The organism is Dyadobacter sp. 3J3, from assembly GCF_009801115.1.
In the GTDB taxonomy this organism is placed as follows: Bacteria; Bacteroidota; Bacteroidia; order Cytophagales; family Spirosomataceae; genus Dyadobacter.
The window spans coordinates 57,672-288,357 of the sequence record NZ_VTOL01000004.1 but is presented as its reverse complement, the minus strand read 5'-3'; the positions used below and the strand labels follow the sequence as shown (position 1 = coordinate 288,357).

206 protein-coding genes, 5 tRNA genes and 1 pseudogene (2 of these 212 only partly in view) are annotated in these 230,686 nt (G+C 39.7%); 92 read left to right on the top strand and 120 right to left on the bottom strand.

Features of this window, described 5'->3' with window-relative positions; translation table 11 throughout:
• Positions 1 to 7, bottom strand: partial view of a biopolymer transporter ExbD gene (locus FZF08_RS10815; RefSeq protein WP_159468655.1) — the 5' portion only. 608 nt of this gene lie to the left of the window's left edge; the window shows 7 of its 615 coding nt (coding positions 1-7); it begins with the start codon at positions 5 to 7; its stop codon lies beyond the left edge, outside the window.
• A gap of 64 nt (positions 8 to 71) precedes the next feature.
• On the bottom strand, positions 72 to 914 hold the full coding sequence (locus FZF08_RS10810; RefSeq protein ID WP_159468654.1) for a MotA/TolQ/ExbB proton channel family protein: 843 nt from the start codon (positions 912 to 914) through the stop codon (positions 72 to 74).
• A 611-nt stretch (positions 915 to 1,525) separates the two neighbouring features.
• On the opposite strand from FZF08_RS10810, the gene gatC reads away from it, so the two are divergent.
• Complete coding sequence (gene gatC / locus FZF08_RS10805; RefSeq protein ID WP_159468653.1) at positions 1,526 to 1,813, top strand: Asp-tRNA(Asn)/Glu-tRNA(Gln) amidotransferase subunit GatC; 288 nt, start codon at positions 1,526 to 1,528, stop codon at positions 1,811 to 1,813.
• Position 1,814: 1 nt separating this feature from the next.
• Here gatC and FZF08_RS10800 read toward each other — a convergent pair whose 3' ends face one another.
• From FZF08_RS10800 to ruvX, 3 genes are read right to left on the bottom strand one after another with little or no spacing between them, the layout of a single operon-like run.
• Positions 1,815 to 2,606 (bottom strand): amidohydrolase, encoded by a 792-nt coding sequence (locus FZF08_RS10800; protein ID WP_159468652.1) that lies wholly within the window; start codon positions 2,604 to 2,606, stop codon positions 1,815 to 1,817.
• A gap of 24 nt (positions 2,607 to 2,630) precedes the next feature.
• A complete protein-coding gene (gene def / locus FZF08_RS10795) occupies positions 2,631 to 3,221 on the bottom strand; it encodes a peptide deformylase (RefSeq protein WP_159468651.1) in 591 nt (196 codons plus the stop codon).
• A gap of 46 nt (positions 3,222 to 3,267) precedes the next feature.
• Positions 3,268 to 3,681, bottom strand: a complete 414-nt coding sequence (ruvX, locus tag FZF08_RS10790) for a Holliday junction resolvase RuvX (protein ID WP_159468650.1) — start codon at positions 3,679 to 3,681, stop codon at positions 3,268 to 3,270.
• 140 nt (positions 3,682 to 3,821) lie between these two features.
• Here ruvX and recJ point away from each other — a divergent pair, with 140 nt between their 5' ends.
• Together recJ and lptB are read left to right on the top strand one after the other, a co-directional pair.
• Positions 3,822 to 5,534: a single-stranded-DNA-specific exonuclease RecJ gene (gene recJ, locus FZF08_RS10785; protein WP_159468649.1), complete on the top strand. Its 1,713-nt coding sequence runs from the start codon at positions 3,822 to 3,824 to the stop codon at positions 5,532 to 5,534.
• A gap of 33 nt (positions 5,535 to 5,567) precedes the next feature.
• Positions 5,568 to 6,299 carry an LPS export ABC transporter ATP-binding protein gene (gene lptB, locus FZF08_RS10780; RefSeq protein WP_159468648.1) on the top strand — a complete coding sequence of 244 codons (732 nt, stop codon included), beginning with the start codon at positions 5,568 to 5,570 and terminating at the stop codon, positions 6,297 to 6,299.
• Positions 6,300 to 6,646: 347 nt separating this feature from the next.
• Here the strand turns inward: lptB and FZF08_RS10775 are convergent, their stop codons facing one another.
• Entirely contained in the window at positions 6,647 to 7,855 is a 1,209-nt protein-coding gene (locus FZF08_RS10775) for a GTP-binding protein (RefSeq protein ID WP_159468647.1), read from the bottom strand.
• Between the two features lie 91 nt (positions 7,856 to 7,946).
• Here FZF08_RS10775 and FZF08_RS10770 point away from each other — a divergent pair, with 91 nt between their 5' ends.
• Both FZF08_RS10770 and FZF08_RS10765 read left to right on the top strand, forming a co-directional pair.
• Positions 7,947 to 8,360 carry a hypothetical protein gene (locus FZF08_RS10770; RefSeq protein WP_159468646.1) on the top strand — a complete coding sequence of 138 codons (414 nt, stop codon included), beginning with the start codon at positions 7,947 to 7,949 and terminating at the stop codon, positions 8,358 to 8,360.
• Positions 8,357 to 8,797, top strand: coding sequence for a DUF3299 domain-containing protein (locus FZF08_RS10765; RefSeq protein WP_159468645.1), 441 nt, complete (start codon positions 8,357 to 8,359; stop codon positions 8,795 to 8,797). Before FZF08_RS10770 ends, FZF08_RS10765 begins: the two co-directional genes overlap by 4 nt.
• 61 nt (positions 8,798 to 8,858) lie before the next feature.
• Here FZF08_RS10765 and FZF08_RS10760 read toward each other — a convergent pair whose 3' ends face one another.
• Complete coding sequence (locus tag FZF08_RS10760) at positions 8,859 to 9,545, bottom strand: hypothetical protein (RefSeq protein ID WP_159468644.1); 687 nt, start codon at positions 9,543 to 9,545, stop codon at positions 8,859 to 8,861.
• 84 nt (positions 9,546 to 9,629) lie between these two features.
• A complete protein-coding gene (gene recO, locus FZF08_RS10755) occupies positions 9,630 to 10,325 on the bottom strand; it encodes a DNA repair protein RecO (RefSeq protein ID WP_159468643.1) in 696 nt (231 codons plus the stop codon).
• A gap of 405 nt (positions 10,326 to 10,730) precedes the next feature.
• Between recO and FZF08_RS10750 the strand changes: the two genes are divergently transcribed.
• Both FZF08_RS10750 and FZF08_RS10745 read left to right on the top strand, forming a co-directional pair.
• Positions 10,731 to 12,623 (top strand): amidophosphoribosyltransferase, encoded by a 1,893-nt coding sequence (locus FZF08_RS10750; RefSeq protein WP_159468642.1) that lies wholly within the window; start codon positions 10,731 to 10,733, stop codon positions 12,621 to 12,623.
• A gap of 152 nt (positions 12,624 to 12,775) precedes the next feature.
• Complete coding sequence (locus FZF08_RS10745) at positions 12,776 to 13,297, top strand: DUF6265 family protein (protein WP_159468641.1); 522 nt, start codon at positions 12,776 to 12,778, stop codon at positions 13,295 to 13,297.
• On the opposite strand, the gene FZF08_RS10740 is transcribed toward FZF08_RS10745, so the two are convergent.
• The 7 genes from FZF08_RS10740 to FZF08_RS10710 form a co-directional block, all read right to left on the bottom strand.
• Positions 13,294 to 13,740, bottom strand: coding sequence for a DMT family transporter (locus FZF08_RS10740; protein WP_159468640.1), 447 nt, complete (start codon positions 13,738 to 13,740; stop codon positions 13,294 to 13,296). The genes FZF08_RS10745 and FZF08_RS10740 overlap by 4 nt on opposite strands.
• Before the next feature lie 41 nt (positions 13,741 to 13,781).
• Positions 13,782 to 14,093: an NADH-quinone oxidoreductase subunit NuoK gene (gene nuoK / locus FZF08_RS10735; RefSeq protein WP_159468639.1), complete on the bottom strand. Its 312-nt coding sequence runs from the start codon at positions 14,091 to 14,093 to the stop codon at positions 13,782 to 13,784.
• Positions 14,086 to 14,610: an NADH-quinone oxidoreductase subunit J gene (locus FZF08_RS10730; protein ID WP_159468638.1), complete on the bottom strand. Its 525-nt coding sequence runs from the start codon at positions 14,608 to 14,610 to the stop codon at positions 14,086 to 14,088. Before FZF08_RS10730 ends, nuoK (FZF08_RS10735) begins: the two co-directional genes overlap by 8 nt.
• Positions 14,611 to 14,622: 12 nt before the next feature.
• Positions 14,623 to 16,116, bottom strand: a complete 1,494-nt coding sequence (locus FZF08_RS10725; protein ID WP_159468637.1) for a 4Fe-4S binding protein — start codon at positions 16,114 to 16,116, stop codon at positions 14,623 to 14,625.
• Positions 16,117 to 16,260: 144 nt separating this feature from the next.
• Entirely contained in the window at positions 16,261 to 16,881 is a 621-nt protein-coding gene (locus FZF08_RS10720; RefSeq protein WP_159468636.1) for a thioredoxin family protein, read from the bottom strand.
• A 261-nt stretch (positions 16,882 to 17,142) separates the two neighbouring features.
• Positions 17,143 to 18,369 carry a glycosyltransferase family 4 protein gene (locus FZF08_RS10715; RefSeq protein ID WP_159468635.1) on the bottom strand — a complete coding sequence of 409 codons (1,227 nt, stop codon included), beginning with the start codon at positions 18,367 to 18,369 and terminating at the stop codon, positions 17,143 to 17,145.
• Complete coding sequence (locus FZF08_RS10710) at positions 18,335 to 20,317, bottom strand: alginate lyase family protein (RefSeq protein WP_159468634.1); 1,983 nt, start codon at positions 20,315 to 20,317, stop codon at positions 18,335 to 18,337. The genes FZF08_RS10715 and FZF08_RS10710 overlap by 35 nt, the downstream gene beginning before the upstream one ends.
• Positions 20,318 to 20,528: 211 nt before the next feature.
• Here FZF08_RS10710 and FZF08_RS10705 point away from each other — a divergent pair, with 211 nt between their 5' ends.
• Positions 20,529 to 21,650: a metallophosphoesterase gene (locus FZF08_RS10705; protein WP_159468633.1), complete on the top strand. Its 1,122-nt coding sequence runs from the start codon at positions 20,529 to 20,531 to the stop codon at positions 21,648 to 21,650.
• 50 nt (positions 21,651 to 21,700) lie between these two features.
• Here the strand turns inward: FZF08_RS10705 and FZF08_RS10700 are convergent.
• The 4 genes from FZF08_RS10700 to ubiE all read right to left on the bottom strand — a co-directional run bounded on the left by FZF08_RS10700 (position 21,701) and on the right by ubiE (position 23,466).
• Positions 21,701 to 21,775, bottom strand: a tRNA-Val gene (locus tag FZF08_RS10700).
• An 80-nt stretch (positions 21,776 to 21,855) separates the two neighbouring features.
• Positions 21,856 to 21,930 (bottom strand) — tRNA-Val (locus tag FZF08_RS10695).
• Between the two features lie 121 nt (positions 21,931 to 22,051).
• Positions 22,052 to 22,795, bottom strand: a complete 744-nt coding sequence (locus tag FZF08_RS10690; RefSeq protein ID WP_159468632.1) for a porin family protein — start codon at positions 22,793 to 22,795, stop codon at positions 22,052 to 22,054.
• Positions 22,744 to 23,466, bottom strand: coding sequence for a bifunctional demethylmenaquinone methyltransferase/2-methoxy-6-polyprenyl-1,4-benzoquinol methylase UbiE (gene ubiE, locus FZF08_RS10685; RefSeq protein ID WP_159468631.1), 723 nt, complete (start codon positions 23,464 to 23,466; stop codon positions 22,744 to 22,746). Before ubiE ends, FZF08_RS10690 begins: the two co-directional genes overlap by 52 nt.
• Positions 23,467 to 23,660: 194 nt before the next feature.
• Between ubiE and FZF08_RS10680 the strand changes: the two genes are divergently transcribed.
• Both FZF08_RS10680 and FZF08_RS10675 read left to right on the top strand, forming a co-directional pair.
• Positions 23,661 to 24,440, top strand: a complete 780-nt coding sequence (locus FZF08_RS10680; RefSeq protein WP_159468630.1) for a hypothetical protein — start codon at positions 23,661 to 23,663, stop codon at positions 24,438 to 24,440.
• The gene (locus FZF08_RS10675) at positions 24,415 to 25,062 is read left to right on the top strand and encodes a hypothetical protein (RefSeq protein WP_229216488.1); all 648 of its coding nucleotides are present in this window, start codon (positions 24,415 to 24,417) and stop codon (positions 25,060 to 25,062) included. The genes FZF08_RS10680 and FZF08_RS10675 overlap by 26 nt, the downstream gene beginning before the upstream one ends.
• 23 nt (positions 25,063 to 25,085) lie before the next feature.
• On the opposite strand, the gene FZF08_RS10670 is transcribed toward FZF08_RS10675, so the two are convergent.
• From FZF08_RS10670 to FZF08_RS10665, 3 genes are all read right to left on the bottom strand, one after another.
• Complete coding sequence (locus FZF08_RS10670) at positions 25,086 to 25,457, bottom strand: type II toxin-antitoxin system VapC family toxin (protein ID WP_159468629.1); 372 nt, start codon at positions 25,455 to 25,457, stop codon at positions 25,086 to 25,088.
• Positions 25,444 to 25,611, bottom strand: a complete 168-nt coding sequence (locus FZF08_RS31555; protein WP_200837062.1) for a hypothetical protein — start codon at positions 25,609 to 25,611, stop codon at positions 25,444 to 25,446. The genes FZF08_RS10670 and FZF08_RS31555 overlap by 14 nt, the downstream gene beginning before the upstream one ends.
• Positions 25,612 to 25,898: 287 nt before the next feature.
• A tRNA-Phe gene (locus FZF08_RS10665) sits at positions 25,899 to 25,971 on the bottom strand.
• Between the two features lie 263 nt (positions 25,972 to 26,234).
• Here FZF08_RS10665 and FZF08_RS10660 point away from each other — a divergent pair.
• Together FZF08_RS10660 and FZF08_RS10655 are read left to right on the top strand one after the other, a co-directional pair.
• Positions 26,235 to 27,584, top strand: a complete 1,350-nt coding sequence (locus tag FZF08_RS10660) for a (Fe-S)-binding protein (protein ID WP_159468628.1) — start codon at positions 26,235 to 26,237, stop codon at positions 27,582 to 27,584.
• A 56-nt stretch (positions 27,585 to 27,640) separates the two neighbouring features.
• Positions 27,641 to 28,438: a (Fe-S)-binding protein gene (locus FZF08_RS10655; RefSeq protein WP_159468627.1), complete on the top strand. Its 798-nt coding sequence runs from the start codon at positions 27,641 to 27,643 to the stop codon at positions 28,436 to 28,438.
• 17 nt (positions 28,439 to 28,455) lie between these two features.
• Here FZF08_RS10655 and FZF08_RS10650 read toward each other — a convergent pair whose 3' ends face one another.
• The gene (locus FZF08_RS10650; RefSeq protein WP_159468626.1) at positions 28,456 to 31,368 is read right to left on the bottom strand and encodes a PVC-type heme-binding CxxCH protein; all 2,913 of its coding nucleotides are present in this window, start codon (positions 31,366 to 31,368) and stop codon (positions 28,456 to 28,458) included.
• Positions 31,369 to 31,401: 33 nt separating this feature from the next.
• Positions 31,402 to 32,196 carry a sugar phosphate isomerase/epimerase gene (locus FZF08_RS10645; RefSeq protein WP_229216487.1) on the bottom strand — a complete coding sequence of 265 codons (795 nt, stop codon included), beginning with the start codon at positions 32,194 to 32,196 and terminating at the stop codon, positions 31,402 to 31,404.
• A gap of 236 nt (positions 32,197 to 32,432) precedes the next feature.
• On the opposite strand from FZF08_RS10645, the gene FZF08_RS10640 reads away from it, so the two are divergent.
• Complete coding sequence (locus FZF08_RS10640) at positions 32,433 to 32,933, top strand: hypothetical protein (RefSeq protein ID WP_159468624.1); 501 nt, start codon at positions 32,433 to 32,435, stop codon at positions 32,931 to 32,933.
• A gap of 54 nt (positions 32,934 to 32,987) precedes the next feature.
• Positions 32,988 to 33,464: a gliding motility lipoprotein GldH gene (locus FZF08_RS10635; protein ID WP_159468623.1), complete on the top strand. Its 477-nt coding sequence runs from the start codon at positions 32,988 to 32,990 to the stop codon at positions 33,462 to 33,464.
• A gap of 42 nt (positions 33,465 to 33,506) precedes the next feature.
• On the opposite strand, the gene FZF08_RS10630 is transcribed toward FZF08_RS10635, so the two are convergent.
• Complete coding sequence (locus FZF08_RS10630; protein WP_159468622.1) at positions 33,507 to 34,727, bottom strand: AI-2E family transporter; 1,221 nt, start codon at positions 34,725 to 34,727, stop codon at positions 33,507 to 33,509.
• Here FZF08_RS10630 and FZF08_RS10625 point away from each other — a divergent pair.
• Positions 34,726 to 35,565 carry a hypothetical protein gene (locus tag FZF08_RS10625; protein WP_159468621.1) on the top strand — a complete coding sequence of 280 codons (840 nt, stop codon included), beginning with the start codon at positions 34,726 to 34,728 and terminating at the stop codon, positions 35,563 to 35,565. The two genes, FZF08_RS10630 and FZF08_RS10625, sit on opposite strands and share 2 nt — an antisense overlap.
• 89 nt (positions 35,566 to 35,654) lie before the next feature.
• The gene (locus FZF08_RS10620; RefSeq protein ID WP_159468620.1) at positions 35,655 to 36,365 is read left to right on the top strand and encodes a response regulator transcription factor; all 711 of its coding nucleotides are present in this window, start codon (positions 35,655 to 35,657) and stop codon (positions 36,363 to 36,365) included.
• On the opposite strand, the gene FZF08_RS10615 is transcribed toward FZF08_RS10620, so the two are convergent.
• Positions 36,366 to 38,870, bottom strand: coding sequence for an AsmA-like C-terminal region-containing protein (locus FZF08_RS10615; protein ID WP_159468619.1), 2,505 nt, complete (start codon positions 38,868 to 38,870; stop codon positions 36,366 to 36,368).
• A 273-nt stretch (positions 38,871 to 39,143) separates the two neighbouring features.
• Between FZF08_RS10615 and lysS the strand changes: the two genes are divergently transcribed.
• Complete coding sequence (gene lysS / locus FZF08_RS10610; RefSeq protein WP_159468618.1) at positions 39,144 to 40,874, top strand: lysine--tRNA ligase; 1,731 nt, start codon at positions 39,144 to 39,146, stop codon at positions 40,872 to 40,874.
• 76 nt (positions 40,875 to 40,950) lie between these two features.
• Here lysS and FZF08_RS10605 read toward each other — a convergent pair whose 3' ends face one another.
• Positions 40,951 to 41,145 (bottom strand): cold-shock protein, encoded by a 195-nt coding sequence (locus FZF08_RS10605; protein ID WP_149241463.1) that lies wholly within the window; start codon positions 41,143 to 41,145, stop codon positions 40,951 to 40,953.
• Positions 41,146 to 41,495: 350 nt separating this feature from the next.
• Between FZF08_RS10605 and FZF08_RS10600 the strand changes: the two genes are divergently transcribed.
• Positions 41,496 to 41,717, top strand: coding sequence for a PspC domain-containing protein (locus tag FZF08_RS10600; RefSeq protein WP_159468617.1), 222 nt, complete (start codon positions 41,496 to 41,498; stop codon positions 41,715 to 41,717).
• On the opposite strand, the gene FZF08_RS10595 is transcribed toward FZF08_RS10600, so the two are convergent.
• From FZF08_RS10595 to FZF08_RS10580, 4 genes are all read right to left on the bottom strand, one after another.
• Positions 41,698 to 42,729, bottom strand: a complete 1,032-nt coding sequence (locus FZF08_RS10595) for a glycosyltransferase family 2 protein (protein WP_159468616.1) — start codon at positions 42,727 to 42,729, stop codon at positions 41,698 to 41,700. The genes FZF08_RS10600 and FZF08_RS10595 overlap by 20 nt on opposite strands.
• A gap of 15 nt (positions 42,730 to 42,744) precedes the next feature.
• Positions 42,745 to 43,092, bottom strand: coding sequence for a YbaB/EbfC family nucleoid-associated protein (locus FZF08_RS10590; RefSeq protein ID WP_159468615.1), 348 nt, complete (start codon positions 43,090 to 43,092; stop codon positions 42,745 to 42,747).
• Positions 43,093 to 43,134: 42 nt separating this feature from the next.
• Entirely contained in the window at positions 43,135 to 45,066 is a 1,932-nt protein-coding gene (locus tag FZF08_RS10585) for a gliding motility-associated C-terminal domain-containing protein (protein WP_159468614.1), read from the bottom strand.
• A 135-nt stretch (positions 45,067 to 45,201) separates the two neighbouring features.
• Positions 45,202 to 47,139: a gliding motility-associated C-terminal domain-containing protein gene (locus tag FZF08_RS10580; RefSeq protein WP_159468613.1), complete on the bottom strand. Its 1,938-nt coding sequence runs from the start codon at positions 47,137 to 47,139 to the stop codon at positions 45,202 to 45,204.
• A gap of 184 nt (positions 47,140 to 47,323) precedes the next feature.
• On the opposite strand from FZF08_RS10580, the gene FZF08_RS10575 reads away from it, so the two are divergent.
• The 3 genes from FZF08_RS10575 (at position 47,324) to FZF08_RS10565 (ending at position 50,089) form a co-directional block, all read left to right on the top strand.
• Positions 47,324 to 48,571 (top strand): bifunctional 3,4-dihydroxy-2-butanone-4-phosphate synthase/GTP cyclohydrolase II, encoded by a 1,248-nt coding sequence (locus FZF08_RS10575; RefSeq protein WP_159468612.1) that lies wholly within the window; start codon positions 47,324 to 47,326, stop codon positions 48,569 to 48,571.
• Positions 48,568 to 48,996 (top strand): N-acetyltransferase, encoded by a 429-nt coding sequence (locus tag FZF08_RS10570; protein WP_159468611.1) that lies wholly within the window; start codon positions 48,568 to 48,570, stop codon positions 48,994 to 48,996. Before FZF08_RS10575 ends, FZF08_RS10570 begins: the two co-directional genes overlap by 4 nt.
• Positions 48,997 to 49,105: 109 nt before the next feature.
• Positions 49,106 to 50,089, top strand: a complete 984-nt coding sequence (locus FZF08_RS10565) for a bifunctional heptose 7-phosphate kinase/heptose 1-phosphate adenyltransferase (protein WP_159468610.1) — start codon at positions 49,106 to 49,108, stop codon at positions 50,087 to 50,089.
• 124 nt (positions 50,090 to 50,213) lie between these two features.
• Here FZF08_RS10565 and FZF08_RS10560 read toward each other — a convergent pair whose 3' ends face one another.
• Positions 50,214 to 51,203, bottom strand: a complete 990-nt coding sequence (locus FZF08_RS10560; protein ID WP_159468609.1) for a hypothetical protein — start codon at positions 51,201 to 51,203, stop codon at positions 50,214 to 50,216.
• Positions 51,204 to 51,463: 260 nt separating this feature from the next.
• Positions 51,464 to 53,029, bottom strand: a complete 1,566-nt coding sequence (locus FZF08_RS10555; RefSeq protein WP_159468608.1) for a hypothetical protein — start codon at positions 53,027 to 53,029, stop codon at positions 51,464 to 51,466.
• Between the two features lie 68 nt (positions 53,030 to 53,097).
• Here FZF08_RS10555 and FZF08_RS10550 point away from each other — a divergent pair, with 68 nt between their 5' ends.
• Positions 53,098 to 54,093: a polysaccharide deacetylase family protein gene (locus FZF08_RS10550; RefSeq protein ID WP_159468607.1), complete on the top strand. Its 996-nt coding sequence runs from the start codon at positions 53,098 to 53,100 to the stop codon at positions 54,091 to 54,093.
• An 89-nt stretch (positions 54,094 to 54,182) separates the two neighbouring features.
• Here the strand turns inward: FZF08_RS10550 and FZF08_RS10545 are convergent, their stop codons facing one another.
• Together FZF08_RS10545 and lpdA are read right to left on the bottom strand one after the other, a co-directional pair.
• Positions 54,183 to 55,775 carry a response regulator gene (locus FZF08_RS10545; RefSeq protein WP_159468606.1) on the bottom strand — a complete coding sequence of 531 codons (1,593 nt, stop codon included), beginning with the start codon at positions 55,773 to 55,775 and terminating at the stop codon, positions 54,183 to 54,185.
• A 410-nt stretch (positions 55,776 to 56,185) separates the two neighbouring features.
• Complete coding sequence (lpdA, locus tag FZF08_RS10540) at positions 56,186 to 57,583, bottom strand: dihydrolipoyl dehydrogenase (protein ID WP_159468605.1); 1,398 nt, start codon at positions 57,581 to 57,583, stop codon at positions 56,186 to 56,188.
• Positions 57,584 to 57,799: 216 nt separating this feature from the next.
• Between lpdA and prfB the strand changes: the two genes are divergently transcribed.
• From prfB to FZF08_RS10520, 4 genes are all read left to right on the top strand, one after another.
• Positions 57,800 to 58,874 (top strand): peptide chain release factor 2 gene (gene prfB, locus FZF08_RS10535; RefSeq protein ID WP_159468604.1). Its coding sequence is split into 2 segments (ribosomal slippage): positions 57,800 to 57,859 and positions 57,861 to 58,874, totalling 1,074 coding nucleotides; the frame shifts between segments, so codons are not numbered across the junction.
• A gap of 86 nt (positions 58,875 to 58,960) precedes the next feature.
• Entirely contained in the window at positions 58,961 to 59,152 is a 192-nt protein-coding gene (locus tag FZF08_RS10530; protein ID WP_159468603.1) for a hypothetical protein, read from the top strand.
• Entirely contained in the window at positions 59,145 to 59,408 is a 264-nt protein-coding gene (locus FZF08_RS10525; protein ID WP_159468602.1) for a type II toxin-antitoxin system RelE/ParE family toxin, read from the top strand. The genes FZF08_RS10530 and FZF08_RS10525 overlap by 8 nt, the downstream gene beginning before the upstream one ends.
• Positions 59,401 to 60,201 carry an alpha/beta fold hydrolase gene (locus FZF08_RS10520; RefSeq protein ID WP_159468601.1) on the top strand — a complete coding sequence of 267 codons (801 nt, stop codon included), beginning with the start codon at positions 59,401 to 59,403 and terminating at the stop codon, positions 60,199 to 60,201. Before FZF08_RS10525 ends, FZF08_RS10520 begins: the two co-directional genes overlap by 8 nt.
• Before the next feature lie 78 nt (positions 60,202 to 60,279).
• On the opposite strand, the gene FZF08_RS10515 is transcribed toward FZF08_RS10520, so the two are convergent.
• Entirely contained in the window at positions 60,280 to 60,633 is a 354-nt protein-coding gene (locus tag FZF08_RS10515; protein ID WP_159468600.1) for a hypothetical protein, read from the bottom strand.
• Positions 60,634 to 60,685: 52 nt separating this feature from the next.
• Positions 60,686 to 60,886, bottom strand: coding sequence for a hypothetical protein (locus FZF08_RS10510; protein ID WP_159468599.1), 201 nt, complete (start codon positions 60,884 to 60,886; stop codon positions 60,686 to 60,688).
• Positions 60,887 to 61,054: 168 nt separating this feature from the next.
• Between FZF08_RS10510 and FZF08_RS10505 the strand changes: the two genes are divergently transcribed.
• Both FZF08_RS10505 and FZF08_RS10500 read left to right on the top strand, forming a co-directional pair.
• Positions 61,055 to 62,368 carry an MFS transporter gene (locus tag FZF08_RS10505; protein ID WP_159468598.1) on the top strand — a complete coding sequence of 438 codons (1,314 nt, stop codon included), beginning with the start codon at positions 61,055 to 61,057 and terminating at the stop codon, positions 62,366 to 62,368.
• A 119-nt stretch (positions 62,369 to 62,487) separates the two neighbouring features.
• Positions 62,488 to 62,922 carry a DoxX family protein gene (locus FZF08_RS10500; RefSeq protein WP_159468597.1) on the top strand — a complete coding sequence of 145 codons (435 nt, stop codon included), beginning with the start codon at positions 62,488 to 62,490 and terminating at the stop codon, positions 62,920 to 62,922.
• Between the two features lie 124 nt (positions 62,923 to 63,046).
• On the opposite strand, the gene FZF08_RS10495 is transcribed toward FZF08_RS10500, so the two are convergent.
• From FZF08_RS10495 to FZF08_RS10455, 9 genes are all read right to left on the bottom strand, one after another.
• Positions 63,047 to 63,949 (bottom strand): AraC family transcriptional regulator, encoded by a 903-nt coding sequence (locus FZF08_RS10495; RefSeq protein WP_159468596.1) that lies wholly within the window; start codon positions 63,947 to 63,949, stop codon positions 63,047 to 63,049.
• Between the two features lie 192 nt (positions 63,950 to 64,141).
• Positions 64,142 to 65,830 carry a SusD/RagB family nutrient-binding outer membrane lipoprotein gene (locus FZF08_RS10490; protein ID WP_159468595.1) on the bottom strand — a complete coding sequence of 563 codons (1,689 nt, stop codon included), beginning with the start codon at positions 65,828 to 65,830 and terminating at the stop codon, positions 64,142 to 64,144.
• Between the two features lie 13 nt (positions 65,831 to 65,843).
• Positions 65,844 to 69,482, bottom strand: a complete 3,639-nt coding sequence (locus tag FZF08_RS10485; RefSeq protein WP_159468594.1) for a SusC/RagA family TonB-linked outer membrane protein — start codon at positions 69,480 to 69,482, stop codon at positions 65,844 to 65,846.
• 191 nt (positions 69,483 to 69,673) lie between these two features.
• Positions 69,674 to 70,762: a FecR family protein gene (locus FZF08_RS10480; RefSeq protein WP_159468593.1), complete on the bottom strand. Its 1,089-nt coding sequence runs from the start codon at positions 70,760 to 70,762 to the stop codon at positions 69,674 to 69,676.
• 139 nt (positions 70,763 to 70,901) lie between these two features.
• On the bottom strand, positions 70,902 to 71,492 hold the full coding sequence (locus FZF08_RS10475) for an RNA polymerase sigma factor (RefSeq protein ID WP_159468592.1): 591 nt from the start codon (positions 71,490 to 71,492) through the stop codon (positions 70,902 to 70,904).
• A gap of 132 nt (positions 71,493 to 71,624) precedes the next feature.
• Positions 71,625 to 72,164: an RNA polymerase sigma factor gene (locus FZF08_RS10470; RefSeq protein ID WP_159468591.1), complete on the bottom strand. Its 540-nt coding sequence runs from the start codon at positions 72,162 to 72,164 to the stop codon at positions 71,625 to 71,627.
• A 26-nt stretch (positions 72,165 to 72,190) separates the two neighbouring features.
• Positions 72,191 to 73,153, bottom strand: coding sequence for a dihydrodipicolinate synthase family protein (locus FZF08_RS10465; RefSeq protein WP_159468590.1), 963 nt, complete (start codon positions 73,151 to 73,153; stop codon positions 72,191 to 72,193).
• 102 nt (positions 73,154 to 73,255) lie between these two features.
• The gene (locus FZF08_RS10460) at positions 73,256 to 74,848 is read right to left on the bottom strand and encodes a sodium:solute symporter (protein ID WP_159468589.1); all 1,593 of its coding nucleotides are present in this window, start codon (positions 74,846 to 74,848) and stop codon (positions 73,256 to 73,258) included.
• Positions 74,849 to 74,981: 133 nt separating this feature from the next.
• The gene (locus tag FZF08_RS10455; RefSeq protein ID WP_159468588.1) at positions 74,982 to 75,659 is read right to left on the bottom strand and encodes a TVP38/TMEM64 family protein; all 678 of its coding nucleotides are present in this window, start codon (positions 75,657 to 75,659) and stop codon (positions 74,982 to 74,984) included.
• 110 nt (positions 75,660 to 75,769) lie between these two features.
• On the opposite strand from FZF08_RS10455, the gene FZF08_RS10450 reads away from it, so the two are divergent.
• On the top strand, positions 75,770 to 76,930 hold the full coding sequence (locus tag FZF08_RS10450; RefSeq protein ID WP_255463533.1) for a cystathionine gamma-synthase: 1,161 nt from the start codon (positions 75,770 to 75,772) through the stop codon (positions 76,928 to 76,930).
• Between the two features lie 83 nt (positions 76,931 to 77,013).
• Positions 77,014 to 77,382, top strand: coding sequence for a DUF3127 domain-containing protein (locus FZF08_RS10445; protein ID WP_159468586.1), 369 nt, complete (start codon positions 77,014 to 77,016; stop codon positions 77,380 to 77,382).
• Positions 77,383 to 77,521: 139 nt separating this feature from the next.
• Here FZF08_RS10445 and FZF08_RS10440 read toward each other — a convergent pair whose 3' ends face one another.
• Entirely contained in the window at positions 77,522 to 78,163 is a 642-nt protein-coding gene (locus FZF08_RS10440; RefSeq protein WP_159468585.1) for a helix-turn-helix domain-containing protein, read from the bottom strand.
• Positions 78,164 to 78,450: 287 nt separating this feature from the next.
• On the opposite strand from FZF08_RS10440, the gene FZF08_RS10435 reads away from it, so the two are divergent.
• Positions 78,451 to 79,953 carry a hypothetical protein gene (locus FZF08_RS10435; protein WP_159468584.1) on the top strand — a complete coding sequence of 501 codons (1,503 nt, stop codon included), beginning with the start codon at positions 78,451 to 78,453 and terminating at the stop codon, positions 79,951 to 79,953.
• 39 nt (positions 79,954 to 79,992) lie between these two features.
• Here FZF08_RS10435 and FZF08_RS10430 read toward each other — a convergent pair whose 3' ends face one another.
• Together FZF08_RS10430 and FZF08_RS10425 are read right to left on the bottom strand one after the other, a co-directional pair.
• A complete protein-coding gene (locus FZF08_RS10430) occupies positions 79,993 to 80,214 on the bottom strand; it encodes a DUF2795 domain-containing protein (RefSeq protein WP_013927448.1) in 222 nt (73 codons plus the stop codon).
• Between the two features lie 242 nt (positions 80,215 to 80,456).
• Entirely contained in the window at positions 80,457 to 80,912 is a 456-nt protein-coding gene (locus FZF08_RS10425; RefSeq protein ID WP_159468583.1) for a hypothetical protein, read from the bottom strand.
• A 129-nt stretch (positions 80,913 to 81,041) separates the two neighbouring features.
• On the opposite strand from FZF08_RS10425, the gene FZF08_RS10420 reads away from it, so the two are divergent.
• The 3 genes from FZF08_RS10420 (at position 81,042) to FZF08_RS10410 (ending at position 83,035) form a co-directional block, all read left to right on the top strand.
• Positions 81,042 to 81,776: a copper homeostasis protein CutC gene (locus tag FZF08_RS10420; RefSeq protein WP_159468582.1), complete on the top strand. Its 735-nt coding sequence runs from the start codon at positions 81,042 to 81,044 to the stop codon at positions 81,774 to 81,776.
• Between the two features lie 17 nt (positions 81,777 to 81,793).
• Entirely contained in the window at positions 81,794 to 82,336 is a 543-nt protein-coding gene (locus FZF08_RS10415) for a hypothetical protein (protein ID WP_159468581.1), read from the top strand.
• Positions 82,337 to 82,414: 78 nt separating this feature from the next.
• Positions 82,415 to 83,035 carry an OmpH family outer membrane protein gene (locus FZF08_RS10410; protein WP_159468580.1) on the top strand — a complete coding sequence of 207 codons (621 nt, stop codon included), beginning with the start codon at positions 82,415 to 82,417 and terminating at the stop codon, positions 83,033 to 83,035.
• A gap of 319 nt (positions 83,036 to 83,354) precedes the next feature.
• Here the strand turns inward: FZF08_RS10410 and FZF08_RS10405 are convergent, their stop codons facing one another.
• From FZF08_RS10405 to FZF08_RS10395, 3 genes are all read right to left on the bottom strand, one after another.
• Positions 83,355 to 84,107 (bottom strand): succinate dehydrogenase/fumarate reductase iron-sulfur subunit, encoded by a 753-nt coding sequence (locus FZF08_RS10405; RefSeq protein ID WP_200837066.1) that lies wholly within the window; start codon positions 84,105 to 84,107, stop codon positions 83,355 to 83,357.
• 115 nt (positions 84,108 to 84,222) lie between these two features.
• Positions 84,223 to 86,211: a fumarate reductase/succinate dehydrogenase flavoprotein subunit gene (locus FZF08_RS10400; protein WP_159468578.1), complete on the bottom strand. Its 1,989-nt coding sequence runs from the start codon at positions 86,209 to 86,211 to the stop codon at positions 84,223 to 84,225.
• A gap of 114 nt (positions 86,212 to 86,325) precedes the next feature.
• Positions 86,326 to 86,997, bottom strand: coding sequence for a succinate dehydrogenase cytochrome b subunit (locus FZF08_RS10395; protein WP_159468577.1), 672 nt, complete (start codon positions 86,995 to 86,997; stop codon positions 86,326 to 86,328).
• 336 nt (positions 86,998 to 87,333) lie between these two features.
• Here FZF08_RS10395 and FZF08_RS10390 point away from each other — a divergent pair, with 336 nt between their 5' ends.
• The 6 genes from FZF08_RS10390 to FZF08_RS10365 all read left to right on the top strand — a co-directional run bounded on the left by FZF08_RS10390 (position 87,334) and on the right by FZF08_RS10365 (position 97,231).
• Entirely contained in the window at positions 87,334 to 90,225 is a 2,892-nt protein-coding gene (locus tag FZF08_RS10390; RefSeq protein ID WP_159468576.1) for a gliding motility-associated C-terminal domain-containing protein, read from the top strand.
• Positions 90,226 to 90,633: 408 nt separating this feature from the next.
• Positions 90,634 to 93,531 (top strand): gliding motility-associated C-terminal domain-containing protein, encoded by a 2,898-nt coding sequence (locus tag FZF08_RS10385; RefSeq protein WP_229216486.1) that lies wholly within the window; start codon positions 90,634 to 90,636, stop codon positions 93,529 to 93,531.
• 126 nt (positions 93,532 to 93,657) lie between these two features.
• Positions 93,658 to 94,536: an ACP S-malonyltransferase gene (gene fabD, locus FZF08_RS10380; RefSeq protein ID WP_159468574.1), complete on the top strand. Its 879-nt coding sequence runs from the start codon at positions 93,658 to 93,660 to the stop codon at positions 94,534 to 94,536.
• 68 nt (positions 94,537 to 94,604) lie between these two features.
• Positions 94,605 to 94,675, top strand: a tRNA-Gln gene (locus FZF08_RS10375).
• A gap of 271 nt (positions 94,676 to 94,946) precedes the next feature.
• Positions 94,947 to 95,552, top strand: a complete 606-nt coding sequence (locus FZF08_RS10370) for a TetR/AcrR family transcriptional regulator (RefSeq protein ID WP_159468573.1) — start codon at positions 94,947 to 94,949, stop codon at positions 95,550 to 95,552.
• Between the two features lie 161 nt (positions 95,553 to 95,713).
• On the top strand, positions 95,714 to 97,231 hold the full coding sequence (locus FZF08_RS10365) for a lipopolysaccharide biosynthesis protein (RefSeq protein WP_159468572.1): 1,518 nt from the start codon (positions 95,714 to 95,716) through the stop codon (positions 97,229 to 97,231).
• Between the two features lie 3 nt (positions 97,232 to 97,234).
• On the opposite strand, the gene FZF08_RS10360 is transcribed toward FZF08_RS10365, so the two are convergent.
• On the bottom strand, positions 97,235 to 97,993 hold the full coding sequence (locus FZF08_RS10360; RefSeq protein ID WP_159468571.1) for an ABC transporter ATP-binding protein: 759 nt from the start codon (positions 97,991 to 97,993) through the stop codon (positions 97,235 to 97,237).
• 66 nt (positions 97,994 to 98,059) lie between these two features.
• Positions 98,060 to 98,788, bottom strand: a complete 729-nt coding sequence (locus FZF08_RS10355) for an ABC transporter permease (RefSeq protein ID WP_159468993.1) — start codon at positions 98,786 to 98,788, stop codon at positions 98,060 to 98,062.
• Between the two features lie 62 nt (positions 98,789 to 98,850).
• Between FZF08_RS10355 and FZF08_RS10350 the strand changes: the two genes are divergently transcribed.
• From FZF08_RS10350 to FZF08_RS10340, 3 genes are all read left to right on the top strand, one after another.
• Positions 98,851 to 99,561, top strand: coding sequence for an SDR family oxidoreductase (locus FZF08_RS10350; protein ID WP_159468570.1), 711 nt, complete (start codon positions 98,851 to 98,853; stop codon positions 99,559 to 99,561).
• A gap of 73 nt (positions 99,562 to 99,634) precedes the next feature.
• On the top strand, positions 99,635 to 100,543 hold the full coding sequence (locus tag FZF08_RS10345) for an ROK family protein (RefSeq protein ID WP_159468569.1): 909 nt from the start codon (positions 99,635 to 99,637) through the stop codon (positions 100,541 to 100,543).
• Between the two features lie 84 nt (positions 100,544 to 100,627).
• The gene (locus FZF08_RS10340; protein WP_159468568.1) at positions 100,628 to 102,622 is read left to right on the top strand and encodes a T9SS type A sorting domain-containing protein; all 1,995 of its coding nucleotides are present in this window, start codon (positions 100,628 to 100,630) and stop codon (positions 102,620 to 102,622) included.
• 19 nt (positions 102,623 to 102,641) lie between these two features.
• Here FZF08_RS10340 and murB read toward each other — a convergent pair whose 3' ends face one another.
• Entirely contained in the window at positions 102,642 to 103,652 is a 1,011-nt protein-coding gene (murB, locus tag FZF08_RS10335) for a UDP-N-acetylmuramate dehydrogenase (protein ID WP_159468567.1), read from the bottom strand.
• A 123-nt stretch (positions 103,653 to 103,775) separates the two neighbouring features.
• On the opposite strand from murB, the gene FZF08_RS10330 reads away from it, so the two are divergent.
• Both FZF08_RS10330 and gmd read left to right on the top strand, forming a co-directional pair.
• Positions 103,776 to 104,330, top strand: a complete 555-nt coding sequence (locus tag FZF08_RS10330; protein WP_159468566.1) for an SPOR domain-containing protein — start codon at positions 103,776 to 103,778, stop codon at positions 104,328 to 104,330.
• Positions 104,331 to 104,391: 61 nt separating this feature from the next.
• On the top strand, positions 104,392 to 105,504 hold the full coding sequence (gene gmd, locus FZF08_RS10325; protein ID WP_159468565.1) for a GDP-mannose 4,6-dehydratase: 1,113 nt from the start codon (positions 104,392 to 104,394) through the stop codon (positions 105,502 to 105,504).
• A 437-nt stretch (positions 105,505 to 105,941) separates the two neighbouring features.
• Here the strand turns inward: gmd and FZF08_RS10320 are convergent, their stop codons facing one another.
• From FZF08_RS10320 to FZF08_RS10310, 3 genes are all read right to left on the bottom strand, one after another.
• Positions 105,942 to 106,400, bottom strand: coding sequence for a thioredoxin fold domain-containing protein (locus tag FZF08_RS10320; protein WP_159468564.1), 459 nt, complete (start codon positions 106,398 to 106,400; stop codon positions 105,942 to 105,944).
• 231 nt (positions 106,401 to 106,631) lie between these two features.
• On the bottom strand, positions 106,632 to 108,602 hold the full coding sequence (locus tag FZF08_RS10315) for an SdrD B-like domain-containing protein (protein ID WP_159468563.1): 1,971 nt from the start codon (positions 108,600 to 108,602) through the stop codon (positions 106,632 to 106,634).
• A gap of 187 nt (positions 108,603 to 108,789) precedes the next feature.
• The gene (locus FZF08_RS10310; RefSeq protein ID WP_229216485.1) at positions 108,790 to 110,172 is read right to left on the bottom strand and encodes a proprotein convertase P-domain-containing protein; all 1,383 of its coding nucleotides are present in this window, start codon (positions 110,170 to 110,172) and stop codon (positions 108,790 to 108,792) included.
• 426 nt (positions 110,173 to 110,598) lie between these two features.
• Here FZF08_RS10310 and yihA point away from each other — a divergent pair, with 426 nt between their 5' ends.
• The 5 genes from yihA (at position 110,599) to FZF08_RS10285 (ending at position 114,858) form a co-directional block, all read left to right on the top strand.
• On the top strand, positions 110,599 to 111,213 hold the full coding sequence (gene yihA, locus FZF08_RS10305) for a ribosome biogenesis GTP-binding protein YihA/YsxC (RefSeq protein WP_159468562.1): 615 nt from the start codon (positions 110,599 to 110,601) through the stop codon (positions 111,211 to 111,213).
• Positions 111,214 to 111,399: 186 nt separating this feature from the next.
• Positions 111,400 to 111,894, top strand: coding sequence for a DUF5606 domain-containing protein (locus FZF08_RS10300; RefSeq protein ID WP_159468561.1), 495 nt, complete (start codon positions 111,400 to 111,402; stop codon positions 111,892 to 111,894).
• Positions 111,895 to 111,979: 85 nt separating this feature from the next.
• Positions 111,980 to 112,639: a deoxyribose-phosphate aldolase gene (gene deoC / locus FZF08_RS10295; protein WP_159468560.1), complete on the top strand. Its 660-nt coding sequence runs from the start codon at positions 111,980 to 111,982 to the stop codon at positions 112,637 to 112,639.
• Positions 112,636 to 113,766 (top strand): glycosyltransferase, encoded by a 1,131-nt coding sequence (locus tag FZF08_RS10290; RefSeq protein ID WP_159468559.1) that lies wholly within the window; start codon positions 112,636 to 112,638, stop codon positions 113,764 to 113,766. Before deoC ends, FZF08_RS10290 begins: the two co-directional genes overlap by 4 nt.
• 141 nt (positions 113,767 to 113,907) lie before the next feature.
• Positions 113,908 to 114,858 carry a 3-oxoacyl-ACP synthase III family protein gene (locus FZF08_RS10285; RefSeq protein WP_159468558.1) on the top strand — a complete coding sequence of 317 codons (951 nt, stop codon included), beginning with the start codon at positions 113,908 to 113,910 and terminating at the stop codon, positions 114,856 to 114,858.
• Positions 114,859 to 115,037: 179 nt separating this feature from the next.
• Here FZF08_RS10285 and FZF08_RS10280 read toward each other — a convergent pair whose 3' ends face one another.
• Positions 115,038 to 117,032 carry a M1 family metallopeptidase gene (locus FZF08_RS10280; RefSeq protein WP_159468557.1) on the bottom strand — a complete coding sequence of 665 codons (1,995 nt, stop codon included), beginning with the start codon at positions 117,030 to 117,032 and terminating at the stop codon, positions 115,038 to 115,040.
• A 134-nt stretch (positions 117,033 to 117,166) separates the two neighbouring features.
• On the opposite strand from FZF08_RS10280, the gene meaB reads away from it, so the two are divergent.
• On the top strand, positions 117,167 to 118,162 hold the full coding sequence (gene meaB / locus FZF08_RS10275) for a methylmalonyl Co-A mutase-associated GTPase MeaB (RefSeq protein WP_159468556.1): 996 nt from the start codon (positions 117,167 to 117,169) through the stop codon (positions 118,160 to 118,162).
• A gap of 145 nt (positions 118,163 to 118,307) precedes the next feature.
• The gene (locus tag FZF08_RS10270; protein WP_159468555.1) at positions 118,308 to 118,790 is read left to right on the top strand and encodes a DUF5004 domain-containing protein; all 483 of its coding nucleotides are present in this window, start codon (positions 118,308 to 118,310) and stop codon (positions 118,788 to 118,790) included.
• Positions 118,791 to 119,011: 221 nt separating this feature from the next.
• Here the strand turns inward: FZF08_RS10270 and FZF08_RS10265 are convergent, their stop codons facing one another.
• Positions 119,012 to 119,443, bottom strand: coding sequence for a DUF4440 domain-containing protein (locus FZF08_RS10265; RefSeq protein WP_159468554.1), 432 nt, complete (start codon positions 119,441 to 119,443; stop codon positions 119,012 to 119,014).
• Between the two features lie 242 nt (positions 119,444 to 119,685).
• Between FZF08_RS10265 and FZF08_RS10260 the strand changes: the two genes are divergently transcribed.
• Both FZF08_RS10260 and FZF08_RS10255 read left to right on the top strand, forming a co-directional pair.
• Positions 119,686 to 120,561, top strand: a complete 876-nt coding sequence (locus FZF08_RS10260; RefSeq protein ID WP_159468553.1) for a diacylglycerol kinase family protein — start codon at positions 119,686 to 119,688, stop codon at positions 120,559 to 120,561.
• A 32-nt stretch (positions 120,562 to 120,593) separates the two neighbouring features.
• On the top strand, positions 120,594 to 120,929 hold the full coding sequence (locus tag FZF08_RS10255; RefSeq protein ID WP_159468552.1) for a translation initiation factor: 336 nt from the start codon (positions 120,594 to 120,596) through the stop codon (positions 120,927 to 120,929).
• 178 nt (positions 120,930 to 121,107) lie between these two features.
• On the opposite strand, the gene FZF08_RS10250 is transcribed toward FZF08_RS10255, so the two are convergent.
• Positions 121,108 to 121,557, bottom strand: coding sequence for a hypothetical protein (locus FZF08_RS10250; protein ID WP_159468551.1), 450 nt, complete (start codon positions 121,555 to 121,557; stop codon positions 121,108 to 121,110).
• A 73-nt stretch (positions 121,558 to 121,630) separates the two neighbouring features.
• Complete coding sequence (locus tag FZF08_RS10245) at positions 121,631 to 122,872, bottom strand: ABC transporter permease (RefSeq protein WP_159468550.1); 1,242 nt, start codon at positions 122,870 to 122,872, stop codon at positions 121,631 to 121,633.
• A 230-nt stretch (positions 122,873 to 123,102) separates the two neighbouring features.
• On the opposite strand from FZF08_RS10245, the pseudogene ggt reads away from it, so the two are divergent.
• Positions 123,103 to 124,869 (top strand): annotated as a pseudogene (gene ggt / locus FZF08_RS10240) (gamma-glutamyltransferase).
• A gap of 12 nt (positions 124,870 to 124,881) precedes the next feature.
• On the opposite strand, the gene FZF08_RS10235 reads toward ggt, so the two are convergent.
• Positions 124,882 to 125,385, bottom strand: coding sequence for a cupin domain-containing protein (locus FZF08_RS10235; RefSeq protein WP_159468549.1), 504 nt, complete (start codon positions 125,383 to 125,385; stop codon positions 124,882 to 124,884).
• A gap of 15 nt (positions 125,386 to 125,400) precedes the next feature.
• Positions 125,401 to 126,183: a DeoR/GlpR family DNA-binding transcription regulator gene (locus tag FZF08_RS10230; protein ID WP_159468548.1), complete on the bottom strand. Its 783-nt coding sequence runs from the start codon at positions 126,181 to 126,183 to the stop codon at positions 125,401 to 125,403.
• 58 nt (positions 126,184 to 126,241) lie between these two features.
• On the opposite strand from FZF08_RS10230, the gene nudK reads away from it, so the two are divergent.
• The gene (nudK, locus tag FZF08_RS10225; protein WP_159468547.1) at positions 126,242 to 126,823 is read left to right on the top strand and encodes a GDP-mannose pyrophosphatase NudK; all 582 of its coding nucleotides are present in this window, start codon (positions 126,242 to 126,244) and stop codon (positions 126,821 to 126,823) included.
• A 41-nt stretch (positions 126,824 to 126,864) separates the two neighbouring features.
• Here the strand turns inward: nudK and FZF08_RS10220 are convergent, their stop codons facing one another.
• The 6 genes from FZF08_RS10220 to rpsU all read right to left on the bottom strand — a co-directional run bounded on the left by FZF08_RS10220 (position 126,865) and on the right by rpsU (position 132,728).
• Positions 126,865 to 127,200 (bottom strand): YtxH domain-containing protein, encoded by a 336-nt coding sequence (locus FZF08_RS10220; RefSeq protein WP_159468546.1) that lies wholly within the window; start codon positions 127,198 to 127,200, stop codon positions 126,865 to 126,867.
• Between the two features lie 78 nt (positions 127,201 to 127,278).
• Positions 127,279 to 128,007, bottom strand: a complete 729-nt coding sequence (locus tag FZF08_RS10215) for an SIMPL domain-containing protein (protein WP_159468545.1) — start codon at positions 128,005 to 128,007, stop codon at positions 127,279 to 127,281.
• A gap of 158 nt (positions 128,008 to 128,165) precedes the next feature.
• Entirely contained in the window at positions 128,166 to 128,600 is a 435-nt protein-coding gene (locus FZF08_RS10210) for a MarR family winged helix-turn-helix transcriptional regulator (RefSeq protein ID WP_159468544.1), read from the bottom strand.
• 293 nt (positions 128,601 to 128,893) lie between these two features.
• Positions 128,894 to 131,479 carry a phosphoenolpyruvate carboxylase gene (locus FZF08_RS10205; RefSeq protein ID WP_159468543.1) on the bottom strand — a complete coding sequence of 862 codons (2,586 nt, stop codon included), beginning with the start codon at positions 131,477 to 131,479 and terminating at the stop codon, positions 128,894 to 128,896.
• Positions 131,480 to 131,545: 66 nt separating this feature from the next.
• The gene (locus FZF08_RS10200; protein WP_159468542.1) at positions 131,546 to 132,418 is read right to left on the bottom strand and encodes a tyrosine-type recombinase/integrase; all 873 of its coding nucleotides are present in this window, start codon (positions 132,416 to 132,418) and stop codon (positions 131,546 to 131,548) included.
• 115 nt (positions 132,419 to 132,533) lie between these two features.
• A complete protein-coding gene (gene rpsU / locus FZF08_RS10195) occupies positions 132,534 to 132,728 on the bottom strand; it encodes a 30S ribosomal protein S21 (protein WP_090336895.1) in 195 nt (64 codons plus the stop codon).
• A gap of 157 nt (positions 132,729 to 132,885) precedes the next feature.
• On the opposite strand from rpsU, the gene FZF08_RS10190 reads away from it, so the two are divergent.
• The 3 genes from FZF08_RS10190 to FZF08_RS10180 all read left to right on the top strand — a co-directional run bounded on the left by FZF08_RS10190 (position 132,886) and on the right by FZF08_RS10180 (position 137,282).
• Positions 132,886 to 133,821, top strand: coding sequence for a phosphatase (locus tag FZF08_RS10190; RefSeq protein ID WP_159468541.1), 936 nt, complete (start codon positions 132,886 to 132,888; stop codon positions 133,819 to 133,821).
• Between the two features lie 138 nt (positions 133,822 to 133,959).
• Positions 133,960 to 136,530: a zinc-dependent metalloprotease gene (locus FZF08_RS10185; protein WP_159468540.1), complete on the top strand. Its 2,571-nt coding sequence runs from the start codon at positions 133,960 to 133,962 to the stop codon at positions 136,528 to 136,530.
• Positions 136,531 to 136,610: 80 nt separating this feature from the next.
• Positions 136,611 to 137,282: a peptidoglycan DD-metalloendopeptidase family protein gene (locus tag FZF08_RS10180; protein ID WP_159468539.1), complete on the top strand. Its 672-nt coding sequence runs from the start codon at positions 136,611 to 136,613 to the stop codon at positions 137,280 to 137,282.
• A 92-nt stretch (positions 137,283 to 137,374) separates the two neighbouring features.
• Here FZF08_RS10180 and FZF08_RS10175 read toward each other — a convergent pair whose 3' ends face one another.
• The 4 genes from FZF08_RS10175 to FZF08_RS10160 all read right to left on the bottom strand — a co-directional run bounded on the left by FZF08_RS10175 (position 137,375) and on the right by FZF08_RS10160 (position 141,924).
• The gene (locus FZF08_RS10175; protein ID WP_159468538.1) at positions 137,375 to 138,604 is read right to left on the bottom strand and encodes an MFS transporter; all 1,230 of its coding nucleotides are present in this window, start codon (positions 138,602 to 138,604) and stop codon (positions 137,375 to 137,377) included.
• A 25-nt stretch (positions 138,605 to 138,629) separates the two neighbouring features.
• Positions 138,630 to 139,301, bottom strand: a complete 672-nt coding sequence (locus tag FZF08_RS10170) for a FadR/GntR family transcriptional regulator (protein ID WP_159468537.1) — start codon at positions 139,299 to 139,301, stop codon at positions 138,630 to 138,632.
• 113 nt (positions 139,302 to 139,414) lie between these two features.
• Positions 139,415 to 140,167, bottom strand: coding sequence for an SDR family NAD(P)-dependent oxidoreductase (locus FZF08_RS10165; RefSeq protein WP_159468536.1), 753 nt, complete (start codon positions 140,165 to 140,167; stop codon positions 139,415 to 139,417).
• A 53-nt stretch (positions 140,168 to 140,220) separates the two neighbouring features.
• Positions 140,221 to 141,924, bottom strand: coding sequence for a S41 family peptidase (locus FZF08_RS10160; RefSeq protein ID WP_159468535.1), 1,704 nt, complete (start codon positions 141,922 to 141,924; stop codon positions 140,221 to 140,223).
• Between the two features lie 301 nt (positions 141,925 to 142,225).
• Between FZF08_RS10160 and FZF08_RS10155 the strand changes: the two genes are divergently transcribed.
• From FZF08_RS10155 to FZF08_RS10145, 3 genes are all read left to right on the top strand, one after another.
• Positions 142,226 to 142,819, top strand: coding sequence for a Crp/Fnr family transcriptional regulator (locus FZF08_RS10155; protein WP_159468534.1), 594 nt, complete (start codon positions 142,226 to 142,228; stop codon positions 142,817 to 142,819).
• A 174-nt stretch (positions 142,820 to 142,993) separates the two neighbouring features.
• Complete coding sequence (locus tag FZF08_RS10150; RefSeq protein ID WP_159468533.1) at positions 142,994 to 144,469, top strand: DUF6973 domain-containing protein; 1,476 nt, start codon at positions 142,994 to 142,996, stop codon at positions 144,467 to 144,469.
• Complete coding sequence (locus FZF08_RS10145; RefSeq protein WP_159468532.1) at positions 144,466 to 144,891, top strand: hypothetical protein; 426 nt, start codon at positions 144,466 to 144,468, stop codon at positions 144,889 to 144,891. Before FZF08_RS10150 ends, FZF08_RS10145 begins: the two co-directional genes overlap by 4 nt.
• A 56-nt stretch (positions 144,892 to 144,947) precedes the next feature.
• Here the strand turns inward: FZF08_RS10145 and FZF08_RS10140 are convergent, their stop codons facing one another.
• The gene (locus FZF08_RS10140; protein ID WP_159468531.1) at positions 144,948 to 146,897 is read right to left on the bottom strand and encodes an acetoacetate--CoA ligase; all 1,950 of its coding nucleotides are present in this window, start codon (positions 146,895 to 146,897) and stop codon (positions 144,948 to 144,950) included.
• Positions 146,898 to 147,171: 274 nt separating this feature from the next.
• Between FZF08_RS10140 and FZF08_RS10135 the strand changes: the two genes are divergently transcribed.
• The gene (locus FZF08_RS10135) at positions 147,172 to 149,073 is read left to right on the top strand and encodes a pseudouridine synthase (RefSeq protein WP_159468530.1); all 1,902 of its coding nucleotides are present in this window, start codon (positions 147,172 to 147,174) and stop codon (positions 149,071 to 149,073) included.
• 123 nt (positions 149,074 to 149,196) lie between these two features.
• Here FZF08_RS10135 and FZF08_RS10130 read toward each other — a convergent pair whose 3' ends face one another.
• The 10 genes from FZF08_RS10130 to FZF08_RS10085 form a co-directional block, all read right to left on the bottom strand.
• The gene (locus FZF08_RS10130; protein WP_159468989.1) at positions 149,197 to 150,735 is read right to left on the bottom strand and encodes a Do family serine endopeptidase; all 1,539 of its coding nucleotides are present in this window, start codon (positions 150,733 to 150,735) and stop codon (positions 149,197 to 149,199) included.
• Between the two features lie 204 nt (positions 150,736 to 150,939).
• Positions 150,940 to 151,371 (bottom strand): Hsp20/alpha crystallin family protein, encoded by a 432-nt coding sequence (locus FZF08_RS10125; RefSeq protein WP_159468529.1) that lies wholly within the window; start codon positions 151,369 to 151,371, stop codon positions 150,940 to 150,942.
• 469 nt (positions 151,372 to 151,840) lie between these two features.
• A complete protein-coding gene (locus tag FZF08_RS10120) occupies positions 151,841 to 152,164 on the bottom strand; it encodes a hypothetical protein (RefSeq protein ID WP_159468528.1) in 324 nt (107 codons plus the stop codon).
• Positions 152,161 to 152,463: a hypothetical protein gene (locus FZF08_RS10115; RefSeq protein ID WP_159468527.1), complete on the bottom strand. Its 303-nt coding sequence runs from the start codon at positions 152,461 to 152,463 to the stop codon at positions 152,161 to 152,163. The genes FZF08_RS10120 and FZF08_RS10115 overlap by 4 nt, the downstream gene beginning before the upstream one ends.
• The gene (locus tag FZF08_RS10110) at positions 152,441 to 152,611 is read right to left on the bottom strand and encodes a hypothetical protein (RefSeq protein ID WP_159468526.1); all 171 of its coding nucleotides are present in this window, start codon (positions 152,609 to 152,611) and stop codon (positions 152,441 to 152,443) included. The genes FZF08_RS10115 and FZF08_RS10110 overlap by 23 nt, the downstream gene beginning before the upstream one ends.
• Positions 152,608 to 152,760, bottom strand: a complete 153-nt coding sequence (locus tag FZF08_RS10105; RefSeq protein ID WP_159468525.1) for a hypothetical protein — start codon at positions 152,758 to 152,760, stop codon at positions 152,608 to 152,610. The genes FZF08_RS10110 and FZF08_RS10105 overlap by 4 nt, the downstream gene beginning before the upstream one ends.
• Positions 152,757 to 152,984 carry a hypothetical protein gene (locus FZF08_RS10100; protein WP_159468524.1) on the bottom strand — a complete coding sequence of 76 codons (228 nt, stop codon included), beginning with the start codon at positions 152,982 to 152,984 and terminating at the stop codon, positions 152,757 to 152,759. Before FZF08_RS10100 ends, FZF08_RS10105 begins: the two co-directional genes overlap by 4 nt.
• Before the next feature lie 21 nt (positions 152,985 to 153,005).
• A complete protein-coding gene (gene rnc / locus FZF08_RS10095; RefSeq protein WP_159468523.1) occupies positions 153,006 to 153,752 on the bottom strand; it encodes a ribonuclease III in 747 nt (248 codons plus the stop codon).
• A gap of 14 nt (positions 153,753 to 153,766) precedes the next feature.
• Positions 153,767 to 155,020, bottom strand: a complete 1,254-nt coding sequence (gene fabF / locus FZF08_RS10090; RefSeq protein WP_159468522.1) for a beta-ketoacyl-ACP synthase II — start codon at positions 155,018 to 155,020, stop codon at positions 153,767 to 153,769.
• Positions 155,021 to 155,064: 44 nt separating this feature from the next.
• Positions 155,065 to 155,301, bottom strand: a complete 237-nt coding sequence (locus tag FZF08_RS10085; RefSeq protein ID WP_015813362.1) for an acyl carrier protein — start codon at positions 155,299 to 155,301, stop codon at positions 155,065 to 155,067.
• 229 nt (positions 155,302 to 155,530) lie between these two features.
• Between FZF08_RS10085 and kdsA the strand changes: the two genes are divergently transcribed.
• The 4 genes from kdsA (at position 155,531) to FZF08_RS10065 (ending at position 158,212) form a co-directional block, all read left to right on the top strand.
• Positions 155,531 to 156,343: a 3-deoxy-8-phosphooctulonate synthase gene (kdsA, locus tag FZF08_RS10080; protein ID WP_159468521.1), complete on the top strand. Its 813-nt coding sequence runs from the start codon at positions 155,531 to 155,533 to the stop codon at positions 156,341 to 156,343.
• A gap of 65 nt (positions 156,344 to 156,408) precedes the next feature.
• A complete protein-coding gene (locus FZF08_RS10075) occupies positions 156,409 to 157,119 on the top strand; it encodes a phosphatase PAP2 family protein (protein ID WP_159468520.1) in 711 nt (236 codons plus the stop codon).
• An 89-nt stretch (positions 157,120 to 157,208) separates the two neighbouring features.
• On the top strand, positions 157,209 to 157,673 hold the full coding sequence (locus FZF08_RS10070; protein WP_159468519.1) for a GyrI-like domain-containing protein: 465 nt from the start codon (positions 157,209 to 157,211) through the stop codon (positions 157,671 to 157,673).
• Between the two features lie 5 nt (positions 157,674 to 157,678).
• Positions 157,679 to 158,212, top strand: a complete 534-nt coding sequence (locus FZF08_RS10065) for a DNA-3-methyladenine glycosylase I (protein ID WP_159468518.1) — start codon at positions 157,679 to 157,681, stop codon at positions 158,210 to 158,212.
• Here FZF08_RS10065 and recQ read toward each other — a convergent pair.
• The 4 genes from recQ to FZF08_RS10045 all read right to left on the bottom strand — a co-directional run bounded on the left by recQ (position 158,209) and on the right by FZF08_RS10045 (position 165,401).
• On the bottom strand, positions 158,209 to 160,362 hold the full coding sequence (gene recQ, locus FZF08_RS10060) for a DNA helicase RecQ (RefSeq protein ID WP_159468517.1): 2,154 nt from the start codon (positions 160,360 to 160,362) through the stop codon (positions 158,209 to 158,211). The two genes, FZF08_RS10065 and recQ, sit on opposite strands and share 4 nt — an antisense overlap.
• A gap of 115 nt (positions 160,363 to 160,477) precedes the next feature.
• A complete protein-coding gene (locus FZF08_RS10055; protein WP_159468516.1) occupies positions 160,478 to 162,583 on the bottom strand; it encodes a helix-hairpin-helix domain-containing protein in 2,106 nt (701 codons plus the stop codon).
• 51 nt (positions 162,584 to 162,634) lie between these two features.
• Positions 162,635 to 163,498, bottom strand: a complete 864-nt coding sequence (gene nadC / locus FZF08_RS10050) for a carboxylating nicotinate-nucleotide diphosphorylase (protein WP_159468515.1) — start codon at positions 163,496 to 163,498, stop codon at positions 162,635 to 162,637.
• A gap of 127 nt (positions 163,499 to 163,625) precedes the next feature.
• Positions 163,626 to 165,401, bottom strand: a complete 1,776-nt coding sequence (locus FZF08_RS10045; protein ID WP_159468514.1) for a hypothetical protein — start codon at positions 165,399 to 165,401, stop codon at positions 163,626 to 163,628.
• A gap of 124 nt (positions 165,402 to 165,525) precedes the next feature.
• Between FZF08_RS10045 and upp the strand changes: the two genes are divergently transcribed.
• A complete protein-coding gene (upp, locus tag FZF08_RS10040) occupies positions 165,526 to 166,167 on the top strand; it encodes a uracil phosphoribosyltransferase (RefSeq protein WP_159468513.1) in 642 nt (213 codons plus the stop codon).
• Between the two features lie 72 nt (positions 166,168 to 166,239).
• Here upp and FZF08_RS10035 read toward each other — a convergent pair whose 3' ends face one another.
• The gene (locus FZF08_RS10035; protein ID WP_159468512.1) at positions 166,240 to 169,266 is read right to left on the bottom strand and encodes a TonB-dependent receptor domain-containing protein; all 3,027 of its coding nucleotides are present in this window, start codon (positions 169,264 to 169,266) and stop codon (positions 166,240 to 166,242) included.
• A gap of 282 nt (positions 169,267 to 169,548) precedes the next feature.
• On the opposite strand from FZF08_RS10035, the gene FZF08_RS10030 reads away from it, so the two are divergent.
• Both FZF08_RS10030 and FZF08_RS10025 read left to right on the top strand, forming a co-directional pair.
• Positions 169,549 to 170,616 (top strand): mannose-1-phosphate guanylyltransferase, encoded by a 1,068-nt coding sequence (locus tag FZF08_RS10030; protein WP_159468511.1) that lies wholly within the window; start codon positions 169,549 to 169,551, stop codon positions 170,614 to 170,616.
• A gap of 170 nt (positions 170,617 to 170,786) precedes the next feature.
• Positions 170,787 to 173,210, top strand: a complete 2,424-nt coding sequence (locus tag FZF08_RS10025; protein WP_159468510.1) for a GH116 family glycosyl hydrolase — start codon at positions 170,787 to 170,789, stop codon at positions 173,208 to 173,210.
• 49 nt (positions 173,211 to 173,259) lie between these two features.
• Here FZF08_RS10025 and recF read toward each other — a convergent pair whose 3' ends face one another.
• The gene (recF, locus tag FZF08_RS10020) at positions 173,260 to 174,345 is read right to left on the bottom strand and encodes a DNA replication/repair protein RecF (RefSeq protein ID WP_159468509.1); all 1,086 of its coding nucleotides are present in this window, start codon (positions 174,343 to 174,345) and stop codon (positions 173,260 to 173,262) included.
• A 129-nt stretch (positions 174,346 to 174,474) separates the two neighbouring features.
• On the opposite strand from recF, the gene pdhA reads away from it, so the two are divergent.
• Positions 174,475 to 175,503, top strand: a complete 1,029-nt coding sequence (gene pdhA / locus FZF08_RS10015; protein ID WP_159468508.1) for a pyruvate dehydrogenase (acetyl-transferring) E1 component subunit alpha — start codon at positions 174,475 to 174,477, stop codon at positions 175,501 to 175,503.
• A gap of 139 nt (positions 175,504 to 175,642) precedes the next feature.
• Positions 175,643 to 176,506 (top strand): twin-arginine translocase subunit TatC, encoded by an 864-nt coding sequence (tatC, locus tag FZF08_RS10010; protein WP_159468507.1) that lies wholly within the window; start codon positions 175,643 to 175,645, stop codon positions 176,504 to 176,506.
• 33 nt (positions 176,507 to 176,539) lie between these two features.
• Here the strand turns inward: tatC and FZF08_RS10005 are convergent, their stop codons facing one another.
• From FZF08_RS10005 to FZF08_RS09985, 5 genes are all read right to left on the bottom strand, one after another.
• Positions 176,540 to 177,643, bottom strand: a complete 1,104-nt coding sequence (locus FZF08_RS10005) for a pyridoxal phosphate-dependent aminotransferase family protein (RefSeq protein WP_159468506.1) — start codon at positions 177,641 to 177,643, stop codon at positions 176,540 to 176,542.
• Entirely contained in the window at positions 177,640 to 178,650 is a 1,011-nt protein-coding gene (locus FZF08_RS10000) for a dipeptide epimerase (protein ID WP_159468505.1), read from the bottom strand. The genes FZF08_RS10005 and FZF08_RS10000 overlap by 4 nt, the downstream gene beginning before the upstream one ends.
• A 32-nt stretch (positions 178,651 to 178,682) precedes the next feature.
• Complete coding sequence (locus FZF08_RS09995) at positions 178,683 to 179,558, bottom strand: NAD kinase (RefSeq protein WP_159468504.1); 876 nt, start codon at positions 179,556 to 179,558, stop codon at positions 178,683 to 178,685.
• A gap of 79 nt (positions 179,559 to 179,637) precedes the next feature.
• A complete protein-coding gene (locus FZF08_RS09990) occupies positions 179,638 to 180,309 on the bottom strand; it encodes a CBS domain-containing protein (protein WP_159468503.1) in 672 nt (223 codons plus the stop codon).
• Between the two features lie 114 nt (positions 180,310 to 180,423).
• Entirely contained in the window at positions 180,424 to 181,197 is a 774-nt protein-coding gene (locus FZF08_RS09985; protein ID WP_159468502.1) for an alpha/beta fold hydrolase, read from the bottom strand.
• Positions 181,198 to 181,662: 465 nt separating this feature from the next.
• On the opposite strand from FZF08_RS09985, the gene FZF08_RS09980 reads away from it, so the two are divergent.
• Together FZF08_RS09980 and FZF08_RS09975 are read left to right on the top strand one after the other, a co-directional pair.
• Entirely contained in the window at positions 181,663 to 182,448 is a 786-nt protein-coding gene (locus FZF08_RS09980) for an SDR family oxidoreductase (protein ID WP_159468501.1), read from the top strand.
• Positions 182,449 to 182,478: 30 nt separating this feature from the next.
• Positions 182,479 to 183,381 (top strand): alpha/beta hydrolase, encoded by a 903-nt coding sequence (locus FZF08_RS09975; RefSeq protein WP_159468500.1) that lies wholly within the window; start codon positions 182,479 to 182,481, stop codon positions 183,379 to 183,381.
• Here FZF08_RS09975 and FZF08_RS09970 read toward each other — a convergent pair.
• From FZF08_RS09970 to FZF08_RS09935, 8 genes are all read right to left on the bottom strand, one after another.
• Complete coding sequence (locus FZF08_RS09970; protein ID WP_159468499.1) at positions 183,371 to 184,582, bottom strand: polysaccharide biosynthesis protein; 1,212 nt, start codon at positions 184,580 to 184,582, stop codon at positions 183,371 to 183,373. The genes FZF08_RS09975 and FZF08_RS09970 overlap by 11 nt on opposite strands.
• A 153-nt stretch (positions 184,583 to 184,735) precedes the next feature.
• Positions 184,736 to 186,133, bottom strand: coding sequence for an NADH-quinone oxidoreductase subunit N (locus tag FZF08_RS09965; protein ID WP_159468498.1), 1,398 nt, complete (start codon positions 186,131 to 186,133; stop codon positions 184,736 to 184,738).
• 92 nt (positions 186,134 to 186,225) lie between these two features.
• Positions 186,226 to 187,674 (bottom strand): NuoM family protein, encoded by a 1,449-nt coding sequence (locus tag FZF08_RS09960; RefSeq protein ID WP_159468497.1) that lies wholly within the window; start codon positions 187,672 to 187,674, stop codon positions 186,226 to 186,228.
• Between the two features lie 71 nt (positions 187,675 to 187,745).
• A complete protein-coding gene (nuoL, locus tag FZF08_RS09955; protein WP_159468496.1) occupies positions 187,746 to 189,662 on the bottom strand; it encodes an NADH-quinone oxidoreductase subunit L in 1,917 nt (638 codons plus the stop codon).
• Positions 189,663 to 189,693: 31 nt separating this feature from the next.
• A complete protein-coding gene (gene nuoK / locus FZF08_RS09950; protein WP_137338024.1) occupies positions 189,694 to 190,032 on the bottom strand; it encodes an NADH-quinone oxidoreductase subunit NuoK in 339 nt (112 codons plus the stop codon).
• A 148-nt stretch (positions 190,033 to 190,180) separates the two neighbouring features.
• Entirely contained in the window at positions 190,181 to 190,990 is an 810-nt protein-coding gene (locus FZF08_RS09945) for a 3'-5' exonuclease (protein ID WP_159468495.1), read from the bottom strand.
• Between the two features lie 117 nt (positions 190,991 to 191,107).
• The gene (gene glpK / locus FZF08_RS09940; RefSeq protein ID WP_159468494.1) at positions 191,108 to 192,607 is read right to left on the bottom strand and encodes a glycerol kinase GlpK; all 1,500 of its coding nucleotides are present in this window, start codon (positions 192,605 to 192,607) and stop codon (positions 191,108 to 191,110) included.
• 447 nt (positions 192,608 to 193,054) lie between these two features.
• On the bottom strand, positions 193,055 to 193,498 hold the full coding sequence (locus FZF08_RS09935; RefSeq protein ID WP_229216484.1) for a nuclear transport factor 2 family protein: 444 nt from the start codon (positions 193,496 to 193,498) through the stop codon (positions 193,055 to 193,057).
• Between the two features lie 123 nt (positions 193,499 to 193,621).
• Between FZF08_RS09935 and FZF08_RS09930 the strand changes: the two genes are divergently transcribed.
• Together FZF08_RS09930 and pbpC are read left to right on the top strand one after the other, a co-directional pair.
• The gene (locus FZF08_RS09930; RefSeq protein ID WP_159468492.1) at positions 193,622 to 193,981 is read left to right on the top strand and encodes a helix-turn-helix domain-containing protein; all 360 of its coding nucleotides are present in this window, start codon (positions 193,622 to 193,624) and stop codon (positions 193,979 to 193,981) included.
• 81 nt (positions 193,982 to 194,062) lie between these two features.
• On the top strand, positions 194,063 to 196,381 hold the full coding sequence (gene pbpC, locus FZF08_RS09925) for a penicillin-binding protein 1C (protein ID WP_159468491.1): 2,319 nt from the start codon (positions 194,063 to 194,065) through the stop codon (positions 196,379 to 196,381).
• A gap of 142 nt (positions 196,382 to 196,523) precedes the next feature.
• Here the strand turns inward: pbpC and cysS are convergent, their stop codons facing one another.
• Together cysS and FZF08_RS09915 are read right to left on the bottom strand one after the other, a co-directional pair.
• Positions 196,524 to 198,023, bottom strand: a complete 1,500-nt coding sequence (cysS, locus tag FZF08_RS09920; RefSeq protein WP_159468490.1) for a cysteine--tRNA ligase — start codon at positions 198,021 to 198,023, stop codon at positions 196,524 to 196,526.
• Between the two features lie 49 nt (positions 198,024 to 198,072).
• On the bottom strand, positions 198,073 to 198,501 hold the full coding sequence (locus tag FZF08_RS09915; protein ID WP_159468489.1) for a DUF5618 family protein: 429 nt from the start codon (positions 198,499 to 198,501) through the stop codon (positions 198,073 to 198,075).
• 185 nt (positions 198,502 to 198,686) lie between these two features.
• On the opposite strand from FZF08_RS09915, the gene FZF08_RS09910 reads away from it, so the two are divergent.
• The 3 genes from FZF08_RS09910 to FZF08_RS09900 all read left to right on the top strand — a co-directional run bounded on the left by FZF08_RS09910 (position 198,687) and on the right by FZF08_RS09900 (position 201,273).
• On the top strand, positions 198,687 to 199,604 hold the full coding sequence (locus FZF08_RS09910) for a PfkB family carbohydrate kinase (protein ID WP_159468488.1): 918 nt from the start codon (positions 198,687 to 198,689) through the stop codon (positions 199,602 to 199,604).
• A gap of 202 nt (positions 199,605 to 199,806) precedes the next feature.
• Complete coding sequence (locus tag FZF08_RS09905; RefSeq protein ID WP_159468487.1) at positions 199,807 to 200,616, top strand: glycerophosphodiester phosphodiesterase family protein; 810 nt, start codon at positions 199,807 to 199,809, stop codon at positions 200,614 to 200,616.
• Between the two features lie 270 nt (positions 200,617 to 200,886).
• The gene (locus tag FZF08_RS09900) at positions 200,887 to 201,273 is read left to right on the top strand and encodes a RidA family protein (protein ID WP_159468988.1); all 387 of its coding nucleotides are present in this window, start codon (positions 200,887 to 200,889) and stop codon (positions 201,271 to 201,273) included.
• 46 nt (positions 201,274 to 201,319) lie between these two features.
• On the opposite strand, the gene FZF08_RS09895 is transcribed toward FZF08_RS09900, so the two are convergent.
• The 5 genes from FZF08_RS09895 to FZF08_RS09875 form a co-directional block, all read right to left on the bottom strand.
• The gene (locus FZF08_RS09895; protein ID WP_229216483.1) at positions 201,320 to 205,066 is read right to left on the bottom strand and encodes a DEAD/DEAH box helicase; all 3,747 of its coding nucleotides are present in this window, start codon (positions 205,064 to 205,066) and stop codon (positions 201,320 to 201,322) included.
• 217 nt (positions 205,067 to 205,283) lie between these two features.
• On the bottom strand, positions 205,284 to 205,724 hold the full coding sequence (locus FZF08_RS09890; protein ID WP_159468485.1) for an NUDIX domain-containing protein: 441 nt from the start codon (positions 205,722 to 205,724) through the stop codon (positions 205,284 to 205,286).
• A 45-nt stretch (positions 205,725 to 205,769) separates the two neighbouring features.
• A complete protein-coding gene (gene lpcA / locus FZF08_RS09885; RefSeq protein ID WP_159468484.1) occupies positions 205,770 to 206,354 on the bottom strand; it encodes a D-sedoheptulose 7-phosphate isomerase in 585 nt (194 codons plus the stop codon).
• A gap of 93 nt (positions 206,355 to 206,447) precedes the next feature.
• Positions 206,448 to 207,104, bottom strand: coding sequence for a tRNA (5-methylaminomethyl-2-thiouridine)(34)-methyltransferase MnmD (gene mnmD / locus FZF08_RS09880; RefSeq protein WP_159468483.1), 657 nt, complete (start codon positions 207,102 to 207,104; stop codon positions 206,448 to 206,450).
• A 36-nt stretch (positions 207,105 to 207,140) separates the two neighbouring features.
• Complete coding sequence (locus FZF08_RS09875) at positions 207,141 to 208,412, bottom strand: aspartyl protease family protein (RefSeq protein ID WP_159468482.1); 1,272 nt, start codon at positions 208,410 to 208,412, stop codon at positions 207,141 to 207,143.
• A gap of 282 nt (positions 208,413 to 208,694) precedes the next feature.
• Between FZF08_RS09875 and tpiA the strand changes: the two genes are divergently transcribed.
• Positions 208,695 to 209,456, top strand: a complete 762-nt coding sequence (gene tpiA / locus FZF08_RS09870; RefSeq protein WP_159468481.1) for a triose-phosphate isomerase — start codon at positions 208,695 to 208,697, stop codon at positions 209,454 to 209,456.
• A gap of 64 nt (positions 209,457 to 209,520) precedes the next feature.
• Here the strand turns inward: tpiA and FZF08_RS09865 are convergent, their stop codons facing one another.
• The 3 genes from FZF08_RS09865 to FZF08_RS09855 form a co-directional block, all read right to left on the bottom strand.
• The gene (locus FZF08_RS09865) at positions 209,521 to 210,750 is read right to left on the bottom strand and encodes an OmpA family protein (protein ID WP_159468480.1); all 1,230 of its coding nucleotides are present in this window, start codon (positions 210,748 to 210,750) and stop codon (positions 209,521 to 209,523) included.
• 91 nt (positions 210,751 to 210,841) lie between these two features.
• Positions 210,842 to 211,597, bottom strand: a complete 756-nt coding sequence (locus tag FZF08_RS09860) for a DUF5672 family protein (RefSeq protein WP_229216482.1) — start codon at positions 211,595 to 211,597, stop codon at positions 210,842 to 210,844.
• A gap of 15 nt (positions 211,598 to 211,612) precedes the next feature.
• Positions 211,613 to 212,575, bottom strand: coding sequence for a glycosyltransferase family 2 protein (locus tag FZF08_RS09855; protein ID WP_229216481.1), 963 nt, complete (start codon positions 212,573 to 212,575; stop codon positions 211,613 to 211,615).
• Between the two features lie 290 nt (positions 212,576 to 212,865).
• Between FZF08_RS09855 and FZF08_RS09850 the strand changes: the two genes are divergently transcribed.
• The 8 genes from FZF08_RS09850 to FZF08_RS09815 all read left to right on the top strand — a co-directional run bounded on the left by FZF08_RS09850 (position 212,866) and on the right by FZF08_RS09815 (position 221,607).
• The gene (locus FZF08_RS09850; protein ID WP_159468477.1) at positions 212,866 to 213,414 is read left to right on the top strand and encodes a hypothetical protein; all 549 of its coding nucleotides are present in this window, start codon (positions 212,866 to 212,868) and stop codon (positions 213,412 to 213,414) included.
• A gap of 76 nt (positions 213,415 to 213,490) precedes the next feature.
• Entirely contained in the window at positions 213,491 to 214,285 is a 795-nt protein-coding gene (locus tag FZF08_RS09845) for an isochorismatase family protein (protein WP_159468476.1), read from the top strand.
• 9 nt (positions 214,286 to 214,294) lie between these two features.
• The gene (locus tag FZF08_RS09840) at positions 214,295 to 214,951 is read left to right on the top strand and encodes a phosphatase PAP2 family protein (RefSeq protein WP_159468475.1); all 657 of its coding nucleotides are present in this window, start codon (positions 214,295 to 214,297) and stop codon (positions 214,949 to 214,951) included.
• Positions 214,952 to 214,995: 44 nt separating this feature from the next.
• On the top strand, positions 214,996 to 216,549 hold the full coding sequence (locus tag FZF08_RS09835) for a glycosyltransferase family 39 protein (protein WP_159468474.1): 1,554 nt from the start codon (positions 214,996 to 214,998) through the stop codon (positions 216,547 to 216,549).
• A 238-nt stretch (positions 216,550 to 216,787) separates the two neighbouring features.
• Positions 216,788 to 219,640, top strand: coding sequence for an excinuclease ABC subunit UvrA (gene uvrA / locus FZF08_RS09830; RefSeq protein WP_159468473.1), 2,853 nt, complete (start codon positions 216,788 to 216,790; stop codon positions 219,638 to 219,640).
• A 104-nt stretch (positions 219,641 to 219,744) separates the two neighbouring features.
• On the top strand, positions 219,745 to 220,173 hold the full coding sequence (locus FZF08_RS09825; RefSeq protein ID WP_159468986.1) for an antitoxin Xre/MbcA/ParS toxin-binding domain-containing protein: 429 nt from the start codon (positions 219,745 to 219,747) through the stop codon (positions 220,171 to 220,173).
• A 2-nt stretch (positions 220,174 to 220,175) separates the two neighbouring features.
• Positions 220,176 to 220,643 carry an RES family NAD+ phosphorylase gene (locus FZF08_RS09820; RefSeq protein WP_229216480.1) on the top strand — a complete coding sequence of 156 codons (468 nt, stop codon included), beginning with the start codon at positions 220,176 to 220,178 and terminating at the stop codon, positions 220,641 to 220,643.
• Between the two features lie 127 nt (positions 220,644 to 220,770).
• A complete protein-coding gene (locus FZF08_RS09815; protein ID WP_159468472.1) occupies positions 220,771 to 221,607 on the top strand; it encodes a fumarylacetoacetate hydrolase family protein in 837 nt (278 codons plus the stop codon).
• An 81-nt stretch (positions 221,608 to 221,688) separates the two neighbouring features.
• Here the strand turns inward: FZF08_RS09815 and FZF08_RS09810 are convergent, their stop codons facing one another.
• The 4 genes from FZF08_RS09810 to FZF08_RS09795 all read right to left on the bottom strand — a co-directional run bounded on the left by FZF08_RS09810 (position 221,689) and on the right by FZF08_RS09795 (position 226,810).
• Positions 221,689 to 222,093, bottom strand: coding sequence for a hypothetical protein (locus FZF08_RS09810; protein ID WP_159468471.1), 405 nt, complete (start codon positions 222,091 to 222,093; stop codon positions 221,689 to 221,691).
• A gap of 353 nt (positions 222,094 to 222,446) precedes the next feature.
• Positions 222,447 to 223,757 (bottom strand): ribosome biogenesis GTPase Der, encoded by a 1,311-nt coding sequence (gene der / locus FZF08_RS09805; RefSeq protein WP_159468470.1) that lies wholly within the window; start codon positions 223,755 to 223,757, stop codon positions 222,447 to 222,449.
• A 114-nt stretch (positions 223,758 to 223,871) separates the two neighbouring features.
• Positions 223,872 to 224,795 carry a GTPase Era gene (gene era, locus FZF08_RS09800; protein ID WP_159468469.1) on the bottom strand — a complete coding sequence of 308 codons (924 nt, stop codon included), beginning with the start codon at positions 224,793 to 224,795 and terminating at the stop codon, positions 223,872 to 223,874.
• Between the two features lie 59 nt (positions 224,796 to 224,854).
• Complete coding sequence (locus FZF08_RS09795) at positions 224,855 to 226,810, bottom strand: LTA synthase family protein (protein WP_159468468.1); 1,956 nt, start codon at positions 226,808 to 226,810, stop codon at positions 224,855 to 224,857.
• Between the two features lie 113 nt (positions 226,811 to 226,923).
• Between FZF08_RS09795 and FZF08_RS09790 the strand changes: the two genes are divergently transcribed.
• A tRNA-Met gene (locus tag FZF08_RS09790) sits at positions 226,924 to 226,996 on the top strand.
• Positions 226,997 to 227,475: 479 nt separating this feature from the next.
• On the top strand, positions 227,476 to 227,631 hold the full coding sequence (locus tag FZF08_RS09785; protein WP_159468467.1) for a hypothetical protein: 156 nt from the start codon (positions 227,476 to 227,478) through the stop codon (positions 227,629 to 227,631).
• A gap of 171 nt (positions 227,632 to 227,802) precedes the next feature.
• Here FZF08_RS09785 and FZF08_RS09780 read toward each other — a convergent pair whose 3' ends face one another.
• Together FZF08_RS09780 and FZF08_RS09775 are read right to left on the bottom strand one after the other, a co-directional pair.
• Positions 227,803 to 228,555, bottom strand: coding sequence for an SDR family oxidoreductase (locus tag FZF08_RS09780; RefSeq protein ID WP_159468466.1), 753 nt, complete (start codon positions 228,553 to 228,555; stop codon positions 227,803 to 227,805).
• A 70-nt stretch (positions 228,556 to 228,625) separates the two neighbouring features.
• Positions 228,626 to 229,225: a Crp/Fnr family transcriptional regulator gene (locus FZF08_RS09775; protein WP_159468465.1), complete on the bottom strand. Its 600-nt coding sequence runs from the start codon at positions 229,223 to 229,225 to the stop codon at positions 228,626 to 228,628.
• Between the two features lie 125 nt (positions 229,226 to 229,350).
• Between FZF08_RS09775 and FZF08_RS09770 the strand changes: the two genes are divergently transcribed.
• Positions 229,351 to 229,932 carry a Crp/Fnr family transcriptional regulator gene (locus FZF08_RS09770; protein WP_159468464.1) on the top strand — a complete coding sequence of 194 codons (582 nt, stop codon included), beginning with the start codon at positions 229,351 to 229,353 and terminating at the stop codon, positions 229,930 to 229,932.
• A gap of 122 nt (positions 229,933 to 230,054) precedes the next feature.
• A protein-coding gene (locus tag FZF08_RS09765; RefSeq protein ID WP_159468463.1) for an alpha/beta hydrolase crosses the window boundary here: on the top strand, positions 230,055 to 230,686 show its 5' portion. The gene runs 229 nt beyond the window's last position; only the first 632 of its 861 coding nucleotides appear in the window; the start codon lies at positions 230,055 to 230,057; its stop codon lies off the right edge, out of view.

The following is a 230,686-nucleotide window of genomic DNA, read 5'->3' as shown; positions in this document are numbered from 1 at the left end:
TTGCCATAACTTTACAAATATATAAGTTTTTTTAATATTAACGATTATTATATATCAATAGTATATAATAATTAATAGTGAGCTGCAAAATTTTGCTGAATGCTCAAACCGATTTCGTCAATACTGTAAGTAAGGTCATCAACACGACTGTTCAAATAAGCATAAGAAACAGTTGCAATCGCAGAAGTACCGATACCAATCGCTGTGTTGATAAGGGCCTCAGAGATACCTGCCGCAAGAGCACTAGAATCAGAAGCACCACCAGATGCACCAAGAGCCGCGAACGCCTTGATCATACCAAGTACCGTTCCAAGAAGGGCGATAAGTGTAGAAGCACCAGCTAGAGTTGCAATGATTGTAAGGTTTTTCTGTAACATAGGAAGTTCAAGCGTAGTTGCTTCATCAACTTCTTTTTGCAAAGCTGCAAGTTTTTGTTCTTTGTCAAGTCCGTTATCAAGAGCAAGTTGCTTGTATTTAATAAGACCTGCTTTGATTACATTACCAACTGAACCTTTTTGTTTGTCACATTCTTTGATTGCTTCGTCAACTTGGTTTTTATCAAGAAGAGATTTCACTTTACGAACGAAAGAATCAATGCTTCCAGTACCGTTTGCTTTTCCAATTGTAATGATACGTTCAATTGTGAAAACAAGTACAATAAGAAAACAAGTCATTAACAAAGGTACGATAGGTCCACCTTCGTGAACAATACCGAAATAATCACCTGGTTTTGGCCCTTTTTCCAAATCTCCGTCGATAAAGTGATCAGGAGATCCTAAAACAAACATGTACACAACAAGGGCAATAACAAATAGTAGGGGGATTACCAATGCCGGATTCAAACCACCTGAGCCTTTTGGTGCTGCTGTTGCAGGCTTTGGTGCTGGTGCCGGAGTCGTTGCTTTCTTTTCCATCAGACTTACTTTTAAAGGTTAAATTGAGATTTTGGTTGTTAATTAAATAAAAGTTTTGGTTAAACCGTGTTTTTGTAAAATAAAATTTTGATTGCGGTGTTACGATTTTAAGTCCCTACAAAAGTATGAGTTTTCCTTTTAAAAAAAAGCAAGCTTTTGTCTGGTTTTTTTATTCTATATTTTTACCAAAGGTCATTCAATTGTATAATTTAAAGATTACAGTTTACAAAACTTTGCCGTTTTAATGCCTTTTTTTCATTGATTAAGAATGATATATAGGCAAATTTACAGCTTCCATAAAATTGCACTATACGCCTCAAATCCTAGTAACATCTTTTTTTAAATTGGCAAAAGCATTTTAAATTATTTTCTCATTTGGGTTCAAAAGCAAATATTATTCGTCTTCTACTTAGTTAATATTATAATATTTTTAAGAATCTGTTGTCCCGAAATTATCATTGACACAAAGTCGGATTATTTTTAAGTATAGGAATCTGTTTTCTTACCACCATTTTGCTTAAAAAAACGATCTTCCGTTTGAGTTCGCAAAAATGTGGTATTTTTGTGACCCAATTCGCCAGGAATTGCGAACATAACAAATTCTTAATACTATGAAAATTGATCACGAGTCTCTGAAAAAAATTGCCGGTCTTGCAAAACTTCATGTAAAACCAGAAGAAGAGGCCGCTCTACTTACCAGTATGGATAATGTTTTGACATGGATGGAACAACTAAACGAAATTGATACGGAAAATGTTGAGCCACTTACCCATATTATGGAAGAAGTCAACAACTGGCGTGAAGATAAAGGAAATAATAGCTTATCGAGACAAGACGCTCTGGCAAATGCACCGAGTAAAGATGACACCTATATAAAGGTACCCAAAGTGATCGAATAGGTTACCTTATATCGAATGGATCCGCGTCGAGATAGGCAGGAAATGAATCTTTATATTTTTGTAAGGCTGGCCTGGAAAGCTTGATAACCTTTTCAGACTCCTTATCCCCCATAGCAAAAAGCGGCTCACCCAGAAAATCCAGTGCTACGGAATCTCCCTGATAATCGATTGCATTCCCGTCCTGCCCTATTCTGTTTATTCCGACTACGTAGCTGAGATTTTCAATGGCTCGTGCTTGTAATAAGGTATTCCACGCATGTGCACGGCGCTTCGGCCAGCTAGCAATGTAGATAAGCAGATCGTAAGGATTTTGTGAGGAATTTCGGCTCCAGACCGGAAATCTTAAATCATAACATACTAACGGAAAGATATTCCACCCTTTCCATTCAACGATTAAACGTGCATTTCCAGGCGTGTAAGTATCATGCTCCTCCCCCATCCGGAAAAGATGGCGTTTGTCACTATGAACAAATGATCCGTCCGGGCGGACGCACATCAATCTGTTAAAAAAATCCCCTCCCTCTTTTACAGCAAAACTTCCAATGATTAGAGCATTGGTCTGAACCGAAATATGCTTCATCCATTTGGTAGTAGTCATATTCATATGCTCAGCTATTTTAGTGTTCATCGTAAAGCCTGAATTAAACATTTCAGGTAAAACGATAACATCAACAGGATGATCAATAGCAGCAATCTTTTCTTCGAGAGAAGAAAGATTTGCTGTTACATCTTCCCAATATATATCTGTTTGAATAAGACAAACGGTAAGTTCGTCAACCACAGGAAGGGCCATATCAAAAGCTTAGAAATGAAAAAATTATCTGCGGCCAGGAAAACGCATACGGTAATCGGCGTCCGTTTTTCCTTTGGAAATATCAGTCAATTTCTTTTTGATCAATTGTTTTTTCAATGTTGGAAGATAATCAACGAAAAGTTTTCCAAGCAAATGATCATATTCATGCTGGATAATTCTTGCCGCCATTCCCGTATATTCCTCGGTAAACTCGTTCCAATCCGTATCTCTGTAACGAATTACCAATCTTTCGGGTCTGTAAACATCACCGCGAATTCCAGGAATACTCAAACATCCTTCTTCAAATGCCCACTCTTCTCCATCTTCTTCCAGAATTTCGGGATTGATAAATGTTTTTTTGAAACCCACAAGGCTCAAATCAACTTCATCCTCGTCGTCGTCATCCTCATCCTTTTCACTAAATGGTGTTCCATCAGCAACAAAAACACGGATATTTAATCCCACCTGAGGCGCAGCCAAACCTACACCGTTAGCAGAATACATCGTTTCGAACATATCTGCCGAAAGCTTTTTAAGATCCATTTCATCTTTTTCAATAAAGCGGGTTAACTTTCTTAATATAGGGTCGCCGTAAGCTACAATTGGGTAAATCATCTGATTAAATATGAGATTTTTAAATAATTATTCTTTAATAAACTGACTATCTGCGACTTTCCATAAAGGATTGCAAAATAATGGTAGCGCTGATCTTATCAATATTCCCTTTTTCTCTTCTTTCACTTTTACTGGAACCGCCAGCAATCATAGATTGCAAGGCCATGGAGGACGTGAATCGCTCGTCATGCGTATGAACCGGAATATCAGGGAAATTTTTTTTCAACACTTTGATAAAACCATGCACCCTTGCAGCGTTTTCACTTTCTGTATTATCCAGTTTGCGAGGCATTCCGATAACAAATGCTTCGATAACTTCACTTTGAGCGTATTTTTTCAAAAAATCCAGTAAGTCATGTGTTCTTACCGTATCCAGCGCCGTTGCTATAATTTGCAAAGGATCTGTTACCGCAATTCCGGTACGTTTCGCACCATAATCAATAGACAAAAGACGAGGCATTTTTTAATCAATAAGTGAATAGTCAAACTTCGACTAAAATAATTTTGCAAAGATAAGACCTTTCACTTAGCTTTCCCTGATTCGGTACGTGATAATAGATTTTGATACATGCATCACAGAATCCCATTATCTTTGTAAATATGATTGACAAGCGTTGGATACAAATACCTGAATTACCCTCTGATCAACTTGAAGTTGCACGTGAACTGGCTGAGGCTTTAAAAGTGAACCCATTTTTGGCAACACTTTTGGTACAGCGCGGTGTTAAAGATTTTGAACAATCCCGCAATTTTTTCCGCCCTGATCTTACACATTTACATGATCCATACCTGATGCAGGATATGGATATCGCGGTTGAACGATTGTCCAAAGCGATTTCTAATGGAGAAAAAATCCTGGTTTACGGAGATTATGATGTAGACGGAACAACTTCTGTCACAATGTTTTACGGTTTTTTAAGAAAAATATACGACAATCTGGATTATTACATTCCGGACCGTTACAATGAAGGTTATGGCGTTTCCTGGCAAAGTATCGATTTCGCTCAGGAAAATGGTTTTAATTTAATTGTCACGCTGGATTGTGGTATCAAATCCGTTGATAAAGTTACCGAGGCTAATAAAAGAGGAATCGATTTTATTATCTGCGATCACCATCGTCCCGGCGATGAACTTCCTCCGGCTGTTGCCGTTTTGGATCCAAAAAGAGAAGACTGTCTATATCCTTATAAAGAACTGACCGGCTGTGGCGTCGGGTTTAAATTGTTACAGGCTTTTTGTATTCACCATGATATTCCGCAGGAATCTTTGTTTGAATATCTTGATTTACTGGTTGTTAGTATCGCTGCGGATATTGTACCAATTACCGGGGAAAACAGGATTTTGGCTTATTACGGACTTCAACGCCTGAATGCTTCACCGCGTGTAGGTATGAAAGCGCTGATTGATATTGCCGGAATAAAAGGTGTGCTGGATATTACCAATGTGGTATTCGGTTTGGGCCCAAGAATTAATGCGGCCGGGAGAATAAAACATGCGAAAGAGGCTGTTCGTCTTTTGCTTTGTGAAGAAGAACAGGAAGCAGTTGATTTCGCTTATGAGATCAATCAGCATAATAGCGACCGCCGGACTTTCGACAGTAGCATTACCGAGGAGGCTCTGGCAATGATTGAAAGTGATAACTGGTTTACCGAAGCAAGAAGCACGGTACTATATAAGGAAAGCTGGCACAAAGGTGTGATCGGAATTGTGGCGAGCCGGTGTATTGAAAAATACCATCGCCCCACTATTATTTTGACAGAATCACATGGAAAAGCCGCTGGCTCTGCCCGTTCGGTACCTGGTTTTGATGTTTATGAAGCGATTGAAGAATGTGCTGAGCTGTTAGAACAATTCGGTGGGCACACTTTTGCAGCAGGTTTGACGATGCCGATTGAAAACATCGAAGCTTTTCGTGCCAAATTTGATCAGATTGTAAGCAGCAGAATATTACCGGATCAATTAATTCCTATGATCAATATTGATCTGGAACTGGAATTAAGTGCTGTTACTGCCAAATTCTATAATATTCTAAGGCAGATGGGACCTTTTGGCCCGGGAAATATGACGCCGATTTTTGAAAGCAAAGAAGTTTCACTGGCAGGCCAGCCAACGATCATGAAAGAAAAGCATATTAAATTTGATGTCAAACAAAACGGCTCCCCGATTTTTACAGCCATTGGTTTCGGTATGTCGCAATTTTATCAGGATCTGATCAAAGGCAGAACTTTTTCTATTTGTTACAATCTGGAAGAAAATAACTTTCGGGACAAAAAAACGTTACAATTGTTTCTTAAGGATATTAAATTTAATTAGGCAGTTGCGTTTTTGAATTACTAAAATCGAACAATGATATTAAGAACCGAAAATCTGGTAAAAAAATACGGTGCCCGTCTTGTGAATAACAATGTGAGCTACCAGGTTGAACAGGGTGAGATTGTCGGGTTACTTGGACCGAATGGAGCAGGGAAAACGACTTCCTTTTATATGGCCGTTGGTCTGGTAAAACCAAACAGCGGTAAAGTTTTTCTTGATGATAAGGACATTACAGACCTTCCCATGTACAAACGTGCACGTCTTGGTCTTGGGTATTTGGCGCAAGAAGCATCCGTATTTCGTTCGTTAACGGTTGAAGAAAATATTCTTGCTGTTTTGGAAATGACAAATCTTTCCAAAAGCGACCAAAAAGCGAAAGTGGAAGAATTACTGGAAGAATTTCACTTGCAGCACGTACGCAAAAGTAAAGGAATGGTACTGTCGGGAGGAGAACGCCGCCGGACTGAAATTGCAAGGTCACTTGCCGTGGATCCTAAATTTATTCTATTGGATGAGCCCTTCGCCGGTGTAGATCCGATTGCGGTGGAAGATATTCAAAGCATAGTTGCCAAATTGAAAACCAAGAATATTGGTATTTTGATAACCGATCACAATGTGAATGAAACACTTTCAATCACCGACAGAGCTTATCTTTTATTTGAAGGAAAAATTCTGAAACAGGGAAGTGCAGAAGAACTTGCGGAAGATGAGCAGGTAAGAAGAGTTTATTTGGGACAAAATTTTGAATTAAAACGAAAAGTTTAATTTCCAAATGTCTCAAGCATAGAAAAGGGAACGCTCTGGGCACTCCCCCTCTTATAATTATTCACCATGAACTGTATTATTTTTTAGGACACTTTTTACAGTATTTCCCTTTCTTTTTATAGTTTTTGCAACAATCCTTAAAAACACATGAATCGTTTAGAATCAGCGATTTTGACCAGAAATTAACTGGCTCCACAAGTGTTGTTGGTTCATTCGAAATCAATGCGTTCATTTCATCTCCGTTATTGATGAAACAAATGTAGTATCTATTTAGAATCATTCAAAAGATTTTTTAAATTATTTTGAACAAATCTAAATAGATCACGCGAGGCATGGTGAATCAATAATTACAAAACAGGAAACGGATCACGAAATTTCTCCCCTTTTTCCATCTGAATAATTTCCTTATCGGTACACAAACAAAACTCCAATTCATTCAGAATAAGATCCTTTTCAAGATCCTGTCCGATGATAACCAACTCGTTCGAGCGGTCACCAAAACGCCCCCAACGTGATTCGATCGATTCACGATTGTCCATATAAGACTGATAACGAATTCTTTGACTAAGTGTCATACTCGCCCACCAGACACCGGCACCTTCTGCACGCAGCGATCCGCCCGCCTGGCTCCAGTTCAGTGCATCGTTTGGCCGGGAAGCAATCCAGAATAATCCTTTACTGCGAATAATCCCGGCAGGCCAGTTTTGAGAAAGATAATGCCAGAAACGTTCCGGATGAAAAGGCCGCTTGTCCCGAAAAACAAAAGAGTTTATTCCATATTCTTCCGTTTCCGGTATATGCGTTCCGTTTTCCAGTTTATTCAGCTCCTGAATCCAACCTGCTGATTGTGACGCTTCATCATAATTAAATAATCCGGTATTCAGGATTTCCTTTGCATCCACTTTTGAAAAGGAACTTTCAATCAGTCGCGCTGACGGATTTAATGCATTCAGAACTGCTTTCAATTCGGCCAGATGAGCGGACGAAACAAGATCAGATTTATTGAGAATGATCACATCCGCAAACTCAATTTGATCGGTCAAAAGATTTACAATCGTTCTGGTGTCGGATTGATCATCATTTAAATCCCTGCTGATGATCGTGTCCAGCGAGCCAAAATCTTTCGAAAAATTGAATGCATCTACAACAGTCACCATGCAATCAATTTCTGCCCATTTTGATAAGTCAATTCCGTTTTCATCATCTACAAAACTAAATGTCTGGGCGATCGGCACGGGTTCTGAAATCCCAGTACTTTCAATCAATAAGTAATCGAAACGGTTTTCTTTCGCCAGTTTTTCAACTTCAATCATCAAATCTTCCCGAAGCGTACAGCAAATACAGCCATTTGACATTTCGACCAGCCTTTCTTCCGTCCGGCTCAGTATGTTTTCATTTTTGACCAATTGTGCATCAATGTTTACTTCGCTCATATCATTGACAATTACAGCAACTTTTAATCCTTCCTTATTATGAAGGATATGATTGAGTAATGTAGTTTTCCCTGCACCCAGAAACCCACTCAGAACGGTGACCGGAAGTTTATTATTTTTCATATTTCGCCATTTTATATTTGCATCGTTGTTGCAAATATAAAAATAGAATATATATATTTGCAACAATGTTGCAAATAATAAAATCTCATCCATGCAAATCGGAAAAATCTTACTGGTTACACTTTTAATTTTTATCCTAAGCGCTTGTAAAAAGTCAAAAAATAAAAGCCCGGAGCTGATTCAAGCCAATGAAATGCATCTTGAATGCATGCGCATTCATGAAAATATCGAAACGGAATTGATAGAAAAGAAGCAAAATGCGATTAATAATAAGGACGTGTCCGCAATTACAAAACTTGATAGTTTGATTACTATTCTGGAATTATGGGAAGAGGGAATTATTGAAGTACCCGGTTTTGAACATGAACATCATCATGAAAAAGGCGAACATCATGAGCACAAAGCAGAAATTCAAATGACAGACGAATCCATGCTCGAATATCAAAAAAATTCAAAACAGGCGATTGAAGAATTACAGAAAGAAATTAATAATCAATTTAAATGAAGACAACAGCCATTCTGTTTATGCTGATTTCAGGACTCGCTTTATCTGAGCCGATGAATCCGCTGCCGGTAACCTGGAAGAATTTGTCTGATGTCCAGTTTACGAGAAAGTTGAATAAAGAAGTTAGTATGTATTTTTTGTATCCGTCTTTCGGACAAAGTGTAAAGGCATTGCAGGGGAAAGAAATTCAGATCAAAGGTTACATTATTCCAGTCGACGAAAACGAAAATATCTACGTTGTTTCGGCACAACCTATGGCCGCCTGCTTTTTTTGCGGCGGCGCCGGTCCGGAATCAATTATGGAATTGCAGTTTAAAAATAAAAGACAACGCTTTAAAACCGATGAGCAAAGAACGGTAAAAGGTACATTACAACTTAATCCGTCGGATATTGAACATCTAAATTATATCCTGAAAAATGTGGAGGTTGTAAATTAAAAAAAGGTCTTTCCAAATCATAAAGACTGGAAAGACCTTTTTTGTTATTTTGAAAACCTGATTACATTTTCTCCCAAATTTCATGAATGGGCTTTCCGGCAGTGTTTGTTCCTTTATAATCCCAAACGCCGTTGTCGAGTTTCGAATCAAAAACCTGAGTCGTTCCTACCCTGTTATTATCGCTTGATAAAAATTCAATGCGTTCAGTATATTTTCCATTTTTGAAAGTATAAGTTCCGCCTCCGGTTTTATAAAATGTTTTTTCAACCGTGTCAAAAACGATCCATTGATATCGCGTTCCTGATACTAATTTAACAGCTTTACGGGTTCCTGTTAACTGCGATTTCAAATCACCTTCCTTATCAGAAACTTTCCACGCTCCGGTAAAAGCTGAATTACCGCCGTCGTCTATTTTCATCCAAACCATCGCTTCATCATATTTCAAAGTCAGAATTCCATCTTTCATGGTAACCGTATAAACAATGGGAATACCCACTTTGGCGGTATCGGACGGGTTAAATTCCGGCGTGTAAGTCATCTGGTCGCCCTGAATTGTGAAAGGCCCGCCCTCTGTTCTTTCGTATGATTTATTTAACACACTATATGAAGCAATAATCATATAGTTATCTGTCACGATTAATGTTGAAGTACTACCCGTTGGCTCTTGCGATTTCCACGCACCTTTTGGCGTCTGTGCCAATGCTATCGTACCGCATAATAATAATGTAATAATAAGAAACTGTTTCATTCGATGTTTAGTTTACGTTTATCTTCAAAGAGTATCAAAAGTATGCCAATGTGGTTTCAATTCTCTGTTTTAAATCATGTCTGATTATTTTAAGACTTCCCTTAATACATCCAGAGAACGGATTTCACCAAGAGAATCCATATGAATTTTATAAAAGAAAATCAGTTTTTCCAGAATATCGACCCGCCTGGTACGGTCAAGAGAAACCGCTGTTCCATATGGATTCTGAAGTAGATATTCAGTGGCACTTAATTCTTTGGCATCTGCAATTTGCGGGAAATGATTTTGCTTTAATTCACTTTCAAGATCATCAATCGTTTCCACGCCGAATCCCAGATAAGAGGCATATTGCAGCAAAAACTGAATATGAAAATTTTCAAATCCATCTTCTGCTTCATCCAGATACAAAACTGAATCTTCAATAAATTGAAATAAAGGCTCATTGGGCTCCTCTTCCCTCAATGTTTTTCCCAAAATTTCAGTTACAAACAAAGCAAGGCTTGATTTGAAAACATCATAAGGCAGACTTTGAAATGGGGCATAACATTTTAATTCCGAAATACGGTGAATCGTTGCTTCTTTACTTTTATGATAAACAACCATATCCAATAAAGTAAGCGGCTGAAAAAGAGCGATCCTGTTATTCTTGGATTTACTGCTCCGAACACCATTTACGATGTAACTTTGAATACCAAATGCTTCCGTGTAAACCTTCGCAATAATGGAGGATTCCCGATAACGGATATAATTCAAGGCAATCCCTCTGGTTTTATATAACATGCTTAAGTTTTATGCTTTTCCATAACAAAAATCCGCGCTAAACCAGAATAAATCCTAGGTTTGGATGAATGTTATCTTAGTATTAAGAAATTAATTAAAAAAATTTAAAAACTTTTTCCCTGATGCAATTTCTTGTTTACACCTTTAATATAGGAATAAATGATGTTAAAATTTTCATATACACAGCTTATTGTAGCCATCTGTTGATTGTCGGGTACTTCTGCAGTTGTATTATCGTCTCAACAATAAAAAATCACTTCCATTAGAAGTTTTTTAAGAGAAAGGATTTGTACCTTTATTCCGGGTTTACGAACTAACGGCGATTTTCGTTCGTTAACAAATTATTAAAAAGGAATAACATTTGCAGCCAGCACATGTTCATATTTCTAACTCATTATTCTTCTCATGAGCGACGCCATAAAGCATGAGTGCGGAATAGCACTTATCCGTCTAAGAAAACCATTTCAATACTATATTGATAAGTACGACACGCCGCTATATGCCGTGCACAAGCTTTCAGTAATGATGGAAAAACAGGTTAACCGGGGACAAGATGGAGCCGGAGTTGCCAACATCAAAATCGATGTACCACCTGGAAAGCGCTATATCAGCCGTTACAGATCCGTAGAGCCTCAGCCACTTACCGATATTTTTTCGAAAATTCACAAGAAATTCCGGAAAGGACTGAAGAATAATAAGGAACGTATTACCGATGCCAAATGGTTACAGGAAAATCTGGCATTTACCGGAGAAGTTTGGTTGGGACATTTGCGTTATGGTACGCATGGTACCAATGAAGTAGAGAACTGTCATCCTATGTTACGTCAAAGTAACTGGAGAAGCCGGAATCTGGTTATGGCAGGAAATTTTAACATGACAAACGTTGATGAACTTTTTGGAAAACTGGTATCCTTAGGCCAGCATCCAAAAGAGAAAGTTGATACCGTCACGGTCATGGAAAAAATTGGACATTTTCTTGATGAAGAAAATCAGCGCGTCTTCGATCGGTTCAAAGGAATTTATGAAAATCCGACTTTATCGGATGTCATTGAAGAAAATATTGACTTACAAAGGCTTCTTTACAGGTCCTGCCGTGATTTTGATGGCGGATATGCCATGTGTGGCTTAACTGGTTACGGAGCTTCTTTTGTAATTCGTGATCCAGCCGGAATTCGTCCAGCTTTTTATTATGCTGATGATGAAGTGGTTGTAGTAGCTTCTGAAAAACAAGCGATTAAAGCTGCGTTTAATGTTGAATATTCTCAGATTCAGGAAATTACACCGGGTTCTGCGCTTATTATTGACAAAAACGGAGAATATAATGAATTCCCGATTTTGCCTCGTCTGGAAAAACGTTCATGCAGTTTCGAACGTATCTATTTTTCAAGAGGTACCGATCCGGATATTTATTACGAGCGCAAGCAGCTTGGTAAATTACTGATCCCACAAATACTGAAAGAGATCAATTACGATCTTGAAAATACGATATTCTCTTACATCCCCAATACTGCTGAAACCGCATTTTTGGGAATGATTGAAGGTTTGGAAGAATATCTGGCGAAGAAAAGGAAACAAGCCATTATGGATGGAATTCTTTTCGAAGCTGATCTGGAAAAAGTACTTTCATTCCGTCCGCGTATCGAAAAACTTGTAACGAAGGATGTAAAATCCAGAACTTTTATAACCGCAGATGCGCTTCGCGATGATATGGTTTCAAGTGTTTATGATACAACATTTGAAGTTGTTCGTAAAGGTGTTGATACCGTAGTCATTATTGACGATTCAATCGTTCGTGGTACTACGCTGGAAAAAAGCATTTTAACGATGCTTGACAGATTGCAGCCTAAGAAAATCGTTGTGGTTTCTTCTGCTCCGCAAATTCGTTTCCCTGACTGTTATGGTATTGATATGTCAAAAATGAAAGATTTTGTTGCTTTCAGAGCGGTGTTGAAGTTGCTTGAAGATCGTGACATGGATTATTTACGTGAAGATGTTTACACACAAGCTGTTGCATCGATCGCTACGAAAAATTCATTCCATACGAACTATGTAAAAGCACTTTATGAGCCTTTCACAGATGAAGAAATTTCAAACTCAGTTGCTGAAATTATTCGCCCAAAAGATCTGAATGCTGAACTTTCTGTGATTTTCCAAACGGTTGATAACCTTCACAAAGCTTGTCCTAACCATATTGGGGACTGGTATTTCACAGGAAATTATCCAACACCAGGGGGAAATAAAGTAGTAAACAAAGCATTTGCAAATTCGCACGAAGGCAAGCTGGAAAGAGCTTACTAATAGAAGAGTTTCTTATTATATTTTGATAACCGTCCGCAGTTTGGGCGGTTATTTTTTTGTTAAAAACGTTAATTCCGTCAGTACGTTGACGGAATTCAGTAATATTGAAAAATAACCTCTAATTTGGCATTTTAATAAAAACCTAAATCCATATGACTCATCTCAAAAAATTCAATTTTAGTAAAATTCTATCTTTTCTATTTGTTATCATGCTGACAGCTTTGTCGGCCAGCGCACAAGTAGCTACAACGACCGGAAGCCTGAAGGACATTAATTTTCTGGATGGCCGCTGGAAAGGCAATTACAATGGCGGAACGATTGAAGCATCCTGGACCGCACCGGAAGGTGATAATATCGTTGGATTTATCCGAATGGTGAAAGACGGGAAAGCTACACTTTATGAATTGTTCGCTTTTGAACAAACCGAGAAAGGGCCCGTGGCGCATGTTAAGCACTTCAAACCGGGTATGATTTCATTGGAAGAAAAAGAGATTTCTGATACCTATAACTTTATTGAAGCGCAGAAAAATCAGGCTCTTTTTGAAAAAGACGATATTACTGTTCGGATTATTTACGAAAGAAGAACGCAAAATCAATTGGTGATCAGAAGAGGAAAACTTGAAAATAATAAGTGGGAATTTATGGATCTGTTCGTTTTCAACCGAATTCCTTAATTTTTCAGGATCAGATACACGCCTGCGATTAATAACAATCCGCCGCAAATTCGAGCAAAACTGATTGGGTGTACAGCAAAACCTTGTAAGCCGTAGTGGTCGATGACCATTGCGGCTAACATTTGTCCGGCTATTACCAAACAGATTAAGTTGGCCGGACCGATATCTTTGACAATAAAAATAACTGTTACAACATAAAATGCGCCAAGAAATCCACCCGCAAATTTCCACAAACTAACTTCACGGAAAGTAGCTAAGGTTGGTATCGGGTTTTGATTAAAAAAGGGAAAGGCTACTAGTAAAACAAAAAGGCCAAAACTGAATGATGTAATTGCAGCCATTAAGGGATTTCCCAAAGCCACACGAAGTTGCGCATTCACGCCGGATTGTAACGTATTGGCCATTCCGATCATAAAGGCCAGCGCCAGAAAAAACCAATTCATAAATTTGGGAGGTGTAGATTTGGTTTCAAATTCCGTCTTTTTTATTTCTTCAATTCATTGATCTTATCGGGATCCACGGACCGATAATGGCCATAAACCCGAAGAATAATGGCTAATGCAACGGTAACTTCCGCTGCAGCAACAACAATCACAAAAAGAGCAAAAAGCTGTCCGCCAATCCTTTCCGGATCATGGCGACTGAAAGCGATCAGGTTAATGTTAACTGCGTTAAGCATCAATTCAATGCCTAATAATATACCGATTAAATGCTGTTTGGTAATGGCAATAGCCAGTCCAATACTGAACAAAGCAGCAGCTACAATAAGATAATGTTCTACCGGAATATTAATCATGAGCTGGATTTCTGTTTAGGGCAAGATAAGCAGCGCCAATCAATGCCACCAATAAAAGTATAGCAGCAATTTCGAAAGGTAAAAGATGGCTTGTCATCAATTCAACACCAATTGTTTTCAAAGTTGAACGGGAAATATTTGTTTCTCCTGTCATTTTGAAATTTGATGTAACAATAATGTAAGAAAGAAAACCAAACAAACCTGCACCTACGATAAATCCAGAAAATTGCCTGGTTATAGAAACTATCACGCGGTTGGGCGTCGAAGAAACTGCTGCTCTATCCGTTTGTTGGGTAAGCATAATACCAAAAATAAGCAGAACCAGAATTCCACCTACATATACCATGATTTGTGTTACGGCCAGAAAATCTGCACCTGCCAGTACGTACAATGCAGCAACTCCCAGGAATGTCAGAAACAAAGCAAAAGCTGCGTAAATAAGGTTTTTGGAAAACAATATAAAAAGCGCTGATACAATCGCTAATCCCGAGAAAGCATAAAAAGCAGCTATTTCCATGTATTCAATATATTATTCCTGATCAGGTGATTTTGGTTTTGGCTTCATCGTGGGCCGAAACGCTGGTTTTGGCTTCGGAGTTTCCTCTTTTGCTTCGATTATATCCTGATCTGATTTGTTTTCATTTGTTATTTCTGCCGTATTCTCAATCGTTGGCTCGGCTTTGGGCTTCATTGTAGGCCTAAAAACAGGTTTGGCTTTTATTTCCTCAATTTCAGACTTTTCAATCCTTACTTCCGGGATTTCAGAAACAGGCATTTTCGGTTTCATGGTTGGTCTGAAAGCTGGCTTCGGAGCAACAGATTCCACAGAAATTTCAGGAATTATTTCAGCAGAGGAAGGCGATTCAACCTTAGGTTTCATCGTTGGACGAAATGCCGGTTTGGCTTTTACTTCTTCATTTTCAGACTTTTCAACCACAGTTTCCGGAATTTCAGAAACCGGTGTTTTCGGTTTCATCGTCGGTCTGAAAGCTGGTTTGGGAGTAACAGATTCCGCAGGAATTTCAGGAGTTATTTCAGTAGCAGGAGGCGTATCAACCTTCGGTTTCATCGTTGGACGAAACGCGGGTTTGACTTTTACTTCCTCCGTTTTTATTTCTTCTGAACTAGAAACCGGAGATTCCGGAGCAGTATCCGCTTTCGGTTTCATAGATGGCCTAAAAGCTGGCTTCGCTTTTGGAGCCTCACCCGGTTGCATATTACTTTCTTTATTAATCTCCTCAGCCGCAACCTTAGGTTTCATAGAAGGTTTGAAAGGCAATTTAGCTACCGGTTTTTCAACAATTTCTTCCGGTGTTATATCACTTTCAGATTTAGCTTCGACCAGAGCAGGTTTTCTTGGTTGGAAAACAGGTTTTGGTCTTGGCGAATCACCTTCCGCAGATTCCTCTTTTGCAACAATTTCTTCCTGTTTTGGCTTGATCGTTGGCTTGAAAGCAGGACGAGCGACCGGGGTTTTGGCTGTAACCTCAGAAGGAGCAGCAGGTTTTTGAGCCGCTTTAAGTGCCTCTTTTTCTTTTTGGAACTGTTCCAGTAAATCTCGTTTTTCCTGAGCTTCATCAGCTGTCAGGTTTCCAAAATTATAAACCATGTCCCGGATATCAACCTCGCTATAATCGAAAGTTTTCGTCATGGTAAGACATTCCGTCGGACAAACGGTTGTACAAAGTCCGCAGTAGCAGCACTTTGCCATATCAATGTCAAACTTTGCGGCATAGAGACGGATTGGTGAACCGTCAGATGCACGGCCAACTTCTTCAATTGCTTTAATCGGCTCAATTTCAATACAATCAACCGGACAAACTTTTACACACTTATCACAGACAATACAGTCGTCCATTTCATTGTGAAGCCGATAACGGCCATTATCCGGAATAGGGATTGTTTCCTGAGGATACTGAATGGTAACCATACCATCCTGCAAATCATAGAAATTATTCGAACGGATATCATTATTACTCCGACGTCGTCTTGCCTGAAATAAGTGGCGCAACGTCAGTTTCATACCCGTTAAAGTGGTATTAATTCCCTCCGATATATTTTTGAAGTAAGTTGACAACGTTAGCAGATCTCAATTTTCAATTCATGATTACATCCGGAAAATCCGAAAATAAGCCTATTGCAAAGATAGAGTAATCTATTAAAAAACTTACTTTTCAATAGAAACACCTTCCAGTATTGCCAATAATTCTTTTTGCATAGACTGTGTTTTATCAGCCGCATACCATTTATGAATATCCTCAGCAAATTCTTTGTACGGCTTAACCGGGTTTTCTTTATATTCTTTCAACATCAGCTGAGCACCAGCCGGCCGTGGACCCCAATTGAAAATCTCATTGAATTCTCCATCAGCAGCAATCAATTTTGGAATGGAGCGTCCTCCATTGGTAAGATATTGGTCCATTAGATCCAAATTTTCATCTCTCAACAGCAGTTGCAAATCAATCAGCGGATTCAATTTCGCCATGGCGGCCAAAACCGGAATATTTTGTGCTGCATCTCCACACCATGCCTCTGTCAAAACATACCAGATTTGCGGAAATTCAATCTTACTCACAGCCATTTTCAAACTCTCACCTAAAACAACCGTTTTGTTTAACCGTTGCATTCGATGTAAATTCAATTTTGTATAATGATTTAAATCTTCTGATTGTTGCGGCCCTGTTGTTCTTTGTTCCATCACAACCATTTCCATTAAGAGCATATAATCGGAATAAGAATAAATTGTTCTTTCCATTCCACTTTGAAATAAATCAGCAAGATTTTTCATAAGAGTATCTTTGTACAAAGAAAAAACCCTAACGTGTGCATTTCAGTTCAGACAATTCGATTCAAATATTTACTATACTTTGTCTGCTAGGCAATAATCTTCATTGATTAAAGGGTATGTAAACAAAAAATGATTGGTAGCGCGATTTGAGGCTACTGGAATACTCCAGAACAGACATAAGTGGAGCAATGCTTTTAGATCCGGATCATGCGTTTGAGCAGAAAATTTCTATTTAAAAGGGCATCAGTTATGAATCTCTCCTCAGATACCCCGAATATAATTCAAATACACCGTTGCCAAAACTTCGCGGTCAAAATGATTTTTGACAAATGAATATCCATTTTCTCCTTGCCGTTTCGCATGATCAGGATTTTGCTGATAAAATCTGATTTTATCAGCAAAATCTTGCGGGTTTTCCGGTTCTACAAATAATCCGCCATTAGCTTCTTCAATTAATGTTTTCGAAATTCCATCAATAGCCATCAAAACCGGTTTTTTACAAGACAAATAATCAAAAGTTTTATTGGAATAAATTGTTTTAAAAATATCTGTTTTTTTCAAAACCGACATACCAACATCAGAAGCCAGGATGTATTGAAACACTTCGCTTTTCGATACCGAATCGATAAAACGGACATTGGAAAGTTGTTTTCGGTTAGCTTCTTTAATTAAATCCTGCTTCTCCGAGCCATTTCCAATAAGCAGAAAAACCACTTTTGTATCCCGTAATAATTCTGCCGTTTCCAAAACCTGACTCAGATGATTAGCAATCCCATGCGCTCCAACATAGGTTATAACAAACTGGTTTTCAAGGCTATGAATTTTACGGAAAGAATCGGAATCAAATGACGTAAGTAGTTTGTCAGAAAAAATAAAATCTGCCCCGTTTGGAATAGAAATAATTTTATGAGCTGCAACATACTTTTGATTGATCAATATTTCCCGAAATGCAGGTGTTAAAACACATATTAGTTTCGCTTTCTGATAAACCAGTTTTTCGAACCAGAAGGAAAAACGAATCAGATATTTGTTTTTCAAAACGCCGGTATCAATGGCGGATTCAGGCCATAAATCTCTGACTTCAAATACAAAAGGAATATTTTTCCACCAACTTAAAAAAATCGCTATCACACCAACAAATAAGGGCGGTGAAGTGACAATAATAATATCATATTTTTCTTTCGCCAGAAATATTCCACCCAAAATCCCGGAAACAACAAACGACAGAAAAGACCAAACGCGACTTATGAAACTTGTATCACCAGAACTTACATGACAGCGAATCACTTTGACCAAATCCCTGTTTGTGGAAGAATGAAAATATTTTCCGTCATACCGGGATTTTGTGTTTTCCATGTAATGCGTCATACCAGCCAGAACCGTTATTTCGTTTCCGGACTCCGTCCACATCCGGCTCATTTCATTCCATCTTGAACCGCCACCCTGGTCATCTTCAAGGAAAAACTGATGTATTAATAAAATGCGCATTGCTGATTTTATCTTTAATTTTTGAACGGATTACTGTCTTGATATATCGCTCTGCACTGCTAAAAACAATTCTTTGTGCCAATTTTTTTTCTCCATAAGTGCCAGAATACCATCCTTCGGTTTTGGATAATGAAATTTCTTTTTCATCTTGTTGAAAAGCGTTAATAGTAAACTTTTCAAAAAATGTCGGATGAGGGTGCCAGATTTGATGCATCAAAATTCCTTCCGGTGCATTCTCAATCCAGTCTTCAATTATCCAGTGAAAAGCTCCTTTTACTTTGGTCACTTTCCGCTTGTGAACGATAGTTCTTCCAAGTTTTTTAAATCCTTCAAACCAGCCTTCAAAAATTGTAGTATCCTTTGCTTCCCGCCAGTTGCCTTCGCTTTTTTTAATCCAGTCGTACCAAATAAACCGGTTCCCTTTTCGCATCTGATCATAATTTCCTATCATCACAGTATTATGTGAAGCGGTTCCTGAAAAGTAATTTGTCCATTTTGCATCCGTATTATATTGATAAGATCCGGCATCCCTCAAAATATTTTCGCCATCAACCCAGATATCAAGATGTAAATTATCCGACTGAAAAGGACGATTTTGGTAACTACCGCACCGAAGAAATGTAATTGTACTTCTGTCTTTTAAAACATAATAACCCCCATTTGGAAAAACGGAAATTTGAAAACTTTTAGCTGGAATATTTTTCTGATAAGTATCCGGATTTAAGCCAAGCCAAAAACTCTCCTCGCTCCACGGCCCATTTCCATAATCACATTTTTCTTGAAGAACTGTTGATAAAGCAAGTAACTGTGGTCGAAAATCCCGAAAATGACAATCCGTCAAAGGGAAAAACAAAGCGCCATCATTATTTCCATAATTAGGCAACCGGCCTGTTTTGGTATCCTGACAGGTTTGAAGAAATATTAAAGATTTTCTTGCCCGGTCATATATTACTTCATCCCAGGTTTCATTATTCAACTCCGAAAGCCGAATCGCCCAGGTTAATAATTGAACCACAACACGATGGTAATTCATGGAAAATTGAAGAAAAGCGCCATCCTCATAAATCTGATAAGCGATTTCCTCTTCAAACCAACTCTTCCCTTTTCGCTTCCATTCATTGCTTTCTTCAAAAAACGGATATAACAATCCAATTAAATACAAGCCCAAAGTTTCTGTCAGCGCATGATTATTTCGAACTACAATGCGTGAAAAATCAATATTTTCCGCTACATGAAGCATCTGCTGGTAAATACTATTTAGGATTTTTGCGAGAAGCTGATCATTCAGATTAGCAGAGTTCTTGTAATACTGCAATGCAAAAGTCCAGTTTAATACTCGTAGCGTTATTTCCTGACTGCACCGCCAGTTTGGGCCACAATTAACAGGATTACTATCAATCCAGCTTCCTATTTGTGAAAAAACGGTTTTAGATTGATCTCGTCCAAAATAATAATCGTAACGTATTAGATCATAGAGAAAAGTAAAACGTGATTTCTCCCAAACGTACTTAATATCACCGGCCTGCGCAGAAAAATCGGGAATTTTTGTCCAATGTTTTTTGATATCATACTTAAAACCATTTAAAGGATTAGTCAGCCAATCCTCAACGTCAAACCATTTTGATCCAAAATATAAAAACCGATTTTGCTGAATGGCTTCAACACGTTTTAAAAGCGCACGATAATCCGGAAATTTCTGCCCGAAATTCGACTCCGGAAATTGATCAGAAAAGAAAAAGTTTACAGGAATAGTCTTCCATTCTTCCAGTGCGATTATTTTCTTTTCCTTCAGATTAACAGGAAAAAGAAATTTTAATATACCTGTTCGCCGTCGAAATTCGTACCAGATACGGAAACCGAAATAACGCAAACCCATATTTTGAACCAGTTGCAAAATATCCCAAAATCCAAACAAACCCGATTTCAGGCTTTTGAAAAAATCTTTCATGATATGTGTGCATTGCTAATCCGGAATGAAGATGTATCTGATGAAAATTCAAAGTAACAAGCCATATGTAAGTTGTTTTAACAAATCATTTTCACTATATTAGAATAAAGCACTGGTAAAAAGTAACCCTAACGCAACCATTAAAGCCCTTCAATTTTAAATTTAACTGTACCTTAATAGCCAATTGTATTTTTGGTTTTAATTTGTGATCATGATTTCTAATACCTCTTCCAGGTATCTCACGCCGGTTTTAAAAAAAGATCAGCCTGACGATACTTATAAATTTCAGCCTTTACCCTCTCCTTCCGGCACGTATCCTTATCGGTTAGCATTACAGGAAATTATCCAGGACGTTACCACTGAAAAAACGATATTCCATATGTTAGGTGATACCGGAAGTATCGGCAGACCAGCATTTCAGCATTTGGTAGCCAGTGAAATGGCGCGGCAATATGACGTAAGTGAAGAAAATCGCCCGCAATTTTTATTTCATCTGGGTGATGTCGTTTACAGTTTTGGTGAAGCGAGCCGTTATTACACACAGTTTTTTGAACCTTACGATAAGTATCCCGGACCGATATTTGCCATAGCGGGAAATCACGATAGCGACGTAAATCCTAATGCGGCCACGCCTTATAAAAGTCTTGACGCTTTCAAAGCCGTATTTTGTGACTCTGAATCAAAAGAAATTAGTTTTGGAGGCGGAGTGGATCGAAAAAGTATGGTTCAGCCCAATATTTACTGGACGCTCAAAGCGCCGCTGGCGAATATTATTGGCTTACATAGTAATGTTCCGAAATTTGGAGTGATCACTCCTGAGCAACAAAAATGGTTTAAGGAAGAATTAATAGCTGCCGACAAAGAACGACCAAATAAAGCATTGATTTTATGTTTACATCACGCGCCATATTCAGCCGATATAAATCATGGTTCGAGTATTCCGATGATAACGCTTTTGGAAGAAATATTTGAAGAAACGGGTGTGAGGCCGGATATCGTTTTCAGCGGTCACGTACACAATTACCAAAGATTTACAAAGGAATATAAAGATGGTTTGAAAATCCCGTTCATAGTGGCAGGTGCCGGAGGTTATGACGAACTTCATCCCGTGGCGCTAAAAAGCGACACCCGTTTTACCAATGAGAGTGATTTATTTGAAGGACTCAATCTGGAAAATTATTGTGGAGACAAACATGGCTTTTTGAAAATCGCCATAGAAAAAACAAGCACCGGATTAATTTTGAAGGGAGAATATTACACCATTCCCCATGAAGAGAAAATGGATAATACTATGCAGGCTTCATTGGCCGATGAATTTGAACTTCATCTCTAATCCCTTAAAAAACAAAAAAGCAAATCATTTCTGATTTGCTTTTTTTACTGTGGGCCCTGCTGGATTCGAACCAGCGACCCCCTGCTTGTAAGGCAGGTGCTCTGAACCAACTGAGCTAAGAGCCCTCTCGGGAATTTAAAATAATGACCTTCTTTTCAACTTTTTGAGAAAAAGTAAAACGAGTTATTGCTAACTCGTTTTCTTGTGGGCCCTGCTGGATTCGAACCAGCGACCCCCTGCTTGTAAGGCAGGTGCTCTGAACCAACTGAGCTAAGAGCCCCTCTTGTCATCATTCGGGAGTGCAAATATGCAGGACTGATTTTCTTTATCCAAATTATCCACAGAAAAAATTTTAATTTTTTTAAATATTTTTTCCAACAAACTGATAATCAGAATTCTGTTTATTCAAAATTTAAATATAAAGTTACTGTATGGGTAGTAAGTTTTCCAATTCCCACAGCACTTGAATTTTTTGATGGATTCAATACATTCTTTAAACCCGTAGAAAATCTTAATTCAGGAGCGAATTTAAAGAACTCGAAAAACCGCTCATAACCTACACCATAATCGAGTGTAAAATCAGATGTTTGTGTATCAAGCCTGCCTCCGGCACTACCGGTTCCGGCAGTACTTTTCTTAACATTGGTTTCAAGACCAAGCGTAACACCGGCAATCATGTACATACGTGTATTGACCCGTCTTTTTGATTTATATTTTATGAGTAACGGAATTTCAAGCCAGGTGGACTCACGTTTATCAATTTTGTTCGAACTGTTGGGATAGCTATACTTAATCTGACGCTCGTAAAGAGAAACCGATGGCGTTGTCCGGATATCAAATCTTTCACTCAGATAAGCATTGAGAATAAAACCCATCCGAAAAGCCGTTTTCATTGGCGACTGGATCAAATAAGCTGAATCGCCGGGAACGAATGCATCGCTATGACGGATATTATAACTGGTAAACGGCATGGCGAACAATATCCCGTAATGGATCGGTTTGTCGTCATAATATTCCAAATGTCGGCGCACATAACCTTGTCCCTGTGACCTTACTTCCTGTGAAAAAACACACAGAATAGCGAAACTGATAATTATTTTTGTCCTGTATAGATGGAGCAAATCCCGAAGGTTAATGGTATGCATTTGGTATTTTTAAAACCTGCTTTTTTATAAATTTCAAGAAAAGCCTCCCCATCCGGAAATGCCTGAACGGATTCAGGAAGGTATGTGTAGGCTGCACTGTCCTTTGAGACGGTCTTACCTATCAATGGTAATATATATTTGAAATAAAAATTGTAAAACTGCTTAAATGGGAAAGAGCGTGGTTTTGAAAATTCAACAACAACACAAGTTCCACCCGGTTTCAGGACACGATTCATTTCTGTTAGTCCGGCCAACAGATTTTGATAATTACGTACTCCAAACGAAACGATAACAGCGTCAAAATAATTGTTCTCAAAAGTCAAACTTTCCGAGTCTCCACTTTGTAAAGTGATAATATTCTGCTTCCCCAGTTTGGCAATTTTCTCACGTCCAACGGCCAGCATGCCTTCGGAAATATCTACACCATAAATCTTTTCAGGATGAAGAGAAAGTGCTTCAATAGCAAAATCACCCGTACCTGTTGCGATATCCAGAATCACTTTTGGCTGTTCTTTTCTAAGCAATTTTATCGCACGTTTACGCCAGTAAATGTCCACACCTCCACTCAAAACATGGTTTAATAAATCATATTTTGGCGAAATATTATCAAACATTTCCGCTACCTGTTCACGCTTGCTGCCGTCCTTGTCTTTATAGGGTACTACACTCATTTTCGATTAGCATAAAATTAGAATTACAAAACTAACAGATATTTATTGGTTATCGTTTTGCTACCAATATGTAAAGTTTGCATAAAGCACTGATTTTAAACCTCGACACGATAATATAAATCACGATAGTTTTATATTTGTTTTAATACTACACACACTTTCCGGTTATGATTCGTAAATTTTTACAATTATTTATGTTTATTTCCATATACTTCCCGATAAAAGCTCAACATCGGAATAGTTGGAAAGAAGCGTATGAAAACTACAAGCGGGGTAATTCCAGGCAAAAAATAATTTCTCCCTATTCAATAACTGCCAGAGGTGGACTGACTCAATTCTATGGCGAACTGGGCCAGCAGGATATGCCCGGAATGTTTGGTATTGAATTGAACAGGACAATTAACAGGACACTTTCTGCAAGCCTGGAATATTCTATGGGCAAACTTGGCGGACAGGAAATTTCATTCTTCAATTCTTATTTCATCAATGAATATAACGCCATAGAATTACTGGCCAAGTGGAATCTGACAGAACAATTTGTTCGGGGTTATGATGGAGAATTTAATATAAACCTATACACCGGACTAGGATTAATGATGTTTAGCGCCAATGCTTTTGATATCAAAACCAATAATCTGTTACGATTTACGAACAGTAAGACAAGCGCCAGAAATCCACTCTTTTTACGTTGGGGAAAGCCGCATGGAAAGTGGGGCATCAAAAAAACGAATGAGCGAATTATTCCAATCGGCGCTTCGTTTGATTATAAGTTGTTTGAAAAACTGATTTTCGGTTTTGATTATCACTTTTATTTTGTGCGAAGTGACAAAGTGGATGCAACATCGGGTATGCGTTTAATAAATCCCGAAGAGGCAGATTCTTACAGCAAAACGCCGAATGATAAATTCAGCTTTCTCGCATTATCGGTCACATACAGGTTCAGCGGCAATGCAACAAAAAGAATACGGCGATAATATTTTATCTTTATACACTACTTTTCATCAGCTTAATTTTCATCCTTTGGCCACAATCGAATACAAATTATATCCGACATTACTAAATCTTTTTGATCGTTATCAAAAAGGTTATATCGAAAAAACCGACTTCCTAAACCGGATCAATCGTGTCCCTATCCCGCAGACAGAATCGCAGGCAAAAGGATCATCTTTTGAAGAAGCCGTGATTAAAGGGGTCAATGAGGATTCTTTTGACGCCGGGATACTTGACAAAGTCCGGGCATTATTACCTCGCCCCATGATGAAAACGCAGGTTTATTGTGAACATCAGCTAGGTAACGTTTTGCTTTATGGCTATGTTGATGTCATCGGGAAAACGCTGGCAGTTGATATCAAAACGACTAATAATTATCAGCCTGGAAAGTTTGAACATAGTCATCAAAATTTTTATTTACCCGCCTTACGCTCCAAAGGAATCAGGACTTTGCGTTATGTGATCACAGATTTCCAGGAAGTGTATCAGGAAAATTATGATCAGACGATTGACTTTTCTGTGCAGAAAATACAGATAAAATTATTTTGCGATTTTTTGGAAGAACATCGGGGGGAGGTAACAGATGGAAGGATTTTTGGGAGGTAAATAACGGAAACCTTCAAATTTAATCAAGGCTCGTAAAGCACAAATGTCAAATCTGAAACCTGCCCAAATTGTTTATCTGCTGAAAGAAGTGGGACACCGAGGAAAATAGCTGTGGCTGCTACGATCGCATCTGGTAATTTCAGAGCATAATTTCGGCGAATCTGTTTTGTAATTTCTTTTATGCCTTCGTTGATGTCAATGATTGCACAATCTTCATGAAATAATTCAATCTTCGCTTCTTCTAAAGTTGTGATATTCTTATATCCTAGTAATTCAAGTTCATTAATAAATGAAACATAAAAAACTTTACCTTGAAGATACTGTTCCAATATAACATCTCCATTTAACACATACAGAGCTATATTGGTATCTAATAACATATTAATCCCACTCATCTCTCATGGATTTTTGAATAGCCAGGGGATCTTCTTTTAGCTTTATTGTTCCCGCATATTTTTTCAAATCTGGCTTCTTTTGGTCGCTTTTAGCAGCTTTAATCTGCTCGTCAACTTTATCGAAGGATACTCCCTTTTTTAAGATAATTGTCATAGCTATACGGATTTCATATGAATTTACGAAAAAAGTTAGCCTCCCCAAAATTACATTTTATTCAAAATAAAAGGAATTATCATTTTTTTCCAAAAACACAATATCCTGCTAGAATTTCTAACAGGATATTGTGGTGATTAACAATACCAAGTTTAATAAGATCTCACTTAAAATATTAATTCAATGACCAGTTGTGTGTGTCCATTTTGGTCTTTTTGCGTTTATTTGTCGCAATTATTGACGCAATAAAGCAAAAAACCACTTCTATTGCTAGAAGTGGCGGTTTGTGGTGATGGACGGAATCGAACCGCCGACACAAGGATTTTCAGTCCTTTGCTCTACCGACTGAGCTACATCACCAGCTCAACTCGTTCCCTATGGGACTGCAAAGGTAGAATTACGATTTGTCTTTCCAAATTATTTAAGGAAAAAATTTACAAATATTTTTACTCAACAAGTCATTATCTGGTCTACTATCCTGATTTCCTAAGACTTATCCAGTTAAAAAAATTTTTTATTTTGAAAAAACTTGTAGCTAAATACATTTTTACCATATTTGTTTTTAGTATGCTTGCATACTAATTTATAGAAATACCGTTATTGATACCGCAAACCTAATTCCTATGGCCATAATCCAGCAAATCCTCTTTTTGGCAATTCTTGGAATTGTCGGCTGGCTGGTTTTTAAGAGAGCCAGTCTGATTAGAAATACAATATTGTTAGGCCGTGATGAAAATCGCACGGATCAGCCTGCCTTACGCTTTGCCACCATGCTCAGAATTGCATTTGGTCAAAAGAAAATGTTTGACCGGCCACTTATCGGCCTCATGCACTTCGTTGTTTATGCCGGATTTTTACTGATTAATATTGAAGTGCTTGAAATTGTTTTGGACGGAATACTAGGAAAGCACAGGCTTTTTGCTCCTTTCCTCGGTTCCTTCTATACTTTTCTAATTGGCTTTTTTGAATTTCTTGCGGTTGGTGTTTTAGTAACTTGCACCATATTCTTAATCCGCCGTACATTTTTAAAAGTTGAAAGATTTCAACCTTCCCGCCACAGAGAGATGAATGGCTGGCCGCAGCTTGATGGGAAAGTTATTTTGCTTTTTGAAATTGTTTTGATGATTGCTATCCTGACCATGAACGCCGCAGATACCGTTTTACAGGAAATGGGAAGTGGGCACTATATTCCTACGGGTGATTTTGCATTTAGCCATTTTCTCAAACCACTTTTCGCTAATTGGAACGAAACTTCTTTAATGATTTATGAGCGATTCGCCTGGTGGTTTCATATTCTGGGAATTTTCACTTTCGCAGTTTACGTCACTTATTCAAAACATTTACACATTGCGCTGGCGTTTCCCAATACCTATTTCTCCCGTTTAACGCCAAAAGGAGAAATGCACAACATGCCCGATATCACCAGGGAAGTAAAAATCATGTTGGGCCTGACGGATACAGATTCAAATACCAGTGCAGAAGAAAACGCCATTCCTGAGCGATTTGGGGCAAAAGATGTGCCGGATTTGAGCTGGAAAAACCTGATGGATGCCTATTCCTGTACAGAATGCGGTCGCTGTACAGAAGCCTGCCCTGCCAACATTACAGGGAAAAAGTTATCCCCGCGTAAAATCATGATGGATACGCGCGACAGGCTTGAAGATATTGGCCGGATTATGCACGTCAACGATGGAAAGTTTGTCGAAGACGGAAAAAGCCTGATGGGGGATTATATCAGCAATGAAGAGATTTTGGCTTGTACAACCTGTAACGCTTGTGTGCAGGAATGTCCGATTTTGATTAATCCGCTCGATATTATTCTTCAGCTACGTCGATATAAAATCATGGATGAAGCTCAGGCTCCTGCCGCGTGGAATGCGATGTTCCAAAACCTGGATACGAATCAAGCACCATGGAAATTCTCCCCAGGTGATCGTTTCAACTGGGCTGAGAAATTACGGAATGAGGTTTAGAATTATTCCTGACTTCATTTTACAAAATAAAACGGCCAATTATTTATTTGAAACCCATGAGTGAAATAACATATAAAGTACCAACCATGGCCGAAATGGCCGCTAATAATGAAATGCCGGAAGTGCTTTTCTGGGTTGGTTGCGCAGGTTCTTTTGACGATCGGTATAAAAAAGTGACGGTCGCTTTTGTAAAAATATTAAACAAAGCCGGTGTCAAATTCGCCGTTTTAGGGACAGAAGAAAGCTGTACCGGAGATCCTGCACGTCGCGCCGGGAATGAATTTACTTTCCAGATGCTGGCCATGTCCAATATTCAGGTGCTGAATATGTATGGCGTTAAGAAAATAGTAACAGCTTGTCCGCATTGTTTTAATACCCTTAAAAACGAATATCCGGAACTGGGTGGAAACTATGATGTAGTTCATCATTCAGAATATTTGCAGCAATTGATTAACGAAGGCCGTGTGAGAATTGAAGGCGGAGAAAGTTTTAAAGGCCGGAAAATCACATTCCATGACTCCTGCTATCTGGGCAGAGCAAATGGGATTTATGAAGCTCCACGCCACGTTCTGGAAGCTTTGGATGCTGATCTGGTTGAAATGAAACGCTGCAAAACCAAAGGACTTTGCTGCGGTGCCGGTGGCGGACAAATGTTTAAAGAACCGGAAGCAGGTAAAAAAGATATAAACATTGAACGTATCGAGGAAGCTATCGAAACGGGTGCTACTACTATTGCAGTTGCCTGCCCATTTTGCATGGTTATGATGACTGACGGGGTTAAAAACAAAGAAAAAGAAGATTCCGTCAAAGTTTTTGACCTTGCAGAATTGATCGCCCAGGCAGAAGGATTGTAAGCTTTATTTTATCAAGATTATTGTTTTTGAAAGCTCATTAAATAACCGGTAACATCTGCCAGCGCCTGTTCATCCAAACCTAAATTAACAGGTTCGGGCATTAATGAATTGGGCAGTTTTTCGCGTTTTTTGATATCCATCGGCTTAACTACATGTTTCGCTCCCGATACGTCTTTCAGTACCAAATTATTCCCATCGCTTAATAAAAACCCAAAGTAAGATTCTCCCTTTTTAGTGGTGACCACATAGGCTTCATAGCCAAAAACGATATTAGCCGAAGGGTTTATGATCGCATCCAGCAAGGATGTTTTATCAAATTTTTCATGAATCTTGGTAAGATCAGGACCTATTTCACCTCCATCTTCTCCATGATGATGACAAACTGCACAATTTGTAATAAATAATTTCTTGCCATTTTCAGGATTTGCAGACATGCGATTGATAAAATCAACCTTCATTACTTTTCCGTTTCTTGAAAAAAACTGACTGCCCACAGTCCGTACATTCTGGCTTGGATTTTTAAAAATCAACTCGCTGACCGATTTAGCAATTGTATCCGAAAGTTTCCCCTGAACTCTCATTTCAATCAGCATATCGCCGCCGGAAGGATCCTGCGCCATTTTTTTCGCCGACGCGATTCTGTTTGTAAGAGGTTGCTTATCATCTGAAAGGATTTTCTTTAACGCCAGCATTTTCTGGTTAACCGGCGCAACTGTATTTATCTCAAACACCTTCCAATCCAGCAAATCCGCCCAATCATTAGTTCGTCTAAAATTCAGCCACCACATTGCATTTGAAGAAACATCCTGAAGTTTGGATTTTGATAATTCCAACATTGCAAGGGCTGCTTTCTTATCACGAATAAAAGCAAGTGCCGTCACCGCTTTCTTGCGATCTGTTTCAGAAACACTAGCAGCTTCGGACCTTAGTTTTAAATCACCAACCGCTGCAACCGGATGCAAATGCCAGATAAGATTTGCCTCCGGCGTTTTCCAGGATTTGGAATCTCCGGGGTAAATTTCCTTGATCAAAGAATAAACCTCCATTTCTTTACGCTCAGAAGCCGTTCCAAGTGCACCGAGCAACCATGGATCTTTCCCGTCATATTGTTTCAAAAGCTGACGAATAATTCCTTTGAATTGTGAAAAAGGAATATCTCTCAAAGAAACAGCAACTTCCGCCTGAATTGCTGCGTCCGGATCTGCTGCTAATTGTTCCGCATATGGTAAAATAGTTAAATTTGTAGCTCTCAATGCACGATAAGCATTCAATCGCAGAGCCGGATCTTGATTTTTCAATAACTTTTCAACTTCCGCTTTTCCTTTTTCTCCCAACTGTGCCAATAACCAGATTGCCCTGGCCGCATGATATGGGTTTTCAGATTTTAAAAGTGATTTCACAGGTTCCACAGCGGAATCGCCTTTCTTTTTCAACAAATCAAAAGCAACCGCCCGAACGTTTACAGCTGGATTTTTTAATACTTCAATCAAACCTTCGGTCGTGGTAAAATCAAGTTTTGGAGCAGGAATTTTCTTATTTTTTGGTGTGATCCGAAAAATCCTGCCGTAACCCTTTTTATCTTTCATCGCATGACCACCCACAATCGGGTCGTACCAGTCCGCGATGTATAATGCACCATCCGTTCCCGCTACAATATCTGAGGGGCGAAACCATTTTCTGGTATCATTATCCGTTTCAAACCATTCATATTTCTCTGAGGCTTGTGAAAAAGAACTGATCAGATCTTTTCTTTTCAAATCAAATCCTGCGCCATTTTTTTCCGGTTTGTAGGCAAAAATGACATTTCTCCCTGCCTCGCAGCTTAGTAACATTCCCCTGTATTGAGGGCCTAAACCGTCCCCTTCATAAAACATAATTCCAGTTGGCGAACCCGCTCCCGTATTATCACCAGCCGGCATGACACCCGGATCTTCCTGACGCCAGTGCGCTGTAAAAATATCCTGACCGGGACGACGGTCCGCTTGCCAGAACCTTGTTCCGTCCGAAGAAAAATAACCTGCATTGCCATATTCCGGCAAGTAAGAAGTCCGGCAGGTAATCACCTGATCATCATTATCATTCTGCCAGCGGTTTCCATAGCTGTCCATGCAGACTTCATAACTATTGCGGAAATTATGACCGACTACTTTCAAACCTGTTCCGTCAGGATTAATTCGTAAAGCCAGCCCTCCTACCCAAATCCGCCCGTCGTCAGATTTCACATTTCCTTCATTTTTCAGGTTATAAGGCGTTCCTCCTGTATACAAACTTCCACTTCTCAGCATCCAGCCACTTTTATCTTTGACAATATGCGGACCGGCATTTCCGGTATTGAAATACCACAAACCATCCGGACCAACAACCAGGGAATGCAGGGAATGATCGTGATCAAAACCACCAAAACCAGTCAGGAAAACCTCCCGTCTGTCTGGTTTGTCATCACCGTTGTCATCTGTATAAATCAACAAATTCGGCGCACAGGAAACAATGACTTTGTTACCAACCACCGCAATTCCCAAAGGCGCAGTTAACAGGGAATCCTCGACAAAAACTTTTGAGTTATCCGCTTTTCCGTCGCCATCTGTGTCTTCCAGGATCATCACCCGGTCACCTTTTTGTTTGTGGGATAATCTTTCAGCAGGTTTTGTATTGAAATCGCGGTAATTAACTGCCTCTGTAATCCAGATTCTCCCCTTCGCATCCACATCCATATTTGTTGGATTATTGAACATAGGTGCTTCCGCCCAAAGCTTTGCTTCCAGATCATCCGGAGTGTAAAGTCTTGAAGTATCACCTGCCAAAGCCGGCGTTCCCGGATTATTTTCAGGTTTCATCAAAGTATAATCAATAGAATTTTTATCCGTTGAAAATAATAAAAACAGACTTAACAGAAGTCCCGAAAAGGTAAGAGAAATCAATGTTGGGCGCATATTCAGGCGGGAAAATTCTTTTGATTCTTTTTATCAATACGCAAATAACTTACTTAAGTACTCCTTGTTATGTTGATAACAGCCAACGATATCCACATCTTTCGGGCTCGCCCATTCCAGCTGCATCCAGCCTTCGTAACCAATATCCTTTACCGCTTTTGCAATTTCCGGCCAGTTCAGCGTTCCTTCGCCCAGTCTTTGCCCATTTTCTTTCATGTGGAGTTCACAAATCCGGTCTTTTCCAAGCAATTTTAGTTCGTTGAAAACATCATTTCCGGCATCTGTCGCATTTCGGAAATCGTAATAAACTTTCACGGATTTTGATCCAACCTGCTCCATGATATTGATATGTTCCTGAGCCGTTAAGTAGGATTCTATTCCAAGTGTAATTCCTGATTTCTCAGCATAAGGTGCTGCTTTTTTCAATTTTTCAATAACCGCTTTTTGTCCCGGAATATCATTTCTTAAATCACCCTCCGAAAAGAAGGCAAGTAATATTACTTTGGCACCCAACTCTTTTGCTGCATCAATACTTTTCAAAACCCAATCTTCTGTTCTTGGATCCGATTTATAAGGAACACGGTTTAATTCACCAATGGCGAGACTTGATATTTTTATTCCTGTATTTTTTGAAGCCTGCCGGATTATTTCCAGCGTTTTTGGATCAGATAAACCGGATGGTTCCTTACTTGTGTTGTAACTAACCTGCACACCTTGCAGGCCAATTTTTTTTGCGATATCAAAAGCATCAGGAGATAATGTTTGGCCCAGAGACCAGTCGCAGGCACCAAGCTGAAAAGCCGATTTTGTTGCCGGAAATGTTTTCATGCCCGCAACAGTTCCGAACAATAATGCAGATTTCTTAATCGCTTGCCGCCGGTTCATCTTATTTATTTGCTTTTCTAAAAAAAGAAAGAAACTTTGTATTATACTGTTGGAGAAATCTCGTTAACCTGATTTAGAATAGAAAATAACTGAATTCAGAATTGCGAACTTAGTTTTTCAAGGACTTGTTTTAATTGGTACGACATCAACAGATTACATAATTTACTAATCATATCACCATGTATATCCCTTTTAGTGAAATAGATTTATCAGCCCGCGTCTGGATTTATCAGGCGAACCGGAAATTTACAGACGAAGAAGTTGGCATTCTTACCGAGACTTTGAAAGCTGCTTTGGAAAACTGGGAAGCGCACGGACATCCGCTCACGGCGTCAGGGAAAATTTTTGAACATCGTTTTGTGGTGATTGCTGTTGATGAAACGAAAGAATTGCCAAGCGGCTGCTCTATTGACAAATCGGTTCACTGGCTACAGGAAATAGGAAGTCGTTTGAATATTGATTTCTTTGACCGCTCTCTGGCCTATCTGGACGATAACAATAATGTTGAAACGATTCCGGTTCCAAAAATAAAACTGGCAGTTACAGAGCAGATCATCACGCCTTATACCACTATTTTTGATAATCAGGTTACTACGAAGGCGCAATGGATGAAACGGTGGAAAATCCCAGCATCCAGTTCATGGCTTAGTCGTTATTTTTCCACGCAAACCGCTTCCTAGTTTTGAAAGGTTTACCCGGCGACTTAGCTTTGCACACTACTTACTGATACCTGCATGAAAACTTTTGGACTGGTTGCTACTCTTTGTTTTACGATTTTATTAACAAGCTGTGACAAAAATGTTGTTTACAAAGCATACGAGGACATTGACGACGGCCAGTGGTTTATCAAAAACACGCCTTCTTTCAAGGTTGAAATTAAAGATAGTATGCAACTTTATAATGTATTTTACCTGGTACGAAATACGTTGCAGTATCCTTACTATAATTTATACCTGACAAGAAAAATCACCGGACCCGACAACACCTTGATGTCAACAACATTACAAGAGGTTTTTATTTCCAATGAAATAACAGGAAAACCATTTGGGAAAGGTTTGGGTGATTTATTTGATCATAAAATTCCTTTTCTGACAAATTATAAATTCCCGCGTTCGGGTACTTATACCTTTACACTTTCTCAGTCGATGCGGCAAAATCCGTTGCCCTTCGTGATGGGAATAGGAATTAGTGTTGAAAAAGCTGAGAAGTAAAAGATTAGGATTCTCCGGTAAAGGGAATCCTAATCTTTTTTTTCAACTATTTAGATTTGGTTGATTGCCCGGTTCCCCTTCCACCTTTTTTCGGGGACGGTTCCTATAATTCCGGTAGCGTTTTTTCTTGATTTCTTTTTCTTCAACAATCTTTTGCAACTCTTCGGCCTTATCTTCTTCCACTTCGTGAACAGGCTCGCCTAATAAAAATCCGTAAGGTTCCAGACTTGGAATGGTATCCAGAATAACTTTCAAAATCGCAGTAACTGGCAATGCCAGAATTAATCCGGACAATCCCCAAAGTTGTCCGCCAAGAAATAAAGCTACGATAGCAGCCATCGGGTTTACACTTACTTTGGATCCGACAATATTAGGTGTAATGAAATTTCCTTCCAGAAATTGAACAAAACTCATGACGCCGATAACTCCAACTGCATACCAGTAAGAATCCATGGTGACAATACTCAGCAAAGCCGGAAATAAGGAGCCGATTAAAATACCGATATAGGGAATCAAAATTAGAAATCCTGCCAGAAATCCGAAGAAAATAGCGTGTGGAACGCCCAAAATTAACAGTCCGATACTGTTTAAAACGCCGACTATAATAATGACCAAAAATAAACCGGAAAGATAACTTTGGATTACCCCATAAATTCTTTTTAACAAAGCATTCAGATCTTCATTCGGAACGCTGACGATGGCTTTGTAAAAAAATCTTCTAAAAAAATCCCTGTAAAGCAGGAAAAAAAAAACATAAAGCGGAAGTAAAATAAAAGTCGAAATAGCACCGGTTGTCGTTACCAGAGTATTCAACAAAAAAGCTCGTCCTTCGGTCAGCATATCGACCAAATATTTTTTCGCCTCTGTAACTTGCTGGCTACGGCTAAGGCTAAGATACCGCTCACCCATGGTCAGGGTCTGGTCAAGAATGATTTCGGCTTTTTCAGTGATTCTTGGCAATTCTTCGGCAAAACTGCCAATTTGTAAGGTGACCACGTACAACAATATGGAAATAACAATAATCAGGACCAGAATACTCAGCAGAATAGCTGCGATCCGCGGAACTCGGCGGTTTTCAAGCCAAACACAAACCGGGTGTAAAAGAATGGCAAGCAAAACTGAAAATGCTAGAGGAATCAACGTTTCTCTTAAAACAAAGAGAATATAAACTCCTGAGATTATTGCCACAAGTATACTTACAAGCTTCAGGTAAGCAGGTGTTTCTTTATCTTTGTTTTTAAGTGATTGTAAAGGACGATTCATGAATAAGTTATATTATCTGTTATTTGCTGCAAAAACTGTTTTTTCCACCTGTAATCCGGATAAAGCTAATGGTTTTGACAAAATATATTCCCATTATACTTTTACCAAAATTGGCAAACTACCTGTTCAGGCCAATGAAAGCTCTGGCATAGCCAAAAGCCAGAACAAAAATGCATTCTGGACGCACAACGATAGCGGTGGAAAACCTGAGTTGTATGAAATTGATTTCCAGGGCAAGCTTTTGTCTACAAAACCTGTTCCTGACGCAAAAAATTCAGATTGGGAAGATCTTGCAGAGGATAACAATGGGACGATTTATATCGGTGATTTTGGAAATAATGACAACACAAAACGTCAGCTGACGGTCTACAAAGTTGCTCCCGGAGATTCAACAACAGAAAAGATCACTTTCAACTACGCCGACCAGAAACAATTCCCGCCTTCACAAGAAAACTTTAATTATGACTGTGAGGCCATGTTATACCACAACGAAAATCTTTTTCTATTCTCAAAAAATTGGAGCCGTACCAATAAATACGTAAGATTATATCAGCTTCCTGCTCAGAAGGGCAATTATACGATTACTCCTTTTGACAGTATTCAAATTGATACACCGGTTACCTCAGCGGATATCAGCCCCGATGGGAAAATATTTGCACTGCTGACCTATGGAAAAATACTTTTATTTGGTGTTGAAAATAATGAGATCAATTTTAAAAAACCTATGGGCTGTTTTAAGTTTGTCAGGAAGCAGGCAGAGGCTTTAATGTTTGTCAACAATACCGATATGATCGTTACGAATGAACAGCAGGAATTTTTCCGTATTACTTACCGCTGATGTTATATTTATGTTAACAATGCAATAAAGTAGATAATGTCAAAATCACAACAGCTAATTTCGAATTGGATTTAACCCCGAAACATCACATGAGCAGTGCAAAAGCAACCCACTCAGCACCGAAGGTATTAGTAGTTGACGACGATTCAGACATAGTAGAGCTTCTGGAATACAATCTTGTTAAGGAAGGATATTCCGTCCAAACAGCCTCCAATGGCAGAAAAGCCATAGAAACGGCAAAAACTTTTATTCCTGACCTGATCCTTTTGGATATCATGATGCCGCAGCTGGACGGTATTGAAACGGGAAGAATTTTACGCCAGAATCCGGATATTAAACATACGTACATTTTATTTTTAACAGCCCGATCAGAAGAATATTCTGAAGTGGCCGCTTTTGAGGTTGGCGCGGATGATTACATAACGAAACCGATAAAGCCTCGTGCATTGATGAGCAGGATCAATGCTTTGTTCCGCCGGGAAGCGCAAAAAGCAGATTCGGGCGATCAGATTGAAGTGCTTGATTTGGTGATTAACCGGAAAAATTATACCGTAACGCAGGGCCAGGACAAATCGATTGTATTACCAAAAAAGGAATTTGAACTTTTGTTTTTCCTTGCCCAAACACCCAACAAAGTTTTCAGCCGCGACGAGTTATTGCAAAAAATCTGGGGCGCAGATATCTATGTTCTGGAACGCACCGTTGACGTGCATATCCGTAAACTACGCGAAAAATTAGGCGATCGTTATATTAAAACACTAAAAGGCGTAGGTTACATGTTTACAGACGAAGCAGAATAATCAGTCCTTTACTTTTTCATCTTTTTTGTCTTCCTCATTATCCTTATCGTCTTTTTCTTCTTCGCTTTTTGGTTTCTTTTTCCTGAAAGCAAGTTTTAAATTGACCTGACCATTTTCATCAACGGCCCGAAGATATATTCTTGATCCTTTTTTATTCTTCGGGTCGTGAGGATTAAGCTGATACGTCGAATCGCGACGGCTCAGATTTCTTAACGGTATTTCAATACTGATATCCGTTTTATTCCCAAAACTATAAATCCCTTCCAGAAACAAAGTCATCACATTCGATTCTATTTCCATCGGTTTGATAATGATTTCTTCTCCATTCAAAACAAGGTCATTTCTTATTGGAGAAAATCGTACCCGTTCCAGATTTCTATTTTTAAAGATCAGTTTTTTCATTTTCAAAAATGGCTCAAAATTATTGACCTGACCACGTTCAAGGTTCAGCTTAACTTCCCCTTTCATACTTTTTGGTATGATCGTCACATCATTTTTAAGGTTGGCAGAAAAATTGAATTCTGTATTCAGCTTTCCTTTCAAATTCAAATGTGTAACTGCTTTCTGTCCAAAATTATTGAAAGAATAAAACACTGAATGCACATCCGCATTGGAAATATTTCCCTTAATCTGCACTTTTGGCGGCTCTGTTGAATATGGGTTGTTAATTGAGCCGGAAATTTTCACTCCGCCACCAAAAGCGTTCATTGAAAAGTTATTGAGCGTAACGATGTTATTTTTGACGGTGACCAATCCTTTCATATTATCAGCAGAGAAATGGTGATAAACCATGTGTTTGGACTGAAGTCTTGCATCTATTTCCATCTGATCTATAACATTATCAAGCAGATCCGAAAGTTTTAACTTTTTCTTGTTCGTTTTTTTACTCACATTTCTTTTTCCTACAAAAACTTCCATCCAGTTCATTTTCCAGTTTGGAATGTTCATATCAACCGATGCTTTCAAAATCCTTGGCGATCCAAACAGATAGGGAATCAGATTGGTGATTCCGCCTTTTACGTACATGGCATTATGCCCGTCGTTCATATTAAGCGCGGGTAATAAAAAATCTTTTTCGTCAAAATAAATATCACCATTCACTTTTGATAAATGAACCTCTCTTGGAACATAATCAAGAGCCAGATTATCAAGATTTAACCTCCCAACCAGTTTACCGTTAAACTGATCTGTTTTGGGGTTATAAAAATTGCGCAGACTTCCATCATAGTGAATCTGAATATAAGCCTCTCCACCTCTGACTACGTATCTTTTAGGATCCAGAAGCCCGTTCACCGTTGCCGAATCTGCTTTCACCTTTCCTCGAATAAGTGCTATTGGATCCGTAATGTTATCGATCTTCAGATCAAAGTTAAATGGTAACGTTTCGAATAGACCTTTTACACCCGGCACATTAACCTGAGTATTGAGCAATCCGGGAGGTTTTGTTTTATCTGCCTGGTTTGTATATACCCCTTTCGCCTTCATATCGCGCAGGATACCTATCGGAAGCTGATATTGGAAAGTATCTGTTTCAAAAACTACATGCACTGCGGGCGGTTCATGTGAGAAAATACCTTCAACACTTACCCGTGTATTTACTCTTGTTTTTACTCCTATTGAATCAAGGGTACCTGCAATTTTTTTTGGAAGTAGTTTAAGGGCAGAGCTTATCTGAATTTTCCGGGCTCCAAAACCGAGGTTAAAATGGGCCGGTTTTTCAGACAGGTCAAACAATCCTTTGATATCAATAATATCCTGTGAAGCAACCCGAAGTTCTGAAGAGGGACGTATGTAAAGGTGTTTTTTACGTTGATTGTATGATAAGGATAAATTTGCGAAAGTTTCCTGATTGATCAGAAAACCACCTTTTTCTGGTTTGAAAGTAAGTCCTTCAAAAAATATGGGACCATTAATATTGGCATTCCATGACGAATCCGAATGACTAACGCGGTTGGTAACATCACGAAAAACCGCGCCAAATTTTTTGCCTGTTGTAGAATCCGCAAAATGAAAGCCAAAGTTGTATAAGTGGATTCGTCCCAGTTTGTCTATAAGCTGCTCTCCCTTCCCACCTTTGTTTTTGGTTTTCGTTTTTTTTGCCCCAAAAAGCGATAGGTTGGTATATCCATCTTTTCTAACAAACAGCGTAGCATTACCATCCTGGATTACCAGATTCTGAAGCCGGATAACGCCTTTGTAAAAACTTCCGAAATCAAGCGCAACATGGATGAGTTTAGCATTAAGAAGATCTGTTTTGTGTTGATTATAGAGGCTATCTCTTAGTACGACGTTATAAAGCGTGAAATTAAATCCAAAACCATCCTGAAATGGCCGAAATCTGAAACCTTCAATTTCCAGACTCCCATTAATTTCATCATTCACAGCAGCCTTTACTTTTACAAAAATCTCTGCCTGATTTTTATAAAACCAAAGCTCCACTCCTGCAACCAGCAGACCAATGAAAAGTGCAAAAATTGCTATACCTTTTAATATCTTTTGAAACATTGAGGGTTTTCTATGTGTAACAATAAAAGTAACTGTTTTATATCAGAACGACTACAAATCACATTCCAATAATCACGGAGAAATTACTTTCAGATCAGATCATTCGCCATGAATTAGTCTAATGCAAATAATATGCCAGCAATTATTTCTTTTTTTTGACCTTGCTCTTGATCTTACTCTGCACAACTTCGGTATTAACGGCAAAAAATGCTAATTTTGCGCACTCTTTTGCAACTCAAAGAGTTATCATTTTCATTAATATAGTTATAAAAAATGCTACTGAGCGAACAGGAAATATTGCGCCGCCAAAAGCGCGAGGAATTAATCAGGATGGGAATTGAACCATATCCTGCTGAGGAATTTGTAGTAAATGTCACTGCTGCTGATATAACAAAGAATTACGAGAACAATAAGATAGATTATAAGAACGTCACAATTGCGGGTCGCTTAATGGGTTTCCGGATTATGGGAAGCGCTGCTTTTGCAGAAATGCAGGATAGTACAGGCCGAATTCAGTTGTATTTCCGCCGCGATGATCTTTGTCCGGGAGAAGATAAGACGTTATACAATACGGTATTTAAAAAACTGCTTGATATTGGTGATATTATTGGCGTTCAGGGTTTTGTATTTACTACTCAAACCGGCGAAATCTCTATTCATGTCCAGGAATTCAAGATTTTAAATAAATCGCTACGTCCTTTACCCGTTGTAAAACGTGATGAAGACGGTAAAATTCACGATGGATTTACAGATCCGGAATTGCGTTACCGTCAGCGGTATGTGGATTTGATCGTAAATCCGGAAGTACGGGATATTTTTATCAAACGAGCGAGGATCATCACAACGATGCGTTCCTATTTTGATTCAAAAGGATGGCTGGAAGTTGAAACCCCTGTTTTGCAAACCATTCATGGAGGTGCAGCAGCGCGTCCATTTGAAACACATCATAATGCGCTTGATACAGACCTTTTCCTTCGTATCGCTACCGAGCTTCACCTGAAAAGATTGATTGTTGGTGGATTTGAAGGTGTGTATGAATTCGGAAAGTTGTTCCGGAATGAAGGAATGGACCGCACGCACAATCCAGAATTTACAACTGTTGAGTTATATGTTGCGTACAAAGATTACTTGTGGATGATGCGTATGACTGAGCAGGTTTTGGAACAAGTTGCAATTGCTACCAATGGAACTACGAAAGCTATGTTCGGTGATGTTGAACTGGATTTTGCAGGACCTTACCAAAGATTAAGCATCACGGACGCTATTCATCAACATACAGGCTTGAACGTTGATGCATTAGACGAGGTTGCTATCCGTGAACAATGCCGTGCGTGGGGTATGGATGTGAACGAAAGCATGGGCAAAGGAAAACTGATCGATGAAATCTTTGGCGAAAAAGTAGAAGAATTTATCATTCAGCCAACTTTCATTACTGATCATCCGGTTGAAATGTCACCCTTGACAAAAAAACACCGTGAAAAACCAGGAATGGTTGAGCGTTTTGAATTATTCGTGAACGGTAGAGAAATCGCTAACGCCTATTCAGAGCTAAATGACCCGATCGAACAGCGGGAACGCTTTGAAGATCAGTTGAAACTGAAAGAACGCGGAGATGATGAAGCCATGGAAATGGATGAAGATTTCCTTCGTTCGCTTGAATATGGAATGCCGCCAACATCCGGAATTGGAATTGGTATTGACCGTTTAACGATGCTTCTGACAAATAATGCTAGCATTCAGGAGGTTCTTTTCTTCCCGCATATGCGTCCTGAGAAAAAACAGGAAATGGCAAAAGAAGCAGATTACGTTGCAGCTAACGTTCCGGCCGTATGGATTCCGGCTTTGCAAAAAATGAATATCCTGACAATTGAACAATTGAAAGCTTCAAACCCGAATAAAATATTTAATGATTTGGGAGGAATGCGTAAAAAATTGAAGATTGACGAAAAAATGCCTACACTTCAGGATGTGGAAACTTGGGTAGATCTTAATCCTATTATTTAAATTTTACATCGCTATAAACAAAAATACCGCAACTTATCACTGCGGTATTTTTTTGTTCTGACAAGCAAGAAAAAATCTATAATTTTTTAACTTGTACAGCGTTTAGTCCTTTTTTTCCTTCAACGACTTCGTATTCAACTTGGTCGTTTTCACGGATAGTAAGTCCTCCCAATCCTGTCACGTGAACAAAGATGTCTCTGTTTGTGTCGTCTTCAACGATGAAGCCGTATCCCTTAGCTTCATTGAAAAATTTTACAGTACCTGTTGGCATAATAGTGGAAATAAAAAAATGAAATAAGTTGAAAATACATCAAGAATTGCAAACCCTCCATTAGTAATCTTTCAGGCTATTTTGCCAAATTATTGAGGGAGGCTCAAAGGATTGACAGAATAAATTTTGGATATTTTTACCGGGGCTTCCCAATAATAATGTAGTATTTACAATTTCTCTAATCACAAAGAAACAAAAATTGTTCGGAAAACAATTTATTTGTACCAAGAATTTGAAAATTTCCAAGTTAACGGTCAAATTCTAATCAATCGTGATCCGGTAAAATTCCTATATCTTTGTATATTGCAAAGAAAATTGCTAGTTATGAGCTAATTATTCCAAAAGTTACTATGAATCGTCTTCGTTATTTTGTAGAGAATCAGATATTTGGAGTTTGTGCAAGAATGGGTGAAAAACTCAATTTCCCGGCTAGTAGTATCCGCCGTTACTTCATTTACGCCACTTTTATGACTTTCGGCTCACCGATTATTTTGTATCTGGTGCTGGCGTTCTGGATGGAAATGCGTCAAAATTGGCGAAAACACAATACGCCTACAATTTGGGAGCTTTAGTAGGAAATGTAATTCCTGTCAGCTCTGAAAAACGGTGTTTTCCTAAAAGAAAATATTCCCAGACAATACTTCTGTAATAGAGCGGAGCACGATAAGTTGTCTGCTTTTTCTCTTTTATCAATTGCGGTACCAATGCATAAAATGCAAAATGCGCTCTGATGATAGCAAAGACGTCAGGCCAGGCACCTGAGGCTACAAAGCGTGCGCTGGAAATACCATCCAATATTAATCTGAAAAATAATGTTTTCTTCCGCCTGCCTACCGGAAGATTTTTGAAAAGCATGATCAGGTTATTCCTGTAATTCAAAAATGTTTTTTGTGGATTAGATTTGTGAAGCGTACCACCTCCGACGTGGTAAACCAATGATTTTCCACTGAATGTGATCCTATAACCCATGTTCAGTAAACGCCAGCAGAGATCAATTTCTTCCATATGTGCAAAAAAGCGCTCGTCAAAACCATTCGCTTTATGAAAAGCATCTGACCTAATAAAAAGACAGGCTCCTGTCGCCCAAAAAACATCAATCTCATCATCATATTGCCCAAGATCTTCTTCCCGTGTATCAAATATGCGCCCACGGCAAAAAGGATAGCCGAGATAATCCATGTAACCTCCCGCAGCTCCGGCATATTCAAAATGTGTGCGGAGATCGTACGCCCTTATTTTCGGTTGACAGGCTGCAATGTTTACATCCGTTTCCATAAAAGCGACAACGGGCTCAATCCAGCCCGGAGTTACTTCTATATCAGAATTTAATAACACATAATATTCCGCATCAATCTGGTTTAATGCAAAATTATAACCTCCTGCATACCCTTTATTCTCAGAAATAGAAAGTGTCCTTACAGCAGGATACTGATTTGCAAGCCACTCCAGGGATTGGTCTGTGGATGCATTATCAGCTACCCAGATTTCATAACCCTCAGAATGATTTAAAACTGTCGGAAGAAATTTTTCAAGGTAATGCCTGCCGTTATAATTCAGGATAACAATTGCAACAATTGGAGTCATTCTAATCGGTGGACGTTATTTCATGAATCCCCCTAAATCCAATCCCGGAATATTGGGAAGAACTCCTTCGGTTGCTTTTGCCAAATGTTCCTTAATTTTTGGTTCGAGATTTTCAAACGCTTTATTTACAGCAGCAACAACTAAGTCCTGAAGCATTTCTTTATCGTCAGGATTAATAAGGTCCTTATCAATTTCCAGCCCAATCAGCGTTTTTTGTCCGTTTACGGTTGCACGTACCATTCCTCCGCCCGATTCCGCAGATTCAATAATACCAGCCAGCTGATCCTGAGCTTCTTTCATTTTGGATTGAAGGTCTTTCATTTTCCCCATCATCCCCATCATGTCTGCCATATTTCCAAACATATCTATTCTATATCTTAATGATGTATTAAACCATGTCTCTCATTATTTCAAGAGCACAAAAGTACCGTTTTTTTTAACGGTTTGATCAATATTATTAACAATTTCGATATCATAAATGTATGATCCGACTGCCGCAATTTCACCTTTAAACATCCCGTCCCAGCCTTTTGTTATATCATTGGAATGAAAAATTACTTCTCCCCAACGATTTAAAACAGACATTTTAAAAGATTTATACATGGAAACTTTCACTTCAAAAATATCATTTATTCCATCTTCATTTGGCGAAAAGGCTGTCGGCACAAAAATGTCTGCGTCTTTTTTATAATTTATGACATTGGAAAAGCTTTGAAAGTTTCCTGTTTTAGAATCCGCTACGATCTGGAATGTATAGGCAGGATCACTTTTTTCAGTAAATTGAGAAGAAAACGACAATTGAAGTTTCAAATCAGTTTCTACACGGGAGCCTGTTGATCCAATTTGGATCATTTTGTAAGACTTAATTTCATCAGTAAACGGTTTTTCCGACGACCAGGAGAAAGCTGAAATCGTATTTTGAAGTAAAATAGAGCAAACCGGCTCAGACATAGGAGCCTTTTGTCCGCAGCCATTTTGATACATTACGCGGTAGCAATAAGAGTTTTGGTTAGCATTTACATCAAAATCCTGGTATGTTATTTCATTGTATAGTGTAGTTACTTTCTTAAAAGGACCTCCCAACCCCTCCGACCTTTGCACCAATAATTCATAATTACTTTTAGAGCTTGCGCCAGGCACCAGTGCATTCAGCTGAATCTGGTCATCTCCGTGGACGGTTACTGACAAATTCTGCAATGCTTGTGGAGCAGAGGTGGAGGTTTTAACAATGATAGGTGCTGAAACTGATTGAATATTTTTGGTTACAGCAGTAATTGAATATTCGAAATTATCTCCACATTCCACGTCATCGTCACTGAACGACGTTGTTTTGATATCAGTAAAAGATTTCAACACCGTCCCATCCCGCATAAGCTGATACTCCTGAAAGTCGTCAGCGTTAGGATATTCATTCCATGTTAAAGCATTTTTTTCATTTGATGAAACACCTTTTAAAGACATACTAGTGCCTATCTCGCTATCCTGCTGTCCTCCACACAAATCTTTGGAGGCAAGTTTCACAAGATAAACCTGTCCAATATTTAGATTTGCAATTCTGTAAGACTGCGTACCACCAGATGTTCTGGTTCCGCCAATTGTGTAATTAGTACCGCCATCGCTGCTTGTTGAAATATTGGTAGAAATGGATGCCACTCCTTCGTACGTTACATCCATACTCCCATTGCCATTCATCTGAATACTTTTGATCTGAATATTTTTCAAAAGTGGTTGTTGGAAAATAATACTTATCGGCAACTCACCTCCTTCCGGGCATGACGAATTTGAATTATAAATTCCTTTTATTTTAACAACAGGGGTGGTTGTTATACTTGCATAATCATGTTCCAACTCCAACGAAGCACCTTTAATCCTAATGTCGCTGCTATTATCTCCCCAATTTACTTCAATTCTGTCATAGGACTGCAAGATGACATCGTCAGTAAATAAAAGTTTGATCTTACCACCCCCACAGGCTGTGTATTGCACGTTTGGATATCTGCTATCGTAAACTTTTATTTTTTTACATGCATAAATTGGACCCGTAGAAACACTTCCACCTTGTAAAATAGTATAGTCACCAGGATAATAAAAAATAGAAGATGTCAGACCCTGAGCCAATAATGGTGTTTGCGATTGCCCATCGTAGTTTACATCATATCCAACACTAAAAGAATTAGGAACTGTATTCTTAATTTTTACAGTAAGCGGTGAGCAACCTTCATATTTATCCAGCTCAAATCCTCCGCCTCCATTGTCACATAAGCCTTGACCGTTGATATCAAAAACATGACAAATAAAAAGGCATGAGAGAAATATTAGAGATAATATTTTTTTCATATGTGTGTATAATAGAAGTGGTTTTAGACTAAAAAAGTTATAAAATTGAATTCAGTCCAGGAATTCAAAGTTAAAAGTTTCCGGATTAAGATATTCATTTTCAATAGAAAACATATACTTATCGCCGAAACCAAGTTATCTGATAAGAAAGAAAGAACCGCTTTTAGAAAAAGATTTATCAGTACTATCCGTTATTTCTACCTTATAAACATAAGATCCCGCAGGAGCTTTTTCTCCGTTAATCATTCCGTCCCAGCTATTATTGATATCATTTGTTTGAAAAATAACTTGACCCCAACGATTAAAAATAGACATTTTGAAGGTATTGACGAACAATGCTTTTACCACAAACTTTTCATTAATATTATCCTCGTTTGGCGTAAAAGCATCGGGAACAAGCAGAGCAAATTCCTGGGTATAATTTACAATATTGGAAAAACTTAAAAGATTTCCTTGTTTAGAATGCCCGACGATCTGAAAAGTATAGCCGGATTTCGTTTGTGTATTTAAGTTTAATGAATAGGTATTAACTAACCCCACAGGCGTATCCGTAGTACCTATATTTGATTCATTTTGAATGACACTATATGATTCTAAACCCTGCAAAAAGGGAGAATTATTTGTCCATGAAATATCATTTGGCGATTGTTGTAACAATATAGAACAAACCGGATCGCTGAATTCTGAGCGAAGCGGACATGAATTTTCATAACTGAAACGGTAACAATACGATTTCGCACCCGTATTCACATTCTTATCTTCATATTCAATCTGCTGATTTTTCGCACCGGATATTTGAGCAAAGTCTGAACTTCCGAGATCAGCTCTTTCTACAATAAGATTATAAGTTCCGGTTAATCCGTCTCCGGTTAAAACAACATCGGTTTTTATCACATTAGGAGCTGTTACGCTGACACTGGCCTGTGTAATTTTTTCTGGCTTCGAACTTGTCATTGTCACCTTTTTGGGCGCAGACCAGGAGCGTAATAACTTGGTAAGCGCAACGATCCGATATTCATAAGTTTGTCCGCAAATGGCAGTTTCATCAACCCACTTAATCTCGTCAATATTCTGAAATCCATGAATAGGGGCATTATCTCTCAAAAGCTGATAACCCGTAAACGCACTTGGATAAGCATATTTATTCCATTCAAGTAAATTACCTGTCTTTTCCGCTGACGTTTTTAAAATCATAGTACCTACTTCATCATTCAATATTGTGCCGCCGCAAGCATCCTGAGATACGAGCTTTACTTTATATTGACTTTCAGGATTTAAGCTTTCTATTAAAACACTATTGTCTCCGCCAGAAGAACCTTTTTCAACAGATTTATATGTACCGTTAACATCGCCGAAAAAGACTTCTGTTTCTGTTTTTTCTAATCCCTTGTACAAAATATTAATTGTGCCGTCAGAGGTCATTTCAACTCTTCTGATCTTGATCGTATCAAGTGGAATGCTTTGTGATGTAGGAGATAATATATTTTCGAGACCCGTACAGGAGACACCAGTTTTATGAATTCCTTTAATAATAATTTGAGATATGGTCCCTGTATAGGCATGTGTAAAAACTAATCCATCACCTTTCCTCCATTCGGTATTTACCTTTCCATCTCCCCAATTAATTTCGATATGATCGTAAGACTTAGCCAGAGTATCATTCTCAATCGTAACTCGTGCAATTGTTCCGCAGACTTCAAGCAAAGCATTTACTTTTTTTCTTTCGTAGATAGTGACTTGTTTGCAAAGAGCAAATCCAGAACCATTTTTACTTCCTACTTGTAAAATAGTATAAACGCCAGGTTCATTGTAAGTGTATGAAAATGGATTTGGAGGGTTAATGGGATCACTAATTTTATCATAATCAAATATATAACCGATGTTAAGACCGCCAACCACATTGTTTCTAACTGTGACAGTTTGACTTCCACAACCATCAAAGGGAATAACGTCAAAGTCTCCATCAGCTTTATCACAATATTTACCACCTTTTACAACCGGTGCCTGCCCATTGGCGCAAAAGGATTGAATAAAAAAACCAATAAATAATATAAACAGTAATTCTAATCTCATGAAGTATGTACCAAAAGTAAATAAAAACACGTACAAACCTGGAAATAACAGACTTTGAAACCCTTCATTGAAATGGATTGTTCACTCTTTGAAGGTTCAAAATTAAGACATTTCGACATTAAGACTGTACCTTTATATCCTAAAACGTGTTTTCCAGTAAAACTATTTTTTGTCTACCCGAATAATGAGTAATAATAGTAATTCCATAGTATTGGATTCGATAGAAGATGCCATTGAAGCCATCAAAAACGGACAAATGATAGTTGTCGTGGATGATGAAGATCGCGAAAATGAAGGTGATTTTATTTGTGCCGCCGAGTTGGTGACACCGGAAATTGTCAATTTTATGGCCAAAGAAGGCCGTGGATTAATTTGTGCACCAATTACAGAAGAGCGCTGTGTGGAATTGGAACTGGACATGATGGTTGGGAATAATACCGCCCTTCATGAAACTGCCTTCACTGTTTCGGTCGACTTACTGGGCAATGGTTGCACAACCGGAATCTCTGCCAGCGACCGCGCAAAAACGATCCAGGCACTTGTTAACCCGGGTACAGTTCCTGGTGACCTTGGTCGCCCGGGACATATTTTTCCATTGAGAGCAAAAAAAGGTGGTGTTTTAAGACGTACCGGACATACAGAAGCTGCGATTGATTTTGCAAGACTTGCCGGGTTAGCGCCTGCGGGTGTGCTGGTTGAAATTTTGAATGAAGATGGCTCCATGGCCCGTTTGCCTCAGCTTCGGGAAATCGCCAACCGCTTTAATTTGAAACTGGTCAGCGTTAAAGATTTAATCGAATACAGACTACGCAAAGAATCTCTGATTAAAAGAGAAATCGGTGTGGATATGCCTACCGAATGGGGCCATTTTGACCTGATCGCTTATCGTCAGATTAATACGGGTGATATTCATCTTGCTCTGGTAAAAGGCACCTGGGAAAAAGATGAGCCTGTTTTGGTTCGCGTTCACTCGTCGTGTATGACGGGCGATATTTTCGGTTCCTGCCGTTGTGATTGCGGTCCTCAGCTTCATGCAGCCATGGATTTGGTAAGCAAAGAAGGAAAAGGAGTGATCGTTTATATGAATCAGGAAGGGCGCGGGATCGGTTTATTAAATAAATTGAAAGCTTACAAGCTCCAGGAAATGGGACGGGATACCGTTGAAGCGAATATTGAACTAGGTTTTGGCAGCGACGAACGTGATTATGGCGTGGGCGCTCAAATTCTTAGGGATCTTGATATTACAAAAATTAAACTGATCACAAATAATCCAAAAAAACGCGCCGGATTGATCGGTTACGGTTTAGAGATTGTGGATTCAGTATCCATAGAAATTCCGTCAAATCCCTACAATGAAAAGTATCTGCTGACCAAGCGTGATAAAATGGGACATAACCTTAGTCATTTATCTTTTCCTGGAACGCAGGTATGACGAATATTCAAGTTGTCGCAACAGAAAACGACATCCTAAAGTGCCGCAGCGCAGTCCAGGCGCTGCGGCCTTCTTTAACGGACGATTTGTATCTTGAAGCTGTTCAATTGACGCTGGCAGATAACAGGCAAATTATTTTTATTGAAGAAGAAAACCAGGCCGCGGCCGTTGCCGTATTTGAAACGGGCTATAATCTCTTCCGTGGAAAATACATTTATATTGACGACTTATCCACACTCCCCGGAAACCGCGGAAAAGGGTATGCAGGAAAATTGGTCGACTGGATTATGGATTATGCCAAAAAAGAAGGATACGCTCAGGTTCATTTAGACTCCGGAGTTAGTGCCGGCAGAACGGACGCACACCGTCTTTATCTGAACAAACGATTCCAGATAACAAGCATGCATTTTGTTGTAAATGTATGATGCGTTTGATTTTTTCAGACCTTTGTACGAATTTTGGCCGCCATCTTTAAAAAGATAGCTGTTTAAATTCTTTCATCAACAACGGGAAACCAGGCCAAAATTAGACTTAATGAATATCCATCAGGTTTTTGAAGCATTCAATACTTTACGCGTTCTTGTCATCGGCGATGTTATGCTTGACTCTTACGTTTGGGGAAAAGTAGAGCGTATATCTCCCGAAGCACCGGTTCCTGTAGTTAATGTAAGCAACCGGGAATATAGGCTTGGTGGTGCAGGAAACGTACTTTTGAATGTTCAGGCACTGGGAGCGGAAGCTATTGTTTGTACCGTGATCGGTACCGATAGCTCGGGCGATCTGCTTGAAAAAAGTCTGAGAGAAAAAGGTCTGAATTGTGAAGGATTAATCCGTAGCTCCGATCGGATCACTACGATAAAAGAAAGAATAATCGCAGGCTCACAGCAAGTGGTTAGAATTGATACTGAAACGGACAAACCTGTTTCAACGGAAGAAAAAGACAGACTTGTCAACAAAGCAAAAGAACTTATACCTTCCTGCAACGTCATTATTTTTGAAGATTATGACAAAGGGGTTTTGACAGCTGATTCAATAAAAGAAATTACAGATTTTGCTATCGAGCATAATGTTCCAACGGTTGTTGATCCTAAAAAACGCAATTTCCTTTCTTATAATAATGTTACCCTCTTCAAGCCAAATTTGAAAGAATTACGTGAAGGCCTGAAGGTGGAATTTAATGTGGATAACCCTGCTGAATTACAGGCCACCGTTCAGCAATTAAAAGAAACTTTGAATGCAAAGGGTGCTTTAATTACACTTTCTGAACGTGGGGTCATTATTGATTTCCAAGAAGAAGTGCATAAACTTCCTGCACATATTCGTCAAATCGCTGACGTTTCAGGTGCGGGTGATACCGTTATCAGTATAGCAGCCTGTTGTGTTGCGCTGGGCCTTCCTCCACGATCAATTGCCGGAATTTCGAATCTTGGTGGTGGTTTGGTTTGTGAATTAGTCGGTGTTGTGCCGATTGATAAGGCATTGTTGAAAACCGAAGCAGAGAAATTCGGATTGGTTTAGAACGATTTATTTCGGTGCGCTGCACCTAAACATTCAAGAGCGCAATCGCCTTTCTACAAATATTGAGGTACGCTGTACCAAAGTCTCTTGTAAAAATGAAGATTCATTCTGATAATATTTTAAGCTACCAGTTAATTCCTCCACCCCCACCTAAGCCCATCTTTCGGGTAAAACGATTGGATAATTTTGATTTACTCGTAATATACCGTACGCTTGCTCCTATGTAAGGCGTCGTTGCAGGCGTGTAGGCAGTCAGCGTTTCGCGCGCGCTGTTGAAAGTTTTTAACTGACGAAAAGTAGTCACACCAGCTTCCAGAGAAAAATTAATTACTGTAAATAAATGTACATTGGCAGCAACACCCAGTTTGATCTGACGATAATTCTCCCGTCTTAACATTTTTTCCTCCGGTGTCTGGATCTGGAAACCTCCGCTATAACCATTCAATCCAGCCAACATATCCACATTAAACCACTTTGTCGACCGGTAATTAACATTGGCCATAAAGGGCAGCAAAGCCGAAACCCGCCAGTCTCTTCCAAAACGTTTATTTACACCAAAAACCGGCACAAACCGAAGCTTCTGATTATAGGTAAGAATCGAGCCGTAAATAATTTGAGTATGCAACCCGAGAATATGCATCCGGGCAGCTCCTCCCCAAAAAAAGGGCTGAGGGGTGAAAAATGTTTCATTACTTTCCGTCATTCCAAGGCCTCCACCATAAACCCAGAGACGGTCTTTGATACTGGCCTGTAATCGGATTACGCCTACCGATAATGTTTTATATCCATTATCCGGAATATTTTTTCCGTCAACTGTCGGTTGGATTTGTGTGTATTGAGTCAGCAAAACCGTGTGAACGGCCCTCAGATCAAATTTCTTTTGTAAACTATAACCCAGTTGCACTTCACTTTGGATCGGTACTATTCCAAAAAAACCTGCTCTGGAATATCCGAAATCTTTCCCCGTTCCTCCACCCATATTTGATGGCACATTGTAATCCGCCTTCAACGTAACGTTAGGATAAAACAACCGGCTCAAAGCAAAATGCTGAGCCTGAACCGACGAAACCGTCGTAAAAAGAAATCCGAAAAGTAAATGTCGGGAAAATTTCATGCGTTATCTGTCGAGGTGATTTTGGCAAATAACGAGGAAATGATTTTGGTATTGTATTTGTACCGGTTAGGGATTGAGATGATTACAACACCTGTATTAAAATTCAATACGATTCATTATCCCATGATGGCACAAAAATGGCTTATTTATACTAACCATGAAAGATTGTTAACCAAATTAAATAACAGTCCCCTATTGAACTCTTCCATAATTTCTAGTAAACATATCATTGCCAAAGTCACTGCTTTTTTGGTTATTTCTCATCTCTTTTTCCACTTCTCAAAAGCCGAAAGATCCATTTTCTTTATCCGATCATCAAAATCTTCGAACTTCATGAAAAGTGGCGCGTTATTCATATAAGCTCCGGTGAAGATAATTTTTTCAACTTTCAATGCTCTGCTTTTTATAATATCATAGAGCAGTTTTTCTGACGGACGGACGTTTATACTATTTTTATCTGCGCTGTATGGATTAGCGTCGAGGTATACTACTTTTTCATTTGGCAAATAATAAGCTACCCAAATATTGTCATTTTCATAATCTCTGATAGGATTAAGAATTAAAGCAGCTACTCCCTCATTTTGAAATTCTTTATCAAAAGTTGTCAATAACCCCTCAGAGCGTACCGCAATTCGCATTGAATCTTCTTTGGGATTATAAGAAAGCTTTTCTTCGGAGAAAATACCAACACTTTTTGGCGCAATAACATGCGTAAGTTCTGTAAAAAAACAAGACAAAGAAAGTAGTCCTGAAAGGGCATTTACATTAAATACATTCTTAACCCGATGTTTTCCAAATTCTAACTTAACAGCCTCTAATTCCTTTTTATTAAAGACATCATTATTTGTAAGATCTCCAAACATTTCAACATCACCCTGATGGTTTACCCGAAGCAATGAGCGTGCATTGATATAATCTCCGCTTCGTTCCATAACAAATAAACCTTCTTCAATTTTTTCAATTTTACATTTGGTTTTTTCCATGTAATTTGGCCAGGAGTCAAAAATTGACGTGGTAAATTTCTTATTAAAACTTACCCACATCAGCTTTTTTCTCCGAGTAACCGGTGATCGACTACTAATCTCTTCAATATTTTGGGGTACTAAAAATCCTGCTTTATTTTGGTAATCTTTGTATAAAGTAATGTCTTTATAATGAACAGGGCCTTTGCCAATGAGTGGATGATTATCTACTTGAGAAATAGTCAATCTTTGCAGTAAATACGTTTTTTGATCTATATAAAAATCAACCCATTTACCTTGTACTTTTGCCTGCACAATGAAAAAATCTTTGTTATCGATTGTTGAAGGTCCGGAATAATGCAGTTCTGTACTATCGGTTGAAATCAATTGAAGCAATGCAACAGGATTATTGGTTATTGACTCAATTAGCAAATGTCGGTTATCAATGTAGTACACTACTTTACTTGAATCCATACCACCTCTAAGCGGAGAAGGTCTCCTGAAAATTAACGCAGTTGCACCAGAGGTAAGATCTACAAAATGATCTTCTTTTTGTCCAGCCCAGAAATCCTCAAAATCGTCAAGCATATGCTTCTTGGCTTCAATCAATTCAACCTTTTCTGAATCAGGAAGTGATTCCATCATAGAATCTATCAATTCTAACAGGGGGTCAGGCTGTGTAAGCGATGCAGGTACTTTTCCTTGTTTGTCATAATCAGCTTTTAGCTCATAAAATTCAAGCTTTTTATCAAGAGTATGTTTTTTTACAGCGAGCTTAACGATTTCCCTCGCCTTGGATTCCTGCGCTTTTACATAAAAACCAGAAAAGAAAACGAGTATAAAAACTAGTACAAAATGCTTCATTGCGTGTATACTTAGGAGTGGCGTATAGTTACATCAAAGACAAACATAATCAATAAAAAAATCTAATCATGAAGTCGTTATTACTATTTCTACTGCTGGTTACTTCATTCGTGCAGGCACAAACTATTGAGCCTACTTTCGCGGAAAAACTTGGTTATCCGAAAGGTAAAAAAGTATTAATTATCCATGTCGACGATGTGGGTATGTCGTATGAATCAAATCAGGGAGCGATAAAAGCAATGAAGGAAGGCGTCGCTAATTCATTGAGTGTGATGATGCCTTGTGGCTGGGTCCCGGGTTTTGTACATTATCTAAAAGAAAATCCGCAGATCGATGCAGGTTTACATTTAACGATGACCTCGGAATGGAAAGAGTACCGGTGGGGACCGCTGGCCGGAAAAAATCAGGTAAAAGGCCTTGTGGATTCGGAAGGTGCGATGTGGCGAGGAGTTGCCGAGGTTGTAAAAAACGCAACTGCTGATGAAGTAGAAATGGAAATTCGTGCGCAACTCGACCGCGCCAGAACCATGGGTTTCACACCAACACACCTGGACTCGCATATGGGAACGCTTTTCGCCACGCCCGAATTTCTGAAACGGTATCTAAAAGTAGGTATGGAAGAAAAAATTCCGGTGATGTTTCCGGGCGGCCATAACACGGTTGTTCAGCAACAGGAAAAAATGATTGCAGATCAGCTAGCGATGACACAAGTTGTGGGCAAGCAACTTTGGGATGCCGGTTTGCCGGTTTTGGATGATTTGGAAAATTCCAGTTATGGCTGGAAAGGCCCCGAAAATGGCGACAAATCGGAAAAAGCACTTCAAAAATATAAAACAGAAAAATACATCAATGCCATTAAAAATATCAAACCGGGATTAACAATGGTGATCATGCATTGCACCATTCATTCAGAAATATTTCCGAAAATTTCAGATTCATTTCCAACCCGCGAAGGCGATTTTTTGGCAATGATTGATCCGGAATTAAAAAAATATATTGAAAAAGAAGGGATTATTCTGACAACGTGGCGAGAAGCAATGGAGAGGCGTAAGAAACTTAAGTAAGCGAATCACACCTTGATACGATCTGATTTGCTTGCCATATACCAACTAATCTGATGGCTGATAGTCAGACGAATCGTTCCTGGCCAGGTTTATTGTGAACTATTTTTTTCCAGTTGCTGATTATCTAAATAAGGGAGTATAATTCCAAATAAATCATCAGGAAGAAATGGCTTGATCAAATAGCCTGAAAAGCCATTTGCCAACGCTTTTTCCTTTTCATTTTCAAAAGCAGAAGCAGTAAGTGCAATGATTGGCACCTTGGAGCCTTGTTCTCTGATTAATCGCGCGCACTCGAAACCATTCATAACAGGCATTCTTAAATCCATCAAAATCAGATCATAATGTACGGAATTAAACTTTTCAAATGCTTCCTGTCCATTTACAGCAGATTCGAATTTTATACCTCTCCGTTTTAAAAATGTCGTCGCAAGCAGCAAATTTGTTGAATTATCATCCACAACCAGCACATTTGACTGATCATAGGAGGAAATTGGCATAACATCCTTCTTTTCCACTATTTGAGGTTGTGTGGAATATTTGAACTTAACAGTAAATGAGAAAGCAGAGCCTCTTCCCAATTCACTTTCAAGTGTGATCTCACTTTCAAAAAGACGTAATAATTCCTTTGTAATGGCAAGACCAAGTCCTGTGCCTCCATACTGACGGTTATTCGAGGTATGCACCTGTGTAAATAACTCAAAAATAACAGGTTGCTGATCTTGCGGAATACCTATACCGGTGTCACTTATTTCAAAATATAAACTTATTTCATCTTCGTTACGGCTGGTTTCTTTCACAAGCAGTTTTACACTACCCTTATCAGTAAACTTTATGGCATTATGTATAAAATTGGTTATAATCTGATTAAGCCGCCCCTGATCACCAATAAGCTGAGAAGGCAAGCCATCTTCAATCTCAAAATTTAAATCAAGCTTTTTTTCCTTGGCTTTCTGAATGAATGTTTTCTCTAAATTTCTAAAAAATAAAGCAGCATCAAAAGAGCTTGAATCGAGTTTAACATGATTGGAATTGATTTTATTGAAATCGAGAATATCGTTTACAACAGTCATCAAGTGGTTTGAAGAAAACAGTAAGGTATGAATGAGCTCTTCCTGAAAACTTGCTTCTAAATGTCCCTTTTCAAGCAAATGAACTATACCAACAATTCCATTCAGAGGAGTGCGGATCTCATGACTCATCATCGATAAAAAATCTGTTTTTGCATTTGTTGCCTCTTCTGTAATCCTGATCTGTTTTTCTAAGATTTCATTTTGCTCACTTAGTCGGTACTGATAATAAAATGACCGTTTATCATTCTTGTATTTAACATGCATGATAAACGGAAATATAAGATGTCCTAAAAAGTAAAAGAACCCACCTTCACGTATAAATTGTGGTAATGCCTCTGGATTTAACGAATACAATGCATAAGGAAAAAATATAAAAACGAGTGCTGTACATATCATTGCTGGTTTTGCAGGCCAGCGAAGTACAAGCGTTAGGAAAATCAAATCCAGTACCATATTAAGACTGGCGTTTTTATAAGTTGCGTGAGGAACCGTACCCAAAATAATAGAATGAAATACAATCAGGGTAATGATCGTATAAAGCGCTAAATTTTCACTGGAAATTTTATATTTAAAATGACTGAATAAAATGACAGACATGACACTACTTGCCATGAGCTGAATTTCTAAGACAGTTAAAAAAGATGGATTTTTATTGAGATAATAAAGAATGCAACTTGCGGGATAACCAATGATATGGACTATACAAACAATGCGGTGTGCCCATTGAGATTTAATATCGCTTTCTTTTTTCCAGATATCGTTAAAGACGTCAGAGTAGAATGTCTTATTCAAGTTGTTTACGGCATTGAGTGCTTGACAAATATAAAAAAATGCGCTGCATGCTGCAAACTACTTATAATAAATATTGTAACTGATTACCAAATAGGTCTTAATTGAAAATTTTCATATTATTGAAAAACCACCATATTTCAAAAACAAAAACCCCGGAAGACCTAAATCCTCCGGGGCTTTAATATTATTCAGAAACTAAAAGCTAATCGCCAAAAGCCAACTGCTAAAACCTACAAATCAATTGCTTCACCGTAAGCAGCCTCAGTAGCTCCTTTCAAAGCCTCAGACATGGTTGGGTGCGGGTGAATTGAACGCATAATTTCGTGTGCAGTTGTTTCCAGTTTACGGGCAACTACAACCTCAGCGATCATTTCAGTTACGTTTGTACCAATCATGTGTGCTCCAAGGAACTCACCATATTTAGCATCAAAAATAACTTTTACGAAACCATCCGTAGCACCGGCAGCCGTAGCTTTCCCAGACGCTTTGAATGGGAATTTACCCACTTTGATATCGTAACCAGCTTCTTTCGCTTTTTTCTCAGTGAAACCAACAGAAGCAATTTCAGGCTGGCAATACGTACAGCCCGGAATGTTTCCATAATCCAAAGCTTCTGTTTTGTGGCCTGCAATTTTCTCTGCGCAGATGATACCTTCCGCCGTTGCAACGTGTGCCAAAGCAGGGCCAGGCGTACAGTCACCGATTGCGTAGAAACCTGGAACATTGGTTTCGTACCATTCGTTAACTGAAATTTTGCCCTTATCTGTTTTAATACCTGTTTCTTCCAAACCGATATTTTCAAGGTTTGAAACAATACCAGCCGCTGAAAGAACTACGTCTACTTCGAAAGTTTTTTCTCCATCTGGTGTTTTAACAGTCACTTTGCAACCGTTTCCGCTAGTATCAACTTTTTCAACAGAAGAATTTACATACGTATCAACACCTAGTTTTTTGTATTGTTTGGCAATTTCTTTCGAAATGTCTTCGTCTTCTACCGGAACAAGATTTGGAAGAAATTCAACCACAGTAACTTTCGTTCCCATCGTTGCATATACGTAAGCAAATTCCATCCCGATTGCGCCAGAACCTACAACCAAAAGACTTTTTGGCTGCGTTTCAAGACTCATTGCTTTACGGTATTCAATTACTTTCGTACCGTCAATTTTGATGTTCGGCAATTCACGGGCACGGGCTCCTGTTGCGATCACAACACCTTTACCAGCTGTGTAATCCGTTTTTTTACCGTCCTTATCAGTAACTTCAACTGTTTTTACACCTTTCACTTTACCAGTTCCCATGATGACGTCGATTTTATTCTTCTTCATCAAAAAGGCAACTCCTTTGCTCATGCTGTCTGCAACACCACGGCTACGTTTGATAACGCCTCCGAAATCAGCAGAATATTCTCCTACGTTAATTCCGTAGTCTTTCGCATGTTTAATGTATTCAAATACCTGGGCACTCTTAAGAAGGGCTTTGGTTGGAATACAGCCCCAGTTAAGGCAAATTCCACCTAAAAGTTCTTTTTCTACAATTGCTACTTTCAATCCCAATTGTGAAGCACGAATAGCTGCCGGATATCCTCCAGGACCGCTGCCTACCACAATCACGTCATACGTTTGAGCCATTTTCTAGTATTTTTATTTGAAAGAAATGGGTTGACAAAAATTTCATGCAAAGGTACGATGATTTGCCGGAAACACTACATCTAAACAGTTACGTATTTATGTGAAACTGACACTAATCCTGAATTGTTATACCTTTGCATTGATGGTAACAATATTCTATAATAATTGGAGCCAAAAAACTCAATAAATTTTCCATCTAAAAATTCAAAAAATTCAATGACACTTGATCAATTGAAAGACTTGAAGGCCCGTGTAGAGGCTTTGGGGAGGTATCTTTGACTACGCTAACCGAAAAAAACAGCTAGACGACCTTGAACAACAAACTTCTCAACCGGAATTCTGGGGCGACTCGGAACGGGCTGAGAAAACAATGAAGGAAATTCGCGGACTTAAATTCTGGACCACAGGATTTGAAGATCTTTCAAGATTACGCGACGACCTGGATACGATCTGGGAATTTTATGACGCAAGCGAAGCTACCGAAGAAGAGGTAGACGAAGAAGGCAAAAAGCTGGAAGCGAAGCTTGACGAAATTGAATTCCGTAAAATGATGGGCGAAGAAGGCGACGAACTTCCGGCCGTTATTGAAATTAACTCCGGTGCCGGTGGTACTGAATCGCAGGACTGGGCATCGATGCTCATGCGGATGTACATCATGTGGGCAGAAAAAAATGGCTACAAAGTACGTGAGGTAGATTTGCAGGATGGTGATGTGGCTGGTATCAAATCAGTAACATTAGAGATTTCCGGTGAATATGCTTATGGAAATTTGAAGTCGGAAAATGGCGTTCATCGCCTGGTCCGGATTTCACCGTTTGATTCAAATGCCCGTCGCCATACTTCATTTACTTCGGTTTATGTTTACCCATTGGCAGATGATACCATCGAAATCGATGTCAATCTTGCTGACATTACCTGGGATACGTATCGTTCTGGTGGTGCAGGTGGACAAAATGTGAATAAGGTGGAAACGGCAGTTCGTCTGCATCATAAACCTTCGGGCATTGTGATTGCTTGCCAACAGGAACGTTCTCAGCTGATGAACAAAGAAGTTGCAATTCGTTTATTAAAATCCCGTCTTTATCAGGCAGAACTGGAAAAACGTAATGCAGCCCGTGCAGAGGTGGAAGCTTCCAAACGTAAAATCGAATGGGGTTCCCAGATCCGGAGTTATGTATTGGATGACCGTCGTGTGAAAGACCATCGCACAGACCATCAGACTTCTAATACAGATGCTGTTTTAAATGGAGAGATTAATGATTTCATTAAAGCGTATTTGATGGAGTATTAAGCAATATTGAATTTGAAGAAAACCTCCGGACATTATTCAGAAGTGGATTTGTTCGGAGGTTTTTTTTATATTTATGAAAAAAAACTATGACTGGTATCCGATATATAACCAATGAAAAAGGTCAGAAGACCGATCTCATTATTTCCTTAGAGGAGCACGGACAGATTGTAGAAGATATATTGGACGCTCTTCTTGTAGAAGAAAGAAAGAAAGAAGACTCTATGTCTTTGGATAAATTTGTTCAGGAATTAACGGCGGAGGGTAAATTCGATGCCTAAAATTTATGAAGTAATTGTTACTAGTTCTGCTCAAAAAGAAATACGTAAGCTTCAAAAAATAGAAGTTCAAAGAATAATTCCTGCTATTCAATTATTATCCGTCGATCCACGTCCTCCGGGTTGTAAAAAATTAACCTCTGCATCCAATATATATAGAATTCGAATCGGAAATTATCGCGTCCTGTATTCAATTTACGACGTTATAAAGATTGTGGAAGTTTCCGGTGTAAGGCATCGCAGAGACGCTTATGAGTGAAAATGAAATTCTTCATCATCATAAACTCGGCCACGGCCCAAAAATCCTTCTCGCCTTCCACGGCATTGGCCAAACCGGTTTAGCCTGCTTTCAATCTTTCTCCGATCTTTTAGGAGACCATTACACAATCTACGCGTTCGATTTATTCTTTCACGGTCAAAACAAAGGAATCCACGGTGATGACTCATTTTCAGATCAGGATATTATTACCAAAACATTATGGAAAACATTGGTTTCTGAATTTTTGAAAGACAATCAGATTGGCCGTTTTGATATCGCAGCTTTCAGTATGGGAGGAAGATTTGCGTTAGCCACTTTGGAGGAATTTTCATCACAGATTGATAATGCTTTTTTAATTGCACCGGACGGAGTTTCCGAACATCCACTTTATACGCTGGCTTCCCGCTTCTGGCCAACACGGAAACTTTTCCATTGGGTACTTCAAAATCCTGATGTTTTAATTAAATCAGCCTATATGTTCGAAAAACTTGGACTTATCCACAAAAGCCTGATCCGTTTTACACAATTCATGATCGACGACCCCAAACGACAGGAAACGATTTATCGCTCCTGGCTAGCTTTCCGGATGTTAAAATTTGATATATCTGCGGTTTATAAAAAACTTAAAGGAACGAAGGTTTACTTGTTTATCGGGAAATATGATAAGCTATTGAAAGCAAAAGATGTGAAGGAATTATCTGCGCTTCTTACGGAAGAGCAATACTTTTTGATTGCTGCGGGGCATGGAAATTTGGTTGAGAAGGCGGCCCAAATTATTCAGAAATTAGTTTGAGCACTAACACCGATTTGCGATTTGCAATCGGTGTTTCATTTTGTAGCGTTTGTAACGCTGGAAAAATAAACGTAAATCCTACAAATACCTAACCCCTTTCATGGTCGCAACCCCTCTCCGATAAGAATAAAATTTAAGCTTCGTTCTTCCCGAAGATGTTACTATAATCGCATCAGCACCGCACTCGCAGGCTTTATTTTTAGCATTTTCTATGGCTGCTTCGGCTGTTCTTTTATTCCAGATGGAGTTGCCTGTTTTGCTATCAAGCGAACAGATTACTTCAAACTTTCTTTTTACTTCACTTTCATTATTAAATACTTCCAGGTCACAGTTTTGAGATTTGGGTGAATTTTTGGATAATTTCTCTACTTTAACCGAAGCACAGGAAGATAAAATAAATAACAATAAAATCAGTTTAGTATAATTTTTCATTTGAGAAGGGTTTGATATTTGAATTGATAAAAAATAGATAATTCCGGTAAATTCAATCCTTGTTCGGAAATTTAACAAAAAATAAATTGAATACAACAGTACTAGAAACCGCACTGAAAATCGCCAGCCAAAATCCAATTTCCTTCGGATCATAGCTCCACGAGGTTCTCGGTGTAAACATCAATGCGAGCGCGTGAATTACCGTCAACACGATTGAAACATTTCGGATCTTTTTGTTGGCAAAAATTTTCATGAATAGTTTTATCCTGAATTCTGCTTTCAGTTTCAAAAGATAGGAAATTTCTTTGGGTTGGACTTACACATCTCCTGATAGTAACATTTTCAACATCCCTGTATAACGTCTCCCCAAAATCTTCTATCTTTAAGAACTCCCGTTTTTCCCTGAAATTCTTTAATTTAAATGACAGAAACAAATACCTCCGAGACACTTCCACATAAAGACGATACCAGCTGGCGACTAAAAGCTATTATGGGCGGTTCAATCGGCAATTTGGTTGAATGGTACGACTGGTATGCTTACTCAGCTTTCTCGCTCTATTTCGCCGGAACATTTTTTCCCGGCTCCAACCCCACCGTGCAACTTATAAATACCGCAGGAATTTTTGCCGTTGGATTTTTGATGCGACCGATTGGTGGTTATATTTTTGGAAAACTGGCGGATACAAAAGGCAGAAAAGAAGCGATGACGTTATCCGTTTTACTCATGTCATTTGGCTCTTTATTAATAGCATTTTTGCCCGGATATAGCACGATCGGCATTGCGGCGCCTATTTTACTTTTAGTCGCCAGATTATTACAAGGATTGAGTGTCGGCGGAGAATACGGAACTTCGGCCACATATTTAAGCGAAGTTGCAACCAAAGAAAGACGTGGATTTTATTCCAGTTTTCAATATGTTACCTTAATCGGCGGACAATTAATTGCACTTGGTTTACAATTAATCCTGCAAAGAATATTTTTAACCGACCAACAAATGCACGAATGGGGATGGCGGATTCCTTTTGTCATCGGTGCCATACTATCGTTAATCGCACTTTATTTGCGGAGCAACTTGCATGAAACAGAAGCTTTCAGAAATAAAAGTACTTCTACCGTCAAAAAAGAAGGATCGATAAAAGAGCTGTTAAAGCATCCAAAAGCACTTTCAGTGGTTGTGGGATTAACACTCGGCGGAACTTTGGCATTTTATACCTACACCACTTACATGCAGAAATTCTTGGTCAATACAGTTGGATTAACCAAAGGCCAGTCAACGACTTTAACATTTTGCTCGCTCCTTATTTTCGCATTGTTACAACCAGTTTTTGGAGCTTTAAGCGATAAAGTCGGTAGAAGACCGTTATTGATCGGATTTGGAGTTTTAGGAACATTATGCACGGTTCCTTTGCTGACTACTTTGAGCCATACCTCAACACAGTGGGGCGCATTCGGTTTATTGATGGGAGCGCTGATTATTGTCAGTGGTTATACATCCATTAACGCGGTAGTAAAAGCGGAATTATTTCCGGTTGAAGTTCGTGCGCTCGGTGTTGGATTACCTTATTCAATAACCGTCGCTATTTTTGGCGGAACGGCTGAATATCTGGCACTTTGGTTTAAAAATGCGGGCCACGAAAGTTATTATTACTGGTACGTAACGGTGTGTATATTGATTTCTCTGACGGTTTATATTACCATGAAGGATACCAAACATACTTCGCTTATCGAACATTAATAATCCGACGTATAGTTCAAGTTACAAAACTGCACTTTTCAAATTAAAAAGATAATTTATCTATTGACTTCGTGTTTGTAATTTTATAACTTTCTGAAAATCAAAACATTCTGACAGTTATGGAAACAATAAACCGGATTGAACGCTGGGGTGATACTCATCACCCGGCTTGGATGGATGTAGTTCGTATTGGCCTGGGCGTACTTTTGTTTGTAAAGGGTATCAGTTTTATCAGCGACACCGCCCGGCTCTCACACCTGATCAGTAATATGGATTTTCATCTGTATTCTGTGATGGCCGTTCACTATGTGGCTTTTGCGCATATTTTCGGTGGATTTTTAATTGCACTCGGATGCCTTACCCGAACAGCATCTATCTTTCAAATCCCGATTTTGATCGCTGCCGTATTCATGGTAAACCTGAGAACAGGTTTTTCCTATTTCAATTCTGAATTGTGGCTGTCAGCTATCACGCTTATTCTCGTTATAACTTTTACGGTCATCGGATCAGGAAAATTCTCGATGGACGAATGGATGAAAAATCACGATAATTAACATTGTGACTTCGGCGGTCGGCTTTCGGCGGTCAGACCATTGAAACAACAATATTGTTGCTTAAAGACAGCCTAAGAGAAAACAGTCGGTTAAATTTCTGTTTTTCTTAGGCTGTTTTCTTTTATCAAAATCTATTCACACTTTCCGTAACTCTCCCCACTTCCTTTTTTGCTTTGAACAAATACTTCCTTTTGTATTCCAAAGGCGTCATATCTGTTACGTTTTTGAAATGTCGGTAAAAATTTGAAATGTTATTAAATCCACATTCAAAACAAATTACTTCAATCGTCTGCCTGTCTTCAATTAAAAAACGACACGCATGACTGATACGAATCTCGACAAGAAAATCATTGTACGTTTTCTTCGTCATCAGTTTGAAATAACGGCAAAAAGACGTCACGCCAAGATTCGCGATCGCAGCAACTTCCTGCAAAGTAATAGGATTTTTATAGTTTGATAAAGTATAGGCATACACTTTATTCAAGCGAAGTGTTTCCGAATCGTTGGATTTATAAAATGCGTGGGCAGAAGTAATTGTTTCAGTTTCATTGGTCTCGGCCAGTATTTTCAGAATTGTTAACAGGGCAATTAGCCGGTCCAGATTTTGCATCGTCACGGCTGAACGCATTAATGCAATAACTTCTTCTTTCGCTTTTCCATTAACAACAAGCCCTTTTTTTGCCTTTTCAAAAAGTTTTGGAATAAGATAAGCTTCGGGAAGATTCAGCAGATCAGCACCAAGACAATCAGGCAAAAAATGGATAATGATGACCTCAACAGCCGAACTTCCACCTCCGCCTTCAACCCGCCAGGTATGCGGCAGGTTTTCTCCCAAAAGAATTAATTCCCCATCCGAGAAATTGCTGATATCATCGCCAATAAAACGCACTCCATGCCCTTTGATCAGAAAATGCAATTCTAGTTCAGGATGATAATGCCAGACGGTACCAAAGCTGGATTCCTGCTCATGCCTTATGCTGAACGAGTTTTGGGATTTTATCGGAACCTTATGAAAATGAGGTTTCATGGTAGTAAATTGAATCAGGACGATATCTGCTATGTCCTACTGTTTTCAACCTAATAAGTACCAATCACATCATTTCTATTCCCTGAAATCTTAAAAGAAAATTTAGCAACCGGCTATCAGCTGTCGGCAATCAGTCCCGATTTAATTTCGAGCATCAAACCGAATGCCAATAGCCGACTGCTGATGGCGGATTTAATATGGTTTTGACAAACCCTGGATCAGCCAGACTCTTGAATAATGATGGTCTTTACTTTGTCCGGTAGGGACATAATTTGTTGGGACCAGCTTATCAATTGCTGCTTTATAATTAACCTGATATTTAGGATCAGCATTTGCAACCGGATACATATAACGGATAGGCAAAGCAGGACCAAACTGCGCTACTGCTCCTGTTTTTAAAGCCGGAAATCCTGTACGCCTCCAGTCAAACCAGGATTGAATACCAAACCATGAAGAAATCCATTTTTGCTCTATAATACGTTCCTGCTTATTGGTGGCTCCTGTATAAGAAACCGTAGGCTGAGCATAATAATTATCAAAATTAAACGTCGTCGAAGTAAATACACCCGCCTTGGTCATGGAAGCGCGGATAGCATTTTTGTAATGCGTTTCAGGATCACTTACTCCAAACCCACCCAGCAAGGCCGCTTCGGAAATAATAAATTCTACCTCATCATACGTCATCAAATCCATGGTAGCATAAGGATCTGTATTTTTCCGATAGCGGTCATGAATGTAGGAAATGTACGGATTACGTTCATTAGGATAAGTTGCTGCGTCATTTCCTTTATTATATGCAATCGCCGAGGTAATTGACATACCAATAGGAAGACCAACATACAAAGATGTATCAGCGCTTGCCGCCGTAGAAGGCACATACGCGACAGAGTAACTTTCTCCAAACTGATTGACAACCGTTTTCGTCGTTACGGCTGTGACTTTGGAATCCCATTTTCTTAAAACCGGTGCAATCCAGCGTTCAAGTCTCGGATCTTTAAGCGTAATCAGCTTATCCACAAATGGTTTTCCCGGTTTCAACAAATAATTTGGATTTGCTGAATTTAAAAGACCACCCGGATTAGAATTGTCGCCCGTTGTTCCAATAAAACTCATTACCGCATTGTCGGCTGTGCTTGCAAAAGCAGCTGCACTGGCCTGTGTAAATTCTGTTTCCAGATTGATACCAAGCGCACTCATTTCTGCTTTTTTATCGGCAAGTCTCAGGCAATAACGCAGGCGTAAAGAATTGGCAAGTTTTTTCCATTTTGCCCCGTCACCTTTATACAGTACATCAGACGTTGCACTAATGGCATCTTTTGCTTCCAGACTGCTTAGCAGATCACTGGCCGTTTTTAAGTCCGTAAGAATTCCTTTGTAAACATCTGCCTGGGCATCATATTTTGGAAAATAATCTCCTGAACTAGCCTGCAATGCATCAGCATAAGGAATATCCCCATACAAATCCGCCATAAGCCCGAAAACCAGGGATTTCATTGTAAGCGAAATTGCCTGAAAAAAACGATTATTATCCCGAACACCATTGTCATAAATAATTTTATTATTCCGGAGTACATCAAAAACGCCTGCACCGGAGGCGCTGATCCAGCCTTCCTGAACCCATGCATATTGATTTATAATCGCTGCGCCTTCGTTAGTACCCGCCTGCATATATTGCATGGTCGCACCGATCTTGGATCCATCCTTTCCCAGCGTATAAACAATTTTCCCTGTGTTGGTAAGAACGTAAGTCAAAATATAATTTGACGAAACATTTTCCGCAGCATTAGGATTAACATTCGTTTCAGTCAGATCCTGGCATGAAGTCGTGACAAGACATAACGTTGTAAAAAGGGCAATGTATATCGATTTTATAGCTTTCATTTTGTATTTCAGTTTAAAAATCAACATTCAGTTTAAATCCTAATGAACCGGTGAAAGGCATGATATTGTAATATTCTATACCCTGTGTCCAGCTACCCGACGTACTGTTTTGTTGAAAAGCTTTTTCAGGATCAAATCCTTTAATTCCAGCTTTTGTCCACATATATAAATTGTTACCAACAATAGCAACCGAAGCATTTTGTACTCTAAACTTATTGACAAAGGCTCTTGGCAAACGATAACTGATAGAAACTTCACGAAGCTTTACATACGTTGCACTGTACATATTCCGGTTCGGGAACGGACGGTTAGCATAACGATAGGCACTGAAAGGATCCAGCCATTTACTTCCAGGGCCACCCAGGTTTTCAGTATAAACCGTTTCTCCGGCTGCATTTTTTGTAGCAAATACACCTGGTTCCAAACTTGCATCCTGAACTCTGACTTTCGATTCTGTACTTCCTTCCGGCCAGGCCATACCATGATATTCGGCGTTTCTACCTCCTACCCAGTTACCCAGATATTTGTCAGGATTAGCCTTAATCTGATCAGACAAACTTTGTGAGGCGTCGTATGGAACTCCGGTCAATGTTGTTTCTCTCTGACCGTTGTTGCCAAGGAACATCATGGTGTTAGAGTAAAAAGATCCGCCCTGACGCCAGTCGATGTTGGCAAACAATGTGAAATTTTTATACGTCACAGTCGGTTGAAAACCCATCAGGAACTTGTTATTAAAATTCCCGATTTTCCTGATCTTCGTTATGTCCGTATTATTTTGGTAAAGACCACCAGCCGTTACAATCGGATAGTTGTAGTAGGATGAACTCTGATCTGTAACTTTAAGTATCGGCTGCTCATAAATATCACCAATTTGTCCGCCCGTGTAAGTCCGCACCATAGCGCCACCACTTTCATTGGTTGCAAAATACGTGATCCCGTCAGCCAGTTCTCTGATATAAGCTCTGTTCCGGCTCAACGTAACATTCAAATCAAAAGTAACATTTTCGGTTTTAACAGGCGTCGTCATAATGCCCAGCTCAAATCCTTTACTTTGAACCAAACCTGCATTAATCAGCTTGCTCGTTGCCCCGGATTCGTCCGGTACAGAAATCCCAAGAATCTGGTTTTTGTTTTTTCTATCATAATAAGTTGCTTCCAGACCCAGACGGTTTTTCAAGAATTTCACATCAAGACCTACTTCCATTGAAGTCGCAATTTCCGGTTTCAGGTTTGCATTTTTCAAAGTTCCTGCCATATACATTCTCTTGGCAGTTCCCCAATCCGCAGCAGTTGCATACGTCTGGATAAGATTGTAAGGCGCAACGTCATTACCAACCTGCGCATAACCCGCTCTTACTTTTGCAAAACTCATCCAGCTTGGCAAATTTACCATTTCCGAGATCAGAACACTTAAAGAAGCAGAAGGATAGAAGTAAGAATTGTTTCCTTTTGGAAGCGTACTTGTCCAGTCGTTACGAGCGGTCAAATCCAGGTAAACCATTTCCTTAAATCCTAACGAAGCAGATCCATAAGCTCCATAAAGCAATTTTTTTGTCAGCCCGCTTGAATACGTTACAGTTCCCGGAGCACCATTTGCAATATTGTACAAACCAGGTACTACCAATGAACCCGCGTTGTTTTCCAAAGAACGACCGTATTGTTCCAGACGGTTACCTCCGGCCATAGCGTTCAAACTCCAATTTGGTCCCAGATTTTTCTTGTACGCAACGATCAGATCCAGATTGGTTTCCTTCGTGAAGGTATTTTTAATATTGTAAGCGCCATTCACATATTCAAAGTTGTTGAAAGCTTTTTTTGCTTCAAACAATTCATTATATGCGTCTCTTGCATAACGTGCAGTGACAGAAAATTCCTTACTTAGATTATAATCCAGCTGAATTTTGCTCACCGTTCTGTCGCGTTTGAAACCGGTCGGGTTTTCATGCACGAGATAAAAAGGGTTATTCTGCTTATCCTTGTATTTCCGTTGTGCTATGCCTTCCTGGCCTGGCAACCAGTAATCTCTCAAATCATTAATATCCACTTGCGCTCCTGTTTCATAGATACTTCGAACAGGATCATTACGCGAAGCGTCAATCAAAGGCCTGTTATCAGAGCCGGACTCTGTGATGTTCAGGTTGAAAGTCGCCTTTAATTTATCCGTAATATTATAAGCCGTGTTAAGCGCAACAGTCAAACGGGAAAGATTCATCGTTGGGATAATTCCTTTATTGGTCATGTTACCAACCGACAATCTGAAATTTCCTTTGTCATAATTTCCATTTACCGAAACGTTGTTGGTGTTGGTCACACCTGTTTGAAAAAAATCCTTGAAACGGTCACGATGTGAAATCAACGGCGTTTTTACACCATATGTATTCCATTGTGCCCAAAGTTCACCTTTATCCAATGCCGCGCCCCAGCTTTCATTTTCCTGTTCTTCCAAAACATGAGCTCCTGTTTTTCCTGAACCGAATTTATTCTGAACTTGAATATATTGAAGTGGAATTTCAAAAGTTACCGCCGTATTTAAAGAAACGCCGATCCCTTTTTTCCCGGCTGCGCCGGATTTGGTTGTGATCAAAACCACACCATTTCCCGCTCTTGATCCATACAATGCAGCTGCACTTGCTCCTTTTAAAATAGAAACATTTGCAATATCATTCGGGTTGATATCCGAAATCGCGTTTCCCATATCAGCACCGCCGAATCCGTTTCCCAGTTTGTTAGCTACCGGCACACCGTCAATTACAAAAAGCGGCTGATTGTCACCATTCAAAGAACTTGCTCCGCGAATAATCATACTCACAGACGAACCAACACCGCCACCCATTTGTGAAATTTGCACACCAGCTACTTTTCCAGCCATTGCGTTCAACACATTATTCTGCGGAGTTTGTGTTAATGCGGTTCCCTCTATACTTCCGACGGAATAACCCAGGGAGCGCTTTTCTCTTTTAATACCCAAAGCGGTAACCACAGCTTCCTTCAAGGTTTCAACACTTTCAACCAGTGAAATATCAATAACACTTTGTTTTAACACAGGAACTTCCTGAGGAATGAAACCGATGTAGGAAAAAATCAAAATCGGATTATCGCCCGTAACATCAATAGAATAAGCGCCGGAAACATCGGTTGTTGTCCCAACTTGCGAGCCTTTCAAAAGTACATTTACCCCGGGCATAACAGTACCGTCTTTTGCAGCAATGACTTTCCCGTTAATTTTCATCAACGATTTCCTGGCATCAGGACTTGCCAAAAACTGGCTTTCTATAATATTAGAAGAAAGGGGAATTGGGGCAAGCACAATTTGCTTTCCAATAATCCTGTACTTGATTTTCAAGGGAATTAACAGATTATCCAGGACGTCGGCTAGCCGCTCATTTGTTATTTCCAGAGAATATTTTTTTGCACCGGAAACCAGTTTCGGACGATAGGTGAATTTGACATCCGCCTGTTTTTCCAGACTGTTTAAAATACCAATCACATTCTGGTTTTCTACTTTTAAGCTAACTTTCCGGTTAAGCAGATCTTGCGAATCTATTATACGGGCGAAGGAAACACTGGCAAAAATCACCGCAATGCAAGCCTGTAAAAGCATAATTTGCGTGAGATGATATAAGATTTTGGGAAAACGTAGATCTTTTTTCATTAGCTTCGATTTGTTCCTGATTTGAGAAAAGCAATAACAATCCTTTCATCCACTTTGGAATGGATGTCATTTTAAAGAGCATAAAAGGAAATCATGAGCCCGAACAACAGCATGTTGCTGAACTTTTTTCAAGTAAAAAAATTATTTATTCATACTCGGGCGGGTTATATAGTTTTGTGGGTTAAGATTAATCAGTTGCATTTTTTACCATCAATAATGACGTCGGTACCAACTATCCTATAATTCGCTTCAACAGCTTCACATATAATATCCAGTCGCTCAAACAAGGTTTCGCTACCCAGGGAAGTTGTTAGCCGGCAATTCGCAAAAAGCTCTTTGTCAAATACAAGTTTCACTCCGTAAACCTTTTCCAGCGCCTCAAAAATATCAGGCAGCGGCGCGTTGGCAAAGGTGCGTTCCAACAATTCTTCCCGGGAAACAATAATCACAGGCTTGTCAATCAGGGAACGGTTTAACGTTTCGTCTTTTCTGGAAAAAACTGCTTTCTGGTTTGGAATCAGTACTACTTCTTTATTTTTCGAATCAATTTTTCCAAAATCCTGATTGGCAAAAACAAATACTCTTCCCGTCCTGACCGAGACTATTACCTCTTTATTTTCTTCAAATGCATTGATACGAAAACTTGTCCCTAAAACTTTTGTAACCAACTCATTAGCATACACGATGAAGGGTTTAGCTGGATTTTTTGTCACATTAAAGAAAGCTTCTCCCGACAAAAAAACCTTTCTTTCTTTACCCTCAAAATTATTTATATAGCTAATTCTGCTATTCTTTTCCAGTGTTACTATACTTTGATCGGGCAGCGTTATATTAACCGGTCCAGAAGTTGTGTTGACAACTTCCTTCAAAGGAATTTCTGCTTTTTCAACCAGTTTCGAATAGGTTCCTGCTTTTATTTTTGCAGGTTGATAATTCAGCCAAAGCAAGCCAGCGACCAAAATTACGGAAGCAGCCGCCAGCCATTTTCTCCAGCCTATATGAAATATAGGTCTGCCATGTATTGGCTCATCCGGCATGGAAGATTCTATTTTCTGCCAAATATCATTGACATCTTCCTCATCAAAAGACATTTGTGATGCTATTGAAAGCTGCAAAACAATCTCCCTGGCCTGATCAAGAATATCATGCTGGACAGGATACATTCTCAAAAATTCATTCCAAAACAAATCTTCCTCCGGGTCAGAAAACTTCACCCAATTGATGAATTTCTCTTCCTTTACAAAATCCTCAACAGAATATCCGGCGAATTTTTTAAACATATCATTTGCTTATCTAACCCCTAAATCAGAAGAATAAAGATTTGTACTCATTTTTTGAAAAAAAATTTTCAAAAAAATTGAAACCAAAAAATAAGTGAATTCTTTCGCTGCAAACGAGGAAAATAGATTCAAAAAAGAATTAATACAAGAAGGAAAGAATAAAAGGAAAGGACCAGCCGGCCATCTCAATTGTAATACGCAGCTGGCTGATGGCTCTATGCAGGAGATTTCTCACCGACTGATTATTGAGCTTCATCAGATTTTCGATTTCTTCCAAACTGAAATCATCATGATAGCGAAGCTGAATAACTTCCTGCTGTCTTTTTGAAAGTTTCCCGATCGCTTTCTGCAAGCGGATAATTTGTTCGGACTCCGTTTCCTTGGCCATAAGCACCTGTTCAACAGAAAAGTCCCCAATGATATTTTCAAGAATACTTTCTGCCGTTTGAGGCTGAGTATCCTGTTTTTCAATGTTTTTGATAATGCGGTTGCGGAGCGAACGGAAGAGATAATATTTTATAGAATCTGTTTCCGAAATATTTTCCCGGTGCAGCCACAAATGAAGAAACAAATCCTGTATACTATCTTTTATAAGCTGGCGGTTGGACGTGATCCGGTAGCCATAAGACAACAAATCATTGATATAAATATTGTAGATTCTGGCAAATGCATCCCGGTTACCTTCTCGGAAGGTATTCCACAAAAGCATATCTGAGCCCGAATTATCCACAGTTAAATATAATTATTATAATTTATATTTAAATAACCATATCAAATAAAATTATCTAAATCATGTCACCCGATGTAAATTAACCTCTAAAAATGAGGTTAACAGGCGTTATTGACATTATATAATTGTTAATTATGAAATGGCCAAACGGGATTGGCGGCGCAAAATTTCTTTTGCCTTGATTAACTGGTTCTTAACTGTATTGGTAGAGATGTTCATAAAACTTGCAATCTCCTTATAGGATTTTCCTTCTTCTATATTAAGCTTCAAAATTTGCTTTCTTCTCTCAGAAAGTAACTCAACGGCTCCCATAAGAAATTTGATTCTGGCCTCCTTATCTTCGCCATCTTCGTCATGCAAAATAGTCATTCTGTCTACATATTGCTGGCGTAATTGCTGGTCTTTTTCAAATTTTTTGAACTGATCAAAAATCTGGTTTCGCAAGCTGACAAACAAATAGGCCTGAAAACTATGCTCCGGTTTTATTTGAATTCGGCGGTCCCAAATTTTGGCAAATACATCCTGAGTAACGTTTTCAGCCTCTTCCTCATCTTTGAGTAAAGTTGTACAAAATTTCAGCGCCGGAGAACGAAAATGCGTATAAAGCATTGAAAAAGCCGCTTCATCTCCCTGTGTTACGCGGTAAAGGATTTGTTCATTAGGAAAGTTCATAGGATTCAGGAATTTTTTGGTCCGTATTATTTCACAAGATATTCGGTAAAATTGCTTGTAATGCCCAATTCATTTTGAAGTTTTTCAATCACTATAAGCAATTGATCCATTTCAGTTTTCAGTTCTTCTGTAAGTTCTTCAACTTCTCTCCTCGTGTAAGTTGAGATCGGAAATCCACGTTTTTGCAGACTGTATTTCGCGATTGTCGGATAAGCCAAATGCACAAGTTCCATCGAATCAAGAAAAAACTGCTGTACTTTTTTTACATCTTCCTCACGTTCAGGATCATTGAAATATTTACAGATCCACACGATCAATTCAGGATAAATATTTCCCTGTATGCAGGAAAGTCCCGCCGCACCTGCTTTCAAAGATGATACCGCATTCACCATGTAGGCATCATAAAGCCCAAACTGGTATCCTTCTGCAACATTAATTCTGCGTTTTACTTCTTCATCATCCAGACAGGTGTCTTTGTGATAAATTACTCTTCCTGTTTCAACCAGTTCTTTAAGTATCGTACTCGGAATCAATCTCTTATAGGGAACCGGACATTCGTAAAAACCTAACGGAATATTATCCGTCAAACTGATCAGTTCTTTTGCATTTTTCAGAAATATCTCATCTGATTCATTTTCATCAGCTATAAGCCCGGAAATTACGATCACCGCTTCAACTCCGGTAGCATATATACGTTTAACAAATTCAGCCTGTTCATCAATTGGTCCGCCGAAAGTTCCTGTTGCCACAACCGGGACTCTGCCTGCGACCTGATCAACAACCGTTTTTGTAACATCAATCCTTTCCTGTTCGCTCAATTCATACATTTCGCTCGAAAGACAGGTTGCAAAAAGCCCTGCGGAGCCAGCATTCAGGTAAAATTCAGTCAGTGTTTTCAGTCCTTCATAATCAACTGCTCCGGTTTTAAGAAACGGAGTTAACATTACAGGAATAAATCCTTGCGGCAAAGATGTAGTTTTTGCGGTCATACCAATTTTAAAAATCTATTAGTGTCAGGGTAACTTTACCGGTCCCTCTTTACCGGATCGTATGTTCAGGTCAGGATATAATTCCGACTTTTGTATTTGCTATTATATACTCGTGTGATCTGCCAATGCTTCTTTTTCAATTTCTATTGGTTTTCCTTTCAATCTTGTCAAAAGTAAACCTCCAAGAAAAATAGTCAGCGTACCCACAACCATCACCATATTCTGATGAAGCGGGTTTCGTAAATAAGCGTATTCATCCGGCAGTTGTTTTGAAAATGTCATCCAGACGATGACCACAATACCAATTAGCGTAGCCGTAAGCGCTTCGGCATTTTTTGTGTTTCTTGAAATAATTCCCAAAAGAAATAATCCCAGCATACCACCGGCAAAGATTCCAGAAAGCAGCCACCAGACGTCTAGTACGCTTTTTACACCAATCATCGCGATACCAGTAACCATTCCGAGAAGACCAAAACCTGTGGTTGCAATGTACAGCAATGTCATCGATTGTTTCGAAGTCATTTCCGGTTTGATATAACGCTGATAAATATCAACCATGAAAACCGTAGCAGAAGCATTCATACCTGAACTGATCGTACTCATGGCCGCAGACATAATAGCTGCAATAATAAGTCCCAAAAGTCCCACAGGCACTTTGTTGACCATGAAATGTGGCATCACTTTATCACCAATATCTGCGGCACTTAATGTCGATGCAAGTTTTTGAAGTGCTTCCGGCGTACCGTTCGGCAAACGTTCAACTGCCACCTGCATTTGAACCGCATGAAGCAGATCGGGATTGCTTTGGTAATAAGCGAACAAACAAGATCCAAGAACGAAGAACATCAGCGAGACCGGCAGATACAAATAAACGCATAACCAGATAGAACCCGCCGCTTCTTTAATTGACGTTGTGGTATGATAGCGCTGCACATAATTCTGATCCATACCGAAATTGTTAAGATTCATAAAAAAACCATACAACAGAACGACCCAAAACGATGACTGAGTGAAATCAGGGGCAAAACTTCCTAAACTGAATTTATCGTCTACTTTTCCTATATCAATAATTTTTGAAACGCCGCCCTCCATTCCGGATACTACCAGATATAGAATGACAATTGCTCCAACTGTTTTTACAACGCCCTGCACAACTTCCGTCCAGATTACTGCTTCCATTCCACCCATTACGGTATACAATACAATACAAATCCCAACTACGATCATAATCGTAGCCATTGGATAACCTGTTAATGCCTGTAAACTAAGTGCAATTCCAAAAAAGATTGAACCCATTCTTGCAAGCTGAGTCAGTAAAAAACAGGCAACTGCATAGGTTCTGGCCCAAGGACCGAAACGTTCTTCCAAATGTGTATATGCGGAGACGGTTCCGGTATTTCTATAAAACGGTATAAAAAACTTGGTAGCCACCCAGGCTGCCAGCGGCATTGATAAACTAAAAACAAAAGAATTCCAATTGCTCCCAAAGGCTTTACCCGGAACTCCTAGGAAGGTGTTACTGCTGAGAAAGGTGGCATAAATGGAAATACCAATGGCCCAGCCAGGGATTTTTCCGGAAGCTTTGGTAAACTGATCTGCGGTTGTGTTTTTGCGGGAAAAATAAATACCTACGGCCACCATCCCAACCAGATAGCTTATAACGATAATCAGATCTATAACGGGTAAGGATTTCATTCTACTTTATTAAGAAGTATAACTTAATTGCAAATAAACAGGATTACATTCATGTATTTATGTGGTTTTATATCCTTTTATTATACGATCTTATCATACAAAATAATTTAATATAGAAAAGCCTGTCAAGATATCAATCCTTCTTATCCTTAAACAGATATCCAATCCCGACGGTTGAAATAATGATCAGCGAAAGCAGCAGAATTTTTGTCCCCAATCCTTCATTTGGATGTTCCAGCAAATAACGGATTTCCTGCGCTTCCCTTCCCGCCCAAACCGCCAGAACTGTTCGCGGAATCATTCCCAGCGTCCCGCCTGCAAGTACCTGAGGTAACTTTGCACCGACTACGTTAAAAAATAAATTAGTAATCGTAAATGGTAGAACAGGAGAAAGTTTTGCAAAGAAAATCAGCCGGAACTGGTTGGCCTTAAATTTTCGAATGAGCGATTCAATTTCAGGATAAATCTGCACCAGATAGATCCGGATGGATTCTGCATTGAAAAAATCTGCCAGTATATAAAGAAGCGCAATGGCTCCGAGATTTAGTAAAAACAAAAACGGAATTGCGTACCATCCTAAAAAATAACCAAAAACCAGTGCGAGGAATGTTGGCGGTGTGAGCGCAATCGCTGAGGTAAGAGTTAATCCAATCGTTACCAGCATCCAGGTTCCGTAAGACCAGCTTCGCAATAATTCTTCATGTGCCACAGCGGAGGCTGTCAGCAGAGACGTCGTGACTAATGGAACAACAGTGAGTAAAACGCTTACGACAAGAGGTAAAGGAAGTTTTTTTACTAATGGATTCGCCAAAAGAAGATATTTTTAGTCAATACAATAATTTCAGTTATCAAATTAACCACTTCTTTCTCTAAAAGGTTTTTCCGGAAGGTTATCTTTGGTCTTTTACTACAAATTCGAAGATTGACGCTAACTATTTTTCTATGAAATTCGCGACCAAAGCTATACATGCAGGTGTTGAACCTGACCCAACAACAGGTGCGATTATGACACCGATTTACCAGACTTCAACTTATGTTCAGGAAAGTCCGGGAAAACATAAAGGGTATGAATATTCCCGCACGCACAATCCTACGCGTACCGCTTTGCAAAATGCACTGGCAGCTTTGGAAAATGGTAAACATGGAATTTGCTATGCGTCGGGCCTGGCTGCAACGGATGCCGTTTTGAAATTATTCCGCCCCGGTGATGAAATTATCGCCACGAATGATATTTATGGAGGCACGTACCGGATTATGAAAAAAATCTACGAGCCGTTCGGTTTGGTTTTTCATTTTGTTGATATGCGTGATATCAAGGAAATCGAAAAAGTAATTTCGGAAAAAACGAAAATGATCTGGGTTGAAACGCCAACGAATCCTTTGTTGAAGATTATTGACATTGAAGCGGTAACCCATGTTTGTAAACAAAAAGGAATCCTGAGCGTGGTGGATAATACCTTTGCTTCACCATATCTGCAAAATCCGTTGGATCAGGGAGCGGATATTGTCATGCATTCGGTGACCAAATATCTTGGCGGACATTCCGATACGGTTATGGGCGCGCTTATTGTCAATGATGACGAGCTGGCAAAACAGCTGGCTTTTATCCAGAATGCAAGTGGCGCGGTTCCAGGGCCTCAGGATTGCTTTCTGGTTTTACGAGGAATAAAAACGTTACATATAAGGATGCAGCGGCATTGTGAAAATGCGAAAGTAGTTTCTATGTGGCTCGAAGATCACCCGAAAGTTGGAAAAGTATATTATCCGGGACTTCCTTCACACGAAGGGCACCTTTTGGCAACACGACAAATGCGTGGATATGGCGGAATTGTTTCCTTTGAACTAAAAGGAGACAATTATGAGCAAGCTATTCGTGTGATGGAAAGTCTGGAAGTATTTTCTTTGGGCGAATCATTGGGCGGTGTGGAATCTCTTTGCACGCATCCCGCGAGTATGACACATGCTAGCATTCCAAAGGAAGAACGGGAAAAAACGGGATTAAAAGACACACTCATCCGCCTTAGTGTGGGAATAGAAGATGTTGAGGATTTAATAGAAGATCTGGCGCAGGCAATTGGTTAAGTTTTCAATTCTATTTTGCATTCCAAAGGCAAAACCATTACTTTTGATCTCTACATTATAGCAAAACAACAAACAAGTTATTCATGGAATTAACAGGAACTGTCATCGCTTTACTCCCTGAAGTGTCTGGTCAGGGTAAAAATGGAACATGGCGGAAGCAGGAATTTATTCTTGAAATCCCTTCGCAGTATCCAAAAAAAGTATGCATTTCATTGTGGGGTGACAAAATCGATCAGGCTGGTTTACAGATAAATGACGCTGTAACAGCATCTATCGACGTTGAAAGCCGCGAATATAACAATCGCTGGTATACAGAAATAAAAGCATGGAAAGTTGACAAAGCCGGAAGCGCAGGCGGCGGCGGAGCATCTTTTAGCGGTGGTAGCAACAATAGTACTTTTCCTCCGGTAACAACTTTTACAGAAGACGAATCTGACGATTTGCCATTCTAAAAATATATTAGCAGTCCACCGTCGCGATGAGAGAATTCGTCAATGAGTCAATGGTATTCTATCGTCCTCATTACTGAGGTTATTGTCATCATTCTTTCAACGCGTCGGCGGACTGCTTTTTATTAATTCATTGGGCTGATTATGCCATCGCTACCGTAAAATGATCAAACACTTCGTGCGGATGAACTTCCAAAACATTGGCAAGAACGAGCATCACCAGCGTATTAGAAGCCATTTTTCTTGGAATCCCAGCCGCTGCCGCAAATAATTCAACCGTTACGGTCTGTTTTTCATCCAGAAGTTTCATCAGCTTTTCTTCCTTATCACCGTACTGAAATCGTACATCCCGTTTAAAACGGCCACGACGCATAATTTCACGCATTTCCCTGCTAGCCTGAATGGATTTATCCGCCACGCGAACGTATGCCTTTTTCATCCCGGCGGAATCCACAACATAATGCGGCTTATCAAGACTTCGTGGAATGGTCAAAACCAGAACTTCACGTTCCGTATCGACAGGAATTCTTTCTAAACGATAATCAAGTTTGGGGAAACAATAGGTGTCAATAGCTTTTACGAGGGTGTATTCGTCTTCAAACGAGTCTTTTAATCCTTTGATAGTCCGGTCGTCCCCAACACCGACGAAGAGTTTTCCACCCCCCGAATTAGCGAAGGCAACAAGCTCGCGGACAATTTTTTCCGGATGATTGGATTTCAATTTGAATTCCACATGATCACCCTCACCTCTTCTGACCAACTCTTTAAGCAATCGTAGTTCCATCAATTGGTCTGGATAGATACTTAACTATGAAAATAATTGGGCTTTCTGGTATTTGCTTTTCATAACAACGTTACCAATTTACATTCCTTTCATGATATTAAAAAAATATTATCAATGAATCTTTGCACATTTTATGATCATTCTTATAACTAGTTGATTCAAATAAACAATCGTACCATCGAGGTTCATAAAGGCTCAAAAAAAAGATTTAATTTGGCATAGAATTTTTTCGGCATTGCCGAACATTTTATCTAAATCTTAACCTTTGATAGGAATAGGCCAACTGCATGAGAAACCTTACTATTGTAACCTTACTATACATTACACTACCGACCTACTTATTTTTATTCTTTTGGGTGGATAGTAGTTATTCTATTATTTCAATGTTTGCGTTAACGGTAGTAATGCTTTTCTCAATCTATAAAACGCGTGATAAAAAGCTTAATCCTGACCCGTTGACATTTTCGCTGAAACCGATACTTATTTCTTCATTTTTTATATCATTATTACTTTCGTATTTTTCTGAATTTGGCGGATTTGACTACCAAAGCTATGATTATCAGGCACATAATTTCAAATTTAATTTATTAGCAACACAATCCTTGCCGTTGTATGATCAGGATCGTGACGTTTATATGTGCTATTATCTGGGATACTATATTATTCCGTCTTTACTTGGTAAAATCACCTCGGTTCATTTTATAAAAGGTTTTGCTTTTATCTGGACCTGGTTTGGACTTCTGTTAAGTTTTTCCTGGATTCAGATCCGGTTTAAAGATTTGAAAAACCGTCAGCGCATACTAATCAGTTTGCTTATCATTTTGGGATCTTATGTCAGCGTACTTTTGCCAGCTTTAAGTAAATTATTGGCAGGAGCTGTCAACTTTCAAAATAACTCCATCCTTATTAATGGAAAATTTGTACTGAATCAGCTTCCCATTTTTTCAAAAAGCCTGTCGGAGGCTCCTCAGCATACTTTGCCTGCCATTATTGGTACCTGCTTTTTCATGGCAGCTATTACCAATGTCAAATATTTCTATCCGTTTGCAGTTTTCATTTTTAGCTCTTTCTTTTGGACACCTTTTACGGCAATTGGTCTGTCACTGTTTGGTTTGTATTTTGTCTACAGAGGCTTCCAGCAGGCTCAGTTTCGGTTTATTTTAAATGCCGCCCTATTTGGTGTTTTATTGTTATTGGCATTTTATCCGGTGATAGCATTCCTCCTCAGCTCTGATGCAACATCTATGGAAAGCAATTTATTTATATGGCAAACCGGGAGTCCGATTTGGCCGGTATATTACTTGTTATATCTTTTCGGATTTTTCGGAATCTGGTTTATTTTTTTCAGAAAAAGTCTTATGAAATTCGATAGGGATCTTTTATGGGTATCCTTTCTTACTTTCGCATTATTAGGTTTGGTACAAGTAGGCCATTTCAACGATTTGAACACACGGGCCTCCATTGCAGCCCAAATCGTATTGGCAACGAGTATTGCCTATGCATTTGTAACCGGAGTCCTGGACAAAAGAAAAAATTATGGACTGATAGTGGCCGCATTATTTCTGGCGGTCAACTCGCTAAGTTTTGTAAAATTCTATTATGAGCGACTATTTACGCTGAATATGGGATCGGTCAATTCCATAGAGAATCCCGTAATTTCAGAATTTGGAGACAATTATTACGATTTCCTTGAAAAGGGTTATGCCAATGGAAAAGAAGTTGTGCAACAATATTCACTCAAAAAAGGAAGTATTTTTGAAAAATATTTATTGAAACGAAATTCTCAATAAAATCAAACAAAAAACGGCGCCATCAGGCGCCGCTCTTCATTAATATTCGTCTTCATTAAAGAAGAAGTCATCTTTGGTCGGATAATCCGGCCAAATTTCCTCAATGCTTTCATAAGGCTGACCATCATCTTCCAATTCTTGTAGGTTTTCAACTACTTCTAACGGAGCGCCTGTTCTAATTGCGAAGTCAATCAGCTCGTCTTTGGTAGCTGGCCAAGGAGCATCCTCCAGATATGATGCGAGTTCGAGAGTCCAGTACATAATTTTTGTCGCCTATTAAATAGTTACTTAATTTTTTAAGGATTGCAAAAGTAAAAAAAATTGCATCTTTTAATAATTTTAAACAAAAAAAATCTAAAATAATTGTTTTTTATTTTTAATATTTTGTGTCAATATGCTAAAAGATTGAAAATCATAAAATTGGAATAAATTTCAGGCAATAATTAAATACTTCTACACTTAATTTTGAATCAGTAAAGAATCATTCCACAACATTTTGGTTTTTAACCGTGGATTTTGTTCATCTCTTTCTTACCAAAAAATATGGGATTTAAACCCCTTTTTTGATAAATGACAACTGAAATAAATATGTAAAGAGTCAGGAAACTAAGAATGCTCTGAAATATTGAATCTAATCCAAGTAACTTTGAAAACGAAAATACAGATACGAATATCATTGATGCGAACATCCATGATACCATGAGTGGCTCTAAAAATCTAGAAAGTTTTGTGTTTGACGATATCTTATCCCTTAACTTTTTACTTACCAGGAATACAAATGGTACTGCTAAAAAAACGATAGGATTATATTCGCTGACAACAGACACGATTTTAAAAGCAGCCAAAATGGACATCACCTCAGAAAAATGTTCCAGGTCTTGAAAATCTAGATAGGTTCTATTTAAATTTTCCCAATTTCTATTTAAGGGCTGTCTGAAATTTGTGAATATCTTTTTCATTATTATTTGATTAATTAAATTCAATATTATTCAATATTTTAAAGTCCTTAATTCAATATTTTTTAAACGGTTAAATAATTAGACAAGAAAAAAATTTAATCGTATTTCGAATATTTAATAAATAATATTATGACAATTGAAGTTTGCGCATACTCCCTGGAGTCCTGTATGAATGCCCAGGTAGGTGGCGCAGGGCGCATTGAGCTTTGCGGTGGATTAGGCGAAGGTGGAACCACGCCAAGCGCCGGCCTTATAGAAATGGTTCGTGAACATATCCAGATTCCTATTTATGTCATGATCCGTCCGCGTGGCGGTGATTTTGTTTATGATTTTTTTGAAGAAGAAATCATGAAACGGGATATCGCAATGGCCAAAAAACTGGGAGCGGATGGCGTTGTTTTGGGTATACTTCTTCCGGACGGGCAAGTTGATATAGCACGTACCAAAGCACTTGTAGATTATGCCGCCCCGATGAAAGTAACTTTCCACCGTGCATTTGATCTTACGCCAGATCCTGTTAAAGCTTTAAAAGCTGTTATTGAAACAGGTGCTGAAAGAATTCTAACCTCGGGCCAAAAACCTAATGCACTGGAAGGAATAAAGGTCCTGGAACAACTGGCCAAAGCTGCCGGAAGCTCAATAGAAATTATGGCCGGTGGTGGTGTGAACCATGGCAATGCTGCTGAACTTAAAGAAGCCGGGGTACACTCTCTACACTTAACAGCCAAATCTTTCCGTCCCGGGCGCCAAAAATATTTCCCATCTGACATTTCCATGGCTGGTGAAAGTCCGGATGAAAGATCGGTGATGTATAGTGATTTGGGTTTAGTTGAAGCAATTGTGAGTGTGGTGGCAAGTCAATAACTTTTAGTATTAAATATGTGAAAAAGATTTTGCTTGGAATTGCCCTGTTATTAGTCGCTTTTCTTCTTGTAGCTGTTTTTATACATAATCTTGAATTTTGGAGTGCTGTGAAATGGTGGTCTCTCAATATTACGACCGTTGGTTTTCTATTTATATTTTTTCCTACATTAAAAAGGTATGAAGATAATGGAATTGTCAAACTCCTGTTTATACCGGGAAAGTCGTATTTCAAAATAATAGGAGTTCTTATTTTTATAGCAATTTTAACTTTGTATTATTCAATTTCACAACACCTTGCTTTTGGTCTAAATGAAAAGATCAAAGGCTATTATTTAAACCGCAAAACAATTGAAGCAACAGCAACAGTATTAGGAATTACTAAAATTTCTTTCACTTTAAAAACTTCATTTACTCAGGAATTTATGGTTGTTGAGTATGATACAGATGAAGGGGTTTTACGCCAGGGATTGGACCCTAAAAAATATGGTTATCTACGTCCTGGTCAGAAAATACTCATTTTATATTCAAAAGGTCACTCGTCCATCTTTAAACTAGAGTAAAAAATGCCATAATTGTAGGCCTTGAAACACAAATCATTATCTTTGCGGCTCTTTCTAAAAAAACAAAACCTTAAAAACGTGAATAACAATACTTCGTTAATTTGGAACATCGTGCTTAGCATAGCCGTAGCGGTGTTATTTTTCTTACATTTTTCAGGTGGTAAATCTGAATCCGTAGCAGCAGGATCGGATGGAGTAGTAGCAGGTCGTCGTACTGTGTATGTGCAAGTCGATTCACTTTTGACGAATTACGATTTCTTTAAGGATACCAAGAAAGCATTGGAAAACAAACATTTCCAGTTAGAAAATGAGTTGAATACAAAAGGAAGGTCGTTGCAGAATGAAATTGCATTTTTTCAGCAAAAGGCGCAGACAATGACGCCTGACCAGGCTCGTTCGACAGAAGCTCAATTGGGTAAAAAACAGCAGGATCTTGTTGCTTACCGCGATCAGGCTATGGCTGGACTTCAACAGGAAGAAGCTGGCAAAAATGAAGAGCTTTACAAACAAATCAGATCTTATATTGAAAAATATAACAAGGATAACAAATACGAATATGTATTAGGTTATTCTTTGGGTGGTGGAATTTTGTTCGCTGACAAATCTCTTGACGTTACTCAGAAAGTAATTGAAGGTTTGAATAAAGAATACAAAGGTTCTGACGCTGGAAAAGCTGCGGCTGATTCTACTAAGAAATAACGTTTAATCCGTCAAGGTTAAAAATTAAGACAAAGGCGACTGATTTTGATCGGTCGCCTTTTTTCTTTTTTATCAAAATATCGGCCATGCCGATGGCATTTCTATAATTTTAACGGATATCCATATCGGTTGCGGTGGATTAAAATCCACGGCTACAATGTCGGTCTTGCCTACGGCACTTTGTCCAAAAGTGCTTTAGATCGTTGCAATAAATCTGTTTCTGCATGACATAACATTGCATTGTTTACAAAAAATGAGAGGCAGTTTATTTGCATAAACCGCCTCTCACTATATTTTCAATTCTTGCGAATTGGTATCTCTAAACTACTTTTGACGAAACTTTCGCCCCCAGATATTCACGGTTCATACGTGCGATATTTTCGAAACTGATCTCTTTGGGACACTCAGCTGAACATGCATGTGTGTTGGTACAGTTACCAAAACCTTCTGCATCCATCTGTGCAACCATTTTCTCGGCGCGAATACTACGTTCTGCCTGGCCTTGCGGTAATAGAGCAAGCTGTGAAATTTTCGCCGATACAAACAGCATCGCAGAAGCGTTTTTACATGCTGCCACACAAGCTCCACAACCGATACAAGCCGCTGCACTAAATGCATCATCTGCATCCTCTTTCGCAATTGGAAGATTGTTTGCATCTTGTGCATTTCCAGTGTTAACAGAAACGAAACCACCTGCTGAAATGATTCTGTCGAAACCATCACGGTCCACAACAAGATCCTTGATAACCGGAAATGCTCCGGATCTCCACGGCTCTACTGTAATGGTATCACCATCCTTAAAAGTACGCATATGCAACTGGCATGTTGTTACGCCTTTCAAAGGTCCGTGTGGCTGTCCATTGATAAACATAGAACAAGATCCGCAAATTCCTTCACGACAGTCGTGATCGAATGCCACAGGTTCTTTGCTCTCTTCAATTAGTTGTTCGTTAAGAATATCGAACATTTCAAGGAAAGACATATCCGGAGAAACGCCGTCCAGATTGTAACTTTCAAATCCTCCTTGTGTATCTGTATTGCTTTGTCTCCACACTTTAAGCGTAAGACGCATATTGCCTGCACTCATTTTTCTAAACTGTTAATGATTAACTATTAACGAAATTTATTTTAGTTATAAAACTCACAAGAAGCATCGGATTTGATTGCCGACAGCTGATAGCCGATAGCTATTTATAACTTCTTTGAGCGATTTTAATGTTATCGTAAATAAGGTCTTCTTTGTGAAGCTCCCATTTTTCATTGGCAATGTGCTCCCATGCTGACACGAACATAAAATTCTCATCGTCACGAAGTGCTTCACCTTCTTCTGTCTGGTATTCTTCACGGAAATGACCACCACAAGATTCATTACGAGTCAAGGCATCGATACACATCAATTCACCTAACTCGATAAAGTCTGCAACGCGGTTTGCTTTGTCAAGTTCTGGATTAAAATCACCGATTTTGCCCATCACTTTTACATCACTCCAGAATTCTTCGCGAAGCGCGCGTATTTCAGCAATGGCTTCTTTTAATCCTTTTTCGTTACGTGCCATTCCACATTTGTCCCACATGATTTTACCCAGGCGACGATGGAATAACTCAGGAGAAGTCTTACCCTGAATCGAAATTAATTTTTCAATTCTTTCCTTTACTTCTTTTTCTGTATTCACGAATGCTTCGTGATCCGTTGAAATATGGCCAGTTCTGATTTCACCTGCAAGATATGCTCCAACTGTGATAGGAATAACAAAATATCCATCGGCCAGACCTTGCATCAATGCCGAAGCTCCCAAACGGTTGGCACCGTGATCTGAGAAATTAGCTTCACCCAGGGAATACAAACCAGGAACGGTTGTCATCAAATTATAATCAACCCAAAGCCCACCCATAGTGTAGTGAACAGCAGGATAAATACGCATAGGCACCTCATAAGGATCTTCACCCGTGATTTGCTTATACATATCGAAAAGGTTACCATACTTTTCCTTTACAACCGCTTTACCCCATTCCAGAATCTGGCTTTCAGGGGCATTGGTAACATTATTTTTGTTCGCTTCACCTTGTCCGTAACGGTGGAAAGCTGCTGAGAAATCAAGGAATACCGCCAATTTGGAAGAACCTACGCCATAGCCTGCATCACATCTTTCTTTCGCAGCGCGGGAAGCAATATCACGTGGAACGAGGTTACCAAAAGCAGGATAACGGCGTTCAAGATAATAATCTCTCTCTTCCTCAGGAATAGCAATTCCTGCACGGGTATCATTTTGTTTTTTAGGAACCCAGATACGGCCATCATTACGAAGTGATTCTGACATCAAAGTCAGCTTCGACTGATGTTCACCCGATACCGGAATACAAGTTGGGTGAATTTGTGTGAAACATGGGTTTGCAAAGAATGCCCCACGTTTATGCGCTTTCCAGGCAGCTGTTACATTGCTACCCATAGCGTTTGTCGACAGATAAAATACGTTTCCATAACCACCTGTACAAAGCAAAACTGCATGTGCCGAATGCCTTTCCAATTCACCTGTGATCAGGTTTCTTGCAATAATACCGCGGCACTTTCCGTCGATCTTCACGACGTCAAGCATTTCGTGACGGTTGTACATGGTGATAGTTCCCATTCCAACCTGGCGCTGCAAACCTGAATAAGCACCTAACAAAAGTTGCTGACCGGTTTGTCCTGCTGCATAAAACGTACGCTGAACCTGCACCCCGCCGAAAGAACGGTTGGAAAGAAGTCCGCCATATTCACGTGCAAAAGGAACTCCCTGTGCCACGCACTGGTCAATAATATTTCCGGAAACTTCGGCCAGACGGTGCACATTGGCCTCGCGTGACCTGTAATCTCCTCCTTTAATTGTATCGTAAAAAAGACGGTGTACCGAATCCCCGTCATTTTGGTAATTCTTTGCAGCATTGATCCCACCCTGCGCAGCAATCGAATGTGCACGGCGAGGCGAATCCTGGAAACAAAATGCTTTTACTTTGTATCCCATTTCTGCCAACGTGGCAGCAGCAGAAGCACCAGCCAAGCCGGTTCCAACTACAATTACTTCAATATTACGCTTGTTGGATGGGTTTACAAGAGGTACTGAGGATTTGTATTTTTCCCACTTATCTTCCAGCGAGCCTTGTGGTATTCTGGCATCCAGACGAGATGAAGTTGCCATATATTTTGAAATGTTAATTAACCTGAAAAATTAGATTCAACTATTTAAAAAAGAACATTTAACTTTTTTCTAGTCAATATCAAAGCCCGGATACTGACAGTCAAATGCCGGAATTTAATAAACCCATCCAAGATAGATCGAGATAGGCATCAGCGCGAAAAGAAGAGGAACTACAATTGAAAAAGCGACGCCGATGAAGTGAATCGCGCCGTTATATTTCAAGTGATACAATCCCAATGTTTTGAAAGCGCTTTCAAATCCGTGCAGTAAATGCCAGAAAAGAGAAAAACAACCCAGTACATAAATCACGACGACCCATATATTCTGGAAAATATTTAGCATCATCTGATACAAGGGAAGCTCTTCTCCGGTAGCAAATTGATTTGCACGGTTTGGAATCCAAAAATGTGAGGTGTGGATAACCAGGAAAATCAGAATTAAAGTACCCAACAAACCCATACTGCGTGAATACCAGGTGCTATTTGCGTTGGCATTAGTTACAGCATATTTTACTGGTCTCGCATCATTATTTTTCTTTGTCAGCCAGAGACCGTCAGCAATGTGGATTAGAAAGCCTAAAACCAAACCGATTTCAAGAGTACGGATTATAGGATTTGTTCCCATAAAGTGCCCCCAATGAGAAAAAGTTTCGCCCCCATCATTGTAAAAAATCATTGCATTGATGGTTGCATGTATCACCAGAAAACTGATCAAAAATAAACCGGTAAGCGACATGATCAGCTTCTTACCGATGGAACTTGTTAACGCCTGTGTAAACCAAGACATAGCAAACACGAATAGTTTTAGTACAAAAAAATAAGGTATATTTAGAACATTTCAAAGGTATGGTACAAACGTTTCCGACACAATAAAAGAGGATCATTTTTATGTAGTGCTTTACAATTTATAATCATTATTAAGTACCTCTGCTGTGAATTGTTATATCCTCATAATTACATTTTTACATCGCTTGCGTATTTAACCTGAAAGTCTTACGATTTATGTATCATTAATCCTGTGGATCGGATACAGTTTTAATACGATTTTTCGTTCATCGCATAGCATTATATTTTGTCAAGATATAATATGCTTACCTCTATCCTGAAAAAGTCTTTAAATTGTATGCGAAATAATCTACGATTTCAGCTCCTGATTCTTTTTATCTCTTGTTTTTTTGTGTCTAATCAGGCACACGCTACGCATGCAAGAGCTGGTGAAATAACTGCCAAACGTATTGGAAATACGAATACTTATGATGTAACTTTTACCGGTTATTTCGATATAAATACCGGAAAAGTCGCAGCGGATGGACAGAATGACGTATCAATGTATTTTTATCCGGCTGGCAGCAATGGTCAAGTTCTACCCCGCAAGGTGGACAGGGATAGAGCTCTGCTTCGAGAAATTGGCAACAATACCACAATAAATGTCTATACAACCCGATACACCTTCCCCTCAACAGGCGACTGGACGATAGCGGTTGCGATCGACAAGCGTAATAATAGTATCCTAAATCTTAGTCCCGCACCAACAAACGATTTAAATTTCTTTGTTCATACAAATCTTCTTATCAATGCTTTCGTCGGTGTTAACCAAACCCCCATTTTACTTAACGCACCTATTGATCTGGCAGCAGTCGGACAACGTTACATTCACAACCCCGGTGCATTTGACGCGGACGGAGATAGTATTGCTTATCATCTTTACAATCCACAACAAAATGTAACAGGAACAGGTCTTGGTATTAACCTTGGGTACAAAGATCCAAATCTGGTTACCGCTCCCGGAAGAACAGAGACCGGAGCAAGCCCTGCTACTTTTAGCATGAATGCCTTAACTGGCGATTTAATCTGGGATGCGCCTGTCACAAGAGGATTTTACAATGTGGCTTTCGTCGTAGAGGAATGGCGTGACGGTGTCAAAATTGGCGACATTATCAGGGATATGCAGATTATTGTAGTCGATGCCAAAAACGACCGCCCAAAACTTGATCTGATACCCGATATCTGCGTTGAAGCAGGAACACTCATTAACCAGATTGTAAAAGCAACCGATAAAAACGGCGATAAACTTACCCTGACCAGTACGAGTGGCTTGTACCAGTCCAGCGCTTTGATAAGCCCCGCCTATGCTACTTTCTCCGTACCCCAGCAAGGTGCACAAGGAACATTAACCGGACAATTCACCTGGCAAACAGGCTGCAACCAGATCAGGCTGGAACCCTATGAAGTACTTTTCAAAGTAGAAGACGGGCCCGGGCCCAACACGCCAAATGCTACTTTATTCCAGAAACTCGTGGATATCACCACTTTTCATATCACGGTTGTCGGGCCGCAACCACAGAATTTGGCCGCAGTACCCGTTACCGATGCTGCCGGAAAAGCATTCAAATTGACCTGGGATAGTTATAAATGCCAGGTGCCCGGAGCTAAAATCGTTATTTACAGAAGAGAGGGGTGTCGCGAAATTCCGATCGTACTTTGTAATCCCGGACTTGATGGGTATGGGTACGAAGAAATCGCAAGGGTCAATGCCGACCAGGTTACTTATACTGACAACAATGCAGGCGCAGGTCTTAAATCAGGAATTTCTTATAGTTACCGCATCGTGGTTGTTTTCCCAAGACCGGATTCAGATATTACTCAGCCGGGATATCTGATCGGTGGCGGAGAAAGTCTTACTTCTGAACAGGTTTGTATTGAAGTGCCGCTTCTGATGCCGGTTATTACCAATGTTACCGTTGATTCTACAAGTGCGGCAAGAGGAATTATTACCGTGAAATGGACAAGACCAACGCTTTCTGCGGGTGCTTCTGTTCCGGCGCAGTACCGACTTTTCCGTGCAACGGGACTGGCAGGCACTAATTTTACCAACATCGCCACCATCAATACAAATCTGGCTGCTGGTGCACCCGATACGATTTTTGTTGATAAAAACCTGAATACCGTTGACAATGCCTACCGCTATAAACTGGAATATTATTATACCGATGCTGGTGCGCTCGTAAAACTGGATGAAACCGATCCGGCCAGCAGTGTGCGTTTGTTACAAGGTTCTGCTAATCCAAATGCCATCAGGGTCAATTGGACTGCTAATGTCCCATGGAGTAATGATAACCAGATTCACCGCGTGTACCGGGAAGATAAATCCAAACCGGGTACTTTCAACAGGATTGCTGATGTGTCGGTGACCGGCGCAGCTTCCTATACCTACACCGATGACGGAACAGATAAATATGCCCTGGATGGAACTGTTAATGTGACGATTGCCAAAGATGTGGTGTATTGTTACAAAGTGGAAACAGTAGGATCTTACAACAATACCCAGATCAAGGTCGATCCGCTTTATAACTTCTCGCAGATTATCTGCATATCTGCTTCGGATACCACAAAACCATGTGTGCCGGTGCTGAGCATTGATCTGCTGGATTGTGCCACCATCACCCCGGATGAGTTCTGTGACCAGACTTCCTTTACAAACAATTTGTCATGGACGTATCCGAACGCAGCAAATTGTGACCAGGCCATTATCGCTTACAGACTTTATTATACAAGATACGAAGGTGACACGCCTACCCTTTTGAAAGAAATTGCAGCTCCGGCAGCTACTTCCTTTGCCCATGAGGGACTGACTTCTTTTACAGGTTGTTATTACGTGACTGCTGTCAACAAATACGGTACAGAAAGTGCGTCGAGTAATACCGTCTGCAAAGACAACTGCCCGATCTTTGCGCTGCCGAACGTGATCACACCAAACGGTGATGGAAAGAACGATCTGTTCACGCCGCTGAAATGCCCGAGTTTTGTCCAGTCGCTGGAATTTAAGGTTTTCAACCGCTGGGGTGCCAAAGTGTATGATTCCAAAGATGTCAACATCAACTGGAACGGAAAAACCAATGGCGGCAGTGATCTGGCAGCTGGTCAGTATTATTATGAAGTTACCGTTTATTTTGAATCCGTACAGCGCGGCGGAAAACCTTCAACATTCAAGGGTTGGGTACAGCTGCTCAGATAATAACATCACACCATTTTAAACCCAAGAAAAAAACAGACTTTTTTTCTTTCAACTTCTAGTACGTTATTTGTAGCCCGGTTAGTCAATAGCCGGGCTACTGCGTTTTGTTAAACTTCCTTTCCTTTTTAATATTTTACCTGATATTGATGTTGTGAAATTAAACCAGTAAAAATGTGTTCATCCTTCTACATGCCACTAAAAAGAAAAAATGAATAGCGAACTTCAACAAGAGTTCAATAATTTAGCGTATTAGGGAATAAAACACACATTTTTAATTAAATTTTCGTTCAATACGTGTATGTTAGGAGCATTAATTCATTTGAATAATCCCGACCAGTTAAAAATTATAAAATAAGATAACATATCAGTATTTGTTTCTGATTAAAGCCTCTGTCCAAAGTAAGTCTTATGTCTATGCGTTACATTTTACAATTATCATTTCTATTTGCTTTTCTTCTCCTGTTAACTGGTTATAAGGCTCAGGCCACACACGCGCGAGCAGGAGAAATTACAGCAAAACGCGTGAACGGCAATTCGCTTGCGTATGACGTAACGTTTACCGGTTATTTTGATATTTCTCCGAATGGAGGACTTGGTGCAGCCAATGCACAGACATCTGTCAATATGTATTTTTATACCGGTACGGGTACAACTGCCCAACCAGTGCAAGTTGCCAGAATTGACGCATTAACACGAAACATAGGAAACAATACTACGCAAAATATTTACACAACAAGGTATACTTTTCCTTCTGCGGGCGACTGGAGTATCTCTGTCGGCATTGATAACCGTAACGTAAGTATCTTAAATTTAAGTCCTGCTCCAACGGACAGGCTTAACTTTTATGTACATACTAATATTTCAATCAATGCTTTTGTTGGAGTAAACCAAACGCCGGTTCTTTTAAATGCACCTATTGATATCGGTGCTGTTGGACAACGTTACATTCATAATCCTGGTGCTTTTGATGCTGACGGAGATAGTATTGCTTACCATCTTTATACTCCACAACAGGGAACTACCAGAGGTTTGGGTGAAAATCTTGGCTATAAAGATCCTAATCTTGTTACCCCTCCGGGTACAACGGAAACCGGAGCCAGTCCTGCTACCTTCGGCATGAATGCCCTGACAGGAGATTTGACGTGGGATGCTCCCGTTACAAAAGGGCTCTATAATGTCGCATTCGTGGTAGAAGAATGGAGAGACGGCGTGAAGATCGGCGAAATTATTCGCGATATGCAGATCATCATCGTCGATGCCAAAAACGACCGTCCAAAACTGGATCTGATCCCCGATATCTGCGTCGAAGCAGGGACACTTATCAACCAGATTGTAAAAGCGACCGATAAAAACGGAGATAAACTCACACTAACCAGTACCAGTGGCTTGTACCAATCAACCGCTTTGATAAGCCCCGCCTATGCTACTTTCTCCGTGCCTCAGCAAGGTGCACAAGGAACATTAACCGGACAATTCACCTGGCAGACTGGCTGTAACCAGATCAGGCTGGAACCTTATGAGGTACTTTTCAAAGTAGAAGACGGGCCCGTACCCGGAACTCCAAATGCCAACCTGTTCCAAAAACTGGTTGATATAACGACTTTCCATATAACGGTTGTTGGGCCACAGCCACAAAACCTGGCCGCTGCTGCCATCACTGATGCAGCCGGAAAAGCATTCAAACTGACCTGGGATAGTTATAAATGCCAGGTGCCCGGTGCCAAAATCGTTATTTACAGAAGAGAAGGTTGCCGCGAAATTCCGATCGTACTTTGTAATCCCGGACTTGATGGGTATGGGTACGAAGAAATCGCAAGGGTCAATGCCGACCAGGTTACTTATACGGACAACAATGCAGGCGCAGGTCTTAAATCAGGCGTTTCATACAGTTACCGCATCGTGGTTGTTTTCCCAAGACCGGATTCAGATATTACTCAGCCGGGGTATCTGATCGGTGGCGGAAAAAGTCTTACTTCTGAACAGGTTTGTATCGAAGTGCCGCTTCTGATGCCGGTTATTACCAATGTTACCGTTGATTCTACAAGTGCGGCAAGAGGAATTATTACCGTGAAATGGACAAGACCAACGCTTTCTGCGGGTGCTTCTGTTCCGGCGCAGTACAGACTTTTCCGTGCAACGGGACTGGCAGGCACTAATTTTACCAACATCGCCACCATCAATACAAATCTGGCTGCTGGTGCACCCGATACGATTTTTGTCGATAAAAACCTGAATACCGTTGACAATGCCTACCGCTATAAACTGGAATATTATTATACCGATGCTGGTGCGCTCGTAAAACTGGATGAAACCGATCCGGCCAGCAGTGTGCGTTTGTCACAAGGTTCTGCTAATCCAAATGCCATCAGGGTCAATTGGACCGCCAATGTCCCTTGGAGCAACGATAACCAGATCCACCGGGTGTACAGAGAAGATAAATCCAAACCGGGTACCTTCAACAGGATTGCTGATGTAAAGGTGACCGGTGCAGCTTCCTATACCTACACCGATGACGGAACCGATAAATATGCCCTGGATGGAACTGTTAATGTGACGATTGCCAAAGATGTGGTGTATTGTTACAAAGTGGAAACAGTAGGGTCTTACAACAATACCCAGATCAAGGTCGATCCGCTTTATAACTTCTCGCAGATTATCTGCATATCTGCTTCGGATACCACAAAACCATGTGTGCCGGTGCTGAGCATTGATCTGCTGGATTGTGCCACCATCACCCCGGATGAGTTCTGTGACCAGACTTCCTTTACAAACAATTTGTCATGGACGTATCCGAACGCAGCAAATTGTGACCAGGCCATTATCGCTTACAGACTTTATTATACAAGATACGAAGGTGACACGCCTACCCTTTTGAAAGAAATTGCAGCTCCGGCAGCTACTTCCTTTGCCCATGAGGGACTGACTTCTTTTGCAGGTTGTTATTACGTGACCGCTGTCAACAAATACGGTACAGAAAGTGCGCCGAGTAATACCGTCTGCAAAGACAACTGCCCGATCTTTGCGCTGCCGAATGTGATTACACCAAATGGTGATGGAAAGAACGACCTGTTCACGCCGCTGAAATGTCCAAGTTTTGTCCAGTCGCTGGAATTCAAAGTGTTCAACCGATGGGGTGCCAAAGTGTATGATTCCAAAGATGTCAACATCAACTGGAACGGAAAAACCAATGGCGGCAGTGATTTGGCAGCAGGTCAGTATTATTATGAAGTTACCGTTTATTTTGAATCGGTGCAGCGCGGTGGAAAACCTTCAACATTCAAGGGTTGGGTACAGCTGCTCAGATAATCGTTGAACCTACTTTTTAATCAGACTTTTTTTCTTTCAACTTCTAGTACGTTATTTGTAGCCCGGTTAGTTAATAGCCGGGCTACTGCGTTTTGTTACCATGACCAATTTTAAAATCTACCAATTATGAAAAAAGCCTATATTTTTCCGGGACAGGGTTCACAGTTCAAAGGAATGGGTTTAGACTTATATCAAAGCTCAGATTCAGCCAAAGCATTTTTTGACCAGGCCAACGATATTTTGGGATTTGACATTACCAAAATTATGTTTGAGGGAACTGATGAAGAGCTTAAACAAACGAACGTTACACAACCTGCAATTTTTATCCATTCCGTAGTATTGGCAAAAATCAGTGAAGATTTTTCACCAAATATGGTTGCCGGCCACTCCCTTGGGGAATTTTCTGCGCTGGTAGCAGCGGGGGCACTATCCTTTGACGACGGATTACGTTTGGTTGCGAAGCGCGCCGACGCTATGCAAAAAGCATGTATGCTGCGTCCATCGACAATGGCAGCGATACTTGGACTAGATGATAAAACAATAGAGGAAATTTGTGCAGGAATTACAGACGAAATTGTGGTTCCGGCTAACTATAACTGTCCTGGCCAGGTTGTAATCTCGGGAACCATAGAAGGCGTGGAAAAAGCCTGCGAATTACTAAAAGCAGCGGGTGCCAAACGTGCATTGTTACTTCAGGTTGGTGGTGCATTCCATTCTCCACTGATGGAACCCGCTCGTGAGGAACTTGCTGCTGCCATTAATGATGCGCAATTCCAGTCTCCGCTTTGCCCGGTATATCAAAATGTAAATGCAAAACCGGCGACTGAAATTTCTGTAATTAAAGAAAACCTTATTGCACAACTTACGGCACCTGTACGATGGACACAATCTGTTGAGCAAATGGTAGCAGACGGAGCTGGTCTATTCGTTGAGTGCGGCCCAGGAAAAGTGTTACAAGGATTGGTTAAAAAAATCGCAAACGGAGTTGAATTGAAAAGTATTTGAAAATTTTTTTTCTAAAATACTTGACAACTTAAAATTTCGTATTACTTTTGCACCCACTAACACGGTATTGGCTGATGGTGTAATGGTAACACAGGACATTTTGGTTGTCTCGTTCAAGGTTCGAGTCCTTGTCGGCCAACAACTTTTTAGCGAAGAGCTCATTTTTAATGAGCTCTTTTTTTATGTCAATATACTGACACATTTCGTCTTCACCTTGCTTGTAAAAATCGCCCTAAATCCCCTATTTTATACATTTTTCCCACAAAATACCTCCACTTCAAAACCTGAATTTTCCTTTTACTAGATATTACGAAACAAAAGCACAAAAAAGGTTACTTGCTTTTTACAAAATGATAATTATTTACGGATGAAATGTTACATTTACTATGTATAACCTAAATGCACCGTAAATGAAAATCGACACAAAAGTTAAAAAAAGAGACCGGGAACGGACCAAGGGAAAAATCCTGAAGGCCGTTGGTGAGGTCATTGAGCAATTTGGAACTGAAAAAGTTGGGGTAAACCTTATTGCCAGAACAGCCGGAGTTAACAAAGTTCTGATATACAGATACTTTGAAAGCGTAGATGGCTTGATGGAACAATATGTAAAATCAGGAGAATACGTTTCCACCATGGGAGACGATTATATAGATAACATGGGAAACATCCCAGCCGAAGAACGCGGCAAGGCATTAACCAGCCTGATGAACACCTTCCTTAGCGATTTACGCGAGCGTAAGGCCACACGCGATTTGTTGAGATGGGAAATTGGTACGGGTAAAACAATGCTGTCAGATGCAAGAAATCAGGTCGCTACACGTATTGTTGACAAAATTGGTGACCTGCCAAATTGCAAGGATACCAGCGCTCTGATGGCTTTTCTAACCGCAGGCATTTATTACATGACTATTTCAAGTGATTATCGCGAAAAAATGATTGATGTAGATCTTCATTCTGACGAAGGATGGAAACGTATAACAAATGTCATTGAAAGCATTATTGTAAATGTTGCTTAGATAAATCAGAAAAATATCAAGAGTCCTTTTGAATGAAAGTTCAGAAGGACTCTTTTTTGTGGTTGATAATAATAAAACGGAACCTCTTCACGTATATTTGTGCCGGAGAAACTTACGGTAAAAGTGACATATAACCTCCGCTAAAAGGTAAAAGTAACAATATGAGTGTCCTGAAAAAGCTAGCCGGCGAAACGGCTATGTATGGTTTAAGTACGATGGTGGGTAGAATGCTTTACTACCTGCTTGTTATGCTTCATACAAAGTTATTTTTGCCAGAACAACTTGCAGTACAGGTACAACTTTACGCTTATGCAGGTTTATCTCTGGTTGTGTACACATTTGGGATGGAAAGTGCGTATTTCTATTTTGCCCGAAAGGAAAACGATCGTCAGAAATATTATAATCTCGTTCTCAGTGCCGTCATTCTGGTAAGTATTTTCTTATCTGGTTCAATATTCGTTTTCGCAGATACTATTGCTAAAATGATAGAATACCCCAATGAGGCAAAACTGGTCCGCTGGATGTCTGTTATAATGGCTATTGATGGTATTGTTTCAATTCCATTTGCACGGCTAAGGCTTGAAAAGAAAGCTAAACAATTTGTTACAGCCCGGGTTGCCAATATCCTGATGAACATTGCCCTTAACTTTTTCTTTTTGATTATTTGCCGGGATATTTATGAAGCGCGTTATCTGGAAGTTTTCAAGCCGTTTGTAGATTTATTCTATACTCCGGAAGCAGCTCCAGGATTTATCGTGTTGGCTAACCTAATAGCTAATCTAATGTTCTTTCTGTTTTTATATAAAGAGTTTATCGATTTCAGGTTTGTGTTTGACATGACATTATTCAAACCTCTCTGGGTTTATGCTTTTCCCCTTTTTGTCATGAATCTGGCAGGTGTTACGAATCTTCTTTTTGACCGGACATTTTTACAGTACCTATTGCCGGAAGGTTTTTATCCTAACCGTACCACAAAAGATGCGATTGGAATTTATGGTCAATGTCTGAAACTTTCGATTTTCATGAATTTGGCAATTCAGGCATTTAAATATGCGGCCGAACCTTTTTTCTATTCAAAAGCAGAAGATAAAAATGCTCCGACCGTTTTTGCGGATGTAATGAAATGGTTTATTGTTATCTGTGCTACCATGTGGGTAGGCATTTGCCTGAATCTGCATCTACTAGCAGATCTTTTTCTCAAAAAGAAAATATTTCATGAAGGACTGGCTGTTGTTCCCTGGCTCCTAATGGGATTCCTGTTTCTCGGAATTTATTACAATCTGGCAACCTGGTTCAAATTATCCAACAGGACACAATATGGTACTTACATTACGTTAACCGGAGCATCCATTACGATTGCGTTGAATGTCATACTTGTCCCGCTAATAGGATATCTGGGTTGCGGAATTGCATTTTCCGCATCAGGGCTTGTTATGATGACTTTATGTTATTATTACGGACAAAAATATTACCCAATTCCTTATCACTTAAAATCCGGATTGTGTTACATTTTTGGAGGTGGTGTATTTATTTTACTCGATGCTTTTTTGATCCCATCCGGAACGCTAAGCAATATGGTTTACCATATGCTTTTCTTTATCTTATTCTGCATTATTGTAATTTTCTCAGAGCGCAAAGCTTTACCAGCCCGTTTTCAAAAAATTCTCAGCTTCAAATAATTACTAGCAATTACTTTCCTTAGCAGCATCACGAAGTAATTTATTGGCAAAAATGAATTCATTCAGTTCCGGAACTGTCGTTTTCGTAATGTCCGAATTTACGCCTTCCCACAATTTATCACCCTGATAAAGAAACATCACATTTTGTCCGATTTCCATGACCGAGTTCATGTCATGCGTGATAATGACGGTCGTGATTTTATATTCATCTGTAATTTCTTTGATCAGTTCATCAATCTTCACCGATGTGAGCGGGTCCAATCCTGAATTTGGTTCATCACAAAAAAGATACTTCGGATTCATCACGATTGCACGGGCAATACCTACACGTTTTTTCATCCCACCACTGATTTCAGAAGGCATTCTTTTGCCGGATGCTTCCAATCCTACACGCTGAAGACAAAAATCAACTCTTTCCCTTTTTTCTTGTGGTGATATATCAGTCAGCATATCCAGTGGAAAACGTACATTCTGTTCAACAGTCTGCGAATCAAAAAGTGCTCCTCCCTGGAATAATACGCCCATTTCCCTGCGTATGGCTTGTTTTGTATCCTTATCTGAATTGTAAAAATCCCGTCCGTTGTAAAGCACATTACCCTGATCCGGTTTGATTAAACCGATCATACATTTTAACAATACACTTTTCCCGGTACCGCTTCCACCGATAATAAGATTTATTTCTCCTTCCTTAAAAACGCTCGAAACACCTTTAAGAACTGCTTTGCCATTAAATGCTTTGTTGATATCTTTTATTTCAATCATTTGCCGCTAAATAATTTATTCAATTGCCATAAAATACGGAAAGAAAAAACGACTGCGAATTTTCCATTATAATAAGAGCTGCGCCAGTAAATAATCCGCTATTAAAACAGAAATACAGCTATTTGTAACAGCCTGCGTACTTGCCTTTCCTACTTCCAACGCTCCGCCTTTTGTAAAAAATCCCTGATAGGAAGAAATGGTAGCAATTAAAAATCCAAAGACGAAAGGCTTGACACACATAAAAAACAAATTATAGGGAACAAACGAATCACGGATTCCATACAAATAATCTCTTTCCGTGATAACACCTGTCAATGTTCCCGCCAGATATCCGCCAAAAATTCCTAAAAACGCAGCCAATATGACCAGCATAGGAAATGTAAACATTGCTGCCAGTACTTTTGGCATAACCAGATAAGAAGAGGAATTAATCCCCATAACTTCCAATGCATCAATCTGTTCTGTAATCCGCATCGTTCCCAGCTCACTGGCAATGTTGGAACCTACCTTTCCTGCAAGTACAATACAGGTAATGGTGGGGGCAAGTTCCAGTATCTGCATATCACGTACAATGAGCGCTACGGTAGAAACAGGTATAATAGGACTTACCAAATTATATGCCGTCTGAATACAGGAAACGGCGCCGATAAATGTGGAAACAATAGCCACAATAAAAATGGAACTGACGCCAATACTTACGCTTTCTTCCATAAAACGCCGCCAGTAAACAGACAATTTCTCACCTTTGCCAAAAAGCGATCCTAAAAAAAGAAAGTATTTTCCGATTACTGATATCATATCTTAATTGTATTCAATATTTTCGGGAAAATTAGACAAAAAAAGAGCCAAATAGAAAAATGAATCCATTAGTAGTAATAACCGGAGGCACGAAAGGAATTGGAAGAGCATTGATTGAACGGTTTTTGGCAGGAAGTTTTGATGTTATTACCTGTGCCCGAAACGAAAACGATCTTTTATCACTGCAAAGTGATATGAAAACGCAATTTCCGGATTCGGAAGTTTATTTTCAAAAAGCAGATTTATCGCTGCGCCCTGAACTTGACAGTTTTATCGATTTTATAAAAAATAAGCAGCGACCGGTAGACGTACTTATTAACAATACGGGCGTATTTATTCCGGGGCAAATCCATAATGAAAGTGAAGGCACGCTGGAAAAAACGATGGAAACTAATCTTTACAGCGCCTATCATCTGACACGTGGTGTGATTGAAAAAATGATAACCTCCAAAAAAGGACATATTTTTACAATCTGTTCAACCGCAAGTATTACGGCTTATCCAAACGGAGGTTCTTATTGTATATCAAAATTTGCTCTGTATGGAATGACGAAAGTGCTGCGTGAGGAAATGAAACCGCACGGCATAAAAGTTACCGCTGTACTTCCGGGTGCAACTTTAACAGACAGCTGGCAGGGAACTGATCTTCCGGCTGAAAGATTTATTGATCCGAAAGATGTGGCAGAAACCATCTGGGGAGCTTATTTACTGTCTCCCAGAGCAGTTTTGGAAGAAATTTTAATAAGACCACAACTCGGAGATCTGGATTGATTAGTAAAGAATAAAGCATTTTTGCTAAATTGCCACATTTTTAAAATTATTTATAAAACCCTTATTTCATTTCATGGAACAATACCTTGGTATAGACGTGGGCGGTACTAACGTAAAAATGGGGATCGTTGACGCTACAGATGGGAGAATTTCCAATTTTTATAGCCACGATACCGCCAGCTGGCGCAGTTCAGGACATTTTATAGAACGGCTTGGTGACGCAATAGCTTTGCAATTGGTTGAATATCCTGAAGTTAAAAGAGTAGGCATAGGCGTTCCCGGCCTGATATCACGCGACCGTACCACGTTACTGGAAATTACAGCTATCCCTGAAATTGATGGTATTGCCATTGTTCCGGATTTGAAAGCACGTTTTCCACATCATGATTTTTATCTTGAAAATGATGCAAATGCAGCAGCATTAGGAGAATATTATTTTGGAGAAGATAAACTTCCTGAGGATTATATTTTTGTAACACTCGGTACCGGTATTGGCGGCGCAGCCATTATTGATAAGAAAGTTTTCAAAGGCGGTGGCGGAAACGCAATGGAGCCTGGGCACGTACCCTCAAAAAACGGTAAAGTACTGGAACGCAACATTGGTAAAAAAGAGCTGCTTGATATGGCACATACCATGCGCGCAACTTTTGCCGGGAAAACACAATTGCCGGATAACGGAACGATTTCCACTACCGGACTGGTTGCAGCTGCCGCAGCAGGAGATGAACTTGCCAAACAGATTTTCCAGGAAATGGGATATTTGTTAGGTGAAGGATTGGTATCAATGATTCGTATTCTTGATATTACTACAATCCTGATTGGAGGCGGTATTTCAGCTTCTTTCGAATATATTTTGCCAGCGATCAATGAAAGATTTGCTTATTGGCTTACTCCCTATTACATGAAAACAATCAGCATTAAGCGTGCAACCCTGGCAAATGACGCCGGATTGTTAGGGGCTGCTTCTTTATGTTTTGATTAATAAAATATTTTTTGCCTCGAGGGCGGGACATTTCATCTGAAATGTCCCGCTTTTTTATCTATACACCACCCTCTTATTCATATCATGTTTAAAGTAATACTCTCCTTTTGTCTTTGCTATATAGTTTCAGGATTATCCCATTTACAGGCCCAACAATTCGACCTTGCTTATTTTGACAAACTACCGCACGATAAACAACTTTTTGGAAGAGATAGTACAAACTTTGCAGACATAATAATTTCAGGAACAATTCAAGCCCCTGGCTATTCCTATATCTCCATTGTCAAATACCGAAATAATACCAGAAACGGTTATCTGAAAAGCAGCCTTTTCAAAGCCTCTAATAATGCTCCTTTCAGTTTAAATACAAAAATCAATGCGGAGCTGGCAGAATATGCTTTTGAGGTTTATGCCTGTAAATCTTCAAAAGATTCAAGTCTGATTGTCAGGAGAAATGACGTCGTTGCCGGGGATTTCTATATTATTTATGGTCAGTCAAACGCAGTTTCCTGGGAGGTTAATTATCCTTACAGAAACGAATATGCGAGGACCTACGGCTCTGCAGGCGGACCACTGCTGTGGGGTTTGTCGAATGAACTGACACAGCGTGTCGGAATTTTTGGTATTGAATTCCAAAGAAGAGTTGCAGAGAAATACCAGATCCCAACCTGCATCATTAATGGTTCCGCAGCGGGAGCTTCCGTTGTTCAGCTAACGGCAAGAAATGAAAATAATCATTCTGACCCGATAAGCCAGTACGGTGCATTGCTCAATGGCGCCCAGCAAACAGGATTGATACCTTTCATAAAAGGAATGTTTTATTGGCAGGGTGAAAATGAGGCGTCAGGTGGCGACCCGGAAATTTGGGGATCACGGTTTGAAAAAATTGTATCACAATGGAAGGAGGATTATCCGGCAACTCAAAAAATATATGTCTTTCAATTGCCCTTATTCGGCGGTGGTGCCTACGACGACCGGATTGGAGTGCTTCGTGAGCAGCAAAGAACACTGGAAACAAATCATCCGATTATCCAGTCGTATGCGGCGCTTGGTGCCCCCGAATGGAATGGGTTTCACTATGGATTGGATGGGTATCTGAAAATTGGTCAGGATCTCGCTGAAATGGCCGGATATTTTCATTATGGACAAAAGGAAAAAATCACTTCTCCAAATCTAAAAAAGGTATTCTATTCCTCGCCGCAGAAAGACGAAATAACAATGGTATTTGAAGACTATCAGGAAATGGTTTATCCCAATGATACGCTGACGACTAACATCGAAGGAAGCCAGGAACCAATTTCGAACTATTCTGTTAAGGATTTCTTTTATCTAAACAAGGAATGGCAAAAACTTAAATCCGGCAGAGCTGAGGCGAATAAAATTATTGTTAAGCTGAAAGAAGTCGGAACCGATTCTTTAATCAAATATTTACCTTCAAAATATCATCATTCCGGTTTATCGAGTGCGCCCTGGGTTTACATTGGCCCGTTTTTAAAAAACACGAAGGGATTTCGCGCTTTTGCATTTCATCATCAAAAAATTGCTCCGTACACGGACCTTGGGGCAATGACACTGAGTTCTTCCGAAGTTGAGAATAATGTAGTGTTAACATGGAATCAGCTGCAAAATATTACCGGTTACATATTAGAAAGATTTGATGGAAAAGACGCATCAAGATCTCATGAAATTATTTATTTGCCAAAAACAGATACAGAATATACTGACCTTTCAGCCAAAACGGGAATAGCCTATACTTACAAAATCAGAGGTTATTCCGATACGTCAGAATCCGGACTATCTTCTCTTGAAGTTATCAAGAAAAGTGGCGATAATTCAGAAAACCTGGATATAACGGTTTATCCCAATCCTGTCACTGAAATCGTAAACATCATTTCCAACTCAGAAAAAATTCATCAAATTCAAATATTCACGAAAAGTGGATCCAAAATAAAAACAATTACCTATTCTCAACAGCAATGGGTGACTTTGGATCTGAAGGATTTTCTTGCCGGAGAATACTTCCTACAAATTCAGGTTGGAGAAAAATATATTGGTCGTAAAGTTATGCTGGCCAAATAAAAATTTAAAGCCAGACCTATTACACAAAATTAACTTCGGCGCTCAGGTCAATCCCGTACTTTTCTTTAACAGATTTCTGTATTTTTTCTGAAAGTGCCTTGATTTGAGCGCCCGAACCTCCACCATAATTTACCAAAACCAGTGCCTGGCGCGCGTGAACACCAATATCACCTTCACGGTAACCTTTCCATCCAGCCTGTTCAATAAGCCAGCCTGCCGGTACTTTTACAAAACCAGTAATGGTAGGATAACCCGGAACAGTTGGGAAATCCAATCTTAACTTATCAAATTGTTCTATCGGAATTTCCGGGTTTTTGAAAAAACTACCTGCATTTCCAATTTCTGCCGGGTCTGGGAGTTTACTTTCCCGAATGCGAATTACTGCTTCACTTATTGCTTTGATGGAAGGCGTTTCAACATTCATTTCTGCCAAAGTTTTCTGAATGTCGCCGTATTCAACATGATAAACCGGTTTTTTATTTAAGCGAAATACCACACCGGTAATGACTAATTTTCCTTTTAAGGCGTGTTTGAAAATACTTTCCCGATAGCCAAACAGACACTCCTCTTTTGAGAAAGTTTTCATTTCAGCAGTTTCCATGGAAATCGCTTCAACAGTTTCGACTACATCTTTTATCTCCACACCATAAGCACCGATATTCTGCATTGGCGCCGCTCCTATTGTTCCCGGAATTAACGACAAGTTTTCAACACCTGCATAACCATGTTCCACACAATACATCACGAAATCATGCCATTTTTCGCCCGCTCCCGCGTGAAGCCACACAAAATCCTGATCCTCTTTTATAAGCTCGATTCCCTTTATTGCTATTTTAATTACCAATGCATCAATATCCTGAGTGAACAGAATATTACTACCGCCTCCTAAGATAAACTTGGGGATTTCTTTCCAGAGTGGGTTTTTAATAATATCAGCGAGTGCCGCGGTTGATTCCGCTTCTTCAAAAAATTGCGCCCGGGATTCCAGCCCGAAAGTATTAAAATGGCGCAGGGAAACGTTTTCTTGCATGGGTTTAAAGTTGATATCGTGTAAGCTTGGCAAAGTTAGGTATTAGATTCAAAATAGCACAGGAAGATGGTTTATCTATCCATTTTTGGTTAAGTTTGTGAGTTTGTTACCAATCACTTCATCATGTTGCTGAAAAAGAAAATATTTTTGCTGGTAATTCCTTTTGCTTTTCTGGCTCTTTCAGGATGCAGCAAGAAAACGACCGCCAACATATCATCAGCCGATTACCGTGAAGATCTGACTTCCGTAAGGCCAAGGTTTGATTATGTTGAACCGGTTGCCACAAAAAAAACCGAGTCACAGCCGGTTGATAATGTTTATAAAAACAGCGACAAGCCGTTAAATGTCAATAAAAAACTCCAGACAGTTTTGGATACCATGGCTCAGCAAAATAAAGCCATACGATATATCAGCGGATACAGAATACAACTTTATGTAGGCAATGTGCGCCAGGAAGCTGATAACGCAAAATCATACATTTATCAGTCGTTCCCGGATCTTAATCCTTACGTTTCTTATTCCCAGCCGACATACCGTGTAAAAGCCGGAGATTTTATGTATCGCAGTGATGCAGAACAATTCCTGGAACAAATCCGTGGGCAATATTCGTCAGCGGTGATTCTTGCAGACCGGGTTGAAATAAAGCGCAGTTTGCTGATTCGTCTTCCCTCAGAATAGATTAAATTTAAGAATTCGCTAATAATTTTACCTTTGTATTTTATATACATACTAACTTATAATGAAAAAGGCACTAATTACAGGTATTACAGGTCAGGATGGAGCCTATTTGGCTGAATTGCTTTTGAGCAAAGGCTACGAGGTACATGGCATCAAACGCCGCAGCTCACTATTCAACACGCAGCGGATTGACCATATCTATGAAGATCCGCACGAAAAGAATGTACGTTTCCACTTACACTATGGCGATCTGAGTGATTCTACCAACATCATTCGTATCATTCAGGAAGTACAGCCTGACGAAATATATAACCTGGGCGCTATGTCCCATGTTCAGGTAAGTTTTGAAGAACCGGAGTACACCGCCAATGTGGACGGAATCGGAACGCTCCGGATTCTTGAAGCTGTTCGTTTATTGGGTTTAACCAAGAAAACAAAGATATATCAGGCTTCTACTTCCGAACTTTACGGCTTGGTTCAGCAGGTTCCTCAATCAGAAACGACACCCTTCTATCCACGTTCACCTTATGCCGTTGCAAAATTGTACGGGTACTGGATTACGGTGAATTATCGTGAAGCTTACGATATGTTTGCGGTGAATGGAATTCTTTTCAACCATGAATCACCATTGCGCGGAGAAACTTTCGTTACCCGTAAAATAACCCGCGCCGTTGCCAGAATTGCCTTAGGCTTGCAGGATAAAGTTTATCTTGGCAACCTGGACGCACAACGTGACTGGGGCCATGCAAAAGATTTCGTAGAAGCAATGTGGCTCATTCTTCAGCAGGAAGTTGCGGAAGATTTCGTAATTGCAACCGGAATTACCACACGTATCCGTGATTTCGTACGCATGTCATTTGCCGAAGTTGGTATTGAACTGGAATTTTCAGGTGAAGGTGTTACTGAAATTGCGAAAGTAGCTAAATGTAACGATCCGGCTTATCAGATTGAAATTGGGAAAGAAGTGGTTGCCATTGATGCAAAATATTTCCGCCCGACAGAAGTGGAATTGTTGATCGGCGATCCAACAAAATCAATGACAAAATTAGGCTGGAAACCAAAATATGATTTGGCGGCTTTGGTGAAAGATATGGTTACCGCCGATGTAGCCTTGTTTAAAAAAGATCAGCTACTTGAAAATAGCGGGCACAGGGTTATGAATTATTTCGAATAATCTTCTTTAACAAGTATAGTCATTTGTTGTCAGGTTTTGTCATTTATAGTCAGGGGTATTTTGCTCTTGCTGGATGACAGGACTTGACAATTTTTGTTTTTAAACACTTTATGGGAAGTCAGGAATTGTCACTCTTTGTCAGGTTTGGTCATTTGTTGTTTGGGATTGGTAAGCCCGTGAGGAAATGACTATACTTGACAATAAATGACAGTTTTTCAATTAAATTCAAAGATCAAAAATTCGCTGACCAAACTTCACAACTTTAAACGAAATCAGGTATGGCCAATCAATGACCATACCTGACAACACTTGACGATAAATGACTTATTTCAAGAAAATTCAATTATCTAAAATCCCTTGACTACATTTCACAATAAATGACAAACCCTGACCTTTATTTCAAAAACTTTCAAGTATCTAAATCCCCTGACTAAAAATTAAATAGCTGGAATTGCTTTCCCGATACTTACAAGCGTTTCAGGATTTTGATATCCGATTACTTGTTTTACAATTTTCCCATCTCCATCGATGAAGAAAAGTGTTGGGTAACCTTCCAATGGATATTTCTGAGCCAGTTTTGGACCTTCACCGCTTTCCATATCAACTTTAACGTTAATAAATTTCTGGTTAAACAGAGCACCAACTTCCGGCTTCGTGAAAACATTTTTTTGCAGTAATTTACAAGGTCCGCACCATGTCGTGTAAGCATCAAGGAAAATTACTTTTTTCTCCGCTTTTGCTTTTTTAAGAATTGAAGCCCAATTCCCTTCTGTAAATTTTATCCCTGCATCTGCCTTTACTTTCGTTTCTTTTTTTCTGCCATCCGCTGCTTGTGCTGTTGAAAAAGTCAATGCAACTACTGCAAGCAAATAAATAATGTTTTTAAACCCTTTCATTGCTCTGGTTATATTATAGTTTGAATAAATACTTAACGAAATTACCTAACCGGTTTATTTTATTAAACCATTTTCAAGCAGATAGGTTCAAATAATTAACCTGAAATATAGACTAACATAACTATTTTTTTAACAAAAAAACAACCCCCGCAGATATGCATCTGACGGGGGTGCTTCACTTTTGCTGGGTTATTATGACGTCTAATGGCAAGAGAAGTATTTTCAATTGCCTTATTTAGCAATTAAAACTTTATAACTATTTGTTGAACCATTGGTCCCCGTCAGGCTGACGGCGTACAATCCGGATGGAAGATTTTTAACGTCAATACCATCAACAGGGGCTTTCGTAGATTGATATACCGCTCTTCCGTTTAAATCAAAAAGTTGAACTTTACCAATTTTTGACCAGTCATTTACTTTGAACTGAATACGATCGGCTACCGGATTCGGGTAAATCGTGACCTGATTTGCGATTTCCAATGTAACACTACGTATGCTGCTGTAAGCAAATGTTCCGTCTTTGTCGATCATTTTAAGACGATATAAATTTTCGCCATTCGACGGGTTTTTGTCAGTAAAAGAATAAGTTATCCTGGTTGCACTTTCACCTGCGGCCAGTACATTATCAAGTTTTTGCCAGGTTTTTCCTGTGAGACTATTTTCAATATCAAAACTTTCGCTGTTCGTTTCAGCAGAAGTGATCCATTGTAATTGTACAGTTTCATTTTCTTTATCAGCGTTAAAGCTGATCAAGGTAACCGGTAATGGTGTGCTTCCCTCGTACATACCCGCATCAACAGTCAGATTATCCCGTTTAACATTTCCAGCCGGAAAAGAAGTATCGATTATGATTTCACCGCTGTTGCCAGTCATATCTACATCACTGTCGAGGTCAGAAGTTGTTGAATTTTTTAAGGTAAAGAAGTATTTCCCGCCACTTGGCAAAATAAAAGTCACTTTATATGTTCCGCTTTGAAGGTCGTCAAAAAGATATTTACCGTAGCTATCTGTCACAGCGGTGACAACTTGTGTCCAACTTCCTGAGACAAATTGATACAACTGTACTTTAATACCTGTTGCAGGAAGTTCATTGTTGTTCTGGATTCCGTCTTTATTTTTATCAAACCAAACATAATCTCCGATGGATCCCAGCACCTCTACTTTTACACAAGTTCTTTTTTCAACAGTATAAACCGTCGTTACACCGGGATTGTTATTATTTTTATGATCAAAATCGTGGTTGGTGGTATTTTCGTCCCAAAACTTCATATTGGTTCCACTATATCCTCCATCACTCGAAATTGTACTTACACCATTTGTAACAATAATAGAACCGTTAGTTCCTGAAATTTTCTTGTCAATAGTCAGGTTACCATTATTGATCGTCAGAGTTCCGTTGATGAAGGCTGCACCGCGGATATTTACATCGCCTGTTACATTCATACAACCGTTATTTTGAAATTCTTTCCCAGGACCTTTATCTCCTATGATAAACTGACAAGCAGAACTTCCAAAACTTCCGCATAAAGTATTTATTTCGCCATCGTTTAGAATAGCTCCATGGTTGTAAAAATAACGGCTGATATTAATGACACCCGAAGCCTCATTTTTAAAACGTTTCGCGTCAGCATTTTCAAGACTGCTGAATTCCATGGAACCGGAATTCTCAATTACGTTATTAGTACCAAAAACAATCAAAGACGGTGCCGTCGCAATCAACTTAGACTTGGCTCCCATGTTATAAAATGAGAATGAATCTCTGAATTGAATTGTACCGGTATTTGTAAAAGTAGTAGTACCCTGATTATTGATCAGCAAATTACTCCCGACTCCGCTTGTATTGGTATTAAGAAAACCGCCATCCTGAACATTGATGTAGGAAGTATTGCCGCCATTAAAATTATCGCTGCTGTTATAAGTGAAAGTTCCATAAACATTGATACTGACAGAGCCATCAAAATTTGTTCCGTTAGTCTTTGTCCAGCTTGCGCCCGTAGCTATACAAATAACGTTTCCTGTACCGCTAACATTGATATTAATATCTCCAATTGAAGAAGTAATAGCAAGTGTTTTATTGCCATTAAGCGTGTAATTGCCGCCAGTTACTGCTGTAAAATCAGCTGTGGGGCATTGTGCAAAAGCCTGATTTGCCAGAAGCAAAATCATTGTTGGTATAAACCATTGGTAAAATAATTTTTTCATAATAAAAGAGGTAGTTACACTAATAATCTGGCTGAGTTAAATAATTTAATTGGTAATTAATTTTTCAAAAACTGAGTAAAATAATATTCTTAATCTCGCTCCTTGCTAGGTGAACGCATTGAATTTCAAGCCTCTGACTTTTCAGTCAGAGGTATTATGTGATACTGGGTTATATTTTGAAGAATGCTTATTCCTGTTTTGAAATCAGGATCGGCATTGTAAAAGTATTGTTGGACTTATTTTTTTCTTTATAAATTCCGGTTGGGTCAACTTCAATCTCTAACACGTAATTTCCTGATTTTAAGCCTTTTGGGAGCGTAACAAACTGACCTTCGTACATCATCCCATAGGTATCATAACCACCGACGCTGATTCCCTGCTTTAATGATTTGCAATCCACATAATTGCCCAATCCGTAATTGATCAGGTTTTTGTCTCCGTAAGTCTGTCCATTCAACACACAAAGACTGTCATTATTGTTACAAATCCCGGAATCAAACAGGCAGTAACTTACTTTACTTCCTTTTGAAACCAATTGTCGTTTGACAACCTTTCCGGTTTTGTTTTTAATTTCCTTTACTACTCTGAATTCCACCCAGTCATCCACGTGGTAGTGATTATGACCTGGTTTATCATCGTAATAATTGGTTCCGGCAATACGATCTGATGATGTAAGTTTATCGCCGTTTTTTTTATATATCCGTTGATTAATCTGCTGACGCGGGTGCGTTTTATCTTTGCAGATCACCGTCGAATCTTTAACTTCCTGTGTGTTGCAGTACCATTTATTATTACCAAAAGCTTCCATTGGCCCATCTCCAATATTAGCAATTGAGGCTGCTAAGCGCAATTGTCCTGGATAATACGGATCATTCCAGGGATATTCTTTCACCTGATCCGTGGTAAGCCTTTGCAGTATTACCAAATCCGGAAGCAGTTCACAATCCGACGTTCCATCTGCACATTTACAGCCCGTTCCGTCTTCCATTGAACAGGGGCTGACATCTAAATCAGGTGTTGGATTTTTGTCAAAATCAAGTGTCAGGAAATTAATTGTACCCTTCTCGCCCGATCTCAAATCCTGCACCATCAGATACCAGATGCCATTTGGATTTTGCCCGTTGTTCAAAAAACTTATTCTGCCATCCGGAATATATTCACCCGTAAATGGTGCACTTGCCTGATGCACATAACCAGAAAAACCGTTAGACCGAAAGCAAGTATTGGTATAATTACTTCCAAAATCTTTCCCATTTCGATTTGTAAGCCATATACTGGTACCATCAGGACTTAACAATTCTATTTTCAGATCAGAAACCCGGGGGTGAACAATGGTAAAACAGATTTTTGAAATGCCAAAATCAAGTCCTGCCTTAGAATCCAGACCCGTTACCTTTATTGGAAACGAATCGATTTTAAATATCCCCTTAAAATCATGAATTGTTCCACCACTTGCATAAAAACTTTGCGCATTGGCAACTAAAATCATACAAGAAAGGAGTATGATCAAACTAAATTTTGCCAGAAAAATTTCTATGCGAGGCGTTCCACGCAGGATACATTCATTCATTCTTTAAATTCTTATAATTGTGACTTTGCAGATTAAATTAAGAGAAATAATTCCGCTAATCTAATTTTTTCTACAAACTCACGCCTTAGAGGATCAAGTTTTGCGATTATGAGTGTTTTCGATTACAACTCAATACTTCCCATGTGCAAATGTAAAATCATTAATTATCAATACTTTAAGAAGAAATTGGAAAGTTACACGTATTATTTTATCTCAATTGTAGAATTATGTATAGGCTAATTCCCAGCTATTTCTATTTCTGTAACGAACTACTAACTATATACGCATACTAATCTATTTGAAACACTTTGTTTTATACAGCTGTGAATGTAGTACTAACTAATCACTGCACCATCATTAGGATGCCTAAAATTTAATGGTACAAAGAAAACCAGTACCTTTGTATTTAAATTATAAACTACCACCATGAAAATTCAAGAAGCAAAATATCTTATGAGCAATTCCGAATATGAGAAATGCCCTAAGCCTGATTTGCCGGAATACGCGTTCATTGGTCGGTCAAATGTAGGAAAATCTTCATTGATTAACATGCTTACCGGAAAAAAGGGAATGGCAAAAACCTCACAACAGCCCGGAAAGACACAATTGATCAATCATTACTTCATAAACGAGAAGTGGTACCTTGTTGATTTACCAGGATATGGATATGCCAAAGTAAGTAAGACGGAGCGCGAAAAATGGGAAAAAATGATCGGCGATTATTTACATAACCGCGCTAATCTGATTTGCACCTTTGTTTTAATTGATATCCGTCATGACGCACTCGCTCCTGACCTTGAGTTTATGGAGGAATTAGGCCAGGGTGGAATCCCTTTTCATATTATTTTCACCAAAGCGGATAAACTTAAAGCGTATCAGCAAGAAGAACAGGTAAGAAAATACAAAGAAAAGCTTGCAGACCTCTGGGAAGAAGTTCCGCCAATGTTTGTGACTTCCGCCGAAAAAGGTGAAGGCCGGGAAGGGATTCTGGACACAATAGAATCTTATAATCAAACGTTTGAAAAACCTGGTGTCGAATAAGGTTTGCTTACCGACCAATCTTTCTGTTATTTTGCGGAAATTTTAATTTTGTCATATAAGACTTTCAAAAGCTAACTGCTTCAATTTCTGATCTTTTTAGTTATTAAGCATTCATCGATTGGTAGTAAGTCAGTTTGACAATCATTATCTATAAAATAAAGAGACCACTAATAGCATAAACTAAGGATGAGCGAGAAAGTAGAATCAACAGGAATGGAGTTGTTGAAAGAGATAGCTAATGTTTCAGGAAAAGGCGGATTATTCCGTATTTTGAAACCAAGCCGCGCAGGTGTTATTGTAGAAAGCCTGGATGAAAAACATGAAAAATCACTGATTGGGCCAACTGCACGTGTTTCTGTTTTGAAAGACGTTTCCATTTTTACCGAAGGTGAACAAGAATCAGTTCCTTTGGCTGACGTATTTCTTAAAATCAGAGAAGTACATGGCGAGGAAATCACTTTGCAGGTTAAGAGCGCATCAGACAAAGATCTTATTGAATTCTTAAATGAAATTCTTCCTGATTTCGACCGTTCCAGAGTTTACGTCTCTGATATCAAAAAGGTAATTACCTGGTACAATTTATTGTCGAAATACATCCCTGAGCTTTTTGTAGCTGCTGCGGACGAAACTTCGGAAGTTGAGGCAGAAACTGAGGTTGAGACTCCGAAAACCGAAATATAAAAATAGTATTGTATAAGATTGAGCAAAGCCCTGTCGTCCAGACGGGGTTTTTTCATTATCTTCTTTACCAGAATTCCTCCACTTCATGACAAACATTTCCCAATACATCGACCACACACTCTTGTCTCCAATCGCAAGCGAAACGGATATCCGGAAAATTTGTGAGGAAGCCTGGATTCATCAGTTCAAGGCCGTTTGTGTAGCGCCAACCTATGTGGCTTACACAAAGGAAATGTTTGAGTTTTGTCCTGTAAGAATTGAAATTGTATCAGTAATTGGTTTTCCGTTAGGTTATTCAACAACGGAAACAAAAATAACAGAAGCAAAAAATGCAATTCGGGACGGAGCTACGGAGCTGGATGTAGTCATGAATATTGCTCAATTTAAATCCATGGCCTATTTGAGTGTCCGGGAAGAATTGAAGCAATTATCTGATTTGGCCCATGAGAACAATGTGTTATTAAAGGTAATTATCGAAACGGCTTATCTTGATTCTTTCGATCTTTATACGGCCTGTGAAATTTGTACCGAAGCAAAAGTCGATTTTGTAAAAACATCTACCGGATTTGCACCGGCCGGTGCCGATATAGAAATTGTCAAAAAGATGCGTTCGATACTTCCGTCTGAAATCAAAATTAAAGCATCCGGAGGAATCAAAACCTATGACCAGGCGCTTGCTTTTATTGAAGCAGGAGCAGATAGAATTGGAACCTCATCTGGTGTTATGATGATGACAGAGAAATGAAACCGCGTGTATTGCTTCTGAGCACGGTGCATCCTTCGGCTGATCCGCGTATTATGTACAAGATCGCGCCATCGCTTGCCCGGGATTATGAGGTGATCTGCGTTTTGCCAGAGTTGCGCAAAAGTTCGGATGAAAAAGGTTTTGAAACGATATCATTACCCTTTTTTCAAAGTTTATTATCGAGGATTTTACTCTGTCACCCGGTTTTACTTTGGAAATGTTTACTTTTTCGTCCGGCAATTGTGCATATCTTTGTACCCGAACTGATTCCAATAGCGTTTCTTTTTCAATGGCTGGGAGCAAAAGTGATTTATGAAGTGCAGGAAAATCTGTATAAAAAATTCGCTATCAAACAGTTTAACAAAGCCGTAATTTATCAACAGATTTTTAAATTTTTCGACCGGGCCGCCAGAAAAAATTTCAACTGCCTTTTTACAGAACACGCCTATTTGAATGAATACAAAAATTTGCATCTCACCTCCGCTGTTGTTCATAACTATGTTGCCTTACCATTTATTGACCGGTATTTTGGAAAATATGAAAGGCATGTAAAAAAGCTGCCAGTGTTTTTCTACTGCGGCGTAATTTCAATGGAACGGTCTTTTGATGTTCTGGTAGCAGCGTTGATCAAATTAAAATCCCGTTATCCCGATTTTAAAATGCATATGTTTGGGAAGTTACAGTTTGGCATAACGGATGCAGAGAAATTACCGGATTTTGAAAAAATCAAAACGAATCTAATTTTTCATGGCTATACAGATTTGAAAAATGCTTTGCCCTATGCCAGGGGAGCGACGGCAGGAATTGCTTTACTAAAACCCGTTGCCGATTACATGGATTCCTATACTACAAAAATATTTGAATACATGGCCATGCAATTACCTGTGATAACTTCTGATTTTCCTTTATACCAGGATGTTGTAGAAAAATCAGGATGTGGCTTTTGCATTTCGCCTTATGACGCGGATATGCTGGCAAAGAAATTGGAATGGCTTATAGAGAATCCTGAAAAGGCGGAAATTATGGGCCAAAAGGGTAGAAACTCTTCAGAAACTCATTATAATTGGGCAAATGAAGAACAGATTCTGCTTCATTTTTATAGAAATTTATTGGAACCTAAAAAATAAGAACTTAAACAACTTAAAATATTTGTATAATTTTATAAACTTATTATTGAATTGTTCAAATATTTAGTACTATGCTTTCTACGAAATATTTAACTTTCGGAATTAAACAGAATAGTAGATTGCGAAGTCAACTTCTCAACCATGTATATTAATACACTCAGTCATTATCTACCAAGTGAAGTAATTGGTAATGAATATTTTACAAAACTCAACAATCTTTCCAGCGAATGGATTGTAGAACGCACCGGAATTTACGAGCGTCGCAAAGCCGGAGAAGGTGAGAATACTTCCACCATGGCCATTGAAGCCGTTAACTTGTTATTGGCGGGTGACAATGTTCCATACAGCAAAAATGAAATCGATTTGATTGTAGGAGGAACCTACACGCCTTATGATACGATCGTAACTGTTGCTCATGCGGTTCAGCATCATCTTGCATTGCCGGATATTCCTGTGGTTACGATTTCTTCTGCCTGTTCGTCATTGCTGAACGCCATTGAAATTGTTGAAGGATATTTTGCCATGGGGAAAGCATCTAAAGCCCTGGTAATTGTTTCTGATCATAACACGGCTTACTATAACGAAAGCGATACTGTTTCCGGCCATTTGTGGGGGGATGGTGCTTCGGCCATTCTGATATCGAAAGAAAGACAATCCGAATCGGATATGTTTATCAAAAAACTGATAACAGGTGGTGCTGCAACAAGTGGAAAAGCGATTGAAGCAGTAGTACTTCGGCCAAATGACCGCGGCGTGGTCATGCCTTTCGGGCGTGACGTTTTCCAGAATGCCTGTATTTATATGCCAAAAGTAAGTCAGCAGGTTTTGCAGGCTTGTGGTCTAACAATCGACGATCTTGATTATCTGATTCCTCACCAGGCCAATCACCGGATCAGTCTTAATGTGATTAATACCTTAGGAATTCCTGCTGAAAAACTGATTTCCAATATCCAGTATCTTGGAAACACCGGTTGTGCGGGTTGTGCCATCGCACTTTCTGAAAATAGATCCAAATTTAAAAAAGGAGAAAATATCGTTATCACGGTTTTCGGCGGAGGATATTCTTATGGTGCCATGTTGATAACGATTTGATATATTAGAACTCGCTATCGGCTTTCGGCTAAGCGGCTGTCATATTGATGCGAGGAACGAAACTTTGGAATATTGCAAAATGCCGGTAAACTGTAATTTGTGATATCGTCAATCAAATAAAAATAAAAGCCTCACAGAACTTAATTTCTGTGAGGCTTTTATCTTTTAGTTTGATTAACTCAATTCGCTTCCGTAGGAGTAAACTTCACAGGTTTCCAGGTATTATTTTTGGGGTTCATATCCGGAAGTTGATTATCCGGATCAATCGTTACGGATTTGATCGGCTGCTGTGTATCTGCACGGAAAATCCATTTACCGCCGCGCTGCCAGATTTCAACAGGCAACTCAACTCTTGTCTTTTTACCGTTTATTTCTTCAATATCAATTTTTGCAGGCATTGCAAGCTGGTCAAGATTTTCAATCGTGATGACCGATCCTTTCTGAGGATTTTGTTCAACGTAGGAAACATCTTTTACGCTTTGATCCAATTTATAATTTTCAAAAAACCAGCCTTTCCAGAACCATCCCAGATCCTCACCTGCTCCATCTTCCATCGTACGGAAAAAGTCATACGGCGTTGGATGTTTAAAAGCCCAGCGTTTTACATACAAATGAAAAGCATAGTCAAAACGATCTTTCCCCAGAATTTGCTCACGAAGCATTTTTAAACCCAAGCCTGGTTTGTAATAGGCTTCCCAACCCAGATTAGAAGGTTGAACCACATCCGGAATTGTCATAATAGGATCCGCATTATCACGGAACATCACCGGTGCCAAACGGTGCATATCACCCATCTGGTTGTCCTTATATTCTCCATTATTAAAATTATCTCCTGAAAGGAAGTTGATAAAGGTATTGAAACCTTCATCCATCCAGGCATATTTACGCTCGTTGCTACCCACGATCATAGGAAACCAGTTATGACCGAATTCATGGTCTGTTACGCCCCATAGATCATCCTTACGACTTTTACTACTGCAAAAAACAATTCCCGGATATTCCATTCCGCCTACAAGTCCGGCTACATTGGTTGCGACAGGATAAGTATATTCGTGAATATAATTTGAATAAAATTCAATACAACCCTTCACATATTCCGTAGCACGTCCCCAACCTTCCAGTCCGCCATCCTCAGCAGGATAAACGGATTGTGCAAGTGCTGTTTTTCCGTTTGGCAAATTCATACGTGCAGCATCCCAGACAAAAGCTTTTGAACTTGCCCAGGCCACGTCACGGGCATTTGTAGTATGAAATCGCCATGTTAAAGTACCCGATTGTTTTGGGCGTGAAGAAGGATTTGTAACTTCCTCAGCCGTACGGATCATCACAGTCTGATCACTTTTTGCTGCATCAGCCAGACGTTTTCTTTGTTCTGCTGTCAAAACTTCCGCCGGGTTAACTAATTCACCAGAACCTACCACGATATGATCCCAGGGAACTGTAACGGCATAGTCAAAATCACCATATTCCAGGTAAAATTCACCCGCTCCAAGATATGGTAGAACATTCCACCCTTCAATATCGTCAAAAACGGCCACACGCGGATACCACTGAGCCATTTCGTAAACGATACCATTTTTAGTTTCAAGCGTCCCCATCCGATCAGAACCGTATTCAGGTACTTTGAAAGAATAAGTAATTTTTATTTTAATTATGTCACCACCCGCTTTTACAGCATTCGTCAGACGAATTTGCATACGCGTATCTGAAATCAAATAATTCGCTTCTACGGCCTTATCTTTTCCTTGTTGAACGGAAACCGTTTTGATAGCATCTCCCCCATTGAAATTAACATTACCAAAACGTCCACCACTAATTGGCGTTGTTTTTCCTCCGCGGGATTCGGTATTAAATGAATTCTGGTCCAGTTGAAGCCAGATAAATTCAAGCGCTTCCGGACTGTTATTTTTGTAGGTAATTTCAACGTCGCCCGTAATTGTTTTCTCGGTTTCGTTCAAAGCAACGTTTATCTTATAATCTGCACGGTTCTGCCAATAAGCCGGACCAGGCGCACCACTACCCGTACGATACTCACTTCCAGGCTGAAAGTTAAATAAAGGGTGAAAAAGCACATGTGCATCGTACTTTGGCTTGTCCGCTTCCTGAGCGAAAACACTTAGGGATCCAAGGCTACACATGGCCATAACCCATAAGCGAGAAGAGAAGATTTTCATTCGTTTTGTTGAAAAGTAAAATATTAATTCTAAACGAACAATATACGGCTTTTAGCCTTTTTTCGAACAAAAAAGGTTTCATTATTGCTATTCATTAGCGAATTTTACAAACTTTTCATTTTTAATGAAACTCCATGCGCCAGCGCTTATCTGTTGAAGCTTATACAAAGGGTGTACTTTCGGCCGACACCATTGTTCTCAGCCGCGCGATCACATTAATTGAAAGCAAACTAAAAAACGACAAACTTCTGGCAAAAGCGGTACTGGAAAATATTCTCCCCCATACCGGAAAATCGATACGCGTTGGTATTACCGGTGTTCCGGGTGTTGGAAAAAGTACATTTATTGAAGCTTTGGGAAAACATATTACATCCCAGGAAAAAAAGATAGCGGTATTAACAATTGATCCATCAAGCAAAAAAACCGGCGGGAGTATTCTGGCGGATAAAACCCGGATGGAGGACCTTTCCAGGGATCCGCTTGCTTTTATCCGTCCATCTGCATCAGGCTTATCCCTGGGAGGCGTAGCAAGGAGTACGCGGGAAACCATGTTATTATGTGAAGCCGCCGGTTATGAAGTGATTATCATCGAAACCGTGGGCGTAGGACAATCCGAAACACTGGTAAAAGGTATGACTGACTTTTTTCTCCTGCTTATGCTTGCAGGCGCGGGAGATGAACTTCAGGGAATAAAAAAAGGAATTATGGAAATGGCCGACGTTGTTGCAATCAACAAAGCGGACGGTGCCAATAAAATTTCTGCGGAACTGGCCGTAACAGAATATCAGAATGCACTCCATTTATTTCCAAAATCCGATTCTGATTTTATTACAAAAGTAGTAACCTGCTCCGGTTTGGAAAACTCAGGTATCTCCTCTCTCTGGAAATTGATTATCGAATATCAGGACGAAACTATTAGAAACGGATATTTTGAAAAAAACAGACAGTCGCAAAACCTGGAATGGATGCATGATTATATCCGCCAAACATTGGAAGATCAGTTTTATGAAAATGTAATTATAAAAAAAGCTTTAGCTTCCTCAGAAAGATCGGTAAAAGAAGGAAACGAACTTCCTGTTGCCGCCGCCCAACGTCTGCTGAATATTTTTATGCAAAATTTGTTGAAATAAATAAGCACACATTAAAACCAACATTTTTCGCCATTAACTCAGATTTACCGCTCATTATGGCCTAAATTATCGTTCACCACAATTTTTACAGTATTTTTGAAGTTTGAATATGGTATTGCAACCTTAAAAACTTAATTCCTTCACTATGAAAATCCTGAATCGTTTTACCAAAACGGCTTTTTTTACATTTCTTATTATGTCAGTTGTCTTTGTAGCGTGTAAAAACGATGATGATAATACAACTACACCTGTTGATAATAATCCTATTGTTGGTAAATGGCAATTAACGGCTATTACGCCGGAAACAGCCGGAACTACCATCGCAGGTCTTGATTTGTTGCCCGCTTTGGCGCCCTGTATTTACAGTCTCAAATTCACTTTTACCTCCGATAATAAAGTGGCACTTTCTGATTGTGATGCCGCAGTAGCTTTAATAGGTGGTTTAATCAAAATTGAGAGTACCACCACCTGGAAAGTTGATAGTGGAAAATTGATTTTGACAAATGGTACTACAACAAACTCATTTGGTCTGACTCAAAATACGAACGACATGAAAATTGTTGTTAACACAAATACTACCGGAACGGGCGCAGCGGTTAATGCAGTTTTAAGCTTGAAGAGATTATAAAAAAAATCTTTAATACAAAAGAGGCAGGATTTGCCAGACAAGTCCGGCCTCTTTTTGCTCAAAAAAATTAATACCTGCAAGTTCAACACAAACAAAACTTTAAGCTGGACAGGAATACAGTCAAAAGTATTAATGTTAAGATCTTTAAGTGTCCTACTAAATCTTCCTCCTATTAATCAACCATCCATTTATCGTATAACTGGTATTATGTGAATGCTTTACTAGCTAGAATGATCACATATAATCGTCCATTTACCTTTCAACTTTTTCCACAGTAAAGTATAGTGCCCGCTTACGTCTCCTTTAACCGGTCTTTTCAAACTATATTTTCCAACCAGAAAGGCAACATCTTTTGCAGGAAATATCAAATTGATAAAAGTAAATGTCAAAGTGCCCATCGATGCACGATCGGGATAACGCTTTAAATAATTTTCGTAGGTCTTTTTATAGCCATAAGTAACACCTGGTTTTCCTACAAACATCAGGGAATCAGATTCCCAATAGCCGTTCATGAAAGATTTTACATCCCCACGGTTCCAATCTCCATTCTGACGTTTCAAAATAGAATAAATTTCATCGCGGTCAGCCTTCGACTGGGCCATTACAAAAGTGGTCAATGATAATAGAAGTAATGTTAAAACACAGTTTCTCATATTTTTTATGGATTTTTGTAAAATGTTTCTTTCGTTTAAAGATACAGGAAAGATTCTTTCCGGGATAGTTTCCATCAAAATACTCCCGGAACTCAAAAATTAGTAAACTGACTGGCAAAATGAGCAAGTTTGATGATATTTTCAAAAAGCTGGACCGACAAAAATATCCTTTTATCGACGGCTTGTACTACCTTTTTATTATCATTTTCATAGGTATTCTTTTTTTATTTTTCGCTTGATCCGTGGCAGATTCCTATTTATTTATCATTAACCCAAGTTCCGGAACTTCCATCGGACAGCACCCTGAAAAAATCTCAAATGCAATCGAAAACTTTGTAAAAAGCAAAGGCGGAAAATCGCAGATCATTTTTACAGAAGGTCGTGGGCATGCCACAGAGCTGGTGAAGGAAAACCTGGACAAAGAAAATTGGAAAGCTGTTATTGCCGTTGGCGGCGACGGAACTGTGAACGAAGTAGCCAAAGCTCTTGTAAACCGTTCAACGCCTTTAGGAATATTGGCTCTCGGTTCCGGAAACGGACTTGCGCGCCATTTAGGATTACCTCTAACATTGCAAGAAGGTCTAAAACGTCTTTTTTCGGGTTCAATCAATACAATCGATTCGGCTGAACTGAATGGAATTCCATTTTTCTGTACCGCCGGAATGGGTTTCGATGCTTATGTGGGCGATTTGTTCAGCAAGGCAAATTCACGTGGATTGGCCACTTATTTGAGCGTTTCACTTAAATCGTACTGGAATTACAAACCGCAGACCTATAAACTGAATGGCAAAAAGATAGAGGTTTTCTCCCTTTCATTTGCCAACGCAGGCCAATATGGAAATAATGCGTGGGTTGCGCCTCAGGCCAGCTTATTTGATGGCTTGCTGGATGTTTGTACCATTATTCCTTTTCCAACATGGTATGGTTCAAATCTGACTTACCGTCTTTTTACAAAAACGCTGAAACCTTCAAAATATATTTCATATCAGTTAGCTCAGGATGCGATTGTTGAGGCTGACAAACCTCCAATGATCCATTACGACGGCGAACCTTTGCAGTTGGAAACAACGCGGATTGAAATTAAAATAAGACCGAAAAGTTTAAGGGTTATCGTTTAATTGATTGGTAAAACTTCAATCTTAATCTCATTATGTCTAAAAAGAACCGCTCAGGGGTTATTTATTCAACAAATCCCGATTTTGAGTATTCCGATTCCAGCCAGGATGAAGCAGAAACATTAGCCCCTGCTCAACAGGATCTACGTGTATGGCTTGACAGAAAAGGCGGTGGAAAGGTAATTACCGTAGTAAAGGGTTTTATCGGAACATCAGCCGATCTGGAAGCATTAGGAAAACAAATAAAAGTACTATGCGGAAGCGGAGGCTCCGTAAAAGAAGAGGAAATCCTGATCCAGGGCGACCACCGCGAAAAGGTAATAACCTGGCTGGTTGGGAAAAGCTACAAGGCCAAAAAAGCGGGAGGATAAAAATAATGTTGAATGAGTGAATGATAGAATAGGTCGATCATCAGATTTTCCTTGCTACGAATAGCATGGGATGAAATAACCCCGATTCAATCCAAAAAAAGCAATTCGGGATATTACGTTCGTATCCCCCATTCTATCATTCACTGCTCCGGCAGCCCGGTAATTCTATCATTCAAAATTAAAGCACCTTAGTCGTGTCAATTTCCGTTGGCTGCTCAGGCTGAACTTTTGGGAAATTTGTTGGATTTTGGGTTGCACTACCCGCCAATACTTCGACATTGGTTACAAAAAATTTCGTATCACCATTCCAGGGAAGATTGAAGAATTTTTCTTCGTAAGTCAATGAAACACGGTGACCGCTAGCAATTGCCTGTTCAAGTTTTGCAATGGCATCTTTATTTTTCCCACTTACGGAAAAAGTCCATTCGGATGCATTCAGAGAACCATCTCCTTCATACAGACCGCCCATTTTCAATTCTCCTTCGTAGGTTTTAAAAACATATCCTTTGTTGCTGAGCCGGGTTATAAATCCGCCTCTCTTGCCTTCGCTGTAATATCCGAAGGTGAGATAATATAAAGCTCCAAAAACAATGGCCAGGAGAACGAAGAGAATGACCCATTTACGCATGATTAGTTCGTTAGTTATAATTTTGTGTGATATTAAAAGCAACTTCGGAAAACCGAATGATTTTTCCTACTCTTTATTTAGCCCGGATTGCAATCACCGGATCCATTCTGGATGCCAGCATAGCAGGAACAATGCCTGATAAAACACCAATAATACAAGAAACCGACAGGCCGAGTATTACATTTCCCGGCGTCAGAATAATGACCAGTGTGCCCAATTGCATAAAAGATAAAAGGTATACTAAAAATATGCCTACCAATCCACCGACGAGACTTAACATCACCGCTTCAAAAAGAAACTGAAAAAGTATAGAATAATTTTTAGCTCCAAGCGATTTCTGGATACCGATCAGGTTGGTGCGTTCCTTTACGGAAACAAACATAATATTAGCTATTCCAAACCCTCCCACTAAAATTGAAAAGCTACCGATAACCCATCCCGCGAGTGACAAAACAGAAAATAATCCCGACACAGCCTGCGCCGCAGCTTCTGGTTTATTGATTGAAAAATTGTTTTCGTCCTTCGGTTTGATTCCTCTTTTGGTCCGCATTAGCCCGATTACTTCCGCTTCCACTTCTTTCATTCCCTCATCACTTTCTTTCGCTTTCACCACAATATCCGGATCCGGCCGGCCCGACTGGAAAAGTTTTGCAAAAGCACCGTAGGTTATAATGCATTTTTTATCCGGATTTCCTCCGAAATCCACCAAACTTTCCCCTTTTTTTATCTGGACTCCAATGACTGTAAATTTATTTCCATTTAACTTAAAAACTTTTCCCTCAGCAATCTGGCCCGGGAAAAGTGCCTGCGCGATATCTGCTCCGATAATGGCCACATTTCTTGCATTTGTAGTTTCAAGCGGGATAAAATAACGGCCTGTCTCCAGAGGCACATCAGAAATTTGATTGTATTCATAGGAAACACCCTGAATCAGGGACGCAATACTGTTTGATCCGTTTTTCAAAGTAATATTTCCCTTGAAATCCATTACCGCAACAGCGCTGGCATTGTCAAGATTATCGTACAAATATTTATATTCCGCATTGGAAGGACTTGGCCATTGGAAATATTTCCACCACTGATATTCTCCGCCAAAACCCCATGGCCATTTTTGAACGTATAAAACCTTTTCACCGATAGCACTCATACTGTCGCGAATACTTTTTTCCAAAGAATCCACGATTGTAAAAACTGCAACAATGGCAAAAATACCGACCGTTACACCTAAAAGTGAAAGTGTCGTGCGGGTAATATTCGACTGCAATGCCTGCCAGGCAAACCGAAAACTTTCAAATATTTGCCGTAAAAATTTCATATGGGCTTCTTAGGGTAAAATTTGTCCTGTAAAAGATTGAATTCGAAAAGTTAACCGAAAAGAATTGTCCTCAGAAACAAATTAGTATAAAAGGTATTTTCAGCGTTTGAGTAGCTAAACGACGTGGTAATCATAATATAATTCTCAGAAATAATTTCAAATATCACGGATCATAACAGTCCTCTAATTTACATTTACTAAATTACATTACAATATCTGATCACCAAAACATGACTATACGCTACGTTCTAATTTCCTCCTTTTGCTTGTTATCAGGTCTTTTGGCGGCTCAGCAGCCCGTTAAAGAATCGCAGGGTTTTTATCAATTTCTTACCGATGACCCCAACCAAAAACCATTTTACAATGATCGTGTCGGGGTTTATGCAAAAAATGGTGTTGTAGCGTCCGCGCATCCAGAAGCTTCACGCGTGGGTATTGATATTTTGAAAGCAGGCGGAAATGCGATTGATGCCGCCGTTGCTGTTCAGTTTGCGCTGGCCGTTGTACACCCTTCTGCCGGAAATATTGGTGGCGGTGGCTTTATGGTGATTCGTGAAAAAACAGGCAAAACATCCAGCATTGATTATCGGGAAAAAGGTCCTTCGAAAAGTGGAAAAGACATGTATCTTGACAAGGATGGTAACGTAATTCCTCAGCTGAGCATTTTAGGAAGGCTCGCCTCAGGCGTTCCGGGATCTGTGGATGGCATGGTGGAAGCACATGCAAAATATGGAAAATTGTCCTGGAAAGAAATTTTGCAGCCTGCTATTGATCTTGCTGTAAAAGGAGTTGTTCAAACTGAAAGAGAAGCACGAAGCCTCAATTCAATAAAAAAAGATATCATAAAACTAAATCCCGGTACTAAATACTTTCAGCGTCCAGATGGAAAAGACTGGTCAGCCGGAGATACTTTGGTTCAGAAAGATTTGGGAAAAGTATTGTCCCGCATCCAGAAAAAAGGCCGGAAAGGTTTTTATTCCGGAAAAGTAGCCCGACTTCTGGTGAAAGATATGAAGTAAAAACATGAAGGAATTATCAGCAAAAAAGATCTTTCAGAATACCATGCAAAATGGCGGGAAACGATTTCCGACAGCTATAAAAACTATAAAATAATCACGATGGCTCCGCCTTCAAGCGGAGGAATTGCTTTGGCTCAGCTGCTCAAAATGGTAGAACCTTATCCACTGAAAAAATGGGGCTGGAATACGGATTCAACGGTTCAGGTGATGATTGAAGCGGAAAGACGTGTGTATGCCGACCGTGCGAAATTCCTTGGCGATCCTGATTTTGTGAAAATTCCGACTGAAACCTTACTTAGCAAAGATTATTTACAGCAACGCTGGAAAGATTTTTCTTTTGACAAAGCATCCGATTCCAAAAATATAAGCGGCGGTGTTTTCCCAGGTTATGAAAGTACGGAGACGACCCATTTTTCAGTAGTTGATAAGGAAGGTAATGCCGTTTCTGTAACAACGACTTTAAATGGCGGGTATGGCAGTCGTGTGATTGTGAAAGGCGCAGGATTTTTTATGAACAATGAAATGGACGATTTCAGTGTAAAAGCCGGAGCGCCTAATATGTATGGTTTGGTTGGAAATAAAGCAAATGCAATCGCTCCCGGAAAACGGATGTTGTCTTCCATGACACCTACTATTGTGGAAAAAGATGGAAAATTATTCATGGTTGTCGGTACGCCGGGCGGTTCTACGATTATCACCTCTGTTTACCAAACCATTCTGAATGTGCTGGAACACGGTATGACGATGCAACAAGCTGTGAATGCTTTCAAATTTCACCATCAATGGCTACCGGACAAAACTGTCTTTGAAGCCGGAGCTTTCACTCCCAATACGATTAACAAACTGCAAAGCAGAAGTTATATCATTGAACAACAACGAAATTCCATCGGGAGGATGGATTGTATCCTTGTTCTCCCTGACGGCTCGCTCGAAGGCGGATCTGATCCACGAGGCGACGATACCAGTATCGGCTATTAACCAGTAAAAAACTTAACGGGTCAGTTCTTCGATCAGCTTTGCATGCTGGGGAAAGCTGGCCCGCAATGTATCCCGGTCGGCCATTTCAAAATCTTCAAAATCAAAACCTGGCGCAACGGTACAACCCACCAACGCATATTTACTTCCCGAGGCAGGACGTGAAGCAAACCAGGTATTGGCAGGAACCACAGCCTGAAATGTTTCGCCCTTATCCGGATTATCACCCAATCTGATCACATCCAGTTTACCTGACACGGGATAAATTACAAAAATTTCCAGCGCCTCTCCCTGATAAAAATGCCACATTTCATCAGATTTAATTTTGTGAAAGGCTGAGAAATTGTGCTTTTCCAAAAGGAAATAAATTCCGGTTGAGAAAGAGCGGTTTCCTGTAAAACTTGCTGGTAATGCATTTTGCGGAATGCTATCAAACGAGCGGTACGTTTCGGCATAATATCCGCCTTCCGGATGATCCAGAAGATTATATTTTTCAATCCAGTAGCTGGCCTTTTTCATAATTTTTAGCTTTAATTATTTACCCGATTTAACCGGCTTTTCAATCTGGTCAAAAGCGATAACCTTCACTCCCGTTTTCTTTATTTTATCAGTTTCGGGAGTTTTTTTGTTTGTAATCATCACGTCCAATGCATTAAGCGGAGAAAATTGAAAATATTTATCCTGACCAACTTTTGAAGCGTCGCACAAAAGATAAGAAACTTTTGAGTTAGCAAACATCGCCAGCGTAATTCCAGCTTCAATCTCACTAAAAGCACTCAAACCATTTTCCACGGAAATTCCGTCTACACCAATAAAGGCGCGGTCCGCTTTGTAACGTCCAATATGCTCTTCCGCTATACGCCCATGAACGGCCTGCCGCTCAGCATCGATTTCTCCGCCAATCAGATTTATTTTAACAGACGAATTCATCAATTCATAAACCACAGGCAGTGAATTCGTGATCACGTGGATTTTTTTGTTTCTGATAAACTGGCATAATCTGAAAACGGTACTGCCGCAATCCATAAAAATGATATCATTTTCCTGAATTTCCTTCGCTGCTAACCGGCAGATATTATCCTTTTCTTCGACATTGACTGCTGCTTTATTGGCAAAATGAAAAGGAATTTTTGTCAGCTCCACTTTCATGATACCGCCGTGGGTACGATAAACGAGTCCATCAGCCGTTAACACGGTCAAATCACGTCGTATGGTAATTTCAGAAATCGCAAGTTCATCTGCTAATTCCTTGACTGTAACTTCGCCGCGCTCGTCCAGAATATTTAAAATAATATTCTTTCTTTTTTGAAAGTTCATAAGAAATTGTACATTTGTTCAAATATAATCATTTTTAATCAAAAACGATCAATTAGCTATGAATGATAAAATCAACCTCGTTTCCGAAGAAATCCTTTCCGACAATTGGTACACATTAAGAAAATTCACCTTCGACTATCAACTTTCTGATGGTCGCTGGGAACGCCAGTCCCGTGAGGCATATGATCGGGGAAACGGGGCTACCATTTTACTTTTTAACAAAGAAAAACAGACCGTAATCCTCACCAGACAGTTTCGTTTACCAACTTACACAAACGGTAACACGACTGGAATGTTAATCGAAGCGTGTGCCGGATTGCTGGATAAAGATAATGCGGAAGACTGTATAAAACGGGAAACGGAAGAAGAAACCGGATATAAAATCAAATCGGTAAAAAAAATTTTTGAGGCTTACATGTCGCCGGGCTCGGTAACGGAGATACTTTATTTCTTTGTCGCAGAATATTCTGCTGATATGAAAGTAGGTGACGGAGGTGGATGTGATACCGAACAGGAGAATATTGAAGTAATGGAAATTCCTTTTTTTGAAGCCGTTCAGATGATAAGTTCGGGAGAAATTAAGGATGGAAAAACGATTATGTTACTGCAATACGCACAAATTCACAATCTTGTCAAATGAAAAACGGCGAAGAAAAAGTCTCTCTTCGCCGTCCGATATTTTTATAATTGGGCCGTTGATGGTGTTACCGTATTGATATCGCTTTCAGTTTCCGCCGTCGTTTTTGTACCTGTGAATTTATCGATCAAATCCTTTAAAAACTGTTCGGCATCCGGAAAGTTTGATTTGATCGCTTCTGATCCCTTTGTTTTCAACTCCTGAAAATATTCCGGTGCCTTATCTACAGCGCCTTCTGCTTCTGCTTTTAAATCACTGGCTTTGGTTTTCAGATCTTCCAGAAGTTTTTCGCCTTCTTCGGTCTGTAAATATTTATGTGCCGCTACTCCGGCAGCTGCGCCAAGAATAAATGTTGCGAGGTGTTTTGCGTTGATGCTCATTGTTTTATGTGGTTCGTTTGACAAGATGAATATACTAATATTTAAAACAAGTTGCTTGTATTAAAATATCGTTCCAGCCTACTTGATCTCAAAAATCGCCTGCATCCGGTAACTGATCTTTATTTTCTGATATTGAAGGTCACTATCCTGAACTGAGTCCGCAGATTCCGAAGCAGCCATCATGCGCATATTTGCTTTTGCATACATCGGCTGTGGATAATTCACATTGTCCTCTACCTCTCTGATTTCTAAAACCGGCCCCAGTTTTTGATCCACCGCTTCCAACAAATAAGCCGCTTTATCTTTCGCCGCTTTCAAGGCATTAATTTTTACCTGTTTTTTAAATTCTTCTTTTTTAGAATGATCAACGCGGGCAATATTAGCATATTGGATTCCACGACTTTCTACTTTTGATAAAATCCCATCCAGCTTATCTGCCCGATCCACTTTCAGTTCATATTGTTTGTTTTCGAGGAAACTGGCAGGCTTTTTCTTTTTGTCAACATAATTCTGATAACCTCCTACGGAACTGATCGAAAGTGCTTCTTTCGGTAATCCTGCTTCTGCAACAGCTTTGATCAATTGCTTTTCAAGCGTGCTGATAATGACTTTATCCTTCTGGTTTTTTTCGTCATTAAAATATTCTCTTAAAGAAATACTGAAATAAAGCTCATCCGGAACAATCTCCATTTCTGAAAAACCGGATACTTCAATTTTACGTTGCAGCGGCTGCTGAACGATAGTAGTTTGTGCGAATGATGACAATGTTGTAATGAATAAAACACTAAAAAGAATGATCTTTTTCATGGCGTAATAAATGAAATGATTAAAAAAATTATCGTATCTGCAAAAGTCCGGGCTGATAACTGTGCAACATACTTCTTGCAAATACGATAATAAGATGCCAAAACAGGCGGAAAGGTTTAAACCGTTAAGGAAAGATTCACAACTGTTAACATTTCATGTTAAGTGAAATTGCTGTAAATTGAGTCCATTATCCTAACAAAATGCTGATAATCTGCCTCGTCCAGATCTCCCCAACCTTTTCTACGGATTTCAGCCACAATTGGAAAAGCTTCATTATAGGTTATTTGCCCTTTTTCAGTCAGAAAAAGATTAAATTTTCTTCTGTCTCCAACCGCCAGTCCACGTTCTACAAGACCTTTTTTCTCTAATAAATCAATAATCCGCGTTACGGTTGGCGGATCTTTAAAAGTTAATTCTGCCAATCCATTCTGACTAATTCCTTGTTCACGGTATATATGGTCGATCAAAACCCATTGATCTACCGTCAAATCAAAGCCTGCATCGATCAATTGTTTTTGTAAAGCGTTTCTGATTTTTTTAATCGTCGTGTCAATTTTGAAAAAATAGGCACGGTGATCGGAGCGGTGTGTCATTATAAAATCATTAAGATGTTCAATAGGAATTATTAAAATGCCATAGTAATTACCAAACTATTGGTCTACTAATAATTATACTGTAAATATTGAAAAAAATTTAAACAATTAATCCTTTTACTACTCATTTGATTAGGATTTTCTCATTTTTCACACCATACTCGCAATAGTTTCAGAATATTCTATGTAAATCCCATACGTTACCTTTTTAATATAGTCACAAAAAAATAAGCCTGACAAATTAAATTGTCAGGCTTACTAAACGGTATCAGAATTGATAAACCAGAATCAGATTATGCAGAATTTCTTGCCGCATTAATAATTCCAAACATGGCGCGCATGATCAACTGATTATAAGTTTCCACATCTACCGGCAAAGTTTTTGGATCTTCTGCCAGCATTTGAAGTGCATATTGCTGTATCGTGATCAAAGGTAAAACGATGCGTTCACGCACTTTGATAGAAACCTTTGTCACATTATTGCTGTCAAGCAATTCCTTTTGCTCCGAAACATCAAGCAATGTATCCAGCGTCAGTTTGAATTCAGCATACATTTTATCCCAGAATTCTGTATATCCTTCTTCATCACGAAGATATTTGGTAGCTGGGAAAAACGCTTTGGATAACGATTGCATCGAGTTTTCAATCAAAGTCCGGAAGAATAAAGATTTCTTATAAAGATCTTTAATCGCTTCTTTTTTACCATCTTTTGAAAGTTCCTGAATAGCCGTTCCGAATCCGTAGAAACCCGGTACGTTCTGCTTCATTTGCGCCCATGATCCCACGAATGGAATAGCACGTAAATCTTCGAATTTTAAGCCTTCGTCATCATTTCCGCGTTTGGTAGGGCGACTACCGATATTAGTCTGACCGTAGAAACGTAACGGAGTTTTCTTATCCAGATATTTCACGAACATCGGATGATTTTTCAGATCAAGGTAAGAAGTATAGGCAGCCGCCGCCATTTCTTCTAATAATTCCTTATCCTCAGCGTTCAATTCTTCTTCTTTTCTATCGCCGCGGAAAAGGTGATTTTCCAGCCCGGCGGTGAAAAGTCTTTCCAGATTGTACATGGCAGTAGTAACGGTTCCATAATTTGAACTGATCGTTTGCCCCTGTACTGTCAATTGTATTTCTTTATCTTCAATATCTTTTCCTAATGAAGAATAGAAATTATGGTTATTTCCACCGCCACGCGCCGGAGGACCTCCACGACCGTCGAAGAATGTAACCTTAATTCCATACTCACGGGATACTTTTGTCAATTCTTCTTTGGCACGATAAATAGACCAGTTGGCTCTTAAGTACCCACCATCTTTTGTTCCGTCCGAGAATCCAACCATGATCGTCTGGTGCTGATCACGTTTCAACAAATGGTTTTTATAATATTCATTGGTATAAAGCGTACGCATAATTTCCGGTGCATTCGCCAAGTCATCCACCGTTTCAAACAGTGGAACTACATCAAGCGCCAAATATCCGTTTTCGTCAGCAATCAGGTTTTTCGCCAAAGCAACGACTTGCATCACATTAAGCGCCGAAGTGTTATTACTGATCACATAACGGTGTGCACCTTGCTCCCCATTAAGTCCCTGAATGGTTTTGATCGCGCTGATTGAACCCAGAATATCTTTCGTAAGCTCATCTTCGTAATCTTCAACACGTAAAGGAATATTTAGAGAAAGCAACAAGTCAATTTTTTTGCTTTCATCCCAATCCTCGTAGTCACTATATTTCAGTAAAGGAATTTTCTTTTCAAGTCTTTTCAAAATATCCTCCCAGGCCTTTCCATGTTTCCGGCTATCCTGACGTACATCAAGACTTGCAAAAAAGAATCCAAAAAGATTAAGTTTCAGGATAAAGTTATCCAGAAGCTCCACAAAAAGTCCCTGATGTTTTCCAACGAGCACCACACGCGCCAGCAAAAGTTCATCAATTAATTCCTGGGCATTTTTATATCCTTCTTCAAACGGCCCGAAGATCGTACTGTTCATTTTACGTTCTGCAAGCGCAATAGCATCTTCAACACCTTTAAAAGTCAACCGGCGTTTCAGGTTACGAATGTCACGATAATATCCTCTGAGAAGCGTTTCGCGCAAACGCGCCGCTACCTGCAAAGTCGTATCTGCACTTACAAACGGATTGCCATCACGGTCGCCACCCGGCCAGAAGCCCAGACGGAAAACATTTGGATATGGCCAGTCGTGTACACTCATGCCCAGACCGTCAATCAGTTTGATCAGAATCGCAGGAATAGCATCATAATATACGTTTTCCAAAAACCAGCATAAACTCACCGCCTCATCAAAAGGAGTTGGTTTTTCATGATTAATGAAAGCTGTTTTTCCAAGCTGGAGAAGCAACTGGTTCACTTCGGTAAAATCATTAACCTTGATGGAATCTTCAAGATCATTGATAATTCCCAAAACTTTGCCCGAATAAAACTGTGTCGGATGGGCAGTCAGCACAATACGTACACTGAAATCTTCAAGTTTATCTAATAGTTTTTGTTTTAAAGACTCATTATCCAGACGGTCCGTCAGATACGTGATTGATCCTTTTCCGTTTAATTCATGTGTCTGGTCAAAAGCTGCATCTTCAACCGAATCAAACAAAACAACCTGTCTTTCAATGTATTGAATAAAAGCAAACAGAAGATCTGTCCGTTCTTTCGGTGTGGCAGTTACCAGTAACTCCTCAAAGAAAAGCTCAATGATTTGCTTTGGAGATTTCCCTTCCTGAAAACCCACCTCACTATGTTGTGTCAGCAAAGGAAGTAAAGAGCCTGTCTGAAAAATTCCCCTGTAAGGCAAACTTAGAAAAAGGCTATTGAAAATATTGTACTTAGTAACAACTGCGTCCTGGAAATTGTTATTCATAATGGCGTGACAAAATTTTATTTTGAGACTGGCAATGCAAAACAAATATACCTTAAAAAATCGGGATCAGGCCTTTGGATGGGCTTGCTGATGCGTTTTTTTAAGTTTTTCTATTGAATTATGTGTATAAATCTGAGTCGCGGCAAGATTTGAGTGACCCAGCAACTCCTTAATTGCATTCAGATCCGCGCCGCGATTCAACAAATGCGTTGCATAAGTATGGCGTAAAACGTGCGGACTTTTTTGCGACAAAGTAGTAACTTCTGAAAGGTATTTTTTAACGGTTCGCTGAATAAAAACCGGATACGCTGCTTTGCCGGAATCTGTAAGAATTAAAGCTCTTATGCCCTCTTCCGGAGCCCGCAGCATCAGATACTCTTTCAAAAACTGAACAAGCAAACTTGAAATCGGAATTAACCGCTCCTTTCCTCTTTTACCAGTCACGCGAATAATTCTGGCTTCAAGTTCAAGATTATTAATTTCAAGGTCGATCAGCTCCGAAAGTCGCATACCTGTTCCGTATAACAATTCCATGATCACCCGATCCCGGTGACCGATAAAATCATCCGTAAATCCTTCTGAATCAAAAAGTGATTCCATGGCTTTTTCTTCAACAAACGCCGGGAGTTTCCGCCGCGTTTTCATGGAAGATAAAATGGATGAAGGATCTTTGAGTATATGTTTACGACGGCGTAAGAATCCGTAGTAAGATCTGAGCGATGCCATTTTCCTGTTGACAGAACTTGGATTTAATCCTTCTTCCATCAAACTGACAATCCACGACCGGAGCATTACCGAAGTAGCCGTTTCCGGTTTGTCCACCTCATATTGGAACAGCAAATATTTTCTAAACTGATCCAGGTCAGTCCGGTAGGAAGTTACCGTGTGTGCGCTGGATCGTTTTTCAAATGCTAAAAATTCCAAAAAGGGCTCTATCATGGCCCTAACGTACAAAAAAGGGATGTCTAATACAAGACAACCCTTTTCCTTAATGTTATTGCATGGGATATAATTTTCCCATCCTACTTTTCAACAGAAAAACAATTCAAAAGAACTAGTCTTCCAGGTGACCGTAAGTTTTTTCTTTGTATACCGCACGCAAAACTTCGAAACGACGCTTTACAGATGGTTTTTCGAATGCGGTACGAGAACGAAGCTGACGCATTGTGCCAGTTCTTTCAAATTTCTTTTTGTAACGCTTCAAAGCGCGATCGATCGATTCGTTGTCCTTAATGTTAATAATCAGCATGCTTATAAGATATAATGTTCTTTGAACTGGTTTTCTGAAATTGGACTGCAAAGAAAAGACTTATTAAACAGAAAATCAAGAAATAACTCATTAAAAATTAGGGATTTTTTGCAACTTGCCCATTATAATGAAGGGATTAACCCATTAACCATCGCCTATGAGCTCCCGATTGGGTATTATTGATTTAGGAACGAATACATTTCATCTCCTGATTGTTGAAAAAAATGGTGAAAATATCACTACGCTTTTCCATAAAAGCCAGCCAACTCAGATTGGTTTGGGGGGAATCAACAAAAAACGCATCACAGACGAAGCAACGGAACGTGCGCTGAAAGTGCTGCGGACTTTCCGTGAACAGCTTGATATTTTTGAAGTTTCAAAGGAAAACACTTTTGCGTTTGGCACAAGCGCAATCCGAAATGCCGACAATCAGGGTGAATTTTGTGAAATTATTTTGAAAGAAACCGGTATAATCATTACCGTAATTGATGGTAACCAGGAAGCAGAATATATTTACAACGGTGTACGGACTGGTGTAAAATTGGGCAAAGAACCTTCGATGATCATGGACATCGGCGGCGGAAGCGTGGAGTTTATTATTTGTAATGAAAAGCAGATCTTTTGGAAACAAAGTTTTGAAATCGGCGGTCAGCGTTTGATGGAAAAATTCATGAAAAATGATCCTATTTCCGATAGCGACAAAAAACGTTTATATAATTATTTTGATGAAAACCTGATTCCGCTCGCCAACGCAGTTCATCAATATGCGCCTATCAAACTTGTCGGTTCTTCCGGGACTTTTGACACACTAATCGATATGGATTATCAGTTTCGGACAGGCGAATGGCCGCCAAAAAATCAGACAGATTTCCCATTATCTCTCGAAGAATTTTACCGCGCTTATGCATTGATTCTTTCAGGAAGCCATGACGAAAGAATGGCAATTCCAGGCATGATCGCCTTACGTGTGGATATGATTGTTGTGGCAGTTTGCCTTGTTGATTATGTTTTGAAAAATCATAAGATTCCGCAGATACAAGTTTCAAGTCACGCATTGAAAGAAGGTGTTCTGGCAAAATTATTGAACTTATAATTCTATACATCTCAAATATATACCAGTGCTCTTGGATCTCTTTCCGGCAAATAATTTTGCCAGAAAGAATCTATTGTTGCCATACCAATCAAATTCCTATTTTTGTCAGATCAATCCTAAAATACTTTCTCAAACTACATGAAATTCACAAAAGTCCTCCTTTTCCTTTGCTTAACGTTAACCGTCACTTTTGCACAGGCACAAAAGAAAAAAGACAAAAAAGAAGACGATAAAAAAGTCGAAAAAGCAGTGGACGCTGTTGCTGATGCTGTTAAAGACAAGTTAAAAGACGAAAAGAAAAAAAATCCAAAAGATTTTAAAGATTTTTTCGATGATTCTGCCAAAAGTCAGAAAGGCATGATTTCGGTTTACAAAATGTCTGACAAATGGTATTTTGAAATACCGGATACTTTATTGAACAGAGATATTATGGCTGTAACCCGCTATTCAAAAGCAGCAGCGGGCGGCGGTATTTTTGGCGGGGAAGAAGTAAAAAGACAAATGCTCCGCTGGGAAAAAGGCCAGGATAATAATATTCTACTACGCTCCGAGACAGTCGTGATGGCAAGTCCGGATAGTACTAAACCTATTTTTCAGGCCGTAAAAAATTCTAATTCAGACCCGATTATTGGTATTTTTGATATTAAAGCATTGAAAAAAGGTGACAACGAAAAGTCTTCGGTTATTGATGTAACCGATTTTTTTAATGCTGATAATCAGATATTCTCGCTCAGTCCGATTGTAAAGCAGATTCATAAACTGACTTCATTTAAAAAGGAAGCGTCATACATTGAAAAAATGAACGCTTATCCTATTAACACAGAAATTCGCACGGTAAAAACTTTTACCGTCGTTCCGCCAGCCATTACTTTGACGCCCGCTCCAACTGTTGGTTCTTATTTACCGTCGGGATATGACGCCGGCGTTGTGACCATTGAATTGAATACTTCACTGATTCTTCTACCAAAAACACCCATGCGGAAACGGATCTTTGATAACCGTATTGGTTTTTTTGCCAATCAGTATGCGGTTTTCGAAGAAGAATCCCAGAAATCTGACAACGAAATTTTTGCCGTTCGCTGGCGCTTGGAACCGAAAAATGCAGAGGATGCAGCCCGACAAAAAAATGGAGAATTGATTGAACCTAAAAAACCGATCATTTACTATATCGATCCTGCGACGCCTGAAAAATGGAGAAAAGCATTAAAGGCAGGTGTTGACGACTGGCAGGTCGCTTTTGAAAAAGCTGGCTGGAAAAATGCTATCCGCGGAGAATACTGGCCGGAAAAAGATACGACAATGAGCCTGGAAGACGCCCGTTTTTCGGTAATAAGATATTTCGCCGCTGATATCCAAAATGCGTACGGACCCAATGTCCACGATCCGAGAAGTGGCGAAATCATTGAAAGCCACATCGGCTGGTATCATAATGTGATGCGTTTGCTCCGCAACTGGTATATGATACAGGCAGCAGCCGTCGATCCTGCCGCGCGTAAGAAAACTTTCGACGACGAACTAATGGCGCAGCTGGTACGCTTCGTCTCGTCACATGAAATCGGGCATACGTTAGGTTTGAGACATAATATGGGCGCAAGTTCTGCCACACCCGTTGAAAAATTGCGTGACAAAGCCTGGCTGGAAAAAAATGGACACACGTCGTCAATCATGGATTATGCACGTTTCAATTATGTAGCGCAGCCAGAAGACAGCATTACAAATCTTTTTCCAAAAATTGGCGACTATGACAAATGGGCGATCAAGTGGGGATATAGTTATTTACCCAATACCAATTTAAAAGAAGAAAAGGCAATTTTGAATACCTGGACGAAAGAAGCTTATAAAAGTCAAAACTTACATTTTGGAACAGAAAACAGTCCATATGATCCGCGATACCAAACAGAAGATTTGAGCGACAATGCAATGAAAGCTTCTGAATATGGTATTAAAAATTTAAAAAGAATTGTCCCAAATCTGATTTCCTGGAGCAAGGAAGATGGTGAAAGCTACAAAGAACTGGATGAATTATATGCCAATGTTATAGCGCAGTATCGCCGGTATTTGGGACACGTAATCAAAAATATTGGAGGAATTTATGATACGCCTATTACTTATGACATGGAGGGAGAAGGATTTACCACCGTTCCAAAATCCACTCAGAAAGAGGCTATTACTTTCCTTAATGCACAACTGTTTAAAACACCAACCTGGCTGTTAGACCAAAATGTATTAAAAAAGATAAAACCTGAATCGGGTGTGGAAGCCATTAAATCTTTACAGGAATATGCGCTTAATTCCCTGCTTGCAGGTGACAGAGCGGTCCGCTTGATAGAAACCGGCGTATCAGCCAAATATTATACCATCGATGATCTTTTTACAGACATTGACACAGGACTTTGGTCTGAGGTAAAAACCGGTCAGGCAATTGATATTTACCGAAGAAACCTGCAAAAAATTCATGTAGAAAAGTTAATTGATTTGTTAAAACCTGGGAAGGCAACGGTGGTTTCTATACCTGCCGGAGCACTTTATGCTTCAAATTCACGTGTAGTTGAACTTGAAAAAACAGATCTGCCATCCGTTGCACGCGGACATTTGGAAACGCTCAAAGCTTATGTCAAAAAAGCAATTCCTTTGGAAACCGATACAATGAGCAAATATCATTTGAAAGATGTTTTGCAGAAAATTGACATAGCCTTGGATCCTAAGTAAAAATTCAAATATAAAAGGGCAGATCTAAATCACGAATAAGCGATTTGATCTGCCTTTGTTTTTTTCAAATTTGATATAAAATGAAACCATTAGCAGAAATACTTCGTGAGCATTCGCATTTTGAAAAAGTTATTTCCAGTCAAAAACCGTTTCGGAAACTTGACTTTTCAGAATCCAATAAAGATCTTCTTGCGCAGGATCTGACGGAAACTTCTGTTTTTTCTGCCTATGTTTTTGATGTAATGCTTTCAAAAAATCAATACACTGGCATTGGCGGCTATGATGAAAACCGGGTGATTTACAGGCAGCGTGATCATTTTACAAATCAGGAAAATCCACGAAGTATTCATTTGGGCGTTGATATCTGGGCGGAAGCAGGAGAACCAATTTATGCACCACTAAATGGAACAATTCATAGTTTCGCATTCAATAATAATAAGGGAGATTATGGCCCGACTATTATTGTAAAACACGAATTAGTGAATACCGAATTTTACACTTTATACGGTCATCTTTCCCTCAAATCACTGGATCGTTTGTATGAAGGAAAACCCGTAAAAGCGGGAGAAAAAATCGGATCTATTGGTAATTTCCCCGTAAACGGCGACTGGCCTCCACATCTTCATTTTCAGGTTATTAGTGAAATTGAGACATATAAAGGAGATTTTCCGGGTGTCAGCAGCTCAGAAAATCGAGAGTACTTTTTGAAAATTTGCCCTGATCCAAATTTGATCCTGAGAATAAATGGTTAAACACAGAGGTAAAGGAGTAAAAAAAAGGAGTTTCGCAGAGAGTAATGAAAAACTCTGTGAAACTCCTTTCTTTAACTCACCTAACTCTGCGTTTAACCCTTTTTCCGTTCAAGGTTCGGTAAAAATCCGGTTAATAATCCAATCAGCGGCAAGAAAGAACAGACATAGAACACATATTCAATACTGGTACTATCCGCTAATCTTCCTAAAAGTGCCGAACCGATTCCTGCGATTCCAAATGCAAATCCGAAGAATAAACCTGCCACCATTCCGACTTTTCCGGGAATCAATTCCTGGGCATACACGAGAATTGCAGAAAACGCTGAGGAGAGTACCAAACCGATAATCACGGTTAGTGCGCCTGTCCAGAAAAGATTGCAATACGGTAACAACAGAGCGAATGGTGCAACGCCCAGAATTGAAATCCAGATCACATATTTTCTTCCGATTTTATCACCAACGGGGCCGCCTATAAATGTGCCCGCCGCTACCGAAAATAAGAATATAAACAAATGAATTTGAGAGCTTTGTACAGAAATACCAAATTTATTGATCAGGTAAAAAGTGTAGTAGCTTGTCAAACTTGCCATGTAAATGTATTTTGAAAAAATCAGAAGCAACAAAACACCTATTGAGAACGCTACTTTTCCTTTTGAAAGATTTAACGATGGTTCATTTGAAGTACTAGCTTTTTTACGGTTCAAATGCATATTTTTCTTATACCAGCCGCCCACTTTCGATAAGATAATAATAGCAATCAAAGCCACAAGAGAAAACCAGATGATCTGGTGACGGCCATAAGGTAAAATAATCAGAGCCGCCAATAATGGCCCCAAAGAACTTCCTGCATTTCCCCCAACCTGAAAAAGCGATTGAGCCATTCCATGCCTGCCTCCCGACGCCATACGAGCAATTCGTGATGCTTCCGGGTGAAATACAGCCGAACCAATCCCGATCAGTCCTACTGAAAGAAGAATAATTTCAAAACTTGGCGCCATCGATAAAGAAACCAGTCCAAGCATGGTAAAACACATCCCGATTGCCAAAGCAAAGGGCTGCGGTTTTTTATCCGTATACAATCCTACCAACGGCTGAAAAACGGACGCACTTAATTGAAAAGTAAAGGTGATTAATCCAATTTGGGAAAAGCTTAATTTAAACGAATCCTTAACCATTGGATAAATGGATGGAATGAGCGATTGCAGGGTATCATTTAAAAGGTGGGAAAAACTTAAAGCCAATAAAATTGGAAATACAGCCTGTTCAGCACTTACAACAGGAGTTTGGTAATGTTCTGAAGGATTTTCTTCAACGGTTTTCATAACTATTATTCTTAAAAAACGGATACTAAACAGGTTGGCCGGTTATTCTTGCCGCCCACTCCCATGCCTTTTGTGGATCTTGATCTATAATACTTTGGAGCAAAGCTTCGTGATATTCCTGCGTATTGATAAAACTCTCTGTATCAACATATATTCCCGAAAAATACTCTTTCATATTACGTGCTACTGTTTTATACAGATCAAGTAAAATTTCACTTTGAGATGCTGTCGCGATGCATAAGTGGAAGCTTATATCGGCTTCGATACAGGCATCCGGATTGTTGGCTAACGCCATTTCCTTCCGTTCTTCCAGATATTTTTTCATTTCTAAAATATCCTTTTCCGTACGGTTCAGGGCCGCTTTTTCGGCAATTTTGATTTCAAATAGTTGGCGGATTTCGTTTAACTCCTGCCCCTTTGCTCTTAGAAATCTATCCGTTAACGATTCTGAAGCAATTTGTTTTTGTTCGACAAAAGTGCCCAAACCCTGTTGGACACGAACCAGTCCCGCATTTGATAAATTTCTTACTGCTTCCCTGATCGTTGACCTTCCCACGCCAAAAACCGTCATTAATTCTGGTTCTGTTGGTAATTTCTCACCTATTGCAAAATCCCCGTCCTGGATCTTTTGCTGCAATCTGCTGGCTACATCGTCAGCGAGACTAAGTCGTTTTATTATGTTTTCTTTATTCATCATATCATCTGATGTTTCAAAAGTATAAATTATTTTATTTTTTTACAAAAAATAATGGGTGTCTTACCAAATAAAATTTTGGCAAGACACCCATTATAATTTTAAACTGACTTTTCTTATTTTCTATAAATCGTAGTTGCGGCAGATTGAGCGCCTGCAAGAATTGTCACATCAGCGATTGTTACACGTGCCGGTGCGTTCACGGCATACAATATCATATCGGCAATATCACTTGCCTGCAAGGGATCAAAACCCTGATAAACTTTCTCAGCACGTTCTTCATCACCTTTAAAACGAACCAACGAAAACTCTGTTTCCACAGCTCCTGGCGCAACATTCGTCACTTTTATTCCATGCTGAGTTAATTCCAGGCGCATTCCTTCACTCAAAACTTCAACAGCTGCTTTTGACGCGCAATAGACAACTCCGTTGATGTAAGTCTGCTTTCCGGCAACAGAACTGATATTTACAATATGTCCTTTGTTATTTGCGATCAGCGTTGGAATAATTGCTTTTGATACATAAAGCAATCCTTTTACATTTCCATCAATCATCGCATCCCAATCATCGGTATCACCCTCATCAAGCGATCCTAAACCATGCGCATTTCCGGCATTGTTGATCAAAATATTAATATTTTTCCAATCGTCCGGCAATGAAGAAATTGCATCAAACACCGCTTTTTTATCTCTTACATCGAAAAGCAGTGTTGTAATTTTTACTTTTTGAGCTAACTCGGCAACCACACTCTCCAGTTTATCCTGGCGACGGCCGCAAAGTATCAGATTGATTCCTGCCGCAGCAAATGCTTCTGCTGTGGCTTTTCCTATGCCGGATGTTGCTCCGGTTATTAATGCAATTCGGGACATTATTTAACTAAAATTTTGTATTTGCCAGCCGGAACTTTCAGGATAACAATTAACTATTTATCAATTTTTTTCGTATTCAAACTGCTGAAATTGCCATTTTCGAGCTCAGTAGCTTTACTAAACTGTTTCAGAGCATTTTGATACACATTATCCATTGGATTCAGCACTTCATAGATCTCGTTGTTCAAACCATTTTTATGCTTTCTTCCCCAGACATAACGACCAATAATGGCTTTGGTCTGGGATTGAATAACTGGTTTTGAACGGTTCAGTTCTTTTTCATTCAACTTGATTCCGGATCTGGTTGCGTCTTTTACAAGCTCGGAAATCATGGCATCAGAAATCTGGAAAGTTTTTAAATATTCAGGGAAAGTCTGTTTTTCAAGCTGTTTCTGATTTTCATTGGCATAACGCAGTGCATATTCACGTATAATATTTTTGGCATAAAGCTCAAATAAATACTTACTGTTCATCAGCGTATCGCGCGGTACAAAAACATCCGGCATAATTCCTCCACCCCCATAAACAGTCCTTCCGCCATCCGTTTTATAGGCTTTTGTTTTATCAAATTTGATACTGTCTGCATTAAAGAATTCCCCGCTGTCGTAGCGGTGCGTCAGATCCTGGTTGTAATCTTCTCCTTTGCCCATTTGGTAAGGCTTCTGGATACTGCGCCCACTTGGTGTGTAATATCTTGAAATTGTAAGACGCAATTCCGCGCCATCCGAAAGTTTGATCGGCATTTGCACTAATCCTTTTCCGTAAGAACGGCGGCCTACCACCAGCGCACGGTCATGATCTTGTAAGGCACCTGCTAAAATCTCGGAAGCAGAAGCACTTCCTTCATCAACCAAAACCACTAACGCTCCCTGCTCAAAACCACCTTCCACATGCGAACGCGTTTTGCGGTCGAACCGACTGTCTTTTCCCTCAGTGTAAACCAATAGTTTATCTCCTGAAATAAATTCATCGGCAATACTTGTGGCGCGTTCCATATATCCGCCCGGATTTCCGCGAAGGTCGAGCACCAGTTTTTTCAGACCGGCGGCTTTAAGCGTACTTAATGCGGATTTGAATTCATCAAAAGTCGTTTCCGAAAAACGGGTCACTTTGATGTAGCCAATTTCCTTATCAACCATATACGCAGCGTCAACGGAATAGGTAGGAATCCGGTCACGTACTACCTCAAAATTCAATTTATCTTTTAAACCAAGTCGTTCAATCGTAAGCGTTACTTTGGTTCCACGTTTGCCACGAAGTAATTTGTAAACCTGAGCATTGGTAACGCCCGGCGCAGAAAGTACATCTTTATTTACTTTGAGGATTCTATCGCCACTTTGGACACCAACAGTTTCGGAAGGCCCGCCACTTAATGGCGTTACAACATAAACCGTATCGTTATAAATGTTAAATTCTACCCCGATACCGTCAAAGCCAGAATCAAGCTGCGATCTTGCCGCTGTCGCTTCTTCTGTATTGAAATAAGCGGTATGAGGATCCAGCTTTTCCAGCATTTTGGAAATCGAATAATCGACAAGCTCTTCCGTATTCACAGAATCGACGTAATTATTTTCTACCAAAAGCAAAACTTCCCGGAATTTGGCATAGCCTTTCGCCACGTCGGTCAGCTTTTTGCCACCGCTAAAAAAGGTACTGCCCAGCAACATACCGGCAGCCAGCGTAATGCTGATAATAATGGGTAAACGGATGACAGATTGTGAATTGCTGACGGGCTTTTCCGGAATTTCCTGGCTCATTTATAAATTACTTTTTTAATAAGTAAAGTTAAAATTTTATTTGGGTTAATAAACATGTCACTAACGAATGGCCGGGATAAATCCTTGTGCTGGTTTTAAATATAATGGCAAAGCAGTTTTCTATGATTTTGAGAGCAATCATCTTTGTAGTTATAAGCAGTAAAAATAAATTTGAGATAGTCAATATTTGATTAAAAAAGGTGACTTGTAGTAACAGTTTGTCATTTTTAATTAAATACTTTTACGCAACGGTATGAAAATCTTCTAAATAAAAATTCCCACCCTTACTACTCATACCGAGATGTTAAAGCTTTTCAACTACGACCTGCAAAATTTTGCTAGTCCATCAGCCAGTAAAGCACTTCTTTCCAAAATTACCGTCAAAAAGTTAGCAGAATCTGAAACGATTCTTTCTCCCGGTCAATACCAGCAAAATTTATATTTTATAAAAGAAGGCGTTGTTCGCTGCTATTATCAGTCGCTTGAAATGCAATGGACAAATTGGTTTGCTGCTGAGGGAAGTCCGATTTTTTCAACAGAAAGTTTTTTGAGCGGTAATCCATCACCTGAATATATTGAGACTTGTACACCAGTTATACTTTATCAAATAACCAGAGAAGATTACCAAACCTTAATGGAAGAATTCCCTGAGCTCTATGAACCAGCCTTTCATCTTCTTCATAATTATCTGCATATATCAGAAAAACGTCTTTATGGTTCTCACATGCAGGCAGCCTATAAACGTTACGAAGAGTTTATAGAAACACACCGACATATCGCCAATCGAGTTAAGATGCAGCATATCGCCAGCTATCTGGGTATTACACCCACGCACCTTTCTCGCATTCGAAAAGAATTTGCCCGAAAAGATTTCAATAATTTAGTAAACAACTAATGTAGATACATGAATCAACCTATGTTGAGAAAGTTGTTTGGCTATTGACAGGCAGGTTTTTACACTTTATGTTTACAATAAGCAAAGCCACCTTCACCCTTCGGTTGGTCCCCACGGGTAACAGGTGACTTTGCAGAAGTCCAACTGTTTCCACAATTAAACCAAGACAAAATTATGAAAAAAATTGTCAACTCCGTTGGCCGTTTAATTCCGGCTATTTTTATGTCTGGCATGCTGTTAATATCAGGATGTCAGGAAGATCAAAATGATGTTGTAAAAAAAAGTGATTTGAGTGAAGTTCCAGATTCAATGTCAGTAACCATAGGAGAAGCAAAAACCTATTTTTATAAAAATTTCAGTTCCGCTATTACAGGACAAGAAAACAAACGAACAGTAGCGGGTAATCTAAAAAATAAAACTCCCCAATGGGACAAAGCTGGCTATAAAACAATATCCTTTGGTGAGGCCGTTATTGTTCCTCTTGAATTTGAAAATTTAAATTTGATTGTTAATCCGAAAACGCGCGCCTACGTTCCATACAATCAATTAAATTACTTAATGATGTATAAGGACAAACAAAAATCTGTGAGAACGGAATGGATAACATTGATGCCCGACTCGTCATGGCTTTACGGAGGTAAAAATATTTATACAGGCGATATTCTTGTGCGGAATTGGGAGGGAGAATTTATTAAGGTTTACAGATATGATAAAAACGGCTCGATCCAGTCGTTTAAGGTCGCAAATCCTGAAAATTTAACTGGCAGTAAGGTGAGTTCCAATACAACATTTACCCAATGTATGAATATGAGATCAAACGCAACTTGCACCTGTTCAGACAAGAACAATTGCGATATGTGCGAAATTTGTGCCCCTTATGTTTGTTTTACCATGACATTAATCTCTGAACCATTTGATCCAGTTAATGGTTCAGGTGGGGCTAGTGGCGGGAGTACATATACGGGAAGCCTGAACGGAGGAGGAGGAAATGCTGGTGGAGGAAATTATGTGCCGACATGCAATCCAAACATTGCTCCTGGAACTGCGGTAGGGGCGAATCAGGCAATGCCATGCGGTACAACTTTGACGCCAATTACTATAATTACTCCAAACAATTTGGCGGGGCCTAATTATAATACATTTGAAGGGTTTGCTGGAGATAGTTTTTACAAACCATTTTTTGATGAGCTCAGTGATGCTGAAATAAAGTTTCTAAAGGAGCATGTTAATTTGATATGGTCAGGAGCAAGGAATGCTAATGAAGTAGTTAATTATGGAAATGCCAGATTTTATGATGCTCAAGCAGATAATACAAATGCAAATGCATATAAGCATTTACTTTGGACTGGCACTAATTATCTATCATGGGACTTAGGTAACAATACAAATTATGCTAATGATTTTGCAAAACTTCATGAATTAGGGCCAGGATCTTTTAACCAACACGAAATGGATAGAATCAATAATGAAGTTGCTTTAGAGATCGCAAAAAATTTATCCATAAGTAAAAGAAATAGAGATGGTATGTCTGAAGCTGCCATGAAAATAATGGTTCAAAGCGATACACCATGTGTAAGATTATATGGTGCTGATGCTAAAGGCACTTTAATTAAGACAGATGGCTCAGGAAGAAAACCAAATGTAAAATGAAAAAAAAATTCTTATTCATGATTTTGCTAGGAGGTTCACTGTCCTCTTGCCAAAAACAGCATATTTGGGAATACAACGTGTCGCAAGCGTGCTATGCCGATGCCTTTTATATCCTACCGGATTTTAAGCCCAGGAGTTTTATAATTAATGTTGATGGAACGCTCAACCAAGACGTTGTTTTAGTAATTACAGGTACACAACCTAGCAGTGATAATTTAAACCAAAGATTCATTGGTTTAAATTATCACAGAAAATTAAGTAAAGGAATAGTTTCGTTTTCCGATAGTGTTGAACTTTATGTAGACGACTTAAAAATTATCCTTTCAGGATCAGACACAACTTTGTACCCAAGCCCTGAAAGCAAAGGTACTTTACACTGTTTGCCACTAGGGGAGGTCAAAGTCAAACTAACACTCAATTAGGAATGGCAGCACATTTGCTGCCATTCCTTTTTTATCAAAGGGTATTTAATAAACTTTCAAACAAACCCATCCAAAGCCTCCGGATTCCGCATCGTGTCCTTACTGACCGCTTTTGCGGGATCCATTCCCATCAGTATTTTCTTAACCGGTGCTTCCATTTTTTTTCCGTTGATCGTATAAGGAATGGCGGCGACAGCTTCGATGGTATCAGGGACGTGGCGCGGACTATATTGTGTTCGTAATGCGTTTTTTATTTCCTCTTTCAGCGCTTCCGTCAGTTTTTTATTGTCTTCCAAAACCACAAACAAAGGCATAAATCCTCCCCCGTTTTCTTTTTCAAGATAAACCACCAAACTGTCCTTGATTTCCGGAAGACTTTCGACGGCGCTGTAAACCTCGGCAGTTCCAATACGGATTCCGTCACGGTTTAAGGTTGCGTCTGATCTTCCGTAAATAATAACGGAGCCTCTGGATGTGATTTTGATCCAGTCGCCGTGGCGCCAAATGTTTGGATAGGTTTCAAAATAGCTGCTTTCGTAGCGCTCGTTGTCTTCATCATTCCAAAAATAAATCGGCATGGAAGGCATTGGCTGGGTGATTACCATTTCCCCCAATTCTTCAATAACCGACTTCCCGTTTTCATCAAAAGCTTCCACTTTGGCACCCAAAGCACGGCTTTGAATTTCTCCCGGATAAACAGGTTCCATTGGATTTCCCCCAACAAATGCACTGCAAATATCCGTTCCGCCGCTCAATGAAATAAGCCAGATTTCCTTTTTGACATGCTGATAAATCCATTCATAAACATCTGGCGGAAGTGGAGAACCTGTTGAGCCAATTGTTTCCAAATATGAAAGCTTCTCAGAAGGAACACTTGTTCCGGCTTTCATGCAATTAATGAAATAAGCTGCGCCGCTACCAAAATGGGTGATTTTAGCGCGTTCTGCCAAGGTCCATAAAACTTGTGTATTGGGAAAGGCGGGAGAGCCATCATAAAGCACCAGTGTCGCTCCGCATAACATGGAGCCTAAGGCAAAATTCCACATCATCCAGCCCGTAGTAGAGTACCAGAAATAGCGGTCGCCAGGTTTTACATTTTGATGAATGGCCAGTATTTTCAAATGTTCAAGCAAACAACCGCCCACACTATGCGTTATCGCTTTCGGTTTGCCTGTTGTACCAGAAGAATAGAGTACCCAGATCGGATGTTCAAAAGGTACCGCTTCAAAATCGATTCCGAAATTAGGCAAATGTAAAATATCCTCCCACGACCTTATCCCTTCCGGTTTTGAGTCAGAATTGATATTGGAAATCATAACAATATCTTTAACAGAAGGAAGTGCAGAACCCAGCTCCATCGTTGTTGCTGTGGTATCAACAGTTTTTCCATTGTAATGATACCCGTCTGTCACGAATAATACCTTAGGTTGAATTTGTGCTAACCGTTCCACAATCCCAGCTCTGCCAAAATCCGGCGAACAGCTTGACCAGACAGCACCAATCGCGTTCGTCGCTAAAAATGCAACAACGGCCTGAGGAATATTTGGTAAAACGGCGGCAACCCTGTCGCCCGGCTTAACGCCCCGTTGACGAAGCCATGTTGAAACAGCAGCTACCTGCAATTCAAGCTCTTCCCAGGAGATTTTTGTTAATCCTTGTGTTTCAGATTGAAAAAGTATGGCGGGATGATCCTTAGTTTTATTTCTGAAAATATGTTCCGCATAATTAAGGCTTGATCTTCTAAACCATTGTGTCCCAATCATGCCCTTTTTGGGTCTACGCAAAACTTCAAGATAAATATCGTGAGATTTGATATGAAAATATTGCCAGAGACTTTCCCAGAAATCTTCAAGATCCGTCACCGACCATTCCCATAAATCATGATATCCACGAAAATAGAGCCCTTTTTTAACGAAAAGCCAGTCCATGTACTTTTTGAGATTAGACTGTTCTGTTAGTTTTTTGCCTGGTTTCCAAAGAGGTTGTAACTGTATATTCGTTGGCATAGGACGTGCAATATTTAATGAATATCGGGTAACGATCATTAGTAACGTCGCAATGACACATTTCGGATAAAACAAATGAAAATATTTAGTAATAAAAATTAGTGTATCTTTGCATTTCAAAACATAAATAACACATAGTACTCTGAACATCAGATACGTTTGTAAATGCGTTTTAGTGGCATTTTGTTATGACAACGGTCATCAAAATCACTAACCGAAGTAACAACAAGTTTGTAGAGAGGAAACAAAATCCAGTAGTGATACTGCATTCCTAATGAGAAAAAGAATAACAAAATCGAGTGATGCGAGCTCTTCGCGTCCTCCAGGAAGAAGTGCAAGTGCTTCTGGCCGCCCATTTGGTAAAAAACGTCCGGAGGCAGAAAGCCGCTTCAGCAAGCCAAGTATTAAAAAATCCAGCCTAAGAGCTGCAAGCCCAAGCGCAGAATCATCAAGATCTTATAGCGACAGACCGAGCGGAGACAAACCTCGCTTCGACTCAGAACGTCCACGTTACGACAAACCGAATTTCGGTAAGCCAGGCTTTTCAAAACCAGGTTTCGAGAAACCGCGTTTTGACAGATCAGGTTCTGGAAGACCAGAAAGATCAGGTTCTGATAGACCTTCTTTTGACAAACCAAGAGGTGAATTTGCACCAAGAGAAAGATCAGAAGGTAGAAGTTTTGATAAGCCGCGTTTTGATAAGCCGCGTTTTGAAAGATCCGGTTCTGACAGACCGGAAAGATCAGGTCAGGACAGACCATCTTACGACAAACCGCGTTCTTCAGATCGTGATGGAGATTCTCGTGAATTTAAGCCAAGAGGTGAATTTGCACCAAGAGAAAGATCAGAAGGAAGAAGTTTTGATAAGCCGCGTTTTGAAAGATCTGGCTCAGATCGTCCTTCATTCGACAAACCACGTTCTTCGGACCGTGATGGGGATTCCCGTGGTTTCAAGCCAAGAGGTGAATTTGCTCCCGGTCAGGACAGACCAAGAGAAAGATCTGAAGGAAGAAGCTTCGATAAGCCTCGCTTTGAAAGATCCGGGTCTGACAGACCTAATCAAGACAGACCTGCATTTGATAGATCACGTTCATCAGACGGAGATTCTCGCGAATTCAGACCCGGTCAGGACAGACCCGGTCAGGATAGACCAAGAGGTGAATTTGCTCCAAGAGAAAGATCCGAAGGAAGAAGTTTTGACAGACCAGGTTTCGGTAAACCTCGTTCAGAAAGAAGCAGCGACGCACCACGTGCTTTCAAACCAACTCCTTCAAACGGCAGACACGAAAAGCCAGCTTTTAAAAAAAAAAGTGATTTCGAAGAGGTAGTTGATCAAGACCCAACGACCGAGACGCGTGCTGTTGAAGATGCCGCAAACCGTCGTGTTGGAAGATTTGAAACGGCACCGCGTTATAATTTAAGTGGTTACGATAAAAAACCAGGGGCGAAAAAACGCAAGGAAGAAAGTTCTGAAATGCGTTTGAACCGATATATTGCCAACGCCGGTATTTGTTCTCGTCGTGAAGCTGATGATTTGATTGCATCGGGACAAATTTCTGTAAATGGAAAAGTAGTTACAGAAATGGGTCATAAAGTTGATCCATCTGATGTAGTTAAATTTGGTAAAAAAGCATTGAGCCGCGAGAAACTGGTTTATGTGTTGATTAACAAACCGAAAGATTACATTACCACAACTGACGATCCAGAGGAACGTAAAACAGTTTTGGATTTGATCAAAGGAGCTTGTTTTGAGCGTATTTACCCGGTAGGACGTTTGGATAGAAATACAACCGGGTTGCTTTTGATGACAAATGATGGAGAACTGGCTGAAAAGTTGACGCACCCATCAAACGGAATCAAGAAAATTTATCAGGCTGAACTTGATAAACCGATCACAACAGAAGATTTCGAACTACTTCAGGCCGGCTTAGAACTTGAAGACGGTTTTGTGAAACCTGATGAAGTAGGAATCGTTACTGCGGATGCCATGGTTGTTGGATTGGAAATTCACAATGGGAAAAACCGTATCGTTCGTCGTATGTTCGAACACCTTGGTTATGAAGTTCAAAAACTGGATCGTACCGTTTTTGCAGGATTAGACAAGAAAGATCTACCTCGCGGAAAATGGCGTTTCCTAAGTGAAAAAGAAGTTGTAAGATTGAAGTTTATGCTTTAAAATTCAATAAGCTTTTTCAATAACAATAGATAAAAAAATAAGTCCTGGAAAATTCCAGGACTTATTTTTTTATCTATTTATCAGCGACTTCTAACAGCTAATATCCTAATCGCCAGAAGCTAATTAAAATCTAAATCCGAATGAATAAACATCATAAGGAGCATCAATATATAAACCTTCAAACTGAACCATCGAATCTGATTTTCCAGCAAGTGAAGCTTCGAGTTCTTTGACTGATTTCACTGGTTTACCATTTACTTTGGTAATAATAAAACCTTCTTCAACGCCTGTCCTGGCAAGTTTTCCACCATCAATTGAAAGTACTTTCACGCCACCTTCCACTTTGTAGCGTGTAAGACGTTGTTTTTCCTGATCACTGATATTTCCAAACTGCGCTCCTAATACACTCGTAACCACGGCTGACTCGTCGCGTTTCAAAGCTTCTGCACCGCCTGTGCGGTTCCGCAATGTAACGCTTAAATCTTTCTCGGCTCCATTACGGTTTACAGTCACGGTAACTTTATCGCCAGGTTTGTGCAAACCAATTGACTGCTGTAATTCAGGAATTGAATGTGTGTTCATGCCATCCACTTTCACGATCACGTCACCTTTGGTAACTCCACCCGCTTTCGCCGCGCTATTTTCCGTGAAATCACGAACGTATACACCGTCATTTACTTTCACACCATATTCTTCCGCTTTACGACTGTCGAGTTCATCAAGTGAAATACCTAAATATCCACGCTGAACATTTCCAAATTTGATTAAATCGCCCGAAACTTTTTTAACAATACTTGAAGGAACTGCAAAAGCATAACCTGCAAAACTTCCAGTTGGACTGGCAATTGCCGTATTGATACCAATCAATTCCCCTTTCAAATTTACTAATGCGCCACCGCTGTTTCCTGGGTTAACAACTGCATCCGTCTGAATAAAAGATTCCAAAGGAACATCTCCGGTTGTGGCCGAAGTAGGTGTTGCATTACCACGACGATTTTGCGACTGACCAATGATTCCCAATCCACGTCCCTTTGCACTTATAATCCCGGCCGTTACCGTTGATTCCAAATTAAACGGATTACCAACCGCTACTACCCACTCTCCTACTTTTACAGCATCAGAACTGCCAAAAGTTATAGCAGGGAGATTTTTGGCTTCAATTTTAATTACAGCAATATCTGTCGAAGGATCTGCACCAACTACTTTTGCACGAAATTTACTTTTATTTGATAAAGTAACTTCCAACTCCTGAGCGCCTTCAACCACGTGATTATTAGTTACAATATATCCGTCAGCAGAAATTACAACACCTGACCCTGACGCTTCCGACGATTGAGGCCCACGAGAACCTCCGCCTCCAAAATCATCTCCAAAGAAATCACGGAAAATATCCGGAATGTCTCCCTGGCTACCCCGTGACGTTCTTGTCATCGTAGATTTAATATGGACTACCGTTGGCGTAGTTGCCTCTGCTGCATATACAAAGTCACCCGGAGCGCCAGCCGGTGCACCTGTTGATGTGAAACGTGCTAGTGACTCCGAAGGTGATTCCTTAAAAATAACATCCCGATCACTACTTGAACTTAAAAGTTTAAAGCCTGCCAGAGTTGATGCGCTCGAAAGCAGCCCAACCAATACCAAAGCTTTCCAGTTTGTTTTCATTTCCATATGTTGGGGTTAGAACTATATTGAACAAATAACGTAAACGAACCTACAAATTATTCCCTTTGTAAAGCCATTTAACATATTTTAACAAAGGTATGAATCTGAAAATTCACTAAAACATAATTCCCACTAATTATTAATCTTTTATATAGCAAAAAAGGCGTTATTCATGACAAATAACGCCTTTTCCCAAATTAAATTTTAAGCAATTTCAATTTCACGCAATGGTTTTTCAATTGCTTCCTCGCGTTTTGGAAGATCTACTTTTAAAATTCCGTCAGCATAAGCCGCCACAATTTTTTCACCATCTACTGAATTTGGCAAAGTGAACGTTCTTTGGAACGAGCTATATTTAAATTCTCTGCGAGAATATTTCTCATTTATTTCTTCTTCTTTTTGCTCTTTTTGAGCCGAAATTGTCAACTGATTTTTTTCAAGGTTCAATTTGAAATCCGCTTTCTGTAATCCAGGTGCAGCAACTTCAATCCTGAAACCTTCTTTGTTTTCAACAACATTAACCGCTGGAACGCTTCCGGCATAAGCTGGTGCAAAAAATTCATTTAAATTTTCTTTGCCAAAAAATCCATTATACAATTTAGGATTCGCGAAGTGGGTTTTAACTAATGTGCTCATGGTCTTTATAGGTTTTTATTTTTTGTGATTTAAATTTTAGTACCGTTGCGGTATGTTAGGGTTTTTAAAAATTTTGTACCGATGATAAAAAAGTCAAGAAAATACAGACAAAATGTCTTACTCTTTCAAAAAACTCAAATTAAAGTGACATAATGGCCGAAAAATGCCAGGCATTACTGAATAACTGACAATTATTTAGGTGATTGACCTGAGAGATTTAGTTGAATTTTAGGGATTTGTGACGAATTGGTATCGGACGTACCTACGGCACTACGGGCGTTCGTTGATTACGCCTTTTCCACGGAATAAATTCCGTGGCTACAATGTCGGTCTTGCCTACGGCAATGTTATTCGCCCGAATTGAATCCGGCTTCGTTGTTTTGTTACTATGGATTCAATACCGGAAAACAAATCAATATGGTTTCCGAAAAAAATACCGTAGGTACGACCGACATTGTAACCGTGGATTTCAATCCACGGAAAAGAAATCAGCATGGTTTTCGAAAAAAGTACCGTAGGTACGACCGACATCGTAACCGTGGATTTCAATCCACGGAAAAGAAATCAGCATGGTTTTCGAAAAAGTACCGTAGGTACGACCGACATCGTAACCGTGGATTTCAATCCACGGAAAAGAAATCAGCATGGTTTTCGAAAAAGTACCGTAGGTACGACCGACATTGTAACCGTGGATTTCAATCCATGGAAAAGAAATCGATCCAATTTCTGAAAAAATACCGTAGGCATGACCGACATGGTAGCCGTGGATTTCAATCCACGAAAAAGCAATCAATCCAATTTTCGAAAAGTACCATAGGTACGACCGACATCGTAACCGTGGATTTCAATCCACGGAAAAGAAATCGAGCCAATTTCTGAAAAAATACCGTAGGCATGACCGACATGGTAGCCGTGGATTTCAATCCACGAAAAAGCAATCAATCCAATTTTCGAAAAAGTACCATAGGTACGACCGACATCGTAGCCGTCGATTTCAATCCACGGAAAAGCAATCGATCCAATTTCTGAAAAAATACAGTAGGCATTACCGACATAGTAACCGTGGATTTCAATCCACGGAAAAGAAATCAATCCGATTTCCGAAAAGTACCATAGGTACGACCGACATCGTAGCCGTCGATTTCAATCCACGGAAAGCAATCGATCCCATTTCTGAAAAAATACCGTAGGCATGACCGACATGGTAGCCGTGGATTTCAATCCACGGAAAAGCAATCAATCCAATTTTCGAAAAGTACCATAGGTACGACCGACATCGTAACCGTGGATTTCAATCCACGGAAAAGAGATCAGCATGGTTTTCGAAAAAGTACCGTAGGTACGACCGACATGGTAGCCGCGGATTTCAATCCACGGAAAAGCAATCAATCCGATTTCCGAAAAGTACCATAGGTACGACCGACATCGTAGCCGTCGATTTCAATCCACGGAAAAGAAATCAATCCAATTTTCGAAAAAGTACCATAGGTACGACCGACATCGTAGCCGTCGATTTCAATCCACGGAAAAGAAATCGATCCAATTTCTGAAAAAATACCGTAGGCATTACCGACATAGTAACCGTGGATTTCAATCCACGGAAAAGCAATCAATATGGAATTGAAAACAAAAACCTATTTCAATTCAAGTTGTTCACAAGCTTTTTCCGATGCCGATTGTTCTGCTTTTTTCTTGGTAAATCCATTACCAACCGCGAACGGCTCGTCGTTAACTAAAATTTGGGAGATAAATTCACGGTGATGGCGCGTGCCTCGTTCTTCAAGTATTTCGAAGCGGACTTCCTTTCCTTCCCGTTGCGCCCATTCGATGATGAGGCTTTTGAAGTTGATGTTATTCTGGATAATATCGTCCAGATCGTAATGCGTTAATAATTTACTGATGATAAACTTCCGTGTAAAACGAAATCCTTTATCCAGGTAAATTGCTCCAACAAATGCTTCAAGTGCATCGCCATACATGGAAGATCTTGGGGACATCCCACGACGATTTCCATCATATTCGATAAGCTTGTCCAAACCCAGCTTGCGGGAAATTTGATTAAGAGCTTCACGGTTAACAATCCGTGAACGGATTTCCGTAAGAAATCCTTCGTCTTTGTAGGGATATTTGGTAAATAAAAATTCGGCAACAACCATTCCTAAAACCGCATCACCCAGATATTCAAGTCTTTCGTTGGATTCACGAAAACCCTTGATCGCTGTTTCACGGGAGGCAGATGTATGGCGGAATGCCAATTGGTAAACACCCAAATTGGAAGGGCGGTCGCCAATTACATGCGCAATAGATTCCTTAAATTTCTTATCCTCAGGACTTCCGGTTCTAAATAAAGCGAGGATCGGTAAAAGAATTCGTTTTGCCAAAATCAATAAATTAATTATTCCTCGAACCTTTTGAAAATAACGGAAGCATTATGACCGCCAAAACCAAAAGTATTACTTAGGGCTATATCGACCTTGCGTTTTTGCGCTGTATTAAAAGTTAGATTTAACCGGGGATTGATTTCCGGATCATCCGTAAAATGGTTGATCGTAGGCGGAATAATCTGATCCTGGATCGCCATAATACAGGCAGCAGCTTCAATCGCACCCGCACCACCAAGCAAATGCCCGGTCATGGACTTTGTTGAGCTGATACTCATGTTATAAGCATGCTCACCAAAGAACCTCTCAATGGCTTTTATTTCCTGAGGGTCACCTATTGGCGTTGAAGTACCGTGCGTGTTAATATAATCAATATCCTCAGGTTTTAAACCAGCATTTTCAAGGGTATTTTTCATTACCATGTAAGCGCCGCGGCCTTCCGGATGCGGTGCCGTAATGTGGTAAGCGTCCGAAGACATACCACCGCCGATCATTTCCGCATAAATTTTTGCGCCTCGTGCCTTCGCGTGTTCATACTCTTCTAGAATCAGCGCTGCACCACCTTCTCCCAAAACAAACCCGTCACGATCCTTGTCGTAAGGCCTGGAAGCCGTTTCAGGCGAAGCATTATTTTCCGATAATGCCTTTAAAGCATTAAAACCACCTACCCCTGCATTGGTAATCGCCGCCTCAGAACCACCCGAGATACATACATTCATCATACCCAAACGAATATAGTTAAATGCATCAATCAAAGCATTAGTTGCAGAAGCACAAGCTGAAACAGTAATGAAAGTTGGCCCGCGAAAACCATAGCGAATCGAGAGAACTCCAGACGCGCTGTCAGCGATCATTTTCGGGATGAAGAACGGATTAAAACGAGGGTTTCTCCCACCATCAGAGAAGTTTAAAACTTCGTCTTCAAATGTTTTTAAACCACCGATACCCGAACCCCAAATTACACCGGCTTTGTCGAGATCAAGTGTATCTGCGTCAAAGCCGGCGTCCTTCATTGCTTCATCAGTCGCAATAACGGCATACTGGGTAAACGGATCCATTTTACGAGCTTCCTGGCGCGGAATGTAATCCTGTATGTCCAACCCTTTAACCTCACAGGCAAATCGGGTCCGAAACCGCTCGGCATCAAACCTGGTTATAGGCGCAGCACCGCTTACGCCTGCAACTAAATTTTTCCAATAGGTAGGAACATCATTTCCAATAGGCGTCAATGCGCCCATACCGGTAATTACAACTCGCTTAAAACTCATAAAATAGGGACAGAAAAAGAAGATGATACTGGAAAAGCGTAAAACTATTTTACGTTTTCTTCCAAATATGCAACAGCCTGACCAACTGTACCAATGTTCTCGGCTTGATCATCAGGAATAGAAAGATTGAATTCTTTCTCAAATTCCATAATCAATTCAACGGTATCTAGAGAGTCCGCTCCCAAGTCGTTCTGGAAGTTTGCTTCTGGCGTTACCTCCGACTCTTCTACGCCGAGTTTTTCGACGATAATTTGCTTAACTCTTTCTGCAATTGCTGACATTTTGTAAACACTTTTTGGTTAAAATCGCAACAAAGAAAGATATTCTACTTCACTTTGTCAACATTTTTTTAATACCTGTAATAATACTATCCCAAAAGTGGGGGAAATAAAAGAAACAGAATATCAAATGCTTAACCATATAAGTTCCACGAATACAACGAATCACATAGAGAAGATTGCAGATAACCGTACCTTTACAGAACTTTATTAATTTTTGATTATTCGTATTATGTTGTCAATTCCGAAATTAAAAAACACCGATTCTCCCCAGTTTTTCCTTATGGCAGGCCCTTGTGCAATAGAGGGAAGAGATATGGCATTGCGTATTGCAGAACATATTGTTACGCTGACAGACAGGCTTAAAATACCCTATATTTTCAAAGGATCTTACCGCAAGGCAAACCGCACCAAAGTAGATTCTTTTACCGGAATCGGTGACGAAAAAGCTTTAAAAATTTTACAGGAAATCAGTCAGACTTTTGGTATCCCTGTTGTTACCGATATTCATGAGTCACACGAAGCTGCTTTCGCTGCTGAATATGTTGATGTGTTGCAAATTCCAGCTTTTTTATGCCGCCAAACCGAATTAATCGCCGCTGCGGCACGTACCGGAAAAGCGGTAAATGTCAAAAAAGGACAGTTTCTTTCAGGCGCTTCTATGAAATTTGCAGTTGAAAAAATAAATGAAACAAATCCCGACTGCCAGGTTTTATTAACCGACCGTGGAAATAGTTTCGGATATGGCGAACTGATCGTAGATTATAGAAATTTACCTGCGATGCGTGCTTTCGACGTACCTGTTATTATGGATTGTACGCATTCTTTACAACAGCCAAACCAGGAATCAGGTGTTACAGGTGGAAAACCTAAATTGATTGAAACAATCGCCAAAGCCGCTATTGCAGTTGGTGCAGACGGATTATTTATTGAGACGCATTTTAACCCGGCAGAAGCAAAATCCGATGGTGCTAATATGCTTCCCTTAGATCAGCTTGAAGCTTTGCTTGAAAAATTAGTTCGCGTTAGAGAAGCGATTTTGTAACAACCGAATTTCTTTAATTCAGATTGCGGTTCTGGCCGCAATCTCTTTTTATTCAACTCACTCTCATGAAAAAACAGTTTACACGTTGCATCTTCTTTGTAACTTTTATCTGTCAGGGTTTATTTTCATCGAATATTTCCGCTCAGGCAATTGACTCTGTTTACCACGATTCTCTTGTTCAGAAAAAGGAAGAAAAACTTTGGCAGTTCAGGCCAATTGAGGCAGTCGCACCGGTATCATTGGCGCTGGCTGCGTTTGTTACCCAGGGATCAATTAGCAGACATCTTAAAAATAATTTGGTGGGCCAAACCGAGAATTTGCATACACACGCAGATGATTATTTGAGATATCTACCCGGTGCTGTCAGTTTGAGTTTGGGAGCTTCGGGTGTGAAAGGAAAACACTCTTTCGGCGATCAGCTTGTGCTGGCTATTCTTTCCAATATTATCGCGCAGGGTGTTACCGGAAGTTTAAAGATGATTTCCAAATATCCGAGACCGGACGGTTCAGACAACAAATCATTCCCTTCCGGACATGCTAGCAGCGCCTTTACAAATGCCACTATTTTACATGAGGAATATGGCCAAAGAAGTGTTTGGTACAGCGTTGGCGGATATACCACTGCAACAGCCGTGGGCGGCATGCGCGTACTTCAAAACAAACACTGGCTTGCAGACGTCCTGATGGGTGCCGGCATCGGTATTGCTGCGACAAAAGTCGTTTATATCAGTTATCCATGGCTTAAACAAACCGTTCGACGGATACGGAAGCGATAATTTAATTTCGAATTTTTCAAAACATCCTGACATAGGGCTGTCACCACGGAATATTTAATTTGCAATTCACCAGTCAAATTAAATAATCCATGGAATTGAAAAAAATACATCCGATGCAGGTTTTGTGTTTTGAAACAAAAACAACGCTTTCGGAAATCGGAGAATATGTACGGGTAATCGCTCATAAAATGTATCAGGCTGCCGTACAAAACGATCTGGAAATCACGGGGCCGGTTTACTGGGTTTATGAAGGAATGGACGGAAATCCGGAAACTGTCTTTTCGCTAACGATTGCTTTGCCAATATCTTTCAAAGAAAAAGAACTTCAACATTCCGATTTTAAGCTGAAAAGTCTCCGGTCATTTCATTGTGCCACGACGACGCATTTAGGCGATTGGGGGAAGTTGGGAGAAACTTACGGAGAGCTAATTCCCAAAATATTTTCCAATGGCCTTACCATGAGCGGAGAAAACAGGGAGATTTATTTAAATATGGATTTTCAAAATCCGGAAGCTAATATTACCGAAGTCCAAATAGGAATTACTGAGCATTAATATCCATGTCTTACTGCGATTACGTAAATAATAACCAGTCCGAACTTCCGGATTATCTTCTTCACAAGCACTATCATGATCATCAATACGGTTTCCAGATCGATGACGATGATGAGCTTTTTGGCAGATTAATCCTTGAAATAAATCAGGCAGGTTTGAGCTGGTTATTGATGCTGCGTAAACAGGAAGGCTTTCGAAAAGCTTACAGTAATTTTTCCATTGAAAAAATTGCAGCATATAGTGATGAAGATCGTGCACGATTATTACTTGATCCGGGAATTATCCGTAATCGTTTAAAGATTAACGCAGCAATCGTTAATGCGCAAAAAATTGTTTTGCTGAAAAAGGAACATGGCTCTTTTAAAGGCTGGCTGGATGCGCATCATCCGCTAACGCTACCTGATTGGCTGAAATTATTTAAGAAGAATTTCAAGTTTGTTGGAGGAGAAATTGTGAATGAATTTTTGATGAGCACCGGGTATTTGCCTGGTGCGCATAGCATTGGGTGTCCGGTTTATGAGGAGGTTGGGAAAAATTAATTCCCCTGCTCCTCTTCCCAAACCGCCAACGCCAGCTTAATCTGCCCATAATCATACTTCTCATTCAACATGTCAAAAAGAGGTTTCAAGGGTTCGTCCCGGCGGATACTCAATTCCTGTGCAGCCGTTACAATGATTTTGTAGATATTCGGATCTATTAATGCTTTCAAATTAATCTCGTGACCATCTTCCTTTAATTTTACCAAATGAGAGATAATAGTAACCGGGTTCAGATCCCGTTTTTCTGCTATTACTTTTAGTGAATAACCGGCCTTGAATAAATCCCAGGTTTCAACGTACGTCATTCCTTTGGCTACACGTGTTCCAGGTTTGGTATTTTCCCTTGCAAAATCAACGATTTCTTTGATAAAAGTTTCTCCATAATTCCGGAAACGCTCCGTACCAATACCTGAAATTGCCTTCATCTGCGCTTCGGATACAGGTCTTTTCTGTGCCATCTCTGATAAAGTCGCATCGGTAAAAACTACATAAGGCGGAACGCTCATACGATCTGAAATTTGTTTACGAAGTATTCTTAAACGTTCAAAAAGTGCATCACGAATAATTTCCTGTTTCGGTTTTTCCCTTGGAGTTTGTGCTTCTTCTTTGGCCTTACGTTCAGAAAGTGGAATAAATCTGACCAGTTCCACTTTTCTTTTTCCATATAATACCTGTTGACTTGCAGGGTTTAATTTGAAAGAATGTGCTTCATCATACGCAATATCCATCACTCCCGAATTCAATAATTGACTGATATATTCCGCCCACTCTTCTCCGCGCAGATCGTGTCCTACACCAAAAGTTGGTAATTTGTCATATCCATACTGCAAAACATTTTTATTCCGGCTTCCTCTTAAAATGTCAATCAGCATACCCATGGCCACTTTTTCTTTGGTACGGGCAATTCCTGACAGTGCTTTTTGTGCGATTACCGTCGCATCAAATCTTGATCTCGGGTTTCGGCAAACATCACAATTTCCGCAGTCCTGTTCAACCGCTTCATTGAAATAACTTAGCAAAATTCTTCTCCGGCAAATATCTGCTTCCGCATATTGTTTCATCCGGTTCAGTTTCGCGTTCAATAATTCTTTTTGCTCCTCAGACTGATCAGAATTGGATATCATATCCTGGCGGGTGATAATATCCATATAACTATAAAAAAGCACGGTATCAGACGGCGATCCGTCTCGCCCGGCGCGACCAATTTCCTGATAAAAACTTTCTACGTTAGATGGTAAATTATAATGGATAACCCAGCGAACATTCGATTTGTCAATACCCATTCCAAAGGCTACCGTTGCAACAATAATCTGGATATCGTCTCTGAGAAATTGCTCCTGAACTTTCGATCGCTTGTCAGAAGCTAGCCCGGCATGGTAAAATTCTGCTTCAAAGCCTGCTTTTTGTAAACTTGCAGTAACAGTTTCTGTTCCTTTTCGGCTCAGACAATAAATAATTCCTGCTTGCCCCGTGTGTTTCTTTAAAAAGTTTTGAATCTGTTGTAACCTTCCTCTTCCTGGTAAAACATTCAGACTTAAATTCGGTCTGTCAAAACTGGCAATGAAAGTTTGCGCTTCTTCAATTCCAATTTGTTTTAAAATATCTTTTCTGGTGACGCGGTCCGCAGTGGCCGTTAAAGCGATCACCGGGACGTTCGGAAAATATTTTTTCAATGCACTTAGCTGGCGATATTCCGGACGAAAATCATGGCCCCAGGAAGAAATACAATGCGATTCGTCAATGGCAAAAAGGCAAACATTCCATTCCCTTAAAAACTCAAAAGTATTTCCTGAAAAAAGTCGCTCCGGCGCTATATAAAGTAATTTTAATTCACCGATTTTGGCCTGCCACATGACCTGATCCTGCTCGGCAGAAGAAAGTGAGGAATTAAGAAACGCCGCATTCACTCCATTAACCCTAAGCGCTTCAACCTGATCTTTCATCAAAGCAATCAACGGAGAAATCACAACAGTTAATCCTTCATGAAGTATAGCAGGAATTTGAAAACAAACAGATTTCCCTCCCCCCGTTGGCATCAAGACCAGACAGTCATTGCCGGCCATAACCGTATCAATAATCTCTGCCTGCTGGGGCCGGAAAGAATCGTAACCAAAATATTGTTTTAAAGCCTGTTCTTTATTTATGGACATGATGAAGTGGTTTCTAAGCGGTAAGCCAATCTAAATTCGATTTCAGGAATTATCTCTGTTGTCAAATCCGGTTTGTATTTTATTATAAAACGAAAATATCCGCAAAAGTAACGATTCAAAACTGATACATGACCTGCGCTTTCAATTCACTCCGTTTTTTACCTTGAATCTCATTAAGCCCTGAACTGATTTCATCCAGTTTTGAATAATGCGTCCGAGACCATCTGAGCCAAAGTTTCATCTTTTGTGTCAACGGATAACGAAGCATTAAATAGTGCCTTGTTCCCTGGTCATAATATGCCGGAAGTGAAAAAGCATACAACATATCTTTTTCGTACACGTATTGGCGGCTATCATAATTATCGGTTTTGAAAAATGCAATCCGACCACTCAGTTCCAGTTTGGAAATCCGGTAAGTAACATCCTGCACAATTGTAAATCCTGACGATTTAGATTTACCTTCGTACCAAAAATCTCCGCCTTGCAAACGGGTACGGACTGAAAATTTCAACGGCATTTCATATTCAAAATTAATCATCGCCGTTCGGCGAGTCGTTTCTAAAACTTGTGGAATGGGAAATCTGGAATCAGGCTCGTTATGTGCTTTGTGTTTTTCGTGAAAAACAGCGTACATATTCAGTTTTTTATTCGGTTTCCAAAGCGCATGAAGAAAATAATCCTGTCCATCAGATGGCGCATTAATTTGATATTTTAGCCAGGGAAAATGAAACCGGTCATAAAATCCACTGAATTGCCAGCGCCGGTTTGGCGAATAACGAAGCCCCCAGTATGCACCGGTTTCATTAATTGGACGTGTAGCTTCACTAATTGAGCCGCCATACAAGGAATGAAAATTTCGGTCATAATGACGAATTAAAAGTGTAAAATCAATGGTTCTTCCCAAACCTGCTATTAAACCGCCGATCCCTCCTAACCCACCACTTTTAGATCTTGCGCCTTCACCAAAAAAATGCAGATTTTGCCAACGGTAATCTCCATGAATTCCAACAATTGTATTTTGATTTCCCTGAAATTCAAATTTGTTATAGAGTTCATCTTTTTTATGCAAAGTTGCGCTGTAAAACGTGTTTAAAACTGCTATCCCAATTTGGCCTCGCTGCGATAACAATTTATAGAGCGCATGAAAACCAACATTTTGTTCTCCAATTGCTCCGTGATTTTCACGTTCTGTTTTAGTTCGGTGATAACCCGAAATTTGTAATGACGAAACAGTTAATTCATCCTGAACCACAGCATTATTTTCAACACTTCCATCACGTCTTGTATAGGAATAAAACAGCGTAATATCCAATTCTTTCCTTACCGAATAAGTTGCCGCGGCTCCGCGAAAAAAACCAGATTCTAATACCGAAGTAAACGGTCGTAATCCAAGTGTGCTCCGATATGTTGTTCTGATTACTTCGGATCCTTTCCCCAAAGAAAATCCGCCGGACAGTATCAAACCTTGTCCGGCCTGCATCTGATAATCGCCGATAATCAGATTTTTGAGTCTTCCACGATTCATGATCTGTGCGTGAAAAGAGGTAAAATCTGCCCCGAAAATCTGCTTTTTAGGCTGCCAGCTTAAAACTTCACCGGCATCATTTTCCATGACGAAACCAAAACTATATGAACCAGCGCGGGCGTAACGATACCGGATATTTCCATACAAAGGCTTTCCCTGGTAACGCGTTGTTGAACGACTCGAAGTATCTATTGACGTAAATCCTTTTTGTTTTTCCAAAACCCGACCAGATCTCAATAATAAAAAATGCTGGGATGGATTCTGTAAAGATTCTTTGAATGGCAACGCTTTCGGTCTGACGATCACAAAAGGAATTAACTTTCGGATTGTTATTATATCAAAATCGGGAACAGCCTGTAATTCGTAAAGGGAAAGAAACGGTCCAAGTTTTTGACGATAATCAAAAAATGATTTTATCTGAATTTCTGAAAGGATCAGTGTGGCAGTCAATTCATCTGTGGTCACAGAATTCAGATCAAGTGGATTGGTATATAATTGAAACAGCAATTCATATAAACCTTCATTGCTATTCTCTTCCGTAGCAATCGGGATCAGATCCTGAATAAACTGGTTGATATCAATTTCATGACGCGGTGGCTCCTGGGCAAAAAGATTTTTGGAAAGAAAAAATATGCAAATAAGTGGTAAAATACCTAATTGAAAAATCGCACATGAATGCCTTTGTACTGGCCTCATATGCGATTTTTCTATATTATTCTCCATCCTTTACGGATTTTGTTACAGCGGTTAGAATGCCTTCAAACTTAAATCAAGACTTTGTATCTGGTGTGTCAGTGCGCCGCTGGAAATGGAATCAACCCCGATTTCTGCTACTGCGCGTAAAGTTTTTTCAGTAATATTTCCTGAAGCTTCGGTTTCAAAACGTCCGTTAATCCGCTTCACAGCTTCACGCATATTTTCCAGCGAAAAATTGTCAAGCATAATGATATCTACCTGGCCTACCCGCAAAACTTCGTCTACCTCAGCCAGACTGCGTGTTTCAATTTCAATTCTCAGATCCTTACCCGTAGCCTTCAGGTAATTCCTCGCATTGGTAATTGCTGCCTCAATGCCTCCGGCATAATCCACGTGATTATCTTTCAGCATGATCATATCATAAAGTCCCATTCTATGATTTACCGCGCCGCCAATTTTCGTTGCCATTTTTTCAAACAGACGGAAATTGGGCGTCGTTTTACGTGTATCAAGCAATTTTACCGGAAGATCTCCAATAATATCAACCATTTCTCTTGCATAAGTTGCAATTCCGCTCATGCGCTGCATAATATTCAGCAAAAGCCTTTCAGCTTTTAAAATCAGCTGTGCACTTGCTTCAATCACCATCACGATATCTCCAACTTTAATGCGCGTTCCATCCTGAATTAAAACATCAACCTTGGCTTTTGGATGATTGTATAAAGCCGCAGTTTCCTCCAAAATAACAAGTGCTACCTCAACACCAGCCAAAATCCCATCCTGTTTTACCAATAAGCGCGCTTTTTTCATCGCATCTGCAGGTACACTAGAAAGGGAAGAATGATCGCCGTCACCGATATCTTCAAGCAATGCCAAATGAATTAAATCGCGTAATACGTGTGGGTTGGTTTCCATTTTTTTGAGATGATTGTATCAGGTTATTTCCGGATTTCACAATGAAAAACTACTCTTTCACAGCACAAATCACATCAATAAACTAACACTTAATGAATACGTTTTTTTTATAATCAAGTCACAAATATCAGAATGTTTGATTTCTGTAAGCCATATTGTAGCGGATCGCAAAAGAGAAAATTTTAGATTTTTCTGCTACGTTAACATCCTGTGATTTAATATTCCGGAACAAACAACGGGCATCCAGAAAGAAATTATGTGCCAGCGAATAACTCAGACGCAAATCAGTAAAGGAAGTTTTGGCTAACATGCCTTGTCCAATTTTATGTCCCAAGTTATTATCTCCTGGAATTACAGCTGTTCTTGTATCATAATCCAGTAATGGATTGCTACCAAAATTGGCATTTGACCCGGTTGGATCTTTTCCCTGTTTCGCCAACATTTGCGTACCATAAATAGAAAGCCGTGGGGTAACTTTATATCTTACAATTCCCAAAAGCTCTTTAAAATTAGCACCCAGCGGATGCGCCAGCGACTGACTGTAATGAACATAATTCCGGCCACCGTCTTTATGAGAATAGGTATAAGGACGCACAATATTTAATTCTGTTTGTAAATCCAGGTTAGGAATTCCAAAAGCATCAATATATTTTCCGCCTAATTGAAAACTATATTTATTAGTCCACGACCCGTCGCCGTTAAACATATGTTTTGTCAAAAACTCATCCAAAACAAACTGACTATAAATGGATCCTTTTTTTCCAACAAGCCATCTGAAATCAAGACCCAACAAGGCATTGTCCTGACTTCCTATGTAGGATTCAATATAACGGTAAAAAATAATCGGATTTAGATAATTCATATCGAAACCTCCGCTGGTCGAATCACGGCTGAAAACCTCAGCTTCGAAAACTCCTATATTAATCTTATCAGTAACGTTAACACTTAAATGATGAATGGCTGAAAACTTTTTATCACGCAAAAGACCTTTGCTAGCTCCCTCCTGGTTATTGATCATGCTCGACCACAAATTGGTATAATGAAAACGACCCAGCTGCGTGTCAATTCTTAAAAATAAATAAGGGCTGCTATTGTCTGAAAGCAATAACGAACGGTATCCACTACCAAAAACATTAACGTCATGACCAAACTTTACATTGATAGCCTTTAATGGTTTGAAGGTGATATAACCTCTCGCTGAAAAATAATCTACGCCTTTGTCGTTCTGTATTTTCTTTGCCAACCCTTCTCCCGGAAAATTATACGCCTTGGTATAATCCATAACGTATTTAGGAAATACACCCTGATTGTCACTCACATAGGTATAAAATCCGAGTTTTTCATTAATCATACCACGAATTTCAACCCCACGGCTTGTCAACCATAATGGTGAATTAACGTTTTTGTCGCTTCCTATAAAATTGTTGGTAGTAAAATTTAAATGCAGATCGAAGTCTTTATCGTGATAACTTAAAAAATCGGCCGGGTGCTGCCAGAATCTTCTTTGACCGTTGCTTTTTCTTCCCTTGAAAAGTCTGAATCTATTACCGGGATCCAGACGGGAAAGTTTTGACGACCTGGCCGAATCAGTCGGCACAAAACCCTTTGCCCATTCCCAGCTATCCTCGCGTAAATAGTCGATGGTCTGCCAATCCCGCTCTGTAAGTGATACATTTCCCTCTTTTAGTATAGAATCCGTAAGTTCAACGATTGCCTTTCTCTCAAATGGTTTTACATTTGAATGAAATCCTTCGGAAAATTTCCCACGCTTAATTTCCAGTCGATCGATTAAGTGATAATAGTCATCATTGATAGGAGCAAATGTACTCTGGGAAAAAACAGCTGATGAAGTAATTAATATAAAATAAACACATAAGAAGAACTTGTCGAAGCGTTGGTTCATAGATAAATATTTCTATTATGCGGGTAAAATCGGCATTAGTGCAACTAATTTGAATGAAAGTGTCAAATTTCGTCAATCATATTGTAATATCTTGTATTGAATAGGTTAAAATAAGATCAAAGTTATGTTTTTACTATCCCAGAAGCCTTCCATTGTTGACCATTTCATTGCTGAGTTACGCGATTCCGATGTGCAAAAAGACCGAATGAGATTTCGCAGAAATATTGAAAGGGTCGGCGAGTTACTTGCCTACGAAATTTCAAAATCACTGACTTATAAATCCACTTCGGTAGAAACGCCTTTGGGAAATGCACCTTCAAGATCTTTGCTCCAACCTGTTGTACTCGCCCCGATTTTACGCGCCGGGCTTCCTTTGCACCAGGGTTTTCTGAATATGTTTGACAAGGCAGATAATGCCTTTGTTGGTGCCTATCGCGGACATAACCTTAAAGATGACGAATTTGAAGTAGAAATGGACTATATCACCAGTCCTGACCTGAGTGGGAAAACCCTGATTTTGATTGATCCGATGCTGGCAACAGGACGTTCTCTGGAAAAAGTTTACCATGCACTTCTACGTTTTGGCATTCCTGCGCAAACACATATTGCAGCGGTTATTGCAAGTCCGGAAGGTGTTGATTTTCTGCAAAAACGCGTCCCACAATGCAGATTATGGGTTGGCGCTCTGGATGAACGTTTGAACGAACAGTATTATATTGTACCTGGACTTGGTGATGCCGGAGATCTGGCTTTTGGATCCAAATAATCTTTATAAATAATCAAACTTTGATTAAAATATTTATCCGAACCACGGCGAAAACCGTGGTTCGGATTTTTTTCAATTCAATAATTCATCAAAAGTTATCGACACATAATACATCGACCCTACCGACGGATTAGCCCAACCCGTTGTATAGAGCTTTCCGGTCAGGTTTGTTCCGCCGATTTTAATAATTGATTTAATTGAAGAAACTTTGCGACTGATTTGCGCATCCAGTGTTGAATAAGCCGGTATCACTGTTTTTTGTTGAATATTGGCTGCTACACTGGCAACGGTTGCCTGCCAAACCATATTAGACTGATGGCGAAAAGTAATCCCGAAGCCCCAACCCGTCCGGTTAATATCCCTGTTTGAAAAGCCCAGATTGAAACGATATTTGGGTGAATTAAAAAAAGTCACAAATGAAGGATCATTTTTCAGCAACTCAGCATTGTTGTTGAGAATATTCTGGGTGAGATTTCCATTGAACGTATATCCTTTCCCCAAAACATAATCAAGCCCGACTCCCCAACCTGAATTTTTCACCGTTTGCGTGGCGTTTACCGGCATACTGTATGTATTTCTTTTTGTTGGATCTAAAAGATCGGTAAGCGGCCCGTTTGGATCTTTCCTTTGTAAAAGCACCGTAATACCGTCGAAAGTCAGAAAACGGTTGTAATAGTAAAATGCGTCAATATATAATTTATTGCCAATAACTCCCTTATAACCAACCTCATAAGTTTGCACGCGTTCAGGTTGCCATTCCCGGAATTTATAGGATTTCACACTTCCATCCTGCGCATTAGCAGCGGTAATTGCCGTTTGTTCATATACAGCATTGCCTATCATGTTATACTTTTCACGGAACAACGGAAGTCCGCCTACCAGTCTTACACTTGGAGTCAACAAATTAATATACTGGTTTTGCGTTGTCGGAATCCTGAAACCACGTTGGAAAGAGGCACGGAAATTATGGTTTTTTGCTACCGTGTAAACCCCGGAAATACGTGGACTGAACTGCCCTTTAAAGTTCATATTTTTATCATATCTGACCGATGCTGTCAGTTTGAAAACATCATTAAAATTTTTAGATGCCTGCGTGTAAGCGCCATATTCGCGGATATTAAATTCTTTTCCGGTTGGCGTTCCATCCTGGGTTTCAAATAATGTTCCGCCCGAATTCAGATCATAAATCCGATAATTTGCACCCGCAATTAATTCTATAACTTTTGGGTCAATCAACTTGGTGAAATTATACATCCCCTCCGCATGATATAGGTTCGATTTGTCAAGAAATTTTGCACCGCTTGGAATCGGTTTGGTCTTAAGATCCGAAACTGTTGATTCAAACTGGGTACCACCAGGTAAATATTGTTGGTTTGCAGTAGCAATTCCCGGTGCGAGCGCAGTGGTAAGCCATTGGGTATTATTCGCGCCAGCATAGGCATTTGCTGCCGTAGATGCCGCCTGAATAGCTTGTTGTTGGGATAATCCACCTGCAAGTCCAGCCTGATAAGCTTGTAACAACGCTCCTCCATATTGTGTCAAAGCGGTATTGAGGAAAGATGGAAGACCGACGCCCAAAGCAGTTTGTAAATAACTCTGGCTAACCAGACTTCCCAAAACACCCATCGCATAAGCGTCTCCGGAATTTTCCCTCGTCATGTATGCACGTACGAAAAAATTACTTCCTTTTACCTCTGCCTTATACTGGCCGATAGAAAAATTTTGAATGTTATAACGATCCGCCGCTGTATATACCGCAGAACCTTTGCCCCAGTTTGCCTGCAAAATGGCTTCAACGTTGTCATTTAAACGATAATGTAGCGAAGCATTCAGCTTTAAACTTTTCGCAGGATATTTGGTTAAAGCATTTTCCTCGTACCCCGGCGCATTCAAATAATATTGCGGCACTACCTTACTAAAAATTGAACGCGCAATATCAAGCTGCTGAAGCGGGGTTTGTCCGCCTAATAACTGAGGAAGTGTTAAATTGCCTGCCTGTGGAATCTGTGTTGAATAAATCGCCCCAAGTGCGGCAGAAGTCCCGTTTGAGCCATTGCCTGGAATCCCGTTCGCATACATCACATTGTATACATTAGCTCCCACATCACCCAACCGGTTCACTCCGTCGTAGTAGGGATTTTTCATTACATTATTATTGTTGTTTTCAAGCGTAGTTCCGTTCACCAGACTTTGATCCCGATAGTCGGTAGCCTGCCAGTCTTTTGCTGTCAAATAAGACGCATTTACTTTAAAAGCCAAGCGATTGTTAAACGCTTTGGCATAACGAATACCTACATCATAAAAAGGAGTATTGGTTTTGGTACGATTTGAAGCACTCATCACACCCGATTTCCCGTAAGCACTAAGGCCCTGGTATGTAAACGGAGATTTGCTGTTCATTAAAATAATCCCGTTGATCGCATTCGGGCCGTATAATGCAGAGGCAGCTCCTGGTAAAATCTCAACACTTTCCACGTCAAGTTCAGGGATGCCGGCTACGTTACCTACCGGAAAATTTAATCCCGGTGCCTGATTATCCATTCCATCAATTAACTGTACAACCCGTGTATTTCCATTTGCTCCGAATCCACGCGTACTTACTGATTTAAATGTCAGCGATTGCGTACTCATTTCAACGCCTTTCAAATTTTGAAGCGCATCATAAAACGATGCCTGAGGAGTTTCACGGATTGTTCGGATATCAATTTTTTCTATTGAAACCGGCGAGCGCATTACACTTTCTTCTACTCTGGAAGCCGACACAATCAGTTCTTTTCCCAAAATGGCTTGTTCTGTCAGTTTGACATCTATATTGGAAATACCACCAGTTATATTGATTTCCTGGCTTTCAAATCCTACTGAAGAAACAACCAGAATAAAGGGCGGAACAGCGTTTGTAGCCAAAGAAAACTTGCCATCACCATCTGTAATGGTACCGATAATTTTACTTTTGACCTGAATGCTAACACCAATTAATGGCTCGTTTGTTGAAGCTTCTACTACTTTTCCTGTGATAGTCGTTTGTGAAAACGCCAGGCCATAACAGAGTAAAAATATCATGACAAGGCATGATACCTTTCGGGTAAATATTAAATTCATAATCTTAATGGGTTATAGTTTGTATTGAGGCAATTTAGATGAATTCAGCAATATGTTAGTATTTTTATTCTATTTTTTCTTTGTATTATTAATAAATTGACTATTATTATTCGAATCAAGAATAAATGAGAATCAGACATCTTATTTTTTGTTAATTAGAGCGAAGTATGGATACCGATTGGTAAAAAATTCATTAAGAAATTGTCAGAATTGGCAACATCAATTGTTTATCCTTAGCTTTACCGCATTCTAATACGCTATAAATAACTTTACATTTCTACAATGCAAAATACATTTGTGATTATCATGGCAGGAGGAGTTGGTACACGTTTCTGGCCTTTCAGCCGTACCGATTTCCCAAAGCAGTTTCATGATGTGCTCGGAACCGGAAAAACACTTTTGCAACAAACCGTTGAACGTTTTGATGGCGTTTGTCCCCCGGAAAATATTTATATCGTAAGCAGTCAGGAATATAAAAATATCATCAAGGAGCAAATTCCAATGTTGTCGGACGATCAGATTCTTCTGGAACCGCATAGAAGAAATACGGCTCCCTGCATCGCGTATGCATGTTACAAAATCGCTTCACAAAATCCGGATGCGAACATTGTTGTGGCACCTGCCGATCATATTATTTTAAAGGAAGAGACATTTAAGGATACTATTAAAATTGCTCTTGGTGCTACGCGAAATGAAGATATTTTGATAACTCTGGGAATTCAGCCAACTCGACCAGACACCGGCTATGGCTATATTCAATATATTCCGGATAAAATGACGGTTAAAAAAGTTAAATCTTTTACCGAAAAACCGCATCTGGAATTAGCAGAACAGTTTCTTGACAGTGGAGATTTTGTTTGGAATGCGGGGATTTTTGTCTGGAATGTGCAAGCTTTCAAACGCGCATTACGCGAATACCAACCCGATATTGCAGAGATTTTTGAAAGTGGTGATACCCATTATTACAAAGAAACCGAAGAATCTTTTATCGGCAAAGCCTATTCACATTGTGGCAGTATTTCGATTGATAATGGTATCATGGAAAAAGCCAACAATGTACACGTTGTATTAAGCAGCTTCGGATGGTCGGATCTGGGCACCTGGAAATCACTTTATGAAGTATCAAAAAAGGATGAATTTGAAAACGTAACCGAAGGAACGCTCATCCTGCATAATACCACCGATTGTATTATTAAAACCCCTCAGGAAAAATTGGTGGTCATTAACGGATTGGACGGATTCATCGTAGCAGAATACGATGGCGTTTTACTAATCTGCAAAAAAGACGAAGAACAAAAAGTAAAAGAATTCGTGGCCCAGGCGAAGGAGCTGCATACTAAATACGTTTAAAGATTTTCTCAAATGTTAAAAAAAGGTGATCAACGCGGTCACCTTTTTTATTTTTTATAAAATCCAGACAAAACCCGTTTAACAAATACAACAGTTGAAATGATATTATTTCAAGATTTTACTAGATTCGTTAATTAATAATAAAAATCGCCTTCACAACGAACTTTCAAATGATCAAATCAAGAACCGGAATTTTATTGCTTTGCCTGATCACTACACTTCTTTTAAATGACTGTACGAGAAAAGTGGTTTCAGAGGAACGCTTGTCCGGTCAGGTTTCTGATTCAGAAAGTATCAGAGGAAAAAGCAGTTACCTCAATTCTCCATATTTAACAGCTGGCGACAGAGTTTATATGGTTGGTCATCAGGACGGAACTTTTCCTGATCTGGGCTGGCATGTTGCTGGTGAAATGGGAGGAATCTGGGATCATCCAATCAAACTAATCGATGGTTTCACGGCGTCGATCCTGATTGATAACCAGTCCGTTTGTCTTAACAAAGCGGATACGTTCATTAATTATCCTTATGCCAACAAGCATATCTTTATTTCAGGTTTAAAGGACTTAAAAGCGGAACGTTTTCAGTTTGTTCCCGACGGAAAAGAAGCCGTCGTGGTAGAATATTCCTTCACCAACACTAGCAGCGAAAACAAACAATTCACTTTTGATTTTAACGCATATACTGATTTACGGCCTGTCTGGCTTGGAGAAAAAACCAATATGACCGATGCGGGCGATTTTGCCTCCTGGAACGAAAATTCAAAAAGCTGGATTGCAAAAGATAGTCTTAATGAATGGTTTGTAACATTTGGTTCTGAAATGGCTCCACAAAATCATCAGAAAGATCAAAAAACCTGCGACTACAAACCGCAGGGAAAAGGCTGCCAGGCCTCATTAAGTTATGATTTTTCAATTGAACCGAATACCACCAAAAGTATTTCCATTGTAATAGCCGGTTCCTATAAATCCGAATCGAATATGAAGGAGACTTTCGCTTATGTGAAGGAGAATGCCTCAAAATTATTGAAAGAGAAAAAGGAACGCTATGCCGGACTGGCAGAAAAAACAAAACTTACTATTCCGGATAAAGATTTGCAGCAAGCATTCCAGTGGGTAAAATACAATACAGACTGGCTGGTGCGGGACGTTCCGGAAGTTGGCCGGGGATTGTCTGCCGGAGCGCCGGATTATCCGTGGTGGTTTGGTGTGGATAGTGAATATTCTTTACAGGGATTGATCACAACCGGCCGGAAAGATTTAGTATACCAATCCATCGATAACATTTTCCGGTTATCAGAAAAAGCGAATGGAAATGGCCGGATCGTACACGAAGTTTCAACGAATGGCGTCATTTTTAATCCTGGAAATGTAAATGAAACACCGCAATTTGCTTTGCTGATATGGACCGTCTACAACTGGACCGGCGATAAGGAATTTCTTAAAAAGTATTATCCCACGATTAAAAAAGGACTTGAATGGTTGTTAAAAGAAAATGATAAGGATGGAAACCTGCTGCCTGACGGATTTGGGATGATGGAAATCCATGGCATGAACAGTGAAATGATCGATGTTGCCGCTTATACACAAAAAGCATTTTCCGTGGCATCAGCAATGGCGAAGGAAATGGGTGAAAGTGCGTTGTCAGAAAAATATAAAAACACCGCAGCTCAGCTTCGACAAAAAATCAACACCGAATTCTGGGTGGCTGATAATAATTCATTTGCCGATTTTATTGGCACACCTCAACAGGCCATTCATTTAATCGACGACGCCATTATTCGTGCAGATACTTTGAAAAAACCATGGGCCGTGGACGAACTCAAAGCTAGCAAAACCCGCTTATTAAAATTACAGGCCAATAAAAAACAAGGTTTTGTAGTGCATCACAACTGGGTCGTTAATACCCCCATGGAAATGGGTATTGCAGATTCTGCAAAAGCGATTGCTGCGCTAAAAACGGCCGGCAAGTTTGTGAATCCTTTTGGGGTCTTTGTTACCGGAATTGATCGTGACGAATCTGCTGGAAAAGATGAAAGTTCGGCGGCAGTGAATAAGAAAGTTTTCAATTATACCGGGGCTGTTATGACATTGCCAACAGGTGTATTAGCGATTTCAGAGAATAATTATGGCAGACCCGACGAAGCTTTAAATTATTTAAAACGCATGACAAAATCTTTCAGTTATGCACTTCCGGGTTCTATTTACGAAGTTTCTCCGGATTACGGTATGATGTCCCAAGCCTGGAATATATACAGTTTTGCAGTTCCGATCGTAACTCAGTTTTTTGGAATAGTCCCAACTGCCACAACAAAAACAATCCATATCGGCCCTCAGATGCCATCAACCTGGAACGATGCCCAGCTGGAAAATCTGGTAATCGGCGATAATGAGATTGACATGAAATACAGCCAAACCAATTCCTCAGTTAATCTCGATTTTACTCAAACAAAAGAAAACTGGAAACTCATCATTTCATTCCCAAAAAATAAATACAAAAAATGGATGGTAAACGGAAAAGAGATGAGACCAAAATCTGTTGGAAAATCTGATTTAATAGAAGTTACCGGAAAAACAGTTTCAGTAAAACTTAAATAGAACTCCCAGAAACTCCATCCCTGACTCTCAAAATGCTGCGTTTAAAACACTATCGTTCAATTTCGAAAAAGCGGACATCCGCTTTCACTTTTTCCAGTATCTTTTGCGATCGTTCCGGCCTTGCATCCGTTATAAAAACCTGTCCGAGGAAACCGTCATCAATCAATTCAATTAGTTTATTTATTCTTCTGTCATCCAGTTTGTCAAAAATATCATCAAGCAAAAGAATCGGTGTCTTTTCCTTTTCAATTTTTAATAATTCAAATTGAGCAAGTTTCAGAGCGATAACAAAAGATTTTTGCTGGCCCTGCGAACCGAATTTTTTTAAGGTTATGTTATCGATTTCAAAAACGTATTCATCTTTATGCACACCTTTTCCGGTTCGCTGCGCGTGAAGATCGCGTGAACGGTTTTTCCTGAATTCCTGAGCAAAATCTTCTGATGCCACTTCACTTTCATATATAACATCAACTTGTTCTTTTCCGCTACTTAAAAATTGATAGTATTTTCTGAAAAGAGGAAGAAAACGATCCATGAAAGTCCGGCGGTGCTCGTAGATTCTTATCGCCAGAATGATGAGAGGCTCATTGTAGGTATCCAGTAGATCTTCGTCCAGATAATTTCGTTCTGCGAAAAGTTTGAGCAAACCGTTTCGCTGGGTTAATATCTTGTTGTATTGTAAAAAGTCATTTAAATATTCAGGAGTTGCCTGCGCAAGTACGCCGTCAAAAAATCTCCGGCGCTCTTCACTCCCATCACGGATCAGATCGGTATCATTTGGTGCAATCAAAACCAGAGGAAAAAGTCCGATGTGATCGCTTAGCCTATCGTAATTTTTCTTGTCGGCCATGAAAATTTTTCGCTGACCGCGCTGAAAACTGCAGGTAATCTGAATATTTTTTTCAGAATCATTAAAAATTCCATCCAGTATAAAAAAATCCTGTCCGTGACGGATACCTAATGCATCTTGATTATGAAAGGCACTTTTTGTGAGCGTCAGGAAGTAAATCGCGTCCAAAAGGTTTGTTTTCCCACTTCCGTTTTCTCCGACAAGACAATTTACACGCTCTCCAAACGTAAAACCTCTCTCTTCATAGCTCTTAAAGTACGTAAGATGGAGCTTTTCTAACCACATGAACTTCTTTGTTATATAGTTTATGCTTATTTTCGCAAATCCTTTGCGTCGTTTACCGGCAAAAACAGATCTTGTTCAAACCACTAACTTTAAGACAAAGTTCTGTCTTTATAAACGAGAACCAAATACATGGCCACCGTTACTGAAAAAAAGAAAGCATCAGCTCCCAAATTACAGCATTCGAAAGAACGCTATATGTTCTGGTTCGAGAACATGTTATTACAACGCCGGTTTGAAGAAAAGGCTGGCCAGCTTTACGGACAGCAGAAAATCCGCGGTTTTTGTCACCTTTATATTGGCCAGGAAGCTTGCTCTTCGGGAGCTGCCAGTGCGCTGACAAAAGGAGACAAATATATCACCGCTTATCGTGACCATGGAATCCCTTTGGCTTTGGGAACAGATCCAAAAGCGATTATGGCTGAACTTTACGGAAAGAAAACAGGAACTACCAAAGGAAAAGGTGGTTCTATGCACATTTTCGATAAAGAAAATGGCTTTGTTGGAGGACATGGTATCGTTGGGGCACAAATTCCATTAGGAGCAGGGATTGCCTTTGCTGAAAAGTATAACAAAACGGGTAAACTTTGCATCTGTTATTTTGGTGATGGAGCGATTCGCCAGGGAGCTTTTCACGAAGCTTTGAACATGGCGATGAACTGGAAACTTCCGGTTATTTTCGTTGTTGAAAACAATGGATATGCGATGGGAACTTCGGTTGCGCGTTCATCAAATGTTACTGAACTTTACACATTGGGTGAAGCTTACGATATTCCTTCGGAACCTGTTGACGGAATGAGTGTTGAAGCGATTCATGAAGCAGTTTCCCGTGCCGCAGAACGTGCACGTAAGGGCGACGGACCAACTTTCCTTGAATTCCGTACGTATCGTTACCGTGGACATTCGATGTCTGATCCTCAGAAATACCGTTCGAAAGAGGAGGTTGAGGAATACAAACACCGTGATCCGATCGAGCAGATCAGAGCTGTAATTTTGGATAACAATCTTGCGACCGCAGAAGATCTTGAAGCGATCGACAAAAAAGTAAAAGAAATCGTAGCGGAATCTGTACAGTTTGCCGAAGATTCGGATTTCCCGGATGCATCAGAAGCTTACACAGATGTTTACGCAGAAAATGACTATCCGTTTATCATGGATTAAGTCCTGATTATAAATTTGTTAAGAAAAACCCGTCGAAATGATCCGGCGGGTTTTTTGAGTAATTTCGACTTTTCATTAATAAAAAAGATCGTATTATTGATTTTGCCCGTATATAGTGTGATTAATACCTAAAAATTGTATGCCCTTAGATCAAGAATTTGAGCACGAAGAAGAAGAAGGAGGAGCTGGCGAGATGTCCTTTATTGGACATTTGGAAGAATTAAGATGGCACGTTATCCGAGCAGTCGGATCGATTTTAGTTTTTGCTATCATCGCTTACATATACATTAAAGAAATATATCGTTATGTAATTCTTGCTCCGGCAAAGCCAGATTTCTGGACCTACAAAATGATGTGTAAATTATCAGAACGCGTTGGTTATGAAGATCTTTGTATAAAATCACTTGATTTCAAAATTCAAAGTATTGGTGTTGGAGATCAATTTACAATGGGATTAACTTCTTCCATTATAGTAGGATTGATTTTTGCCTTTCCTTATGCATTTTGGGAAATATGGAGATTTATCAAACCTGGTCTTAAAGCTTCGGAACGTAAATCTGCAAGAGGAGCCGTTTTTTATGTAACTCTTCTGTTCTTCTCAGGTGTTCTTTTTGGTTATTATGTGGTAACACCTCTGGCAATCAACTTTTTGGCAAATTACAAATTGGACGAATCTATTGCCAATGAGTTCAATATTTCCTCTTACATTTCAACAGTAGCAACTTTAACTCTTGCCTGCGGTATTGCATTCCAGCTACCAATTGTTGTATTTGTATTATCGAAAGTTGGTATCCTGACACCAAGTTTTATGCGTGAATATCGGAAACATGCTTTCATTGTCATTTTGATCATAGCTGCTGTTATAACGCCATCACCGGATATTTATAGCCAGATTTTGGTAGCTATTCCATTGTTAATGCTTTACGAGATTAGTATTTTTGTTTCAGCGAAAATTGCGAGAGAAAAATTACGTGAAGAACAAGCGCTTCAAGGACCATTATAAAAATCCGAAGCATTAACTAAAAAGAAGAAATAATTAAAATTTCATACAGACCTCGGCCAATCGGTCGAGGTCTTCTTTTTGATGTATCGCGCTGATTACGATTCTTGTAACAGGAGGATCTGTTGGCTGCGGATAGGAAAAACAAGAAGCCATAATTGCATTCTCTTCCAGAAAATCAAAAAGTTTACTGTTTAAGCTACAAAAAACCGGATAGTCAGGCGTACTGACAAAAAAATTTGTTTCACTTAGTTTTCTGGAAATATAATTGACGTTGTCAAGGAGTTGCTGATGAACGATCGGATAACTATCTGATTCCAAAAGTTTTTTGAAAGCAAACATATAGGCCGGTGGAGATGGAGATGCTCCTGCAAAAAATGGACTTCTTCGTATAGAATCAATGATCGTATGATTTCCAAGAATCACGCCACCCGGAATTCCCAACGCTTTATTTAAGGAAGAAGAAAGGATTAATTTTACTTGCTGGATGGAAGACAATTCTCTAAAAATTCCTCCCCCATTTTCACCTAAAACACCAAATCCATGGGAATCGTCTACCACAAGATATATTTCCCGGTAAAATGGAAGCGACTTAAAAATCGAAAAATCAAAACTTTCAACAAATGGAGAACCGACTGAATCCGAACAAATGATATGAACAGAATCCGGATTGCTTTCCTGAATTGTTGCGATACTGTCTTTTGCCCAATCCTCCCAACTAGAATTTGTAGAAATATATTCAGCACCCCATAATGCAGGATGAACCCTGGGCGCGTAGTGATAATGGATATTTGAAATGTGGGAATTTTTATTTTGCAGATCCGAAGTAATAATCTGTGGTAATTCTTTCATGAGCAACTGCCCGGCCCACATGCCTGACGACGTTGTTAACGCCGCAGGTGCACCGGAAAACTTTGCAAGTGCAGTTTCAGCTTCCTCATAAATTCCCAGCCTTAGACTGTTATTTCTGGAACTGCCAAAATGAGTCCCGTAAATTGAAATCCCTTCTTCGAGATACGACAGAAATCCAGCGTGATGACCCATTCCCAGATAATCCGTTCCGCTGAAATAGAGATATTCTTTTCCGTTATTCAGCAAAACCTTTCGGTTTGGAAGATGGCTGGTTGGATAAATGTTCATTTCAACAAAACGCCGGTTCCCTTTTCAGCCGCGTAAATTACTTTACCAAAATCAAAAGTAACACCTGCTGCAGGATCATTTTTGATCAATAAAGAACCATCCATATCAACATAATCCAATAGCGGAAGCAAATGGCCAATTGCAGAAATCCCGACGCTGGATTCTGTCATACAGCCAACCATTGTGGACATATTCAGATCTTTTGCTTCCTTGATCATTCGTCGGGCAGAAGTTAATCCACCGCATTTGGTAAGCTTGATATTTACACCATGAAAAAGTCCATAACATTTTAATACATCACTTTCCAGAATACAGCTTTCGTCGGCAATCACAGGTAATTCACTGCCCGCAAAAACCTTTTTCATGCCTTCAATATCATCTGCGGGCAAAGGTTGTTCAATAAATTCAACACCCAGTTTTTTTAATTCTCCCGAAAATTTAATTGTTTGTTCCGCCGACCAGGCACAGTTCGCATCCACGCGGAAAGCGGCCGTTGTATGCTTACGTAATTCCCTGACGATACGAAGATCATCGTCAGTACCTAATTTTATTTTATAAATCGGCCAGGGAAGTTCCTGCATTTTTGATACCATTTTTTCAACGGTATCGATCCCAATCGTAAAATTTGTCAACGGATTACGATCAATCGACAAACCCCAGGTTTCGTATAATTTCTGACCTTTTTTCTTGGCAAATAAATCATGAGCTGCTTCATCCAGCGCACATTGAGCAAAAGAATTATCTTTCAGGTATGGATTTACTTTCGCCCACAATTCCTCAGGTGAATTCAGATTATCTTCCTCAATCATTGAACGGATACTTTCCAGAGAATTAATCATTTTCTCAATCGTCGCACCGTAATAAGGATTGGATGTTGCCTCACCAAAACCGCTAAAATCCCCCTCTTTCAGCTCAACGATCAACGTCTGCTGCATATCACGGGAATCGTGTGCGATGGTAAAAGTATGTTTTAATTCGAGATCAAAGGAGTGAAATATAAGCTGCATATTTTCTTAGATTGAAGTCAAAAAGAAACCGGTTAATTTCGCATATCAAGTCCCCAGGACAGTTTACTGCGTAGCGTGTCCAAAAAGCTGTCGTCACGCATTTTTATAAGTCGTGCCGTAAAATCCGCCTTGCTAACAGTTAACTCAGTCACCTCATCCACAACCCTGGAACGTGAATCCATCGAAACAAGAAAATTATTACTGCGGCTTTTCACTTCCAGTCTGATCACCGAAGAATCTTCAACAACTAAAGGGCGCACATTTAAATTATGGGGACTTACCGGTGTGATAATAAAGTTCTGGGAATGCGGAACAAGAACCGGACCGCCGCAACTTAGAGAGTAACCTGTTGAACCTGTTGGCGTGGAAATAATCAGTCCATCCGCCCAGTAAGAATTCAGGAATTCATCGTTCAGATAAGTGTGCACCGTAATCATAGAAGCCGTATCGGTTTTTGTGATTGTAAAATCATTCAAACCAAAATTTCTCCCTTCAAACAAATCAATATTGGAATCAACTTTTACGAGCGTTCTTTCATCAATTTTATATTGATTATTTTCCAGTGCCTCAATCATATCTGAAATCCGTTCCGGAGAAACCGTCGCCAAAAAGCCCAAACGGCCCACATTAATACCAATAACAGGGATCCGTCTTTTGCCAACATGAGAAATAGTTTCCAGCAAAGTTCCATCTCCACCCATGCTCACAACCATTCTGGCATTGCAAAGCTCGTCCGGGTTTCCATAAACCATATTTGAAAAATGCTGAATGCCTTGTTTATCCAAAAAGGACCGAAACGGCTCGGAAAGCTGAACATCGATTTTCCGACGAGCAAGCTCATTGAACATAGATTCTATAAACGGGCGGGCAGACTCATTAAAGTTGCGTCCGTGAATTGCTATTTTCATGCAAAGAAAAATATGTGATCCTTTTAGTCCGCAAGATACGGGACAAAATGCCGATTGGCAATGTACTATTCCGAGAATATTATGTTGCTAAATAGCGAAGTAACATATCCAGACGTTCCTGGTCCACACTTTCGATCGGATCGTTGGCGTGTGCTTCTTCGATATCATATCCAAATCGCTCCAAAGTGGCAATAATAGGTGTGATGTTGGTACGATTCAACTTCAATGTAAGCAAAGATGCATCTGCCGGATGAAGTGATTCACTGGAAGAATAATAGCTGCTTAAAACTTTGGTACCGTTTGATTCAATCAGCCGACTTATTTCAGATAAAGAATAATCTCTTTCCGCTATTTTTAAAACAAGCACTGCGCCTTTTTCCTGAATCCCCAGCTCACTTACAAAACGTTCGACCAGATCTCGTACCAGAATGGTACCTGTAATGTTTTTAATTTCATTAACAACCGGAATGATATCCAGAGAAAACTGCGTAACGAGTCTTAACAATTCATAAGGGTGATTGTCCTCAGTAGCGAAAACATCTTCATGCTGAATAATAATTCTGGAAAGCGGCTGCGTAGTATCCGTTATATCAAAAAGAATATCTTCCGATACAATTCCTTTGTAAAAACCAGAATCGGCCACGACAAGCTGCCGGGTACGAAACTCATCCATCCAGTCCAATGCCGTACCTACCGTATCGGTAAGTTTCAGTATCGGTATCATGGGATTTATTAACGTGGCAGCTAGCATAACGGAAAGAGTGTTTTTATCGAATCTATGAAAAAATCAAATACCTGTCAACTTTCGTGAAAAAGAATATTCTGTAAAATAAAAAAGAGCCATTAAAGGCTCTTAAAAAAATGACTATTCCACCGGAACTGATGCATGTTTTTCTAAAAAGCTTTCTACTATAACGTTAAATTTGTCAGGATGTTCCATCATCGGCGCATGACAGCACTTATCTATAAAATGCAATTCCGATCCTGCGATCAAACGGTTGAATTCATAACCCACGTGAGGCGGCGTAATGGTATCATTTAAGCCCCAGACAAGTAACGTCGGCACTTTAATTTTATGCAGATCTTTTGCCAGATTATGACGCTGAGCGGATTTAGCAATTCCGACAATACTCATACATTTCGGAATACTTGATGTCGTTTCAAAAACTTCATCGATCAAATCTTTCGTAGCAACTTCCGGATCGTAAAAGGTGTAAGCAACGCGTTCACGTATATAATCATAGCTTCCTCTTTTTGGAAAAGAGCCGCCCATTGAATTTTCAAAAAGTCCTGAACTGCCTGTTAGCACCAGACGTGTAACGTTTTCCTGGTTTTTAAGCGTATACAATAACCCGATATGTCCTCCCAATGAATTTCCCAGAACAGTAACATTTGTCAGATTTTTAAATATGACAAACTCTTCCAAAAAAGCTAAAAGAGCATCCAGACCAGCTTCACGCGGAGGAAGTTCGTAAATAGGCAGCAAAGGAATAATGACACGGAAGCGATCTGAAAAACATTCAATGATCCCATCCCAATTACTCAAAGCACCGAACAGGCCATGCAACAGCAATAATGTTTCGCCCTTTCCTTCGTCGATAAATTGAAACTTGCCTTCTGCATGTACCGTATATTTCATTCTATTATCAAGGGTTATTTTGTATTCACAATTTCTTTCAAAACGAAAGAGTTCAATTATTTCTCTTAATAATATCTCAAAAAAACAACTGTTCTTTTTCTATGTTACACAAAACTAGTTCTTTTTTTTAGATTGTCCGAGGCTAAAAGACAATTAATATCATTTTATTTTCTTGTAAATATTATATTAATTAATCGTTATTAATACAATTTACATAGAAAGGTGCAATTTGGCAGAATAGTTCCCTAAGGCCTCACCTTATTAAATTGATATCAAATTTTGTGGGTAAATTTTACTTCAAATTGCCTTAATTTGTTTGTGACTAACTGAGTAAAAAAATTTATTTCTTTGAATGAGGCTGGTATCAGAAGCAATAGAAACCCATTTATAGTAATCTCGCGTATTGTTAAATGTAATAATAAGTAATTTATATCAAAATTAGAAAAACCTTAGAACCGTTAAAACATGGATTTAGAGCTTCGAGATAAAGTAATTATTGTAACCGGCGGTGCAAAAGGAATAGGGAAAGGAATTGCAGATGTGCTGGCATGGGAAGGTGCAATTCCTGTTATTATTGGCAGAAATGAAGAAGATAACCTGCGTGCCGTTGCTGAGATAGAACAGGAAGGAGGACGCGCTTTTCAGGTTACAGCAGAATTGTCCAGACCGGAAGAATGTGAGAGAGCCGTAAAACTAATTGAAGAGACTTTTGGAAGAATTGAAGGAGTCGTAAATAATGCCGGCGTTAATGATGGCGTGGGACTGGAAAATGGCAGTTATGAAAAATTTATGCAAAGTCTGCATAGTAACTTAGTTCATTACTATCTGATTGTTCATCACGCATTGCCTGCCCTGAAAAAATCAAGGGGTTCAATTTTAAATATTGGATCAAAAACGGCAGAAACCGGCCAGGGAGGAACTTCTGCTTATGCTGCCGCAAATGGCGGGCGCAGTGCTTTGACGCGTGAGTGGGCAGTTGAATTGTTACCATATGGAATCCGTGTCAACGCCATTATCGTAGCAGAATGTTATACACCGCTTTATGAAAAATGGATTCAGACTTTACCAAATCCAGTTGAAAAGCTAGCTTCCATTGAAAGTAAAATTCCGTTGGAAAAAAGAATGACGACTGCCGAAGAAATTGCAAACATGACTGCATTTTTGCTTTCTCCGCGTTCAAGCCATACTACGGGCCAGTTGATTCATGTGGATGGTGGTTATGTACATTTGGATCGTGCGATTACGGATTAAATCTTTTCAACTGAATATCGATTCAAAAAAATGAAAAAATACCTGTGTTCCTTCTTGTTTCTATTGTTGACTGGAATTCCATTTTCCGGTTTTGCGCAAAAAGAAATTCCTCTGTATCCGGGAACAATTCCGAATGCAAAGGAAGTGACCAACGAAGAAACGAATACTAAAGGTGTGGTCAGAAATGTTTCAAAACCTACCCTTTCCATATTTCTTCCGCCTATTGGGCAAAGTAATGGAGCCGCAGTCATTATTTGTCCGGGCGGAGGATATGGGGTTTTGGTTATTGACCGGGAAGGTTATGAAGTGGCTCAGGCATTCAACCGACTTGGAATTGCCGCTTTCGTTTTAAAATACCGGCTTCCAAGCGATAAAATCATGAAGGATAAAGGTATCGGACCTTTGCAGGATGCGCAGCAAGCGATTAAAACCGTTCGCGAACGGGCAAAAGAATGGGATGTGGATACGAGTAAAATCGGTATTATGGGATTTTCGGCCGGTGGACATTTAGCTGCAACAGCCGGAACTCATTTTGATAAACCGCTTATCGAAAACAAAGAGAAAACAAGTATACGCCCGAATTTTATGGTTTTGGTTTATCCTGTAATCAGTTTTCTGGAAGCTCCAAGTCATAAAGGCTCACGCAGTAATTTGATTGGACCGACTCCGACGGAAGATCAGATAAAATATTTCTCGAATGAATTACAGGTTAACCAATCCACGCCGCCAGCGTTTATTACCCACGCCGGAGATGATACAGTAGTACCTGTTTCAAATAGTATTATGTTTTATGAAGCTTTGAACAAATTTAAAAGCCCATCTGATCTTCATATTTATTCCAAAGGGGAACACGGATTTTTAAAAGCTCCGCCTTTTGACGAGTGGTTTACGCGCTGTATCAACTGGATGAAAACGAATCAGTTTATTCCATAATATCCTTTTCAACTTTCGCAGCCCGGAGTATATCAAGTTTTTCAAATGCTGAATTATGACTGATGTATTCCGGGATTGCATCTTTTAGGATCAGTATCATTTCATTGTCCTCACCTGAATCCAGCGCTTTTTCCAGTTTTATCAAAACATTGTCAACTTCAAATCCATCCAAAGCTGCTAATTGAGCGATCCTTAATTTTGGATGATGTGCCGGATTATCCGTTTCATCATTTCTCAATCTTTCCTCTACAAGTTTTTCGCCAGCCCTCAAACCGATGTAAATAATTTTGATATCAACATCAGGTTGAAGACCGGACAACCGGATCATTTTTTCTGCCAGTGCCTTCAATAGAACCAACTCTCCCATGTCCAGTATAAATATTTCATTTGCGTGACCTGTCGCTCCTGCTTCAAGCACCAACTGGCATGCTTCGTTCATGGTAATAAAATAGCGCATTACTCCGGCATGCGTAATTTCAACGGGTCCGCCTTTGGCAATTTGTTTCTTAAAGACAGGAACTACGGATCCTTTTGTTCCCAGAACATTCCCGAATCTTGTTACTATGAATTGCGTCGTATTATTTGTCTTGTTGAGATTCTGCAAAATTATTTCAGCAAATCGTTTAGTCACGCCCATTACATTCGAGGGATTGACTGCTTTATCTGTTGAGATTAAAATAAATTTTTCTACCCAATATTCAACAGCCAGATCGGCCAGCACTTTTGTTCCAAAAATATTTGTTTTGATTGCCTCGTAAGCATTCTTTTCCAGGAGAGGTACATGTTTGTTAGCCGCGGCATGAAAAATGATTTGAGGTTGATTTTTTTGAAATAAAGGTTTCATTCGCCTGTAATCTGAAACGTCGCCAATGACAGAAATTATCTCGATTCCTGATATCCGCATTTCCTTTATTTCTTCATTCAGTTCATATATCGCAGATTCACATTTATCAACTAAAATGAGTCTTTTAGGTTTAAATAAAATAATCTGTTTTACTAGATTTCTCCCGATTGATCCGGCCGCTCCGGTAATCAGAACCCTCTTATTTTTTATAAATTCACTGATATTTTTAGTATCGAGGTTAACAGGTTCCCGATCCAAAAGTTCTTCCGGTTCGAAATGGATAAGATTCTGGTGATAATGTGATTTTCTAAAATCTTCATTAAACTGAGGGACTTCAAGCGAAGAGGAATCTGTCATAGTAACAATAATTAAGCGTGTAATTATGGACTAATGAAGATTTTCAGGAACGTTGTGGACTTTGTTTTATTCTTACGGGGTTTTGGATAAAAAGTAACAAAAAAAGAGCTGCACCGAAGTACAACTCTTTTTCAATATCAGTAATTTGTATTTTTAGAAAATCCCTTCCAGTAGTCCGGGAGCCAAACCAAAAAGTATAGTCAGAAAAGTAGCAAGGATCAGAACGATTTTATAAAATGGAGCAACGCGTATTTCGGCGATATCCCCTTCTTTCAAATACGATGCAATAATTACGCGGAAGTAATAATAAATACCAACAACCGACATTAAAACCGCTATCGCAGGCACCCAGATAATCCCTCTGTCGGCTGCACTGCTGAATACAAAGAATTTTCCCCAGAAACCTGCTGTCAACGGAATTCCGGCCAGAGATAACATGGCTACCGTCATCACAAATGCTAGTAAAGGATTTTTCTGAGCCAAGCCGTTAAATGCGTCATAGCGCTCATCCGGTTGACCTTCAATTGTTTTTTCTTTTGATACTAACATCAATACACCAAAAGCAGCGATTGTAGAAAGTGAATATGCCAGAGAATAAAAAACAATGGCATTTTGAGTCGGTTTGGAAAGTGCCGTTAAGGCAATCAGCAAATATCCCGCGTGGGAAATCCCTGAATACGCCATCATACGTTTGAAACTGTTCTGTGTTGTTGCTCCGATATTACCAACTACTAAGGTCAGGATAGCTATGATTGCTATTACCAGCCACCAGAAACTATATACTCCTGTAAATGAATGTGACAATAATCTGTAAAGTGCTGCAAAACCGGCTGTTTTTACAATCGTTGACATAAACGTTGTAAAGAGTGTTGGTGCACCTTCGTAAACATCCGGTGTCCAGAAGTGGAAAGGTGCAGCAGAAACTTTGAACAACATACCAATAAGAAGCAATAATAATCCCGCATACAAAATGTAAGAAGGAGCAGCTTGTTGCGTAGTAGAAACAAAAGCCTGAATTTCATTTAATTTGAATGAACCAGTTGCTCCGTAAAGCAGAGTCATACCAAAAAGCATGATACCGGTTGCAAAGGCACCCATCAAAAAGTATTTCAGTGCAGCTTCATTGGATCGCAGATTACGTTTGTTGCTACCTGTAAGCACGTACATCGCAACGGAAAGAATTTCGACACCAAGGAAAAGCATGATCAGGTGTTCAAACCCAACCATCATGATAGCACCTACCAAAGAGAAAAGCATTAAAGCATAATACTCAGCCGGTTCTGCTTCTGCATTGTCCTGAAAACCTCCCGAAATTGCCACGATCATAAAAGCAGACGCCAGTATGATGCCGTTAAAAGCTAATGTCAGGTTATCAACCCGGAACATATCGTAAAAATATAGCAACGGCCCTTTGTTCCATTCAAAGAAATTACCTGCCAAAGCAATGGCAAGGAAAAGCAGAACAGCTGGCAATAAGATATTCTTCGATTTCGAGAACCCTAAGAAGAGTGTTACGATTCCAAGAACTGACAACAAAACAATGGGATACATAATTATTTATTATCGTTTGTCATTAATAGAGAGCTTTCGGCAGTCAGCTTTCGGCTTTCGGACTATATTAATTATTTTTCGTTTTCAGAAACCTATTTAACCACCAGTTTTAAAAGCTGGTTAACGGCTGGTTCAGAAATTGTCAAAAACGTATTCGGATAAATTCCAATCCAGAAAACCATAATGATCAATGGCAACAACACCGCTTTTTCACTGAATGTCAGATCCTGGAAACCTTCAACCCATTTGGATTTTGGTCCGAACATTGACATCTGGAATAAACGAAGCATATATACCGAACCAAGAATGATTGTCAAACCTGCAATAGCGCCCAACCAGCCATTGAAGGCAAAAACACTGGAAAGCAAAAGGAACTCTCCAACAAATCCATTCGTCAAAGGCAAGGCAACACTTCCTAAAAGAATGATCATAAAGTACACACTCAACTGAGGCGCAACTTGTGTAATACCACCTAATTGATCCAGACTACGTGTTTTAGTACGGGAAAGGATTATATCAATCACAAAAAACAAACCTACTACGTTGATACCATGCGCAAGCATTTGAACCATTGCGCCCTGCAAACCATTTGTTGAAGCGGCAAAAACACCCGCGGCCATCAAACCAACGTGAGCGAAGGAAGAATAAGCAATCAGGCGTTTCATATCACGCTGCTGAATGGCGATGATCGAACCGTAAATAATACCGATTACTGATAGAATCATAGCAAGCATTCCGTAATGCTGCAACCCAAGCGGAACGATCGGAAGTAATAAACGGATCAAACCATATACCCCCATTTTAAGCATAATACCGGAAAGTAACATGGTTGCCGGTGTTGGCGCTTCTGTGTAAGTATCTGGCTGCCAGGTATGGAAAGGAAATAATGGCATTTTGATCGCAAAAGCGACAAAGAAAGCCCAGAATATGAATCCTTGTGATTTGGCGGATAATTGTAATTTATAAAAAGCGGTTATTTCAGAAGTATGCGTTCCGGGCGTTTGATAGTACAAATAGATCAATGCAACCAGCATGAACAAACTACCGAACATGGTGTAAATAAAGAACTTGAAAGTTACTTTCAAACGATTTTCTCCACCCCAAACAGCTGCCAGGAAATAAACCGGAATAAGTGCTGCTTCGAAGAAAAGGTAAAATAAGAAAGCATCCGTTGCTGTGAAAACGCCAACAAGTGCCGCTGACATAAAAAGTATCAGCGAGTAAAAAGCTGCACTGTTTTTGTAGGTATGTTCAAATGTTGAAAGAATAATAAGCGGCGTTAAAAAGGCAGTTAATAATACAAGTACCAAACTGATCCCGTCCAGACCGGCAGCAAAGGAAATGCCCGCGGAGGCAAGCCAATGATATTTAAAACCAAACTGAACACCCGCTGACGGATCAAATTGAGACCAGACAAAAAGAGCAAGTCCTAACTCCGCAAGAGCGCCGACTAAGGCTACCTGTTTCGCCAGATTAGCTCCAACCAAGAGGGTAATAACGCCGGCCACAATGGGCAAAAGTATTAAAAGAAGAGTAAGCATATTTTCAAGTCAACGGTCAGCACTAAATGGTGAACGGTATAAATATTTAATATGTCAGTTTCAACAAATGCCTATAACAACAGCTTCCAGAACAGAATCACTACGATTCCCAAAACCATAGCAAACACATAATCTCCTGTTGAACCCGTTTGTGTTTTGCGTAACCAACCTCCCACAAAAGCGACAAGCCTTGCCGTACCATTTACAAAGAGATCAATAAAGAATTCACCAAAACTATATAGTAAGTTGGAAAGTGATTTTGTTGATTTTACAAAAACTGTGTTGTAAAGTTCATCAACATAATATTTGTTGTAAATCAAATTCTGAACAGCTGATTTTTCTTCCGAATCCGGAGCGGGCACATTTTCTTTTTGAACATACATCACGTATGCTATAATCAGAGAAATTAAAGCAACGCCAACAGAAACAGCCATTAAAATATATTCTTCTGAATGCGACAAAGTCGTTGGAAGGAAAGCTTCGGGATTAACCTGATGAGAACCTGCATACAACGGCTCCATAAATTCTGCCAGGTGATGCGTTCCATGCAAAGCTTCCGGAACTCCGATAAATCCACCCAAAGCAGAAAGAACTGCCAGAATAACCAAAGGAATTGTCATCGATGCAGGCGATTCATGCAAATGATGCTCCTGATCATGTGTGCCGCGGAATTTCCCAAAGAACGTAAGGAAAAGCAAACGGAACATATAAAAGGAAGTCATTAATGAACCGAGTACACCAACTACCCAAAGTAATTTATTGTGTTCAAATACATGAGCCAGAATCTCATCTTTTGAGAAGAAACCAGCAAATGGAGGAATACCGGAAATCGCAATGGTTGCAATTAAAAATGTCAGGAACGTGATTGGAAGTTTTTTACGCAAACCACCCATTGAACGAATATCCTGTTCATCGGACATGGCGTGGATCACACTACCAGCGCCAAGGAATAATAATGCTTTGAAGAATGCGTGGGTAATAACATGGAACATTGAAGCTGAATAAGCCATCGCGCCTAAACCCATGAACATATATCCTAATTGACTAACCGTAGAGTATGCCAGTACTTTTTTGATATCGTTTTGTAAAAGTCCGATCGATGCGGCAAAAAGCGCTGTGGCACCACCTATAATGCCAACAAGTTCAAGCGTTGAAGGCGCAAGCGAATAGAGGACGTTTGAACGGATCACCATATAAATCCCGGCGGTAACCATGGTCGCTGCGTGGATAAGTGCCGAAACTGGCGTTGGACCCGCCATCGCATCTGGTAACCAGGTATATAAAGGAATTTGTGCCGATTTTCCCATGGCTCCGATAAAGAGAAACAAGGTAATGGCAATGATTACCGGATCTCCGATTGAAAAACCGGTTGCTTTACTAAATACTTCAAGATATTCTACCGAACCGAAAGTTGCGATGATTGTGAAAATTCCTAAAAGGAATCCCAAATCCCCTACACGGTTCATGATGAACGCCTTACGGGCCGCGTTGTTGTAGTTTGTATTTTTATTCCAAAACCCGATCAGCAGATAAGAACAAAGTCCTACACCTTCCCAACCGATGAACATAATCACATAATTGGAGCCCAGAACGAGCAGCAACATGAAGAAAAGGAAGAGATTCAGATAAGCAAAAAACTTACCGAAACCTTCATCGTGTTTCATGTAACCGATTGAATAAATGTGGATTAAAGATCCTACACCGGTAATGATCATCAGCATCAATAACGAAAGCTGATCGATCTGGAAAGAAAATGGAATGTTAAGATCGCCAACCGTAATCCAGTTGAAAAGAGGCAAAACAAACGGAGTACTTCCTGCTGCCACAAATGCATTAAACGCATTCAGAGAAAGAGCAAAACTACCGATAACAGCTAATGACCCGATTATTCCAACGGCACCTTTTGGTATTGTACGGAATCCAAGACCATTAATCAGAAAACCCAACAGAGGTAATAATGGAATCAGAATTAGTAATGAAGCAGACATATTCTATATTTTGTATATTAACCAATAAGGCTTACCATTTCAATTTATTAAGGAAACCGATGTCCGTATTTCGCGTATTCCGGTAAATCATAACGATGATCGCCAAACCAACGGCCACCTCGGCAGCGGCTACGGCCATAATAAAAAACACGAAAACCTGTCCGGAAGGATCCGACCGGTACGATGAAAAAGCAATCAATAAAATGTTGGCAGCATTTAACATCAGCTCAACAGACATGAAAATGATGATCGCATTCCGGCGTGTAAGTACGCCTATGATGCCAATCACAAAAAGCAATGTGCTGAGGATGAGATAATATTGAAGCGGGACATTCTGAATAACCTCTGGTATATTCGGGTTCGGGATCATAGCAGATTTACCTAAATGGGTATTCGTTTAAAATAGTCAATGATTTAAAATTTCCAGGATCAAGTATTCTCTCTCTTCATCACTGAAACTTATCGGGCAAAAATAGACATAAATACCGCTTACTCAAATGTTAAGCGTACCTATTATATTATCTCTGTGTTAAAGCGCGTAATTTTATTTCTGTCAGCTTTCTTTTTGTATCCAGTGGAAACTCCGCTTTCATAAGCCAATCGTAAAAAGAAGGCTCACTTTTCAAGACATCTGCAACACGTTTTCCATTGTGTTTTCCAAAGTTAAAAACTTCTTCCCCTTTATCGTTATAAACCATTCTCCCGGCAAAATCGATAAGCTTAGAGGCCGTTAATGCGTGCAAAGCAGCTACATCATTTTCTACCGTTCCCAGCTCTTTTCCGTGTGAATCAATTACTTTTTGACCCTCATAACGAGCGATTTGTCCTTGCAAAACTTCAAAAGTCGCTATTGTATCTGCTTCGGCACTGTGCGCATCCGTCAGCGATTTATCACAATAAAATTTATAGGCAGCAGAAAGATTTCTCGGCTCCATCATGTGGTAAATCCGCTGAGCATCTACTGTACGGCGGTTTTTAATATCAAATTCAACACCAACCCGTAAAAACTCTTCAACGAGCATTGGAATATCAAAACGATTACTGTTAAATCCAGCCAGATCACAGCCTTCGAGAAACGTTGCAAGGTTTTTTGCAAACATTTTGAAGGTAGGTGCATCCTTCACATCTTCATCATAAATGCCATGTATCAGACTGCTTTCCAACGGAATAGGCATTTCCGGGTTAACCCGTCTGGTACGAATTTCCGTTTCCCCATTAGGCAGAGCCTTCACCACCGAAATTTCTACGATCCGATCCCGGGCAATGTTGACACCGGTAGTTTCAAGATCAAAAAAAGCAAGCGGCTTTTTAAGATGGAGGGTATGCATAAGGCAACTTTAATTAGGTTTTCGCGGCGCGAAGTTACGCTTTAAAGGAACACAGGCCAAAAAAAGAGTTTAGTTTATACAGATTATAAAATAGTTCATTCGTGCATTAAATTTTTATTAATCCATCCAGGCGTATGACTTTGTAACTGCTTTTTGCCATCCTTTATATAACGCATCTCTTTTTGCCCCATCCATATCCGGGTTCCAGGTATGTGCAATGGCCCAATTACTTTTCAGTTCGTCCGTATTTTTCCAATAACCAACCGCCAGACCTGCCGCATAAGCCGCACCTAGTGCTGTGGTTTCTGCAACAGCGGGAGACACAACCTGCGTATTGAGCATATCAGCCTGGAACTTCATCAACAATTCATTTAAAACCATCCCACCATCAACACGCAGCGAAGATAATTTAATACCGGAATCCTGCTCCATCGCATTGACAACATCCAGCGTTTGATAAGCCGTTGCCTCCAAAACGGCTCTAGCAATATGCCCTTTGGTAACGTAACGGGTCAAACCTGCTATTACGCCACGTGCATCATTTCGCCAGTAAGGCGCATATAATCCTGAAAATGCAGGAACAAAATAAGCTCCTCCGTTATCTTCAACTGTTTTTGCCAGACTTTCAATATCGCTGCTTTTTTCAATCAGTCCCAAATTATCCCGAACCCATTGAACCAAAGCACCGGTAACGGCCACACTTCCTTCCAAAGCGTATTGAACTGGCTGGTCTCCAAATTTATAAGCGATGGTAGTCAATAAACCGTTATCTGACATTTTCAATTCTGTCCCGGTATTCATTACCAAAAAACAACCTGTTCCGTAAGTATTTTTAGCCATACCAGGTTCAAAGCAAGTTTGTCCCACAAGCGCCGCATGTTGGTCCCCCAGAATACCGGCTACAGGAACTCCCGGCAAAACTTCATTACTTACAGTTCCATAAACCTCGCTGCTGCTTTTTATTTCGGGTAACATAATCGCAGGAATATTGTAAGCATCCAGCATGTCCTGATCCCATTGCAAAGTCCGAAGATTCATCAATTGCGTCCGGCTGGCGTTGGTAACATCTGTTACATGGATTCCCCCATGACCTCCGCCTGTAAGATTCCAGATTAAAAAAGTATCAATATTTCCAAAAATGGCTTCGCCCTTTTCCGCGTCTGCACGCAGGCCTTCGACATTTTCTAAAAGCCATTTTAATTTTAAGCCGCTGAAATAAGTTGAAACGGGTAAACCTGTTTTATCACGAAACTGATTTAATCCACCTTCTTTTTCATATTTAGCCACCAATTCTGTTGTTCTGGTATCCTGCCAAACCAGTGCATTATAATAAGGTTTCCCAGTCCGGCGATTCCAGACAACCGTTGTTTCTCTTTGATTTGTAATACCAATGGCAGCTATATCAGCAGCTGTGGCTGAGGCCTTTATGCGGGAAATTGCGATAACTTCCAGCGTATTTTTCCATATCTCCTCCGGATTATGTTCCACCCAGCCTGGCTGCGGATAAATTTGTTCGTGTTCCTTTTGCCCGACGGAAACAATTTTTCCCTGATGATTAAATAGTATGCAACGTGTACTCGTTGTTCCCTGGTCAATAGCCGCAATATATTTTGACATAATGGTATTATGATTGTCTTTATTTGTAATATGTCAGTAAATAAAGAAATTTTGGCGGGATGGGCAAATGTTGACAGATGTGCATTGAACAAATATGTTTATTTGAAAAATACGTAAATCCCTACATTGTACCTTCGGTACATTTTGTTGGTAGCAAGCAGAGAAAAAATTATCACAAAGCGTTCCTATCGGAACGCCTCGTATACAGAGGGTTTGCATTTCTACCTACGAATTATGCCGATGGCATAAAGGCATTTAAACCTAAACATCCAGCCATTTGAAAACTGGATTGATTCCTTGAAGATTTTATATATCACTTAATACGTTGGGTGATATTACGTGATCTGAATTTTAATTGCGAAAACTCAGAATCAATATTTATTTAATGCACTGAAATTAAGCACATTAAATAAATATAAGCTCTTAAACAACTCCGTCATTTGATTCTTAGACAGAAGGCGCCGGAACGAAGGCATCCAAAATCCAGCTGGGATTCCAAAATTCGCGATAGTGTGAGATTTGATTTTCCCGTAAAGTAATGCGGCCGATGTATATTTGACGGTACGTTTTACCAGTGGCATTAACCAGGGCATTGCCTTCGAACTCCACAAAAACGATATCAGAATCGGATGTTGCCGTAAATTTGAAGTCAGTAAAGCTCCATTCGGTAGCACTCTTGGTTACATTTGATATGTACGCCGCAATTGCGTCCCTTCCTTCAAGTTTTGTTGAAAAAGGGGCAGGTGCATAAGGATATTCATGCACGGCATCATCGGTATAAAGGTTTGCATAGTCTTCCAGAGCCATGTCGGGATTGGTGAACATGGAGAGGTGCATTAAAAATACGCGCTCAGCGCGGGCAGCGCTATGGTCAGTGATGGTTGTTTTCATAAGATTTGTTAACAGTTAAAATTTTCTTGACGGTTTCTTTATTACAACGGGACAAAAGTAAAAGAGCTATGTTGTAATTTTGTGACGTGTAACATATAGGATACCGGTAACAAAGAGGATATCATGACAAGAAAAAATCAATGTTTAACACCTGTAACGGATCAGGAATGTAAAATAGCAAGGCTCACTCTTCAGGACACGCTGGACGTAGTGGGTGGAAAATGGAAACTGGTGCTGATTGCTATTTTAAGAGGTGGGAAATTAAGGTTTCGCGAACTATCAAGAGAGGCAGGCATATCTCCACGCATATTATCAAGGGAATTGAAAGAAATGGAGATGAATGCTCTGGTTACCCGTACTGTATGCAACACAAGCCCAGTAACAGTTGAGTACGAGCTCACTGAGTACAGCGACACACTTAATGATATGATTATTGCAATGCATGCATGGGGTAAACAACATCGTGAAAAGATTTTGGGATAAGACTGAGGTTCAGTGTATCGCACTTCCCGAGACAACAGGTGTGATTATTGATTTTCAAAAAAATTGTTCTGTATTTAAAATTTGCTTCTACGTAAAACACTTAAACGACCCTTCCTAAAAACAGCAGCCATCACCCTCAGCTGCCTCCTAACCGCATTCCTCCTCCTCGACCTCCTCTTCCCGTTCAAACCAAAAGTCCAATATTCCACCCAAATAACCGCCAGCGACGGAACCGTTTTACACGCGTTTTTGAGCCCGGATGATAAATGGCGGCTTTACACGAACATCTCTGAAATCACGCCACTTTTACAAAAAACACTGATCCATAAGGAAGACCAATATTTCTATTATCATCCGGGAATTAATCCCTTTGCGATGCTTCGGGCAGCCGGGAGAAATATTTTTAGCGGCAAAAGAACATCCGGTGCATCCACAATTACCATGCAGGTTGTCAGATTGTTAGAACCTAAAAAAAGGACATACCTCAATAAACTGACTGAATCTTTCCGCGCTATGCAGCTGGAATTACATTATTCCAAAGATGAAATTCTTCAATTGTATTTGAATCTGGTTCCTTATGGAGGAAACATTGAGGGGATTAAAGCAGCTTCACTTTTATATTTTGGAAAAGCACCTCAATTATTAAGTCTCGCCGAAATTACGGCACTTACCATTGTTCCAAACCGGCCATCAAGCCTGCGTCCGGGAACGAGAAATGAGGCCATGAAAGTCGCAAGAAATCAGTGGTTGACGCGGTTTGGTAAAGAAGATTTATTTGATCAAAATAGTATCCAGGATGCGATCAGTGAACCGCTCATTGTCCGCCGGCTCTCCGCACCAAAACAAGCGCCGCATCTTGCTTTACGTTTGAAAAAAGATTTTCCTGATCAGCCAATTATCAATTCCACGATAAAAATCCAGTCTCAGAAACAAATTGAGGAACAGGTGAAAAATTACGTAAACCGGCATCAAAGCATGAATATTCATAATGCAGCGGTGCTTGTGATTAACAATGAAACGATGGCGGTCGAAGCGTATGTCGGTTCAGCTGATTTTAATAATCCTTTTGACGGTGGACAAGTGGATGGAATTCGGGCGATCCGCTCACCCGGAAGTACGCTAAAACCAATACTTTACGCGACCGCCTTTGACAAAGGAATTATCACACCAAAAACCGTTTTGAATGACGTTCCGACCAATTTTGGTGGTTATGAACCAGAAAATTTTGATCAGCATTTCAATGGCCAGGTTACTACGGAATTTGCATTAGCCAATTCTTTGAACATTCCGGCAGTTAAGATTTTGAAAGAAGTGAGTACACCGGTTTTAATTGATAAATTGAAAAAGGCAGATTTTCAAACAATCAGAAAACAATCCAGCGGTTTAGGATTATCCATGATTTTGGGTGGCTGCGGGGTTACACTGGAAGAACTCACCCGACTTTTTGCAGCTTTTTCCAACGAAGGGGAATTAAAACAATTACGGTATGCCACAGAAAATCCTATTTCCAAAAAAGGCGAACAACTTGTTTCAAAAGAAGCGACATTTCTTTTAAACAACATCTTAACACAAGTCACCCGCCCCGACCTGCCTACCAACTTTGACAATACGTATCACTTACCAAAAATCGCATGGAAAACCGGGACTTCCTATGGAAAGCGGGATGCGTGGAGTATCGGTTATAATCGAAAATATACAATCGGCGTTTGGGTTGGAAATTTTTCCGGTGAAGGCGTTCCCGAGTTGAGTGGTGCGAATACGGCGACACCGTTGTTATTTTCAATTTTCAATGCGCTGGATTATAATGCTACAAATAGCTGGTATCAAATGCCGGAAAATGTGTCGTTACGAAAGATCTGTGCGGTTAGCGGCGATATTCCCAGCGATTTTTGTGATCACCAGATTACGGATTATTATATCATGGGTGTTTCTCCGTATCATAAATGTCAGCATCTACGCTACGTTTTTACAGATATGGCTTCGAAGATTTCTTATTGTACTTATTGTCTCCCTGAAAGTGGTTTTGTAAAAAAGACGTATCCGAACCTGGCCCCGGAACTAATTGCCTATTATGAATCCAAGAAAATTCCTTACCAAAAATTACCCCCGCATAATTCGTTATGCGAACGTGTTTTTCGTGAAGGCGCGCCGTTAATAATCAGCCCGAATGATGGAAGCGAATATTTTATCCAAACCAACGAACCGCAGCAAATTCAGTTAAGTTGTCAGACTGGTATTGATGTGCAGGAGGTTTTTTGGTATGTTAATGATAAGTTGGTTAAGCGTTCACCGCCGCATGAAGCAGTGTTTATTAGTCCGCCGGTCGGGAAGGTTAAGATTTCTTGTAGTGATGATAAGGGGAGGAATTCGGATATTAAGATTCTTGTGAAGAGAATTTGAAGGTTTCACGCAAAGGAGCAAAGATTTAAAAAAAAGACCGCTAAGAGAAAAACTTAGCGGTCTTTGTGTTTAAACCGGCGTCCGCTTTTTTGCTTTGCGTGACACCCTTGAAAACTTAAAGTAATTTAGAACCTATACCTGCCTACTCTTCATAAGCCCAATCCACGCGCAATTTGCTGTCACGGATCGCCAGTCCCTGAAGTTTGAAATAAGTACGGATTTCATCCACTTTCTCGTAATTCTGAACAGCTTTATATTCCCGGTAAAGGTTCAACATCCCATCCAAAACCGCGTGTCCTTCGCTCAACTCCTCTTTTAACCCTAGTACATTTTCGATGAAAACGATAAAGTTTTCCAACAAAGACGTAAAAGTTGCTTCACCCAAAGCGGCAGATTTTACCTGGTTCATGTTCAGCATATTAATGTATTTCAGCATGTTGAACAGATTGGCGATCGCAACAGAAGTATTTAAGTCATCATTCATGGCGTCATAGAAACCCTGAACTGATTTTTCTATATCTTCGATTTTCTTGTCGTCACGCGCAACTTCTTCGTCAGAATATTTCAGCATTTTTGCTAAACGCATGCCATTCGCTAAACGCTTGTAGCCTTTCTGAGCCGCTTTTAACGCGTCATTAGAAAAATCCAGCGTACTGCGATATTGACTTTGCAGCATGAAAAAGCGAACAGTCATGGGACTATAAGCCTGATCCAGTAATTCATGATCTCCTGAAAATAACTGACTAGGCAAAAATGAATTATTCAGCGATTTTGACATTTTCTGGCCATTCACCGTAAGCATATTTGTATGCATCCAATACCGTACTGGCTCAATATTTGTCAAAGCTCTTGCCTGCGCAATTTCACACTCGTGATGAGGGAATTTTAGATCCATCCCACCACCGTGAATGTCAAACTGTTTTCCTAAATACTTGGCACTCATACAAGTACATTCCAAATGCCAGCCTGGAAAACCCATTCCCCAGGGAGAATCCCATTGCATAATATGCTCAGGACTGGCTTTTTTCCAAAGTGCAAAATCAAGCGGATTACGTTTTTCAGACTGACCATCCAGATCACGCGTTTCATTCAAAAGATCTTCGATAATTCTTCCTGAAAGCTTTCCGTATTCATTTCCCGCATCGTTATATTTTGCGATATCGAAATAAACAGAACCATTTGATTCGTAGGCAGCACCTTTTTCAATAAGGGCTGTAACTGCTTCAATCTGTTCAATTAAATGCCCTGTTGCCGTTGGCTCTATACTTGGCGGACGCAAATTGAATTCAGCGGAAACATCGTGAAAATCATTGGTATAGCGCTGAACGATTTCCATGGGCTCCAACTGTTGCAGTTTCGCCATTTTACCGATTTTGTCTTCGCCTTCATCACCGTCACCCACCAAATGGCCGACATCTGTAATATTCCTTACATACCGGACTTTGTAGCCAATATGCGTCAGATAACGATAAAGGATATCAAAAGATAGAAAAGTTCGGATATTTCCAAGGTGAACATTGTTGTAAACCGTTGGCCCACAGACATACATGCCTACATACGGCGCAGCAAGTGGCACAAACAAATCCTTTTTACGGGTAAGCGTATTGAATATTTTAAGGGGCTGGTATGTTTTATCAGTCATGAATATTTTACTTTCTTGTAATCAATTTTAGTAATTGGTCTGTATATCATTAAAAAGCATTTTGCTCTTTTTTTGTCTTTATGGCAAGGTACTTTTCAACCCAGGTTATAATCATTTCAGCTTCTGAAATTCCTAGCTTCGCTAACTCCTGGCTCCTTGTGCCGTAAACTCCCATTGATTTGGTCAGAACTTGTTGGGCAGTGACAAAGTCAGCAAATATTCTTTTATTCAATTTGAACAAATCCTGCTCTATTATAACTTCTTGACCTTTTCTGTCTTCTTTCAACAACTCGACGAGCATCAACAAAAGACCTTTATATGCAGTAAGTCCGGCTTGTTTAACATACATTCTGTTCTGAAATAATCCATCTTCGGGCTTGGCATGATTTATAAGAAGTTCTTTCGCAAGTTCGATTTGCGCTCTTGCTTTGTCAATCGCAATCATCTTTCGCATCGTTTCAATGATAGTAATTTTCATTCTCAGATTTACATCCTAATTAACGTTGCCTGACAAAAATAGCAAATAACTCAGGATTGACCGCCAACTGTTTAGGATTATGCCATCCTTTAAAGATGCTATTCAGCTGTTTTTATTATCTTCGCAGCGTTTTTGTTTTCAAATCAAAAATTGAAACTTACTAAAAATCAATACTATACTACTTTATGAGTTTATTAACAGTTGGCTCTGTGGCCTTTGATGCCCTTGAAACTCCTTTCGGAAAAACCGATAAAATCATTGGCGGCGCGGCAACCTATATCACTTTATCTGCCTCCTATTTTACCAAAAAAAATAATCTGGTAGCGGTTGTCGGCGGTGATTTCCCTCAGGAAATGGTTGACCTTCTTGTAGAACACGGAGTTAATACCGAAGGTTTAAAAACAATCACTGACGGTAAAACTTTCTTTTGGTCAGGAAAATACCATGAGGATATGAACACGCGTGATACGCTTGAAACTCAGTTGAATGTAATGGCTGATTTTGATCCGATCATTCCAGAATCTTATCAGGGCACAGAATACCTGATGTTGGGAAACACAGTTCCTGCTACGCAGAAATCTGTTATTGAGCGTATGGCGAAACGTCCAAAACTGATCATGCTTGATACCATGAATCTTTGGATGAACATCGCCATGGATGATTTGAAAGACGTTATTTCGTTAGTAGATGTTTTGACGATCAATGATGAAGAAGCACGCCAGCTTTCAGGAGAATATTCTTTGCGTAAAGCTGCGACCACAATTATGGCGATGGGACCAAAAACGCTTATCATCAAAAAAGGTGAGCACGGAGCACTTTTATTCCAGGGAGAAAGAATTTTCTTTGCACCGGCTTTGCCATTGGAAGTTGTATTTGATCCAACAGGAGCAGGCGATTGTTTCGCAGGAGGATTTATTGGATATCTTGCCAAAACAGATGATGTTTCTTTCGAAAACATGAAACGCGCTATCATTTACGGTTCTGCGATGGCATCTTTCTGTGTTGAGAAATTTGGTACTGAACGTATCATAAATCTTTCGCAAGAAGAAATTGATGCACGTGTTCAGGAATTTGTGAAATTGTCGAGTTTTGAAATAGTTTAATTAGCTGTTGGCAATTAGCAGTTGGCTTTTAGTGAGGCTCATTAGCTGATTGTTAATCAATATTAAAAGTCTAAGGATTTGGGAGAATAAATCTCAAATTTTTAGACTTTTTTTGTTAATACACCGAAGTGGCCCGTATTGCGAAACATAAAGTACTGAAGGAACGGTTTTCCGTTTTTTCAAACAACAAATCAATTTTACAATGTCCGGGTACAAAACTAAACTTCTTCTGATCCAGATTGTTTTCTGTTTTATTTCAACCTTTTCAATAGCGCAGAATTTACCTGCAAGCAAGAATAAACTCATTGTCATAGCGCATCGCGGAAACCATGTTAATGTTCCCGAAAATACGCTGGCGTCCATTGATGAAGCAATTAAATATGGTGTGGATTATGTTGAAGTAGATTTACGCACAACAAAAGACGGTCATCTTATCATTCACCACGATGGAACGGTTGACCGCGCCACGAATGGAAAAGGTAAAATAAACGAGCATACTATGGCTGAAATCAAGAAGCTTCAGGTATTCAATCACAATAAAAAAATATACAGAATTCCGGAATTCAGGGATGTTTTGAAATTGTGTAAAAACAAGATCAATATTTATCTTGATTTTAAAGATGCAGATGTGGCGCAGACCTGGAAACAGATTCAGGAAGCAGGGATGGAAAAGCAGATTGTGGTGTATATCAATAAAAAAGAACAATATCCGCAATGGAAATCCATGGCTCCACAAATGCCCTTGATGACCAGCATTCCAGACGAAATCAAAAATACCGATCAGCTAATATCTTTTCTTAACGAGATAAAAATTAGTGTAATTGATAATGTTGTTAATCCGGATATGGAGAAAATGATAAAAGAAAAAGGAATTTCGACCTGGCTTGACGTCCAAAGTCCAACAGAAGGTCCGACTTCTTGGAATGAAGCGATAAATAAAGGTGTGCAAGGTTTACAAACTGATCATCCGGAAGCTTTGATTGATTATTTGAATAAAAAGGGTTTGAGATAAATGAATTACGACTTGCTAACGGCTCCTGTGGAGCCTCCTGTTTATAGAAAAAATATATCCAACGCCAGATTCCTAACTCCATAGGAGTTCCCTGAATATTCTAGGAGGCTCCTACGGAGCCAGGATCTGGGCCTTTGAAATTATTGCTATAAACAGGAGACAGCGATGCCGTCATTGCAGGCTCATGCTAACCATAAATGTTCTAATATCGCTTCCATTTAAATTTCAATGGATATATTTACAGCACAAAAATTTAAAAAATTCCTTACCATGCCAAGACAAAATATCCTTACCGGTTCGCCGTGGGAAGATAAGATGGGTTATTGCCGTGCCGTACGTATCGGAAACATTGTAGAAGTTTCAGGAACCGTTGCTATTGTTGACGGAGAAATCGTGAAAGCGGATGATGCTTATGCACAAACCAACAACATCATTGAAAGAATTTCAAAAGTGCTTGAAGAAGCTGGCGTTTCGCTGAAAGATGTGGTTCGCACAAGGATCTTCACAACGGATATTACCAAATTTGACGATATCGCCAAAGCACATGGTGCTTATTTTGGAGAGATAAAACCAACGACCGGAATTTATGAAATCAGCAAATTAGTCTCGCCCGACTATCTTGTAGAAATCGAATTTACTGCTGTTGTGGAGCAATAGATATTAAAAAGAATGGTCTACGAAATAAATCGTAGACCATTCTTTTTTAACTAAATAATGCCATTATATCATCCTGACTTAGTTTTTTGATAAATCCGGCCTCGCCGCCTACCAAATCTTCCGCCAGTTCCTGCTTGCGTTCTTGCAGCAGCAATATCTTCTCTTCAATTGTATCCTTACAGATCATTTTATAAGCAAACACCTTACGCGTTTGCCCAATCCTGTGCGTTCTGTCAATAGCCTGACGTTCAACAGCCGGATTCCACCATGGATCCATCAGATAAACATAATCTGCTTCGGTCAGGTTAAGTCCTACTCCACCTGCTTTCAAACTCATTAAGAAAACACGGCAATTCTGATCATTCTGGAAACGGTTTACGCGGCCAGCACGATCAACCGTTTGTCCATCCAGATATTCATATGGAATATTCACTTTTTCCAAATGCTGACGGATTAGATCAAGCATACCCAGGAATTGGCTAAATATAAGAATCTTGTGGTTTGACGCATTTTCCTCAATTTCCCTTACAATTTCTTCCAGCTTCGCAGATTCATTTCCATAATCCACATCATCCGAAAGCAACACCGGCGAATCACAAATCTGGCGAAGTTTCAGAAGTGCTTCAAAGATCAGGAAGTTACTTTTGTTAAGACCATCTGTTGCCAATTTCTCAGCAATCTGCAATCTGTATTTTTCACGAATTGTTTCGTATACCTTCCGTTGTTTCTTGCCCATTTCACAATACAGGATCGTTTCTGTTTTATCCGGCAAGTCGGTAGCAACTTCTTCCTTGGTCCGTTTCAACATAAAAGGATAAACCAGTCGACGCAATTCTTCCGCCTTTACTTTGTCCTGAAACTTGTCGATTGGCGTAGCATATTCTGCCCGGAAAAAGTCGGCGTGACCTAGTAATCCTGGATTCAAAAACTCAAACTGAGAATATAAATCGAATGTATTATTTTCAACCGGCGTACCCGTCATAGCCAGACGATTATTTGATCTCAGCAATCTGGACGCTTTTGCCGTTAACGAATCCGGATTTTTGATCGCCTGTGATTCATCAAGAACAATATAATTAAACTGTATTTTTTTCAACAACTCAACATCGCTTCTCATTGTACCATACGTTGTCAGTACAATATCATAATCGTGGAAAATTTCAAGATCTTTCCGACGGTCCATACCACGATGAACATACAAATTCAGCTCTGGTGTAAACTTCGCAGATTCTGCCTGCCAATTGAAAATCAAGGTGGTAGGAACTACGACTAAATTCGTAGCCTTTGGATTCTTGTTTTTCTGATGTTGTAGAAAGGTTAACATTTGCAGCGTTTTTCCCAAACCCATATCATCGGCCAAACATCCGCCCCAACCAAATTCTTCCAGGAAATTCAGCCATTTATATCCTTCTTCCTGATATTGTCTCAGCGTAGCGTTGATATTTTCAGGAAGCGGCACGCTTGGTATTTCCTTAAAATTCAGGAGTTTTTGTTTTTTCTCCCAAAGCTCCTGTAAAACTTCTTCGTTATCGATCTGAGAAGCTAATTCTTCAATCAGCGAAAAATGGAATTTTGATAAATGTACTTCGTCACCATCCACACGCCCGAACTTTAACAACGGTTCAAGTTTTTGAATCCATTCTTCTGGCAAAATTCCCATCGAACCATCTTTCAGTTCCACGTAATTCTGTTTTTTCAATAATGCTTTCTTAGCATCCGCAAGCGATACCTGCTGATCTCCAAAAGTGATTTCGATCTGCATATCAAACCAATCAATTCCGGAAGAAGCACGAATTTGCACCTTTCCCCTGTTCGGGTTAATCCGCATTTTTTTCAGGTCTTTAAAACCTAAAAGCTGAATTTCTTTTTCCTCAACCGTATCCACAAAGTGAAACAACCATCCATCTTTCATTACCTCTTCAAAAGGAATAAAGAAAAACGGTTGGTCCGGCTGCTGCGCAAAATCAGGGTGCAGTGATTTCACCCATTCCCAATGCGCTTTCTCGGCACCCATATCTCGTTCAAGCAAATGGATATGATTATCTTCAAATCGTGCTTTCGTACGCTGGTTGTCGTGAATCAGTTCAGTTTCTTCCGATTCCGCGTCACCCTCATACACATAAGTCGGAACGATAAGCAAATTGGCGTCGTCTTCTTTCAGATAAACTCTGCCTTTTTCAAATTTCATTGCACTGGTTTCCAAAGCGTGGCGCGTTTGAAAAACCACCTCAAAATGTTCAGTAACCGGCATAACCCAATCCTTCATGAAAGTTTCAGCGTGATCCTTTCTTACCCGGATTTTATATCCGTTCTGGCGTAGATAATCCACCATTTCGGCATCATTAATGCTGGCCCAACGGAAAAGGTTATCTTCTTTATAAATGCCTAACCAAAAACTGTCGAAAGAGGAAGCAACCTGCTGCAAATCGATTGGCCGGCCTTTTTCAATTTCAACATACGGGTTGAGACTGATAAATTCCTGATCCTCGGTTAATACAAAAAATAATTTGGCTGGTGTTGGATGAATTTTTACTTCCTGAAGCTGATTCTGGTTTGTTACATAATCGTTTTCTGTAATGAATAAACGATCACCACTAAGATCTTTAAAAATCCGGACGATCTGTCTGCCTACCCATTTCCTCGCTTCATTTTGGTAATCAGAAGATTCGTCGCTCAAATGCGCGCCGGCTTGTCCCTGGCTCTTCATATATTTTTGAAGACCTTCCGGACTAAAGTGACGTGCAATACGAACCAGGCGTGAATCACTAGCTGTCAAAACCGGAATTTCTTCTGGTAAGTATGCTGTTCCTGACCCGCCTGCAATACTTCTAATGTGGGTATATTTTTGTGTTTTTGAACTGCTTTTGGCTGAAAAAATCCCAAAACCTACATCCAGTAAACTATCAAAACCTCTCGGCCAGAAAACATAGAGCGAAAGTCTTTCGTCTCCCGAATGTGAGTCTGAATCATTTACCTGATAAACCGGCTGCAAATCAGGAATAACTTTATTACGGAGTTGTCGCCAGTTCTGGAAAACACCAACTTTTTGTATTCCTTTATCTTGTCTTATTAATTGTAGTGTACCGCTCTGGTCAATTTTGAAATCAAATTTTCCTTCCAGATTATCCTCCAGCGTGTAGCCATATTCCGCAAGGAGCGTAGTTTTATCTTCCGTCCAGTCACGCATCATATCAAACGCACGTTCACCAAACTGATCACGCAGTTTTAGCAGTGAGGCCAGTTTATGCTCACATAAGGGAACATATAATATCTGCTCACATGAACAGCTCGTTTGTATCTGGTTGGAATTAGGGATTTTAGTGAATTGTACAGAGAATTCGTTATCCCGAAGATTTACTTTACATTCAGCAAAACCATCACGAGTTGCCAAAATATCAACTTTAACAGGCTGATTACGATTATTCCAGTGTTCACGCTGTACAAAATCTTCCAGGTATACGTCCTTAAGAGAAGGAAGTACCACCATCGTATCCGCCATGTTATGCTCTGTTGGCTTCACATAAGCAGGCATTTTGTCCAGCACATACAGCGTCATGGCAATCCTGTGCTTACACAGGCCGCCATAATCATGCGTACATGTACAGGAAGTAATTATATTCGGGGTAAGAAAATCCTGGATTTTGATAACATAATCCCGGACCGAGTAATCACTTTTCACTTTGAACTCGGCGTAGCCTCCTCCATTGTAATCCAATTTCACAATGCTGTAACCTCCACTGCTGAAAATTGAGCGTCCTTGTGATAATGTTTGGCCCTCAGAGTTTCTTTTCAAAAACTGTGATAATCGCTCCTTCCTCTCGTTGTCCATTGATCCTTGAAACTCGTTAAACCGCAAAAGTACGGTTTGTTTCTGTTTTTGTGAAGCCTGAATTAAAAGTATAATGGAAATAGCCTTAAAAAGCCTCCAAAAATGCTACTTATCACAATAATTTATTCCCGATTTTCCCGATAATGGCAGAATAGACGACTAATAAAATTTTATTTACTATTTACTGGACGTACGGCTGGTCAATTACGCCGACATAAGAAGACTTTAAATTCCCACTAAGATATTGAAGGATGTCTTTTCCAACATTCGGGTACATAAGCATTTGATCCAGCTCTTTAAAAGGTAACCAAACCATTTCCAAAGCCGTAGTTTCCACAGGATTCAGGGCGGGATTTCCGGATGTTATTTTCGCATTGAATACCATGTGAAGCGTTTCTTTTTTCACTTCGCTCCACAAAACTTCACCGCAAATCGCCATTTCACCAATTTCTACGGTAACGCCCAATTCTTCCATTAATTCCCGTCGAAGTGCTTCCGGAAGACATTCATCAGGATCAGGATTACCTCCGGGAAGTGCGTATACTTCTTTTTCTCCATACACATAACGCATGGTCAAAACAGTATCTTCCTTAATAATGACAACTGCCGGACGTACTTTCATGAAATCAGAATAATTAATATAAACCCGAAAGCATATTACTAAAAATTATCCTTCAATCACCATTTTTTCAATAAGAAGCATGAAAATATGAATCACTTTGATGTGTATTTCCTGAATTCTGTCGGCATAACCGAAATGTGGAACACGGATTTCAACATCAGCAATTCCGGCCAGTTTTCCGCCGTCTTTTCCTGACATGATCACCACTTTCATTCCTTTTTCTTTTGCAGCTTCTACTGCACGAATAATGTTTGCAGAATTTCCACTGGTACTTAGGCCTAAAAGTACATCACCCTCCTGGCCAAGACCTTCAACAAATCTTGAAAAGACATATTCAAAACCAAAATCATTGCTTACGCAGCTGATATGGCTTACATCCGAAATTGCGATGGCAGGCATTGCGCGACGGTTATCTCGGTAACGACCCGTAAGCTCTTCCGCGAAGTGCATGGCGTCACAATGTGAACCGCCGTTTCCACAGGAAATTATTTTATGATTATTTTTAATTGCATCCGCCATTAAAGACGCTGCTTTTTCAATTTTTTCTATTTGAACCGGATCACTTAAAAATGTGTCGAGAACGGTTTGTGCTTCCCGTAATTCCTGACTTATAATATCCTGATATGCCATACTGGTTTTAAAACTAACACTTTTAATAATTCAACAAATGTACCCATTAACGTTACTTCCGGCAAAGCATTGTAAAACGACGCCAGACTTAAGCTATTGCTTCACTGCCCGAAGAACGTGCCACTTTTTCCCAGGACCTTTATGTTTTTCAACTTTAAAACCGGCTGCGGCCAGCGCCCGTTTCACAATTCCTTTGGAAGAATATGTAACTAATACGCCACCCTGCCGGGTTTGGGCCGCTATTTTTTTCAATATTTCTTCTGTCCAAAGTTCTGGTTGGGCTTTGGGATCGAAGGCGTCATAGTAAATCACATCGAAAAGATTTTCCGGCGTAAATTCCTGTAACGTCAGTTGCTCTTTTCTAAATTGAAAATATTCTGAAAAAGAATGATTTGTGAACCAGGTCGCTTTATGAAGCTGCATAAATCCAGGCTGGGAAATGACTGATTCGTAATTTAAATGAGACGCCTCTTCATATGAAACCGGAAAAGCTTCAACGCCAGTGTAGAGAATTTTCTTTTTATACTGATCCGCAGCCTGCCAGGTCAAATAAGCATTTAAACCTGTGCCAAAGCCCATTTCAAAAACATGAATCGTTTCCTGATCCGATTCCAGCGCAGGAATCAGGCCCAGGTTCATATAAATGTGTCTGGACTCTTTGAGAGCTCCAGACACAGAATGATAATGCTGATTGTATTGGGAATTATATAAAGAATGAGATCCGTCTTCTGTTAATCTTAGGCGTTCCAAATCAAGACTACTATTTAGTTTAGAGTCTAAAAATACTCAAATCATTCTTCTCAGTGTAATTTTGGTAAAGAAAATGGCTCCATTGCGTTTTACGAGCAGATCAATATTTCTGCCATCACCTCTTTGCATCAGTTTGTAAATCTCGCTTACATTGAGTTCAGCAGCAGCGTGATTATCAATAAAAAGCAGCTGATCTCCTTCCACTAAACCTGCACTAAATGCCGGAGAAGATTCCTGCACATGGTTAACAAAATAGGAATGCAAATTAGCTGCATCTGCCCGAATTTCCATGCCGCTCATATCGTGTTCAAATTTTTGGCGCATCATACTTCTGACAGGTTTCAACACCATATAACCTTCATGATAATTCATGGTAACCTTAAATCTCCTCAGCAATTCACAACCGATATTACCCTGACGTTCAACTCCTTTACTCATTTTTGAACTAAACCCAAGACTATCTGGAAAGGAAGCAACAATATTGTCCAGTTCAAATTTGCCTAAACGCATCCTGTCAACCCGACCAAGATTTCCATTGATCACACCATTTAATCCTCTGCCCAGTTGTGCGCGGATCACTTTTTCCGGCAACCGATAAGTTTCAGTAGGCGTATTGTTCAATAACAAAGCATGTCCAGCACCAGTATCAATTAATACTCGAATAGGTTTTTCACGACCGTCTGCAAATAATGTTACTGCATTTGTAAACGGTTTGGCATCTTCGATGGTAATCTCATGCTTGTCGCCCTTTCTGGCTTTATACTTATATTTCCCGTTTTGAACCAGAACAAGTTCTCTTTTGGCAAAATCGATTGTCACAACAAAATTGTTGAACACATCGTACCCAAAAATACCATGAACGGGTACACCAACATATTCAGAAAGGTGTAAAAAATCTTTTTCAATAACGACAATATTTTGGTGGTTTGCTTTCAAACGACCCATCGAAAACCTGTTATCAATCGCTACATGGGCAGCAATGGATTTTCCTTCACCCGCACCGGAAAGATTTACAGTACGTGTTAACCGAAGTTTGTCCGGTCTCAAAATAAGTGGATCAGTAATAATGATTGAACTCACACCCGTATCCAGAATAAATCGTAACGAGTCTACATCATTAACTTTGACATAAACCAAAATCAGATTTGAGTGCAGCTCAAAAGGGATACGTGCAGTTTTATGATTTTTTTCCAGAAAATATCCGTATTTCTCCGAATCAGCAAGCTTTAACCCGTCAGCAGATGACGCTATTGCTGGTTTTACAATAAAAACCAGGCTTATTATACATAACCAGATAAACGTTTTCATCTTGGCCTCCTTTCTTTTAAACTTTTGTTAGTATTTATATTTCAATCAATTAAACGGTCTCATTTATAATGACTTACATCTTATAAAGGCAGAGTAAGTGGTCATTTTAACAAAATCAGTTTCTTAAGTAAAATTACTTTTAATTTCTATAATAAACACAACTAATTCTTTATATTTCCTTATTAAGTTGAATATATTTTAAAAGGCAAATAGAATACGGTTAATATGGAAAATATGGTATTTTTGTAGCGCAAAATGAAGATTTAACACAATAAAATAATTATGCGAAAAAAAATAGTTGCCGGTAATTGGAAGATGAACAAGCTTATGGATGAGGCTGTTGCCTTAACCTCCGAACTTGTTAACATGGCTAATGATGAGGTAAAAGGGGATGTAAAAGTGATTCTTTGCCCTCCTGCCATTTATCTGACTACCCTGAAAAAATATATTGAAGAATCTCCAAATTTTGCATTAGCCGCGCAAAATTGCTCTGATAAACTCTCTGGTGCATTCACAGGTGAAATTTCTGCTGCCATGCTTCAATCTATCGGGATTGAATATGTGCTCGTTGGGCACAGTGAACGTCGCCAGTATTTTAATGAATCCAACGAATTGCTTGCTGCCAAGGTTAATATCGCTTTGGAATACGGCATTTCACCAATTTTCTGCTGCGGAGAATCTCTTGACCAGAGACAAAACGAAGATTATATCGGGTTTGTAAAAAATCAGATCACAGAAAGTCTTTTCCATCTTTCTGCTGAGCAATTGCTTTCTGTTGTTATCGCTTACGAACCAATCTGGGCTATTGGAACAGGACTTACTGCAAGCGCAGAACAGGCACAGGAAATGCATGCTGCTTTACGTGCGCATATTGCAACGAAATACGGCGCGGAAACTGCTGAAGAAATCTCTATTCTTTACGGTGGAAGTGTTACTGCTGCTAGTGCTGACGAACTTTTTGCGTCTCCGGATATCGACGGAGGCCTTGTTGGAGGCGCTTCTCTTAAATCACGTGAGTTTACCAATATTATCAAAGCAAGATAATCTTACGCATAAAAAAACGGGTTTCGGAAATTATTTCCGGAACCCGTTTTTTGATACCAGAATATTAAATCTGCGTAATCACAAATTCAACCCGGCGGTTTTTTCGTTTTTCATTTTCCGATCCATTTTTTGCCAAAGGTTTTGTCGCTCCAAATCCCTTTGCTTCAATACGCTGTTCGTCAATTCCTTTATTAATCAGATACGTTTTTACCGATAAAGCACGGTTGGTCGACAGTTCCAGGTTTTTGTCAAAATCACCTACGTTATCAGTATGACCTTCCACGCGGATTTTTATTTTAGGATTTTCCCTCATCATATCGGCCAATCGGTTCAGTTCAGCATATGATTCAGTGAGTAAAGTATATTTTGACGTTTCAAAATAAATGTTGGGAAGCGAAATTGTTTCTCCAACCGTGAGCGGAATGAGATAGAAATCTTTTACAAAAGATCCTTTCGCAGCTGAATCTGCCGCATTCAAACTAAAATTGCTTCCATAGTAACCCTTTGCAAATACTTTGAAATCATATTTTTCTTTGGGGTTGATACCAATACGATAATTTCCTGATGAAGATTTATATTGAAGCGAATCTCCTTTTTCCAGATAACTAATTTGAGCAGGAACCGGATTTTTTGTTTTTGAATCATAAACCGTTCCTTTTATCATGACCAATTCCTCTTCCGGTACTGTTGGCTTAGCTTCGATTTCTTCTTCTTTCTTCTCTTCAACAAGTGGTTGAACCGGCTTTTCCACTTTTGGAACAACCTTCGCTGTTGTTTTGCCAGTTTTCTTTAACGGGTTTTTTATATGAATTCCGTAGAAATTCCATGTCTGTTGTCCTTTTGTAGCACGGCCTTCATAAAAATCAAAGATCTCTATCCCCGGTGTAAGTCGTTCAAAATAAGCTACGAAATCAACAACTTCACCTGGATTTACCTTTTTCCTCATTTCCGTCGGAATATCTTTAGCCTTGATCAGTTTGAATTTCACATTCACTTCTCCTGGTTTATAAAGACGTGTTTCCGGATCCAGGCTAATTGTGGAAGTCGATGGCATCTGAAATTGTTGATCCGGCATTCTTCTTAAAAAAGGCTGCATTTCCTTTAATGCAGAGGACTGTTTTTCAACAAACTGCATGTAAACAATGGTATACTGATCCGTAAGTTCAACACGCTTGATTTTTACATATTCCGCTGATTGTTCCTCTACTTTCGGGGTTTCAGTTATTTGCCCGTAAGTAGCAGTAAGTGAAAGCACAATAGCATTAGCAAAGGCCAAAAGCGATTTATAGTTCATAGTTTATCTTTGTTAATTTTATACGAAATTAACTTCAAAACGACGCAGATACATCGATAGTTTGTTAAAAATTGTTAAACAGATTTTCGTTTTATTTCATTGAAATAAAAGAATTCCAGAATTCCGGGTCATAACGTTCCCAGGCGTGGCAGGCAAACGGAAGCTGGTGATTGGTGATTTCATACGTAGCGGCCGGACTTTTTTCAAACGAAAAATGAAGTGCTTCCTGCCAGGTTGGCAGTTTGAGAAATAATTTCATCGGAATTAATCGTGTTGCTTCCTGAGAAAAAAGCATGTCTTCATTTCCGACCCATTTCGGGTAAAACAAATTATAAATTTTCAGATATCGCAAAAATGCCGGAACCCGGCGCAGAGACAAACCGCCGTTTAAAACAAAGCGATTTCCGGAAAGTGCAGAGGCGAAAATATTTTCCGATCCGGCCGGCAATTTGTCAAATTCCTCACGATGCAGTGATGGTGCGCCAATATAATCAAATCCTTTTTTACACCAGTCGGTCAGCTCATCCCTGAAAACATAGGCGTCCAGCTGATAAATCAGTATAAATTCATAACCTGAAAAAGCTTCGTAAAATCCGGTAGAAATCATCAGTCGGTTATAGGAATCAATATCTTTGAAAAAAGAATCTTCAAAAGAAACAAATTCAACAGAGGGGAATTCTTCTTTCAGGTTTTGAATATTGAGGCTTGCAGGTTTAACGATCCTGACGGGATATCGGCCCAAAACTTTCATGCATTGTTTGAGCGAAACAGTTTCCAGCGCATTCAATGCAGCCTTATATATAGGAATGACAACGGCTATGGCCGGATCCTGATTTTTACTTTTCACGGCCTCCGTCATTAATTATTCAAAAATATCGCCAAAGGCCGGCAACCACCAATCCTTGCTGCTAAATACATATTTGCCCTGAACTACATCCGTTACAACCGGTGCAAGACGCATCAAACGATTATCCGGCAGCGTCGACCGCTTGTAAAAATGCTTTTGGGACATCCGCAGTTTCTTAAGTTTTTCTTTTGGAATAAAGGGGATTTCCATCAGAAGCAGATAAAGTTTGTATAATTTATCCGCTTTTTCCTTTAACGGAACAAGTTTTTCATTTCTGTCACGTGAAAACCGGTCTTTAAAACGCACATATTCAACTTTTGAACCAAAACCCACCTGTTGACTGGCGTGAATCCTGTATGAAATCAAAGTATCATTTATGAAAGCAATTTTTTCTTCCAGACTTAAAACCATCGCAATATAAGCGTCATGGATAAGATCAGGCACGTGTGTTGGAAAAGGCATCAGTCTTTCCAGTGCTTTTTTTCTTATAGCCAGCGTAGCTCCGGTCACCACGAAACCTTTAAAAAGAATTTCATGTGCTTCTCCCCTCGTCCATTTTGCCTGAGCTTCATCATTAAATTCTATTTCTTCCCAAATGGTACGTCCGGTTGGCTTTGAATCATCATCCATCATCATCGCATCCGAAAAAACGGCATCGATTTTAGGATGATTATTAAAATAGGCCATTTGCTTTTCTACCTTATCCGTCCTCCACGCATCATCCTGATCAGAAAGAAAAATAATATCTCCTTTACAAAGTGAAAGGCATTTTTCAAAATTTTTAGTAGATCCCAGGTTACTTTTATTTTGATGAATAAAAATCGGGAAAGATGAATTCTCTGAAAAGGTTTTTAAAACCTCGATGGTATCGTCGTTCGATCCATCATCACACACAACCAGTTCATCAACGGGGATTATCTGATTGGCAATGCTCTTCAACTGCTCAGGCAAGTATTTTGCGCCGTTGTAAGTGCACATGGCCACTGAAATCATATAGTGTATATATCCGTTTAAAATAAAAAAACGGTGCAAGTTAAGAGCCTATTATGTCTTTTCCATATAATTTCACTTTATACATAGTGAACGTATCTTTATTTTGATTTGTCTAAGTTGCCAAAGTTGTAAATTCCTTAAAATCGAAATAATAAAAAGAATATAACGTATGGAAATAACAATATTATCCCGATTATGAAAACCGGCTATAAGTTTCAATTTTTGTAGAAATTTAGTCAGCACCACATCCTATTATATATAAAAGCGTACAGGTTATGCCAATACCAGATCAGTTAAAAAAAGCCATCATACAAATGCCTCCGAAAGAAAAAGATAAACTTCTTCTGCGGCTGATTACCAAAGACAGCACACTAACCGATAAATTATTTTTTGAACTGATTGAAGATTCGTCTACAATTCCTGAAAGACGGGAAGCGATTATGGGACGTATCACAAGAATTTCAAAAATCATTCAGGATTCACCTGGCTGGATTTTGATGGATATGCGAAATCTGAGCGGAGATATTACATATCACGTAAAAGTGACTAAAGATAAAGTGGGTGCTCTGGAGCTCAATTTATTTCTACTTAATACTTTTCTGGAAAAGTATGCGGACAAACTTCGCGGGTATAGTTCGAGAACCGATAAGGTGGCGCTATACATTGCGAAAAAAGCACAAACTACGCTCAACGGATTTAATAAACTGGATGAAGATTATCACGTTGATTACAAACGGGATGTCAATCAGATGCTTAAACAAGTACATCAGTTGGCGTCAAAAATGTATGCAAAACAGCTGGAACTTCCGGAGATCTGGGAATAACTTCATTTTAAGTTAATCCTGACTTAACAGACTTATTTAATTTTCTCTATTTCTTCACATTTGAAAAGCGTTTGTCATGAAAAACAAATCCACAGCGTTGCTGATTATTGATGCTCAGTTTGATTTTTGCAATCCCAAAGGAGCCTTGTATGTACCTGGTGCTGAAAACGATGTCGAAAGAATAGCGCAGTTAATAGCAACGCATGGAGGAGAAATTGACGAGATTTTTGTGACGCTTGATACCCATCACGTTCTGGATATTGCGCATCCCTTATTTTGGGCAGACCCGAATGGAAATACCGTTGCACCTTTTACATTGATAACTGCCGCAGCCGTGAAAGCAGGAAAATGGCGACCTCGTTTTAGTCCGGAATATGTTTTGGAATATTTGGAAAAACTTGAAAAAGAAGGCGAATTCAAACATTTCATCTGGCCCGAACATTGTCTGATCGGCTCAGGCGGCGCAGCTTTGGATGATACTATTTTGCACGCTCTGCTTTCCTGGACACATCGTACGGGTACTGATTATAAAGTTGTTATAAAAGGAACAAATCCATTAACCGAACATTTTGGTGTGTTTCGCGCCCAGGTTCCGATCGAAGGCGCACCGGAAACACAGCTTGATAAGAAATTTCTTTCCGAGCTCGAAGCTTTTGACCGGGTTTTAATCGTGGGCGAAGCGCGTTCGCATTGCGTGGCTACAAGCGTGAAACAAATTTTAAACTATGCACCTGAGCTAATTTCAAAAGTTACACTGCTGACTGACTGTGTTTCGGATGTTACAAATTTCGGATATCTGGCCGATCCGATTTTTGAAGAGGCAAAAGGAAAAGGCGTTCAATTTATCACATCAAAAGAATTACAGATTTAAAAATAACGTATGAAACTCTTCTTTTTCCGCCACAGATTTTATTGTTTACCTTTTATAATCATCTGGGCGGCGCTGAGTTTTTTGCAGCTCCTCTTTACGCAGAATTATATCATTCTTCATGTAAATTACTTCTGGTCTCCGTTTGCGGACCATTTTTTTAAATGGATCACTTTTGTCGGCGATGGTGCTTTTATATTGATTGCAGGACTTTTGGCTTCGTTATATTCTTACCGGCTTTCGGTCAAAATAATCGTTAGTTATGCCATTACCGGCATTTTTGTACAGTTTTTGAAACGAATGGTTTTTACTGAAATCTATCGTCCTCCAAAAGTTTTATCCGCATTATTGCCTCAACTACATAAGGTGGATGGCGTAGATTTATATTATTTCAATAGTTTTCCTTCGGGACATACAACGGCAGCTTTCGCCCTTTTTACTATTTTGGCGCTCGAATGTAAATCTCCGATTTTAAAAATTCTGCTTCTTTTGCCCCCACTTCTCGTCGCTTATTCCCGTATGTATTTGTTAGCTCATTTTCTTGGTGATGTTTACCTTGGCGCATTTCTGGGGATTTCCTTTTCTGTAATTATTTATTTTTACCTGAATCAATTCTGGCAGTCGCAGTCAAATCCCAGGCTTGGCGGCGGCTTAATGAAATATTTATAATCAGCAGATTACATTGATTAACAAGATTATTAGCTCAAAAATTAATGCCCAATCCTGAAAATATCCGTAAATTATTTCTAGCCTTTTTTATCTTTTTCAGCTTTTTATCAGGCATTGGCAACGCGCCATTATTTGATGAAGACGAAGGTTTTTTTGCAGAAGGAACCCGTGAAATGGTTGTTAGAGGTGATTTTATTTCTTCGTTCGTCAACCAGGAACAGCGTTTTGACAAACCGCCACTTACCAACTGGCTTCAATACGGCAGTGCACAAGTTTTCGGCTGGACAGAATTTGCCATGCGGCTTCCCTCCTGTCTGGCTTCTGTGGTATGGATGTTACTAATTTATATTTTTTCAAAAAGAAAACTGGGTGAAAAAACTGCCTTTTTTGCCACGCTTATTGCAGCTTCTTCTCTACAAATAACGATTGTTGGTAAGGCTGCTTTGGCAGACGGATTATTGAATATGGCGTTAACCGGCGCTATGTTTTGTTTGTTTGAAATGTTAAATCAAAATCAAAAAAAATATATCCGGGCTTTTTATGCATTTACTGCCATCGGTTTTTTAGCGAAAGGCCCTATTGCAATCTTAATTCCCGGAGCAGTTTTTTTGATTTATTTATTGAAAACCAAAACCTGGAAACCATTTCTTCGCCTTTTCAATATTCCCGGCTTGCTGATATTTTTAATTATTGCCGCTCCCTGGTATGTATTGGAATACCTTCAAACCGGAGAAAAATTTATCAGCGGTTTCTTTTTAAATCATAACGTAAACCGTTTCCAAACTGCTTTTGAAGGGCACTACGGTGGAATTTTATATTTCGTTCCGGTTCTCTTATTGGGTTTGCTTCCTTTTACCGCTGTTATTTTAAAATCATTTTCCAAAATCCGTACCATCTGGATTGATCCTCTTTTCTCCTTTTTGTTAATCTGGTTTGCTTTTGTTTTTATACTCTTTTCACTTTCTGGTACCAAACTGCATCATTACATCATTTACGGTTATTCGCCGCTATGCATTTTAGGTGGATGGTATGCAGCTAATAACAAGCGTCTTCCGATTGTTTGGCCTTCTGTTATTTTGTTGATTTTATTAGCGGCAATTCCATTCTTAATTCAAGGTATTATTTCAAAAATCGATGATGAATATGCGGTGGAAATTATAAAAGGAGTTTCTTCCGAATTTGATATTTCATATGCGATAACGATGCTTTTGCTGATCACAATTTTGATTGTTATTTGGATAAAAAAAGACTGGGATTTGCAAATCAGAATGGGCGTCGTTGGGTTGATTATGCTTTTTACAATTAATATTTTGTGGATGCCGCGACTTGGTGCTTTGTTACAGCAACCTGTAAAAGAAGCTGCGTTGATTGCAAAGAAAAACAGATTTGAAAACCTGATTATCTTCAACCATTATAATCCAAGTTTTCATTTTTATTCAGGCCTTTATGCATCTGATCGTGAGCCAAAAGCAGGGGAAGTTGTATTTGGAAGAAAACCTCGTTTGAAAGAATATCCGATTGACACGATTTTCTTTGAAAAATATGGAATCGTTTTGGCAAAAATCAGTTCAAAAAAGGAATATACGCCCAAAATGTAGTTTATATATCAAACATTATCCCGATTTAAAATATGTAGCTTTTAACCTTGGCTGTCGGCAGTCAGTCATCGGTAGTTCAGTCGGGCCAAAATCCGGTTTAAAGCTTTAATACGATTGCCGAAAGCTGAAAGCCGATGGACTGATATTAGGAAAGGCAAACTAATTCGGCGTTTTTTGGGTTAAATAATGATCGGGGATTACCAAAAATCCTCGCGCAAATCGACCTGATTTTCTATATATGATGCAATTACCTGTGACCCGGATTGACGCTTCTCAATTCGATGAACTCGATCCAAGAAAATACATTCTGATTAAAGGTGCGCGTGTTAATAATTTGAAAAGCGTTGACGTCGCCATTCCAAGAAATAAATTGGTAGTCATTACCGGACTTTCGGGTTCAGGAAAATCTTCTTTGGCTTTTGATACGCTTTTTGCAGAAGGCCAGCGGATGTATGTGGAAAGTCTGAGCAGCTATGCCCGCCAGTTTTTGGGGCGTATGGAAAAACCTGAGGTAGAATATATCAAAGGAATTTCGCCGGCAATCGCCATTGAGCAAAAAGTAAATACCCGGAATCCACGCTCAACGGTTGGAACTTCCACTGAAATTTATGATTACCTGAAATTACTTTTTGCCCGGATCGGACATACGTTTTCACCGGTTTCAGGACAGTTGGTCAGAAAAGATTCGGTTACCGATGTTGTCAACTACATTTTAAATCACGAAGAAGGCGCTCGTGTTTTAATTTTGACGACATTACTGGTTCGTGACGGAAGATCCATTTATGAAGAATTGACGATCCTGCTTTCCAAAGGTTACAACCGGATCATGATTGATACCGACGTAGCTTATATTGAAGAAATTCTGGAAAAACCGGAAGATTTTCCGTTGGAAGGAAAAGAAATTTATATTTTAATTGACCGTGCGACGGTCCATAAAGACGATGAAGACACACAATATCGTCTTTCTGATTCTGTGCAAACGGCCTTTTTTGAGGGCGAAGGAATTTGTTATGTGCAGGTTGTAAACGGTGAACAAAAAACATTTTCTGATAAGTTTGAACTGGACGGAATCATTTTTGAGGAACCGACGGTAAATCTTTTCAGTTTCAATAATCCTTTCGGCGCTTGCAAACGCTGTGAAGGTTTTGGAAAAGTATTGGGTATTGATCCTGAACTGGTAATTCCTGATAAAAATCTTTCGGTTTACGACGGTGCCATTGCACCATGGCGTACCGAGAAAATGAGTGAATGGCTGGTGCCTTTGGTGCGTAATGGTGCCAAATTCGATTTTCCAATTCACAGACCTTACAAAGAATTAACGGCTGAGCAAAAAGAATTGCTCTGGACTGGAAATCAGTATTTTCAGGGAATCAACAGTTTCATTGCTGAACTGGAAACGCAGACTTATAAAATTCAGTATCGCGTGTTATTATCACGCTTCCGTGGCCGCACAACTTGTCCGGATTGCCGCGGATCACGTTTGAGAAAAGATGCTTCTTATGTAAAAGTAGGCGGTGTTTCGATTACTGATCTGGTTTTGATGCCGATTAATAATGTGATTGAATTTTTCAAATCCGTTGATATCAATGAGCACGACAGAAGTATTGCCAAACGGATTTTGACAGAAATTGAAACGCGTCTGGATTATATGAACCGTGTCGGTTTGGGTTATCTGACTTTAAACCGGTTAACGAATTCTTTGTCAGGTGGTGAATTTCAGCGTATCAAACTGGCAACTTCGCTGGGAAGTGCGTTGGTAGGTTCCATGTATATTCTGGATGAGCCAAGTATTGGTCTTCATCCCAGAGATACGCAGCGACTTGTTGGCGTTCTGGAATCACTTCGTGATTTGGGAAATACCGTGATCGTTGTTGAACATGAGGAAGAGGTAATGCATGCCGCCGATCAGATTATTGATATTGGTCCGGAAGCGGGTACGGGCGGCGGAAATCTGGTTTTCCAAGGAAACTGGGATGAAATCCGTGAACTGAAATTGAGTGGTGAAGAAAACAGTTTGAATTCGCATACCCTGGATTTTTTGTTGGGTCATGATTCAATTCCTGTTCCGACGGTAAGAAGAAAATCTTTGCATTTTCTTGAAATAAAAGGAGCAAGAGAAAATAATCTTAAAGATGTTGATGTAAAAATTCCATTGAATAATCTGACGGTCGTAACGGGTGTCAGTGGTTCCGGAAAATCAACATTAATCAGGAAAATACTATATCCGGCTTTGATGCGCCTTAAAGGTGAGTTCAGTGAAGAAGTTGGAAAATACAATGAACTTAGCGGAAGTCTTGACCGTGTGGAAGCGATTGAAATGATTGACCAGAATCCTATCGGAAAATCATCGCGATCTAATCCTGTGACTTATATCAAAGCTTATGATTACATCCGTCAGATGATGTCGGATTTGCCAATTTCAAAAGCGCGGAGTTATAAACCTTCCCATTTTTCATTTAATGTTGATGGCGGACGTTGTGAAATTTGCCAGGGTGAAGGCCAGGTGAAAGTAGAAATGCAGTTCATGGCCGATATTTATCTGAAATGTGAAGGCTGTAACGGAAAACGTTTCAAACAGGAAATTCAGGAAGTACAGTATAATGGTAAAAATGTTTCGGATATTCTGGATCTGACCGTTGATGAAGCGATTGCGTTTTTCAGAGAATCAGAACCAAAACTAGCTGATAAATTATTGCCTCTGCAGGAAGTTGGATTAGGTTATGTCGGTTTGGGACAATCGTCTAATACACTTTCCGGCGGAGAAGCACAACGTGTAAAGCTCGCATCATTCCTCGGGAAAGGCTCTGGCCACAAAGGAAAAATGTTGTTCATTTTTGATGAACCAACAACCGGACTTCATTTTCATGATATAAAAAAATTATTAAAAGCTATTAACGCTTTGGTGGATCAGGGTGACAGTGTTATCATTATTGAACATAATATGGAAGTGATCAAATGCGCTGACTGGATTCTGGACCTTGGCCCGGAAGGTGGAGAAGGCGGAGGATATCTGACTTTTGCCGGAACACCGGAAGAAATGGCAAAACTGGAAGGAAACTACACGGCCGACTTTTTAAAGGAAAAGCTTTAAAATCAGTCTGTTGTAATTTATTTTAGTTGAAGTTTGATTAAAGATTGGAATTGTGAAATAAGTCATATAGATTTATGACACAATTCCATTTTTATTTTGGAGGTATGGAAAAATATAATGTGTTAGCTGATAGAGCCGTTCATTACGGCGCAAGTCATGTTTCTGATTTTTCAGTAATAAGGACCTCTCGTGAAGGCGTGTTGCGTTCAATGGTCGATACAGTGTCCAACATGGTAAAACTTACCGATAATGAGATGGCTTACTTGCTGGGTATGACACCCCGAAATCTTCATCGGATTGCGACTGACAAACGTTTAGGTACGGATGCTTCTGAAAGACTTTTGCTTTTAAAAAATATCCTGATCCATGCTTTGGATACTTTTGAAGGAAACGAAACCGTTGTCAGAAATTGGCTGAGGACACCTGTTAGTGAGCTCAATGATCAAACTCCGCTGCAAATGATGGATACGGTTACGGGTTTTACGCTGGTAGATGATGTACTTGGGCGGCTGGATTATGGCCTTCCTGCCTGATTATGATTGTTTACCGAATTGTAAGAGAAAAGTTTGTTGACCAATCTTTATCTGCCGAAGGAAGCCGGTTATTCGGAGCACGCTGGAACCCAAAAGGAACAGGCATTCTCTACACTACTTCCACGCCTGAACTTGGTCTGGTCGAAACTCTTGCGCATGCTCCCGGCGTCCGCTACGAGGATTTACCGGTTTATTGGCTTTCTTCCATCGAAATTCCTGATAATATCAAATACTACCAACGGGACGAAATGCCGCCATTTTGGCAAGATAAAAATTACGAGAGAACTCAATATTGGCTGAAAGACTGGCTTCAAAACCCTGACTTTCTTGCCATTGCATTACCCTCCGTCATTGTTCCTTTTTCTCATAATATTTTACTTCATCCCAAACACTCTTTGTTTGCCGAGGTTCGATTAATTACCCAGGAAAAAATCCCAATTGACAGACGCTTATGGCGCCAGTCGGAATAAAAAATAATATTCTGGCTCCTCTAAATATTTCAGAATTAAAATAGCCCGAAGGCTTTAAAATTCGTACTTATCTTAAAGTATAGGCATCACTTTTGTGGCTTATTGAAGCAAAACAAATCTCGAAACCATGAAATTATATAAAACCGAACACGGGATATTGCTAGAAAAAGAGGATCTGTTCTACCGCATTCCGGAAACTGACTGGGATATAGTAGTGAACCGCGACGATTTGTATGACTGGCTCCAGCTACAATCAGAAAGTTTAATTCCGGTGACCTTTACAGCTGATTCCCCGATGCCAGAAGTTTTGGCACCCATTGGCTCTCAGGAAGTTTGGGCTTCGGGAGTTACCTATTTCCGTAGCCGGGAAGCTCGGATGGAAGAATCGGAAAAAGCCGGTGGCGGAAGTTTCTACGACCGCGTTTACGATGCAGAACGCCCTGAATTATTTTTCAAATCAACGGCGCCGCGTGTCATTGGGCATAAAGGAACAGTGCGCATTCGCCGGGATTCAACCTGGGACGTTCCGGAACCTGAATTAACGTTATTTGCCTCAGAATCAGGAACACTTGTAGGCTATACTATCGGGAACGATATGAGTTCAAGAAGTATTGAGGGCGAAAATCCACTTTATTTACCGCAGGCCAAATCCTATACCGGAAGTACGGCACTTGGTCCTTGCCTTTATGTTCCTGAGCAACCACTTTCACCGGAAACTGTTATCGATCTTTCCATTGTTCGTGGCGGAGAGGAAGTTTTTAACGGAGAAATTACACTTTCCCAAATGAAACGTAAAGCGGATGAATTGCTTCGATTTTTATACCGTGAATTATCCTTTTCAACAGGTTGTTATTTGATGACGGGTACCGGAATTATTCCTCCATCTGACTTTACATTGCAGGTTGGTGATGTTGTCCATATTACTATCGAACCCATTGGAACACTGACCAATACAGTAGGTTAATTAACATAAAAAAAGCAGGTATGATTTGAAAATCATACCTGCTAGCCTTAATTCACAATACCTGCGAAATTTCTTTTATACTTACGATTTTGACAAAGAAGGAGATCCAACGAAAGCGTAGATAACCTGTTTGATCAAACCTGCCAATTTAGTTGCAATTGAATTATTCATTTCCTTATCTTCTTCGGTTTCAAAAAATGCAACCGGTCCTTCTTCCAATATTCTTTCATTCAGTGTAACCATGTTACTAACTTTCGCAGCAAGATTTTTTGTGTATGAAATCGCTGATTGTCCTGACTGGATAACCACCGTTTTATTCACAACTGTTTTTGCAGATACTTGTTTCGCAACACGTTCTTTTACTTCACGATATTCTTTTCCAGCCTGTAGTTTTTTGTGGGCTACAAACATGTTGTGGGAATAGCCGGTAGCATTAACCTGAAGGCTGAAAAGAAAAAGGACGATAAGTAATTTTATGGTTTTCATGGCTATGTTATTTTCAGTCTTTTAGAGAAAATCGTTGTGCTTAAATCCTTGTAACTAATTGACAGTACAAATATATATGTTTTATCAGGTACATTGCAATACATAGTACCTTGTTTTTAACAATTTTTTTGAAAATATTTTTTTTAATTGTTAAAAACGGCAGTCGGACTGTTTAATCCGTCTTTTTTAAGGATGGAAAATTACGAACAAAGGTTGCATGCTGAAAATAAAAAAAGATGAAAGTGATTATTTGGTATCCAAACTGTATCCTTTTCGTGATGAAATGAAAAATGCCGACAAAAGATTTGCAGGCATTTTTCACTTTTTAATAAAACCTGAGGTTTTAACCCTATCTATTTTTCTCTGAAGAAAATCGTAATGGGTACACCTGCGAAGTCAAAGTTTTCACGCATCCTGTTTTCCAGGTAACGCAAATATGGTGCCTGTACATGTTTCGGGTTGCTGCTGAAAAATACAAACGTCGGTGAAGGTGTTGGCAGCTGGATCATATATTTAATATTGATATATTTTCCACGGTGTGCCGGCGGCGGATATTTTTCAATTTCAGCCTGCATCACATCGTTCAATTTCGAAGTCGTGATTTTCTTCGTTTTGTTTTTATAAACCTGCATCGCCATTTCCATTACCTGGTGAATCCGTTGTTTTTCAACAACAGATGCGAAAATAACAGGCATGTAATTCATTGGTGCAAGTTTTTCCAACAGCGCCTTTTTGAAAGCATCAGCCGTTTTAGAATCTTTTTCAACCAAATCCCATTTGTTGACCATGATTACGATACCTTTTTTAGCTTTATCAGCCTGACCGATAATCGTAACATCTTGTCCTTCCAATCCTAATGTTGCATCCAGAAGAATAATACAAACATCAGATTCCTCCATCGCTTTGATCGAACGAAGCGTTGAATAATATTCGATATCTTCATTCACACGGGATTTACGACGTAAACCAGCCGTATCCGTCAAAATGAATTCCATTCCAAACGCATTGTAATGCGTATGAATTGCGTCACGAGTCGTTCCGGCTATATCTGTTACAATACTACGGTCTGTTCCTGTCAAAACATTCAGGAAAGAAGATTTCCCAACATTTGGACGGCCCATGATCGCGATACGTGGAATACCTGCTTCCGGATCTTCGATACCAGGTGTTTCAAAATGCGTTATCACCGCATCCAGTAAATCACCTGTTCCAAAACCCGTTTGTGCTGAAATTGCAAAGATCTCATCGCCTAAACCTAGTTCATAAAATTCGTTTGCCGACTGATAACGATCCGTTGTTTCTGCTTTATTCGCAACCAGATAAACCGGTTTGTTGAAACGGCGCAATACGTTTGCAAAGTCTTTGTCAAGATCTGTAAGTCCTGTCATGGTATCTACCATGAACAAAACTACCGTCGATTCTTCGATCGCAAGTTCCACCTGTTCGCGGATTGCTCCTTCAAAAATATCCTCTGATCCTACAACATATCCTCCCGTGTCGATCACGGTAAAATACTGGTCCGTCCATTCACCATAGCCATAATGACGATCGCGTGTAACGCCGCTCTGGTTATCCATGATAGCCTTACGACTTTCGATCAGACGGTTAAAAAGTGTAGATTTACCCACGTTTGGGCGCCCTACGATTGATATAATATTTGCCATTTTTATTTTTCTAATCTCTGTCCGAAAGTTTTTGGACAGAAACCCATTTTATTAATTCTTAATGATAGAAACCTGATTGTCAGGATCTGAATTCAGGACTGAGAATGACGTTCCTTATTCTTCATATCCAAACTGACGAAGCTTGTTTTCCTTGCTTCTCCAATCCGGTTCTACTTTTACATGTTGTTCAAGAAAAACTTTTTTACCAAAGAAATCTTCCATGTCCTTGCGCGCCTCGCTGCCGATTTTTTTCAGCATCGCGCCTTTTTCCCCGATGATAATCCCTTTCTGGCTTTTACGTTCCACAAGAATCTCGGCCCGGATCACAATCATATCGTCGCGTTCCTTAAATTCTGAAATAACCACCTCGCTGCTGTATGGAATTTCCTGGCGGTAGTTCAGAAATATTTTTTCGCGAACGATTTCCGAAGCAAAGAAACGTTCAGGTTTATCGGTTAGTTCATCTTCATCGAAGTATGGTGGATGAAATGGTAACCGGGTAATAATTGCATCAAACAAAGTCTGGACGTTTGCATTCAACAGCGCCGAGATCGGGATAATTGCAGCAGGCTGAATTTCCTTTTCCCATTCTTCTGTCTTGCGTTTCAGTTCTTCTTCGTTCGATAGATCAATTTTATTCAACACCAAAATAATCGGCGCATTTGTTCTTTGAAGCAAAGGGATCACTTCATGATCCGCTGCTTTTTCTCCAACTTCGGTAACAAACAATACCACATCTGCATCTTCAAGAGAACCTTTTACGAAGGTCATCATGGAATCGTGCAATTTGTATGCAGGTTTAACAACACCCGGAGTGTCCGAATAAACAAGTTGGAAAGGAATTTCTTCATGTGTTCCGTTCAAAATTCCCATGATACGGTGACGGGTCGTCTGCGCTTTGGATGTGATGATGGACATCTTCTCTCCTACCAGCACATTCATCAATGTCGATTTACCAACATTAGGCTTACCAATTATGCTCACAAATCCGGCGCGAAAGTCGCGTAGTGAGACTGGATTTTCTGTATTTTCGCTCATAACTTATTATTGTAATTCGCTGACTGAGTACTAATTGCACAAAAAAACAACGAAATATTTTAAGGTGTCAAGGTTAACTTATCATCCAGCATACGATTGGTATACTGCTGAACAAAAGCTTTAACCTGTGACTCCATCGGGCCTTGAATGGCCGGTAATTTATCTTTTAAATTATTTTTCAGAAGGTTATCTTTCTGATAATTATACAAACCTACGGTTTTCTTGCCATCAAATTGCAATATGTATGGCCCGTTGAACCATTGATATACACCATCATAGTTAACAGCAAAGTTCAGCGGCGGGTTCTGAAAGATATTTTTTCCGAAAGCAAAGTAAGGTTTATCGTAATGGAGATAACCCAAAACCGACGGCATAATATCAATTTGCTGCACTAACGTCGTAGTATCGCGCCCCGTCAAAGTGCTATCGCCGGGTGCATAAAAAAGGATTGGAATGGAGAAGTTTCCAACCGATGTCTGATATTTTGGATAATGCGCAAAAGTTGCCGCATGATCCGCTGTAATTACAAAAAGCGTGTTTTTGAACCAGGGCATCGTTTTGGCTTTGGCAAAAAATGCACGTAAAGCGTTATCGGTATAGCCCATTGTTTCATAAACAGGCAATGGCCCCGTCGGGAATTTGCCTTTGTAACGTTCCGGAACCTTGTATGGATCGTGTGAAGAAACCGTGAAGAGCGTACTCATAAAAGGCTCTTTAAAGGTATTCATCGTTTTGGCCCAATATTGTAAAAATTCCTCATCCCAGATTCCCCAGATTCCGTCGTAATCATCGTCGTTATTATATTCGTTTTTACCATAATATTTTTGGACACCAATCAAATTGACAAAAGCCTGGAAGCCCATTGAGCCGTTTGGCGCACCGTGAAAGAAGGAAGTTGAATAACCCTTGCTTTGCAGAATAGCAGGCAAACTCGGCAATTTATTGTCGGTGTAACGCATCGTCACGAATGGCTCCTTGATTCCGGGAATACTTGTAAGTACCGAAGGAATCGCCTCAATAGACTTAGCTCCGTTGGCAAAAGAATACCAATTGACCCGGCTATGCTGCATTAATGAATCAATAAAAGGCGTGTAACCTTTGTATGTGCCGTTTTCAAGATCATGGTTATAGGTACCTACCATTTCCTTCCCGAAACTTTCCCATATTAAAATTACAACGTTCATGGGCTTAAACGGTTGCTGAATACTATCAGGCGCATGCATGGGACTATACACCTGACCCGCTTCCCTCAATCCTGGAAAATAACTGATGCGTTCGTAATCACTTCTGCTTAGTGTCTTAAAAATGCAGAAAGGTGTGTTGAGAACCAAAAACATTTCTTTCGGCTTTTTCACGTATTCTCCCGCATTGCTTAATGTGATCGGACGGATACTATGAGCAAAACCACCGCGGACACCACCTATGAAAAGTTTCACAGTAATAAACATGATCGCCGCGTGAATAGCGAAAAAGGCCCAGACAGGATAATCTGCGCGTCCTTTGACTTTTAGAATACGGGTAATTTTAACCAATGACACGACCAGCAAAATCCAGATCACAGCAACATACCAGTACCTCAGAATAAATCCGCCAAAAAGCATTCCCATATTATCCTGATGCGAGAACTCTTTGAGAACCGACCAGGTAGTACGCTTGATCGTGAAACGATAATAAATCATATCCATACAGTTCGCCGACAAAGCAATACTGTTGGAAATGATAAAAAGATAATCCAGAAACTTTTGATAGCCTGCCCGATATTTGAAAGTAAAGGGAACCGACATCAAAAAAATGTACAGAATGTTGACATAAAAAACGGCGACGATGTCAAACTTGACTCCACCCGCCATTAAATTTAATGCATGCTCAAAAGAAATATCAGGAAAAAAAATCGTGTTCAGCAAATAAAACAAAATACGACAGATCGTGAATAAAACCATGATCCAGAGTATCCTGAGCAACATTACTACGTGAATACGCCCCCTTAAAGCGGCAGGAGACAAGGAAAAATTCATATTAAATCGGGTGATATCAGGGGGTCGTGAAAATATTTTTTAAATCTTTTTTACAAAAATAGTTGTTTTTATTGAAACATTAGTCGTATGTTTGCACTCCAATTCAACGACACCGCGGGATGGAGCAGTTGGTAGCTCGTTGGGCTCATAACCCAAAGGTCGCTGGTTCGAGTCCAGCTCCCGCTACAAGAAAAGAAGGTCACTATCGAAAGATGGTGGCCTTTTTGCGTTTTCAGGCATATCAATCAATTCCGACCTTGTTGTTTCATAACCCAAAGATCGCTGGTGCGACCGGGCAGGCGATCCTGGCCAGCTCCCGCTACAAGAAGAGAAGGTCACTATCGAAAGATGGTGGCCTTTTTGCGTTTTCAGGCATATCAATCAATTCCGACCTTGTTGTTTCATAACCCAAAGATCGCTGGTCCGACCGGGCAGGCGATCCTGGCCAGCTCCCGCTACAAGAACAGAAGGTCACTATCGAAAGATGGTGACCTTTTTGCGTTTTCAGACATATCAATCAATTCCGACCTTGTTGTTTCATAACCCAAAGATCGCTGGTCCGACCGGGCAGGCGATCCTGACCAGCTCCCGCTACAAGAACAGAAGGTCACTATCGAAAGATGGTGGCCTTTTTGCATTTTCAGACATATCAATCAATTCCGACCTTGTTGTTTCATAACCCAAAGATCGCTGGTGCGACCGGGCAGGCGATCCTGGCCAGCTCCCGCTACAAGAACAGAAGGTCACTATCGAAAGATGGTGGCCTTTTTGCGTTTCTGGGATATGAGGAGAATTCGTATGCTCTAAATCTGGCTCCGTAAGGAGCATCCTGTTTATAGCAAGGCATCCAACCTTCAAAATTTCCCCGGCTCCATCGGAGCCTCCTCGTTTTATATAGCGGCAAAAGCGATGCGGAGAGTATTAATCAAAAAAGGCCTCAAATTTTAAAATTCGAGGCCTTCACAAAAAACTATATAATCGACTTTGATGTCTTACAACGATATAACCCCACCATCAATTAGCAATTCCGACCCGATCATAAATTTTGAATCATCAGAAGCCAGAAATAATGCACCTGCCGCAATTTCTTCTGGCTCACCAACTCTTTTTATTGGAGTAAACTGAGCCATATTTTCCTTAAAAGCATCTGCTTCTTCTTTTGAGGAAGTCACCTGGTCAAAAACATCGGTATTGACCGGGCCGGGTGATAGTACATTGACACGAATTTTTCTGCCGAGCAATTCCGCTGAAAAACTTCTTCCCAAGGAACGGATAGCGGCTTTTGTGGCGGAATAAGAAGCGTGGCTAGGAATACCTTTTGCATTTGCAATCGACGATATTAAAATAACGGATGCCCCGTCATTCAGATAATTAACTGCCTTCTGAACAGTGAAAAATGTGCCTTTAAAATTAATATCGCTTTGTTTGTCAAACATCTCCTCCGTAAACTCTGTTAAAGGAGCCAATACGTAAACCGCAGCATTTGCTACCAATACATCAATCTTACCAAGTTTTTCCTCAACGGATTTATACAAATAATCAAGATCGGTAAGTTTTGAAGAATCTGCCTGGATTGCCACGGCGCCATTGCCAATTTCCTTTGCCGCTTTGTTCAAATTACCGGCATTACGTCCTGTGATTACAACTTTTGCTCCTTCTGCTGCAAATAATTTTGCAGTCGCCAAGCCTATTCCGGCACTTCCACCGGTAATTACGGCCACTTTATTATTCAATTTTCCTGCCATTGTCTTTGTTTTAAATACGATGCAAAGCTCGGGGAATAATATCTCAGCGAAGAGAAACCAGATTAAGAAATCAAGTGAAACCAGTTTCACTTGATTTCTTCCTTTTGCGTATCCTGGAAAGGAATTGTGTGGTCATCCCCAGGTAAGAAGCTAAAACATATTGAGGCATTCGCTGAACAACCGACGGGTACTTTTTCAAAAAATCATCATACCGTTTCTCTGCCGAAAGAGTCAGATTTGATATAAATCTTCTCTGATGAAAAGCCATGCCTCTTTCTGCCATAATTCTGAAAAAGGTTTCATACTTATGATTTAGCCCTTTCAACTCCTGTTCTTTTTCATATTCTATTTGAAGGATCTGGCTGTTTTCCAACGCAACGACGAACATGGTAGCAGGTTTCTGATAGATATAACTGTTGACATCAGAAATCCACCAGTCGTCAATGGCAAAGGAGATTGTATGCTCCTGCCCTTCCTCATCCACAACAAATGACCTGAAAGCACCCTGCAATACATAGTTCCGATATTTTGCTGTAAAATCTGGTTGAATAATATACTGACCTTTTTTTATCCGGTTTTCTTTGAAATAGGTGCCAAACAAATCTGCCTCTTCATCAGTAACTTCAACCAGTTTTTTCAAATAATTAGTAATTTGATCGATATTAGCCATCAATTGAATCCTGTTATATAAGTGATCATTTGTTTATTAAAATTGAGAAGAAACCGAGCTCCCTCGATCATTAACAAAACATTTGCAATAAAGCATATCAAATAACGCAAATAAATTTATCAGCCGTGACCCTGGAAAAACTCTTTGCAAATTTTGACAACTATATTCCTCTTGACGAAGAAGAAAGGGAAGATTTATCCAAAAGGCTTGCTGAAAGAAAAGTCAAGCGGCGGCAGTTTATTTTGCAGGAAGGGGATGTTTGCAAACATTACACATTTGTAGCGGAAGGCTGTTTCAAAAAATTCCATGTCGATAAAAAAGGCACGGAACATAATCTTCAATTCATTGCTGAAAACGACTGGATCATGGAAATTGACAGTTTTTATAATGAAAAGCCGAGCCGCGTTTTTATCGAGGCGCTTGAACCTTCGGTCATCCTGCAAATAACCAAACCTGATCTTATAGAACTCTTCATGAGTAACCCGAAATTCAACAGAAATTTCAGAGTGATCATTGAAAACAGATTTGTCGAGCTTGAAAACCGGGTTTTACAAGCAATTAGTTCTACTGCCGAGGAGCGCTACCTTACTTTTTTAAATCAGTATCCGAAACTTTCCCAACGACTTCCCAATACGCAAATCGCTTCTTATCTGGGTATAACTCCTGAATTTCTCAGTAAAATCAGAAAAGAAATATCTAAGAGATAAAATTTACTCTTAAACTATCTTAAGGGCATTTCTTAATTTTTCTTATGGGTCAGTTTGTCCATTAACGAGCACCTTTGTCTTATTAAAATTGATTTAAGCAATTAAGTTAGAAGAGGATAGCAATGGAAGATTTGGAAACAAGGAGAAACGGATTTGATCAATTGGGAAACAATTATCCCAAAGCGAAGGAAGTTATAATCGAGCAGGAAAATATCACCGGCGTAAACTGTTTTTGGTTTATTCCCGAAAACGAAACGTCAAAAAACATAACCATTTTTCTCCATGGCGGCGTTTTCGTTGTGGGGTCGATCCAGTCGCACGCAAGTATGATCAGCCATTTTTCGCAAAAACTTCAAAGGAGAATTTTATTTATTGATTACACCCTTGCCCCTGAAAATCCATATCCGGTTGGGCTCAACGATATTATTCAGGTATATAAAAAACTGATCGAAAGCATTCCCAGCTATAAAATTGAATTCATCGGCGACAGTGCCGGTGCTGGCCTGATCGTTTCTTCCGTAGGAGAAATGTTAAAACAGAATATTCAACTGCCGTCAAAAGTGGTGTTCATTTCGCCGTGGATCAGTTTGCACGGAAATAATCCTTCTATCGAAGCCAACAGAAACATTGACCCGATTCTCAGTCCTGAATATTTGAAAAAGGCTGCCGCTGATTATTCCGGCAAAACACCGATAGAAATATCCAGCCCGGAAAGTGTACTTTTAACCGAATTTCTCCCGGTGCTCATCCTGGT

Excerpts from the sequence above, each read along its gene's own strand:
- FZF08_RS10085 (WP_015813362.1), bottom strand. The coding sequence starts at position 155,301 with ATGTCAGCAATTGCAGAAAGAGTTAAGCAAATTATCGTCGAAAAACTC.
- era (WP_159468469.1), bottom strand. The coding sequence starts at position 224,795 with ATGAGCGAAAATACAGAAAATCCAGTCTCACTACGCGACTTTCGCGCC.
- FZF08_RS10065 (WP_159468518.1), top strand. The coding sequence starts at position 157,679 with ATGTCTTACTGCGATTACGTAAATAATAACCAGTCCGAACTTCCGGAT.
- FZF08_RS10360 (WP_159468571.1), bottom strand. The coding sequence starts at position 97,993 with ATGATTGAAATAAAAGATATCAACAAAGCATTTAATGGCAAAGCAGTT.
- der (WP_159468470.1), bottom strand. The coding sequence starts at position 223,757 with ATGGCAAATATTATATCAATCGTAGGGCGCCCAAACGTGGGTAAATCT.
- FZF08_RS10465 (WP_159468590.1), bottom strand. The coding sequence starts at position 73,153 with ATGACCGCAAAAACTACATCTTTGCCGCAAGGATTTATTCCTGTAATG.
- FZF08_RS10470 (WP_159468591.1), bottom strand. The coding sequence starts at position 72,164 with ATGAACTTTCCTAATGAACAAATCCTTTACCGCGTAACACAGGGAGAT.
- FZF08_RS10730 (WP_159468638.1), bottom strand. The coding sequence starts at position 14,610 with ATGGAAATAGCTGCTTTTTATGCTTTCTCGGGATTAGCGATTGTATCA.
- meaB (WP_159468556.1), top strand. The coding sequence starts at position 117,167 with ATGCGCCAGCGCTTATCTGTTGAAGCTTATACAAAGGGTGTACTTTCG.
- FZF08_RS10625 (WP_159468621.1), top strand. The coding sequence starts at position 34,726 with ATGAATAAGTTATATTATCTGTTATTTGCTGCAAAAACTGTTTTTTCC.
- FZF08_RS09780 (WP_159468466.1), bottom strand. The coding sequence starts at position 228,555 with ATGGCAGGAAAATTGAATAATAAAGTGGCCGTAATTACCGGTGGAAGT.
- FZF08_RS10420 (WP_159468582.1), top strand. The coding sequence starts at position 81,042 with ATGACAATTGAAGTTTGCGCATACTCCCTGGAGTCCTGTATGAATGCC.
- FZF08_RS10635 (WP_159468623.1), top strand. The coding sequence starts at position 32,988 with ATGAAAACTTTTGGACTGGTTGCTACTCTTTGTTTTACGATTTTATTA.
- kdsA (WP_159468521.1), top strand. The coding sequence starts at position 155,531 with ATGTTGTCAATTCCGAAATTAAAAAACACCGATTCTCCCCAGTTTTTC.
- FZF08_RS10170 (WP_159468537.1), bottom strand. The coding sequence starts at position 139,301 with ATGATGAATAAAGAAAACATAATAAAACGACTTAGTCTCGCTGACGAT.
- FZF08_RS10725 (WP_159468637.1), bottom strand. The coding sequence starts at position 16,116 with ATGAAACTGACGTTGCGCCACTTATTTCAGGCAAGACGACGTCGGAGT.
- FZF08_RS10045 (WP_159468514.1), bottom strand. The coding sequence starts at position 165,401 with ATGAACCAACGCTTCGACAAGTTCTTCTTATGTGTTTATTTTATATTA.
- FZF08_RS09855 (WP_229216481.1), bottom strand. The coding sequence starts at position 212,575 with ATGTGCACTTACAACGGCGCAAAATACTTGCCTGAGCAGTTGAAGAGC.
- FZF08_RS10175 (WP_159468538.1), bottom strand. The coding sequence starts at position 138,604 with ATGAAAACCGTTGAAGAAAATCCTTCAGAACATTACCAAACTCCTGTT.
- FZF08_RS10590 (WP_159468615.1), bottom strand. The coding sequence starts at position 43,092 with ATGTTTGGAAATATGGCAGACATGATGGGGATGATGGGGAAAATGAAA.
- nuoL (WP_159468496.1), bottom strand. The coding sequence starts at position 189,662 with ATGTCTGCTTCATTACTAATTCTGATTCCATTATTACCTCTGTTGGGT.
- FZF08_RS10745 (WP_159468641.1), top strand. The coding sequence starts at position 12,776 with ATGACTCATCTCAAAAAATTCAATTTTAGTAAAATTCTATCTTTTCTA.
- FZF08_RS10680 (WP_159468630.1), top strand. The coding sequence starts at position 23,661 with ATGTTTATTTCCATATACTTCCCGATAAAAGCTCAACATCGGAATAGT.
- FZF08_RS09865 (WP_159468480.1), bottom strand. The coding sequence starts at position 210,750 with ATGAACTATAAATCGCTTTTGGCCTTTGCTAATGCTATTGTGCTTTCA.
- recO (WP_159468643.1), bottom strand. The coding sequence starts at position 10,325 with ATGTTATATAAAACCAGAGGGATTGCCTTGAATTATATCCGTTATCGG.
- FZF08_RS10230 (WP_159468548.1), bottom strand. The coding sequence starts at position 126,183 with ATGAACTTTCAAAAAAGAAAGAATATTATTTTAAATATTCTGGACGAG.
- FZF08_RS09845 (WP_159468476.1), top strand. The coding sequence starts at position 213,491 with ATGAAAAACAAATCCACAGCGTTGCTGATTATTGATGCTCAGTTTGAT.
- FZF08_RS10345 (WP_159468569.1), top strand. The coding sequence starts at position 99,635 with ATGGAACAATACCTTGGTATAGACGTGGGCGGTACTAACGTAAAAATG.
- FZF08_RS10370 (WP_159468573.1), top strand. The coding sequence starts at position 94,947 with ATGAAAATCGACACAAAAGTTAAAAAAAGAGACCGGGAACGGACCAAG.
- yihA (WP_159468562.1), top strand. The coding sequence starts at position 110,599 with ATGAAAATTCAAGAAGCAAAATATCTTATGAGCAATTCCGAATATGAG.
- FZF08_RS10595 (WP_159468616.1), bottom strand. The coding sequence starts at position 42,729 with ATGACTCCAATTGTTGCAATTGTTATCCTGAATTATAACGGCAGGCAT.
- FZF08_RS09775 (WP_159468465.1), bottom strand. The coding sequence starts at position 229,225 with ATGGCTAATATCGATCAAATTACTAATTATTTGAAAAAACTGGTTGAA.
- FZF08_RS10145 (WP_159468532.1), top strand. The coding sequence starts at position 144,466 with ATGAAAAAAAAATTCTTATTCATGATTTTGCTAGGAGGTTCACTGTCC.
- FZF08_RS10525 (WP_159468602.1), top strand. The coding sequence starts at position 59,145 with ATGCCTAAAATTTATGAAGTAATTGTTACTAGTTCTGCTCAAAAAGAA.
- FZF08_RS10405 (WP_200837066.1), bottom strand. The coding sequence starts at position 84,107 with ATGCGTCTTACGCTTAAAGTGTGGAGACAAAGCAATACAGATACACAA.
- FZF08_RS09990 (WP_159468503.1), bottom strand. The coding sequence starts at position 180,309 with ATGCTAGCTGCCACGTTAATAAATCCCATGATACCGATACTGAAACTT.
- FZF08_RS10205 (WP_159468543.1), bottom strand. The coding sequence starts at position 131,479 with ATGAATAACAATTTCCAGGACGCAGTTGTTACTAAGTACAATATTTTC.
- FZF08_RS10390 (WP_159468576.1), top strand. The coding sequence starts at position 87,334 with ATGCGAAATAATCTACGATTTCAGCTCCTGATTCTTTTTATCTCTTGT.
- FZF08_RS09935 (WP_229216484.1), bottom strand. The coding sequence starts at position 193,498 with ATGAAAACAACCATCACTGACCATAGCGCTGCCCGCGCTGAGCGCGTA.
- FZF08_RS09985 (WP_159468502.1), bottom strand. The coding sequence starts at position 181,197 with ATGAAATATACGGTACATGCAGAAGGCAAGTTTCAATTTATCGACGAA.
- FZF08_RS10710 (WP_159468634.1), bottom strand. The coding sequence starts at position 20,317 with ATGAAAGATTTTTTCAAAAGCCTGAAATCGGGTTTGTTTGGATTTTGG.
- FZF08_RS10340 (WP_159468568.1), top strand. The coding sequence starts at position 100,628 with ATGTTTAAAGTAATACTCTCCTTTTGTCTTTGCTATATAGTTTCAGGA.
- FZF08_RS10460 (WP_159468589.1), bottom strand. The coding sequence starts at position 74,848 with ATGAAATCCTTACCCGTTATAGATCTGATTATCGTTATAAGCTATCTG.
- FZF08_RS09875 (WP_159468482.1), bottom strand. The coding sequence starts at position 208,412 with ATGAAAACGTTTATCTGGTTATGTATAATAAGCCTGGTTTTTATTGTA.
- FZF08_RS10720 (WP_159468636.1), bottom strand. The coding sequence starts at position 16,881 with ATGAAAAATCTTGCTGATTTATTTCAAAGTGGAATGGAAAGAACAATT.
- FZF08_RS10575 (WP_159468612.1), top strand. The coding sequence starts at position 47,324 with ATGAGTAATAATAGTAATTCCATAGTATTGGATTCGATAGAAGATGCC.
- FZF08_RS10365 (WP_159468572.1), top strand. The coding sequence starts at position 95,714 with ATGAGTGTCCTGAAAAAGCTAGCCGGCGAAACGGCTATGTATGGTTTA.
- FZF08_RS10565 (WP_159468610.1), top strand. The coding sequence starts at position 49,106 with ATGAATATCCATCAGGTTTTTGAAGCATTCAATACTTTACGCGTTCTT.
- lysS (WP_159468618.1), top strand. The coding sequence starts at position 39,144 with ATGCTACTGAGCGAACAGGAAATATTGCGCCGCCAAAAGCGCGAGGAA.
- recQ (WP_159468517.1), bottom strand. The coding sequence starts at position 160,362 with ATGTCCATAAATAAAGAACAGGCTTTAAAACAATATTTTGGTTACGAT.
- FZF08_RS10245 (WP_159468550.1), bottom strand. The coding sequence starts at position 122,872 with ATGAAATTTTTACGGCAAATATTTGAAAGTTTTCGGTTTGCCTGGCAG.
- FZF08_RS10445 (WP_159468586.1), top strand. The coding sequence starts at position 77,014 with ATGGAATTAACAGGAACTGTCATCGCTTTACTCCCTGAAGTGTCTGGT.
- FZF08_RS10530 (WP_159468603.1), top strand. The coding sequence starts at position 58,961 with ATGACTGGTATCCGATATATAACCAATGAAAAAGGTCAGAAGACCGAT.
- FZF08_RS10400 (WP_159468578.1), bottom strand. The coding sequence starts at position 86,211 with ATGGCAACTTCATCTCGTCTGGATGCCAGAATACCACAAGGCTCGCTG.
- FZF08_RS09980 (WP_159468501.1), top strand. The coding sequence starts at position 181,663 with ATGGATTTAGAGCTTCGAGATAAAGTAATTATTGTAACCGGCGGTGCA.
- FZF08_RS10155 (WP_159468534.1), top strand. The coding sequence starts at position 142,226 with ATGTTAAAGCTTTTCAACTACGACCTGCAAAATTTTGCTAGTCCATCA.
- FZF08_RS09810 (WP_159468471.1), bottom strand. The coding sequence starts at position 222,093 with ATGAAAACCATAAAATTACTTATCGTCCTTTTTCTTTTCAGCCTTCAG.
- FZF08_RS10760 (WP_159468644.1), bottom strand. The coding sequence starts at position 9,545 with ATGAAACAGTTTCTTATTATTACATTATTATTATGCGGTACGATAGCA.
- FZF08_RS10005 (WP_159468506.1), bottom strand. The coding sequence starts at position 177,643 with ATGAACATTTATCCAACCAGCCATCTTCCAAACCGAAAGGTTTTGCTG.
- FZF08_RS10235 (WP_159468549.1), bottom strand. The coding sequence starts at position 125,385 with ATGAAAAAGGCCAGCTACTGGATTGAAAAATATAATCTTCTGGATCAT.
- FZF08_RS10290 (WP_159468559.1), top strand. The coding sequence starts at position 112,636 with ATGAAACCGCGTGTATTGCTTCTGAGCACGGTGCATCCTTCGGCTGAT.
- FZF08_RS10495 (WP_159468596.1), bottom strand. The coding sequence starts at position 63,949 with ATGAAACCTCATTTTCATAAGGTTCCGATAAAATCCCAAAACTCGTTC.
- FZF08_RS10220 (WP_159468546.1), bottom strand. The coding sequence starts at position 127,200 with ATGAGCATCAACGCAAAACACCTCGCAACATTTATTCTTGGCGCAGCT.
- FZF08_RS09840 (WP_159468475.1), top strand. The coding sequence starts at position 214,295 with ATGAAACTCTTCTTTTTCCGCCACAGATTTTATTGTTTACCTTTTATA.
- FZF08_RS10675 (WP_229216488.1), top strand. The coding sequence starts at position 24,415 with ATGCAACAAAAAGAATACGGCGATAATATTTTATCTTTATACACTACT.
- FZF08_RS09900 (WP_159468988.1), top strand. The coding sequence starts at position 200,887 with ATGCCAAGACAAAATATCCTTACCGGTTCGCCGTGGGAAGATAAGATG.
- cysS (WP_159468490.1), bottom strand. The coding sequence starts at position 198,023 with ATGACTGATAAAACATACCAGCCCCTTAAAATATTCAATACGCTTACC.
- pdhA (WP_159468508.1), top strand. The coding sequence starts at position 174,475 with ATGGCCACCGTTACTGAAAAAAAGAAAGCATCAGCTCCCAAATTACAG.
- FZF08_RS10560 (WP_159468609.1), bottom strand. The coding sequence starts at position 51,203 with ATGAAATTTTCCCGACATTTACTTTTCGGATTTCTTTTTACGACGGTT.
- FZF08_RS09910 (WP_159468488.1), top strand. The coding sequence starts at position 198,687 with ATGAGTTTATTAACAGTTGGCTCTGTGGCCTTTGATGCCCTTGAAACT.
- tpiA (WP_159468481.1), top strand. The coding sequence starts at position 208,695 with ATGCGAAAAAAAATAGTTGCCGGTAATTGGAAGATGAACAAGCTTATG.
- FZF08_RS10650 (WP_159468626.1), bottom strand. The coding sequence starts at position 31,368 with ATGCGCCCAACATTGATTTCTCTTACCTTTTCGGGACTTCTGTTAAGT.
- FZF08_RS10075 (WP_159468520.1), top strand. The coding sequence starts at position 156,409 with ATGAAAAAACAGTTTACACGTTGCATCTTCTTTGTAACTTTTATCTGT.
- FZF08_RS10150 (WP_159468533.1), top strand. The coding sequence starts at position 142,994 with ATGAAAAAAATTGTCAACTCCGTTGGCCGTTTAATTCCGGCTATTTTT.
- FZF08_RS10520 (WP_159468601.1), top strand. The coding sequence starts at position 59,401 with ATGAGTGAAAATGAAATTCTTCATCATCATAAACTCGGCCACGGCCCA.
- FZF08_RS10600 (WP_159468617.1), top strand. The coding sequence starts at position 41,496 with ATGAATCGTCTTCGTTATTTTGTAGAGAATCAGATATTTGGAGTTTGT.
- FZF08_RS09890 (WP_159468485.1), bottom strand. The coding sequence starts at position 205,724 with ATGAAAGTACGTCCGGCAGTTGTCATTATTAAGGAAGATACTGTTTTG.
- FZF08_RS10135 (WP_159468530.1), top strand. The coding sequence starts at position 147,172 with ATGAGAAAAAGAATAACAAAATCGAGTGATGCGAGCTCTTCGCGTCCT.
- FZF08_RS10630 (WP_159468622.1), bottom strand. The coding sequence starts at position 34,727 with ATGAATCGTCCTTTACAATCACTTAAAAACAAAGATAAAGAAACACCT.
- uvrA (WP_159468473.1), top strand. The coding sequence starts at position 216,788 with ATGATGCAATTACCTGTGACCCGGATTGACGCTTCTCAATTCGATGAA.
- FZF08_RS10615 (WP_159468619.1), bottom strand. The coding sequence starts at position 38,870 with ATGTTTCAAAAGATATTAAAAGGTATAGCAATTTTTGCACTTTTCATT.
- FZF08_RS10570 (WP_159468611.1), top strand. The coding sequence starts at position 48,568 with ATGACGAATATTCAAGTTGTCGCAACAGAAAACGACATCCTAAAGTGC.
- murB (WP_159468567.1), bottom strand. The coding sequence starts at position 103,652 with ATGCAAGAAAACGTTTCCCTGCGCCATTTTAATACTTTCGGGCTGGAA.
- FZF08_RS10770 (WP_159468646.1), top strand. The coding sequence starts at position 7,947 with ATGCAAATCGGAAAAATCTTACTGGTTACACTTTTAATTTTTATCCTA.
- gatC (WP_159468653.1), top strand. The coding sequence starts at position 1,526 with ATGAAAATTGATCACGAGTCTCTGAAAAAAATTGCCGGTCTTGCAAAA.
- FZF08_RS10765 (WP_159468645.1), top strand. The coding sequence starts at position 8,357 with ATGAAGACAACAGCCATTCTGTTTATGCTGATTTCAGGACTCGCTTTA.
- FZF08_RS10690 (WP_159468632.1), bottom strand. The coding sequence starts at position 22,795 with ATGCATACCATTAACCTTCGGGATTTGCTCCATCTATACAGGACAAAA.
- FZF08_RS10300 (WP_159468561.1), top strand. The coding sequence starts at position 111,400 with ATGAGCGAGAAAGTAGAATCAACAGGAATGGAGTTGTTGAAAGAGATA.
- FZF08_RS10605 (WP_149241463.1), bottom strand. The coding sequence starts at position 41,145 with ATGCCAACAGGTACTGTAAAATTTTTCAATGAAGCTAAGGGATACGGC.
- FZF08_RS09975 (WP_159468500.1), top strand. The coding sequence starts at position 182,479 with ATGAAAAAATACCTGTGTTCCTTCTTGTTTCTATTGTTGACTGGAATT.
- nuoK (WP_159468639.1), bottom strand. The coding sequence starts at position 14,093 with ATGATTAATATTCCGGTAGAACATTATCTTATTGTAGCTGCTGCTTTG.
- FZF08_RS10550 (WP_159468607.1), top strand. The coding sequence starts at position 53,098 with ATGAAGTCGTTATTACTATTTCTACTGCTGGTTACTTCATTCGTGCAG.
- FZF08_RS10740 (WP_159468640.1), bottom strand. The coding sequence starts at position 13,740 with ATGAATTGGTTTTTTCTGGCGCTGGCCTTTATGATCGGAATGGCCAAT.
- FZF08_RS10750 (WP_159468642.1), top strand. The coding sequence starts at position 10,731 with ATGAGCGACGCCATAAAGCATGAGTGCGGAATAGCACTTATCCGTCTA.
- lpdA (WP_159468605.1), bottom strand. The coding sequence starts at position 57,583 with ATGGCTCAAACGTATGACGTGATTGTGGTAGGCAGCGGTCCTGGAGGA.
- FZF08_RS10210 (WP_159468544.1), bottom strand. The coding sequence starts at position 128,600 with ATGACACACCGCTCCGATCACCGTGCCTATTTTTTCAAAATTGACACG.
- recF (WP_159468509.1), bottom strand. The coding sequence starts at position 174,345 with ATGTGGTTAGAAAAGCTCCATCTTACGTACTTTAAGAGCTATGAAGAG.
- FZF08_RS10435 (WP_159468584.1), top strand. The coding sequence starts at position 78,451 with ATGAGAAACCTTACTATTGTAACCTTACTATACATTACACTACCGACC.
- FZF08_RS10070 (WP_159468519.1), top strand. The coding sequence starts at position 157,209 with ATGGAATTGAAAAAAATACATCCGATGCAGGTTTTGTGTTTTGAAACA.
- FZF08_RS09795 (WP_159468468.1), bottom strand. The coding sequence starts at position 226,810 with ATGAATTTTTCCTTGTCTCCTGCCGCTTTAAGGGGGCGTATTCACGTA.
- FZF08_RS09850 (WP_159468477.1), top strand. The coding sequence starts at position 212,866 with ATGCCAATACCAGATCAGTTAAAAAAAGCCATCATACAAATGCCTCCG.
- fabD (WP_159468574.1), top strand. The coding sequence starts at position 93,658 with ATGAAAAAAGCCTATATTTTTCCGGGACAGGGTTCACAGTTCAAAGGA.
- FZF08_RS10580 (WP_159468613.1), bottom strand. The coding sequence starts at position 47,139 with ATGAGATTAGAATTACTGTTTATATTATTTATTGGTTTTTTTATTCAA.
- lpcA (WP_159468484.1), bottom strand. The coding sequence starts at position 206,354 with ATGGCATATCAGGATATTATAAGTCAGGAATTACGGGAAGCACAAACC.
- FZF08_RS09835 (WP_159468474.1), top strand. The coding sequence starts at position 214,996 with ATGCCCAATCCTGAAAATATCCGTAAATTATTTCTAGCCTTTTTTATC.
- recJ (WP_159468649.1), top strand. The coding sequence starts at position 3,822 with ATGATTGACAAGCGTTGGATACAAATACCTGAATTACCCTCTGATCAA.
- FZF08_RS09995 (WP_159468504.1), bottom strand. The coding sequence starts at position 179,558 with ATGAAAATAGCAATTCACGGACGCAACTTTAATGAGTCTGCCCGCCCG.
- FZF08_RS10800 (WP_159468652.1), bottom strand. The coding sequence starts at position 2,606 with ATGGCCCTTCCTGTGGTTGACGAACTTACCGTTTGTCTTATTCAAACA.
- FZF08_RS10395 (WP_159468577.1), bottom strand. The coding sequence starts at position 86,997 with ATGTCTTGGTTTACACAGGCGTTAACAAGTTCCATCGGTAAGAAGCTG.
- FZF08_RS10200 (WP_159468542.1), bottom strand. The coding sequence starts at position 132,418 with ATGATAGAGCCCTTTTTGGAATTTTTAGCATTTGAAAAACGATCCAGC.
- FZF08_RS09825 (WP_159468986.1), top strand. The coding sequence starts at position 219,745 with ATGGAAAAATATAATGTGTTAGCTGATAGAGCCGTTCATTACGGCGCA.
- FZF08_RS10500 (WP_159468597.1), top strand. The coding sequence starts at position 62,488 with ATGGAAACAATAAACCGGATTGAACGCTGGGGTGATACTCATCACCCG.
- FZF08_RS10350 (WP_159468570.1), top strand. The coding sequence starts at position 98,851 with ATGAATCCATTAGTAGTAATAACCGGAGGCACGAAAGGAATTGGAAGA.
- gmd (WP_159468565.1), top strand. The coding sequence starts at position 104,392 with ATGAAAAAGGCACTAATTACAGGTATTACAGGTCAGGATGGAGCCTAT.
- FZF08_RS10280 (WP_159468557.1), bottom strand. The coding sequence starts at position 117,032 with ATGAAAATCTTCTCTTCTCGCTTATGGGTTATGGCCATGTGTAGCCTT.
- FZF08_RS10640 (WP_159468624.1), top strand. The coding sequence starts at position 32,433 with ATGTATATCCCTTTTAGTGAAATAGATTTATCAGCCCGCGTCTGGATT.
- FZF08_RS31555 (WP_200837062.1), bottom strand. The coding sequence starts at position 25,611 with ATGACAATTATCTTAAAAAAGGGAGTATCCTTCGATAAAGTTGACGAG.
- FZF08_RS10160 (WP_159468535.1), bottom strand. The coding sequence starts at position 141,924 with ATGAGCCAGGAAATTCCGGAAAAGCCCGTCAGCAATTCACAATCTGTC.
- FZF08_RS10425 (WP_159468583.1), bottom strand. The coding sequence starts at position 80,912 with ATGAAAAAGATATTCACAAATTTCAGACAGCCCTTAAATAGAAATTGG.
- def (WP_159468651.1), bottom strand. The coding sequence starts at position 3,221 with ATGATTTACCCAATTGTAGCTTACGGCGACCCTATATTAAGAAAGTTA.
- deoC (WP_159468560.1), top strand. The coding sequence starts at position 111,980 with ATGACAAACATTTCCCAATACATCGACCACACACTCTTGTCTCCAATC.
- FZF08_RS10485 (WP_159468594.1), bottom strand. The coding sequence starts at position 69,482 with ATGAAAAAAGATCTACGTTTTCCCAAAATCTTATATCATCTCACGCAA.
- FZF08_RS10310 (WP_229216485.1), bottom strand. The coding sequence starts at position 110,172 with ATGAATGAATGTATCCTGCGTGGAACGCCTCGCATAGAAATTTTTCTG.
- nuoK (WP_137338024.1), bottom strand. The coding sequence starts at position 190,032 with ATGATCCCGAACCCGAATATACCAGAGGTTATTCAGAATGTCCCGCTT.
- FZF08_RS10555 (WP_159468608.1), bottom strand. The coding sequence starts at position 53,029 with ATGAAGCATTTTGTACTAGTTTTTATACTCGTTTTCTTTTCTGGTTTT.
- FZF08_RS10165 (WP_159468536.1), bottom strand. The coding sequence starts at position 140,167 with ATGTCCCGAATTGCATTAATAACCGGAGCAACATCCGGCATAGGAAAA.
- FZF08_RS10505 (WP_159468598.1), top strand. The coding sequence starts at position 61,055 with ATGACAGAAACAAATACCTCCGAGACACTTCCACATAAAGACGATACC.
- FZF08_RS10585 (WP_159468614.1), bottom strand. The coding sequence starts at position 45,066 with ATGAAAAAAATATTATCTCTAATATTTCTCTCATGCCTTTTTATTTGT.
- FZF08_RS10440 (WP_159468585.1), bottom strand. The coding sequence starts at position 78,163 with ATGGAACTACGATTGCTTAAAGAGTTGGTCAGAAGAGGTGAGGGTGAT.
- FZF08_RS10180 (WP_159468539.1), top strand. The coding sequence starts at position 136,611 with ATGAAACCATTAGCAGAAATACTTCGTGAGCATTCGCATTTTGAAAAA.
- FZF08_RS10270 (WP_159468555.1), top strand. The coding sequence starts at position 118,308 with ATGAAAATCCTGAATCGTTTTACCAAAACGGCTTTTTTTACATTTCTT.
- tatC (WP_159468507.1), top strand. The coding sequence starts at position 175,643 with ATGCCCTTAGATCAAGAATTTGAGCACGAAGAAGAAGAAGGAGGAGCT.
- glpK (WP_159468494.1), bottom strand. The coding sequence starts at position 192,607 with ATGTCAAAATATATTGCGGCTATTGACCAGGGAACAACGAGTACACGT.
- FZF08_RS10330 (WP_159468566.1), top strand. The coding sequence starts at position 103,776 with ATGTTGCTGAAAAAGAAAATATTTTTGCTGGTAATTCCTTTTGCTTTT.
- FZF08_RS10430 (WP_013927448.1), bottom strand. The coding sequence starts at position 80,214 with ATGTACTGGACTCTCGAACTCGCATCATATCTGGAGGATGCTCCTTGG.
- ubiE (WP_159468631.1), bottom strand. The coding sequence starts at position 23,466 with ATGAGTGTAGTACCCTATAAAGACAAGGACGGCAGCAAGCGTGAACAG.
- FZF08_RS09965 (WP_159468498.1), bottom strand. The coding sequence starts at position 186,133 with ATGTATCCCATTGTTTTGTTGTCAGTTCTTGGAATCGTAACACTCTTC.
- FZF08_RS10125 (WP_159468529.1), bottom strand. The coding sequence starts at position 151,371 with ATGAGCACATTAGTTAAAACCCACTTCGCGAATCCTAAATTGTATAAT.
- ruvX (WP_159468650.1), bottom strand. The coding sequence starts at position 3,681 with ATGCCTCGTCTTTTGTCTATTGATTATGGTGCGAAACGTACCGGAATT.
- FZF08_RS09930 (WP_159468492.1), top strand. The coding sequence starts at position 193,622 with ATGACAAGAAAAAATCAATGTTTAACACCTGTAACGGATCAGGAATGT.
- FZF08_RS10715 (WP_159468635.1), bottom strand. The coding sequence starts at position 18,369 with ATGCGCATTTTATTAATACATCAGTTTTTCCTTGAAGATGACCAGGGT.
- FZF08_RS10030 (WP_159468511.1), top strand. The coding sequence starts at position 169,549 with ATGCAAAATACATTTGTGATTATCATGGCAGGAGGAGTTGGTACACGT.
- nudK (WP_159468547.1), top strand. The coding sequence starts at position 126,242 with ATGAATGATAAAATCAACCTCGTTTCCGAAGAAATCCTTTCCGACAAT.
- FZF08_RS10255 (WP_159468552.1), top strand. The coding sequence starts at position 120,594 with ATGTCTAAAAAGAACCGCTCAGGGGTTATTTATTCAACAAATCCCGAT.
- FZF08_RS10190 (WP_159468541.1), top strand. The coding sequence starts at position 132,886 with ATGAGCTCCCGATTGGGTATTATTGATTTAGGAACGAATACATTTCAT.
- lptB (WP_159468648.1), top strand. The coding sequence starts at position 5,568 with ATGATATTAAGAACCGAAAATCTGGTAAAAAAATACGGTGCCCGTCTT.
- FZF08_RS10035 (WP_159468512.1), bottom strand. The coding sequence starts at position 169,266 with ATGAATTTAATATTTACCCGAAAGGTATCATGCCTTGTCATGATATTT.
- FZF08_RS10515 (WP_159468600.1), bottom strand. The coding sequence starts at position 60,633 with ATGAAAAATTATACTAAACTGATTTTATTGTTATTTATTTTATCTTCC.
- FZF08_RS10480 (WP_159468593.1), bottom strand. The coding sequence starts at position 70,762 with ATGTTTAAAAAATTCGCCGGATATTCTGTTGAGGATTTTGTAAAGGAA.
- FZF08_RS10775 (WP_159468647.1), bottom strand. The coding sequence starts at position 7,855 with ATGAAAAATAATAAACTTCCGGTCACCGTTCTGAGTGGGTTTCTGGGT.
- FZF08_RS10215 (WP_159468545.1), bottom strand. The coding sequence starts at position 128,007 with ATGAAAAAGATCATTCTTTTTAGTGTTTTATTCATTACAACATTGTCA.
- upp (WP_159468513.1), top strand. The coding sequence starts at position 165,526 with ATGTTTTTACTATCCCAGAAGCCTTCCATTGTTGACCATTTCATTGCT.
- FZF08_RS10645 (WP_229216487.1), bottom strand. The coding sequence starts at position 32,196 with ATGAAAACATTTCCGGCAACAAAATCGGCTTTTCAGCTTGGTGCCTGC.
- FZF08_RS10620 (WP_159468620.1), top strand. The coding sequence starts at position 35,655 with ATGAGCAGTGCAAAAGCAACCCACTCAGCACCGAAGGTATTAGTAGTT.
- FZF08_RS09905 (WP_159468487.1), top strand. The coding sequence starts at position 199,807 with ATGTCCGGGTACAAAACTAAACTTCTTCTGATCCAGATTGTTTTCTGT.
- FZF08_RS10055 (WP_159468516.1), bottom strand. The coding sequence starts at position 162,583 with ATGAGGCCAGTACAAAGGCATTCATGTGCGATTTTTCAATTAGGTATT.
- FZF08_RS10705 (WP_159468633.1), top strand. The coding sequence starts at position 20,529 with ATGATTTCTAATACCTCTTCCAGGTATCTCACGCCGGTTTTAAAAAAA.
- rpsU (WP_090336895.1), bottom strand. The coding sequence starts at position 132,728 with ATGCTGATTATTAACATTAAGGACAACGAATCGATCGATCGCGCTTTG.
- FZF08_RS09820 (WP_229216480.1), top strand. The coding sequence starts at position 220,176 with ATGATTGTTTACCGAATTGTAAGAGAAAAGTTTGTTGACCAATCTTTA.
- FZF08_RS10660 (WP_159468628.1), top strand. The coding sequence starts at position 26,235 with ATGGCCATAATCCAGCAAATCCTCTTTTTGGCAATTCTTGGAATTGTC.
- FZF08_RS10545 (WP_159468606.1), bottom strand. The coding sequence starts at position 55,775 with ATGGCAAGTAGTGTCATGTCTGTCATTTTATTCAGTCATTTTAAATAT.
- FZF08_RS10490 (WP_159468595.1), bottom strand. The coding sequence starts at position 65,830 with ATGAAAGCTATAAAATCGATATACATTGCCCTTTTTACAACGTTATGT.
- FZF08_RS09815 (WP_159468472.1), top strand. The coding sequence starts at position 220,771 with ATGAAATTATATAAAACCGAACACGGGATATTGCTAGAAAAAGAGGAT.
- FZF08_RS10320 (WP_159468564.1), bottom strand. The coding sequence starts at position 106,400 with ATGAAAGGGTTTAAAAACATTATTTATTTGCTTGCAGTAGTTGCATTG.
- FZF08_RS10670 (WP_159468629.1), bottom strand. The coding sequence starts at position 25,457 with ATGAGTGGGATTAATATGTTATTAGATACCAATATAGCTCTGTATGTG.
- FZF08_RS10385 (WP_229216486.1), top strand. The coding sequence starts at position 90,634 with ATGTCTATGCGTTACATTTTACAATTATCATTTCTATTTGCTTTTCTT.
- FZF08_RS09970 (WP_159468499.1), bottom strand. The coding sequence starts at position 184,582 with ATGACAGATTCCTCTTCGCTTGAAGTCCCTCAGTTTAATGAAGATTTT.
- FZF08_RS10265 (WP_159468554.1), bottom strand. The coding sequence starts at position 119,443 with ATGAGAAACTGTGTTTTAACATTACTTCTATTATCATTGACCACTTTT.
- FZF08_RS09960 (WP_159468497.1), bottom strand. The coding sequence starts at position 187,674 with ATGCTTACTCTTCTTTTAATACTTTTGCCCATTGTGGCCGGCGTTATT.
- FZF08_RS10140 (WP_159468531.1), bottom strand. The coding sequence starts at position 146,897 with ATGCCAACGAATATACAGTTACAACCTCTTTGGAAACCAGGCAAAAAA.
- FZF08_RS10510 (WP_159468599.1), bottom strand. The coding sequence starts at position 60,886 with ATGAAAATTTTTGCCAACAAAAAGATCCGAAATGTTTCAATCGTGTTG.
- FZF08_RS10025 (WP_159468510.1), top strand. The coding sequence starts at position 170,787 with ATGATCAAATCAAGAACCGGAATTTTATTGCTTTGCCTGATCACTACA.
- FZF08_RS10000 (WP_159468505.1), bottom strand. The coding sequence starts at position 178,650 with ATGCAGCTTATATTTCACTCCTTTGATCTCGAATTAAAACATACTTTT.
- FZF08_RS09945 (WP_159468495.1), bottom strand. The coding sequence starts at position 190,990 with ATGCATACCCTCCATCTTAAAAAGCCGCTTGCTTTTTTTGATCTTGAA.
- FZF08_RS10185 (WP_159468540.1), top strand. The coding sequence starts at position 133,960 with ATGAAATTCACAAAAGTCCTCCTTTTCCTTTGCTTAACGTTAACCGTC.
- nadC (WP_159468515.1), bottom strand. The coding sequence starts at position 163,498 with ATGGAAACCAACCCACACGTATTACGCGATTTAATTCATTTGGCATTG.
- FZF08_RS10315 (WP_159468563.1), bottom strand. The coding sequence starts at position 108,602 with ATGAAAAAATTATTTTACCAATGGTTTATACCAACAATGATTTTGCTT.
- FZF08_RS10810 (WP_159468654.1), bottom strand. The coding sequence starts at position 914 with ATGGAAAAGAAAGCAACGACTCCGGCACCAGCACCAAAGCCTGCAACA.
- FZF08_RS10655 (WP_159468627.1), top strand. The coding sequence starts at position 27,641 with ATGAGTGAAATAACATATAAAGTACCAACCATGGCCGAAATGGCCGCT.
- fabF (WP_159468522.1), bottom strand. The coding sequence starts at position 155,020 with ATGAGTTTTAAGCGAGTTGTAATTACCGGTATGGGCGCATTGACGCCT.
- FZF08_RS10250 (WP_159468551.1), bottom strand. The coding sequence starts at position 121,557 with ATGCGTAAATGGGTCATTCTCTTCGTTCTCCTGGCCATTGTTTTTGGA.
- FZF08_RS09915 (WP_159468489.1), bottom strand. The coding sequence starts at position 198,501 with ATGAAAATTACTATCATTGAAACGATGCGAAAGATGATTGCGATTGAC.
- FZF08_RS10130 (WP_159468989.1), bottom strand. The coding sequence starts at position 150,735 with ATGAAAACAAACTGGAAAGCTTTGGTATTGGTTGGGCTGCTTTCGAGC.
- FZF08_RS10285 (WP_159468558.1), top strand. The coding sequence starts at position 113,908 with ATGTATATTAATACACTCAGTCATTATCTACCAAGTGAAGTAATTGGT.